201 protein-coding genes, 4 tRNA genes, 7 pseudogenes and 1 riboswitch (1 of these 213 cut by a window edge) are annotated in these 225565 nt (G+C 71.6%); of the genes and pseudogenes, 98 read left to right on the top strand and 114 right to left on the bottom strand.

What is annotated here, in order from left to right:
- Positions 1 to 110, top strand: the 3' portion of a protein-coding gene (locus tag ACIGXP_RS25780; protein WP_363215878.1) for a TerB family tellurite resistance protein. It extends 577 nt beyond the left edge of the window; the window shows 110 of its 687 coding nt (coding positions 578–687); its start codon lies off the left edge, out of view; the stop codon is at positions 108 to 110.
- A 116-nt stretch (positions 111 to 226) separates the two neighbouring features.
- Complete coding sequence (locus ACIGXP_RS25775) at positions 227 to 1405, top strand: exo-alpha-sialidase (RefSeq protein WP_399771966.1); 1179 nt, start codon at positions 227 to 229, stop codon at positions 1403 to 1405.
- Here the strand turns inward: ACIGXP_RS25775 and ACIGXP_RS25770 are convergent.
- The 5 genes from ACIGXP_RS25770 to ACIGXP_RS25750 are packed head-to-tail and all read right to left on the bottom strand — an operon-like array spanning position 1402 to position 7886.
- A complete protein-coding gene (locus ACIGXP_RS25770) occupies positions 1402 to 2328 on the bottom strand; it encodes a dihydrodipicolinate synthase family protein (protein ID WP_399771963.1) in 927 nt (308 codons plus the stop codon). The two genes, ACIGXP_RS25775 and ACIGXP_RS25770, sit on opposite strands and share 4 nt — an antisense overlap.
- Entirely contained in the window at positions 2329 to 3333 is a 1005-nt protein-coding gene (locus tag ACIGXP_RS25765) for an ABC transporter ATP-binding protein (protein ID WP_363215881.1), read from the bottom strand. It abuts the gene before it with no gap.
- Positions 3330 to 5315, bottom strand: a complete 1986-nt coding sequence (locus tag ACIGXP_RS25760; protein ID WP_399771959.1) for a dipeptide/oligopeptide/nickel ABC transporter permease/ATP-binding protein — start codon at positions 5313 to 5315, stop codon at positions 3330 to 3332. Before ACIGXP_RS25760 ends, ACIGXP_RS25765 begins: the two co-directional genes overlap by 4 nt.
- On the bottom strand, positions 5315 to 6271 hold the full coding sequence (locus ACIGXP_RS25755; protein ID WP_399771956.1) for an ABC transporter permease: 957 nt from the start codon (positions 6269 to 6271) through the stop codon (positions 5315 to 5317). Before ACIGXP_RS25755 ends, ACIGXP_RS25760 begins: the two co-directional genes overlap by 1 nt.
- Before the next feature lie 4 nt (positions 6272 to 6275).
- The gene (locus ACIGXP_RS25750; RefSeq protein WP_399772117.1) at positions 6276 to 7886 is read right to left on the bottom strand and encodes an ABC transporter substrate-binding protein; all 1611 of its coding nucleotides are present in this window, start codon (positions 7884 to 7886) and stop codon (positions 6276 to 6278) included.
- Between the two features lie 310 nt (positions 7887 to 8196).
- On the opposite strand from ACIGXP_RS25750, the gene ACIGXP_RS25745 reads away from it, so the two are divergent.
- Together ACIGXP_RS25745 and ACIGXP_RS25740 are read left to right on the top strand one after the other, a co-directional pair.
- Positions 8197 to 8625 (top strand): hypothetical protein, encoded by a 429-nt coding sequence (locus ACIGXP_RS25745; RefSeq protein WP_363215885.1) that lies wholly within the window; start codon positions 8197 to 8199, stop codon positions 8623 to 8625.
- Complete coding sequence (locus ACIGXP_RS25740) at positions 8622 to 9482, top strand: hypothetical protein (protein ID WP_399771954.1); 861 nt, start codon at positions 8622 to 8624, stop codon at positions 9480 to 9482. Before ACIGXP_RS25745 ends, ACIGXP_RS25740 begins: the two co-directional genes overlap by 4 nt.
- A 17-nt stretch (positions 9483 to 9499) precedes the next feature.
- Here ACIGXP_RS25740 and ACIGXP_RS25735 read toward each other — a convergent pair whose 3' ends face one another.
- Positions 9500 to 9694, bottom strand: a complete 195-nt coding sequence (locus ACIGXP_RS25735) for a DUF397 domain-containing protein (RefSeq protein WP_399771951.1) — start codon at positions 9692 to 9694, stop codon at positions 9500 to 9502.
- Positions 9676 to 10509 (bottom strand): Scr1 family TA system antitoxin-like transcriptional regulator, encoded by an 834-nt coding sequence (locus tag ACIGXP_RS25730; RefSeq protein WP_399771948.1) that lies wholly within the window; start codon positions 10507 to 10509, stop codon positions 9676 to 9678. Before ACIGXP_RS25730 ends, ACIGXP_RS25735 begins: the two co-directional genes overlap by 19 nt.
- Before the next feature lie 145 nt (positions 10510 to 10654).
- Here ACIGXP_RS25730 and ACIGXP_RS25725 point away from each other — a divergent pair, with 145 nt between their 5' ends.
- The 5 genes from ACIGXP_RS25725 (at position 10655) to ACIGXP_RS25705 (ending at position 14138) form a co-directional block, all read left to right on the top strand.
- Positions 10655 to 10852 carry a hypothetical protein gene (locus tag ACIGXP_RS25725; RefSeq protein WP_399772114.1) on the top strand — a complete coding sequence of 66 codons (198 nt, stop codon included), beginning with the start codon at positions 10655 to 10657 and terminating at the stop codon, positions 10850 to 10852.
- Positions 10849 to 11064 (top strand): hypothetical protein, encoded by a 216-nt coding sequence (locus ACIGXP_RS25720; RefSeq protein WP_363215891.1) that lies wholly within the window; start codon positions 10849 to 10851, stop codon positions 11062 to 11064. The genes ACIGXP_RS25725 and ACIGXP_RS25720 overlap by 4 nt, the downstream gene beginning before the upstream one ends.
- Before the next feature lie 83 nt (positions 11065 to 11147).
- Positions 11148 to 11897, top strand: a complete 750-nt coding sequence (gene recO / locus ACIGXP_RS25715; RefSeq protein ID WP_363215892.1) for a DNA repair protein RecO — start codon at positions 11148 to 11150, stop codon at positions 11895 to 11897.
- Between the two features lie 17 nt (positions 11898 to 11914).
- Positions 11915 to 12763 carry an isoprenyl transferase gene (locus ACIGXP_RS25710; protein WP_399771944.1) on the top strand — a complete coding sequence of 283 codons (849 nt, stop codon included), beginning with the start codon at positions 11915 to 11917 and terminating at the stop codon, positions 12761 to 12763.
- A 40-nt stretch (positions 12764 to 12803) separates the two neighbouring features.
- Positions 12804 to 14138, top strand: a complete 1335-nt coding sequence (locus ACIGXP_RS25705) for a histidine-type phosphatase (protein WP_399771942.1) — start codon at positions 12804 to 12806, stop codon at positions 14136 to 14138.
- 56 nt (positions 14139 to 14194) lie between these two features.
- Here ACIGXP_RS25705 and ACIGXP_RS25700 read toward each other — a convergent pair whose 3' ends face one another.
- From ACIGXP_RS25700 to ACIGXP_RS25685, 4 genes are all read right to left on the bottom strand, one after another.
- Complete coding sequence (locus ACIGXP_RS25700; RefSeq protein ID WP_363215895.1) at positions 14195 to 14605, bottom strand: transcriptional repressor; 411 nt, start codon at positions 14603 to 14605, stop codon at positions 14195 to 14197.
- A 63-nt stretch (positions 14606 to 14668) separates the two neighbouring features.
- Positions 14669 to 15571, bottom strand: coding sequence for a metal ABC transporter permease (locus ACIGXP_RS25695; RefSeq protein ID WP_399771939.1), 903 nt, complete (start codon positions 15569 to 15571; stop codon positions 14669 to 14671).
- Complete coding sequence (locus ACIGXP_RS25690; RefSeq protein WP_399771937.1) at positions 15571 to 16338, bottom strand: metal ABC transporter ATP-binding protein; 768 nt, start codon at positions 16336 to 16338, stop codon at positions 15571 to 15573. The genes ACIGXP_RS25695 and ACIGXP_RS25690 overlap by 1 nt, the downstream gene beginning before the upstream one ends.
- A 20-nt stretch (positions 16339 to 16358) precedes the next feature.
- Entirely contained in the window at positions 16359 to 17318 is a 960-nt protein-coding gene (locus tag ACIGXP_RS25685) for a metal ABC transporter substrate-binding protein (RefSeq protein ID WP_399771935.1), read from the bottom strand.
- A 163-nt stretch (positions 17319 to 17481) separates the two neighbouring features.
- Between ACIGXP_RS25685 and ACIGXP_RS25680 the strand changes: the two genes are divergently transcribed.
- On the top strand, positions 17482 to 18864 hold the full coding sequence (locus ACIGXP_RS25680; RefSeq protein WP_399771932.1) for a glycine--tRNA ligase: 1383 nt from the start codon (positions 17482 to 17484) through the stop codon (positions 18862 to 18864).
- A gap of 100 nt (positions 18865 to 18964) precedes the next feature.
- Here ACIGXP_RS25680 and ACIGXP_RS25675 read toward each other — a convergent pair whose 3' ends face one another.
- Positions 18965 to 20077 (bottom strand): endonuclease/exonuclease/phosphatase family protein, encoded by a 1113-nt coding sequence (locus tag ACIGXP_RS25675; RefSeq protein ID WP_399771930.1) that lies wholly within the window; start codon positions 20075 to 20077, stop codon positions 18965 to 18967.
- 232 nt (positions 20078 to 20309) lie between these two features.
- Between ACIGXP_RS25675 and ACIGXP_RS25670 the strand changes: the two genes are divergently transcribed.
- The 3 genes from ACIGXP_RS25670 to ACIGXP_RS25660 all read left to right on the top strand — a co-directional run bounded on the left by ACIGXP_RS25670 (position 20310) and on the right by ACIGXP_RS25660 (position 22648).
- On the top strand, positions 20310 to 20921 hold the full coding sequence (locus ACIGXP_RS25670; protein WP_399771927.1) for a LysE family translocator: 612 nt from the start codon (positions 20310 to 20312) through the stop codon (positions 20919 to 20921).
- 81 nt (positions 20922 to 21002) lie between these two features.
- A complete protein-coding gene (locus ACIGXP_RS25665; RefSeq protein WP_399771925.1) occupies positions 21003 to 22025 on the top strand; it encodes an aldo/keto reductase in 1023 nt (340 codons plus the stop codon).
- A 26-nt stretch (positions 22026 to 22051) separates the two neighbouring features.
- Entirely contained in the window at positions 22052 to 22648 is a 597-nt protein-coding gene (locus tag ACIGXP_RS25660; RefSeq protein WP_363215903.1) for a TetR family transcriptional regulator, read from the top strand.
- On the opposite strand, the gene ACIGXP_RS25655 is transcribed toward ACIGXP_RS25660, so the two are convergent.
- From ACIGXP_RS25655 to ACIGXP_RS25645, 3 genes are all read right to left on the bottom strand, one after another.
- The gene (locus ACIGXP_RS25655) at positions 22629 to 23048 is read right to left on the bottom strand and encodes a hypothetical protein (protein ID WP_399771921.1); all 420 of its coding nucleotides are present in this window, start codon (positions 23046 to 23048) and stop codon (positions 22629 to 22631) included. The genes ACIGXP_RS25660 and ACIGXP_RS25655 overlap by 20 nt on opposite strands.
- 116 nt (positions 23049 to 23164) lie before the next feature.
- Complete coding sequence (locus ACIGXP_RS25650; RefSeq protein ID WP_360096299.1) at positions 23165 to 23383, bottom strand: hypothetical protein; 219 nt, start codon at positions 23381 to 23383, stop codon at positions 23165 to 23167.
- A 112-nt stretch (positions 23384 to 23495) separates the two neighbouring features.
- Entirely contained in the window at positions 23496 to 24923 is a 1428-nt protein-coding gene (locus tag ACIGXP_RS25645; protein ID WP_363215906.1) for an MFS transporter, read from the bottom strand.
- Positions 24924 to 25069: 146 nt separating this feature from the next.
- Between ACIGXP_RS25645 and ACIGXP_RS25640 the strand changes: the two genes are divergently transcribed.
- Positions 25070 to 25954, top strand: a complete 885-nt coding sequence (locus ACIGXP_RS25640) for a helix-turn-helix transcriptional regulator (protein ID WP_363215907.1) — start codon at positions 25070 to 25072, stop codon at positions 25952 to 25954.
- A 37-nt stretch (positions 25955 to 25991) separates the two neighbouring features.
- On the opposite strand, the gene ACIGXP_RS25635 is transcribed toward ACIGXP_RS25640, so the two are convergent.
- Positions 25992 to 27434, bottom strand: coding sequence for an MFS transporter (locus tag ACIGXP_RS25635; RefSeq protein ID WP_399771917.1), 1443 nt, complete (start codon positions 27432 to 27434; stop codon positions 25992 to 25994).
- A gap of 95 nt (positions 27435 to 27529) precedes the next feature.
- Positions 27530 to 28954 carry an MFS transporter gene (locus ACIGXP_RS25630; RefSeq protein WP_399771914.1) on the bottom strand — a complete coding sequence of 475 codons (1425 nt, stop codon included), beginning with the start codon at positions 28952 to 28954 and terminating at the stop codon, positions 27530 to 27532.
- Positions 28955 to 29055: 101 nt separating this feature from the next.
- Here ACIGXP_RS25630 and ACIGXP_RS25625 point away from each other — a divergent pair, with 101 nt between their 5' ends.
- Together ACIGXP_RS25625 and dusB are read left to right on the top strand one after the other, a co-directional pair.
- Positions 29056 to 29931 carry a helix-turn-helix transcriptional regulator gene (locus ACIGXP_RS25625; protein WP_363215910.1) on the top strand — a complete coding sequence of 292 codons (876 nt, stop codon included), beginning with the start codon at positions 29056 to 29058 and terminating at the stop codon, positions 29929 to 29931.
- A 52-nt stretch (positions 29932 to 29983) separates the two neighbouring features.
- Entirely contained in the window at positions 29984 to 31114 is a 1131-nt protein-coding gene (dusB, locus tag ACIGXP_RS25620) for a tRNA dihydrouridine synthase DusB (RefSeq protein WP_363215911.1), read from the top strand.
- On the opposite strand, the gene ACIGXP_RS25615 is transcribed toward dusB, so the two are convergent.
- The 3 genes from ACIGXP_RS25615 to ACIGXP_RS25605 form a co-directional block, all read right to left on the bottom strand.
- The gene (locus ACIGXP_RS25615; RefSeq protein WP_399771909.1) at positions 31115 to 32899 is read right to left on the bottom strand and encodes a CDP-alcohol phosphatidyltransferase; all 1785 of its coding nucleotides are present in this window, start codon (positions 32897 to 32899) and stop codon (positions 31115 to 31117) included.
- Positions 32900 to 33014: 115 nt separating this feature from the next.
- Positions 33015 to 34952: a glycogen debranching N-terminal domain-containing protein gene (locus ACIGXP_RS25610; RefSeq protein WP_399771906.1), complete on the bottom strand. Its 1938-nt coding sequence runs from the start codon at positions 34950 to 34952 to the stop codon at positions 33015 to 33017.
- Positions 34949 to 36619: an MGH1-like glycoside hydrolase domain-containing protein gene (locus ACIGXP_RS25605; RefSeq protein WP_399771903.1), complete on the bottom strand. Its 1671-nt coding sequence runs from the start codon at positions 36617 to 36619 to the stop codon at positions 34949 to 34951. The genes ACIGXP_RS25610 and ACIGXP_RS25605 overlap by 4 nt, the downstream gene beginning before the upstream one ends.
- A 130-nt stretch (positions 36620 to 36749) precedes the next feature.
- On the opposite strand from ACIGXP_RS25605, the gene ACIGXP_RS25600 reads away from it, so the two are divergent.
- Together ACIGXP_RS25600 and ppdK are read left to right on the top strand one after the other, a co-directional pair.
- On the top strand, positions 36750 to 37970 hold the full coding sequence (locus tag ACIGXP_RS25600) for an ROK family protein (RefSeq protein ID WP_399771900.1): 1221 nt from the start codon (positions 36750 to 36752) through the stop codon (positions 37968 to 37970).
- Positions 37971 to 38376: 406 nt separating this feature from the next.
- Entirely contained in the window at positions 38377 to 41097 is a 2721-nt protein-coding gene (gene ppdK, locus ACIGXP_RS25595) for a pyruvate, phosphate dikinase (protein WP_363215916.1), read from the top strand.
- 140 nt (positions 41098 to 41237) lie between these two features.
- On the opposite strand, the gene ACIGXP_RS25590 is transcribed toward ppdK, so the two are convergent.
- A complete protein-coding gene (locus tag ACIGXP_RS25590; RefSeq protein ID WP_363215917.1) occupies positions 41238 to 42092 on the bottom strand; it encodes an alpha/beta hydrolase in 855 nt (284 codons plus the stop codon).
- Between the two features lie 213 nt (positions 42093 to 42305).
- Positions 42306 to 42980 carry a TetR/AcrR family transcriptional regulator gene (locus tag ACIGXP_RS25585; RefSeq protein ID WP_363215919.1) on the bottom strand — a complete coding sequence of 225 codons (675 nt, stop codon included), beginning with the start codon at positions 42978 to 42980 and terminating at the stop codon, positions 42306 to 42308.
- Between the two features lie 69 nt (positions 42981 to 43049).
- On the opposite strand from ACIGXP_RS25585, the gene ACIGXP_RS25580 reads away from it, so the two are divergent.
- Together ACIGXP_RS25580 and ACIGXP_RS25575 are read left to right on the top strand one after the other, a co-directional pair.
- Entirely contained in the window at positions 43050 to 44534 is a 1485-nt protein-coding gene (locus tag ACIGXP_RS25580) for an MFS transporter (protein WP_399771895.1), read from the top strand.
- Entirely contained in the window at positions 44531 to 44929 is a 399-nt protein-coding gene (locus ACIGXP_RS25575) for a cupin domain-containing protein (protein WP_399771892.1), read from the top strand. The genes ACIGXP_RS25580 and ACIGXP_RS25575 overlap by 4 nt, the downstream gene beginning before the upstream one ends.
- Before the next feature lie 75 nt (positions 44930 to 45004).
- On the opposite strand, the gene ACIGXP_RS25570 is transcribed toward ACIGXP_RS25575, so the two are convergent.
- Complete coding sequence (locus ACIGXP_RS25570; protein ID WP_399771890.1) at positions 45005 to 45535, bottom strand: DUF4232 domain-containing protein; 531 nt, start codon at positions 45533 to 45535, stop codon at positions 45005 to 45007.
- A 236-nt stretch (positions 45536 to 45771) separates the two neighbouring features.
- Here ACIGXP_RS25570 and ACIGXP_RS25565 point away from each other — a divergent pair, with 236 nt between their 5' ends.
- The 3 genes from ACIGXP_RS25565 to ACIGXP_RS25555 are packed head-to-tail and all read left to right on the top strand — an operon-like array spanning position 45772 to position 48774.
- Entirely contained in the window at positions 45772 to 47049 is a 1278-nt protein-coding gene (locus ACIGXP_RS25565) for an ABC transporter substrate-binding protein (protein ID WP_399771887.1), read from the top strand.
- Positions 47046 to 47948: a carbohydrate ABC transporter permease gene (locus ACIGXP_RS25560; protein ID WP_399771885.1), complete on the top strand. Its 903-nt coding sequence runs from the start codon at positions 47046 to 47048 to the stop codon at positions 47946 to 47948. Before ACIGXP_RS25565 ends, ACIGXP_RS25560 begins: the two co-directional genes overlap by 4 nt.
- A complete protein-coding gene (locus tag ACIGXP_RS25555; protein WP_399771882.1) occupies positions 47941 to 48774 on the top strand; it encodes a carbohydrate ABC transporter permease in 834 nt (277 codons plus the stop codon). Before ACIGXP_RS25560 ends, ACIGXP_RS25555 begins: the two co-directional genes overlap by 8 nt.
- A gap of 6 nt (positions 48775 to 48780) precedes the next feature.
- On the opposite strand, the pseudogene ACIGXP_RS25550 reads toward ACIGXP_RS25555, so the two are convergent.
- From ACIGXP_RS25550 to ACIGXP_RS25530, 5 genes and pseudogenes are all read right to left on the bottom strand, one after another.
- A pseudogene (locus ACIGXP_RS25550) lies at positions 48781 to 48924 on the bottom strand (SDR family oxidoreductase); the annotation flags it as partial.
- Between the two features lie 226 nt (positions 48925 to 49150).
- Entirely contained in the window at positions 49151 to 49501 is a 351-nt protein-coding gene (gene nirD, locus ACIGXP_RS25545) for a nitrite reductase small subunit NirD (protein ID WP_363215681.1), read from the bottom strand.
- Positions 49498 to 52110, bottom strand: coding sequence for a nitrite reductase large subunit NirB (nirB, locus tag ACIGXP_RS25540; protein ID WP_399771878.1), 2613 nt, complete (start codon positions 52108 to 52110; stop codon positions 49498 to 49500). Before nirB ends, nirD begins: the two co-directional genes overlap by 4 nt.
- Positions 52110 to 53324: an NAD(P)/FAD-dependent oxidoreductase gene (locus tag ACIGXP_RS25535; protein WP_399771875.1), complete on the bottom strand. Its 1215-nt coding sequence runs from the start codon at positions 53322 to 53324 to the stop codon at positions 52110 to 52112. Before ACIGXP_RS25535 ends, nirB begins: the two co-directional genes overlap by 1 nt.
- 68 nt (positions 53325 to 53392) lie before the next feature.
- On the bottom strand, positions 53393 to 54337 hold the full coding sequence (locus ACIGXP_RS25530) for an NAD(P)-dependent oxidoreductase (RefSeq protein WP_399771872.1): 945 nt from the start codon (positions 54335 to 54337) through the stop codon (positions 53393 to 53395).
- A gap of 99 nt (positions 54338 to 54436) precedes the next feature.
- Between ACIGXP_RS25530 and ACIGXP_RS25525 the strand changes: the two genes are divergently transcribed.
- Positions 54437 to 54781, top strand: coding sequence for a winged helix-turn-helix transcriptional regulator (locus ACIGXP_RS25525; RefSeq protein WP_399771869.1), 345 nt, complete (start codon positions 54437 to 54439; stop codon positions 54779 to 54781).
- Positions 54782 to 54785: 4 nt separating this feature from the next.
- Here ACIGXP_RS25525 and ACIGXP_RS25520 read toward each other — a convergent pair whose 3' ends face one another.
- The 3 genes from ACIGXP_RS25520 to ACIGXP_RS25510 form a co-directional block, all read right to left on the bottom strand.
- On the bottom strand, positions 54786 to 55421 hold the full coding sequence (locus tag ACIGXP_RS25520; RefSeq protein ID WP_399771866.1) for a class F sortase: 636 nt from the start codon (positions 55419 to 55421) through the stop codon (positions 54786 to 54788).
- Positions 55422 to 55761: 340 nt separating this feature from the next.
- The gene (locus tag ACIGXP_RS25515; RefSeq protein ID WP_363215687.1) at positions 55762 to 56271 is read right to left on the bottom strand and encodes a hypothetical protein; all 510 of its coding nucleotides are present in this window, start codon (positions 56269 to 56271) and stop codon (positions 55762 to 55764) included.
- A gap of 268 nt (positions 56272 to 56539) precedes the next feature.
- Entirely contained in the window at positions 56540 to 58192 is a 1653-nt protein-coding gene (locus tag ACIGXP_RS25510; RefSeq protein WP_399771863.1) for a M4 family metallopeptidase, read from the bottom strand.
- A 139-nt stretch (positions 58193 to 58331) separates the two neighbouring features.
- Here ACIGXP_RS25510 and ACIGXP_RS25505 point away from each other — a divergent pair, with 139 nt between their 5' ends.
- The 3 genes from ACIGXP_RS25505 to ACIGXP_RS25495 all read left to right on the top strand — a co-directional run bounded on the left by ACIGXP_RS25505 (position 58332) and on the right by ACIGXP_RS25495 (position 61045).
- A complete protein-coding gene (locus tag ACIGXP_RS25505) occupies positions 58332 to 58775 on the top strand; it encodes a gamma-glutamylcyclotransferase family protein (RefSeq protein WP_399771860.1) in 444 nt (147 codons plus the stop codon).
- A 130-nt stretch (positions 58776 to 58905) separates the two neighbouring features.
- Complete coding sequence (locus tag ACIGXP_RS25500; protein ID WP_399771857.1) at positions 58906 to 60096, top strand: NAD(P)/FAD-dependent oxidoreductase; 1191 nt, start codon at positions 58906 to 58908, stop codon at positions 60094 to 60096.
- A gap of 10 nt (positions 60097 to 60106) precedes the next feature.
- Positions 60107 to 61045, top strand: coding sequence for a sigma-70 family RNA polymerase sigma factor (locus tag ACIGXP_RS25495; RefSeq protein ID WP_363215691.1), 939 nt, complete (start codon positions 60107 to 60109; stop codon positions 61043 to 61045).
- 33 nt (positions 61046 to 61078) lie between these two features.
- On the opposite strand, the gene ACIGXP_RS25490 is transcribed toward ACIGXP_RS25495, so the two are convergent.
- The 3 genes from ACIGXP_RS25490 to ACIGXP_RS25480 form a co-directional block, all read right to left on the bottom strand.
- Positions 61079 to 63337 (bottom strand): molybdopterin oxidoreductase family protein, encoded by a 2259-nt coding sequence (locus ACIGXP_RS25490; RefSeq protein WP_399771854.1) that lies wholly within the window; start codon positions 63335 to 63337, stop codon positions 61079 to 61081.
- Positions 63338 to 63448: 111 nt separating this feature from the next.
- Positions 63449 to 64918 carry a membrane-associated oxidoreductase gene (locus ACIGXP_RS25485; protein WP_399771851.1) on the bottom strand — a complete coding sequence of 490 codons (1470 nt, stop codon included), beginning with the start codon at positions 64916 to 64918 and terminating at the stop codon, positions 63449 to 63451.
- Positions 64919 to 64920: 2 nt separating this feature from the next.
- On the bottom strand, positions 64921 to 65601 hold the full coding sequence (locus tag ACIGXP_RS25480; RefSeq protein ID WP_363215694.1) for an ElyC/SanA/YdcF family protein: 681 nt from the start codon (positions 65599 to 65601) through the stop codon (positions 64921 to 64923).
- Positions 65602 to 65757: 156 nt separating this feature from the next.
- On the opposite strand from ACIGXP_RS25480, the gene ACIGXP_RS25475 reads away from it, so the two are divergent.
- From ACIGXP_RS25475 to ACIGXP_RS25455, 5 genes and pseudogenes are all read left to right on the top strand, one after another.
- Entirely contained in the window at positions 65758 to 66615 is an 858-nt protein-coding gene (locus tag ACIGXP_RS25475; RefSeq protein WP_399771849.1) for a sirohydrochlorin chelatase, read from the top strand.
- Between the two features lie 75 nt (positions 66616 to 66690).
- Positions 66691 to 67962, top strand: a complete 1272-nt coding sequence (locus tag ACIGXP_RS25470) for a deoxyguanosinetriphosphate triphosphohydrolase (protein WP_363215696.1) — start codon at positions 66691 to 66693, stop codon at positions 67960 to 67962.
- 104 nt (positions 67963 to 68066) lie between these two features.
- The gene (locus tag ACIGXP_RS25465; RefSeq protein ID WP_363215697.1) at positions 68067 to 69338 is read left to right on the top strand and encodes an FAD-dependent oxidoreductase; all 1272 of its coding nucleotides are present in this window, start codon (positions 68067 to 68069) and stop codon (positions 69336 to 69338) included.
- A gap of 41 nt (positions 69339 to 69379) precedes the next feature.
- A complete protein-coding gene (gene dnaG, locus ACIGXP_RS25460; protein WP_363215698.1) occupies positions 69380 to 71290 on the top strand; it encodes a DNA primase in 1911 nt (636 codons plus the stop codon).
- Positions 71291 to 71439: 149 nt separating this feature from the next.
- Positions 71440 to 72742, top strand: a pseudogene (locus tag ACIGXP_RS25455) (RNA polymerase sigma factor).
- A 32-nt stretch (positions 72743 to 72774) separates the two neighbouring features.
- Here the strand turns inward: ACIGXP_RS25455 and ACIGXP_RS25450 are convergent.
- The 4 genes from ACIGXP_RS25450 to ACIGXP_RS25435 all read right to left on the bottom strand — a co-directional run bounded on the left by ACIGXP_RS25450 (position 72775) and on the right by ACIGXP_RS25435 (position 78398).
- A complete protein-coding gene (locus ACIGXP_RS25450; protein WP_399771845.1) occupies positions 72775 to 74703 on the bottom strand; it encodes an ABC transporter ATP-binding protein in 1929 nt (642 codons plus the stop codon).
- Positions 74703 to 76436, bottom strand: coding sequence for an ABC transporter ATP-binding protein (locus tag ACIGXP_RS25445; RefSeq protein ID WP_399771842.1), 1734 nt, complete (start codon positions 76434 to 76436; stop codon positions 74703 to 74705). Before ACIGXP_RS25445 ends, ACIGXP_RS25450 begins: the two co-directional genes overlap by 1 nt.
- Positions 76437 to 76605: 169 nt before the next feature.
- Positions 76606 to 78045 carry an FGGY family carbohydrate kinase gene (locus ACIGXP_RS25440; protein ID WP_363215701.1) on the bottom strand — a complete coding sequence of 480 codons (1440 nt, stop codon included), beginning with the start codon at positions 78043 to 78045 and terminating at the stop codon, positions 76606 to 76608.
- A gap of 53 nt (positions 78046 to 78098) precedes the next feature.
- Positions 78099 to 78398 (bottom strand): YtxH domain-containing protein, encoded by a 300-nt coding sequence (locus tag ACIGXP_RS25435; protein WP_363215702.1) that lies wholly within the window; start codon positions 78396 to 78398, stop codon positions 78099 to 78101.
- Positions 78399 to 78558: 160 nt separating this feature from the next.
- Here ACIGXP_RS25435 and ACIGXP_RS25430 point away from each other — a divergent pair.
- The 3 genes from ACIGXP_RS25430 (at position 78559) to ACIGXP_RS25420 (ending at position 78960) form a co-directional block, all read left to right on the top strand.
- A tRNA-Asn gene (locus ACIGXP_RS25430) sits at positions 78559 to 78631 on the top strand.
- A 6-nt stretch (positions 78632 to 78637) separates the two neighbouring features.
- Positions 78638 to 78710, top strand: a tRNA-Asn gene (locus ACIGXP_RS25425).
- A 176-nt stretch (positions 78711 to 78886) separates the two neighbouring features.
- Positions 78887 to 78960: transfer RNA gene (locus tag ACIGXP_RS25420), tRNA-Ile, on the top strand.
- A gap of 111 nt (positions 78961 to 79071) precedes the next feature.
- Here ACIGXP_RS25420 and ACIGXP_RS25415 read toward each other — a convergent pair.
- A complete protein-coding gene (locus ACIGXP_RS25415; RefSeq protein ID WP_399771838.1) occupies positions 79072 to 80280 on the bottom strand; it encodes a PP2C family protein-serine/threonine phosphatase in 1209 nt (402 codons plus the stop codon).
- A 99-nt stretch (positions 80281 to 80379) separates the two neighbouring features.
- Here ACIGXP_RS25415 and ACIGXP_RS25410 point away from each other — a divergent pair.
- Positions 80380 to 80463: pseudogene (locus tag ACIGXP_RS25410) on the top strand (SpoIIE family protein phosphatase); the annotation flags it as partial.
- Positions 80464 to 80542: 79 nt separating this feature from the next.
- Here ACIGXP_RS25410 and ACIGXP_RS25405 read toward each other — a convergent pair.
- Both ACIGXP_RS25405 and ACIGXP_RS25400 read right to left on the bottom strand, forming a co-directional pair.
- The gene (locus ACIGXP_RS25405) at positions 80543 to 82678 is read right to left on the bottom strand and encodes a SpoIIE family protein phosphatase (RefSeq protein WP_399771836.1); all 2136 of its coding nucleotides are present in this window, start codon (positions 82676 to 82678) and stop codon (positions 80543 to 80545) included.
- A 417-nt stretch (positions 82679 to 83095) separates the two neighbouring features.
- A complete protein-coding gene (locus ACIGXP_RS25400) occupies positions 83096 to 83797 on the bottom strand; it encodes an ANTAR domain-containing protein (protein WP_399771833.1) in 702 nt (233 codons plus the stop codon).
- 160 nt (positions 83798 to 83957) lie between these two features.
- Here ACIGXP_RS25400 and ACIGXP_RS25395 point away from each other — a divergent pair, with 160 nt between their 5' ends.
- Both ACIGXP_RS25395 and ACIGXP_RS25390 read left to right on the top strand, forming a co-directional pair.
- Positions 83958 to 84317: an STAS domain-containing protein gene (locus ACIGXP_RS25395; protein WP_399771831.1), complete on the top strand. Its 360-nt coding sequence runs from the start codon at positions 83958 to 83960 to the stop codon at positions 84315 to 84317.
- Entirely contained in the window at positions 84314 to 85279 is a 966-nt protein-coding gene (locus tag ACIGXP_RS25390) for an anti-sigma factor RsbA family regulatory protein (protein ID WP_399771828.1), read from the top strand. The genes ACIGXP_RS25395 and ACIGXP_RS25390 overlap by 4 nt, the downstream gene beginning before the upstream one ends.
- A 36-nt stretch (positions 85280 to 85315) precedes the next feature.
- Here the strand turns inward: ACIGXP_RS25390 and ACIGXP_RS25385 are convergent, their stop codons facing one another.
- The 7 genes from ACIGXP_RS25385 to ACIGXP_RS25355 all read right to left on the bottom strand — a co-directional run bounded on the left by ACIGXP_RS25385 (position 85316) and on the right by ACIGXP_RS25355 (position 96737).
- Positions 85316 to 86353, bottom strand: a complete 1038-nt coding sequence (locus tag ACIGXP_RS25385; RefSeq protein WP_399771825.1) for a rod shape-determining protein — start codon at positions 86351 to 86353, stop codon at positions 85316 to 85318.
- A 141-nt stretch (positions 86354 to 86494) separates the two neighbouring features.
- Complete coding sequence (locus tag ACIGXP_RS25380) at positions 86495 to 90751, bottom strand: SAV_2336 N-terminal domain-related protein (protein ID WP_399771822.1); 4257 nt, start codon at positions 90749 to 90751, stop codon at positions 86495 to 86497.
- Positions 90741 to 91766, bottom strand: a complete 1026-nt coding sequence (locus ACIGXP_RS25375; protein ID WP_399771820.1) for an AAA family ATPase — start codon at positions 91764 to 91766, stop codon at positions 90741 to 90743. Before ACIGXP_RS25375 ends, ACIGXP_RS25380 begins: the two co-directional genes overlap by 11 nt.
- Before the next feature lie 35 nt (positions 91767 to 91801).
- Complete coding sequence (locus ACIGXP_RS25370; RefSeq protein WP_399771816.1) at positions 91802 to 93457, bottom strand: trypsin-like peptidase domain-containing protein; 1656 nt, start codon at positions 93455 to 93457, stop codon at positions 91802 to 91804.
- Positions 93454 to 93795 carry a CU044_2847 family protein gene (locus ACIGXP_RS25365; protein ID WP_363215712.1) on the bottom strand — a complete coding sequence of 114 codons (342 nt, stop codon included), beginning with the start codon at positions 93793 to 93795 and terminating at the stop codon, positions 93454 to 93456. The genes ACIGXP_RS25370 and ACIGXP_RS25365 overlap by 4 nt, the downstream gene beginning before the upstream one ends.
- 118 nt (positions 93796 to 93913) lie before the next feature.
- Entirely contained in the window at positions 93914 to 95245 is a 1332-nt protein-coding gene (locus ACIGXP_RS25360) for a carboxyl transferase domain-containing protein (RefSeq protein ID WP_399771812.1), read from the bottom strand.
- Positions 95238 to 96737 (bottom strand): acyl-CoA synthetase, encoded by a 1500-nt coding sequence (locus ACIGXP_RS25355; RefSeq protein ID WP_399771809.1) that lies wholly within the window; start codon positions 96735 to 96737, stop codon positions 95238 to 95240. Before ACIGXP_RS25355 ends, ACIGXP_RS25360 begins: the two co-directional genes overlap by 8 nt.
- Positions 96738 to 96924: 187 nt before the next feature.
- Here ACIGXP_RS25355 and ACIGXP_RS25350 point away from each other — a divergent pair, with 187 nt between their 5' ends.
- The gene (locus ACIGXP_RS25350; protein ID WP_399771806.1) at positions 96925 to 97794 is read left to right on the top strand and encodes a RimK family alpha-L-glutamate ligase; all 870 of its coding nucleotides are present in this window, start codon (positions 96925 to 96927) and stop codon (positions 97792 to 97794) included.
- 247 nt (positions 97795 to 98041) lie between these two features.
- Positions 98042 to 98872, top strand: coding sequence for an oxidoreductase (locus ACIGXP_RS25345; RefSeq protein WP_399771803.1), 831 nt, complete (start codon positions 98042 to 98044; stop codon positions 98870 to 98872).
- A 66-nt stretch (positions 98873 to 98938) separates the two neighbouring features.
- Here ACIGXP_RS25345 and ACIGXP_RS25340 read toward each other — a convergent pair whose 3' ends face one another.
- A complete protein-coding gene (locus ACIGXP_RS25340; RefSeq protein ID WP_399771801.1) occupies positions 98939 to 99496 on the bottom strand; it encodes a hypothetical protein in 558 nt (185 codons plus the stop codon).
- 141 nt (positions 99497 to 99637) lie between these two features.
- Between ACIGXP_RS25340 and ACIGXP_RS25335 the strand changes: the two genes are divergently transcribed.
- Positions 99638 to 100411, top strand: a complete 774-nt coding sequence (locus ACIGXP_RS25335; protein WP_399771798.1) for an IclR family transcriptional regulator — start codon at positions 99638 to 99640, stop codon at positions 100409 to 100411.
- The gene (locus ACIGXP_RS25330) at positions 100408 to 101256 is read left to right on the top strand and encodes an SMP-30/gluconolactonase/LRE family protein (RefSeq protein WP_399771796.1); all 849 of its coding nucleotides are present in this window, start codon (positions 100408 to 100410) and stop codon (positions 101254 to 101256) included. The genes ACIGXP_RS25335 and ACIGXP_RS25330 overlap by 4 nt, the downstream gene beginning before the upstream one ends.
- Positions 101257 to 101261: 5 nt before the next feature.
- Here the strand turns inward: ACIGXP_RS25330 and ACIGXP_RS25325 are convergent, their stop codons facing one another.
- The 6 genes from ACIGXP_RS25325 to ACIGXP_RS25300 form a co-directional block, all read right to left on the bottom strand.
- Positions 101262 to 102659 carry an NAD(P)/FAD-dependent oxidoreductase gene (locus ACIGXP_RS25325; protein WP_399771793.1) on the bottom strand — a complete coding sequence of 466 codons (1398 nt, stop codon included), beginning with the start codon at positions 102657 to 102659 and terminating at the stop codon, positions 101262 to 101264.
- A gap of 58 nt (positions 102660 to 102717) precedes the next feature.
- Complete coding sequence (locus ACIGXP_RS25320; RefSeq protein WP_363215720.1) at positions 102718 to 103893, bottom strand: MAB_1171c family putative transporter; 1176 nt, start codon at positions 103891 to 103893, stop codon at positions 102718 to 102720.
- 64 nt (positions 103894 to 103957) lie between these two features.
- Positions 103958 to 105139, bottom strand: coding sequence for an MAB_1171c family putative transporter (locus ACIGXP_RS25315; RefSeq protein ID WP_399771789.1), 1182 nt, complete (start codon positions 105137 to 105139; stop codon positions 103958 to 103960).
- A complete protein-coding gene (locus ACIGXP_RS25310; protein ID WP_399771785.1) occupies positions 105136 to 105618 on the bottom strand; it encodes a toxin in 483 nt (160 codons plus the stop codon). Before ACIGXP_RS25310 ends, ACIGXP_RS25315 begins: the two co-directional genes overlap by 4 nt.
- A 115-nt stretch (positions 105619 to 105733) precedes the next feature.
- Positions 105734 to 106933, bottom strand: coding sequence for an MAB_1171c family putative transporter (locus ACIGXP_RS25305; RefSeq protein WP_363215733.1), 1200 nt, complete (start codon positions 106931 to 106933; stop codon positions 105734 to 105736).
- Between the two features lie 50 nt (positions 106934 to 106983).
- Positions 106984 to 107589: a toxin-antitoxin system, toxin component family protein gene (locus ACIGXP_RS25300; RefSeq protein WP_363215723.1), complete on the bottom strand. Its 606-nt coding sequence runs from the start codon at positions 107587 to 107589 to the stop codon at positions 106984 to 106986.
- 67 nt (positions 107590 to 107656) lie between these two features.
- Between ACIGXP_RS25300 and ACIGXP_RS25295 the strand changes: the two genes are divergently transcribed.
- Positions 107657 to 107839 carry a hypothetical protein gene (locus ACIGXP_RS25295; RefSeq protein ID WP_399771781.1) on the top strand — a complete coding sequence of 61 codons (183 nt, stop codon included), beginning with the start codon at positions 107657 to 107659 and terminating at the stop codon, positions 107837 to 107839.
- Here ACIGXP_RS25295 and ACIGXP_RS25290 read toward each other — a convergent pair.
- Complete coding sequence (locus ACIGXP_RS25290; protein ID WP_399771778.1) at positions 107826 to 110777, bottom strand: beta-galactosidase; 2952 nt, start codon at positions 110775 to 110777, stop codon at positions 107826 to 107828. The genes ACIGXP_RS25295 and ACIGXP_RS25290 overlap by 14 nt on opposite strands.
- Positions 110778 to 110852: 75 nt before the next feature.
- Here ACIGXP_RS25290 and ACIGXP_RS25285 point away from each other — a divergent pair, with 75 nt between their 5' ends.
- The 6 genes from ACIGXP_RS25285 (at position 110853) to ACIGXP_RS25260 (ending at position 118467) form a co-directional block, all read left to right on the top strand.
- Positions 110853 to 111311: an Rrf2 family transcriptional regulator gene (locus ACIGXP_RS25285; protein ID WP_363215725.1), complete on the top strand. Its 459-nt coding sequence runs from the start codon at positions 110853 to 110855 to the stop codon at positions 111309 to 111311.
- A gap of 163 nt (positions 111312 to 111474) precedes the next feature.
- Entirely contained in the window at positions 111475 to 112128 is a 654-nt protein-coding gene (locus tag ACIGXP_RS25280) for a DUF4360 domain-containing protein (protein ID WP_363215726.1), read from the top strand.
- Positions 112129 to 112402: 274 nt separating this feature from the next.
- The gene (locus ACIGXP_RS25275; protein WP_363215727.1) at positions 112403 to 113833 is read left to right on the top strand and encodes a family 2B encapsulin nanocompartment shell protein; all 1431 of its coding nucleotides are present in this window, start codon (positions 112403 to 112405) and stop codon (positions 113831 to 113833) included.
- 1037 nt (positions 113834 to 114870) lie between these two features.
- The gene (locus tag ACIGXP_RS25270) at positions 114871 to 116046 is read left to right on the top strand and encodes a family 2 encapsulin nanocompartment cargo protein terpene cyclase (RefSeq protein ID WP_399772110.1); all 1176 of its coding nucleotides are present in this window, start codon (positions 114871 to 114873) and stop codon (positions 116044 to 116046) included.
- A gap of 77 nt (positions 116047 to 116123) precedes the next feature.
- Positions 116124 to 116999, top strand: a complete 876-nt coding sequence (locus ACIGXP_RS25265; RefSeq protein WP_399771774.1) for a geranyl diphosphate 2-C-methyltransferase — start codon at positions 116124 to 116126, stop codon at positions 116997 to 116999.
- A 121-nt stretch (positions 117000 to 117120) separates the two neighbouring features.
- Entirely contained in the window at positions 117121 to 118467 is a 1347-nt protein-coding gene (locus ACIGXP_RS25260) for an FAD-dependent oxidoreductase (RefSeq protein WP_399771772.1), read from the top strand.
- On the opposite strand, the gene ACIGXP_RS25255 is transcribed toward ACIGXP_RS25260, so the two are convergent.
- Positions 118448 to 118570, bottom strand: a complete 123-nt coding sequence (locus ACIGXP_RS25255) for a DUF397 domain-containing protein (protein WP_399771770.1) — start codon at positions 118568 to 118570, stop codon at positions 118448 to 118450. The two genes, ACIGXP_RS25260 and ACIGXP_RS25255, sit on opposite strands and share 20 nt — an antisense overlap.
- Positions 118571 to 118706: 136 nt before the next feature.
- Here ACIGXP_RS25255 and ACIGXP_RS25250 point away from each other — a divergent pair, with 136 nt between their 5' ends.
- Positions 118707 to 119153, top strand: a complete 447-nt coding sequence (locus ACIGXP_RS25250; protein WP_399771767.1) for an ATP-binding protein — start codon at positions 118707 to 118709, stop codon at positions 119151 to 119153.
- A gap of 187 nt (positions 119154 to 119340) precedes the next feature.
- Positions 119341 to 120006, top strand: coding sequence for a DUF4097 family beta strand repeat-containing protein (locus ACIGXP_RS25245; RefSeq protein ID WP_399772106.1), 666 nt, complete (start codon positions 119341 to 119343; stop codon positions 120004 to 120006).
- A gap of 104 nt (positions 120007 to 120110) precedes the next feature.
- Here ACIGXP_RS25245 and ACIGXP_RS25240 read toward each other — a convergent pair whose 3' ends face one another.
- From ACIGXP_RS25240 to ACIGXP_RS25205, 8 genes are all read right to left on the bottom strand, one after another.
- The gene (locus tag ACIGXP_RS25240) at positions 120111 to 121775 is read right to left on the bottom strand and encodes a pyridoxal phosphate-dependent aminotransferase (protein WP_399771765.1); all 1665 of its coding nucleotides are present in this window, start codon (positions 121773 to 121775) and stop codon (positions 120111 to 120113) included.
- A gap of 102 nt (positions 121776 to 121877) precedes the next feature.
- Entirely contained in the window at positions 121878 to 123050 is a 1173-nt protein-coding gene (locus tag ACIGXP_RS25235) for an aldose epimerase family protein (protein ID WP_399771763.1), read from the bottom strand.
- A 26-nt stretch (positions 123051 to 123076) separates the two neighbouring features.
- Positions 123077 to 124321: a multiple monosaccharide ABC transporter permease gene (gene mmsB, locus ACIGXP_RS25230; RefSeq protein WP_363217513.1), complete on the bottom strand. Its 1245-nt coding sequence runs from the start codon at positions 124319 to 124321 to the stop codon at positions 123077 to 123079.
- A complete protein-coding gene (mmsA, locus tag ACIGXP_RS25225; RefSeq protein WP_399771761.1) occupies positions 124318 to 125868 on the bottom strand; it encodes a multiple monosaccharide ABC transporter ATP-binding protein in 1551 nt (516 codons plus the stop codon). The genes mmsB and mmsA overlap by 4 nt, the downstream gene beginning before the upstream one ends.
- Before the next feature lie 36 nt (positions 125869 to 125904).
- Positions 125905 to 127014, bottom strand: coding sequence for a multiple monosaccharide ABC transporter substrate-binding protein (gene chvE, locus ACIGXP_RS25220; protein ID WP_399771758.1), 1110 nt, complete (start codon positions 127012 to 127014; stop codon positions 125905 to 125907).
- Positions 127015 to 127050: 36 nt separating this feature from the next.
- A complete protein-coding gene (locus tag ACIGXP_RS25215) occupies positions 127051 to 128019 on the bottom strand; it encodes a hypothetical protein (protein ID WP_399771756.1) in 969 nt (322 codons plus the stop codon).
- Positions 128020 to 128170: 151 nt separating this feature from the next.
- Positions 128171 to 129184 (bottom strand): zinc-binding dehydrogenase, encoded by a 1014-nt coding sequence (locus ACIGXP_RS25210; RefSeq protein ID WP_399771754.1) that lies wholly within the window; start codon positions 129182 to 129184, stop codon positions 128171 to 128173.
- On the bottom strand, positions 129181 to 130338 hold the full coding sequence (locus ACIGXP_RS25205) for a mandelate racemase/muconate lactonizing enzyme family protein (RefSeq protein ID WP_399771751.1): 1158 nt from the start codon (positions 130336 to 130338) through the stop codon (positions 129181 to 129183). The genes ACIGXP_RS25210 and ACIGXP_RS25205 overlap by 4 nt, the downstream gene beginning before the upstream one ends.
- Positions 130339 to 130538: 200 nt before the next feature.
- Here ACIGXP_RS25205 and ACIGXP_RS25200 point away from each other — a divergent pair, with 200 nt between their 5' ends.
- Positions 130539 to 131498 (top strand): hypothetical protein, encoded by a 960-nt coding sequence (locus ACIGXP_RS25200; RefSeq protein WP_399771749.1) that lies wholly within the window; start codon positions 130539 to 130541, stop codon positions 131496 to 131498.
- A 187-nt stretch (positions 131499 to 131685) separates the two neighbouring features.
- A complete protein-coding gene (locus ACIGXP_RS25195) occupies positions 131686 to 132837 on the top strand; it encodes a serine hydrolase domain-containing protein (RefSeq protein WP_399771746.1) in 1152 nt (383 codons plus the stop codon).
- Between the two features lie 140 nt (positions 132838 to 132977).
- Here ACIGXP_RS25195 and ACIGXP_RS25190 read toward each other — a convergent pair whose 3' ends face one another.
- Positions 132978 to 133397: an organic hydroperoxide resistance protein gene (locus tag ACIGXP_RS25190; protein WP_363217522.1), complete on the bottom strand. Its 420-nt coding sequence runs from the start codon at positions 133395 to 133397 to the stop codon at positions 132978 to 132980.
- A 95-nt stretch (positions 133398 to 133492) separates the two neighbouring features.
- Complete coding sequence (locus ACIGXP_RS25185; protein WP_363217523.1) at positions 133493 to 134491, bottom strand: NADP-dependent oxidoreductase; 999 nt, start codon at positions 134489 to 134491, stop codon at positions 133493 to 133495.
- A gap of 89 nt (positions 134492 to 134580) precedes the next feature.
- Here ACIGXP_RS25185 and ACIGXP_RS25180 point away from each other — a divergent pair, with 89 nt between their 5' ends.
- The 3 genes from ACIGXP_RS25180 to ACIGXP_RS25170 are packed head-to-tail and all read left to right on the top strand — an operon-like array spanning position 134581 to position 136453.
- Positions 134581 to 135018: a MarR family transcriptional regulator gene (locus ACIGXP_RS25180; RefSeq protein WP_363217524.1), complete on the top strand. Its 438-nt coding sequence runs from the start codon at positions 134581 to 134583 to the stop codon at positions 135016 to 135018.
- Between the two features lie 20 nt (positions 135019 to 135038).
- Positions 135039 to 135842, top strand: a complete 804-nt coding sequence (locus ACIGXP_RS25175; RefSeq protein WP_399771742.1) for an EI24 domain-containing protein — start codon at positions 135039 to 135041, stop codon at positions 135840 to 135842.
- Entirely contained in the window at positions 135839 to 136453 is a 615-nt protein-coding gene (locus ACIGXP_RS25170) for a LysE family translocator (RefSeq protein WP_399771739.1), read from the top strand. Before ACIGXP_RS25175 ends, ACIGXP_RS25170 begins: the two co-directional genes overlap by 4 nt.
- An 80-nt stretch (positions 136454 to 136533) precedes the next feature.
- Here ACIGXP_RS25170 and ACIGXP_RS25165 read toward each other — a convergent pair.
- Positions 136534 to 137137: pseudogene (locus ACIGXP_RS25165) on the bottom strand (TetR/AcrR family transcriptional regulator).
- A gap of 107 nt (positions 137138 to 137244) precedes the next feature.
- Between ACIGXP_RS25165 and ACIGXP_RS25160 the strand changes: the two are divergent.
- Both ACIGXP_RS25160 and ACIGXP_RS25155 read left to right on the top strand, forming a co-directional pair.
- Positions 137245 to 139686 (top strand): beta-glucosidase H, encoded by a 2442-nt coding sequence (locus ACIGXP_RS25160; RefSeq protein WP_399771736.1) that lies wholly within the window; start codon positions 137245 to 137247, stop codon positions 139684 to 139686.
- Positions 139687 to 139817: 131 nt separating this feature from the next.
- Positions 139818 to 140705, top strand: a complete 888-nt coding sequence (locus ACIGXP_RS25155; RefSeq protein ID WP_399771734.1) for a hypothetical protein — start codon at positions 139818 to 139820, stop codon at positions 140703 to 140705.
- A 31-nt stretch (positions 140706 to 140736) separates the two neighbouring features.
- Here the strand turns inward: ACIGXP_RS25155 and ACIGXP_RS25150 are convergent, their stop codons facing one another.
- A complete protein-coding gene (locus tag ACIGXP_RS25150) occupies positions 140737 to 141630 on the bottom strand; it encodes an SGNH/GDSL hydrolase family protein (protein ID WP_399771731.1) in 894 nt (297 codons plus the stop codon).
- Positions 141631 to 141895: 265 nt separating this feature from the next.
- Between ACIGXP_RS25150 and ACIGXP_RS25145 the strand changes: the two genes are divergently transcribed.
- Complete coding sequence (locus tag ACIGXP_RS25145) at positions 141896 to 142390, top strand: DUF3145 domain-containing protein (RefSeq protein ID WP_363217531.1); 495 nt, start codon at positions 141896 to 141898, stop codon at positions 142388 to 142390.
- Positions 142391 to 142452: 62 nt separating this feature from the next.
- Here the strand turns inward: ACIGXP_RS25145 and ACIGXP_RS25140 are convergent, their stop codons facing one another.
- The 5 genes from ACIGXP_RS25140 to fasR form a co-directional block, all read right to left on the bottom strand.
- Positions 142453 to 143724 carry a beta-ketoacyl-[acyl-carrier-protein] synthase family protein gene (locus ACIGXP_RS25140; protein WP_399771728.1) on the bottom strand — a complete coding sequence of 424 codons (1272 nt, stop codon included), beginning with the start codon at positions 143722 to 143724 and terminating at the stop codon, positions 142453 to 142455.
- 86 nt (positions 143725 to 143810) lie between these two features.
- Positions 143811 to 144059 (bottom strand): acyl carrier protein, encoded by a 249-nt coding sequence (locus ACIGXP_RS25135; protein ID WP_067123645.1) that lies wholly within the window; start codon positions 144057 to 144059, stop codon positions 143811 to 143813.
- 81 nt (positions 144060 to 144140) lie between these two features.
- Complete coding sequence (locus ACIGXP_RS25130) at positions 144141 to 145172, bottom strand: ketoacyl-ACP synthase III (RefSeq protein WP_363217533.1); 1032 nt, start codon at positions 145170 to 145172, stop codon at positions 144141 to 144143.
- A 10-nt stretch (positions 145173 to 145182) separates the two neighbouring features.
- Positions 145183 to 146109, bottom strand: a complete 927-nt coding sequence (locus ACIGXP_RS25125) for an ACP S-malonyltransferase (protein ID WP_363217534.1) — start codon at positions 146107 to 146109, stop codon at positions 145183 to 145185.
- An 89-nt stretch (positions 146110 to 146198) separates the two neighbouring features.
- Positions 146199 to 147404, bottom strand: coding sequence for a fatty acid biosynthesis transcriptional regulator FasR (fasR, locus tag ACIGXP_RS25120; RefSeq protein WP_363217536.1), 1206 nt, complete (start codon positions 147402 to 147404; stop codon positions 146199 to 146201).
- Between the two features lie 95 nt (positions 147405 to 147499).
- Here fasR and ACIGXP_RS25115 point away from each other — a divergent pair, with 95 nt between their 5' ends.
- Positions 147500 to 148153, top strand: a complete 654-nt coding sequence (locus ACIGXP_RS25115; protein ID WP_399772104.1) for a pirin family protein — start codon at positions 147500 to 147502, stop codon at positions 148151 to 148153.
- Positions 148154 to 148157: 4 nt separating this feature from the next.
- Here the strand turns inward: ACIGXP_RS25115 and ACIGXP_RS25110 are convergent, their stop codons facing one another.
- Both ACIGXP_RS25110 and ACIGXP_RS25105 read right to left on the bottom strand, forming a co-directional pair.
- A complete protein-coding gene (locus ACIGXP_RS25110) occupies positions 148158 to 149999 on the bottom strand; it encodes a serine/threonine-protein kinase (protein WP_399771723.1) in 1842 nt (613 codons plus the stop codon).
- A gap of 62 nt (positions 150000 to 150061) precedes the next feature.
- On the bottom strand, positions 150062 to 150889 hold the full coding sequence (locus ACIGXP_RS25105; RefSeq protein ID WP_399771721.1) for a serine hydrolase domain-containing protein: 828 nt from the start codon (positions 150887 to 150889) through the stop codon (positions 150062 to 150064).
- Between the two features lie 206 nt (positions 150890 to 151095).
- On the opposite strand from ACIGXP_RS25105, the gene ACIGXP_RS25100 reads away from it, so the two are divergent.
- Both ACIGXP_RS25100 and ACIGXP_RS25095 read left to right on the top strand, forming a co-directional pair.
- On the top strand, positions 151096 to 151560 hold the full coding sequence (locus ACIGXP_RS25100) for a MerR family transcriptional regulator (protein WP_363217539.1): 465 nt from the start codon (positions 151096 to 151098) through the stop codon (positions 151558 to 151560).
- Positions 151557 to 152573, top strand: a complete 1017-nt coding sequence (locus ACIGXP_RS25095; protein WP_399771717.1) for an aldo/keto reductase — start codon at positions 151557 to 151559, stop codon at positions 152571 to 152573. Before ACIGXP_RS25100 ends, ACIGXP_RS25095 begins: the two co-directional genes overlap by 4 nt.
- 27 nt (positions 152574 to 152600) lie before the next feature.
- On the opposite strand, the gene ACIGXP_RS25090 is transcribed toward ACIGXP_RS25095, so the two are convergent.
- The 3 genes from ACIGXP_RS25090 to ACIGXP_RS25080 form a co-directional block, all read right to left on the bottom strand.
- Positions 152601 to 153452 carry a DUF4429 domain-containing protein gene (locus tag ACIGXP_RS25090; RefSeq protein WP_363217541.1) on the bottom strand — a complete coding sequence of 284 codons (852 nt, stop codon included), beginning with the start codon at positions 153450 to 153452 and terminating at the stop codon, positions 152601 to 152603.
- A 66-nt stretch (positions 153453 to 153518) separates the two neighbouring features.
- Positions 153519 to 154736, bottom strand: a complete 1218-nt coding sequence (locus ACIGXP_RS25085) for an alpha/beta hydrolase (RefSeq protein WP_399771714.1) — start codon at positions 154734 to 154736, stop codon at positions 153519 to 153521.
- 84 nt (positions 154737 to 154820) lie between these two features.
- On the bottom strand, positions 154821 to 155456 hold the full coding sequence (locus ACIGXP_RS25080; RefSeq protein ID WP_399771711.1) for a TetR family transcriptional regulator: 636 nt from the start codon (positions 155454 to 155456) through the stop codon (positions 154821 to 154823).
- Positions 155457 to 155540: 84 nt separating this feature from the next.
- On the opposite strand from ACIGXP_RS25080, the gene ACIGXP_RS25075 reads away from it, so the two are divergent.
- Both ACIGXP_RS25075 and ACIGXP_RS25070 read left to right on the top strand, forming a co-directional pair.
- Positions 155541 to 157142 (top strand): MFS transporter, encoded by a 1602-nt coding sequence (locus ACIGXP_RS25075; RefSeq protein ID WP_399772101.1) that lies wholly within the window; start codon positions 155541 to 155543, stop codon positions 157140 to 157142.
- 236 nt (positions 157143 to 157378) lie between these two features.
- Positions 157379 to 157687 (top strand): small hydrophobic protein, encoded by a 309-nt coding sequence (locus tag ACIGXP_RS25070; RefSeq protein WP_399772099.1) that lies wholly within the window; start codon positions 157379 to 157381, stop codon positions 157685 to 157687.
- Positions 157688 to 157878: 191 nt separating this feature from the next.
- Here the strand turns inward: ACIGXP_RS25070 and ACIGXP_RS25065 are convergent, their stop codons facing one another.
- Positions 157879 to 158622, bottom strand: a complete 744-nt coding sequence (locus ACIGXP_RS25065) for a potassium channel family protein (RefSeq protein ID WP_399771708.1) — start codon at positions 158620 to 158622, stop codon at positions 157879 to 157881.
- A 71-nt stretch (positions 158623 to 158693) separates the two neighbouring features.
- Positions 158694 to 161441 carry a pyruvate dehydrogenase (acetyl-transferring), homodimeric type gene (gene aceE, locus ACIGXP_RS25060; protein WP_363217547.1) on the bottom strand — a complete coding sequence of 916 codons (2748 nt, stop codon included), beginning with the start codon at positions 161439 to 161441 and terminating at the stop codon, positions 158694 to 158696.
- A 404-nt stretch (positions 161442 to 161845) separates the two neighbouring features.
- Here aceE and ACIGXP_RS25055 point away from each other — a divergent pair, with 404 nt between their 5' ends.
- The 6 genes from ACIGXP_RS25055 (at position 161846) to ACIGXP_RS25030 (ending at position 166345) form a co-directional block, all read left to right on the top strand.
- Complete coding sequence (locus tag ACIGXP_RS25055; protein ID WP_351245079.1) at positions 161846 to 162283, top strand: DUF3052 domain-containing protein; 438 nt, start codon at positions 161846 to 161848, stop codon at positions 162281 to 162283.
- A gap of 133 nt (positions 162284 to 162416) precedes the next feature.
- Positions 162417 to 162875: a peroxiredoxin gene (locus ACIGXP_RS25050; RefSeq protein WP_360090617.1), complete on the top strand. Its 459-nt coding sequence runs from the start codon at positions 162417 to 162419 to the stop codon at positions 162873 to 162875.
- Between the two features lie 138 nt (positions 162876 to 163013).
- Positions 163014 to 163589 carry a calcium homeostasis/redox stress adaptation protein gene (locus ACIGXP_RS25045; protein WP_363217549.1) on the top strand — a complete coding sequence of 192 codons (576 nt, stop codon included), beginning with the start codon at positions 163014 to 163016 and terminating at the stop codon, positions 163587 to 163589.
- A 94-nt stretch (positions 163590 to 163683) separates the two neighbouring features.
- The gene (locus tag ACIGXP_RS25040) at positions 163684 to 164262 is read left to right on the top strand and encodes a TerD family protein (RefSeq protein ID WP_363217550.1); all 579 of its coding nucleotides are present in this window, start codon (positions 163684 to 163686) and stop codon (positions 164260 to 164262) included.
- A gap of 116 nt (positions 164263 to 164378) precedes the next feature.
- Complete coding sequence (locus tag ACIGXP_RS25035; RefSeq protein WP_363217551.1) at positions 164379 to 165518, top strand: DUF475 domain-containing protein; 1140 nt, start codon at positions 164379 to 164381, stop codon at positions 165516 to 165518.
- Positions 165519 to 165607: 89 nt separating this feature from the next.
- Positions 165608 to 166345 carry a Tellurium resistance gene (locus ACIGXP_RS25030; protein ID WP_363220473.1) on the top strand — a complete coding sequence of 246 codons (738 nt, stop codon included), beginning with the start codon at positions 165608 to 165610 and terminating at the stop codon, positions 166343 to 166345.
- 105 nt (positions 166346 to 166450) lie between these two features.
- Here the strand turns inward: ACIGXP_RS25030 and ACIGXP_RS25025 are convergent, their stop codons facing one another.
- Entirely contained in the window at positions 166451 to 167152 is a 702-nt protein-coding gene (locus ACIGXP_RS25025; RefSeq protein ID WP_399771703.1) for a TerD family protein, read from the bottom strand.
- Between the two features lie 187 nt (positions 167153 to 167339).
- Between ACIGXP_RS25025 and ACIGXP_RS25020 the strand changes: the two genes are divergently transcribed.
- Genes ACIGXP_RS25020 through ACIGXP_RS25010 form a run of 3 tightly spaced genes read left to right on the top strand, consistent with a single transcriptional unit; the run spans position 167340 to position 171791 of the window.
- Positions 167340 to 168506 (top strand): HpcH/HpaI aldolase/citrate lyase family protein, encoded by a 1167-nt coding sequence (locus tag ACIGXP_RS25020; RefSeq protein ID WP_399771700.1) that lies wholly within the window; start codon positions 167340 to 167342, stop codon positions 168504 to 168506.
- 25 nt (positions 168507 to 168531) lie between these two features.
- Positions 168532 to 170985 (top strand): phosphoribosyltransferase, encoded by a 2454-nt coding sequence (locus tag ACIGXP_RS25015; RefSeq protein ID WP_399771698.1) that lies wholly within the window; start codon positions 168532 to 168534, stop codon positions 170983 to 170985.
- Positions 170985 to 171791 carry an HAD family hydrolase gene (locus tag ACIGXP_RS25010; RefSeq protein ID WP_399771696.1) on the top strand — a complete coding sequence of 269 codons (807 nt, stop codon included), beginning with the start codon at positions 170985 to 170987 and terminating at the stop codon, positions 171789 to 171791. Before ACIGXP_RS25015 ends, ACIGXP_RS25010 begins: the two co-directional genes overlap by 1 nt.
- 86 nt (positions 171792 to 171877) lie before the next feature.
- Here ACIGXP_RS25010 and ACIGXP_RS25005 read toward each other — a convergent pair whose 3' ends face one another.
- Entirely contained in the window at positions 171878 to 172087 is a 210-nt protein-coding gene (locus ACIGXP_RS25005) for a zinc ribbon domain-containing protein (protein ID WP_399771693.1), read from the bottom strand.
- 389 nt (positions 172088 to 172476) lie between these two features.
- On the opposite strand from ACIGXP_RS25005, the gene ACIGXP_RS25000 reads away from it, so the two are divergent.
- From ACIGXP_RS25000 to ACIGXP_RS24990, 3 genes are all read left to right on the top strand, one after another.
- Positions 172477 to 174492: a transglycosylase domain-containing protein gene (locus ACIGXP_RS25000; RefSeq protein ID WP_399772096.1), complete on the top strand. Its 2016-nt coding sequence runs from the start codon at positions 172477 to 172479 to the stop codon at positions 174490 to 174492.
- Between the two features lie 49 nt (positions 174493 to 174541).
- Positions 174542 to 175837, top strand: coding sequence for a hypothetical protein (locus ACIGXP_RS24995; protein WP_363217834.1), 1296 nt, complete (start codon positions 174542 to 174544; stop codon positions 175835 to 175837).
- Between the two features lie 175 nt (positions 175838 to 176012).
- The gene (locus ACIGXP_RS24990) at positions 176013 to 177125 is read left to right on the top strand and encodes an amidase domain-containing protein (RefSeq protein WP_399772093.1); all 1113 of its coding nucleotides are present in this window, start codon (positions 176013 to 176015) and stop codon (positions 177123 to 177125) included.
- Positions 177126 to 177156: 31 nt separating this feature from the next.
- On the opposite strand, the gene ACIGXP_RS24985 is transcribed toward ACIGXP_RS24990, so the two are convergent.
- The 3 genes from ACIGXP_RS24985 to ACIGXP_RS24975 form a co-directional block, all read right to left on the bottom strand.
- Positions 177157 to 177681 (bottom strand): DUF4383 domain-containing protein, encoded by a 525-nt coding sequence (locus tag ACIGXP_RS24985; protein ID WP_363217835.1) that lies wholly within the window; start codon positions 177679 to 177681, stop codon positions 177157 to 177159.
- A gap of 113 nt (positions 177682 to 177794) precedes the next feature.
- Entirely contained in the window at positions 177795 to 179186 is a 1392-nt protein-coding gene (locus ACIGXP_RS24980; protein WP_399771689.1) for a hypothetical protein, read from the bottom strand.
- 74 nt (positions 179187 to 179260) lie between these two features.
- The gene (locus tag ACIGXP_RS24975) at positions 179261 to 180055 is read right to left on the bottom strand and encodes a DUF4097 family beta strand repeat-containing protein (protein WP_363217837.1); all 795 of its coding nucleotides are present in this window, start codon (positions 180053 to 180055) and stop codon (positions 179261 to 179263) included.
- Between the two features lie 216 nt (positions 180056 to 180271).
- Between ACIGXP_RS24975 and ACIGXP_RS24970 the strand changes: the two genes are divergently transcribed.
- Positions 180272 to 180343 (top strand) — tRNA-Val (locus tag ACIGXP_RS24970).
- Between the two features lie 58 nt (positions 180344 to 180401).
- Here the strand turns inward: ACIGXP_RS24970 and ACIGXP_RS24965 are convergent.
- Positions 180402 to 180743 carry a hypothetical protein gene (locus ACIGXP_RS24965; RefSeq protein ID WP_399771686.1) on the bottom strand — a complete coding sequence of 114 codons (342 nt, stop codon included), beginning with the start codon at positions 180741 to 180743 and terminating at the stop codon, positions 180402 to 180404.
- 91 nt (positions 180744 to 180834) lie between these two features.
- On the bottom strand, positions 180835 to 181734 hold the full coding sequence (locus tag ACIGXP_RS24960; protein WP_399771684.1) for a ketopantoate reductase family protein: 900 nt from the start codon (positions 181732 to 181734) through the stop codon (positions 180835 to 180837).
- Between the two features lie 93 nt (positions 181735 to 181827).
- Between ACIGXP_RS24960 and ACIGXP_RS24955 the strand changes: the two genes are divergently transcribed.
- From ACIGXP_RS24955 to ACIGXP_RS24945, 3 genes are all read left to right on the top strand, one after another.
- Positions 181828 to 182058 (top strand): DUF2277 domain-containing protein, encoded by a 231-nt coding sequence (locus ACIGXP_RS24955; RefSeq protein WP_399771681.1) that lies wholly within the window; start codon positions 181828 to 181830, stop codon positions 182056 to 182058.
- A 502-nt stretch (positions 182059 to 182560) separates the two neighbouring features.
- Positions 182561 to 183016, top strand: coding sequence for a DoxX family protein (locus ACIGXP_RS24950; RefSeq protein ID WP_399771679.1), 456 nt, complete (start codon positions 182561 to 182563; stop codon positions 183014 to 183016).
- 194 nt (positions 183017 to 183210) lie between these two features.
- Positions 183211 to 183825, top strand: a complete 615-nt coding sequence (locus ACIGXP_RS24945; RefSeq protein ID WP_399771676.1) for a DedA family protein — start codon at positions 183211 to 183213, stop codon at positions 183823 to 183825.
- Positions 183826 to 183841: 16 nt separating this feature from the next.
- Here the strand turns inward: ACIGXP_RS24945 and ACIGXP_RS24940 are convergent, their stop codons facing one another.
- Complete coding sequence (locus ACIGXP_RS24940) at positions 183842 to 184486, bottom strand: HNH endonuclease family protein (protein WP_363217843.1); 645 nt, start codon at positions 184484 to 184486, stop codon at positions 183842 to 183844.
- A gap of 398 nt (positions 184487 to 184884) precedes the next feature.
- Here ACIGXP_RS24940 and ACIGXP_RS24935 point away from each other — a divergent pair, with 398 nt between their 5' ends.
- Positions 184885 to 185466, top strand: a complete 582-nt coding sequence (locus tag ACIGXP_RS24935; RefSeq protein ID WP_399771674.1) for a TMEM165/GDT1 family protein — start codon at positions 184885 to 184887, stop codon at positions 185464 to 185466.
- A gap of 213 nt (positions 185467 to 185679) precedes the next feature.
- Entirely contained in the window at positions 185680 to 186348 is a 669-nt protein-coding gene (locus tag ACIGXP_RS24930) for an HAD-IA family hydrolase (RefSeq protein ID WP_399771672.1), read from the top strand.
- A gap of 121 nt (positions 186349 to 186469) precedes the next feature.
- Here ACIGXP_RS24930 and ACIGXP_RS24925 read toward each other — a convergent pair whose 3' ends face one another.
- Positions 186470 to 187564, bottom strand: a complete 1095-nt coding sequence (locus ACIGXP_RS24925) for a peptidoglycan-binding protein (protein ID WP_399771670.1) — start codon at positions 187562 to 187564, stop codon at positions 186470 to 186472.
- A gap of 139 nt (positions 187565 to 187703) precedes the next feature.
- Between ACIGXP_RS24925 and ACIGXP_RS24920 the strand changes: the two genes are divergently transcribed.
- Positions 187704 to 189737 (top strand): DHA2 family efflux MFS transporter permease subunit, encoded by a 2034-nt coding sequence (locus tag ACIGXP_RS24920; protein WP_399771668.1) that lies wholly within the window; start codon positions 187704 to 187706, stop codon positions 189735 to 189737.
- Here the strand turns inward: ACIGXP_RS24920 and ACIGXP_RS24915 are convergent.
- Positions 189670 to 190227 (bottom strand): GNAT family N-acetyltransferase, encoded by a 558-nt coding sequence (locus ACIGXP_RS24915; RefSeq protein ID WP_399771666.1) that lies wholly within the window; start codon positions 190225 to 190227, stop codon positions 189670 to 189672. The two genes, ACIGXP_RS24920 and ACIGXP_RS24915, sit on opposite strands and share 68 nt — an antisense overlap.
- Before the next feature lie 60 nt (positions 190228 to 190287).
- Here ACIGXP_RS24915 and ACIGXP_RS24910 point away from each other — a divergent pair, with 60 nt between their 5' ends.
- The 4 genes from ACIGXP_RS24910 (at position 190288) to ACIGXP_RS24895 (ending at position 193002) form a co-directional block, all read left to right on the top strand.
- The gene (locus ACIGXP_RS24910; protein ID WP_399771664.1) at positions 190288 to 191010 is read left to right on the top strand and encodes a helix-turn-helix transcriptional regulator; all 723 of its coding nucleotides are present in this window, start codon (positions 190288 to 190290) and stop codon (positions 191008 to 191010) included.
- A 50-nt stretch (positions 191011 to 191060) separates the two neighbouring features.
- The gene (locus ACIGXP_RS24905; protein WP_399771662.1) at positions 191061 to 191474 is read left to right on the top strand and encodes a nuclear transport factor 2 family protein; all 414 of its coding nucleotides are present in this window, start codon (positions 191061 to 191063) and stop codon (positions 191472 to 191474) included.
- A gap of 77 nt (positions 191475 to 191551) precedes the next feature.
- Positions 191552 to 192202 (top strand): hypothetical protein, encoded by a 651-nt coding sequence (locus ACIGXP_RS24900; RefSeq protein ID WP_363217851.1) that lies wholly within the window; start codon positions 191552 to 191554, stop codon positions 192200 to 192202.
- Between the two features lie 5 nt (positions 192203 to 192207).
- Entirely contained in the window at positions 192208 to 193002 is a 795-nt protein-coding gene (locus tag ACIGXP_RS24895) for a hypothetical protein (protein WP_399771659.1), read from the top strand.
- Here ACIGXP_RS24895 and ACIGXP_RS24890 read toward each other — a convergent pair.
- Positions 192991 to 193428 carry a DUF1992 domain-containing protein gene (locus ACIGXP_RS24890; protein ID WP_399771656.1) on the bottom strand — a complete coding sequence of 146 codons (438 nt, stop codon included), beginning with the start codon at positions 193426 to 193428 and terminating at the stop codon, positions 192991 to 192993. The two genes, ACIGXP_RS24895 and ACIGXP_RS24890, sit on opposite strands and share 12 nt — an antisense overlap.
- Positions 193429 to 193527: 99 nt before the next feature.
- Here ACIGXP_RS24890 and ACIGXP_RS24885 point away from each other — a divergent pair, with 99 nt between their 5' ends.
- The gene (locus ACIGXP_RS24885; RefSeq protein WP_363217854.1) at positions 193528 to 193920 is read left to right on the top strand and encodes a hypothetical protein; all 393 of its coding nucleotides are present in this window, start codon (positions 193528 to 193530) and stop codon (positions 193918 to 193920) included.
- A gap of 19 nt (positions 193921 to 193939) precedes the next feature.
- Here ACIGXP_RS24885 and ACIGXP_RS24880 read toward each other — a convergent pair whose 3' ends face one another.
- The 4 genes from ACIGXP_RS24880 to ACIGXP_RS24865 form a co-directional block, all read right to left on the bottom strand.
- Positions 193940 to 194611 (bottom strand): O-methyltransferase, encoded by a 672-nt coding sequence (locus ACIGXP_RS24880; RefSeq protein WP_363217855.1) that lies wholly within the window; start codon positions 194609 to 194611, stop codon positions 193940 to 193942.
- Positions 194612 to 194657: 46 nt separating this feature from the next.
- Complete coding sequence (locus ACIGXP_RS24875; RefSeq protein ID WP_399771651.1) at positions 194658 to 195779, bottom strand: DUF2330 domain-containing protein; 1122 nt, start codon at positions 195777 to 195779, stop codon at positions 194658 to 194660.
- A 155-nt stretch (positions 195780 to 195934) separates the two neighbouring features.
- Complete coding sequence (gene proP, locus ACIGXP_RS24870) at positions 195935 to 197314, bottom strand: glycine betaine/L-proline transporter ProP (protein ID WP_399771648.1); 1380 nt, start codon at positions 197312 to 197314, stop codon at positions 195935 to 195937.
- A 259-nt stretch (positions 197315 to 197573) separates the two neighbouring features.
- Positions 197574 to 198743: a steroid 3-ketoacyl-CoA thiolase gene (locus ACIGXP_RS24865; protein ID WP_363217858.1), complete on the bottom strand. Its 1170-nt coding sequence runs from the start codon at positions 198741 to 198743 to the stop codon at positions 197574 to 197576.
- A gap of 204 nt (positions 198744 to 198947) precedes the next feature.
- On the opposite strand from ACIGXP_RS24865, the gene ACIGXP_RS24860 reads away from it, so the two are divergent.
- Positions 198948 to 200183 carry a cytochrome P450 gene (locus ACIGXP_RS24860; RefSeq protein ID WP_399771644.1) on the top strand — a complete coding sequence of 412 codons (1236 nt, stop codon included), beginning with the start codon at positions 198948 to 198950 and terminating at the stop codon, positions 200181 to 200183.
- 73 nt (positions 200184 to 200256) lie between these two features.
- On the opposite strand, the gene ACIGXP_RS24855 is transcribed toward ACIGXP_RS24860, so the two are convergent.
- The 7 genes from ACIGXP_RS24855 to ACIGXP_RS24825 all read right to left on the bottom strand — a co-directional run bounded on the left by ACIGXP_RS24855 (position 200257) and on the right by ACIGXP_RS24825 (position 207382).
- The gene (locus ACIGXP_RS24855) at positions 200257 to 200958 is read right to left on the bottom strand and encodes a YoaK family protein (protein WP_399771641.1); all 702 of its coding nucleotides are present in this window, start codon (positions 200956 to 200958) and stop codon (positions 200257 to 200259) included.
- Between the two features lie 91 nt (positions 200959 to 201049).
- On the bottom strand, positions 201050 to 201463 hold the full coding sequence (locus tag ACIGXP_RS24850) for a transglycosylase SLT domain-containing protein (protein ID WP_363219105.1): 414 nt from the start codon (positions 201461 to 201463) through the stop codon (positions 201050 to 201052).
- A 332-nt stretch (positions 201464 to 201795) separates the two neighbouring features.
- The gene (locus ACIGXP_RS24845; RefSeq protein ID WP_363219104.1) at positions 201796 to 202632 is read right to left on the bottom strand and encodes an ECF transporter S component; all 837 of its coding nucleotides are present in this window, start codon (positions 202630 to 202632) and stop codon (positions 201796 to 201798) included.
- Positions 202629 to 204431, bottom strand: a complete 1803-nt coding sequence (locus ACIGXP_RS24840; RefSeq protein ID WP_399771637.1) for an ABC transporter ATP-binding protein — start codon at positions 204429 to 204431, stop codon at positions 202629 to 202631. Before ACIGXP_RS24840 ends, ACIGXP_RS24845 begins: the two co-directional genes overlap by 4 nt.
- Positions 204428 to 205549: a CbiQ family ECF transporter T component gene (locus tag ACIGXP_RS24835; RefSeq protein WP_399771634.1), complete on the bottom strand. Its 1122-nt coding sequence runs from the start codon at positions 205547 to 205549 to the stop codon at positions 204428 to 204430. The genes ACIGXP_RS24840 and ACIGXP_RS24835 overlap by 4 nt, the downstream gene beginning before the upstream one ends.
- Positions 205536 to 206177 (bottom strand): SCO2322 family protein, encoded by a 642-nt coding sequence (locus ACIGXP_RS24830; RefSeq protein ID WP_399771632.1) that lies wholly within the window; start codon positions 206175 to 206177, stop codon positions 205536 to 205538. Before ACIGXP_RS24830 ends, ACIGXP_RS24835 begins: the two co-directional genes overlap by 14 nt.
- Positions 206174 to 207382: a prenyltransferase/squalene oxidase repeat-containing protein gene (locus tag ACIGXP_RS24825; protein WP_399771629.1), complete on the bottom strand. Its 1209-nt coding sequence runs from the start codon at positions 207380 to 207382 to the stop codon at positions 206174 to 206176. The genes ACIGXP_RS24830 and ACIGXP_RS24825 overlap by 4 nt, the downstream gene beginning before the upstream one ends.
- 116 nt (positions 207383 to 207498) lie before the next feature.
- Positions 207499 to 207625: riboswitch (cobalamin riboswitch) on the bottom strand.
- Positions 207626 to 207684: 59 nt separating this feature from the next.
- Between ACIGXP_RS24825 and ACIGXP_RS24820 the strand changes: the two are divergent.
- Positions 207685 to 208005, top strand: a pseudogene (locus ACIGXP_RS24820) (phosphotransferase); the annotation flags it as partial.
- A 107-nt stretch (positions 208006 to 208112) separates the two neighbouring features.
- Here the strand turns inward: ACIGXP_RS24820 and ACIGXP_RS24815 are convergent.
- On the bottom strand, positions 208113 to 208964 hold the full coding sequence (locus ACIGXP_RS24815; protein WP_399772127.1) for a hypothetical protein: 852 nt from the start codon (positions 208962 to 208964) through the stop codon (positions 208113 to 208115).
- 268 nt (positions 208965 to 209232) lie between these two features.
- On the opposite strand from ACIGXP_RS24815, the gene ACIGXP_RS24810 reads away from it, so the two are divergent.
- Positions 209233 to 209814, top strand: a complete 582-nt coding sequence (locus tag ACIGXP_RS24810; RefSeq protein WP_363219098.1) for an XRE family transcriptional regulator — start codon at positions 209233 to 209235, stop codon at positions 209812 to 209814.
- Positions 209815 to 209819: 5 nt separating this feature from the next.
- Here ACIGXP_RS24810 and ACIGXP_RS24805 read toward each other — a convergent pair.
- Positions 209820 to 210170, bottom strand: a pseudogene (locus ACIGXP_RS24805) (nuclear transport factor 2 family protein); the annotation flags it as partial.
- A gap of 87 nt (positions 210171 to 210257) precedes the next feature.
- Positions 210258 to 211286: an MBL fold metallo-hydrolase gene (locus ACIGXP_RS24800; protein ID WP_399771626.1), complete on the bottom strand. Its 1029-nt coding sequence runs from the start codon at positions 211284 to 211286 to the stop codon at positions 210258 to 210260.
- A gap of 106 nt (positions 211287 to 211392) precedes the next feature.
- Here ACIGXP_RS24800 and ACIGXP_RS24795 point away from each other — a divergent pair, with 106 nt between their 5' ends.
- Both ACIGXP_RS24795 and ACIGXP_RS24790 read left to right on the top strand, forming a co-directional pair.
- Positions 211393 to 212844 (top strand): aldehyde dehydrogenase, encoded by a 1452-nt coding sequence (locus ACIGXP_RS24795; RefSeq protein ID WP_399771623.1) that lies wholly within the window; start codon positions 211393 to 211395, stop codon positions 212842 to 212844.
- Between the two features lie 2 nt (positions 212845 to 212846).
- A complete protein-coding gene (locus ACIGXP_RS24790) occupies positions 212847 to 213080 on the top strand; it encodes a ferredoxin (protein ID WP_399771621.1) in 234 nt (77 codons plus the stop codon).
- A 271-nt stretch (positions 213081 to 213351) separates the two neighbouring features.
- Here ACIGXP_RS24790 and ACIGXP_RS24785 read toward each other — a convergent pair whose 3' ends face one another.
- Positions 213352 to 214008 (bottom strand): TetR family transcriptional regulator, encoded by a 657-nt coding sequence (locus ACIGXP_RS24785; RefSeq protein WP_399772091.1) that lies wholly within the window; start codon positions 214006 to 214008, stop codon positions 213352 to 213354.
- Between the two features lie 231 nt (positions 214009 to 214239).
- Here ACIGXP_RS24785 and ACIGXP_RS24780 point away from each other — a divergent pair, with 231 nt between their 5' ends.
- The 3 genes from ACIGXP_RS24780 to ACIGXP_RS24770 are packed head-to-tail and all read left to right on the top strand — an operon-like array spanning position 214240 to position 217534.
- Positions 214240 to 215727: a glycosyltransferase family 4 protein gene (locus tag ACIGXP_RS24780; protein ID WP_363219093.1), complete on the top strand. Its 1488-nt coding sequence runs from the start codon at positions 214240 to 214242 to the stop codon at positions 215725 to 215727.
- Positions 215721 to 216467, top strand: a complete 747-nt coding sequence (locus ACIGXP_RS24775; protein WP_363219092.1) for a class I SAM-dependent methyltransferase — start codon at positions 215721 to 215723, stop codon at positions 216465 to 216467. The genes ACIGXP_RS24780 and ACIGXP_RS24775 overlap by 7 nt, the downstream gene beginning before the upstream one ends.
- The gene (locus ACIGXP_RS24770) at positions 216464 to 217534 is read left to right on the top strand and encodes a prenyltransferase/squalene oxidase repeat-containing protein (RefSeq protein WP_399771617.1); all 1071 of its coding nucleotides are present in this window, start codon (positions 216464 to 216466) and stop codon (positions 217532 to 217534) included. The genes ACIGXP_RS24775 and ACIGXP_RS24770 overlap by 4 nt, the downstream gene beginning before the upstream one ends.
- A 16-nt stretch (positions 217535 to 217550) precedes the next feature.
- Here the strand turns inward: ACIGXP_RS24770 and ACIGXP_RS24765 are convergent, their stop codons facing one another.
- A complete protein-coding gene (locus ACIGXP_RS24765) occupies positions 217551 to 217844 on the bottom strand; it encodes a hypothetical protein (protein WP_363219090.1) in 294 nt (97 codons plus the stop codon).
- 129 nt (positions 217845 to 217973) lie between these two features.
- Between ACIGXP_RS24765 and ACIGXP_RS24760 the strand changes: the two genes are divergently transcribed.
- Positions 217974 to 218546 carry a hypothetical protein gene (locus ACIGXP_RS24760; protein ID WP_399771614.1) on the top strand — a complete coding sequence of 191 codons (573 nt, stop codon included), beginning with the start codon at positions 217974 to 217976 and terminating at the stop codon, positions 218544 to 218546.
- On the opposite strand, the gene ACIGXP_RS24755 is transcribed toward ACIGXP_RS24760, so the two are convergent.
- The 5 genes from ACIGXP_RS24755 to ACIGXP_RS24735 form a co-directional block, all read right to left on the bottom strand.
- On the bottom strand, positions 218543 to 219565 hold the full coding sequence (locus tag ACIGXP_RS24755; RefSeq protein ID WP_399771611.1) for an LLM class F420-dependent oxidoreductase: 1023 nt from the start codon (positions 219563 to 219565) through the stop codon (positions 218543 to 218545). The two genes, ACIGXP_RS24760 and ACIGXP_RS24755, sit on opposite strands and share 4 nt — an antisense overlap.
- Before the next feature lie 109 nt (positions 219566 to 219674).
- On the bottom strand, positions 219675 to 220469 hold the full coding sequence (locus ACIGXP_RS24750; protein WP_399771608.1) for a hypothetical protein: 795 nt from the start codon (positions 220467 to 220469) through the stop codon (positions 219675 to 219677).
- An 85-nt stretch (positions 220470 to 220554) separates the two neighbouring features.
- Complete coding sequence (locus tag ACIGXP_RS24745; RefSeq protein ID WP_363215445.1) at positions 220555 to 221496, bottom strand: N-acetylmuramoyl-L-alanine amidase; 942 nt, start codon at positions 221494 to 221496, stop codon at positions 220555 to 220557.
- 22 nt (positions 221497 to 221518) lie between these two features.
- A complete protein-coding gene (locus tag ACIGXP_RS24740) occupies positions 221519 to 222172 on the bottom strand; it encodes a class I SAM-dependent methyltransferase (RefSeq protein WP_363215444.1) in 654 nt (217 codons plus the stop codon).
- A gap of 162 nt (positions 222173 to 222334) precedes the next feature.
- Positions 222335 to 224083 carry an MFS transporter gene (locus tag ACIGXP_RS24735; protein ID WP_363215443.1) on the bottom strand — a complete coding sequence of 583 codons (1749 nt, stop codon included), beginning with the start codon at positions 224081 to 224083 and terminating at the stop codon, positions 222335 to 222337.
- A 160-nt stretch (positions 224084 to 224243) separates the two neighbouring features.
- Between ACIGXP_RS24735 and ACIGXP_RS24730 the strand changes: the two genes are divergently transcribed.
- The gene (locus tag ACIGXP_RS24730; RefSeq protein ID WP_399771602.1) at positions 224244 to 225431 is read left to right on the top strand and encodes a thiolase C-terminal domain-containing protein; all 1188 of its coding nucleotides are present in this window, start codon (positions 224244 to 224246) and stop codon (positions 225429 to 225431) included.
- A 34-nt stretch (positions 225432 to 225465) separates the two neighbouring features.
- Here the strand turns inward: ACIGXP_RS24730 and ACIGXP_RS24725 are convergent.
- Positions 225466 to 225565, bottom strand: a pseudogene (locus tag ACIGXP_RS24725) (IS481 family transposase); the annotation flags it as partial.

Genomic DNA, 225565 nt, shown 5'->3' with positions numbered 1-225565 from the left:
GCCCCTACACCCCCGCCGAACGCGACGCCCTCACCACGGTCGGCGCGGCCCTGACCATCTGCGCCGACGACGTCACCCGTCTCCTGGCCGCCGCCCGCACGCCGTCCTGACCGGCCTGCCCCGGTCCGGCCCACGGATCGCCCGATCGGGCGATCGGTCGCGACGTCGCCCGTACGAGTGATCCCCGGGACGAATCGGGAGGGATGGTTCCGGGGAACATGGGTGGGTGACACCGAAGAGCCGCACCCTGCTCACCGCCCTCGCGCTCCTCACCTCGCTCGCCGCCCGCCCACCGGCCCACGCCGCCTCCGCCTGCGTCTCCTCGCAGCCGTACGTCTCGGGGGAGGGCGGCTACCACACGTACCGGATCCCGGCCACGGTCCGGACCTGGGACGGCACGATCCTGGCGTTCGCCGAGGGCCGGCGCGACAGCGCGGGCGACACCGGGGACATCGACGTCGTGCTGCGCCGCTCCACCGACGGCGGCTGCACCTGGGGTCCGCTGACGGTGGCGACCCCGGGCCACGGGGACACCCGGGGCAACCCGGCGCCGGTCCTGGACCCCCGCACGGGTGCAGTCATCCTCGTGACCTGCGGCAACAGCGGTTCGGTGACGGAGGAACAGATCATGCGCGGCGAGGTCCCCGAGGAGCGGGGCCGCCGGGTGTTCGTCCAGCGCAGCTGGGACGACGGCCGGCACTTCACGCCCCCGGTGGACATCACCGCGCAGGTGAAGCGGCCCGGCTGGCGCTGGTACGCCACCGGCCCCGGCCACGCGGTGGTCCTCACCCGGGGCCGCCATGCCGGCCGCCTGCTGGTCCCCGCCGACCACTCCGCCGCCCCGCCCGCCGGATCCCCCGACACCGGCCAGGAGCCCAAGTACTACGGCGCTCACGCCCTCTACAGCGACGACGGCGGCCGCACCTGGCAGCTCGGTTCCGTGGACGTCACCTACGACGGCGTGACCAACACCAACGAGACGAGCGCCGCCCAACTCCCGGACGGCCGCCTCTACTTCAGTGCCCGCGACCAGAACGGCAGCGCGCCCGGCAACCGCCTCGACACCTACTCCTCCGACGGCGGCACCACCCTCGACCGCCCCTACGCCGTCCAGCCCGCGCTGGGCGACGTCCCCATGGTCCAGGGCAGCGTCCTGCAACTCCACGGACCCGGAGCCCCGTTGGTGTTCTCCGCGCCCTCCGTGCCGACCGCCCGCCGCGCCCTGGCCCTCTGGACGAGCACGGACGCCGGCCGCACCTTCACCCGGCTCCTCACCCTCTCGGACCGCCCCGCCGCCTACTCCGACCTGGTCCAGCTCGGCCACGCCACGGTCGGCGTCCTGTACGAGACGGGCACCGCGCACGCCTACGACACCGTGCAGTTCCGCAGAGTGACGATCGCCTAGAGAAGACCGGCCGCCGCCACGAACTTGCCCACCTTCTCGGTCTCCTCCCCGGACAGCGGCACCTGCGGCTCCGCCGTGACCGGGCAGTCGATGACGCCCCGCAGATACAGCGCGGCCTTGAACGCGCCCAGCGCCGCCGAGCTGCCGCCCATCCGCGCCGGATCCCCGACCGCGACCATCCCGAACAGCGCGCACAGCCGCTCCTGCTCGGCCCGCGCCCCGTCCCAGTCGCCGGCCCGGCACATCCGGTACAGCCGGACGTACCCGTGCGGGTCGACGTTGGCCAGCCCCGGCACGGCCCCGTCGGCGCCCAGCGCCAGCGCGGAGTCCACGATCAGCTCCGAGCCGGTCAGCACACTGAACCCGGGGTTCGTGCGGGCGCCGGTGACGATCTCACGGAAGGCGGCCAGGTCCCCGCTGGAGTCCTTGATCCCGGCCAGCACCCGGTCGGCGGCCAGCCCCAGCACCACGTCGGCGGGCAGCTTGGTGTGCACGGCGACGGGGATGTCGTAGGCGATGACCGGCACCGTGGACGCAGCGGCGATCCGGCGGTAGTGATGGACGATCTCGGAGCGGTGGGTACGGGCGTAGAACGGGGCGGTGACGACGACGGCCTGCGCGCCGGCCGCCGTCACGGCCCGGACGTGGTCCAGGACGCGCGGGGTGGTCATGTCGATCGCGCCGGCGAGCACGGGCAGCCCGCCGCCCACATGGCCCACCACCGCCTCCACGACCAGCCGCCGCTGCCGGTCCGTCAGGAACGCGGCCTCGGACGTGGACCCGAGCAGGAAGAGCCCGTGCACCCCGCCGTCCACCAGGTGGTCGACCAGCCTGAGCAGCGAGGGCACATCCACCTCGCGCTCCGGTGTCAGGGGCGTGCAGACGGGCGGGACGACACCGGTGAGCGGGGCGGGGAAGGTCATTCAGGGCTCCTGGCGTGCTAGGTCGCGGGTCGACTGGTCCTCCTCGACAGGATGGTGACAGCGGTAGCGGTGGCCGGGCCGTGACGCGGCCGCAAACTCAGGCATCACCTGGGCGCACACCCCGTCCGCCCTCCAGCAGCGGGTGCGGAACGGGCAGCCGCTCGGCGGCCGGGTCGCCGACGGCACGGGCCCGGTCAGCGGGATCGGGTCGAGGGGGTCCAGCAGACCGGGCGTGGCGGAGAACAGGGCACGCGTGTACGGGTGCCGGGCGGCGTCCGTGACCCGGTCGGCGGGGGCCTCCTCGACGATCCGGCCCAGGTACATGGTGATCACCCGGTCGCTCATCCGCCGTACCGTCTGGATGTCGTGCGAGACGAACACCAGGGCAAGCCCGAGGCGCTCCTTCAGGTCCAGCAGGAGGTTCAGGATCTGCGCGCGGACCGACACGTCCAGTGCGCTGGTCGGCTCATCGGCGACGACCAGGGCCGGGTCCAGGGCGAGCGCACGGGCGATGGCGACGCGCTGCCGCTGCCCGCCGGAGAGCTGTCCGGGCAACGCGTCCGCCAGGGCCCGGGGCAGGCCGACCAGGGCCATCGACTCCCTGACTTTCTCCTCCCGTTCGGCCCTGGTGCCACGGTCGTGGACGTCCAGCGGGTCGCGCAGGATCCGCCGTACCGTCAGCCGCCGGTTCAGTGCGGTCGACGGGTCCTGGAAGACCATCCCGACGCCCGCGCCGACGGTGGCCCGGCGCTCGGCGGGCGGCATCGCCCACAGGTCACGGCCCTGGAACGCCACCGTCCCCGAGGTCGGCCGCTGGACGCCCACGAGCACCCTGGCCAGCGTCGACTTCCCGCACCCCGACTCGCCGACCACGCCCACCGTCTCGCCGGGGGCCACGGCGAGGCCGGCTCCGGTCAGGGCGTACACCCGGTCGCGCCTCAGCAGTCCGCCGCTGCGGGCCCTGTGCACCACATGGACGTCCCGGACCTCGACGACGGCGTTCACTGCACCACCTCGTTCACTGCACCGCCTCGTTCTCCACGTAGTACCGCCGGGTGATGGCAGGCGGCCGTGTGGGTGGCCGTACCGGCGAGGACCGGGGCGCTCTCGTGGCACACCTCGGTCGCCAGCGGGCAGCGGTCGGCGAAGCGGCAGCCCGCCGGAAAGTCCGCCGGGGCCGGTACGACCCCCTTGATCTGCGTCATCCGTTCCTCGGCCGACTCCAGCGACAGCACACTGCCGAGCAGACCGCGCGTGTAGTGGTGGGCCGGTGCCGCCACCAGCTCGGCGGTCACCCCGCTCTCCACGATCTGCCCGCCGTACATCACCACCACCCGGTCGGTGACGTCGGCGACCAGCGCCAGATCGTGCGAGACCAGGATCAGCGCGAAACCCAGCTCCTCGCGCAGCCGCAGCAGCAGCTCCATCACCTGGGCCTGCACGGTGACGTCCAGGGCCGTTGTCGGCTCGTCGGCGACGATCAGGCTCGGGTCGCGGGAGAGGGCCATGGCGATCAGGACGCGCTGGCGCTGGCCGCCGGACAGCTCGTGCGGATAGCTGCGCAGGGTGCGCTCGGGGTCCAGACCGACCAGGTCCAGCAGCTCCCGCGGACTGCGGCGGCCCCCGCGCCGGACGAGCTGTTTCAGCTGCGCCCGGATGGTCATCGCCGGGTTCAGCGAGGACAGGGCGTCCTGGTGGACCATCGCCATCTCGTGGCCGAGCAGCCGCCGCCGTACCCGCATCGGCTCGGCGAGCAGATCCCGCTGCCGGAACCGCACCTGGCCGCCGACGCGCGCGCCCCTCGGCTGCAGCCCCATGACCGTGAGCGCGGTCAGCGACTTCCCGCAGCCCGACTCGCCCACCAGGCCGAGTACTTCCCCGGGATACACCTCGAAGCCGACCCCGGCCACGATGTCCACCCCGCGGTGCCGGTCCGGGAAGCCGATGGTGAGGTTCTCCACGGCGAGCACCGGCTGACCGGAGGAGCCGGGGCGGGGCCGGGCCCGGGACCGCAGCCGCCGGGCGGCCTCGGCGAGACCGGGCAGCGGGAGCACCTCACCGCTGCCCGGCTCCGGCGCCTGCAGCCGGTCCTGAGGCGCCCGCACCTCCCGGGGCGCCGGTGCCGCCCACGCGTCGGAGACACCCTCGGAGAGGATGTTCAGCGACAGCACGGTCAGCAGGATCAGCAGCCCCGGAAAGACGGTCGCCCACCAGCCGCCGGTCAGCACCATGTTCTTGCCGTCGGCGATGACACTGCCCCAGGACGGGTCCGGCGGCCGCACCCCGGCGCCGATGAAGGACAGCGACGCCTCGAACACGATCGCCTCGGCGACCTGGACCGTGCAGAAGACGAGCACGGGCGCGGCACAGTTGACGGCCACGTGCCGCAGCACGATGTGCGCGGTACGGGCGCCGATCACCCGCTCCGCCGTGACGTAGTCCTCGCCGTACTGATCGAGCACGTTCGCCCGTACGACCCGGGCGACGGGCGGCGTGAACAGGAAGGCGAGGGCACAGATCAGCACGCCGATCCCGCCGCCGAACACGGCGACCAGAACCGCCGCGAGCGCGATCCCCGGGAACGCCATCACCACGTCCAGGCAGCGCATCAGCGTCTCGTCGACCGCCTTGCGCGAGGTGGCGGCCACCGCACCGATGACGGCGCCCGCGACCAGGGCGAGCCCGGTGGCGCCCAGCCCGATCGCCAGCGACCAGCGGGCGCCGTACATCAGCCGGCTCAGGATGTCCCGGCCGAGGCTGTCCTGCCCGAGCCAGTGCGCGGCGGACGGATGCCCGCTGCCGCCGACCGGGTCCTGCTGGTCGAGCGGGTCGTCCGGGGCGAGGAGGGGAGCGAGTACGGCGACGAGGACGACGAGGGCGAGAAAACAGACGGCGGCCTGCGACAGCAGCGGCAGCCGGCGCCGGCCGCGCAGCCGCCCGCCGCCGGGCCGGGGGAGCCGCTCGGTGAGGCGCGCACGCATGACCATCAGGCCGCCCTCAGACGTGGGTTGACGAGCAGATGGAGGATGTCGATGACGAGGTTCACGACGACGAACCCGGTGGCCGTGGTGAGGACGACCCCCTGCACCACCGCCGGATCACCGTTCTGCACGGCGTCGATCATCAGCTTGCCCATGCCGGGCAACGAGAAGATCGTCTCGATGACGACGGCGCCGCCGAGCAGATAGCCGACCCGCAGGCTGAGCACGGTCAGCGGATTGACGAGGGCGTTGCGCAGGACGTTCCGGCCGACCACCACGCGCGGCGGCAACCCGCTCCCGATCGCCGTGCGCACATAGTCCTTGTCCAATTCCTCCACCACCGAGGTCCGCACGATTCGCGTCAGCTGGGCGGCCACCGGCAGGGAGAGCGCGAAGGCGGGCAGCGCCATGGTCCTCAGCCAGCCGGTGACGGAGTCGGCCGGGTTGATGTATCCGCCCGTCGGGAACCAGCCCCGGTCCACCGCCAGGTACTGGATCATCAGCAGCGCCAGCCAGAACCCGGGCGCGGCCACCCCGACCAGCGAGACCACCCGGATGACCTGGTCCGGGATCCGGTCCCGGTACACGGCCGCCGTGACCCCGCCCGACAGCGCCAGCACCACCGCGACGGCCAGTCCCAGGCAGGTCAGCTGGAGGGTGAGCGGCAGCGCGGTGGTGACCTGGTCGGCAACCGGGGCTCCGGTCAGGGCGCTGGTGCCGAGGTCTCCGTGGAGCAGAGCGCCGACGAAGTGGACGTACCGCACGGGGAGCGGGTCGAGCAGCCCGTTCCGCTCCCGGAAGTCGTGCAGCTGCTGCGGCGTCGGATTCGCCCCCTGGAAGAACGCGGAGGCCGGGTCGACGTCCGAGAACCGCATCACCAGGAACACGAACAGGACGATCCCGAGCAGCAGCGGCACGAGCAGGGCGACCCGGCGGAGCAGGATCCGTACGACGGCCGTCATGCCGTCAGGCCCACTTGGCCTGGAGGAGGTTGATACCGGGGTACGGCTGTGGCCTTATCCCGCTGAGCCGGCGCGGGTCCCAGGCGGTCATCAGCTCGTTGTGGACCACCGGGTAGAGCACGGCCTGCTCGGCGACGAGGTCGATGTAGTCCTGGATGATCGCCTTCTTCTTCGCCGGGTCCGGCTCCCGGGTCGCCCGGTCCATGTCCTTGAAGAGCCGCTGGGCGACGGGATGGCCGGCCCACCGGGTGTACCCCATCCACAGGTTCTGCGGCCCGTAGTTGTAATGCATGATCAGATCGGCGTCGAGCCCGAACTGATTGGGGTTGGATGCGGCGGCCACGACCTGGTAGTCCTGCTTCTGGTCCATCTTGGTGAAGACGGCGGTGGTCTCCTGCGGCGCGAGGGTCGTCTGCACGCCGACCGCGTCCCAGGAGGACTTGATGGTCGGCAGGCAGTCCACGATCCAACTGACGTTGACGGCGAGGAGATTGACCTTGAGGTCGCTGACCCCGGCGGCCTTCAGCAGGGCTTTCGCCTTGGCCGGGTCGTAGTCGTAGACGGTCCTGGCCCGCCGGTAGCTCGGGTTTCCCTCGTTGAGGAAGGAGGACGCGGGCTTCCCGTGCCCCTTCAGGGCCACCTGCACCATCTTCTCGGTGTCGATGGCGTAGTGGAGGGCCTGCCGCACCCGGACGTCGTCGAAGGGCTTGTGCCGGGTGTTGAACATCAGGAAGAGATTGTTCATCCCGGCGCCGCCGGCCACCTCCAGCCCGCCCTGCTCCAGCCGGGAGATGTTGGCGTACGGGATGTTGTCCGCGATCTGCGCACCGGCACCGGTCCCGGAGATCTTCGCGACGCGGGGAGCGGCGTCCACGATGGTCAGCCAGTTCATGCGCTTGAAGGCGGGAGGGCGGGGCCCGTTGTAGGCGGCGAACGCCTCGAAGGTGGTGTTCGACTTGGGGTGGTGCGCGGTCTGCCGGTACGGCCCCGAGCCGACGGCCAGCCCCTTGATGGCATCGTCCCAGGCGCCGGGCCTGGAGAAGACGTGCTTCGGCATGATCTTGGCCAGGGTGAGCCGGGAAAGCCCGTCCGGGAAGGGGAACTTGAGCACGAGCTCGACGGTGCGGGAGTCGACCTTCTCGACGCCGCTGAGCCACCCGGCGAAGAACCCCTTGGCGAGCGTCGGGGTCTTCGGGTTGAGGATCCGGTCGAAGACGAAGACGACGTCGTCGGCGGTGACGGGCCTGCCGTCGTGGAAGGTCGCACCCGAGCGCAGGGTGAACCGCCAGGTGGTGGCGGTCGCGTCCTTCGGAGCCTCGGTGGCGAGCGCCGGATACGGCACTCGGGTGATCGGATCGGTGTCCAGCAGCCCCTCGTAGACGTGGTGGTTGGCGGCCATCGCGAACGCCGACGCCGTCTGCGTCGGATCCCAGCTGCCGTCGTTGCCGTAGCCGATCACGGCGGTCAGCGTCCGGTCCTTGCCGCTGCCGCCGCCTCCGGTGTCGTTCGTGGACTCCGGGCCCGCGGAGCAGGCGGCCAGCGCGGGTGGCAGGGCGGCGGCCAGGCCGAGCGCACCGACGCCTTTCAGGAAGGACCGCCGGTGCGGGGCCGGCATGTCGCGGGTCACGTCGTCACGCACGGATCCTCCAGCGAGGTCGGGGAAGGGGGAGGAGAGGAGGTACGACGTCCTATGTCCGGTTGGTCAGCGTGACCATAGGAGGGCCCCAAGGGGTGGTCAAGGGCACACGCACGAATGGCGTAGCCGCCACAGGTCACACCAATGGCGGCCCAGGGGCGGCGTCTCTCCGGACCGTTCCCTCCCCCCGTTCCACCCTTCCCTCCCGCGGGCGTCAACTCTGCGCTGGTCAGCAGGAGTTACCGCTTATGATGTCGCGTCTACGACAGCTAGAGAGAAGGGTCTGCGCGTGGACGCAGAGCTGATGACGCTCGCCTCGACGGCCGGTACGACCGTGGTCACGCTGCTGACCACTGATGCGTGGGAGAGGGCCAGGAAAGCGGTCGCCACGCTGTGGGGGCGCGCTTGCCCCGACCGGGTCGAGACCGTCGAGGCGGAGCTGCTGGAAACGCGGGAACTGCTGCTCGCCACGGGAGAGGAGACCGGTTCCGGTACGCCGGGATTCGACGAGGGGACCGCCGAGTGGCGTGGCAAGTTCCGCCGGCTGCTCAGCACGCAACCGGAGTTCGCCCAGGAGGTGCGCCGCATCCTCGACGAGGAACTGATCCCCGCGCTGCCCGCGCCGGCCCAGGCCGCACCCGTCGTCTTCCACGCCAACCCGACCGGAAACGCCCGTGTCTACCAGGCCGGCCGTGACCAGAACTTCCACGAGCGATGACCGAGAAACCGTCACCCACCGAGGGACCCGGCGCACCGGCGTCCTTCAGCTCCTCGCCGTCGGACACCGGCCGGGCCTACCAGGCCGCCGGAAACCAGCACTTCCACGAGCACCACTACCACGGGCCGGTGACTCACCCCGCCCCCGCGGCGGCGGCCCGCCCGGCCAGGGGCAGGCTCGCACTGTTCTGGAGTGCCTCCGCCGCCGTCGTCCTGCTGGCCGCGCTGGCCGGCGGCGGCACCTGGCTGTGGCTGGACCAGAGGTCGTCCGGTGCCACCGCCGGCGGCGAGGCGCCGCACTCCGCGGGCCCCTCCACCGCCGGCTCATCCTCGGCCTCCCCCTCCGCGAAGACGCACGTCACCGCACCCAAGGCAGGCGCCCCTACGAAGCACTCCGCCCCGCCGGAGGACTCGAACCCCGACACACAGAGCTCGGCTCCCGTGCCGGCGGCCCCGCCGAATCCGGCGGACCCCAAGAACTGCCGATCCTGGTTCACGCTGCGGGAGTTGCCCGATGTCAAGGTCCGGCCCTGTTGGCGGCGCGACGGCTCACGCGTCTACATGGTCGGGGAATGGCAGGCCACGCAGGGCGCGGAATCGGTGGACGTCTATCTCTGGCTGAAGGACGCGAGCGGCAAGGCGGTCTTCCCACAGACCCAGCCGCTCGCCTACTCCCACAAGGGCGCCTACCCCGCGGACTCGTCCGCGCAGCAGTGGCAGGAGGCGCAGGTGGGCATCAACCTGGTCCGGGGAGCCAAGTACACGGTGTGCTTCAGCGTGTTCTCCGCCGGTTCCTCTCCGCCGCCGAACATCACGAACGTGAAGGTGACCGGGGTCCAGAAGGACTTCACCTACTGACCGGCGGTGGCGGTGGCTCAGGCCTCCAGGGCGCCGATGAACTCCGTCCACGCGGACGCCCCGATCACGAGCACCGCACCCCCGGGCACCTTGCTGTCCCGGACCGGTACGACACCGGGGACTCCGTCGGCGACCTCGACGCAGCTGCCGCCGTTGCCGTCGCTGTAGGTGCTCTTGCGCCAGTGCGCGTTGCTCAGGTCGTACTCGCGCATCGTCTGAAGTCCTCCGCCGTCGACTCGATCAGGGCCCGGGACGCCTCCGGCGACAGCGCGGCGGCCCTGAGCAGATCGTATGACGCGTACGCACGCTTCACCACAGCCGGATTGTCCAGCAGGGTTCCCGAATACACGGCTTCCATATAGGCCGTTGGCGGAGCGTCTTCGAACTCCATGAGCGACAGCATCCCGTTCATGAGCGAGTAGGGCCCGGCCGTGTACGGCAGCACCTGCACCAGCGCCGTCCGTCCCCGCGCGAGCGCCGACACGTGTTCCAGTTGCTCCGCCATGACGGCAGGGCCGCCGACCGGGATGCGCAACGCGTTCTCATGCATAACCACCCAGAACACGGGGCGTGTTGCGTCCTTGAGGATGTGCTGGCGCTCCAGTCGGCCCTGCACCTTGTCCTCGATGTACTCGTCCGACGCGAACGGGTTCATCGCCAGAGTGACCGCTCGGGCGTAGCCCGCTGTCTGCAGCAGACCCGGCACCAGCGCGGGCGCGAACTCACAGATCCGCGTCGCCACCCGCTCCAACTCCACGACCTCCGCGAAGTACTCCGCGTACCGGCGGTCGTCGATCAGCTTCCGGCAGAGGCGCTCGAAAATACCGTCGGTTTGCAGGATCTCGTCGATCCGCTGGGCGATATCCAGCTGAGGTTTTCGAATGGCCTGCTCGAACTGTCCGATATAGGCGCCGGAGACGAAGACGCGCGCCCCCAGCTCCACCTGGGTGAATCCGGCATCTTCCCGGCGCCTCTTCAGCTCCGTGCCGAAGAACTCCCATGCCGCTTGCCGTGAACCGCTGGCCATGGCCAACCCCCTTGCCCTGCCTCGCTCTTGTAGGGCGCAGACTGCTGGCGAGTGTAGTGGCGGAGAGTCACTCTGGATGTGCGAAGAGTGAAACTCGAAGAGGAAGGGGAGCACGGTGAGGGCGCGACGGACCACACACTCGGCATTGTGTGTCGAAGAGGCGGAGGACACGTTGGAGGAATTGCGGTCGGCTTTCGAGAAGGCCGGGATCGTGCTGCCGTCACTCGGACTGGATCCGGTGAGTCTCGCGCGGGAGGCGCCCTGTCCGCTGGTCGAACTGGGACGGTGTTCCGTGGACACCGCACGGCGGCTCGCGGCCGTCCTGACGGGAGTGGCGCGGTGAAGCCGCCCATCGGCAGCCACGCCGTGGACACCGCGTCCGGGCGGGTCGGGATCGTCATGGGGCACGAGGGGCCCTACATCCAGCTGAGGCCGTACGGCGGGGGCCGGGAGTGGGACGCCGAGCCCGGTGCCGTACGGCCGGCCACCCCCGCCGAGCGGATCAGCGCGGAGACGGCGTACGCGAACGCCCGCAGTCGTGGCGAGCTGCTCTAGGGGGTGCGGACCGCACCGCGCACGTTTCTGCCCGCGATGGAGGATCTGCGCGGGCGCCACCCGGAGTGGTTCAGAATGGTCCCATGAGTCTGTTCCGCGACGACGGCATCGTGCTGCGCACCCAGAAGCTGGGTGAGGCGGACCGGATCATCACCCTGCTCACGCGGAGTCATGGGCGGGTGCGGGCCGTGGCCCGGGGGGTGCGGCGGACGAAGTCGAAGTTCGGGGCCCGGCTGGAACCCTTCTCCCACGTCGACGTGCAGTTCTTCGCGCGGGGAAGCGAGCTGGTCGGGCGCGGACTGCCGTTGTGCACGCAGAGTGAGACCATCGCTCCCTACGGCGGTGGGATCGTCACCGACTACGCCCGGTACACCGCCGGAACAGCCATGCTGGAGACCGCCGAGCGGTTCACCGATCATGAGGGCGAGCCGGCCGTGCAGCAGTATCTGCTGCTGGTGGGCGCCCTGCGTACGCTCGCCCGGGGGGAGCATGCCCCGCATCTCGTGCTCGACGCCTTTCTGCTGCGCTCCCTCGCGGTCAACGGGTATGCCCCGAGTTTCACCGACTGCGCGAAGTGCGGCATGCCCGGGCCGAACCGGTTCTTCTCCGTGGCCTCCGGCGGCTCCGTCTGCGTCGACTGCCGGGTGCCCGGCAGTGTCGTACCGTCGCCGGAGACCCTGGTGCTCCTCGGGGCGCTGCTTACGGGAGACTGGGAGACGGCGGACGCGTGCGAGGCCCGGTACGTCCGCGAGGGCAGCGGGCTGGTGTCCGCCTATCTGCACTGGCATCTGGAGCGCGGGCTGCGCTCGCTCAGGTATGTGGAAAAGACGTAGAGGGAGACGAGAAGCACATGGTCGTACGCGGGATCCTGGGGCGCCAGCGGCGTGAGTACAAGGCGCCGGAGCCGCATCCGTCCGGTGCGCGTGCGCCCAAGCTCCCCGGCGAGCTGGTGCCCAACCACGTGGCCATCGTCATGGACGGCAACGGACGGTGGGCGAAGGAGCGGGGGCTGCCGCGGACCGAGGGGCACAAGGTCGGGGCCGAGCGGGTGCTCGATGTCCTCCAGGGGTCCATCGAGATCGGTGTGCGCAACATCTCCCTGTACGCCTTCTCCACCGAGAACTGGAAGCGGTCGCCCGACGAGGTCCGCTTCCTGATGAACTTCAACCGCGACTTCATCCGCAAGACCCGCGACCAGCTCGACGAACTCGGGATCCGGGTGCGCTGGGTGGGGCGTATGCCCAAGCTGTGGAAGTCGGTCGCCAAGGAGCTGCAGATCGCCCAGGAGCAGACCAAGGGCAATGATCTGCTCACCCTGTACTTCTGCATGAACTACGGCGGGCGGGCCGAGATCGCCGACGCGGCGAAGGCGCTGGCCGAGGACGTGAAGGCGGGGCGGCTGGACCCGGGGAAGGTCAACGAGAAGACCCTCCAGAAGTACCTGTACTACCCGGACATGCCGGACGTGGACCTCTTCCTGCGGCCGAGCGGCGAGCAGCGCACCTCCAACTACCTTCTGTGGCAGAGCGCGTACGCCGAGATGGTCTTCCAGGACGTGCTGTGGCCCGACTTCGACCGCCGTGACCTGTGGCGGGCCTGTGTCGAATTCGCCTCCCGCGACCGGCGGTTCGGCGGCGCCGTGCCGAACGAGGAACTCCTCGCCATGGAGGCCGCCATGAAGGGCGAGTCCACCTCGTAGCCACCGGCGGTTCATCCGGGGCGCCGAGGATGCGGGACTCATGAGACGTCTCACGCCTGTCCTCGCGCTCGGCGCCCTGCTGCTCACCGCGCTGCCCGCGCACGCCGTGGACGAGGGTCCCGCGCACCGCGACAGCTACGGCACCAAAGCCCCGTACGAGCCTCGGCAGAGCGCGCACACCCATCAGCGGCCCCCGGCCGGCTACACCGCCGTCTTCACCGAGAACGTCTCCCGGCACGGCTCCCGTGCGGCGACGGACGGTGCGGACGGCGACCTGGTCCTCGCCCTGTGGGACAGGGCGCAGGAGCAGGCTCAACTCACCCCGGGAGGTGAGGAGTTCGGGCCGCGTGTGCGGGCGCTGATGGCCGCCATGGAGAAGACCGGGTACGGCAACCTCAGCGGGCGCGGGCGACAGGAGATGCGGGACACGGCGACGCGCATGGAGCGCCGGCTGCCCGCCCTGTTCACGCGGATCGCCGACGAGGGCGAGAAGATCGACGTGGTCAGCTCCGGGCAGGGGCGGGCCGTGGACAGCGCGGGGGAGTTCACCGGGGCGCTCGCGGCGGCCGACCCCGCGCTGAAGCCGCTGATTGGGGCGACCCGTACGGACAAGGATCTGCTGTACTTCCACAAGACGGCGGGCGGGGCCGCCTACCGCGACTACCTCGCGAACGACCAGCGCCTCAAGGACACCCTGAACGCGATCACCGACCAGCCCAGGACGCACGAGGCCGCGCGCAGTGTCCTGCGGCGGATCTTCAAGGACGCCTTCGTCGACCGGATCACCGACCAGGTCGGCGCCGCGCGGGCCGTCTACGACCTGTACGCCATCGCGCCGGCGATGAGCGAGGAGAGCCCCGACCCGGACGGCGACGGCTGGGGCATGGACCGCTACATCTCCCGCTCGGACGCGTCCTGGTTCGGCTACCTCTCCGACGCCGAGGACTTCTACGAGAAGGGTCCCGGTTTCTCCGACAGCGACATCACGTACAGGATGGCAAACGTCCTGCTCGACGACTTCTTCCAGCAGGCCGAGGCCAAGCGCGCCGGCACCAGCGACCTCGGCGCCGAGCTGCGTTTCACCCACGCCGAGGAGATCATTCCGCTGGCCGTGCTGATGGGGCTGCCGGGCAGCACGAAGCCGGCGACTCCGGGGGAGACGTACACGTACGCCGGCAATCCCTGGCGGGGGGCGTCGGTGGCTCCGCTGGGCGCGAACATCCAGTGGGACGTCTTCAGGAAGGGCGACCAGTACCTCGTCCGCATGCTCTACAACGAGAAGGAGACGGCGTTCAGGACGGGGTGCCGTCCGGTCGAGAAGGGGAGCACCTTCTACAACCTGGACGAACTGGAGCGCTGCTTCGGGCGGGACTGAGCCGAGCGGCCGAGGGGCGCGAAGCTGTCTCGGCAGCGGTCCGCGCCCACACGGTCTCAACCGGCGGCGCACTCCGCACATGTGCCGAAGATCTCCACCGTGTGCGCCACGTTGACGTAACCGTGTTCCGCCGCGATGGCCTCGGCCCATTTCTCCACCGCCGGACCCTCCACCTCGACCGCCTTGCCGCAGGCACGGCACACGAGGTGGTGATGGTGCTCACCGCTGCTGCAGCGGCGGTAGACGGACTCGCCGTCGGACGTGCGCAGGACGTCGACCTCGCCGGCCTCCGCGAGGGACTGCAGCGTGCGGTAGACGGTGGTGAGCCCGACCGAGTCGCCCTTGTGCTTGAGCATGTCGTGCAGTTCCTGCGCGCTGCGGAACTCCTCGACCTCGTCCAGGGCCGCCGCCACGGCTGCACGCTGGCGGGTCGCGCGGCCCTTCACGGGCGGTCCAGCGGTCGTCACCGTTGTCTCCTCACGTCTCGCTTGTGCCCGGGCGGCCATTGTGCCAGCCCGGACAGTCGGCGGTCAGACGCCGATCTCGTCCGCGGCCCCTCTCGTGGCCGGAATCGTGCACTCCGCCGGGTCCCCGGCGGGGTGTGCGGCGGCGGCCACGCGGGCGCGTCGGCGGGCCAGCGGGGTGGCCAGGGCCGTGAGCGCGACGAACGCGGCGATGGTCAGCAGGACGATCGTCGCGCCGGGCGGGACGTCCTGGTAGTACGAGGTGACCGTGCCGCTGATCGACACGGTGATGCCGATGGCCACGGCGATCACGAAGGTCGCCGCGAAGCTGCGGGTGAGCTGCTGTGCGGCGGCGACCGGTACGACCATGAGCGCGGAGACCAGGATCAGGCCGACGACCCGCATGGCGACGGTCACCGTGACGGCCGCCGTGACGGCGGTGAGCAGGTTCAGGGCGCGCACCGGCAGCCCGGTGACCCGCGCGAACTCCTCGTCCTGACTGACCGCGAACAGCTGGCGGCGCAGGCCGAGGGTGACCGCCACCACGAAGGCCGCCAGCACCATGATCGCCGTTACGTCCGACGGGGACACCGTCGACAGGGAGCCGAACAGGTACGACGTCAGGTTGGCGTTGGAACCGCCCGGTGCGAGGTTGACGAACATCACGCCGCCGGCCATGCCGCCGTAGAAGAGCATCGCGAGGGCGATGTCGCCGCGTGTCTTGCCGTACCAGCGGATCAGTTCCATCAGCACCGAGCCGAGCGCGGAGACGGCTGTCGCCATCCACACCGGCGAGGCGTGCAGCAGGAAGCCCAGGCCGACGCCGGTCATCGCCACGTGCCCGATGCCGTCGCCCATCAGGGGCTGGCGGCGCTGGACGAGGTAGATGCCGATCGCGGGCGCGGTGATGCCGACCAGGACGGCGGCGATGAGCGCCCGCTGCATGAAGGCGTAGTTCAGGAGGTCCATCAGCTCAGCAGTCCCGTGCGGATCGGTTCGGCGCCCGCTGGTGCGTGCGGGTGCACGTGGTCGTGGCCGGGCAGCGCGTGCTGGCCCAGGGCCTTCGGGGGCGGGCCGTCGTGCAGCACGCAGCCGTCGCGGAGTACGACCGCCCGGTCGATCAGGGGCTCCAGCGGCCCGAGTTCGTGCAGGACCAGCAGAACCGTCGTACCGGCGGCCACCTGCTCCTGGAGGGTCCGGGCGAGCACCTCCTGGCTGGCCAGGTCCACGCCCGCCATCGGCTCGTCCATGATCAGCAGCTCCGGCTCGGCGACGAGCGCGCGGGCGATCAGCACCCGCTGGTGCTGGCCGCCGGACAGGGCGTTCACCGAGTCCTTGGCGCGGTCCGCCATGCCGACCAGCTCCAGGGCCCGGTGCACGGCCGCCCGGTCGGTCTTGCGGAAGACGCCGAAGCGGGTGCGCGAGAGGCGGCCGGAGGAGACGATCTCGGTGACCGTCGCCGGGACGCCGCCTGCGGCAGTCGTGCGCTGCGGCACGTAGCCCACGCGCGCCCAGTCGCGGAAGGAGCGGCGCGGGGTGCCGAACAGCTCGATCGTGCCGTCGCTGACCGGGACCTGGCCGATGATCGTGCGGACCGCCGTGGACTTGCCGGAGCCGTTGGCGCCGAGCAGCGCGACGACCTCCCCGCGGCCGACGGTGAGGTCGATGCCGCGCAGCACGGGACGTGCGCCGAGTTCGGCGGTGACCCCGCGCAGGGCTATGACGGGCTCTCCCATGATCCTGCCCTCCCTGTCGGTCACTTGGCGCCCAGTGCCTGCTGGAGCGCTGTGAGGTTGGCCTGCTGGACGGCGAAGTAGTCCTTGCCGCGGGACTTGGCCGTGATGCCCTCGATCGGATCCAGGACGTCCGTCTTCAGGCCGGCGTCGTTCGCGACGGTCTTCGCGGTCCTGTCGCTGACGAGCGTCTCGTAGAAGACGGTGGAGACGCCGTCGGCCTCGGCCAGCGTCTCCAGGTCCTTGATCCGGGCGGCGCTGGGCTCCGACTCGGGGTCGAGGCCGTTGATGGCCTCCTCGGTCAGGCCGTAGCGCTCGGCGAGATAGCCGAAGGCGGCGTGGGTGGTGACGAAGACCTTGGTCCTCGTGTGCGCCAGTCCGTCCTTGAACTGCTTGTCCAGGCCGTTCAGCTGCTCGACCAGGGCCGCGGTGTTCTTCCTGTAGTCGGCGGCGTGCCGGGGGTCGGCCTTCTCGAAGGCCTTGCCGACACCCTCGGCGACCTGGGCGTAGCGCACCGGGTCGAGCCAGATGTGCGGGTCCTTGCCCGTCGACTCCCCGTTCTGGTGGGTGTCGTGCGCGGCCGCACGGCCGCCGACCTCGTTGCCGTGGTCCTCCAGCGTGGTCAGGGAGGCCGCGTCGATCTTCGTCTTGACCGGGGACTGGGCCACCGCGTCGTCGACGGAGGGCTGGAGGTGCTTCAGATACAGGACCGCGTCGGAGTTCTCCAGTCCCGCGATCTGCCGGGGGCTGAGCTCCAGGTCGTGCGGTTCCTGGCCGGGAGTGGTCAGACTGGTGACGTGGACGTGGTCCCCGCCGATGCGCTCGGCGAGGAAGGCCATGGGATAGAAGGACGCTACGACGTCGAACTTGCCGGTGTTCGCCGCTTCCGCCGTGCCCCCGGAACAGGCGGTGAGGGTGCCGAGGCCGAGGGCGGTCACGGAGGTGATCGCGGCGGCGGGTATGAGGCGTCGTCGTACGTTCATGACAGTCATTTTCAACAAATATGGAAACCGTTGTCAACAAGCCCTGTCCGGGCTGCTTGGAAGGGGGGGCCGATTTGGCCGTGGGGGAGCCCGCGCCGGTAACCTGAATCATTCGCTGGAAGCATCTCGCTTCAACGCCCGTCGTCGTAATGAAGAGAGCACCGTGGCCGCCGACAAGATCGACACCATCGTCAGCCTGAGCAAGCGCCGTGGCTTCGTTTTCCCGTGCAGTGAGATCTACGGCGGACAGCGTGCCGCCTGGGACTACGGACCGCTGGGTGTCGAGCTCAAGGAGAACATCAAGCGCCAGTGGTGGCGCTACATGGTGACGTCGCGCGAGGACGTGGTCGGTATCGACTCGTCCGTCATCCTGGCCTCCGAGGTCTGGGTCGCGTCCGGCCACGTCGCCACCTTCACGGACCCGCTGACCGAGTGCACCGCGTGTCACAAGCGGTTCCGTGCCGACCACCTGGAAGAGGCGTACGAGGAGAAGAAGGGCCACGCCCCGGCCAACGGCCTCGCCGACATCAACTGCCCGAACTGCGGCAACAAGGGCCAGTTCACCGAGCCCAAGCAGTTCTCGGGTCTGCTGTCGACGCACCTCGGCCCGACCCAGGACTCCGGCTCGGTCGCGTACCTGCGCCCCGAGACCGCCCAGGGCATCTTCACCAACTTCGCCCAGGTGCAGACCACCTCGCGCCGCAAGCCGCCGTTCGGCATCGCCCAGATGGGCAAGTCGTTCCGCAACGAGATCACGCCGGGCAACTTCATCTTCCGTACCCGTGAGTTCGAGCAGATGGAGATGGAGTTCTTCGTCAAGCCGGGCGAGGACGAGCAGTGGCACGAGTACTGGATGGAGCAGCGCTGGAACTGGTACACCGGCCTGGGTCTGCGCACTGAGAACATGCGCTGGTACGAGCACCCGAAGGAGAAGCTCTCCCACTACTCCAAGCGCACCGCCGACATCGAGTACCGCTTCCAGTTCGGCGGCAGCGAGTGGGGCGAGCTGGAGGGTGTCGCCAACCGGACCGACTACGACCTCGGCGCCCACTCCAAGGCCTCCGGCCAGGACCTCTCCTACTTCGACCAGGAGGCCGGCGAGCGCTGGACGCCGTACGTCATCGAGCCCGCGGCGGGTGTCGGCCGGACCATGCTGGCCTTCCTGCTCGACGCCTACGTCGAGGACGAGGCGCCGAACGCCAAGGGCAAGATGGAGAAGCGCACGGTGCTGCGCCTCGACCACCGCCTGGCCCCGGTGAAGGTCGCGGTGCTGCCGCTGTCCCGCAACCCGGAGCTGTCCCCGAAGGCCAAGGGCCTCGCCCAGGCGCTGCGCCAGAACTGGAACATCGAGTTCGACGACGCCGGTGCGATCGGCCGCCGTTACCGCCGCCAGGACGAGATCGGTACGCCGTACTGCGTGACCGTCGACTTCGACACGCTGGAGGACAACGCCGTCACGGTGCGCGAGCGGGACTCGATGAAGCAGGAGCGTGTGTCGCTGGACCAGATCGAGGGCTACCTGGCCGGCCGTCTGCTGGGCTGCTGACGCCCACCGCCGGTGCCCTGCCAGGGGGCTCCGCCCCCTGGACCCGCGGTCTGCGCCCACCCTCCAGCCGACGCTGTCGGCTGGAGGGTGGGCGTTCTGCTCACAGATCCAGGTCCACGTACAGCGCGGCGTGGTCCGATGCCTCGTCGGTCTTCGACTTCACGCTGTCGAAATGGTTCGGGTGCGCGAAGATGCCCCGCGTCTCCAGGCCCACCTTCTGCACCTTCGACCACAGATCGGGCGGAAGCAGGATGTAGTCGAGCTTGTCCCGCTTCGAGTGGCAGGTGCCATGGGTGCCCGGGTCTCCCTGGTACGAGGGGTGGCTCATCACATCCCGCAGCGGGGGGTCGGCGCCCAGCAGCGCCTCGACCGGCTTGCTGTCCGGGAAGTCGTTGAGGTCTCCGGCGACCACGACGTTCGGGGTGCGCTTGAGCGCCGCCCGGTAGATCTCGGCGACCCGTTCCGCCTGGGCGAGGCGCAGCTCGGGGTCGTCGTTGAACTTGCTCTTGAGGTGGTTGCCGAGGATCACCAGGCTCTCCCCGTCGAGCTGGATCTCGTACTCCGGGCAGTCGCGGCTGAACAGCGGCTTCGTCGGGTCCGCCGGGTCCGGGTCGAAGAGGTGCGGCCGGACGGAAGTGATCGGAAGACGGCTGAGGATCCCGATGTCGATGCCCCGCGGGTCATTGCCGTCGATCAGCAGACCGAAGGGGTACGGCTGCCGGCCCAGGCCCAGGACGTGCTGGTTGAAGCGTTCCAGGGTGAGCCGGTCCTCGACCTCGGGCACTAGCAGAACGTCGGCGTCGACCTCTGTGACCACCCGCCCGGTGTTCTTCACCGCGACCATGTCCAGGTCGTCCTGCCCGAGTTCGGCCCAGCCGGCCCACGCGCCGCGGCCGCCGGCGCGGATCTGCAGCTCCGTGGGGTGGGACCCCGGCGCAGGCGTGTCGAAGAGCCCGCTGCTCTTCCCGGGGCGGTTCTGGTTGATGCGGATGAGCGGGGGGTTGTCGGGGTCGTTGCTGTAGGCCTGGTAGGTGAGGATGATGTCCGCGATCTCCTTCTTGTCCGGCTCGGTGTACGCCGGCTTGTCCAGGAGAGCGACCAACTTGTCGAAATCGTCGAGGACTTGCTTCCGCTGTGCCGCGTCGGAGAGACGGAAGACGGAGGGGCGGCGGAAGAGGTTCTCGGTGTTGAAGGTGGCGATACGAACGACCATGGCGGCCTCCTTCGGGCGGCGCGAGAACACCGCACGGTCGGCGGCAGGCGCCGCCGGAGTGACTGCTCGCCGACAACTTCGATTGTCCGGTGGGCGGCGAACCGTGTCCAACGGGGCGGATCCCGCCCGTACCGCCCGCTCATGGACGGCTTCCGCCGCTCGCCGATTGGTCCCGTGAACCGCTCGGTGTTTGGCCCTGTTTCCGGGGCCGCGCCGCCGCCAGGGTGACCCCATGAGCCTCGCCTTCCTCCTCACCACCCTCGTCGTCGTCGCCACCCCCGGCACCGGTGTCGTCTACACCCTCGCCGCCGCCCTCTCGCACGGCCGTCGCGCGAGTGTCGTCGCGGCGTTCGCCTGCGCGCTCGGGATCGTGCCCCATGTGCTGGCCACGGTCACCGGGCTCGCCGCGCTGCTGAACGCGAGTGCGACCGCCTTCCAATTCCTCAAGTACGCCGGTGTGGCCTACCTGATGTACATGGCGTGGGCGACGCTGCGGGACAAGGAGGCGATCGCCGTCGAGCAGGGCGGCCCGCCCCGCTCCTCGGCGCAGGTGATCGTCCGGGGCGTGCTGGTCAATCTGCTCAACCCCAAACTGACGATCTTCTTCTTCGCCTTCCTGCCCCAGTTCGTGAACCCGGCCGAGCCGCACGCGCTCCCGCGCATGCTCGGCCTGAGCGGTGTCTTCATGCTGCTGACGTTTGTCGTCTTCGCCCTGTACGGCGTCCTCGCCGCCTCCGTGCGCAGCCGCCTCACCGCACGGCCGGGGGTCATGGTCTGGTTGCGGCGCAGCTTCGCCGGATCCTTCCTGGCCCTCGGCGCCAGGCTGGCCTTCACGGCCCGATGAGACGGCGCCGGAACCGGTGCGGATGACAACTATGGAATGACAGATATTGAAATCTGTCAGCTGTCATGGCAAGGTGAAGGCATGACGATGCGAACCCGAACCCTCGGAACCACCGGACCCGAGGTCTCCGCCCTCGGTCTCGGCTGCATGGGCATGTCCGCGCTGTACGGCGACGCCGACCGCGCGGAGTCCGTCGCGACCATCCATGCCGCCCTCGAAGCAGGCGTCACCCTGCTGGACACCGGCGACTTCTACGCCATGGGGCACAACGAGATGCTGATCGGCGAGGCCCTGCGCACCGCCCCGGCCGCCCGTCGCGAACAGGCGCTGCTCAGCGTGAAGTTCGGCGCCCTGCGCGACCCGGAGGGCAACTGGGCCGGCTACGACGGCCGCCCGGCCGCCGTGAAGAACTTCGCCGCCTACTCCCTGCAGCGCCTCGGCGTCGACCACATCGATGTCTACCGGATCGCCCGTCTCGACCCGGACGTGCCGATCGAGGAGACCGTCGGCGCGATCGCCGAACTGATCGAGAAGGGATACGTCCGGCACGTCGGCCTGAGCGAGGTCGGCGCCGACACCCTCCGCCGGGCCGCCGCCACCGCCCCCGTGTCCGATCTGCAGATCGAGTACTCGCTGATCTCCCGCGGCATCGAGCGGGACATCCTGCCCGCCACCCGCGAGCTGGGCATCGGCATCACCGCGTACGGCGTGCTCTCGCGCGGCCTGATCTCCGGCCACTTCGCCCGCGACCGGCAGCTGGCCGCGAACGACTTCCGCGCCCACTCCCCCCGCTTCCAGGGCGAGAACCTCCAGCACAACCTGAACCTGGTCGAGGCCCTGCGCAAGATCGCCGAACGCAAGGGCGTCACCGTCGCGCAGATCGCCATCGCCTGGGTGATCTCCCAGGGCCCGCGGCAGGACACGACCATCGTGCCGCTGATCGGGGCCCGCACCCGCGAGCGGCTGACCGAGTCGCTGGGCGCGCTGGACGTCACCCTGGACGCGGCCGACCTGACGGCGATCGAGGAGGCCGTACCGGCGGACGCGGCGGCCGGCGACCGCTACCCGACCGCGCAGATGGCACACCTCGACAGCGAGCGCTGACCGGGATGCCGGGTACGGTCTGGAGCATGGCACCGACCAGCGAGACCCTGACCGCCGAGCGCATCCTCGAAGCGACCGAGGAGGTGCTGCGCCGCCACGGCCCGGCCAAGGCCACCGTGGTCGACGTGGCCCGCGCGCTCGGCGTCAGCCACGGCAGTGTGTACCGGCACTTCCGCACCAAGGCGGCGCTGCGCGAGGCGGTCACCAAGCGGTGGCTGGACCGGACGTCGCAGAAGCTCGCCGTCATCGTCGCCGGCGACGGCACCCCCGAGGAGCGGCTGCGGGCCTGGCTCGCCGCCCTGTTCGAGGCCAAGCGGCACAAGGCGGGAGACGACCCCGAACTCTTCGCCACCTACACGGTGCTGACCGACGAGAACGGCACCGCGGTCGGCGAGCACATCGCCGACCTGACCGCGCAGCTGGCCCGGATCATCGCGGCAGGTGCCGCGTCGGGCGCCTTCCCGGTACCCGACCCCGCCGCCGCGGCGCGAGCCGTCTTCCAGGCCACCGGCCGTTTCCACGACCCCTGTTACGCCCGGGAGTGGACCGCCCCCGGCGTCGACGAGGAGTTCATGGCCGTCGTGGACCTGCTGATACGGGGACTCAGCTCACCTTCACGGTGACGGCGGGCGAGTAGACGTGCCCGGCCGCGATCCGCAGATGCTCGGTGCCCTTGGTGTTGAGCCGGGCGAGGAGCGCGTACGAGCTGCCCTTCCCGACCTTCGCGGTCGACTTCATATTCGTCCACGTGCCGTTCTTCTCGTGCTGGAGGGCCAGCGGGGTGCCGGTCTTCAGGCCCTTGGTGCGTCCGGTGAGCCTCACCAACTGCCCGGTCTTCACCGCGGTCTTGTTGACGCTGATGGTGATCGAGGCCGTACCGGCGGCCGGGCTGGGCGGGGCACTGGGGGCGCCCGGGGCGCCGCCGGCGGCGAAGGCTGTGGCCGTCCCACCGGAGAGCAGCGCCACGGAGAGAAGACCGGTGCCGAGCGCACGGCCGAAGCGGTGGCGGAGTACCCAGGTCATGGTCGTCTCCTGTCTCGATGAACCTTTCCCAGGCTGAACCGGCTCCGCGAAGGCGGCCACTCGGGCGGATGACGGCGCAGGTCAGGGCCGGATTTCCCACGGCCGGGCGCTCGTCCTCACGGCTGCCGGGCCGCCGCCGGATCCACTGTCGCCTGATGGGCCTCGGCCAGATGCTCCGCCGCCTTCAGCCACGGCAGGAACTGGGCGCCCCTGCGCCAGCCGCACGTGTCACATCTGATCGTGCGCTGCACTCCCGTGCGCTGGACCCGGACGACATGCTCCCGGCCGTGCCCGTCCCATCTGCTGACCTTGCTCGTGCTGTTGCCCTGCGGCATCACGCCTCACGCCTCCTCGCATCCGGCACCCCCGACCGGAACAGGAGTGTGCAGCAAGACGAACATCAACAGGGGGAGCTTCCCGCGCAGTTGTCCGAGTTGTGGCCTCGGCTCAGCCGACCTCACGGGGCAGGCGCAGGCTGAGCAGGCCGGTCAGTGCTGTCCCGGCCAGCTGCACCAGCAGCGTGGTGACCAGCGCGTCACGCATGCCCATGCTCGCCGAGAGGGTGAGGAACAGGGTGCCGAGGGTGGCCACGCCGAGGGCCAGCGCGGACTGCTGGGTGGTGACCATCACACCGCTGCCGACGCCCGCCCGGGCCGGCGGCACCTCCGACATCACGATCCGCAGCACGTTGGGCAGTTGGAGTGCCTGTCCGGCGCCGGCCACGGCCGCGCCCGGCAGCAGCGAGCCGACGCCCAGATGCGGCCAGTCACGCCAGGCGGCCAGCACGATCAGCAGGATGCCCACGCCCTGCACCACGGATCCGGCGGTGACGACGCGGCTGCCGTAGCGGGCGATCAGCCGGGGTCCGGCCAGGGAGACGAACAGGAACGCCACGGCCATCGGCGCGAGGGCCAGGCCGGCCGGCACCGGCCCGAGCCGGGCGCCCTGCTGCAACGCCAGCGCGATCACGAACATGAACCCGCTGAAGCCGATGGAGAACGGCACCATCAGCACCAGACCGCGCCGCAGTGACGCCAGCGCGAGCAGGCTCGGCGGCACCAGCGGGGTCCGGCCCGCCCGGTCGGCCCGCCGCTCCACGGCCCAGAACGCGCCGGCGGCGAACGGGAACACGGCCAGCGACAGCCACGTCCACAGCGGCCAGCCTGCCGCACGGCCCTCGGTGAGCGGCGCCAGCAGCGTCAGCAGGGACACCGCGAGCAGGACCGTGCCGGGACCGTCGACGGGTTCGGGGTGCTGCGAGCGGGTCTCGGGCACGACGCGCACGGCGAGGACGAGACCGAGCACGACCACGGGCACGTTGACGAGGAACACCGACCGCCAGCCGGTCCCGGCGACATCGGCGGCGACGAGCACCCCGCCGAGTATCTGCCCCGCGACCATGGACAGTCCGGCCGTGGCGCCGTACAGGCTCATGGCCTTCGCGCGGCGTGCGCCGTGCGTGGTGGCCTGGATGGTGGCGAGCACCTGCGGCAGCATCGCGGCGGCCGAGGCGCCCTGCGCGACCCGGGCCGCGACCAGGCTCCAGGCGTCGGGGGCCAGCCCGCAGGCCAGCGAGGTCAGCCCGAACGCGGCCATGCCGCCGAGGAACAGCCGGCGCCGCCCGAACAGGTCCCCGAGCCGCCCGCCGAGCACCAGCAGCACGGCGTAGGCGACGCCGTACCCGGCCACGACCAGCTCCAGCACGGCCTCGCCCGCGGCGAGATCGGCACCGATGGTCGGCAGAGCGACGTTGACGATGAAGAAGTCGACCAGCGGCAGCGCCGCGGCCAGCAGAACGGTGAACAGCCCGAGCCCGCCGAGTGCGGGAGGTGCGGCCGTCGCGGAAACGGCCCGGGTGGTGACGGTTTCACTCATGCCGTCCAGCCTGCGTCACCGCCCAGACGGGTACCAGAGTGTCCTGATCCTGGTAGAAGAACTACCCGGCAACAGGATGCGGGGCGTCCCGATCCTGGTGGAAGAATTGCCTGGCGACAGGTTGGGGATGCGGGCACCCTGGATCCATGACGACGACCGCCACGGCCCGGGAGACCACCGCACAGCCGACCCGGGGCTCGGAGATCCGGCGGCACGAGCTGGCCGCGTTCCTCCGCAGCCGCCGCGAGCGCATCGCCCCCGAGCAGGTGGGTCTGCCGCGCGGCGCCCGGCGCCGCACCCCCGGCCTGCGCCGGGAGGAGGTCGCGCACCTCTCCGCGGTCGGCGTCACCTGGTACACCTGGCTCGAACAGGCCCGTGACATCCAGGTCTCGGTGCAGGTCCTGGACGCCCTGGCCCGCACCCTGATGCTGGATGCCAGCGAGCGCGCCCACCTCTTCCAGCTGGCCGGCGCCACCGATCCGACCCCCGCGGCGAGTTGCCCGAGCGTCACCCCGGCGCTGCGCGAGATGCTGCGGCAGCTGGAGCCGGTCCCGGCCTGCATCCAGAACAGCCGGTACGACATCCTCGCCTACAACCGCACGTACGGCCGCCTCCTGTGCGACCTGGACGCGCTGCCGGCGCAGGACCGCAACTGCATGCTCCTCGTCCACGCGAACAAGGAGTGGCAGGAGTCGGTCGTCCACCTGGAGGAGACCCGGCGCCTGATGGCCGCCCGGCTGCGCGCGTCCATGGCCGGCCACCTCGGCGAGCCGGCCTGGAAGTTGCTTCTGAAGCGGTTGGAGGAGTTCCCCGAGTTCCGTGAGAACTGGGAGCGTTACGAGGTGGTCGGCAGCCGCCACAAGACGAAGGTGTTCCGCAACTCCCACGTGGGACGTCTCAGGCTGGCGCACACGGACCTGTGGCTGGGCCCGGAGCAGGGCGCCCGTATGGTGACGTACACCCCCGCCGACGAGGAGACCCGCGAGCGGCTGGAGAGGCTGTACGACATCGCCCTCGGCACCGCCCGCTGACACCGCCTGCCCGGCAGGCCGACCGCCGCCGGGCGCGTCAGGGCGCTCCGACCGGCTGGCGGATCTCCGTCGACTCCAGTTCCTCGGCGGTGCGTTGGGCGGTGCGGTGGGCCCAGCGGCCGCTGGTGAGAAGGCCGAGGAGGAGGACGGCCAGGCCGCAGGCGGTGAGGATCCACCAGCCGGGGCGGGCCGCCGAGACGAAGGCCTGCTTCATGGGCGACGAGCCGATGCCGGAGGCCAGGACCGCGCCGACCACCGCGACGCCGAGGGTCTGGCCCAGCTGCCGGCTCGTGGAGGCGACCGCGGCGGCGACCCCGGCCTGGGCGCGCGGCATGCCGGAGACGGCCGTGTTGGTGATCGGGGCGTTCACGAAGCCGAAGCCGATGCCGAACAGGACGTAGCCGATGAGGAGGGCGGCGTTGGACGTCTCCGCCTCGAAGGCGGCGAAGAGGACGCCGCTCGCCGTCATCGCCGTCCCGGCGATCAGCAGGGGCAGGCGAGGGCCTCGGCTGCCCACCAGGCGGCCGGACAAGGGCGCGCACAGGAACGTCGGCGCGGCCATCGGCAGCATCCACAGGCCCGCGTGCAGGGCGTTCAGACCCCGGACGTTCTGCAGATAGAGCGTGGACAGGAAGAGGAAGCCGCCGAGCGCGGCGAACGCGCCGACCGCGATCACCGTGGCGCCGCTGAACGGAGCCGAGCGGAAGAAGCGCAGGTCGATGAGGGGTTCGGCGCGGCGGGGCTCGTACCACAGGAGGCCGAGCAGGGCCGCGACGGCGATGGCGAAGAAGGGGGCCACGGCGGCCGCGCCCGAGTCCGGCGCCTGGATGATCGCGTACGTCAGCGAGCCGAACAGGGCGATGACCAGGAGCTGGCCGACCGGATCGGGGCGGCGGGCCTTCGGCGCGCGGGACTCCGGGACGAAGCGGAGGGTCAGCAGGAGGGCCGCCAGGCCGACCGGGAGGTTGACCCAGAAGATCGCGCGCCAGCCGACCGACTGCACGAGGAGGCCGCCCACCAGCGGGCCCGCCGCCATCGAGATGCCGACCACCGCGCCCCACACGCCGATCGCCCGGGCCCGCTCCCGGGCGTCGGTGAACGTGTTGGTGATGATCGACATGGCGACCGGGTTGAGCATCGAGCCGCCGATCGCCTGCACCATGCGGAACACCACCAGCAGGGTCAGGTTCGGCGCGAGCGAGCACAGCAGGGAGCCGACGGAGAAGACCACCAGGCCGGCCATGAAGACCCGCTTGCGGCCGATGCGGTCGGCCGTGGAGCCCGCGAGCATCAGGAGCGAGGCGAGCACCAGCGTGTAGGCGTCGATCGTCCACTGCAGGCCGGAGGTGGTGGCGTGCAGATCGCGCTGCATGGACGGCAGCGCCACGTTGAGCGCGGTGACGTCCAGGCTCACGATCAGCAGGCTCATACAGCAGATCGCGAGCACGAGCAGACGGCGGCGGTGGGTCAACTCGGGCATGGATGCAATCGTACGCCTACTTCGATAGTGCGTCTAACTAATAGTGTGCCTAATTGATGTGCACTACACGATCATCGTGGTGGTCCCGGCAGCGGCTATCCCGGTACCCGGGGCAGCCGCAGGCCGAGCCACCCCAGCCCCAGCAAGCCCGCCGCCTGCACCGCCAGCACCACCGCCAGGGCCCGACGCATGCCGAGACCGGGGACGAGGGACAGGAACAGCGAACCGAGCGTCGCCACCCCGACCGCCAGGCACGACTGCTGCAGCGTGGCCGCGAGCCCACTGCCCGCGCCCGCCAGCCGGGCCGGGATCGCCGCCAGCAGGATCCGGTAGTAAAGGGGCAGTTGCAGACCCTGGCCCAGCCCGCACAGCACCAGACCGGGAGAGAGAGCGAGCGGGCTCAGCTGCGGCCAGGGACCCAGCAGCGCCGTCGCCGTCACCGTCACCAGCCCCGCGATGTGCACCGCCGCCGCCAGCGTCACCGCCCGCCCGCCGAACCGCCGTACGGCACGCGGCGCCACCATCGACGCGGCGAACTGCGCCACCCCCATCGGCACCAGTGTGAGCCCGGCCCGCAGGGGTCCGTACCCGAGGCCCTGCTGCAGGGTCACCGCGCTCGTGAACATCCAGCCGGCGAAGCCCACGAACACCGGCAGACCCAGCAGCAGGCCCCGGCGGACCTCCGGGGCGGTGAGCAGGGACGGCGGCAGCAACGGGCTTGCGCCGGCCCGCTCGCCCTGCCGCTCCACGCCGTAGAACCCCGCCGCGAGCAGCGGCGCCGCGCACAGCAGCAGCACCGACCACAGCGGCCAGCCCGCCGCCCGGCCCTCGGTCAGCGGCAGCAGCAGCGCGATCAGCGCGGCCCCCAGCAGCGCCGTACCTGCGAGATCACCGCGCGCGGGCCGCTCGGCCCGGCTGTCCGGCACCGACCGCAGCGCACAGATCAGGGCGGCGACGGCCACCGGCACGTTCACCAGGAACACCGCACGCCAGCCGGTGCCCGCCGGATCCGCGGCGACCAGCAGCCCGCCCAGCACCTGCCCGAGCACGACGGACACCCCGCCGACCGAGCCGTACAGGGCGACCGCCCGGGCCCGCCGCTCACCGGACGTCGTCGCGTGGATGGTGGCCAGCACCTGCGGCAGCAGCGCCGCCGACGCGGCACCCTGCGCGGCCCGAGCCGCCACCAGCCACCATGCGTCCGGTGCGAGTCCGCAGGCCAGCGAGGTCAGCCCGAAGGCAGCCACGCCCCAGAGGAACAGCCGCCGGCGGCCGTAGGTGTCGCCGAGCCGGCCGCCGAGGACGAGCAGTACGGCGTACGCCACCGCGTATCCGGCCACCACCATCTCCAGCGTGGCCGGCGGAGCGTGCAGATCGTGCTCGATCGCCGGCAGGGCGACGTTGACGATGAAGAAGTCGATCATCGGCAGCGCGGTCCCGAGAAGGAGCGTGAGCAGGCCGAGGGCCGTGAGGCCGCGGGGCGGGGCCGCCGTCCGGACAGAGGTCGTCGTCGTGGTCACGCCCCGACTCTCCGGCAGCTCCCAGCCGGGTACCAGGCGGTGGTCATCCAGGTATCTGCACCAACTGGAATCCCCGTACGACGGGACGGCACCCTTGGTTCATGACCATCGCAGCGCCGGAACACCGCACCGAGCAGCCCAGGGCGCAGCACATCCGGCGCCGGGAACTGGCCGCCTTCCTGCGCAGCCGCCGTGAGCGCATCACCCCGGAGCAGGTCGGCCTGCCGCGCGGCCCGCGCCGGCGCACCCCCGGCCTGCGCCGCGAGGAGGTCGCCCAGCTCTCCGCCGTCGGTGTCACCTGGTACACCTGGATCGAACAGGCCCGCGCCACCCATGTCTCCGCACAGGTCCTGGACGCCGTCGCCCGCGCCCTGCTCATGGACCCCACCGAGCGTGCCCACCTCTTCGCCCTCGCCGGGACCGCGGACCCGCGCATCGACCCCGAGTGCCCGGTCGTCTCCACCTCCGCGCGCAAGGTCGTCGAACGGCTCGCGCCCTACCCCGCCTCCCTGCAGAACGCCCGCTACGACGTCCTCGCCGCCAACCGCCCCTTCGCCCAGCTCTTCGGCGACCTCACCGAGCTGCCGGTGGCCGACCGGAACTGTCTGTGGCTGCTGACCACCAGCGAGCGCTGGAAGCGGGACTTCCTCGACCGGGACGAGATGCTGCGCGACCTGATCGCCAAGTACCGGGTGGCCATGGCCGAGCATGTCGCCGAGCCCGTGTGGAAGGAGCACCGGGACCGGCTGCTGGCGGCCTCCGAGGAGTTCCGTGCGCTGTGGGAACGGCACGAGGTCGCGCCGTTGTCCCCGCACGTCAAGCGGTACCGGCACCCGGTGGTCGGCCTGGTCCGCCTGGAGCACCGCACCATGTGGCTGGCCCCGCAGTCACCGGCCCACCGGGTGGTCGCGTACATCCCCGCCGACGAGGAGACAGAGGAGCGGCTGGAGCGGCTGGCGGAGCTGGCGGACGGGTGAGGGACAATGGGGGCTCGCCCCTGTGCCGTACATCCGTCCCGGAGCCCTGACGATGACCCACCCGCTCTCCATCGGCCCGCACGCCGTCGCACCGCCCGTCGTGCTCGCACCCATGGCGGGGATCACCAACGCGCCCTTCCGCACCCTGTGCAGGGAGTTCTCCGGCGGCAAGGGCCTGTTCGTGAGCGAGATGATCACGACCCGGGCGCTGGTCGAGCGCAACGAGAAGACCATGCAGCTGATCAGGTTCGACGCGAGCGAGCAGCCGCGCTCGATCCAGCTGTACGGCGTCGACCCGGCGACCGTCGGCAAGGCCGTCCGCATGATCGCGGAGGAGGACCTGGCCGACCACATCGACCTGAACTTCGGCTGCCCGGTCCCGAAGGTCACCAGGAAGGGCGGCGGCTCGGCCCTCCCGTACAAGCGGAACCTGCTGCGGGCGATCCTCAGGGAGGCCGTGAGCGGTGCCGGTGACCTCCCCGTCACCATGAAGATGCGCAAGGGCATCGACGACGATCACATCACCTACCTCGACGCCGGCCGCATCGCCGTCGAGGAGGGCGTCACGGCGATCGCCCTGCACGGCCGCACCGCCGCCCAGCACTACGGCGGCACCGCCGACTGGGACGCCATCGCCCGCCTGAAGGAGCATGTGCCGGAGATCCCGGTGCTCGGCAACGGCGACATCTGGTCGGCCGAGGACGCGCTGCGGATGGTGCGGGAGACGGGCTGCGACGGGGTGGTCGTCGGGCGCGGATGCCTGGGGCGGCCGTGGCTGTTCGCGGACCTCGTGGCGGCCTTCGAGGGGCGTACGTCCTTCGCCCGCCCGGCCCTGCGCGAGGTGGCCGACGTCATGGTCCGGCACGCCACCCTCCTCGGCGAGTGGATCGGCGACGAGTCCAAGGGTGTCGTCGACTTCCGCAAGCACGTCGCCTGGTACCTGAAGGGTTTCGCGGTCGGCTCGGAGATGCGCAAGCGGCTCGCCATCACCTCTTCGTTGGAGGAACTGCGGGCGGGTCTTGACGAGTTGGACCTGGACCAGCCGTGGCCGTCCGGCGCGGACGGGCCCCGCGGCCGTACGTCCGGCAACAACCGGGTGGTGCTGCCGGACGGCTGGCTGAAGGATCCGTACGACTGCGCGGGCGTGAGCGAGGACGCGGAGCTGGACACTTCCGGCGGCTGATCAGCCCTTCTTCGGGTGCGGTGTCGAGCCGTACGCCGTCAGGAAGCGGTCCCGGAAGGCGCTCATCTTCCACACGGGCGCGTCGTGGGCGGGACGCAGACCGTCCGTCCACCCCCAACTCGCGACCTTGTCGAGGACCTTCGGGTCCTTGGCGACGATCGCGACCGGCACGTCACGGCTGGCGTGGTTGCCGCTGACGCGGGCGATCGGCTGGTGGTCACCGAGGAAGACCAGCACGGTGTCCTTGTTGCCGTAGCGCTCCAGCCACTGGGTCAGCGCGGTCACCGAGTACTGGATCGACTTGCCGTACTCCTGGCGGGACCTGGTGGTGTCGGCGATGACGTCCTCCGGCTTGTTGCCCGCCGCCTGGATGCCCTTGAAGACCGAGCCGTCGCCCAGCTGGTCCCAGCCGACCATGTGCGGGATCGGCGCCCACGGCTGGTGGCTGGAGGTGAGGATGAGCAGGGACATCCGCGCCTTGCCGGCGGCGGGCCTCTTGCTGTGCACCCGCTCCTGGTACTGCTGCAGCGCGTACTGGTCGGGCATGGTCGACCAGCTGAACTTCGGTCCCTTGTAGCCGAGTTCGAAGGCGTTGTAGACCTTGTCCAGGCCGTACCACTTCTGCTCCGGCCATGCCTTCTGCACGCCCGGCATGACCCCGACCGTGTCGAAGTCACCGGTCTTCTTGAACGCCTCGGTGAGGCTGAGGTGGTCGCTGGCCATGACCGTGCGGTAGCGCTGCTGGTTGCTGATCCACAGGCCCGACATGGTGGTGGAATGGCCGAGCCAGCTGCTGCCGCCGTAGGTTGCCGAGGTCAGCCAGCCGCTCTTGGCGTGGAAACCGGCCTTGGCCAGCGCCTTGGTCCGGGCGTCGAGCGTACTGTCCACACCGGGCGCCATGATCGGGTCCTCGATCGCACTGCGGCCGTAGCTCTCGATGAACGTGAAGATCATGTCCTTGCCGCGCAGATCGGGGACCAGCTGGCTGCCCGGGGTGTTCCCGAACGCGTCCACCTTGGCGACCTTCCGGAACTCCGCCTCGTCCTTGAGCGTGGCCGAGACCAGGTGGGCCTGGGCCTTCAGCGCGGTGGCGGTGTTGTCGGAGGCGAGCGGTACGCCGGCGATCTGGAGGCCGAGGGAGGAGCAGGTGATCCAGACGACCCCGGCGATCAGCGTGCCGCGGGTCGCGATGCCGGTGTGCCGGGCGAGCAGGTTGCCCAGCCGCACCATGGACAGCGCCAGCAGCACGAAGAGCAGCAGGACGGTGGCGATCACACCGGCCACGGCGGCCAAGGTCTCCGTACGGCCGAGCGAGTCCTCCAGATACGACTCCGCGTCGCCGAACAGGCTCCAGTCCAGAACGACGTTGAAGCCGCGGCCGAGGTATTGCTTGAAGCCCATGTCGAGTGCGTTCAGCACGGTCATCGCTGCCAGCGCGACCCCGGACACGGCCGCCAGCACCACCCGCGGTCGCCGCGGTAGCGCGATCATCACAGCCGCCCCGATCACGGCCTCCGCCGGTATCCGCAGGAACTGCGAAGGCTCCAGCAGCACCATGGAGTTCGGCATCACCAGCGCGGCGACGACGAGGGCCGCGGCGAGTGCGGTGACGGTGACGGACAGTGCCCGGGAGGCCGTCCGATGCTCCTCCCGCCAGCGCCGCACCCACACCGAACAGGCGGTCCAGGGGCGCGGGAAGCTACGGCGCGGGCCGGGTAGGGGGGCGGCGGGCCGTTCCGGCTCTGCCTCTTCGGCTTCTGCCACCGCTGATTCGCGCGTGCTCATGTCCTGGGACAACCCGGCGTCCTTCCCTGCGAGACCCGATCTGCAGTCCCGTACGGTCACCCGTCGGCCCCTGTTCAGGGCACTGAGCAAACACCGGGCAAATACAGTTCCCGCGCTACACCCCACCCACCGCCGTCAACAGCGCAAGCGGCGCCGCAGCCGACCGGCTCTCCCGCACACACGCATGCGGATACGGCACCGGCTCCGGATGCGTGTCCCGGCCGTACCCGGCCAGCACCTCCGGCAACCGGTACCCCGCCACCGCCGCCGCATCCACCAGCGCATGCGCCACCGCCCGAGCCTCGTCATGCAACCCGTACCGCGCAAGCCCCAACGTGATCAGCGCGTTGTCGTGGGGCCACACGGAGCCCCGGTGATAGGACAGCGGATGGTACGCCGCCTGCCCCGCGGCCAGCGTCCGCACCCCCCACCCGGAGAAGAAGTCCGGCTCCAGCAGCCGCCGGCCCACCACCTCGCCGTACTCCTTGTCCAGCAGCCCGGACCACAGCAGATGCCCGGCGTCGGACGCCAGCGCGTCGATCTGGTGGCCCTCACCGTCCAGTGCGAGCGCCGGGAAGGAGTGCTGCTCCATCCAGAAGTCCCGCTGGAAACGGTCCCTCAGATCGGCCGCCGCCTGCTCCAGCAGGGCCGCGTACGTCTCGTCGCCCCACGCCGTGCGCGCCAGCCACGCCGTGCGGCGCAGCGCGTCGTACGCGTACCCCTGCGCGCCCGCCGCCATCACCGCGCCGGTGGGCCGGGTGCCGTCGGCGCAGCAGATCGCGCCGGGGGAGTCCTTCCAGTTCTGGTTGGCGAGGCCGCCCTCGTCGGCGCGGTAGACCAGGTAACCGCGTGAGGTCAGGCCGCCGTGGTCGAGCATCCAGGCGACGGCGGCACGCGCGTGCCGTTCCAGGCGGCGGGCCAGATCCGCGTCTCCCGTCCATTCGGCGTACGCGCCGAGCAGGACCAGGAACAGCGGGGTCGCGTCGACCGAGCCGTAGTACCGCCCGAACGGCACCTGCCCGAAGTGGGCCAGCTCGCCGTGCCGTACCTCGTGGACGATCTTGCCGGGCTGGGTGACGGGGGACAGGCCGGTGCCGGTCGCCTGGGTCGCGGCGAGCGCGGGGAGCGTGGCGGCGGCCAGCTCCGGGCGGTACGGCAGCGCGAACAGGGAGGTGAGCAGGGCGTCCCGGCCGAGGAGGGCGAGGAACCAGGGGGCGCCGCCGGACGGTACGCGCAGTTCCTCGCCGTCCGGTCCGGTGGCCGGTACCTGGAGCGCGGCCAGGTCGGCGAGGCCTCGCGCGCAGGCCTCCGCCAGTTCCGGCCAGCCGGTCGGGAAGGCCACGCCCTCCACGAACTCGGCCTCGGCAGCAGCAAGTTGGTCCAGCACGGAGACCGGGTCGCGGGGCACGCGCAGGGCGCGCTTCTCGCCGTGCGGGCGGGCGATGACCCGCAGCACCAGCTCTGTCGTGCCGTGCGGCGCAAGGTCCAGGGTCCACACCAGACGGCGGGCGCCGGTGCCGGTCTCCTCCACGGCGTCGGGGGCGGGGTCGGCCGTGATGGTCGTACACGACCGCCATTCGGCGCGGCGGTAGGTGAACTCGATGCCGTCGTCGAGGACTTCGCGGGAGCGTACGGCGCCGGCCTTGGCGTACGTGCGGTGGTCGGAGCGGAGTTCGAACTGGTCGGTGAAGTCGGCGTCGGCGGTGATGGCGAGGCGGACCGTCGTCGGCACCGGGCGGTTGCTGGTCACCCGGAGCGATTCCACGAACGAGCTGTCGCCCACGGCCTGGTGCCGGAAGAGCGTGTGCGCGGGAGGCTCCTGCCGGCCGCCGCGCGGGACCAGCACACAGCGGGCCGCGTCGGCGTCGGCGACCGGGGTGAGCACGTCGGGTACGGCGCCGTCGACGGTGAGCTGCCAGCGGCTGAGGTGCCGGGCGTCCCGTACGAACAAGCCGTCCGGGGAGCCGCTGCCCCGGACACCGCTGATGTCGCCCCGGTCGCCCACGGCGGCGAACGTCGCCCCGCGCACGAGCAGATGATGCCGGTCCGTCATCCCCGGTCGCCTCCTTCGTCACTTTTGTCGAACGTGCCGGTGGCCGCCTCGGTCACGCCCTCGCGGGCGCCCTTGAGAAGCTCTTGGTGCAGCTCGTGCTGCAGGTCGAGGGCGAGTGCGGCGGTCCAGCCGAAACCGGTCGCGCCGCAGGCCTCGCCGGTGCGGGGGTCGACGTACTCCGCGAAACCGGTGGTATCGGCGAGGTGCAGCACGGCGGCGCGCAGTGCGTCGGCCCGCTCCCGCTCGCCGTGCACGCGCAGGCCACGCTCCAGCAGCCAGCTGGTGTTGAACCAGGCAGGGCCGCGCCAGTACCGGTGCGGGTCGAAGGCCTCGCCGAGGAGGTCGTAGCTGGGGACGAGCCGGGTGCGGTCGCCGAGCCCGAAGTGCGGCCCGCACAGGGTACGGACGAGCGCGGCGACGATCTCGCGCGGCAGGCCGGGGAGAACGAGCGGCACCAGACCGGAGACACTCCGCTCGCGGATCAGCCCGAAGGCGCCCGCTTCGCGGACCGGTCCGGGGCTGTGAGGTTGGTCGGCCGGACCGGGGCCGGTTGTCTGGCGGGCCGGTCCGGGGCTGTGAGTGTGCGGGGCCGGTCCGGAGCCCCGTGCTTGCCAGGCCGGTCCGCGGTCGTCGCCCGATCCGTCTGCTGCCCGGGTCCCGCTCCCGCTCCCGCTCCCGCCCCGCGCCGGGGCGCGCAGGTCCCGGCTCAGGAACATGCCGGCCGCCGGGTCCCACAGCCGCTCCACCAGCGCCGCCGTCAGCCGTTCGGCGCGTGCGTGCCGCGCGGTGCCGGCCGCGCCCAGCTCCTCGGCGATCCGGGCCAGCGCATGCTCGGAGGCGATGAGCAGGGCGTTGAAGGCGGGGTCCTCGACGGCGAACTCCCCGCCGTCGCCATGTCCCCCGCCCGGCCCGTCCCGGTACCCGGCGTCCCGGTAGTCGGCGGCCAGCCGCACATACCGTCCGTAGTCCAGATCCGTCGGCCGGTCCTCGGGCGCGCCGTGGTCGAGGTCGGCGCGCCGGAAGGAGCGGGCCGGGGCGGGCGTGATCCGGGCGAGCGGGGCGTCCCAGCAGGGGCTGTTGTCCATGCCCTGCTCCCACGGGTGGACGACCGACACCAGCCCCGCGCCGCCCAGGTCCCGCCGGTGCAGCAGATAGCGGTGCCAGGCGGCGAGCTGCGGGTGGATCCGGGCCAGGAAGCCGCGCGCCCGGGACAGGCCGGGGTCGGCGCGGTGCACCAGCCAGGCCGCCAGCGCGTGCACCGGTGGCTGCACGATGCCCGACGTCTGTACGGTGCGCGGGGCGCCGGCCGTGCGACCGGCGGTGACGGAGCGCCAGAAGTCGGGGCTGGGGAAGTAGGCGTCGAGCGGTACGGAGGGGTTGAACACGATGTGCGGGACGCGCCCGTCGGCCCACTGGGCGGCCAGCAGCGTCTCCAGCTCGGTCTGGGCCCGCAGCGGTGAGAGGTGCCGGAGCCCGATCGCGATGAATGCGCTGTCCCACGACCACTGGTGCGGATACAGGCTGCGGGAGGGGACCGTCGAGCGGCCCGTCCAGTTCGCGTCGAGCACCCGGGCCGCCGCGGTATGCAGCGAGGTGCGCGGGGCTGGGGGGTCGTATGCGCTCTCGTACTCGGTGGGACGGGCGGTGAGCTGCGTGCTGCGATCCACTCGGGGCTCCCCGAAGACGAAGACACCCGGCCGGCGGACCGGGTTCTGTGGCAACGACCGTAGAGTTACGTCTATTTAACACGCAAAACTCACTATGTAATGCAGTCTTGGGAAACACAAGGGGGTGCGCATGACCGGACGTCCGGGACGGACCGTCAGAGCCGGCGGCCAGGCCGGCGCAGGAGAGCTGCTCGAACTGGTGCGCAGCGGACGGGCGGTGACGCGCGGTGCGCTCCAGCAGGCGACCGGGCTGTCCCGCGCGACCGTCGGCCAGCGCCTGGACCGGCTGTTCCGGGCCGGCTGGCTGCGCGAGGGCGCCGGCGGCCCGGTCGACTCGCCGCTCGGCGGCCGCCCCTCCATCACCCTGGAGTTCGACGGCTCCCATGCCGTCGTCCTCGCCGGCGACCTGGACACCCGGCACGCCCGCGCGGCCGTCCTCACGCTGACCGGTGAGATCCTCGCCGAGCACTCGGGGACCCTCGTCGTCGAGGACGGGCCGGAGGCCGTGCTCGGCGAACTCGGCCAGTGGTTCGCCGAGTTGCTGGAGAAGGCCGGGCGCCCGGCGGCGGAGGTCTGCGGCATGGGGCTCGCCGTTCCCGGCCCGGTGGACAGCGCGACCGGCCGGGTGGTGCAGCCGCCGATGATGCCGGGCTGGGACGGCTACGACATACGGGGCCGCCTCTCCCGCGCCTTCACCGAGCACACCGGCGCCGGCCCGGTCCCGGTCCTCGTGGACAACGACGCCAATCTGATGGCCTACGGCGAACAGCGCGCCGGTCACCCCGACTGCGCGGCCTTCGTCCTGGTCAAGGTGTCCACGGGCATCGGCGCCGGGGTGGTCGTGGACGGCGCGATCTACCGGGGGGTCGACGGCGGCGCGGGCGACATCGGGCACATCCGGGTCGGCACGGACGCGCTGTGCCGCTGCGGTTCGTACGGCTGTCTCGCCGCCGTCGCGAGCGGGGGCGCCGTCGCCCGGCGGCTGGCGGAGAGCGGGGTGCCGGCCGCTTCCGGCGCGGACGTGCGGGACCTGCTGGCCGCCGGCCATCCGGGGGCGGCGGCGCTGGCCCGGGAGGCGGGCCGGCAGGTGGGGGACGTCCTGGCCACCGTCGTCACCCTGCTGAACCCGGGCGTGCTGATGATCGCGGGCGATCTGGCCGGAACCCCCTTCCTCACCGGTGTGCGGGAGCTGCTGTACCAGCGGGCGCTGCCGCGCTCCACGGCCCACCTGCACGTCGTCACCTCCCGGCTGGGGGAGCGGGCCGCGCTCATCGGAGCGGGGGCGCTGGTCGTGGAACACCTCTACGCGCCGGATCGGGCCGAGGAGCGGCTGCTGGCGCTGGGCGTGTGACGTCGGTGTTTTCGTCCCGTTCCGGCGTCCGCATGGTGAAATCCGGCGTGCTGTGGCAGCGTGATTCTCGCCACCCTTGATAAGGGTTGCGCTCAGATGAGCGGATCTTGAGCGACTGCACTTCTCCAAGGGGTGGCACTGGGTGCCACCCCTTGATCGTTCATCGATCGAAATCAGACGTGGCCAGGCCCGCTCATCTGAGCGGAAATCTCGCGCTTTGAAGGTGAATGCGTTCAACAAGTGAAAACATGCGCCTCTCTCGGCTTGCCAAGCTTTGACTTTCGATCCGCTGGCGGACGAGTGGTTACAGGCGTATGACGCGCAAGTGGACGTACCCATGCGCCTTCGATCTGGGTATGTTCCTGGCCGTCAGGGCAGCCACCGCGGCCTCAAGGAGTCGAGACCCGTGTCGGAAAACAAAGAACCCCACGTAGTGAAGTTCGTTTACGACTTCACCGAGGGCAACAAGGACCTCAAGGACCTCCTCGGCGGCAAGGGTGCCAACCTCGCCGAGATGACCAACCTCGGTCTGCCGGTCCCTCCCGGCTTCACCATCACCACCGAGGCCTGCAAGGTCTACCTGGAGAGCGGTGCGGAGCCCGCGGCACTGCGTGACGAGGTGAGTGCGCACCTCGACGCCCTCGAGTCCCGCATGGGCAAGAAGCTCGGCCAGCCCGACAACCCCCTGCTGGTCTCGGTCCGCTCGGGCGCCAAGTTCTCCATGCCCGGCATGATGGACACGGTCCTGAACATCGGCCTCTCCGACAAGTCGGTGCAGGGCCTGGCCAAGCAGGCCGGCGACGACCGCTTCGCCTGGGACTCCTACCGCCGCCTGATCCAGATGTTCGGCAAGACCGTCCTCGGCGTCGACGGCGACCTCTTCGAGGAAGCCCTCGACAAGGCGAAGGAGGCCAAGAAGGTCACGGTCGACACCGATCTGGAGGCGGCCGACCTCAAGAAGCTGGTCACCACCTTCAAGAAGATCGTCAAGAAGGAGGCCGGCCGGGACTTCCCGCAGGACCCGCGCGAGCAGATGGACCTCGCCATCAAGGCGGTGTTCGACTCGTGGAACGGCGACCGGGCCAAGCTCTACCGTCGCCAGGAGCGCATCCCGCACGACCTCGGTACGGCCGTCAACGTCTGCTCGATGGTCTTCGGCAACCTGGGTCCCGACTCCGGCACGGGCGTCGCCTTCACCCGTGACCCCGCCTCCGGCCACCAGGGCGTCTACGGCGACTACCTGCAGAACGCCCAGGGCGAGGACGTGGTCGCGGGCATCCGCAACACCGTCCCGCTCGCGGAGCTGGAGTCGATCGACAAGAAGTCGTACGACCAGCTCATGCAGATCATGGAGACCCTGGAGAACCACTACAAGGATCTCTGCGACATCGAGTTCACCATCGAGCGCGGACAGCTGTGGATGCTCCAGACCCGTGTGGGCAAGCGCACCGCGGGCGCGGCCTTCCGCATCGCGACCCAGCTGGTCGACCAGGGTCTCATCGACGAGACGGAAGCCCTCCAGCGCGTCACCGGCGCCCAGCTGGCGCAGCTGATGTTCCCGCGCTTCGACGAGCAGGCGAAGGTCGACAAGGTCGCGCGCGGCATCGCCGCATCGCCCGGCGCCGCGGTGGGCAGGGCCGTCTTCGACTCCTACACGGCCGTGAAGTGGTCCCGCTCGGGCGAGAAGGTCATCCTGGTCCGCCGCGAGACGAACCCGGACGACCTCGACGGCATGATCGCGGCGGAAGGCATTCTGACGAGCCGCGGCGGCAAGACGTCCCACGCGGCCGTCGTGGCCCGAGGCATGGGCAAGACCTGCGTCTGCGGCGCGGAGGAGCTGGAGGTCGACACCAAGCGCCGCCGGATGACGGTGCCGGGTGGTCACGTCGTCGAGGAGGGCGACGTGATCTCGATCGACGGCTCTTCGGGCAAGGTCTACCTGGGCGAGGTCCCGGTGGTGCCGTCCCCGGTGGTGGAGTACTTCGAGGGCCGGATGCACCCGGGCGCGGACGACGCGGACGAGCTGGTCGAGGCGGTCCACCGCATGATGGCCTTCGCCGACCGCAAGCGCCGCCTGCGGGTCCGTGCCAACGCCGACAACGCGGAGGACGCCCTGCGCGCCCGCCGCTTCGGCGCCCAGGGCATCGGCCTGTGCCGCACGGAGCACATGTTCCTCGGCGACCGCCGCGAGCTGGTCGAGCGCCTGATCCTGGCGGACACGGAAGGGGAGCGCGAGGAGTCCCTGAAGGCCCTTCTGCCCCTGCAGAAGACCGACTTCGTGGAGCTCTTCGAGGCGATGGACGGCCTGCCGGTCACCATCCGTCTGCTGGACCCCCCGCTGCACGAGTTCCTCCCCGACATCACGGAGCTCTCGGTCCGTGTGGCCCTGGCCGAGTCCCGCCAGGAGCCGCACGAGAACGACCTGCGCCTGCTCCAGGCGGTGCACCGCCTGCACGAGCAGAACCCGATGCTGGGTCTGCGCGGTGTACGTCTCGGTCTGGTCATCCCCGGCCTGTTCACGATGCAGGTCCGGGCGATCGCGGAGGCGGCGGCGGAACGCAAGGCGGCGAAGGGCGACCCGCGCGCGGAGATCATGATTCCGCTCGTCGGCACGGTCCAGGAGCTGGAGATCGTCCGCGAGGAGGCCGACAAGGTCATCGCGGAGGTCGAGGCCGCGACGGGCACGCAGCTCAAGCTCGCCATCGGCACGATGATCGAACTCCCGCGGGCGGCCCTGACGGCCGGCCAGATCGCCGAGGCGGCGGAGTTCTTCTCCTTCGGCACGAACGACCTGACCCAGACGGTGTGGGGCTTCTCCCGCGACGACGTCGAGGCCTCGTTCTTCACGGCGTACCTGGAGAAGGGCATCTTCGGCGTCTCCCCCTTCGAGACGATCGACAAGGACGGCGTCGGCTCCCTGGTGAAGGCGGCGGCGGAGGCGGGCCGGCGTACCCGTCCCGACCTGAAGCTCGGTGTCTGCGGCGAGCACGGCGGTGACCCCGAGTCCGTCCACTTCTTCCACGAGGTGGGCCTGGACTACGTCTCCTGCTCCCCGTTCCGTATCCCGGTCGCCCGCCTGGAAGCGGGGCGCGCCGCCACGCAGTCGGCGGGCAGCGACCACCGCTAGGCCCTCCGGGCCATGTGACCCCGGAGCCGCCGCTGGTCCCCGACCCTCACCGATCGGCGGCGGCTCCGGCGCACGAAAGAGGAGAGGCGGCACCCTGTGCGGGGGGTGCCGCCTCTCCGGTGTTCATGGCCTCGGTGCCCTCACCGCGAGGGCGTGGCGAGTTCGGCCAGGACTCGGGCCGCCGGTGCCGGGTCGACCAGCCACTTGAGGTGGCTGCTGGTGAGTGTGTGTACGTCGTAGGGGTTGTCCGGCGTCAGGGCGTCGCCCTCGCGGATCATCCGGTCCTGCATGGGAAGCGGCAGGCTGGTGTCCTCGGTCAGCCGGATGTACGACTTGGGGATCCGCCCCCAGGTGTCGGCCTGTGCCCGGTCGTCGGGTGTGCCGACGTCGAGGTTCTCGTCGGGCTGGAAGGTGTTGAGGACAACCATGAACTCGTCGTCCGTGCCGTCGGCGAGGAAGGCCGCCTTGAAGGCCGCGAGGACGCCGGGGTCGGCGGTGCGGAAGTTGGCGCGCAGCAGCCCGAGTTCGGCCGGGTTCCCGACCATCGCCGAGGCCAGCCCCGTGGCGTCGACCGTGGCCATCTCGGGCTCGGCGTAGTAGGCGCTGACGTCGAGGTCGACGGGGCACCAGGCGGAGACATAGACGATGCGGTCGATCAGGTCGGGCCGCTGGTTGGCCGCGACGGTGGCCGTCATGCCGCCGCGGCTGTGGGAGACGAGGACGACGGGCCCGTTCCGCTTGGCCCGCTCCAGTATTCCGATGAGGTGCGCGGCGTTGTCGGCGAGTGTGACGCCCTTGATGGCCCCGGGCGCGGTGGCCAGCCCCCCAAGGTCCTGCGGCGCCTGATAGGCGCGCGGGTACGTCGCGGCGAATCCGTGCCCTGGCAGGTCGACGGCGACGGAGCGGTGTCCGAGGAGGCCGAGTTCGGCTTGGAGCGGCGCGAACGAGAAGGAGTTCGCGAATGCTCCGTGGACCAGTACGAACGTCGGTTGCATCTGTCTGCTCACTTCGTCGGGGAACGAGTCGTCGTCGCGCGGCGCACCGTCCCCGCCGCGGAGGCCTCTTTTGCAGGGCGAGCGCCGGCGGTCACGCGCGGAGTCATGAGGGCGGCGTCCGGACAGCTGCCCGCCGTCCGGTGGTTCACAGTACTCAGTGAAAGATCATCCGCACTACCCGGACGAGTCCTTCCGCTTGTGCAGGCCGCCGCCCTACCCCCTTTCCGACAGGAGGCCGTTCAGCAGGGCGCGGAGGCCGGGGGCGTACGTGTCCTCGGCGGTGAGCGGGGCCCAGCGGCCGGCGACCTCGGCGAGGCGGGGGAGTTCGGCCGGGTCGAGGCCGGCGAAGACGCGCTCGCGGTAGGTGGGGCGGTCGTCGGTCGCGCGCCGGCGGGCCGCCGCCGCGCGGACCACGATCTCCCCGGCGGTGTAGTACCAGATCGTCCGGTAGCCGTGCACGGCCTGCTCCAGGGGGAGTCCGCAGTCCGTCAGGCCGTCCACGATCTGCTCCACGAACCACAGCGCGGACGTCGACATCAGGTCGTCCGCCGTCAGCACCTCCACGACCCAGGGGCAGGCGGCCAGCACCTCGTGGATCGCGGTCGCGGCGGCGATGACGCGTTCGCGCGGGTCGGTGGGGGGAGCGGGCGGTCGGCGCAGGTGCTGCGCGGCGTAGTCGTCCAGGAGCAGGAGGAGCAGCTCCTCCTTGTCGCGGACGTGGTGGTAGAGCGCCATGGGCGTGCTGCCGATCTCGGAGGCGAGCCTGCGCATGGTCAGCCGGTCCACACCGTCCTCCGTCACGATGCGGAGCGCCGTCCGGATGATCTCCGCACGGGAGATACGGGCAGGTCGGCCGGTGGTCTTGCGGGGTGCAGGCGATTGCGGCATGGCCCCCATCATGCCCTCGTCATCCCCGCGGGATCGACAACGAGGACCTGACCGCGCTAGTTTTCTTACATGTATAGAAACTTACGAGGCAGTCCTGCGGCCGTACTCGCCGCCGCCGCCGTGGCCCAGTTCGTCGTCGCTCTCGACATGGCCGTGGTCAATGTCGCGCTCCCCGCCATCCGGTCCTCCCTCGGCTTCGCCCCGCTCGATCTGTCCTGGGTCGTGCATGTGTACGCGCTCACCTTCGGTGGGTTTCTGCTGCTCGGCGGCCGGGCCTGTGATCTGTACGGCCCGCGCCGGCTGTTCGTGGCGGGGCTGGTCGGCTTCGGTGTCTGCTCGCTCGCCGGCGGACTCGCCCAGGAGCCCTGGCAGTTGGTCGCCGCCCGCGCGGGGCAGGGCGTGGGGGCCGCCGCCACCGCGCCCGCCGCGCTGGCCCTGCTGACCACCACCTTCACGGACGGCCCCCGACGCGTCCGCGCCCTCGGTGTGTGGAGCGGGATGAACGCCGTGGGCGGCGCGCTCGGTGTGCTCGCGGGCGGGGTGCTCACCGAGTACGCGGGCTGGCGCTGGGTGATGCTGATCAATCTGCCCATCGTGGCGACGGCGCTCGCGCTGGTCCACGTGGCCGTACAGACCGAGCCGGGGCCGGTGCGGCACGAGCGGCCGGATCTGCTGGGTGCGCTGCTCGCGACCGGCGGTATCGGGCTGCTGGTGTTCGGTGTCGTACGGACCGATGTCCAAGGGTGGTCGTCGGCCCGGACGTCGGCGACTCTCGGCGCCGCCGCCGTCCTGCTGGCCGCGTTCGTCTTCGTCGAATCCCGGGCGGCGGCCCCGCTGTTGCGGCTCGGGCTGCTGCGCAGCCGCTGGGTCGTCGGTGCCAATCTGCTGGTGTTCCTCGCCGCGGCCGGGCAGTTCACCGCCTTCTATTTCGTCTCCCTGTACCTCCAGCAGGTCCTGGGCCTCGGCGCGGCCGCGACCGGTGCCGCGTTCCTGCCGTTCTGCGCGGGCTCGGTGGCGGCCACCGTCGCCGCGACCCGCATCGCCGCGGCCCGCTCGCCCCGTACCGCGCTGGTGCCGGGCGCGCTGCTCGCCGCAGCAGGCATGGCCTGGTACTCCTTGATCAGCCCGCACGGCGGCTTTCTCACCGACGTGCTCGGGCCGTCCCTGCTCACCAGCGTCGGCATCGGCCTGCTGTTCGCGCCGGCGGCCGCCGCGGCGACGACCGGCGTCCGGTCCGGCGAGGCCGGAATGGCCTCCGGACTGTTCAACAGCGCACGCCAGCTCGGTGGTTGCATCGGCCTGGCCGTCCTGGCCACGGTCGCCGCACACCGCACGGGCACGGCCACCGGTCCCGGCGCGCTCAACGACGGCTACGCCTTCGGCCTGGCCGTCACCGCCGTCCTCTTCCTGCTCGCGGCGGCCGTGGCGATCTGCGTGCTGCCCCGCCGCCCGAGCCGGAGTCCCGGCACGAGTGCGAGCACCGGCAGGGGCACCGGTACGACGCCGAGTGCCGGTCCCAGTCCGCGTACACACATGGAAGGAACACCCTCATGACGATCTCCCCCGTCGACCTCTTCTCCTCGATGCTGGACTTCCGGCCCGACGGCGAGGTCCGTTCCGGCGCCCGGCGGATGACGGACGGCGGCCCCGGTGACTGGCAGGTCGCGGCCTTCCATGTGGAGACCGACGCCGATGTGCACGCCGATCACTGGGAGGTGCATCCCGACGCGGAGGAAGCCGTGTGCTGCCTGTCCGGCGGCGTGCGCCTGTATCTCCGTCCCGCCGTGGAGGGCGGCGCCGAGGAGATGGTGCGGCTGGGGTCGGGTACGGCCGTGATCGTGCCCCGTGGCCGCTGGCACCGCCTCGAACTGGATGCCCCGAGCGATCTGATGTCGATCACCCGTCGGCGTGGCTCACGTCTGGAGAACCGCACCGGTCCGGGCAACTGATCCGCACCGCCGGGAAGCGCGAGGGGCGGCCCCCGGTCCCGGTCGGCCGCCCCTTGGGCTGCTGAACCTCCTCGCTCAGAAGTTGCCCTGCGTGTTCACCGGGCCGACCTGGAAGACGCCGGAGCAGGTCTTCCAGGGGGCCGGGACCAGGACCGCCGTGTGCGAGGCCGGCGGGTAGATCCGCAGGTAGGTGCCGGTGCGCAGGCAGGGTCCGCCCACCGGGCCGTTGGTGGTGCGCGCGATCGCCGCGGCGGACTGGGCGGGGGCCAGCGTGACGGTGCCGTAGGGGCTGCCGCTGTGGGTGGCGGCCGGGCCGATCTGGTGATGCGCGGTGTCCAGGACGCTGACGCCCGGATAGCCGCGCAGGGAGCAGCCGGTCGTACTGGTGTTGGTGAACCGGATCGACCAGTACAGAGACCCCGCCGCGCCCTCCTTGTGGCCCATGGAGAGGTAGAGATCGCTCGTGGTGCAGGTCCGGACGGCGGTGGAGGCCCGGGGCGCCGCCGCGTGCGCCGGCGGGGTCGCGCTCCACGCGGCTCCCGCGGCCGTCAGTCCCAGGACGGCAGCGGCCAGCGCGCCGGCCGTGCCTCGCGCAGATGCAAACATGTCGTGTCCGCCTCCATCGGGCGAATCGGGTGGATGAAGCTCACTGTGTTGGATGCACTCCGGCTCGGAAAAGTTGTGCATCGCCGCCCGGGTGTTCCGTTCCGCTCCCGGCCGGGTATCCCATCCCCGCGTTCCCTGACACACGGCCGCAACCCCTCTTTCGTAATCGGCGCGCATGGTTGATCGTTGGGCCGTGCATCGATGGCGAGGACGACCGACGTCAGGGGGCACCGACGATGACGATCAGCCGCAGAGCACTGCTGGCCGCGGGAGCCGGGGCGGCAGGCGCCGGATTACTCGCCGGCTGCGGCTCCCACACCGGGCGTGAGGGCAAAGGCGCCGACGGGACGGAGCTGTCGCAGTGGTACCACCAGTACGGCGAGGCCGGCACCGAGCAGGCCGTCGAGCGGTACGCCGCCGCCTACAAGAAGGCACGGATCAAGGTGCAGTGGCGGCCCGGGAACTACGACCAGCAGACCGCCGCCGCCCTGCTCACCGACTCCGGACCGGACGTCTTCGAGGTGAACGGACCCACGCTCGACCAGATCCAGGGCGGCCAGGTCGTCGACCTCACCGATCTGATCGAGGGCGTGAAGGGCGACTTCAATCCGGCCGTGCTCACACCGAAGACCCACGAGGGGAGGGTCTGGGGCATTCCGCAGGTCATCGACATGCAGATGCTCTATTACCGCAAGAGCCTGCTGAAGGACGCCGGGGTCGAGCCGCCCGCCACGCTCGACGCCCTCGTGGACGCCGCCCGCAGACTCACCGGCAGCAAGGTCAAGGGGCTGTTCCTGGGCAACGACGGGGGAGCCGGTGTGCTCGGTGGCACACCCCTGTACGCCGCCGGGCTCCAGCTCGTCACCGAGGACGGCAGGCCCGGCTTCGACGACCCCGCCGCCGCCCGCACCCTCGGCAAGCTGCACCGGCTGTACGCCGACAAGTCCCTCCTCCTCGGCGCGCCCGCCGACTGGTCCGACCCCTCCGCCTTCATCCAGGGGCTGACCGCGATGCAGTGGTCCGGGCTGTGGGCGCTGCCGCAGGTGCAGAAGGAGCTGGGGGACGACTTCGGCATCCTGCCGTTCCCCGCGGACGGCAGCCACGGGAAGCCCGCCGTACCCGTCGGAGCCTACGGCGCCGCCGTCAGTGCGCGCGGCAGGCACCCGGAGGCCGCCAAGGAGTTCGTGAAGTGGCTGTGGGTCGAACGGACCGACCTGCAGGAGGACTTCGCGCTGTCCTACGGCTTTCACATCCCGGCACGGATCTCCCTCGCCAGGAAGGCGGCCAAGCTGCGGTCGGGCGCCGCCGCCGACGCCGTCCGCTTCACCACCGACCACGGCTACGCCCAGCCCCTGCTGTGGACGCCCGCTTCGCAGACCGCCTACCAGGACGCGCTCAGCCGGATCATCACGAGCGGGGCCGATCCGGCGAGTGAACTGCGGGCGGTCGTACGGAAGGTGACCGGCGAACTCGCCCGTGTGAAGAACGGGAAGAAGGCGAAGCAGACGTCGTGAGGCGCCGCAGAGCACTCTGGTTCTGGGTGTTCGTGGGGCCGTTCGCGCTCGGGCTCGCGCTGTTCACGTACGTGCCACTGCTGTGGAGCGTGGGCCTGAGCTTCTTCGATGCCCACAACACGGTCACGCCGACGCACTTCACCGGGCTGGACAACTACACGGCGATGCTGCGCGACGACGCGTTCGTCGGCAGTCTGAAGACCTTCCTGGTCTTCACCGCCTTCATCGTGCCGGTCACCTACGTGTGCGCGCTCTCCCTCGCCCTGATGGTGAACCGGCTGAAGCGCGCTCGTGCGTTCTTCCGGTCGGTGTTCTTCCTTCCGGCCGCGTGCAGTTACGTCGTCGCCGCGCTGGTGTGGAAGATGTCGATCTTCAACGGGGTGCGGTTCGGGCTGGCCAACACCGTGCTGGGATGGTTCGGCGGTGATCCCGTCGCCTGGCTGTCGACCACCGATCCGCCCTGGTACTGGCTGGTCGTCGTGTCCGTACGGCTGTGGCTGCAGGCCGGGTTCTACATGATTCTCTTCCTGGCCGGGCTGCAGCGGATCGATCCGGTTCTGTACGAAGCGGCCGCCGTGGACGGGGCCCGGCCGGGGTGGACCGTGCTGCGGCACATCACCCTGCCCCAGCTGCGGGCCACTTCGGTCGCGGTGGTGCTGCTGCTCGTCATCAACGCCTTCCAGGCCTTCGACGAGTTCTACAACCTGCTGTCCGATGCGAGGGGGTATCCGCCGTACGCCCGGCCGCCGCTCGTCTACCTCTACTACACCGCCCTCGGACAGGGGCAGAACCTCGGGCTCGGCAGCGCGGGCGCGGTGATCCTCGCGCTGGTCGTCGCCGTCGTCACGGTGGGGCAGACGCGGTGGCTGAAACTGGGAAGGACGGACGCCGATGGATGACGCCCTGGTGCGGGCCGGGCGGGCGCTCAGGCTGGTGCTGCTCGTCGCGCTCGCGCTCGTCTTTCTGATCCCGTTCTATCTGCTGCTGCGCAACGGCCTGTCGAGCGAGCAGGACATCACCTCGCCCGAATGGACCTTCGTCCCGGCCGAGTTGAGGTGGGGGAACGTCCGGGAGCTGTTCGCCGACCCGTCCGTCCCCTTCGCCCGCTCCCTGCTCAACTCCGCGCTGATCGCCGTCGCGACGACGCTGGGCACCCTGTTCCTCGCGTCCCTCGCGGGCTACGGCCTCGCCCGCATCCCCTACCGGCACGCGAACAAGGTCTTCTACGGCATCCTCGGCACCCTGCTGGTCCCGGCCGCCGTCACCTTCGTACCGAGCTTTGTGCTGGTGTCGTCGCTGGGCTGGATCTCCACCCTGCGCGGACTGATCATCCCGACGCTGTTCCCGGCGTTCGCCTGCTTCGTCTTCCGGCAGTACTTCCTCGGTTTCCCACGGGAGCTGGAGGACGCGGCGCAGGTCGACGGGCTCGGGTACTGGCGCACGTACTGGCTGGTGGTCGTGCCGAACGCGCGGCCGGTGTTCGCGGCGGTGGGCACGATCGTCTTCCTCGGCGCGTGGAACTCCTTCCTGTGGCCGCTGGTGATCGGGCAGGACCGGAACGCCTGGACGGTCCAGGTGGCATTGTCGTCGTTCACGACGTCCCAGGTGATCCGGCTGCACGAGCTGTTCGTCGCGGCCGTCGTGTCGATCCTGCCGCTGCTGCTGGTGTTCCTGTGCTTCCAGCGGTGGATCGTGGCGGGGGTGGAGCGGTCGGGGATCGACTGAACCGGGTCAGGCCGTCGAGCCGCAGTCCACCACCAGGTCGGTGCCGACGACCGAAGCCGCGTCGTCAGAGGCCAGACAGAGCACGGCGGCGGCGACCTCCTCGACGGTGGAGACCCGGCCGAGCGGCACCTCGGCGCGCATCCGGGCGGCCGTCCGGAACTGCGGGGTGCGCAGCACCGCGAGCGGTACGAAGCCTGCCGGCCGACGGCGTTCTCGTCGTCGGCTCGCCCCCCTCGGCGTCGGGGCAGGCGCGGCAGAGAGCGTCGTCTCGGCGCCGGTCACCAGCAGGCAGGCCAGGGTGACCGGCGTCCTCCGGGCGACTCCGCCACGCCCCCGGACCGTCGGGCCGTCCGGGCAGGAGGCCGAGCTGCCGCGGCTACAGCGCCCGTACCTCGTAGGCCGCCACCTGCACGGCCTCGTCGTCCAGGCACTGCCCGCTGATCAGGTCGAAGCGCTGCTTCAGCAGGGGCGAGGCCACGAACGGGCGGCCGGAGTGGGTGCCGGTCAGGCCGCGGGAGAGGACGGCCGCACCGGTGAAGGGGTCGCGGTTGTCGACGGCGTACAGCCGGTCGGTGCGGTCGCGGAAGAGGGCCACCTGGCGGCCGTCCGGCAGCAGCGCGGCCACCCCGCGGCCGGGGCTGAGCGCGCTCAGGTCGCAGGCCGTGAACCAGCCGTCGGCAAGCCGGAGCTGGACCTTCAGGTCGGTGGTCTCAAGAGCCAGGGTCATCGCTGGGCGCTTCCTTCCAGGACGTCGTCGGCGGGCCGCAGGCCGATGGACAGCAGCGGCAGGTCGGGCTTGATCTGGTCGCGCTCGGGGACGAAGGCGACGACCGGGTCCGGGGTGTCCGGGGCGTTCACGAAGGACACGAACCGGGCGAGCTTCTCGGGGTCGTTGATGGTCTCCGCCCACTCGTCGCGGTAGTGGGCGACGTGCGCCCGCATCAGCTGCTCCAGCTCGTCGCAGATGCCGAGCGAGTCGTGCACCACCACGTCCCGTACGTGGTCCAGGCCGCCGGGGATCCGCTCCAGCCAGGTGCTCGTGCGCTCCAGCCGGTCGGCGGTGCGGATGTAGAACATCAGGAACCGGTCGATGAGGCGGACGAGTTCGGCGTCGGACAGGTCCTGCGCGAGCAGGTCCGCGTGGCGCGGGGTGGCGCCGCCGTTGCCGCCGACGTACAGGTTCCAGCCGTTGGAGGTGGCGATGACCCCGAAGTCCTTCGACTGGGCCTCGGCGCACTCGCGGGCGCATCCGGAGACGGCGGACTTGAGCTTGTGCGGCGACCTCAGGCCCCGGTAGCGCAGCTCCAGGTCGATCGCCATCCTGACGGAGTCCTGGACGCCGTAGCGGCACCAGGTGGAGCCCACACAGGACTTCACCGTGCGCAGCGCCTTGCCGTAGGCGTGCCCCGACTCGAAGCCGGCGTCCACCAGCCGCGCCCAGATCAGCGGCAGTTGCTCGACCCGCGCGCCGAACATGTCGATCCGCTGGCCGCCGGTGATCTTCGTGTAGAGGCCGAAGTCCCGGGCGATCTCGCCGATCACGATCAGCTTCTCGGGCGCGATCTCACCGCCGGGGATGCGCGGCACGACCGAGTACGAGCCGTTCTTCTGCAGGTTGGCCAGGAAGTGGTCGTTGGTGTCCTGCAGGGCGGCCTGCTCGCCGTCGAGGACGTAGCCGCTCGCGCCGATCGCCGGGGCGAGGGAGGCGATGATCGAGCCGACGGCCGGCTTGCAGATCTCGCAGCCGTCGCCGCCCCGGGCACCCTCACGGCCGTGGCGGTCCAGCAGCTCCCGGTACGACGTGATGCGCAGGGCGAGGACGATCTCGTACAGCTCCTCGCGGGTCTGGGCGAAGCAGCCGCACAGGCCCTTGTCCACCTCGATGCCGGACGCCTCCAGCTCGGCGTCGACCAGCTGGCCCAGCACCTTCACACAGGAGCCGCAGCCGGTACCGGCCTTGGTGCACTTCTTCACCTCGGGCACGGTGGTGCACTTGTGCTCCGTCACCGCCCCGCGGATGGTGCCCTTGCTGACGTTGTGGCAGGAACAGATGATCGCCTCGTCCGGGAGGGCGGACGGGCCGAGCTGGGCCCCCGAGTCGGCTCCGGCGGGCAGGACGAGCGACTCGGGGGAGATCGGGGGCACCGAGCCGGTCAGCGCGCGCAGGGTCCCGTACGCGTCGGCGTCACCGACCAGGATGCCGCCGAGCAGCGTGCCGTCCGCGCCGATGACCAGCTTCTTGTACAGCCCGGCGCGGGAGTCGGAGTAGACGACGTCCAGGCAGTCCTCGGTGGTGCCGTGCGCGTCACCGAAGGACGCCACGTCCACGCCGAGCAGCTTCAGCTTGGTGGACAGGTCGGCGCCGGTGAAAGCGGCCTCGTCGGAGGCGATCGTCGCCGCGGCCGTCTCCGCCTGCTCGTACCCGGGCGCCACCAGGCCGTACACCCGGCCGTCCGCCGCCAGCGCGCACTCGCCGATCGCGAACACGTGCGGGTCGGTGACCGTACGGCACTGCTCGTCCACGGTGATGCCGCCGCGCTCGCCGACGGCGAGGCCGCAGTCCCGGGCGAGCTGGTCGCGGGGCCGTACACCGGCGCTGAACACCACCATGTCGGTGGCCAGTTCGGAGCCGTCGGACAGCTTCATGCCGGTGACCGCGCCGGAAGCGTCCGTGACGATCTCCTGCGTGCCCACGCCCGTGTGCACGCTCAGGCCCATGCCCTCGATCGTCCGCAGCAGCGCCGCGCCACCGCCCTCGTCGACCTGCACCGGCATCAGGCGCGGCGCGAACTCCACGATGTGCGCGGTCAGTCCGAGCCCCTTCAGGGCACCGGCGGCCTCCAGGCCGAGCAGGCCGCCGCCGACCACGGCGCCGGTCGTCGCCCGCGTCTTCGCGTACTCCTCGATGGCGAGCAGGTCCTCGATCGTGCGGTAGACGAAACAGCCCTCGGCGTCCTTGTTCGGGACCGGCGGTACGAACGGGTACGAGCCGGTGGCCAGGACCAGGGTGTCGTACGCGAAGACCCGGCCGGACCTGGCCGTGACCGTCCTCGCCTCGCGGTCGACGGTCTCCGCCGGGTCGCCGACGTACAGCTCGATGCCGTGCGTGTGGATGAACTCCATGTCGGTCATGGAGAGGTCCTCGGGTGTCCTGCCCGAGAAGTACGAGGTGAGGGCGACACGGTCGTACGCCGGACGCGGCTCCTCGCACAGCACGACCACGCGGTGCGTGGCGGTCAGGCCGCGCTCGGCGAGCGCTTCGAGGAAGCGCTGGCCGACCATGCCATGGCCGACGAGCACGATCGTGGGGGTGTCCGTGCGGGTGTCCGTGGACATCAGGAGCCTCCGTCGTTGGTGAGCAGGTGGAGCAGGGGGCCGTCGTCGGGGAGCGGCTCTGCTCCCTCCCAGGCGCGGGCGAGCGCGCCGACGGTGCCGAGTTCGCCGACGAGGACCCCGCCGACCAGGCGGTCGTCGCGGACGACGACCTTGCGGTAGGTGCCGCGGGTGGCGTCGGCGAGCCGTATGACGTCGTCGCCGGGGCGCGCCTCGGTCTCGCCGAACGCGGCCAGGTCGAAGGGGGAGCCCGGGCCGGTGAGGGTCAGCCGGGTCAGGGAACGGGTGCCGCGGTAGCGCGCGTTCGCGTCCCCGGCGAGCAGTTCGGCGAGCGCGTCGGCCTGTTCCAGGGCCGGGACGGCCAGGCCGTAGACCGTGCCGTCGTGCTGGACGCAGTCGCCGACGGCGTGGATGTGCGGGTCGGAGGTGCGCAGCGCGTCGTCGACGAGGATGCCCTTGTGGACGGCGAGACCCGCCTGCTCGGCGAGTCCGGTGCGCGGCCGTACCCCGCAGGCGAGGACCACGAGGTCGGCGTCGAGCGCGTACCCGTCGGCCATCTCCACGGAGCGGACCGCACCGCCGACGCAGCGCACGTCCCGCACCCGGCACTCGGTGTGCACCTCGACGCCCAGGTCCGTGAGGTGCCGCAGCACCAGCCGCGAGGCGTCCGGGTCCAGCTGGCGTTCCATGAGCCGCTCGGCCTGCTGGGCGAGGACCACCTGTGCGCCGCGCACGGCGAGCGCGCGGGCGGCGGAGACGCCGAGCAGCCCGCCGCCGATGACGACCGCGCGCACGCCCGGCCGGACCGCCTTGGCCAGCCCCAGGCAGTCGTCCAGCGTGCGGAACGCGTGGACGCCCTCGGGGAGCTGGTGGCCGGGCGTGAACAGACCGCGCAGGGGCGGAAGTACGGGGTTGGAGCCGGTGGCGAGGACCAGCGTGTCGTATGCGATCGAGGAGCCGTCGGCGCACTCGACGGTCCGGGCGCCCCGGTCGATACCGGTGACCCGGGCCCGCAGCAGCCCCGCCGGCACCGGCAGGCCGATCACCTCCGGGGCGTAGCGGCCGGCCAGCACCTCCGCGAGCAGCACCCGGTTGTACGGAGGGTGCTCCTCCTCGCCGACGAGCAGCGCGGGCGTGCCCAGCTCACCGAGCCGCCGGGCGAGCCGCACGCCCGCGAGGCCGGCGCCGATCACCACCACACGCGTATTCGAGGTCATGCCCTTGAGCGTGCGGTCCCGACGTTACCCGGCCGCATCACATCTGTTTCCCGTGAGGAACGCTGCCCTCAGCTGCCGTGGCGGGGGCGTGTGAGGTCGGTCCGTCGTTCGGCTGCGGCCCGCGGCTCCTTCGCGTCCCTTCGGGGCACTCGGCGGCGCAGCAGGTCCACCAGGCCCACCGTGTCCTCCTCACCGTGTCCGTCCGCCAGGCGCCGGGCCATCAGGTCCAGGAACGGGGTGAGCAGCTCGGCGCTCACTCCCTGCTCCTCGGCCGTGCGCAGCAGGGTCCCGGCCCCCGCGACCTGCATGGCCAGGCTGGACACGACTCCGCCGGTGCGGTCGCCGCTCTCCAGCCGTTCGGCCGTCCGGTGGGCCATGCCGGCCATCGCGTCCAGCCACGGCACGAGCACCTCGGCGAACTCCCCGAGCGCCACGTCCTCGCCCCGCACCAGCGCGAAGGCGTGCGTGATGCCCGCGAACATGCCGTACATGGCGCTCAGCAGCGCCACGTCGTGCAGCGCGGCGAGCCCGGGGTCGGCGCCGACGTACCGGGTGCCGGCCGGCACGGCGAGGGTGTCCCGGTGCTCCTCGAACAGCTCCCGGTGGCCGCTGTAGAAGACGTATGCGCCGGGCGTGCCGATCATCGGGGGTACGGCCATGATCCCGCCGTCCAGGAGACGCGCCCCGCGCTCCTCGGCCCAGGCGGCCCGGGCCCGGGCGTCGGCGGGGGTGCCGGTGGTGAGGTTCACCAGGTCCCGGCCGGTCAGGTCGGTGTCCGCCAGGGCGCTGCCCACGGAGGCGTCGTCCAGCAGGCAGACGACGGTGAGCCGGTTCGCGGCCACTGCCTCCGCCGCGCTCCCGGCGGCCACCGCACCCTCGGCGGTGAGGGCGGCGGTGCGTTCGGGGGTGCGGTTCCAGACGGTCAGCGGGTGCCCGGCGGCGAGCCAGGCCCGTCCGAGGGCGGTGCCCATCGCGCCGGTGCCGAGCAGGGTCAGGGGTGAGATGTCGGTCATGGCGGCTAGGCTCGCTCGCGGGAGCCGCCCCGCGTAAGTACCTACTTCGGAGTGGGTGGTTACCCCGAGGAAAGGGCGCAGGCCGCGAAGGGGGAGGGCATGCCGGTCGGACGAAGGCCCGGGGCGTACGTCTGCGGAATCGACGCGGCGATGGACGTCATCGGCGGCAAGTGGAAGGTGCTGATCCTGTGGGCGCTGAACGAACGCCCGCACCGGTTCGGTGAGCTGCGCAGAGCGCTGCCCGGCGTGACGGAGAAGGTGCTCGCCGCGCAGCTGCGTGAGCTGGAGGCGGACGGCGTCGTGCACCGCGAGGAGTACGACGAGGTGCCGCCCCGCGTCCTGTACACGCTGACCGACCGGGGCACCCTGCTGAACGAGGCGCTGAGGCCGCTGGGGGCGTGGGGGACGGAGCACGTGCTGGGCGGGGAGCCGGCGCCGCACTGAGCCGTCACCGGCTGCCCGTCAGATGCGCGAACACCACGACGTTGCCCTGATAGCCCGTGGCCTTCGAATAGCCCCCGCCGCAGGTGATGACGCGGAGCTCGGGGCGGGGAGCCGCGCCGTACACCTTGTCGTCGGGGAAGTCGCGGGCCGCGTACACCTCCACCGCGTCCACGCTGAACACGGCCACGGTGCCGTCCCGGCGGTCCACCTCGATGCGGGCGCCCCGCTTGAGCGCGCCCAGGTCGTAGAAGACGGCGGGACCCTCGGTGTTGTCGACGTGCCCGGCGACGATCGCGGTGCCCGTCTCACCGGGCATGGTGCCGGACTCGTACCAGCCGGCCAGGTTCTTGTTCTTGGCGGGCGGCACGTCCAGGCTGCCGGACGGGGTGAGGGACAGGCCCATCAGCGGGGCGTTCACCCGGATCGAGGGGATGCGGATGCGCAGGGGCGGGGACGGCGCGAGCGCGGGGGCCGTGAGGCGCTCCTCGCCGGGATCCGGGCGGCCCTCGGCGGCGGCCGGCTGCGGTGGCGTGTCCGTCCCGGCACCGCCGAGCAGCCACACCCCGCAGCCGAGGGCCACGACGGTGAGCGCGGCTATCGCGGTGTCACCGACCCGGCCGCGCCTGGCGCTCCTGCGCATACGAACCCCTCTCCCGGGGCGGACCCCCGAATACCGGAGCGGACACCTGATCCGGGGGCGGCCTCCTGAGTCCGGGAGGCGGACCCTTGATTTCCGGAGCGGACCCCTGAGTCCGGGGGCGGCCTCCTGAGTCCGGGGGGGCGGACCCCTGAGCCCCCGAGCGGACCCCTGACTTCCGGAGCGGCCCCCGAGCTCCGGACGGGACCCCTGAATTGCGGAGGGCACCTCCTGAATCGCGGAGCGGACCCCGGAGACCCGTTCCCCTCCGGGCCGCGAGGGGCATCGGACCCGGAGGGGGCGGGACATGCGGTACCGGCCGACGGACAGCGGAGGGTGTCCGTCAGATCCCGTCGCCTCTCGCCCGGCGATGCAGGAGCCAGGTACCGCCCGCGGCGGCGACGGCCAGTGCCGCCACACCCGCCGTGGTCTGCACGGGGCCGGGGCCGAGTGCGCCGCCGACCCCCGTCTTCACGCTTCCCCGCGGCTGCAGCTGCTCGTGCACCGCGCTCAACGCGACCACCAGATCGCCCCTCACCTGCCGGCCGCCCTCCGCGCAGGTGGCGACGATCTCGTACGTCCCCGGCTGCGCGCTCGGCGGCACCTGGAACTGGCCGATCGCCTCGCCCTCGTGCGAGCTGGGCGCCAGTGTGAAGGTCCCGGCTCCGACCGCGCCCGCGTCCCCGGTCGCCGAGCCCTTGTCCCCGCACGCGGCGGTGTTCACCGTGACCTGGCCGCCGGGAGTCACGGTGGAGGGGTACACGTCCAGGCTGCCGGCGCCGGCGGCGTGGGCGGGTGCGGCGGCCGCCACGACGAGCGCGGTACCGGTCAGCAGACGGGCGGTGCGGCGCATGGTGCTCCCCGGGGCTTCGGGTCTCGGTCCGTTCGTTACCGAGGTAAGTCGCAGTCCCGGAGTTCCGCTCCCTGAGGGCCCGTCAGAAATGCGGTGAACGGGTGTCGTCCCCGGCCCCCACACGGCCTAGCCCGCATGAAGTCCGGGCAGGTCACAGGGGCTGCGCGGACCGGCGCGAGAGGCCGGTGCGAAGAGAACACGAATGGACGAGAGGGCCGGTGCCCGCCCAGGCACCGGCCCTCTCGGGGTTCACGCGGATCCCACGCGCTCAGTTCACGTTGACGGCACTCCAGGCCGCCGCCACTGCGTTGTACTCCGTGCTGCCCGCGCCGTACAGGTCCTTGGCGGCGTTCAGGGTCGCCGTACGGGCCCCCTTGTAGTTCGTGGAGGAGGTCATGTAGACCGTCAGCGCCCGGTACCAGATCTTGCCGACCTTGTCCCGGCCGATGCCGGTGACCGTGGAGCCGTTGTACGTCGGCGAGTTGTAGCTGACGCCGTTGATCGTCTTGGGCCCGCTGCCCTCCGCGAGGAGGTACGCGAAGTGGTTGGCGACGCCCGACGAGTAGTGGACGTCCAGGTTCCCCACCGACGAACTCCAGTAGTCCGCCGAGTTGCCGTCCTTGGACGGCTTGTCCATGAAGCGCAGGGCGGGCTGGCCGAAGCCGGGCTTCACGATCTTCTCGCCGATGAGGTAGTCACCGGCGTCGGAGGGGTTGTTCGCGTACCACTCGACCATCGTGCCGAGGATGTCCGAGGTGGCCTCGTTGAGCCCGCCGGACTCGCCCGAGTAGGTCAGCGCGGCGGATTTGGAGGTGACCCCGTGGGTCATCTCGTGCCCGGCGACGTCGAGGGCCACCAACGGCCCGAAGGTGGTCCCGTCACCGTCACCGTACGTCATGCAGAAGCAACTGTCGTCCCAGAAGGCGTTGTTGTAGTTGCTGCCGTAGTGGACGCGGTTGTACGAGCCCTTGCCGTCGCCGCCGATGCCGTTGCGGCCCTGGACGTTCTTGTAGTAGTCCCAGGTCTCGTTGGTGCCGTACTGGGCGTCGACGGCGGCCGAGGCCCGGTCGGAGGTGGTGCCGCTGCCCCAGTGGTTGTCGGAGTCCGTGAACAGCGTCGCGGGCGCCCGGCTGAAGCAGATGCCGAAGAAGCACAGGTCGGTCTTGCCCTCCGCGTCACCGGTGAAGGTGTTGCCGCGGGTCGGGTCCTTGAGCTGGTACGACGATCCCGACTGGGTCGTCTCCAGCGGCACCGTCCCGCTGTAGAGCGACTTGCCGTCGCCGGCGGCGGTTTCGATGCTGTCCCAGGCGTCGATCTGGGCGCCGGTGCGGGCGTCGGTCAGCACGGTCCGGGCGACCGGGTTGCCGAGCGAGTCCAGGCCGGCCGCGTTGGTGCGCCAGGCGAGTCTCGGGGTGCCGTGCAGGGCGTCGACGATCAGCTCGGGCTTGGCCTTCACCTGCTTCAGCGCGTTGCCGAGGTGGGCGGCGCGCAGGGCGTTCACGGCGAGGTCGGCGGCCTTGGGGGCGGAGACCTCCGGCAGGATCGAGCGGAGGGATATCGGGCTGCGGGTCGCACGGTTCGCGCTGCGGTAGGCGCCGTCCCGGGCCAGGTGGACCACGAAGTCGCCGCCCAGTACGGGCAGTCCGTGGTACGTGCGGTCGTAGCGGACGTGCTGGGTGCCGTCCTTGTCCACGATCACGTCGCGGACGCTGGTGTGCTCGGCGGAGGTCAGGCCCAGGCTCGTGGCGTGGGCCAGGAGCGCCGACGCCGCGTTCTGGATCGCGGTGGCCCGGCTCGGTCTCGGGTCGGCGTGGGCGGCGGGGGAGAGGGCGACGGTCAGCAGGGTCGCGGTGGTGACGGCGACGCCGGCGGTGGTGGTGAGACGACGGGTTCCTCGGACGTGCTGGCGTATCCGGCTCATCTGTCTCCTCGGGGAGGCGCCGATCGGGGCGTGGGGGTGGCGCTGATGTCCACAGAGATTTAAGGGCCGCTGACATGTCATGTCCATAGCCCCTTCATGGAGATGTGTGAGGAGCCGAAGGGGGTACAGAATCGTTTCCGTGATCACTGAGGAACCCGAGCGGTCCGGAACCCCCCTGCCGTTCTTCGTCTACGGCACCCTCCGCCCCGGCCAGGCCAACCACGAGCTGTTCCTGCGGGGCCGCACCGCGTCGGAGGAACCGGCCCGGCTGCCCGGCGCGGCGCTCTACGACGGCCCCGGCCACCCCTACGCCGTCGAGCGGCCGGGCGCCGAGGTGCGGGGCGAACTGGTCACCGCCCGGCCGGAGTCGTACACCGAACTCCTCGCTGCCCTGGACCGCCTGGAGGAGTACGTGCCGGGCGGCCCGCGCAACCTCTACGAACGCGTCGCCCGCGAGGTCCGGCGCACCATCGACGGCACCGCCGCCGAGGCCTGGGTCTATCTGGCCGCCCCGCGTGTCGCCGCCCGGCTGCGGACCGAGGGCAAGCCGATCGAGGACGGAGACTGGCTGTCCCGGCGCTGAGCCGGCCGCCGAGCAGCGGTCCCCGGCGGAATCGTGTCCTGGTTCAGTGACCCGGGTCACACCTGGTTCCTGTCAGCAATCGCGGCGCCATCTCGTTCAAGGGGCACGTGAACGAGACAGGAGCAACGCCATGACGCACCGCATCGTGGTACTCGGCGCCGGATACGCCGGGGCCTTCGCCGCCGGCAGCCTGGCCCGCCGGCTCTCCCGGGCCGACACCGAGATCACCGTCGTCAACGCCGTACCCGACTTCGTCGAGCGGATGCGGCTCCACCAGCTCGCGATCGGCCAGGATCTCGCGTTCCGCAAGCTCGCCGACGTCTTCGCGGGCACCGGGGTGCGGCTGTGTCTGGCGCGCGTCACCGGCGTCGATCCCGAGCGCAGGACCGTCGCCGTCACCGGCGAGGACGGCGACGGCGAACTCGCGTACGACACGCTGCTGTACGCGCTCGGCAGCTCCGTGGCCCACCACGGTGAGCGCGGCGTGGCCGAGTACGCCTTCGACGTGACCGGCCGGTCCTCGGCGCTGCGTCTGCGCGAACGCCTGGCCGGCCTGGGCGAGGGCGGCACCGTGCTGATCGTCGGTGAGGGGCTGACGGGCATCGAGACCGCCACCGAGTTCGCCGAGTCCCGGCCCGACCTCTCGGTCGCGCTCGCCGCCCGGGGTGAGCCGGGCGCCTGGCTCTCCCCGAGGGCACGCCGTCACCTGCGCCAGGTCTTCGACCGGCTCGGCGTCACCGTCCACGAACACACCGGCATCGAAGCCGTCGAGCCGACACGGGCGATCGCCGCCGACGGTACGTCCATCCCGGCCGACGTGACCGTGTGGTCGGCCGGGTTCGCCGTGCACCCCATCGCGGCCGCCAGCGGCCTGGAGGTCGCCGAGACCGGCCAGATCGTCGTCGACCGCAGCATGCGCTCGGTCTCGCACCCGGACGTCTACGCCGTCGGTGACTGCGCCTACGCGATCGGCGAGAACGGCCGGCCGCTGCCGATGTCCTGCGCCTCGGCCGGGTACACCGGCATGCAGGCGACCGCCGCGATCATCGCGCGCCTGACGGGCAGTGAGGTCCCGACCACCGGGCTGAAGTACTACGGCAACCACATCAGCCTCGGGCGGCGGGACGCGATCTTCCAGATGGTGGACGGCAACGTCCGGTCGAAGTCCTGGTACCTGGGTGGCCGGACCGCCGCGTGGCTCAAGTCGGGCGTGCTCAAGGGGGCCGGGTGGAGCGTCGCCCACCCGACCTTCGGCATGCCGGCGCGCAGGCGCCGCCTGGCCACCGCGCCCGACCGGACCGGTGTGAGGGCCGCCGCCTAGGCTGCCCCGCATGGACAGTGCAGCCATCGATCGGTTCGAGGCCAGCCGGGACCGGCTGGCCTCGCTCGCGTACCGTCTGCTCGGCTCGGCCGCCGACGCCGAGGACGCCGTGCAGGACACGTTCCTGCGCTGGCAGGACGCGGACCGGGAACGTATCGGGGTGCCGGAGGCGTGGCTGACCAAGGTCGCCACCAATCTCTGCCTCGACCGGCTCCGCTCGGCGCAGGCGCGCCACGAGCGGGCGGCCGGTGCCTGGCTGCCCGAGCCGCTCCTCGAAGGGGACCCGATGCTCGGCCCCGCCGATACCTTCGAGCAGCGCGAATCGGTGTCCTTGGCCGTGCTGACCCTGATGGAGCGCCTCTCGCCGGTCGAACGGGCCGCTTACATCCTGCGCGAGGCCTTCTCGTACAGCCACGCCGAGATCGCGGGGATCCTCGACATCACCGAGTCCGCGAGCCAGCAGCATGTCCACCGGGCCCGACGCCGGGTCGCCGCCGAGCGCCGCGGCGGCGGCGAGGCGGACCCTGCGACCGCGCGCCGGATCGTCGAGGAGTTCCTCGTCGCCGCCACGTCGGGGCGCACCGAACGGCTGGTGGCGATGCTCACCGCCGACGCCACCGCGGTCTCGGACGGCGCCGGACTGGCCAGGAGGCTGCTGCGGTACACGACACGCGAGCGCATCGCCGCCTCCGTGCGGGCCGGCTTCAAACCCACCGCGGCGAAGCGTCGGTTGGCCGGTGGCTCCCCCGCCCTCCACGTCGCGCTGGTCAACGGATCCCCGGCCGTCGTCGCCGTGGTCGAGGACCGGGTCGTGGGCGCCGTGGCGTTCGACATCAGCGACGGGAGGATCGCGTCCCTGCGCGGCATCGCCGCCGCGGACCGGCTCGGGCGCCTCAATGCCGCCTGGCGGCAGTACGAACCCGACGCGCCGGTCGTCCAAGCATGGTGAGCAGAGCCATCGGAAATTCCGGTTCCCGACGCTCTATGCCTGTGAGCCGAGAACCTCCACCCGCACCGCGCACGACTTGAACTCCGGCATCCGGGACGTCGGGTCGAGGGCCGGGTTGGTCAGGGTGTTGGCGCGGCCCTCGCCCGGCCAGTGGAACGGCATGAAGACGGTGTCGGGGCGGATGGCCGAGGTGATGCGGGCCGGGGCCACGGCTCGGCCGCGCCGGGAGACCACCGTCACCGGGTCGCCCTCGGCCGCGCCGATGCGGGCGGCGAGGCGGGGGTGCAGTTCCACGAAGGGACCGGGGGCGGCGGCGTTCAGCTCGGGGACCCGCCGCGTCTGCGCCCCCGACTGGTACTGCGACACCACCCGGCCCGTGGTCAGCACCAGCGGGAACTCCGCATCGGTCTCCTCCGCCGTCGCCCGGTGCGTCACGGCGACGAACCGGGCCCGGCCGTCCGCGGTGGCGAACCGGTCGAGGAACAGGCGGGGCGTTCCTGGATGGACCACGGGCAGTACGGACCCCGCGTCCCGCGCCGGGTCATTCACGGCCGGCCCGGCTGTGCTGTCGGTGTCCCGGGCGGGGTCTTCGGGCAGGGTGTCGAGCAGTGTGTCCTCGCCGTCGGCGGTGGCGGATGCATCCGTGGGGATGTCGCCGTGGGTTCGGGTGGCCGGGTCGGCCGTGGGTGCCGGGCAGGGCCAGAAGATGCCGTTCTCCTGCGCCAGGCGGCGGTAGCTGATGCCCGAGTAGTCGGCGGGGCCGCCCGCGCTCGCCCGGCGCAGTTCCTCGAAGACCTCCTCGGGGTCCGTCGGGAACCCCTTCTCCACGCCGAGGCGGGCCGACAGCTCGTGCAGGACGTACAGGTCGCTGCGGACCCCGGGCGGCGGGGCGACCGCCTGGCGGCGCAGCAGGACCCTGCCCTCCAGGCTGGTTGTCGTGCCTGTCTCCTCCGCCCACTGGGTGACCGGCAGCACGACGTCCGCCAGCTCCGCCGTCTCGGACAGGACGACGTCGGCCACCGCCAGGAAGTCCAGCGAGCGCAGCCGTTCCTCGATGTGGGCCGCGCGCGGCGCCGACACCACCGGGTTGGAGCCCATCAGCAGCAGCGCCCGGACGTCCGTGCCGAGGGCGTCGAGGAGTTCGTACGCGCTGCGTCCGGGGCCGGGAAGGGAATCCGGGTCCACCCCCCACACGCCCGCCACATGCGCCCGCGCCGCCGGGTCGTCCAGCTTGCGGTAGCCGGGCAGCTGGTCCGCCTTCTGTCCGTGTTCGCGCCCGCCCTGCCCGTTGCCCTGCCCGGTCAGGCACCCGTACCCGGACAGCGGGCGGCCCGCCCGGCCGGTCGCCAGGCACAGGTTGATCCACGCGCCCACCGTGTCCGTCCCCTTGGACTGCTGCTCCGGCCCCCGCGCCGTGAGCACCATCGCCGACTCCGGTTCGCAGAACAGCCGTACCGCCTGCCGGAGCTGGGGAACGGACACCCCCGTGATCCGCTCCACCTGCTCCGGCCAGTGCGCCATCGCCGCGGCCCGTGCCTCCTCCCAGCCGGTGGTCCGCTCGCGGATGAACTCCTCGTCCGTCCGTCCCTCGGCCACCACCAGGTGCAACAGACCGAGGGCGAGGGCGAGATCCGTACCCGGGCGGGGGGCCAGATGCAGGTCCGCCTGCTCGGCCGTCCTCGTCCGCCGCGGGTCCACGACGATCAACGTGCCGCCGTTCTCGCGCAGTTCGGTGAAGAAACGCAGCGACGGCGGCATGGTCTCCGCGAGGTTCGAGCCGACGAGGATCACGCACCCCGTCTTCGGGACGTCCTCCAGCGGGAACGGCAGCCCCCGGTCCAGCCCGAACGCCTTCGTACCGGCCGCTGCGGCCGACGACATGCAGAAACGGCCGTTGTAGTCGATCTGCGAGGTGCCGAGCACGACCCGGGCGAACTTGCCCAGTGCGTACGCCTTCTCGTTCGTGAGCCCGCCCCCGCCGAACACCCCCAGCGCGTCGGCGCCGTACTCCTCCCGCGTGCTCCCGAGCCGCTCGGCGATCAGGTCCAGTGCCGCCTCCCAGCTCGCCTCGACCAGCCGGCCGCCGGACCGGACCAGCGGCGAGGTCAGCCGCACCGCGGGCGACAGCACCTGGGCCGCCGTACGGCCCTTGCCGCACAGCGCGCCCCGGTTGACCGGGAAGTCCGTCCGCTCGGTCACCTCGACGCCCCCCTGCGGCAGGGGCGTGACATTCATCCCGCACTGCAAGGCGCAGTACGGGCAGTGGGTGGGCGTCGAGGCGATCGTTTCCATACCGCCAGCGTGCGTCGACCGTGTTACGGCCCCGGACCGCTCCCGGTTACACGCCCGGCACGGCCACCTCCCCGCCGGGCCGGGCGCGCCGTGAGGTCCGGGGCCCGGTGCCTACTGCCGGTTCAGGGAGCGGGTGACACCCGCCGCGATCGTCGTCGCCAGCACCCAGCCGGCGGCGATCAGCAGATACGACAGCCACTGGTACCCGTCGCGCGGCGCGAACGCCCCCTCCTGGCCGAAGTCGATGATCGGCAGCAGCAGGTCCAGGGTGTAGAAGAGCGGGTTGAACGCGGGTGCCTCGGAGGGCTTGAGGGCCGGCGGATGGTGCAGGGCGAACGCGAGCGTGCCGGTGCACAGCAGCAACAGCAGCCAGCCCGCGGCCCGCATCGGGCGGAAGCCGTAGCCGACGGCCGCGTCCTGGAGGTATCCCCACAGCCGGGCGTAGGGCGGCAGGGTGCTGCGGTGGCGACGGAGCTTGGCCAGCTGGACGGTACGGGCGGCGGCGTCGTCGCCCACCGTGCGGTACGCCGTGCTCAGCTGCTCGTAGGGGTGCGGAAGGTAACCGTCCGCCTCGCGTTCGAGCAGCGGAAGACGCTGCTCGGCCGGGAGGTGCGGGGTCAGGACGCGGTAGCCGAGCCCGTCGATCCGGACCTGCCGGGGCCACACCTCGGGCGGCACGTGCAGCAGGTCGACCTGGGCACGGCGCAGATTGACGGATCCCTCGATCGGCGCGGCCTCCCGCAGCCACAGCTCGCCGACGACACTGCTGCTGGCGCGCAGGGCCTGGCGGCCCGGATGGGACAGCCGGGCGTACGCGAGGTTGAGCTGGTGGGGAATCCGGGCGCCGCGAAGATTGAACCGCCCGTGGGCACGCAGCCGCATCCCCCGCAGATCGGTGCCGACCGACAGGGTCTCGGCGTCCAGGGCCTCCCCGCCGGGGTTCTGCAGCAAGGCGTCGTCGAGGTTCACCTGCCCGCCCACGGTGGTCCCCTTCAGCCGGACTTCGCCGTGCGCGACGAGCCCGACGGCCCACACGTCGGTGCCCACCTCGGCGTGGTTGAGCTGGAGCACGGGCTCCTCGGGGACCTCGCCGGGAGTGCCGAGCCGCGCCCCGTTGACGAAGAAGGCTCCGGACAGCTTCGCGCCCGCCAGCCGTACCGGACCGGCGATGCGGCAGCAGGTGATCCGCAGCACCCCGTCGACGTGAAGGGTCCCCGCGGTGAGCCCGGGAAGGACCGAATCGCTCAGGACCAGGGCGGGGATCCTCGCCCCGTACAGGTTCGGGCTCTCGTCGAAGTGGCAGGCCCGCAGCCGGACCGGGTGGCCGACCGTCCCGTACATCAGATGGAGCACGCCGGTGATGCGTGCGCCCCACACCTTCAGCCCGGCGATCCGGTCGCCGCGGACCGGCCCGTCGAGCAGCAGCGCCCGCAGCACCTCGGCCCGCAGCGTCCGCTCCGGACCCCATGAGGCGCCCTGCGCGGGGTCCTCGTCCTCGCTCTCCCGGAAGTCGACTCCCTCGCCGAGCGGAAAGGCCTCCCGGACACGGCGCTCGGCGGGCGTCAGATCCGTGATCTCCATGCTCAGTCCCGCGCCTGAGCCAGCGCCTTGGTGACCCCGTGCTCCCGTGGGCCGAGGAACGTGGGATCCGGACGGAACACCGCGTCCAGCACCGCCTTGCCCGCCGCGAACACCTCGCGCGTGCCGCCGTAGTACCAGGTCACGTCGTGCTTGTCGGCCACCCCGACCCCGTACGAGTCCACCCCCGCCGCCTCGCACAGCGCCACCGCCCGCCGGATGTGGAAACCCTGGCTGATCAGCACGGCCCGGTCCACGCCGAAGATCTTCCTGGCCCGCACACAGGAGTCCCAGGTGTCGAACCCGGCGTAGTCGCTGACGATCCGCCGGTCCGGCACCCCGTGCTTCGTCAGGTACGCACGCATGGCGTCGGGCTCGTCGTAGTCCTTGCGGCTGTTGTCCCCGGTGACCAGGACGACCTCGACCCGCCCGGCCCGGTACAGCTTCGCCGCCGCGTCCAGCCGGTGCGCGAGGTACGGCGACGGCTCCCCGTTCCACAGCCCGGCCCCGAACACCAGGGCGACCTGCGCCCGCGGGGCGTCCGCCGTCGTACGCAGCCGGTCCGCCGTGGACACGTACAGCCAGGTCACCGGCAGCAGCGCCAGCACACACCCGGCCATCACGGCCTGCAGCAGCCGCCGCTGCCCCCGACGGGAGCGCGGCAGCCGCGGTCGACGGAACTTCATACGGCCCCCCAGGGATCGGCTTGTCGACCATGGAGGACGCCGGCGACCGCCGATCCGGTTCGCCTCACATCGAGCATCCGTACGACGTGAAGCCACGGAAAACGCCCGTGACGGTCCGGCAACGGCCCCGCAATCTGAACCCGGCAGGATCCTTCCATGACGGCGTCGCACCCTCCCCGCTCCGAGTCCGACATCCACCTCGACAGCACGGCGCACCTCATGAACAGCATCGGCAACCGGCTCGCCGGGCAGCTCCGGCTCGTCTCCCCGCCCGTCCGCCGCCCGGCACCGCCCGCGCTCGTCCTGGTCGGCCACGGCAGCCGCGACCCGCGCGCGCTGGAGACCGTACGGACCCTGCGGGACCGCGTGCGCGAGCTGCGCCCCGGCCTGCCCGTCCACCTGGGCCACATCGAGCTGAACGAGCCCCTCCTCCCGGACACCCTCACCGCCCTCGGCGACGCCCCCGCCGTCCTGGTCCCGCTGCTCCTCTCCCGCGGCTACCACGTCAAGCAGGACATCCCCGAGATGGCCGCCGCGGCGAGGGCGAGCACCCGGGTGACCGCCCCGCTGGGGCCGCACCCGCTCCTCGTGGAGACCCTGTACGACCGGCTGCTGGAGGCAGGCTGGCCGACGGTGCCGGACGAGCCGACGCGCCGCACGAGCGCGGTGGTCCTCGCCGCCGCCGGCTCCCGCGACCCCGACTCGGCCACCGACACCCGCCGCACGGCCCGCCTCCTGGCCGACCGCCTGGGAGTCCCGGTCGTCCCGGCCTACGCCTCGGCAGCGGCCCCGACCGTCCCGACGGCCGTACGGGCACTGGCGGCACGCGGCCGGCACCGGGTGGCGATCGCGTCGTACTTCACGGCACCGGGACGCTTCGCGACCCAGTGCGCGCAGGCGGCGCCGTGGCTGGCATCGGCTCCCCTGGGCGCCCATCCGGCGATGGCCCGCCTGATCCTGCACCGGTACGACCAGGCGAGGGTGACGAGACAGGCGGAGTTGGCCTCGGCTTGAAAGAAGCAGCGACCCGGCAGACGAGCAGGCACCCGGCGCGACCCTTTTGTCACTGCCGACGCTTACTGTCGAACCATGGAAGGCACCCCCGACGGAACCTACGACCTCACTTCAGCGGAGCGCTGGGCCCCCGAGCCCGACAAACGCCCCGGCCGCACCGCCTTCCAGCGCGATCGCGCCCGCATCCTCCACTCAGCCGCCCTACGACGCCTCGCGGGCAAGACCCAGGTCGTCACACCGGGAGCCCACAGCCAGCTCTGGGACGCCAGCCCCAGAACCCGGCTCACCCACTCCCTGGAGTGCGCCCAGGTCGGCCGGGAGCTGGGCGCGGCCCTCGGCTGTGACCCCGACCTGGTCGAAGCCGCCTGCCTCGCCCACGACCTGGGCCACCCGCCCTTCGGTCACAACGGCGAACAGGCACTGAACGCCTTCGCGGACGACTGCGGCGGCTTCGAGGGCAACGCCCAGTCCCTCAGGCTCCTCACCCGCATCGAACCCAAACGGTTCACCGAAGACCGCTCCGTCGGCCTCAACCTCACCCGTGCCACCCTCGACGCAGCCACGAAATACCCCTGGCCCCGCGGCGCCCACCCCACCGACCCGGCATCCCCGAAGTTCGGCGTGTACGAGGACGACCGCCTGGTGTTCGACTGGATCAGAGCGCACGCCCCCGGCACCCGCACCTGCTTCGAGGCCCAGGTCATGGACTGGTCGGACGATGTGGCGTACTCGGTGCACGACGTCGAGGACGGCCTGCACGCCGGTCACATCGACCCCAACTGCCTGCACGCCGAGCCCGAGCGGCAGGCGGTCTTCGAGGTCGCCATCGGCCGGTACGTCCCCGCCGGCACCGACCCGTCCGAACTCTCCGCCGCCCTCGACCGGCTCCAGGACGAGGAGTGGTGGCCGCACGGCTACGACGGCACGGCGGTCGCGCAGGCCCGCCTGAAGGACGCCACCAGCCAGCTCATCGGCCGGTTCTGCCTGGCCGCCGAGAGCGCCACGCGCGCCGCGTACGGCAGCGGCCGGCTCACCCGCTACGGCGCCGAACTCGTCGTACCCCGCGAGGCCCGCATGGAGTGCGCGGTGCTCAAGGCGGTCGCGGACCGGTATGTGATGCAGCGCGCCGAGCAGGAACGGCTGCGCGCGGACCAGCGGGTCGTCGTGGCGGAGCTGGCCCAGGCGCTGACCGCCCGCGCGCCGGACGGGCTGGATCCGCAGTTTCGGGCACTCTTCGACGGGGCAGGCGACGACCACGCGCGCAAGCGGGTGATCGTCGACCAGATCGCCTCCCTCACCGACGCCTCGGCGCGCTCGCTGCACGCGAGACTGACGGGGCATATGTGAGAGGAACGTGACCGGCGGTGGCCTGATCGGGTCACCCCCTCTTCACGCAGCAGGCTGCGTGCGGGACGCTCGCATGTGGCGGCACCCTTACGAGGAGGCATCAAGTGGTCGACGCGGATCAGACATTCGTCATCGTCGGAGGCGGTCTCGCCGGTGCGAAGGCGGCCGAGACGCTCCGGGCGGAGGGCTTCACCGGCCGGGTGATACTGATCAGTGACGAGCGCGACCACCCCTACGAGCGCCCGCCCCTGTCCAAGGGCTATCTCCTCGGCAAGGAGGAGCGCGACAGCGTCTTCGTGCACGAGCCCGCCTGGTACGCGCAGAACGACATCGAGCTGCACCTGGGCCAGACCGTCGACCGCATCGACCGTACGGCGAAGACGGTCCGCTTCGGCGACGACGGCACCCTCGTCCGCTACGACAAGCTGCTGCTGACCACCGGCGCCGAGCCCCGCCGCCTGGACATCCCGGGCACGGACCTGGCGGGCGTGCACCACCTGCGCCGGCTCGCGCACGCCGAACGGCTCAAGGGCGTCCTCCAGCACCTCGGCCGGGACAACGGGCACCTGGTGATCGCGGGCGCCGGCTGGATCGGACTGGAGGTCGCCGCGGCGGCCCGCGAGTACGGCGCCGAGGTCACGGTGATCGAGCCGGCGCCGACGCCGCTGCACGGGGTGCTCGGCCCGGAGCTGGGCGGCGTCTTCGCGGAGCTGCACCGCGAGCACGGCGTCCGCTTCCACTTCGGGCGGCGGCTGACCGAGATCGTCGGCCAGGACGGCATGGTCCTCGCGGTCCGCACCGACGACGGCGAGGAACACCCGGCGCACGACGTGCTGGCGGCGATCGGCGCCGCGCCGCGGGTCGCTCTCGCGGAGGCGGCGGGGCTGGAGCTGGCCGACCGGGCGCGGGGCGGCGGTGTCGTGGTCGACGAGCGGTTGCGCACGTCCGACCCGGACATCTACGCGGCCGGTGACGTGGCGACCTTCCCGCTCGCGCTCTACGACACCCGGGTCCGCGTCGAGCACTGGGCGAACGCCCTGAACGGCGGCCCGGCCGCGGCGCGCTCGATGCTGGGCCAGGAGGTCGTCCACGACCGTGTGCCCTACTTCTTCACCGACCAGTACGACCTGGGCATGGAGTACAGCGGCTGGGCCCCGCCCGGCTCGTACGACGAAGTGGTGATCCGGGGCGACGCGGGCAAGCGGGAGTTCATCGCGTTCTGGGTCAAGGAGGGACGCGTGCTGGCCGGAATGAACGTGAACGTGTGGGATGTCACAGAGCAGATCCAGAAGCTGATCCGTTCCCGGGCCCAGGTGAACATCGAGGCACTCTCGGACCCCCACATCCCCCTCGACGGTCTCCTCTCCCCGAGCTGACGACCACCAGGACTGTCACAGCAGCCCCGTAGAATTCACGCGTGGCAGGACGGATCAACGACGAGGACGTGAAGGCGGTACGGGACGCGGTCCCGATCGACGCCGTGGTCTCCGAGTACCTCCAGCTGCGCAACGCGGGCGGCGGCAACCTGAAGGGGCTGTGCCCGTTCCACGACGAGAAGTCGCCGTCCTTCCAGGTCAGCCCGAGCAAGGGACTCTTCCACTGCTTCGGCTGCCAGGAGGGCGGCGACACCATCACCTTCGTGATGAAGGTGGACCACCTCTCCTTCTCGGAGGCGGTCGAGCGGCTCGCCGCCCAGGCCGGCATCACGCTGCGCTACGAGGAGGGCGGGTACAACCCGGCCCACCAGCGCGGCGAGCGCATCCGCCTGGTCGAGGCGCACAAGATCGCCGCGCAGTGGTACGCCGAGCAGCTCGCCACCGGCGCCGAGGCAGAGACCGGCCGGATCTTCCTCGCCGAGCGCGGCTTCGACCAGGCCGCCGCCGTCCACTTCGGCGTCGGCTACAGCCCCCAGGGCTGGGACCACCTCACCCGCTATCTGCGCGGCAAGGGCTTCACCGACAAGGAGCTGATCCTCTCCGGCCTGTCCCAGGAGGGCCGCCGGGGCCCCATCGACCGCTTCCGCGGCCGCCTGATGTGGCCCATCCGTGACATCGGCGGCGAGGTCGTCGGCTTCGGCGCCCGCAAGCTGTACGAGGCGGACAACGGCCCGAAGTACCTGAACACCCCCGAGACGGCGATCTACAAGAAGAGCCAGGTGCTGTACGGCATCGACCTGGCGAAGAAGGACATCGCGAAGGCCAGCCGGGCGGTCGTGGTCGAGGGCTACACGGACGTCATGGCCTGTCACCTCGCCGGTGTGACGACCGCGATCGCCACCTGCGGTACGGCCTTCGGCGGGGAGCACATCAAGATCCTCCGCCGTCTCCTCATGGACAACGGCTCGGCCCGCGTGATCTTCACCTTCGACGGCGACGCGGCCGGGCAGAAGGCCGCCCTGCGCGCCTTCGAGGACGACCAGAAGTTCGCCGCAGAGACGTACATCGCGATCGCCCCGGACGGCATGGACCCCTGCGAGCTGCGCCTCGCCAAGGGCGACGAGGCGGTGGCCGACCTGGTCGAACCCCGCACCCCGCTCTTCGAGTTCGCGCTCCGCCAGATCCTGAGCCGCTACGACCTGGACACCCCGGCCGGCCGTGCCGCCGCCCTGGATGAGGCGGCGCCGATCGTGGCCCGCATCAAGAACAGCGGCGCCCAGCACGAGGTCGCCGTCGACCTGGCCGGCATGCTCGGCATCCTCGACACCCAGTTCGTGGTCCGGCGTGTGGCCCAGCTGGCCCGCTGGGCGAGGGACCGCGGCGGAAAGGCCCCGCAGCAGGACCGCCCGCGCGGCCCGGAGCAGCAGTGGGCGGCGCCCGCGGCCCGTCCGGTGAGCGGCGGTCCGGCACTGACCCTGCGCAACCCCGTCCACGCCGCCGAACGGGAACTCCTCAAACTCGCCCTGCAGCGCCCCGAGCTGGTCTCCCCGGCCTTCGACGCCTACGGCGTGGACGAGTTCACCGCGCCGCCCTACGCGGCCGTGCGTCAGGCGATCGCGGAGGCCGGCGGTGCCGAGTACGGCGTGTCCGACTCCCAGGAATACCTGGTCAGGGTCCGGGAGGCCGCTCCGGACGACACCGTCCGTGCGATGGTCACCGAGCTGGCCGTCGAGCCGATCCTGCGCCGCACGGTCGACGAGACCTACGCCGGCACGGTCCTGGTGCAGATCCGCCGCCGCGCCGTCGAACGCCGCATCCGCGACATCCAGTCCCAGATGACCCGCCTCTCCACCGGCGGCGACCCCGCCCAACTGGCCTCGGTCCAGAACGAGATGTGGATCCTCCAGCAGTACGACCAGGCGTTGCGGGAGCGGGGCGCGGAGGCGCTGTAGGGGCACCTCCACGGGATCAGGACTCGGGGGACCGGTCTTCCGCCACGGCCCAGTGGCCCGCAGTTGCCAATCGCATAGTCCAACGACCTGAGTAACCGACCGGTCACGAAGCGGACGCAAAAAGTCACCGCACGCCCCTCGTGGCGGGGATGTGTCGTACTCCACACTGGGGACGGTGCCCGAGTCCTCGGAGCGCAGGCCGTCGACTCTCCACTCCCGAAGTACCGCTGCCGCACACCTTCAGCAGCGATCATCCTGGAGGTCGCCCCCGTGCAGACCCAGACCCTCACCCAGACCGACAGCGCCACCAGCGACACCAGCACCAGCACCAGCACCAGCACGGACGAGCCGGACGCGGAGACGGACGTCCTCGTGGCCGTCCCCCCGCAGAGCCGTGCCGCCCTGCACCCGGAGGCGGTGCCCGCCGAACCGGCGGAACCGCCGGCGGAAGCGCTCACGGACGAGCCCGAGGAGGCCGATGAACCGCTGGAGGCCGCCGAGCCCGTCGAGACACGGGTTTCGGCCCGGGCCGACACCGGCGGCCCCTCCGCCGACCTGTTCCGCCAGTACCTGCGCGAGATCGGCCGCATCCCGCTGCTCACCGCCGCCGAGGAGGTCGAACTCGCCCGCCGGGTCGAGGCCGGCCTGTTCGCCGAGGAAAAGCTGAGCAACACCCCTGATCCGGACAGTCAGTTGGCCCTCGACCTGGACCGGCTGGTCGTCATGGGCCGTATGGCCAAGCGCCGCCTCATCGAGGCGAACCTGCGGCTCGTCGTGTCCGTCGCCAAGCGGTACGTCGGCCGTGGCCTGACCATGCTCGACCTGGTCCAGGAGGGCAACCTCGGGCTGATCCGGGCCGTCGAGAAGTTCGACTACGCCCGGGGCTACAAGTTCTCGACGTACGCCACCTGGTGGATCCGCCAGGCCATGTCCCGGGCCCTGGCCGACCAGGCCCGCACCATCCGCGTCCCGGTCCACGTGGTCGAGCTGATCAACCGGGTGGTCCGCGTCCAGCGCCGCATGCTGCAGGAGCGGGGCTACGAGCCGACCCCCGAAGAGGTCGCCGCCCACCTCGACCTGCCGCCCGAGCGGGTCTCCGAGGTCCTGCGCCTCGCCCAGGAGCCGGTCTCCCTCCACGCGCCGGTCGGCGAGGAGGAGGACGTGGCCCTCGGTGACCTGATCGAGGACGGGGATGCGGCGAGTCCGGTGGAGTCGGCGGCGTTTCTCCTGCTCAGGGAGCACCTGGAGGCGGTCCTGTCCACGCTGGGGGAGCGGGAGCGCAAGGTCGTCCAGCTCCGCTACGGCCTCATCGACGGCCGCCCCCGCACGCTGGAGGAGATAGGCCGGCTGTTCGGGGTGACGAGGGAGCGGATACGGCAGATCGAGTCCAAGACCCTCAACAAGCTCCGGGATCACGCCTTCGCGGACCAGCTGAGGGGTTACCTGGACTGAAAGGGGCCGCCTGCCGGCGGCCCCTCCCGCGGTCAGTCCACCTCGGCGACCGCCTGCGCGAACTGGGCCTTGTACAGCCGGGCATAGGCGCCGTCCGCGGCCAACAGCTCCGTGTGCGCGCCCTGTTCCACGATCGCCCCGTTCTCCATCACCAGGATCGTGTCCGCATCCCGGATCGTCGACAGCCGGTGCGCGATCACGAACGACGTCCGCCCCGTCGCCAGCTTCGCCATCGCCTTCTGGATCAGCACCTCGGTCCGGGTGTCGACCGAACTCGTCGCCTCGTCCAGCACGAGGATCGTCGGGTCGGACAGGAACGCCCGCGCGATGGTGATGAGCTGCTTCTCACCCGCGCTGACCCCCGTGCCCTCGTCGTCGATCACGGTGTCGTACCCGTCGGGCAGCGTCCGGATGAACCGGTCGGCGAGCGCCGCCCGCGCGGCCTCCTCGATCTCCCCGCGGGTGACCTCCCTGGACGCCCCGTACGCGATGTTCTCCGCAATGGTCCCGCCGAACAGCCAGGTGTCCTGGAGCACCATCCCGATGCCGGCGCGGAGTTCGTCGCGGGACATGCGCCGGATGTCCACGCCGTCCAGGGTGATCCGGCCGCCCGACACGTCGTAGAACCGCATCAGCAGGTTGACCAGGGTCGTCTTGCCGGCGCCCGTCGGGCCGACGATCGCCACCGTGTGACCGGGCTCCGCCGTCAGCGAGAGGTCCTCGATCAGCGGCTTCTCCGGGTCGTACCGGAAGGACACATGCTCCAGGCGGACCCGCCCGCGCAGTTGCTCCGGCCGCTCGCCCGGTACCGGATCCGCCTCCTGCTCCTCCGCGTCCAGGAGTTCGAAGATCCGCTCGGCCGAGGCGACACCGGACTGCACCAGGTTCGCCATCGACGCGACCTGCGTCAGCGGCATCGAGAACTGCCGCGAGTACTGGATGAAGGCCTGGACATCACCGATGGACAGGGCGCCCGAAGCGACGCGCAGGCCGCCCACGACCGCCACCAGCACATAGTTCAGGTTCGACACGAACATCATCAGCGGCTGCATCACACCGCTGTTGAACTGCGCCTTGAACGCGGCCTCGTACAGCGCCTCGTTCTGCTCGGCGAACTGCTTCGCCGACTCCTCCTGCCGGCCGAACACCTTCACCAGGGTGTGCCCGGTGTACATCTCCTCGACGTGCGCGTTCAGCTTGCCGGTGGAGCGCCACTGCTGCACGAAGTGCGGCTGCGACCGCTTGCCGACCCGGGTGGCGACGACGAACGACAGCGGCACGGTCACCAGCGCGACCAGCGCCAGGATCCAGGAGACGTAGAACATCATCGCGAGCACACCGATGATGGTCAGCCCCGAGTTGATCAGCTGGCCCATCGACTGCTGGAGCGTCTGCCCGATGTTGTCGATGTCGTTGGTGGCCCGGGAGAGCACCTCGCCGCGCTGGCGCTTGTCGAAGTACGACAGCGGCAGCCGGGACAGCTTCGTCTGCACGGACTCGCGCATCCGGAACATCGTGCGGTTCACGGCCCGGTTGACCAGCCGGGTCGCCACCGCCATCAGCAGGCCGGCGACCAGGAACGTCCCGAGCGCGAGCAGCAGGACGTCGCCGACGGCCCCGAAGTCGATGCCCTTGCCGGGCGTGAAGTCGGTGCTCTGCAGCATGTCCGCGACGGAGCCCTTGCCATGGGCCCGCATCTGGTCGAGAACCTGCTCCTTGGTGGCCCCGGCCGGCATCTGCCGGCCGATGATGCCGGCGAAGACCAGGTCGGTGGCCTTGCCCAGGATCTTCGGGCCGATCACGTTCAGGGTCACGCTGACGACCACGCACAGCAGCAGGCCGTAGATCGTGAAGCGTTCCGGTCTGAACTGGGCGACGAGCCGTTTGCCCGACCCCTTGAAGTCCATCGAGCGCTGGTCGGGGCCGCCCCCGGCCATCATGCGTCCCATGGGCCCGGCCATCAGGCAGCCTCCGCTTCCGTCAGCTGGGAGAGCACGATCTCCCGGTAGGTCTCGTTGCCCGCCATCAGGTCCCGGTGCCGGCCGGAGCCGACCACCCGGCCCTCGTCCAGCACGATGATCCGGTCGGCGTCCCGGATGGTCGCCACCCGCTGGGCGACGATGACGACGGTCGCCTCGGCGGTCTCGCGGGAGAGCGCGGTGCGCAGGGCCGCGTCGGTGGCGTAGTCGAGCGCGGAGAAGGAGTCGTCGAAGAGGTAGATCTCCGGGCGCTGGACGAGCGTGCGGGCGATCGCGAGACGCTGCCGCTGACCGCCGGAGACGTTCGTACCGCCCTGCGCGATCGGCGCGTTCAGGCCGCCCTCCAGTTTCTGCACGAAGTCCTTCGCCTGCGCCACCTCCAGCGCGTGCCACAGCTCCTCGTCGGTGGCGTCCGGATTGCCGTAGCGCAGGTTGGTGGCGACCGTGCCCGCGAACAGGTAGGGCTTCTGCGGCACCAGACCCACCGTCTTCGCCAGCAGCACCGGGGCGACCTCCCGGACGTCCACGCCGTCGACCAGCACCTCCCCCTCGGTGGCGTCGAACAGCCGCGGGACCAGTCCGAGCAGCGTCGACTTGCCGCTGCCGGTGGAGCCGATCACGGCGGTCGTCTCACCCGGCCGGGCCACCAGGTCGACGGCCTTCAGCACCGGCTCCTCGGCACCCGGATAGCGGAAGCCGGCGCCCCGGATCTCCAGGTGGCCGTGCCGGCGCAGCTCGGTGACCGGAGCGGTGGGCGGCACCACGCTGGAGTCGGTCCCGAGGACCTCCTGGATGCGCTCGGCGCACACCTCCGCGCGCGGCACCATCATGAACATGAAGGTGGCCATCATCACGGACATGACGATCTGCATCAGATAGGCGAGGAACGCGGTCAGGTCGCCGATCTGCATCCCGCCGCTGTCGATGCGGTGGGCACCGAACCACACCACCGCGATCGACGACACGTTCACCACCGTCATCACCATCGGGAACATCAGCGCGAGCATCCGGCCGGTGGCCAGCTGCATCTCGGTCAGGTCACCGTTGGCCCTCCCGAACCGTTCCTGCTCGTACTGGTCCCGTACGAAGGCACGGATCACCCGATTGCCGGTGATCTGCTCGCGCAGCACCCGGTTCACGGTGTCCAGGCGGACCTGCATCGACCGGAACAGCGGCCGCAGCCGGCGCACGATGAGCGTCACGCAGACCGCCAGTACCGGCACGACGGCGACGAGCACCCCGGACAGCGGCACATCCAGGCCGAGGGCCAGCACGATGCCGCCGACGCACATGATGGGCGCCGACACCATCAACGTGAACGTCATCAGGGCCAGCATCTGGATCTGCTGTACGTCGTTCGTCGTACGCGTGATGAGCGAGGGCGCCCCGAAGTGGCCCAGCTCGCGCGGGGAGAAGGACTGCACCCGGTCGAAGACGGCACCGCGCAGGTCCCGGCCGAGCGCGGAGGCGGTCCGGGCGCCGTAGTACACGGCACCGATGTTGCACACGACCTGTGCCAGCGAGATGCCGATCATCAGGGCGCCGAAGGACAGAATGTAACCGGTGTCACCCTTCACGACACCGTTGTCGATGATGTGCGCGTTCAGGGTGGGCAGATAGAGGGTGGCGCAGGTCTGCAGGAACTGCAGCAGCACCAGGACGGCTATGGGTTTCCTGTAGGGCCTGAGACAGGTCCGCAGAAGTCGTATGAGCACGCTGGGTCTCTCGGAGTCGGCGGGTGGGGGGCTGGTCGGTTGCCCTTGGCCCCTATCGTCGGACACTCCACCCGCGTTACCTCAACCGATTAACCCAACAGCGGTCCAAAGAACCGACGGCACTCAGCCGTTGGCCCTACGCCCCACACACGAAACGCCCCCGATCAGGTCACGCCCGAAACGCCCCCGGATGGGTCTGTTCCCGCACCGCCGTGAACTGCTGCCGCACCGCCTGACCCACGGCCAGCTCGTCCCCCGGCTCCAGGACCTGAGCCGCCGCACCCTGCCAGGCCGGCGGGGTGCGCGGGTCGAATGTGCCCTGCGACACACCGAGCGCCCAGGCCGCCTGCCGGGCCGCGCCGATCGCCGCGTAGTCCGCGGGCTGCGGTACGACGACCTGGGCGCCGAACAGCGAGGGCGCCGAGGCCTGCACGGCGGGAAGTTCGGCGGCCGGGCCCAGCAGGAAGATCCGCCGCACGTCCACGCCCCGCCCGCGCAGCACGTCCAGCGCGTCGCCGAGCCCGCACAGCATGCCCTCGAACGCGGCCCGCGCCAGATGCTCCGGCTTCATCGACTCCCGCCGCAGCCCGGCGATCGTCCCGGCGGTGTGCGGCAGATGGGGTGTCCGCTCACCCTCCAGATAGGGCAGCAGCACCAGCCCATGAGCGCCCGGTGTGGACTTCACCGCCAGCTCGGACAGGCTCTCCAGGTCCGGGAGGCCGAGGAGTTCGGCGGTGCCGCGCAGGGTCCGCACGGCGTTCAGAGTGGTCACGACCGGCAGGTGCATGCCGGTGGCGTCGGCGAGGGAGGTGATCATTCCGGACTGATCGGCGAGCGCTTCGGGGTGCACGGCCATCACGGACCCGGAGGCACCGAGGGACACGACGGCATCCCCCAGCCCGATCCCGAGCCCGAACGCGGCGGCCATGGTCTCCCCGGTGCCGGCGGAGATCAGCAGCCCCTCCGGGGTCGTACCGGCCGCGTCGGACGGGCCGATCACCTCCGGCAGCATCGCCTGATGGCCGAGCGCCAGCTCCACCAGGTCCGGCCGGTAGGCGCCGGTGGCGGCCGACCAGTACCCGGTCCCGGAGGCCCCGCCGCGATCGGTGGTCCTGCGCACGGGCCGCCCGAGCAGCTGCCACACCAGCCAGTCGTGCGCCTGGAGCAGTACGGCCGTCCGGCGGGCGTTCTCGGGCTCGTTCTTGGCGAGCCAGCGCAGCTTGGTGACCGGTTGGGCGGCCTGCGGCACACAGCCGACCGCCTGCGCCCAGGCCTCCCGGCCGCCGAGCGCGTCGACCAGATCCGCTGCCGCGACCTGCGCCCGCTTGTCGCCGCCGACCAGCGCCGGGCGCACGGTGTTGCCCTGGGCGTCCAGCGGTACCAGGGCGTTCTGCTGGGCCGACACGCCGATGGCCTGCACGCCCTCCAGCAGACCGCCGCCCGCGGCCTCGCCGAGGGAGAGCAGCCAGGCCTGCGGGTCGACGTCGCTGGGCCGGCCCTCCACCGGGTGCGGGGCGTACCCCTGCCGTAGTACGGCACCGGTGTCCGTGTCGCACACCACGATGCGCGTGAAATCCGGTGAGCTGTCCAAGCCGGCGACTATCCCCATGCGGAGAATTTTGCAGCATCCACGGGCCTGCTACGGCCGAGGGCGCTCAGGTGTCACTCGTGCCCCCAGTCGTCCTCGGGCCTGCCGTTCAGGTTCCGCTCCCGCAAGGACCGCACCCGCTGGGCGACGGTCTCGGGAACCCGGTCGCCGACCTTGTGGCCGACCGTGTGGAACGCCTTGCCGGCGTACTGGCGGCCCTGCTGCGCGGCGGTCTCGGCCGTGTTGCGGACGGCGGGGTTCTGCGCGATCCGCTGAGCGGACTTCTTCAGCTGCTCGTAGCGCTCGCGTCCGGCCCTCGTGCCGAGTACGTAACCGAGGGCCAGTCCGGCGACGAACGTGAGCCGGTAGCGCATGGCTGCCACCCTTCCCTTGCCTGGGTCTGCTGGTGCGACGTGGGCGCCGAGGGGAACCGATTGGCGGAGCACCCCCCTGCTTGCGCTAATGTATGTGTCGCAGCGAGCGCCCGCCCTCTGGCGAATACCCAGGTAGGCACGTTCGATGCAATCGAGGCGATCCTCCGTAGCTCAATTGGCAGAGCAGCCGGCTGTTAACCGGCAGGTTACTGGTTCGAGTCCAGTCGGGGGAGCTTCGGTCCTCCGTAGCTCAATTGGCAGAGCAGCCGGCTGTTAACCGGCAGGTTACTGGTTCGAGTCCAGTCGGGGGAGCGCAGTGAACGAGGACCCCTTGGGGGTCCTTTTTCATGCCCGCGGGAACCGCCGCGCCTGCACCGATGTCCTCAAGGTCATGAGCAGCGCAGAAGCCGACCATCCGAAGCAGGAGATCGTATGAGCGGCTATGCTGCGGCAGACGGCGCGCACACTTGTACGCGACACGCCGCTATGGGGCGGTAGCTCAGCCGGTTAGAGCAGCGGACTCATAATCCGTCGGCCGTGGGTTCGAGTCCCACCCGCCCCACTGGAACCTCTTCCTGAAGAAACGTTCTGCCCCATCAGGGCCCCTGCAGGGGGGTCTGATGGGGCAGTTGAGCGAACGGCGGGCCGGGCGCCGGCCTGGCGCGGTCTCCCGTCACCGGTGCTGCGGGCGCCACTCGAAGAGGAGGATGGTCGCGTCGTCCCGCAGTTGGTTGCGCTGGTATTCGAGGATGGCGTGGATGAGCAGCCGCAGGACCTCGGCCGGGCGCTGGCCGGCGGCGTGCGAGCGGATGATGAAGTCGGTGAACCGGTCGAGGCCGAACTCCGCACCGTCCGCGTCGCGAGCCTCCACGACACCGTCGGTGTAGAGCAGGACGCAGTCGCCCGGTTCCAGTGTCGTCTCGTGTACCTGCCGGGCTCCCGGGATGAGCTGGACAGCCAGGCCGATCGGCGGCTGCGGGGGGCTGTCCAGCGCCCCCTCGAGCACCCGCTCGGCACGGATCAGCAGCGGTGGGGGATGACCGCAGTTCACCCAGCGCAGCACCCCGGTCTCGGCGTCGAGCCGGCACAGCACCCCGGTGCAGAAGTGCTCGGGCAGCCACTGTGCGAGCGCCTGGTCGACGGAGCCGACGACGTCGGCCAGGTCGCGCCCGCCGCGGCGGGCGTTGCGCGCCGCCGCCATGGCGACCGACGTGGTCAGGCCCGCGGTCAGGTCGTGCCCCATGGCGTCGAGGATCATGGTGTGCAGGACGTTCTTGACCACCGAGTGGTCGAAGGCGTCGCCGGCGATGTCGTACGCCGGTTCCAGGACCGCGGTCGAGACGCACCTTCTGCTGCCGATGGTGCGGGGCGGAAGGAAGGCCCGCAGCATCTCGGCGGGCAGCCGCATGGGCTCGGTGCGGGTGCGGGCGGCGAGCCAGTCGCTGTAGGCGCGCTTGGAGGTGATCAGCATGGCGAACAGATCGGCCAGCATCCGGATGCGGCGCATCCGCACCCGGTCGGCCGAGGCGGTACCCACCGCCAGCACGCCCAGCCGCTCCGCACCGTCGACCAGAGGCATCCAGACGACCGAGCCGTCGCCGGTGTCGGCCACCCGCGGGCAGAGTGTGCGGTAGGCCGAGCCGGCCGACGAGCGGTTCACCGGCAGCGGCTCCATGGCCTCGTCGAGTGGGATGAGCAGCCGCTGTTGCAGATCGACGAGGTAGACCAGCGCGGTGTCCAGGCCGAGGGCCGAAGCACACCGGTTCGCCAGGGCCGGCAGTTCGACGGGCAGGCTTGTCTGCGCCTCGATGATCAGCTCTGCCAGCCGATTCTCGTCGACGGCGGTGTCGGAACCGGAGGACGCGTGCGGTGGGTCCGACACGGGATCACCCCTTCCGTGCCCAGTGTCACACCGATCCCGTCCCCTCTCACCTCAGCCACGAGCGCGGCTGCTGCTGGGGCCGGCGTCGGCCGAAAGGGCATGTCGGTCATGGGCGATGTGCTGGGGCACGGCCTCCAGGCCGCGGTGGCCATGAGCCGGTACCGCTCCGTCCTGCGCACCGTCGCCGCCGCCGGCCTGCCCGTGGACGCCATGCTCACCGAGGCCGACCGCAGGGCCGCCGCTCTCCGCCGTCGGCTGCGTGTCACGCCGTCGCCTCGGCGCGCAACACGAGCAGGGCGGTGTCGTCGGTGCGGTTTCCCGTGGGCTGGGCCCGGGCGAGGAGCGCGTCGGCGATGTCGTGGGGCAGGCGGCCGGCGTGGGAGAGCACGGCGCACAGGGCTGTGGTGTCGACGGCGTGGTCGGTGCCGGGGATCTCGATGAGTCCGTCGGTGTAGAAGGCGAGCACGGTGCCGTCCGGGAGAGCGACCTGGACCGAGGGGTACTCCGCTGCCGGATCGACGCCGAGCAGCGGACCCGGGGGCAGGTCCAGGAGCTCGGTGCGCAGGTCGGGGCGGCGCAGGAAGGGCGGCCAGTGTCCGGCGGTGGCCAGGTGGGCGGTGCGGCGGGTCAGGTCGAGGTGGGCGTACAGGCAGCTGACGAGCAGGTCGGCTTCGAGATCGACGAGCAGGCGGTTGGTGCGGGCGAGGACCTCGCCGGGGGCCGCGCCGGCGACGGCATAGGCGTGCACGGCGGTGCGGACCTGGCCCATGAGCCCTGCGGCGCGCACACTGTGCCCCTGGACGTCGCCGATGACGGCGGCGGCCTCGGTGGCGGAGAGCCGGATCAGGTCGTAGAAGTCGCCGCCGATGTCCATGCCGTGGCTGGCGGGCAGATAGCGGGCGGCCACCTGCAGACCCGGCACCACCGGAAGGTGACGGGGCAGCAGGCCGGCCTGCAGACCGTGGGCGACCTGCTGCTGGGCGTCGTACTGCCGGGCCCGTTCCAGCGCCTGGGCGATCAGGGCGCTGACGGACGTCAGCAGGGCCCGTTCCTCGGACGGGAAGCGATGGGGCCGGTCGTATCCGAGCACGCACGTTCCGACCGGATACCCGGAAGCGATCAGCGGCAGATACGCCCAGGCGGACATGCCGTCGTCGGCCGCGACACCACCGGAAGCGCACAGTTCCTGCCGGGAGGCGAAGAACGCCGGGGCCCCGGTGGTCAGCCCGAAAACGCTGGGCAGCTGTGCGGTCAGCGGCTTCCGGTCGAAGCGGCTCAGCAGCTCTGCGCCCACCCCGCGGTGGCCGATGATCCGCACGCGTCCGGCCTCCGGCACCAGCAGGGCAACGGTCTGCGCCTGGAAGGCGAGCAGGAAGTGCTCGGCCGCCAGGTCGGCGACCTCACCCGCGGTCGCCGCCTGGGTCAGGGAGCCGGCCAGGTGCAGCAGGTGATGGACCACCCTGAGCCGGCTCGCACTGGTCTCCTCCTTCATGTCGCGCGGCGCCGGTGCATCGCCGCGGTCGCCGGTCTCGCGGATGCGCACGCTGACACCCGTGGGGTCCGGATAGAGCTGGAACAGCAGACGACCGCCGCCGGGCCGAACGGCCGTGAAGGAGGTCGGCAGCATGCTGAACACCGCCGCCCGGTGCCGGTCCTCGTAACCTGTGCGGCGAAGCCACGGGACCGCCTCGCACAGCACGCTGCCCCGCAGGCCGGGAATGCTCTGCGCGCCCAGCCCCAGCAGACCGGCCGACGTCCGGTCGATGAAGGTGATCCGCCCGTTCGCGTCGACACAGCAGGCGCCTTCGGGCAGACGCCTGAGGAAGTCCGCGGCCGGATGGCTCCCGGTGGGGTCCACCGCGGCGGATTCCACCCCGGGCAGGAAGCGGGGCACGGGTGACGGCGTGAGGCGGCTGCCGGTTTCGGCGGCGCCGCGCAGCAGCCAGCCGGCGCACCGGGCGGAGGACCAGACCGAGCGGCGCTCGTCCGTACCGAGCTCGGGTGACCGCCCGTGCGGAAACGACATCACCATCGCCCCCCACACCGTCTCCCCGGCCATGATCGGCACGAAGACCTGGGCGCGGTCGTACGGCATCAGCATGGCGGGGGCCGGGTAGCGTCGTGCGAGGTCCTCGCCGGACCGCACCCACACGAGATGCCGCTCGCGAACCGCTTCCACCACGGGATCCGAGGCCGTGCCCGCCAGCCGCAGCCGACGCAGCGGGCCGACGAACTCCGGCGGGAGCCCGACGCTCACCTCCATGTCCAGGATCTCGCCGGCCGGGTCCCGCAGAAAGATCGTGCCGGTGTGCGCGCCCAGGCCCTCCAGCGCCCGGACGAGCACCTGGTCCAGCAGGTTCCGGACGATCGCCTCTTGCGGGAACTGGTCCGTCTTCATCCGTCCACCGTCCTGGCACGGAGAGAGCCGAGTTACAGCGTAGGCCGACGCCACCAGGGGGCGCCCACTCCACTGCGCTCACCTTCCACCCGTCGGCTGTGGGTTCGAGTGCCGCCCGCCGCACCGGGCGCCGCAGCTGCAGAAACGATGTGATCTGTGGCGGCGTCAAATGCCCACGGCGGTTGCACCGTTGGTGCCGGCGTCATGTGCGGTTGGTTGACCCGTACATGCTTGAACGGCCCGCGTGCTGGGCACGCACCCCCTACCGGCCTACACCGCCGGACCGCATCGGCACAGGGAGGGCGTCATGGACCGTCGCATCCGGGTACGCGTCAGCCGGCGCCCCGCCGCCCCGCGTGAGCGGGAGATCGACCGCAGGACGCCGTCGGGGCGCATCCTGCCGTACTGACCGCCGCATCACCCGGCGTCCGGGAGCCCCGGTGCACCGCGCCGGCCGCCGACCGCCGCCCGCAGGGCGGTGCGCAGGTCCTCCGGGAGGGCCGGGCCGCCGGGGCGCACGCTCGCCGTGACCGCCGCCGCCACCCGGCGCAGCTTGGTGTTGGAGCGCTGGGAGGTCTCGCGCAGGATGTCCCAGGCGCCGTCCGGGGTGCAGCCGTGCGCGGCCATCAGAATCCCGCGCGCCTGGTCGATCACCGGACGGGAGGCGATCGCGTGCCGCAACTGCGCTATCTCCAGGCGCAGCGAGTCCAGCTGCTCGGCGCGTTCCCGGGCCACCGCCGAGGCGGTGCGGGCCGGGCGGCCCGCGGCCGGCGCGGTGCGCAGCGGGTCGGTGGTGTCCAGCCCCATCAGCTCCAGGACCCGGCGCGGCTGACCCCGCCAGCCGGTGGCCGAGACCGCGACACCGTGCCGGCGGCCGTACTCCCGCAGCACGTCCAGGAACGCCGTGCCGGTCGAGTCCATGAAGGACACCTCCGTCAGGTCCAGCTCGATCCGGGCGATGTCCGCCGGCAGCCCGGCCAGGATCCCGGCGAGGGTGTCCGTACAGCCCTGGACCAGTTCGCCACGCGCCCGCAGGACGATCCGGTCACCCTGCCCGTGGCCGACGACGACCAGGGTGTCCGGCCGTCCGGTGTGCGGTGCGTGTGCCGCAGAACGCATGTCGCCGCCCCGTTCTCCGCTCTCTTCGGTCCGCTCGGTGCCACGCCGCTCGGCTGCCCTGCGCACCTTCGCCTACACCCGTCGTTCCCGGATCCGGTCCCGAGCAGGTGAGCCGAGCGGCATACTGGGCACTTCTCTTCCTGTGCGAGTGGGAGAAGGTGTGAGCGGACCCGAGGTGGTACGGCCCCGGCGGGCGATCGGTGCCCTGCCGGCGCCCTGGCTCGATGTGTACCCGCTCACCGGGCGGACCGGATTCCGGGCGGTGGGCGAGGTGAGCCTGCCCACCCACGGCGTCTGGGAGCGGGCGCTGGAGGGTGCCGTGCGCGACGAGGGGGACGTGTACCACGTGGAGCTCTCCGCGCTGTCCTTCGTCGACGTCGCCGGGGCCGAGGCGCTCGCGGACGCCGCCCGGCGGTTCGGTGAGCGGCGGCTGGTGCTGGACCGCCCGCCGGCCGCGCTGCCCCGCGTCCTGGAGCTGTTGTGGCCCGGGCTTCCCGCGATCGAGGTGGCGGCGTCATGACCACAGCGCCGACGGCAGGATCCGTCGACCCCGTCGAGCCCTTCGTCCACCCCGCGCTGTTCTACGGCGACGCGGAGGAGTACCTGGCCGGCACCGTCCCCTTCGTCCGTGACGCGCTGGCGGCCGGCGCACCGGTCGCGGTCGCCGTACCCGGCGACAACCTGCGGCTGATCCAGGACGCGCTGGGCGCCGAGGGCGACGCCGTACGGTTCCTGGACATGCGGGAAGCCGGCCGCAACCCCGGCCGGATCATCCCGGGCGTGCTGCGCGCCTTCGCCGACGCCCAGCCGTCCGGCCGGCGCGTCCACATCATCGGCGAGCCCATCTGGGCGGGCCGCAGCCCGGCCGAGTACCCGGCCTGCGCCCAGCACGAGGCGCTGATCAACGCCGCGTTCCAGGGCCGCGAGGTCACCATCCTGTGCCCGTACGACACCGCCCGGCTGGACGAGCGCGCGCTCGCCGACGCCCACGCCACCCATCCGGTCGTCATCCCGGCCGGCGGCGCGCAGCGCAGGAGCGAGACCTACGACCCCGAGGGCGTGGCCGCCCGCTACAACGAGCCGCTGCCGCCCGCCCCCGGCGACGGCACGGGCGTGTTCACCACCGCCTTCGACGAGGACTCGCTGTCCGCCGTACGGCACCTCGCCACCGAGCACGGCGCCCGGCTGGGACTGGCAGGCCTGGGACTGGAGAACCTGGCGCTGATCACCGCCGAGCTGACCACCAACAGCGTCCTCCACGGCGGCGGCACCGGCGGGCTCACGGTGTGGGCCGAGGGCGGGTATGTGCTGTGCGAGGTCCGCGACAAGGGGCGACTGGCCGATCCGCTGGCCGGCCGGCGGCCGGCCTCCCGGGACCAGCGGGGCGGGCGTGGCCTGTTGCTGGTCAATCTGGTGGCGGATCTGGTGCGGGTGCACACGGGGCCTGCGGGGACCACCGTTCGATGTTACGTGGTGCCGTGAACCGGGGGTTCGCCGTGGGAGGTCACGGAGCGCGGTTCAGGCGGCCAGGGGATTCAGGACCAGCGGCTCGATCCGCCCCTCCAGCATGGCGCCGATGCCCTGGATCGCGCAGATGTCGGGGGTTTCGGCGATGTGCACCGGCATCCCGGTGGCCTGCCGCAGCATCTGCTCGAAGCCGGGCAGCAGTGCCGAGCCGCCCACCATCGTGATCCCGCGGTCGGCGAGGTCGGCGACCAGGTCGGGCGGACAGTCGCGCAGCACCTTGCCGATGCCGTCGAGGACGGCGGTCAGCGGGGTCTCGATCGCTTCCCGCACGGCGGCGGTGTCGACGCGCACGCTGCGCGCGAGCCCGGTGACCACGTCCCGGCCGTTGATCACCGTGGAGGACGGGCCCTGCGAGGTCAGTCCGTTGCCGGACAGGGCCAGCTGCAGCGGACGTACGGACTGGCTGGGCAGTATCAGCTCGTGCGCGTGCCGCAGGTGCTGCACGATCGCCTGGTCCACGACCTCGCCGCCCACCGGGACCCGCTCGGCGGTCACGACCGCCCCGAGCGAGAGCACCGCGACCTGCGTGGCCGCCGCCCCGCACATCATGATCATGGTGGCCTCGGGGCGTTCGACGGGCAGCCCGCAGCCGACGGCGGCGGCGATCAGCGTGTCCACCAGCTCGACCCGGCGCGCACCCAGTCCGACCAGCGTCTCGACGGTCGCCCGCTGGGCCAGCGGATCCGCGCCGTGCGGGGTGCACGCGGCGGCCCGCAGCCGCAGATTGCGCCGCAGGGCACGGCGCACCTTGTCGCCGAGCAGCTGCCGCAGCATGCGCTGGGCCATCTCGATGTCGACCACCGTGCCACCGGAGATGGGACGCACGACCCGGATGTAACCCGGCGTCCGTCCCGTCATCCGCTCCGCGAAGTCGCCGACCCCCATGAGTGACCCGCTGCGCGTGTTCACGGCGGCGACCGAGGGCTGGTCGACCACGAGACCGGCGCCCTTCACATACACCCGGGTGCGGGCCGCGCCCAGGTCGACGGCGAAGTGGCAGCGCCGCAGCTGCTCCAGACGGACGGTCACGTCAGATCCTCCCGGGGTGCGCGGGCCTGTTCCCTCTGTCTGCATCCTGCGCGGGGTCCGGGGGCGGGCGCCTTCTGGAGGGGGCCGGGCGGGGCGCCGCTGAATGGGGGTTTTCCGGAGGTACGCCGGTGTGTCGCCTGGTCAGCTACGGGTCCGGGTCAGGGACAGCTCACAGTGGACGGTGCATCCGGGTACGGCGTCCGGGCCGAGGTCGAGGGAGAGCCGTGCCCCTTCCGGCACGGTGCGTGGGGAGGCGCTCGCCAGGTGGTGTCGCACCGCCCCCCTGATGCGCTCGGCGAAGGACCCGTCGCCCGCGTGCGCCACGGCCCGGAGCGGGTCGCTGACACGCCAGACCGCCGTGCCCGTGGCCCGCAGGGACGACTCGGTCTCGTCCAGTTCCAGGCGCCGCTCGGTGAGGTCGACCTCGAAGTACTCCTCGCTCTGCGGCCCCTGGGCGAGGCCGAGTTCGGCGCCGGACGAGTAGACGACCACCCTGGTCTCGCCCGTTCCCTCGGGGAAGATGCCGTCGGGCGGCAGCGGGTGCGGGCCGTCGACGGGGGGCAGCGGGTGCGTGCCGTCGAAGAGCGCGTGCGGCAGCCGGCACAGCCGGCACCAACCCGCGCCGGTCCCCCGGCGCAGGGGCTCCAGCCAGGGAGCCAGGTCCTCCTCCTCGTCCAGCTCCTCCCGCAGCGTCTGCGGTACGGCGACGATGCCCCGCCGGTCCTCGGCGGCGTCCAGCATCCGGCTGACGGCCTCCGGGTCCGGTACCTCGTCGCCGCCGGGAAACGCGCACGTGAAGGTCACCCGCCAGCGCAGCCCGCCCAGCCGCACCACTTCCTCCTCGAAGTGCCTCACCGTGGCGCTCAGCAGCGGCAGGCCCGGTTCGTCCGGATGCGTCTGCACCCACCAGCTGGTGCGATCCCGGGTCGCGCCGAACCAGTGGCCCTCCGACCCGCTCGCCGCCATCAGCCGGGTGACCGCCCGGCCCAGCGCGGCCACGTCGTCCGGATGCCGGGGGCCGTCGGCGAACTCGTAGACGGCGACCGTGTCGTAGGCGGGCAGGGGCCGGTCGCCGTCGGGATCGTCGAAGAGGTCGTCGTAGAGGATGTCCGGACCGGGGCCGTCGTCCTCCTCGTCCTCGTCCTCGTTCGGCCGCTCGACGGCGAACAGGCTCTCGTCCTGCGGCAGCGGCTCCTCCTCCGCCGCCGTCTCCTGGTCCTGCATCTCGAAGATCGACGGCAGCGACTCCTCGGTGGGGAAACTGCCCTCCGGCAGCGCGTCGGGCTCCGGGACCGGGTTCTGCGAGAGCGGGGCAGTGCCGTAGCCGCCGGGGGACGAGCCGGAGTCGTCCGCGGGCTCGTCCACCTCCCCGCGCAGTTCGTGCCCCAGCGCGAGCAGCTCCGGGTTCCGGCCGCCGGCGAGCTCGTACTCCTCGTACACCTCCAGGGCTTCCTCGGTACGGCCCTGTTGGCGCAGGGTGATCAGCAGCAGAAGGCGGAAGTCCTCCCGGGACGGGTACTGCCGGACCAGTTCGGTGAGTTGCGCTTCGGCACGGTGATACTCGCCGAGATCCAGGTGCAGTTCGGCGGTCTTGCGATGCAGCACGAGGCGGAGGTCGAGGAGCCGGCCGCGCGCCTTGCGGGCCGCAGGGCCGGGTACCCCGGCGAGCGGGCCCTCCCCGCGCCACAGCAGGAGAGCCATGTCGAGGAGCGCGACTGCCTCCCGGTGCTCGCCCGTCCTCGCCCGCTCCCTGGCCGTCCGCTCCAAGTGCTCGTGGCGCGCCAGGTCCACGAAGTCGGCGCTGGTGTGCAGGGCGTACCCGGCAGGGAGCACGGCCAGCACGCCGGGACCCAGGCGGGTGCGCAGCCGGGACGTGATCCGGTCCATGGCCGCCGCGGCGTCCGCCGGCTCCTCGTGCCGGGCCCACAGACCGGCCCGCAGGTCGGCGCGGCTCACCTCGCGGCCGTCCCGCAGCACCAGCATCGCGAGCACCGCGGCCTCCTCAGGGGCCAGCTCCACGTCGCGGCTGCCCACCCGCACGGTCACCGGACCCAGGATGCGGTAGGAACGCCGCTGGTCGTACCCCTCCTGGGCGAGTCGCAGCAGCTCCCCGTCCATGAGCAGGTCCCTGCCCCGCAGCTGGTCCTGGGGCGCTCCGGAGATCAGAAGGCCGAGGGCGCGTGCGTACGGTTCGCGCAGGCTCTCCGGGAGGTGCCGGAGCCGGTCCGGCGCGAACGGCGGCGCGGGCCGCCCGGTGCCCGAGGCCAGGCGCAGCAGCAGCCTGCCCAGCTTCGCCAGGTCCTGGGCCCGCCCCTCGGCCCCGGAGGTCCGGCCCGGCGCGAAGCCGCTGAGCCGGAGCGTGCCGTCGGGCCTGAGCATCACCCGGGACAGGCCGAGGTCACCGTGGGTGAGGCCCGCCTCGTGGACCGCTTCGAGCGCCTGGGCCACCTGCGTCCCGACCGACACCAGCAGGGGAGCCGGGACACGGTAACCGTCGGGAGAGGCCAGGGCGTTGAGATTGACGCCCGGCACGTACTCCATGACGACGTACGGTCTGCCGTTCTCGATGCCGAAGTCGCTGACGTGCGCCAGATTGCGGTGCGCGAGGGCCCGCAGCCGCTCCGCGTCCCGCAGGAACGCCCCGCGCCGTGCGGCGTCGGGAAACGGCCGGTACAACCGCACCGCCACCTGCCGGCCCGTCTGCGGGTCATCGGCCAGCCACACGGCCCGCCCGGACGGAGTGAACCGCCGCACCAGCACATAGCGGCCGATCCGGTCACGCGGCACCCCGGGCTCGTCCCCACCGCCCGTCAACTGCCGCACGCTCTCCGGCCGTACGGTCGCGAACGCCTCCCCGTCCGCAGCCGCCCCCGTACCCTCGGCCGCGGGCGTCACCGCGCGGAACTCGCCGGGTGCCGCTCCGGCCCTCTCCTCGATCAATCCGCCGACCCGGGCCAGCAGTTCGGCCGTGGCGCCGCGTGCGGAGCGGGGCAGGCCGCGCAGCAGCAGCTCGCGCACGCCGGGGCGGAACGCGTACGACCCCGGCGGCCCCGGGACCGTCGTCAGGACGCCGCTGAGGATCACCTCGGCCAGATGCTGCGGGCGCGGATCCGGTTCGACCGCCCGCTGCACCAGCCGCATCACGGGCAGGTCGGGGCGGCCGAGCGCGAGATGGCCGGCCAGCCGGAACGCCTCCGGGGACGCCGTCGCCCGGAAGCGCAGCACCAGTTCCTCGGCGGTGAGAGCGGCGAGGTCGGTGCGGTCCCCGGCGTCCTCCGGCCCGAGCGGCGAGCCCAGCAGGGCGGCCGTGCCCGGAAACGCGGATCCGCCCATGGACGCCACCAGCCCGGCCCAGTGTGCGAGCCACCGCGGGCCGGCTTCGAGCACGGGCAGCGCCACCGCCTCCTGCGGTGCCTCCGTCCCCCGCTGCCCGTACTGCCCCCACTCCCCGTACTCCTGGTAGGGCGTGAACGTCAGTGCCGCCGTCGGCGCGGCCGGGAACGGAGCCGAGAAGACCCCCGGTGCGGCGGGCAGCGCCGTGCCGCGCCACAGGTGTTCGGGCAGCGGCTGGACCACCGCCAGCGGCATCCGCCGGGCCCAGCGGTGCAGGGTGCCGTACCAGCGGCTGCCCGCCTCGCCCTGCCACCACTGCGGACCCATGCAGTCGCTGATCAGCAGAGTGACCGTACGGCCGTCGCCGGGATCGTACGAGCCTGCGCCGCGGACCGTGCCGTCGGGGTCGGCGCGGTGCACGGTCAGTGTGCGGAACACGCCCGACTGGGCCAGCGCCTGCTGCAGTTCGCGGATCAGGGGCCGCCAGACGGGCATCGTGGGGCCGGCGTCGTAGACCAGGTTCAGCCGCAGCCAGCGCTCCCGGGCCGGGCGCAGCACCGGCAGCCACCACTCGGGTCCCGCGCCGAGCCGGGCGATGCGGTCGGCGGTGGCCTGCTCGTCGAGGCGGTGGCCGACCGGGGCGTCCGTGCGGCGCTTGAGCGGGCGCAGGGCACGCTGCAGGCCCAGGGGGTGGCGCAGCATCGGCGGTGCGGGGGCGTGCAGGGCGGCGTACGGCCCCGCCGTGGGGGTGGGCGAGGGCAGATGGAGCGGGGCGCGCGGGGACGCCGGGGCGGGGGAGCCGAGGCCTTCGGTGCGGTCGGGGGCGGTGGCCGGGCCGGCGGGTTCCCGGACAGGGCTCCGAGGCGTGGGTTCCGGCTTTGCCGCCTGCGCCGGACGCCCGGCCTGCTCGACCCCGCCGTCCGCCGGTTGCAGCTGCTGGGCCAGCCACAGCAGTTCGGCCAGCTCCAGCGGGGTCGGGCGGGCGCCGTCCGTCGCCAGGGCCAGGACGTCGGCGAGGCGGGCGTGCGGGTCGGGGGCCGCCGTGGCGGGGTGTTCAGAAGGCATCTGCCTGCGGGGCCTCGCCGAGGTACGGCATGAGCTGTTCGGCCAGTTCGTCCAGGGACTCGGCGCTCAGGCCGGCGGAGCGGGCCAGGTAGATGGCGTTGAGGAGCTGATCGGTGGCCAGGTCGCCGTGGCCGGACCGGGACAGGAAGCGGGTGATCAGCGACTCGGCGTAGGCGTCCGGTTCGCCCAGGTGGGCGCGGACGATGTCGGCGAGATGGCGGTCGTCGGGCTGCCGCAGCCGCAGGGTCACGCAGCGGCGCAGGAACGCGGGCGGGAACTCGCGTTCGCCGTTGCTGGTCAGCACCACGAAGGGGAAGGCACGGCAGCGGACCCGGCCGTGCGTCACCGGGACGCGGTCGTGGGTGCCGTCGACCATCACCTCGGCGACGGGGGTGTGCCGGGCGGCGCGGACCAGCTCGGGGATCTCGTACTGGCCCTCCTCCAGGACGTTGAGCAGGTCGTTCGGCAGGTCCAGGTCGCTCTTGTCGATCTCGTCGATCAGCAGGGCGCGGGGACGGGCGTACGGCAGGAGCGCGGTGCCCAGGGGGCCGAGGCGCAGATGGTCCTCCAGGCCGGACTCGGGGGCGGGTCCGTCCGGTTCCCCGGTGGCCGCGGCCTGGCGGGCCGCGTAGAGGCGGGACAGGGGGTCGTACTGGTAGAGGCCGTCATGCAGGGTGCTGCGGCTGGTGATGTTCCAGCGCAGCACCGGGCCCAGTCCCAGCTCCCGGGCCACCGCGTAGGCGAGCGACGACTTGCCGGTGCCCGGCGGGCCCGTCACCAGCAGCGGGCGGCGCAAGTAGAGGGCCGCGTTGACCAGTTGGACCGTGCGGTCGGTCGCCTGGTAGGTGGCGGCGCGGTGGGTGCGGTCGGGGGAGCTGGCCGAGGCGTCGTCGGTGTCGGCGGGGGTCGGGAGCACCGGGCCGCCGTCGAAGTCCCGCCAGGGCGGGGGCGGGGGCAGCTGGGCGATGCCGTCGTGCGGCTCCTTCGAGCCGGTGTAGACGGGCCACAGGGGCATGGGGTCCTTCTTCTCCATCGGGTGCGGTGCTCGGTTCAGGCGACGGGGGAGTGCAGGCCGGCGGCGGGCTCGGGGAAGCAGTGGGGGTCGTCCCACAGCAGTTGGATGTCCTTCGCCCAGTGCCGGTCGGGGGCGTCGTCGGCCGCCGCCTCCTCCCGCAGGGACCTGATCCGGCGCGGGAGTTCGGCGGCCGGGACGCCCCGCACGGCCGGGCCCAGGGCGTCCAGGAAGGCGGCCCCCGCACAGGCGGCGGGGGCGTGGCCGACGTCGGCGCAGCCGGTGCGCGGCCACAGCAGCACGGGGACCGGGACGTTCAGACCGGCCTCGAAGTGGCCGGGCAGGGCGGTGGGCGGGGCGGCGTAGCCCACCAGGTCGGCGTCCTCGTCCCGCAGGCGCTTGCGCAGGCTGGGCGGGCGCTCCGGGCTCGTGCAGTCGACCCGGTGCAGTGCCGTGGCCGTCGGCCCGGTCTCCAGCCTCCGCCACTTCTTGGCGAGGTGGTGGCGCAGCCGGCCACTGCGGTGCCGGGTGGCGTCGGTGACGACGAGCGGATGGGCGCAGCCGAGCGGGGTGGAGTCCTCCGGGCCGCACTCCCAGTGCGCGACCGGCTCGTTGAGCCACTCGCGGGGCAGGACGAACGCGAGCAGCGCCTCGGCGCCCTCCGCGAGGTGGACGAAGGCGCGGTCGACGCGCTGCTGCACATAGGCCCGTACCTCACCGCGCGGCAGCCGGCCCGTGTCCACCGGGCGCCGCTGCCCGTCGCGGTAGGCCGACACCCGCACGGTGACCTGGTCCTGGCCCGCGCCACTGCGCTCCAGCTCCACCACGATGGGCGACCAGGCGGAGGTGCGCGGCGCGGGCGGACCCGCGAGCAGTTCGGCCAGCCGGCGGGCGAGGCGGGGCACCGCCTCGGGGTCGTCGACCTGCCACTGCACATAGGCCGCGGCGGCCCGCAGCGAGCCGAACCCGCCCGGGGGCAGGTCCGGTCCGAAGGGGCCCACGGCATGCCCGTACAGCCGGTCCGGATCGCAGTCCAGGCCGGCGGCCTCCGCGCGCCGCACCAGCGCGTGCAGCCGCCCGGTCGCGGCCGGGGAGGCGGCGCCGGGGCCGGGGACCAGAGCGCCCAGGCCGTACCAGTAGCGGGCCATGACCTCCGTGGGCAGCATCCGCCCGACCCGGACGTCCGGCTCCCCCGCGACCTGCGCCACCATGCCGACCACCCGGTCGTCCGGCAGGGTCACCGCCGCCCCGCTGAACCCGCCGGCCAGCGGCTGCCCGTGCGCGGAGGTGGCCTCCAGCTGTACCCACTGGTCGGCGATCAGCGTCCGGGACACGGCGCGGTACTGGGCGAGGACGCCCTCGTCGTAGCCGTCGGGGAAGCCGTACGCGAGCAGGGACGGGCTGCCCTGCTCCGCGCCGGGCGGCGCGAACCGCGCGGGCGCCACGGGTACGTCGCGGTCCAGTTCCAGTACGGCGAGGTCGCCGGGGTCGGTGGCACCGCCCGCCCAGCCGCCGGGCACGGTCACGGCCGCGGGCAGCCCGGCCAGCTCCGGCCGGTTGGGGAAACTCACCGTCACCGGATCGCCCTGGACGACGTGGGCACAGGTCAGCACCGTGCGGGGGGTGACGAGGAAGCCCGCCCCGGCCACCACGCCCCCGCACTCGATCCGGGCCTGCCAGGCGGTACCCGTCATGACCGGGGCGTGGGCTCCGCCGCCCCTGACGCCCACTTCAGTCTGACCACCAGCTGGCCCTCCGCAGCGCCCTTGGCGATCACCGCGCCGGCCTCCGCGCTCAGCTTCACACCGAATTCAAGCTCCACGGCGTCGGGGCTCAGCGCGCCGTCCCGGAAGACCCGCAGGGCGGAGTGGGCCGCCGAACGGACGCCGTCCAGGGCTGCCTCGAAGGTACGGGTGGCCTGCGCCGCCGGGGCCTCGCCACGCGAGACGAGCTTGGTTCCGCTCACGGCGTCCGCGGTCTCCACGACGACCACGGCGCCGTCCTCCGTGGTGAACTCCACCAGCTTGTTCATGAAGTCGACTGCCCCCGTGCGGTTGTACCTGGATCAAGTCCATTGTGACGCACGGGAAGTGAGCTGTCCCGGTGCTTTCACGCCTGGCCGGAACTGCGCTGCGGCCGGGCGGCGGCGTTCAGACGATGCCCCGGATCACCCCCAGTTCCACCAGGTCCTGTGGCCGGATCCGCAGCTGGTCGGCGGTTGTCCGCACCTCCTGCCCCGGGCGTTTGAGGATGGCCGCTGCCAGTTCCGGGGCGATCACCGAGAAGTAGCTGTCCGGGGTGGCCCAGGTGTTCGCCGGTGCGGCGAGCGCCAGTGCTCCTCCGGAGCCGCCCTCGCCGATGACGAGCGTGGTGACGGGGACGCGGGCCGAGGCCACCGCCTCGAACACCTCCGCGATCGCCGCGCCGGCCCCCTGCCGCTCCGCCTCCGCGTCGTTCGCGGCGCCCGGGGTGTCCACCAGCGTCAGCACCGGGATGCCGAGGCGGTCCGCCAGCCGGATCAGGCGGGCCGCGGTCCGGAAGCCGGCGGGGCGGGTCGCCGCTCCGGTCTGTGCGGCGTAGGCGACGGTACGGCCGTCCCGCTCCCCGAACCCGCAGAGGATGCCGTCGGGATCGGTGCCGCCGCACCGGTCACCGCTGATGGCGCGGCGGTGAGTGAAGTACACGTCCAAGTAGGCCCGGGCGCGCGGGCGTTCGGGTGCACGTGCGCGCCGGACGGCGTCCCAGCCCGTGGCCGGGAGGCCGGCGCCGCTCAGCGCCGGTGGTGGGGCAGGCGCATCGGCGGACGGGGAGGTGAGCAGGCGCAGCCATGCCCCCAGGGCCTCCTTCAGCTCCGCCGGAGCCACCACCGCGTCCGCCGAGCCCGCCGCCAGCTGGGACTCCGCCGTGTACGCGGACGGGTCGGCGCCGGGCGGGCGGACGCGGGAGCCGGCGAAGCCGACCTGGGCGCCGGGCAGGGCCAGGACGACGTCCGCGCCCGCGCCGAGCGTGGCCCAGCCGCCGCCGGTCGTCGGGTCCCGCACCACCGCGATCTGCGGCAGTCCCGCCTCCCGGGTGAGCGCCGACTGCCGGGCCACACGCTGGAGCTGGCTCAGCGCGAGCATGCCCTCCTGCATGCGGCTGCCTCCGGTGGCGATCAGCGGCACGACCGGCAGCCGGTGTGCGCGGGCGTGGGTGTACGCCGCCTCCAGGCGGTCTCCGGTGCGTTCGCCCAGAGAGCCGCCCAGGAAGCCGAACTCGAAGGCGATCAGTACGGCCGGGGTGCCCTCGACGCGCGCGGTGCCGCAGACGACCGACTCCTCCTCGCCGGTGCGGGCGGCGGCGCGGGCGCGCGAGGCGTCGTAACCCTGCCAGCCGAGGGGGCCGTCGGGTGCGCATTCCCTTGGCGGTGAGGGGAGTTCGGTGAAGGTGCCGGGGTCCGCGACCAGGGTCAGTATGTCCCGGGCCGAGCGTCGCTCAGGCATCGGTCAGCGCCCGCTTCATGATCTTGCCCATGTCGTTGCGGGGCAGCGCGTCCAGGTAGCGGACGAGGCGGGGGCGCTTGTGCGGGGCGAGGCGACGGGCCACGTGGTCCGCCAACTCCTCGGCCCCCGGCGCTGCCCGGGGGTCCGCCGGGACGATCCAGGCCACGATCCGCTCGCCCAGGTCCGCGTCCGGCTCCCCGGTGACCGCCGCCTCCCGCACCCCGGGGTGCTCCAGCAACGCGTTCTCGATCTCACCGGCCCCGATCTTGTACCCGCCGCTCTTGATCAGGTCCGTGGCCTTGCGCCCGACGATCCGCACATAGCCGTCGGGCTCGCGGACGGCCATGTCACCCGTGCGGAAGAACCCGTCCGCGGTGAACGCGGCGGCCGTGGCGTCGGGCCGGTTCAGATACTCGGTGAACAGGTTCGGCCCGCGCACCTGGATCTCGCCGACGCTCTCCCCGTCGTACGCGGTGATCGGCGTGCCGTCCTCCTCCACGAGCCGCAGCTCGACACCGGGCAGCGGCACGCCCACGGTCCCGGCGCGCGGCTCCCCGTCGGCCCGCACGCTGGTGTTCATGAGCGTCTCCGTCATGCCGTACCGCTCGATCACCCGTCGCCCGGTCGCGGCCGCGATCCGCTCGTGGTCGTGCACGGGCAGCGCGGCCGACCCGGAGACCAGCAGCCGGGCCCGGCCCAGCGCCTCGGCCAGCTCGGGGTCCGCCGGCAGGGCCTCGGCGATGCGGTGGTACATCGTCGGCACCCCGAACAGCATGGTCGCGCCGGTGTTCAGCTCCCGTGCCACGCCCTCGGTGCTGAAGCGGCCCAGGTGCCGGACGCCGCCGCCGCGCCGCAGCGGGCCCAGGACGCCCAGCACCAGCCCGTGCACATGGAACAGCGGCAGCCCGTGCACCAGCACATCGTCCGCCGTCCACTGCCAGGCGTCGGCGAGTGCGTCCAGGGTGGTGGCGAGGGCCCGGCGGGGCAGGACGGCGCCCTTGGGCGGGCCGGTGGTACCGGAGGTGTAGACGATCAACGCCGGATCCTCGTCGGAGACCGTTCCGGCGGAGGCCGTCCGGCCGGGTACGGCGGCGGGGGCGGACGCGTCGACGTCGAGCCGCTCCAGCCCGTCGAGCGCGCCGGGGAGTTCCGTGCCCGGTGCGGCCAGCACCAGCGCCGGTGCGCTGTCGGAGACGATGTGCGCGAGTTCCTTCTCGCCCGACCTGGGGTTCAGCGGCACCGCGGCGGCCCCGGCGAGCAGGACGCCCGTCACGGCGACGGCGGTCTCCAGCTCCGGGGCGGCCCACACGGCGACCCGGCCGGCGCCCCGCAGCCGGGCGGCGAGCGCACCGGCGGCACCGGCCAGCTCGCCGTACGTCAACGACCGTTCGCCGAACCGCAGGGCGATCCTCCCCCGGACTTCGTCCGGGGGGACGCCCGTCTCGCTGCGCTCGCCCGGGCCGTCCGCCAGGGCGGGGAAGAGGGAGGACACGCGGCGCACTCCTAACTCTGGGACTGTCGCTCGACCGTCGGCACCCTTCCTACACCAGCGGGCTCCTCCCGACGACCGCGCCCGAGTACGCCGCGAGCCGCGGTCGATGGCCTGATCAACTTCATACCGGGCAGCGACGGTTGTTAGCCTCGCCGTGATCGCATCGTCGTACGACAGGGAGCCCGCCGTGCCCCGCATCGCCCTCGCCACCTACGACCCCGGCGCCGAGCCCGGCAAGGACACGGACCTGCCGGAGCTGGTGCGGGCGCTGGGCGAGGCCGGCGCCGAGGCCGAGGCCCGGTACTGGGACGACCCGGACGCCGACTGGGGCGGCTACGACCTCGTCGTCATCCGCTCCACCTGGGACTACAGCTGGCGGGCCGCGGAGTTCGGGGCCTGGGTGGAGCGCGTCGGCGCGCTCACCCGGCTCGCCAATCCGGCGTCCGTGGTGCGCTGGAACACCGACAAGCGCTACCTCGGCGAGCTGGCGGCGGCCGGCGTGCCCACCGTCCCCACGCGCTACATAGCGCCGGGCGAGCCGGCCGGCCTGCCCGACGGCCACGAGTTCGTGATCAAGCCGACCTCGGGCGCGGGCGCCCGGTTCGCCGCCCGCTACACGCCCGCCGAGCACGAGCAGGCCGCAGGGCAGCTCGCCCGGATGCACGCCGAGGGCTTCACCGCGATGGTGCAGCCGTATGTGCGGGGCATCGACGTCAGCGGGGAGAGGGTGCTGCAGTTCTTCGGCGGGCGGCTGCTGCACGCGAGCCGCAAGGGTGCGGTGCTTGCGCCGGGGACGCCGTACGACGCGGAGAAGGTGGCTCATCCGGACCTGGAGCGGTGGCGGCCGACGGACGCCGAACTGGCAGTTGCCGAGAAGGCGTTGAGTGTGGTGCCCGGTGGTTCCGAGTTGCTGTACGCGCGCGTGGATCTCGTGGACGGAGAGGATGGGGAGCCCCGGCTGATGGAGCTGGAGCTGGTGGAGCCGAATCTGTTTCTCTGGCTGCATCCCGGGTCGCTGGAGCGGGTGGTGGAGGCGATTCTGGGGGCTGCCGAGTAGTGCCCACGGGGGTGCAGCGAGGTGTCGTATCGCGGCTGCGGCGCCGTTGTGGCTGATCGCGCCCGCGCGGCGGCAGCCGTGCCGCCGCGCCCGGATCTGCTTGCTCAGCGCGGGCTGCGAGACGTACAGCTTCTCGTGGACGTCCGTGGTCATGGCCGATGGTCATCACCAAGGATCTTGGACGGGCAACAGCATCCGGCGGCAGTCTGGTCCGTGTCGAACGAATCAAGAGGTACGGGGAGTTGTGATGAACAAGGTATGGCTGGTGACCGGGGCGAGCAGCGGTTTCGGGCGGGCGATCACCGAGGCGGCCGTGGCCGCCGGTGATGTGGTGGTCGGTGCGGTCCGGCGCCCGGAGGCCCTGGGGGACCTGGTGGCCGTCCATCCCGACCAGGTGGAGGCGCTGCGGCTGGACGTCGCCGACCCGGGTGCGGTCGAGGAGGCGGTCCGGGATGTCGTGGGTCGGCACGGGCGGATCGACGTGCTGGTCAACAACGCGGGACGCACCCATGTCGGAGCCGTCGAGGAGACCACCGACGACGAGCTGCGCGCCCTGTTCGACCTGCACTTCTTCGGCCCGGCGGCCCTCGTCCGCGCGGTGCTGCCGCAGATGCGGGAACGGCGCTCCGGCGCGATCGTGCAGATGAGCAGCATGGGTGGCCAGATGTCCTTCGCCGGTTTCGGGGCGTACAGCGCGACGAAGTTCGCCCTGGAGGGCCTGTCCGAGGCGCTCGCGGACGAGGTGCGGGAGTACGGCGTCAAGGTGCTGATCGTCGAGCCGGGCGCGTTCCGGACCTCGCTGTTCGAGGCCGACCGGGCCGGGGTCAGCTCCGACACCGGGGTGTACGCCAGGGTCGCCGAGACCCGGGGTGCCGTCGCCGGTGGCCACGGCAGCCAGCCCGGCGACCCGGCCAAGGCGGCCGCCCTGATCCTGGCCGCGCTGGAGGCCGAGGACACCCCGCTGCGGCTGCCGCTCGGCGAGGACGGGGTGAGTGCCGTCCTGGCCCATCTGGATCAGGTCCGCGCGGACGTCGGCGCCTGGGAGAAGCGGACTCGGGCGACGGCCTTCGACGACTGATCCAGGGGTGTCGTAGGGGTCATCCCGGCGTCGCTCGTCACGGCCGGCCTGATCCGAACGACACCCCTAGGTGATGACGGCCGTCCGCTGCAGCAGCCCCCAGGTGAACTCCGCGACCACCTCGTGCCGTACGCCGTCCGGGCCGGGCGCGGTGAAGGCGAGCCCCCACCGGGTGGGTGCCGTGCCCTCCAGCGGGCGGGCCGGGGCGAAGGCGCGGGCGGCCTCGTCGACCGTGCAGGACCAGGGGACGAGGTCGTCCAGGGTCTCCAGGCGGGGCGCCGGGGCGTCCGGCGCCCGCACCAGCCACTCGTTCCACACCGCCCCGTCCGGCCCGACCAGCACTTCGAAGCGCAGGTCGGGCCAGAGGGGCACAACCCAGCGCCGGGCCTCGCAGTCGACGTCGCCCAGGCGGCGCGGGAGGACGGACTCCGGTTCGCCGAGGACGGACCGGTAGCGGGCGGCGGCCGATCCGGGTCGCGGCGAGCGGACCCTCGCCTGCCAGCGCTTGTTGGCCTCCCGCATGTCCGCGACCGACGCGCCCAGAAGGCGCCGGGCATCCTCGACCAGGTCCGGATTGTGGTCGGCCATGCGACGCAGCAGCACCAGCTGGAAGTCGACGTACATGCCCCCATCGTGCCCGGCCTGCTCCGGACCATTGCCCGTACACCTCCCCGTGACTAGCCTGTGTTCGTCATGCCGATCGCCTGTTGATATCTCGAACGAGAGGTTCTCAGTGGGCGCTTACATCCAAGGAGGGGGCCGGACGTGGGACGCCTCGTGCCTGCCGTGACCCGGGCTCTCGACATTCTTGAGCTGTTCCTCGACGGGGACGGGACGCTCTCCGCCCCCGACATCGTGCGCAGGCTCCAGCTGCCGCGCACCACCGTGCACGAGCTGGTCACCACGCTCGCCGCACGGTCGTACATCGTGCCCGTGCCGGGACAGCCCGGACGCTACCGGCTCGGCGTACGCCCGTACCAGCTCGGCAGCCGCTACGCCGAGCAGCTCGACCTCTCCGCCGAGGGCCAGCAGGTGGCCCGCTCGGTCGCCGAGACCTGCGACGAGACGGTGCACGTGGCGATCCTGGAGGGCACCGACGTCATCTACATCGCCAAGGTGGACTCCACGCACGCCGTCCGCATGGTCTCCGCGGCCGGCCGCCGTCTGCCCGCCCACTGCACCTCGGTCGGCAAGATGCTGCTTGCCTCGCTGCCGGAACAGGAGCTCGCGGTACGGATCCCGGACGGCGCCGAGCTGACCGCGATGACCCCCAACAGCATCACCGACCCGGCCGCCCTGCGCGAGGCCCTCGGGGGGATCCGGCAGCGGGGCATCGCGGTGGAGAGCCGCGAGTCCAACCCGGACGTGAGCTGTGTGGCCGCTCCGGTGCGCGACCGCACGGGTCAGGTGGTCGCGGCGCTGTCCATCTCGGTCCCCACGATCCGCTGGAGCGACGAGCGCCGGGCCGAGCTGGAGCAGCTGGCCGTCAAGGGCGCGGCGGAGCTGTCCGAGCGGCTGGGCCACCGGAGCGCGGCATGAGCGCCGGATACGAGGTCGCCGTACGGGCCGAGGCGGAGCTGGGCGAGGGCCCGGCCTGGGACCCGGCGACGGACCGGCTGATCTGGCTCGACATCCTGGGCATGCGCATCCACACCTACGACCCCGCCACGGGCCGTCGTACCGTGCGGACGACGGAGCAGCACGTGGGCGCGGCCAAGCCCCGCGCGGGCGGTGGCCTGGTGCTCAATCTGCGGGACGGCGTCGGGCTGCTGGACCCCGATGACACCTTCCGCTGGCTGCACCACGAGCCGGTCGCCGGCCGCCGCGCGAACGACGCCGCGGTGGCGCCGGACGGCTCGCTGTGGGCGGGCACCATGCGGTACGACGAGGCGGCGGGCGGCGGCACGCTGAGCCGGCTGACCGGTGACGGGACGGCGGAGACGGTCCTGCCCGGCGTCACGGTCAGCAACGGCACGGGCTGGAGTCCTGACGGGCGCCTCATGTACTACGTGGACAGCCCGACCCGCCGGGTCGACGTCTTCGCCTACGACGGCGAGCGCGTCCATGACCGCCGGCCGTTCGTGCGGATCGAGGAGGGTGCGGGCTTCCCGGACGGGCTGACGGTCGACGCGGACGGGTGCGTATGGGTGGCGCTGTGGGACGGGGGAGCGGTGCGGCGGTACACGCCCCGCGGTGAGCTGGACCGGGTGATCAGCCTGCCCACGCCTCGTACGACCGCCTGTGCGTTCGGCGGCGCCGGCCTGACCGACCTGTACGTCACGACGGCCCGCACGGGGCTCTCGGCACCGCACCCGGTGGCGGGCTCGCTGCTGGTGGTACCGGGTGCGGGCCAGGGTGTCGCCCAGCCGGCGTTCGCGGGCTGACCGGTTCACCCTCGCGCGCGGTCCAGCTCCCGCAGGATCTTCCACTCCTGTGCCGTCAGCGGCGGCTGGGGTAGGGCCGGAAGGAGCGGGCCGGTCAGGGCCGCGAGCATGGCGTCCGGGCGCAGCAGACGGGACGGTCCCGTCGCGAGGCTCGTCACGTCCCAGACGGCGGCGGCCGCCCGGTAGGAGCCGGTGGCCGCCTTCGTCATGCGGCGCGAGTACCGGGTGACGAGGTGATCCGCGACGCCCGGCCGGGCGCCCCGCACCTGGGGGAACCAGACGTCCTGGCCCACCGCCATCGCCCATGCCGCCGCGACCGACCTGGCGACCCCCCGCTGCACCCGCCGGGCCAGCCCGGGCGCGCCGATCCCGCCGCGCCGCAGTTCCGCGCCCAGCACCCCGGCGCCGAGCGCGGCCACCGACATGCCCTGGCCGTAGGCCGGGTTGAACGTGGCCACCGCGTCACCGAGGACGACGAACCCGTCGGGCCACTGGCGGGCCTTCTCCAGATAGCGCCGTACGTTGCTGGTGCTGCGGCTGATGCGCACCTCGGTGAGGGGCTCGGCGCCGGAGATCAGCCGGCCGACGATGGGGTCGGGAAGGTCCGACGCGTACCGCAGGAAACCCTCGGGGTCGGCCGGCGGTTGGCCGCCCCGGGTGCCGGCGAGGCTCACCATCCAGCGGTCGCCCTCGATGGGCAGGACCATCCCACTGCGCCCCGGCCGCCCTCGGTAGGGGTCGGCCTGCAGGAGTGTCAACGGAAACAGCTCGGCCCCGGCGGGCCTGCGGTAGATGCGGGTGGCATTGACGAGACCGGCGTCCACGGTCTTCTCGCGGATGCCCGAAACGCCGAGTTCCGCCAGCCACTTCAGGACCCGGGACCCGCGCCCGCCGGCGTCGGTCACGAAGTCGGCTTCGAGTTCCCGCTCACCGTCGGGCGTCGATATGCGGACCCCCCGGACCCGGCCGGCGTCCCCCATCAGTCCGAGAGCCTGCGCCTTGCGTATCCGCACGTCCGTGCCGGCCAGCACCGCGGCCCGTACGACCCAGTCCAGCAGCGCCCGGCTGCAGGTGAGCATGCGGGGCCCCTCGTGCCGCCAGCGGCGGAACCACCCCTCCGGAGTGAGCGCCACCAGGCCCTGGCCGAGGGCGACTTCGTGGGCACCGGCGGCGAGCAGCCGTTCACGCATGCCCGTCCCGGGCACCAGCTCGTCCATGGCGGCCAGGCCGCCGGCCATGAGCAGGTGGGCATGGTGCCCCTGCGGAAGCCCACGGCGGTGCTCGGGGCCGTCGGGCAGGTCGTCGCGCTCCAGCACGATCACCTCCTCCACGGAGGCGGACAACGCCGCGGCGGCCAGCATGCCGGCCAGTCCGGCACCGATGACGACGGCTCTACGCGGCATGGGGCTCCTCGAATCATCCGGGAACGAACCGGGCAAGCTGGAAGCGGGCCACGAAGGTTCAGCCATGGGAGGTCCTCACCGCACCTTCACCCACGGTTCCCCCGGTGTGCACGGTTTCCAGGGCCTGCGCCAGCTCCACCAGGCCGCTCGGCCCGGACACCTCCGTCGCGTACAGGCGGCTGCCGCTCGGCACCTCGGGCGGCTCCTCGCCGACGGCGGCGCACCGCGCGGCGTCCGCGACCATGGCGGCCTCCGCCGCGATCCGTGCCTCGTGCGGTCCGCGTCCCGCCCGCCGTGCGGCCTCGCGTGCCTTCTCACGGACGCCGTCGTCGAAGTACGGGGCGAGTGCCAGCAGGGCGTCGTGGATGGACACCTCCCGCCAGTGCAGCCGTTCCTGCGGCAGCTGCCACCACGAGCTGGGGGGCTTGGGGGCGATGGACGCGAACCGGAGCTGGGACCACAGCGGTCCGAGCCGGCGGTAGTCGCCGAGGCTGTGCCACTGGGTGAGGACCGCGGGCAGCAGTCTGGGCAGGGCGAAGCCCGCGGAACACAGCAGGGCGGCGAGCGACGCCGCCGGCGGGGCGAGGGTGGTGGACAGGAAGTCCAGGTCGTGTCCCGTCCAACGGGCCACGACCGCCGTGTACTTGGTGAGCTGGAAGCCGGTGGCGTCCAGCAGCGCGCCGACGAGGATCAGCCGCAGACCGGTCCGCAGCAGCCCGGTGACCTCACGCCCCCATTTCACGCACATCGTGCACATCACCAGGATCGACGCGCTGTGCCCGAGCAGATAGAGCAGGATCATCTCCCGCATGCCCGGTGTGTTCGCGTAGTACGTGTCGAGATCGCGCAGCCGCTCGGTGTGCGGGTCCGCGAGCGCGAACAGCACGACGATGGCGGCGATCAGCGCCCCGTAGGCGGCCACACAGTGCAGCGCCGCCCGCCGTAGCCGCTCGCGCGGCCCGCCCCGCCAGTGGATCAGCAGGACGAGCAGTGAGCAGCTGTACGCGGAGAGCATGCCGTACGTGAGCGGCGCACCGAAGTTCGGTACGCCGGTGACGTCGTTGACGGTGGCCAGGGTCAGCGGGGCCGAGCAGACGAAGACGAGACCACCCAGCGCGACCGCGGCGGACGTCGACACGGTCAGCGGGTTCCACGGGGCGGTGCGGGGCCGGCGGAACAGAAGGGCGGAGGACAGCACAAGAGCCCCGGCCGCCACGTACACGACGAGATTCACGGCCGCGCCCTCCCATCCGCTCGGTGCGCGGCCTCGCGGGACGCGCGTGTCGCCCGGGCCCGCCTCATGCGGTGCCCGTCGGCGTGGTCGTGTCGTGGACGCGGGCGGACGCGACCAGCGTCGAGGTGGCCAGGGCGTCGGCGATGTCGACGAGCGCCGCGGGACCGGGGGCGTGGACCGACAGCAGGTCGATCTCGTCGCACGGTCCCAGGGGTCGCTCCCGGTGCCGTTCCGCCTCGACCGCCGCCGCGACCACCGCCGCCCACGCCACCGACTCGGCGCGTCCCGCGTCGCCCGTCTCCCGCAGGGCGCTCGCGCGGACCTGCTCGTACAGGTCACGGTCGAAGTAGGCGTCCAGATGGCCGAGCGCGTTGTGAATGCTGGTCTGCAGCCACACCAGCCGGGTGGCCGGCGTGACCCAGCGGGGCCGCGGCAGCCGGAGCGAGCGGCGGGTGAGCAGCTCGTCCAGCTCGCGCTCCAGCGGCTTCAGGCGCGCGTACGCCCGTCGGGACCGCTGCCACTCCGTCACCAGAGGCCAGCCCAGGGGGATCAGGATGCCCGTGACGGTGAGGAGCGCGCCGAGCCCGGCGGCCACCGGGGAGGCCGTCGTACCCAGCCGCGACCAGTCGGCCCCGCACCAGCGGGCGACCACGGCGGTGAACTTGGTGATGCTGTACCCGGCGCTGCACAGCGCCCCCGTGCCCAGCATGATCAGGCCCACCCGCAGTCGGCCGTCGACCCGGCGCGCCCAGCGCAGGGACGACACCGCGGTGACACCGGCGGCGGCGAGGTGCCCGGCGAGGTACAGCACGATCATCTCGGCGAGGAACGGCGTCGTCGCGTAGTAGGTGTCCAGATCGGTACGGCGTTCCACCGGCGCGTCGCCCAGCGCGAACATGACCGCGATGCCGAGCAGGACCAGCGCGTAGGTGACGACCCACCGGCGGGCGGTCCGCTGCACCCGCGGCCCGCCCCGCCAGTGGACGACGAGGAGTTGGGAGGCGGCGCTGTACGCCGTGATCGCGGCATAGGTCAGCGGGGCGGCCAGGTTGGGGATGCCGCTGAGCCGGTTGACGGCGCCCACCGTCGGCGGGGCCCCGAGGAGGAAGCACAGCCCGGCCAGGGCCAGCACCGCGCAGATCGCCCGCAGGTACGGATCCCGCCAATGGCGGGCCAGATCGGGCGACTTGACCGCGAGTCCGAGCCACAGCGCCGCGCAGCTGACGTAGTTGATCAGGCCGCTCACCGCTCGGTCCCGCGGTAGTTGAGAGCGGCGGCGATCCGGCCGGCCAGGCCCTGGGCGCCGTCGCCGGGGTCGGCGAACACCGAATCCGCGGAGGCCTCCAGCAACGGGCGCAGCCGACGGCCCATCAGCATGCCGAACTGGTCGGCCGCCTGCTCCTCGACCAGGCTGAAGTCGGTGCGCGCCGCGCCGGCGTCACCCTGGTTCATGTGCCACACCTCGTGACAGAAGATGACGATCTGGTGCCACACGGCCGCCCGCCGGTCGACGACCACGTGGTCGTGCGTCTCCCGCTCCAGCCACAGTCCGCTGGCGGTGTGCGGGGGAAAGACCTCCTTGTGGACGACGACCTCACGGCCGCGCCACGCACTGACGGAGGCGACCAGGGCGTCGAAGAGAGCCTCCGGGTCCGCCGGGACCGGGACCCGCATGGGACCGATGAGGGTGTCGGCGAGCCGACGCATCTCCCTGGTCGTACGCACCCTGCTCTCCGTCATCTCGCCGCTGTCACCCGTGCAATATGCCAAGACTCGGCTCGTCTCGGCCACTCCGCGTCGGAAATCCGCCCGTACGTCTGTGCCTGAGCCCGGCCGCCCTTCACCCCGGGGCCGGTGTGCCGGCCGTCGTGGCGTCCGCGCGGGCGCGCACGGCCGCGACGGCGTCCTGGTGGCGCAGTGCGCAGGAGACCGGGCCGATCTCCCGGAGCAGTTCCGTCGCGTCGGTGTCCGCCATGCCCTCGTCGGGCCGCGGGAGTGCGCGCTTCTCCACGGCGTCCAGGATCGTCACCGCCGCCGCCAGCGCCTTGGCCTTGTCCGGCGGATGACCGAGGGCGAGCGCGGCGTCGTACGACCGGCGGCGCAGGTCCTCGTCGATGCGGCGGCCCAGAGGCAGCAGCATGTCCCGGATGAACGTCTCACGGCGCGTCAGCCGCAACTCCGGGCGGGCCCGCAGCAGCAGGGGCACCCCCTCCCCCTTGACGCTGCGCATCAGCAGGTACAGCGGGCGCAGTTGATTGTGGGCGAGCCGGACCCGCCAGCGGTCGTGCAGATACTGGCCGACGTGCGGCAGGATGAAGCCGACCGCGATGAGGATGGCCGACAGGCAGGCGACCGGCGGCGCGACGTCGGTGCTCAGCCAGTCCAGGTCGTATCCGGTCCAGCGGGCCGTCACCGCGGTGAGCTTGACGGCGTCGAACACCAGGTTCGTGCCGTAGCCCGCACCCAGCGACACCAGCCCCCAGCGCAGCCAGGAGTCGAGCAGTCCGTCGGTGCTCACCCAGTTCCAGATGAGCCGGGATGTGATGAGGGCCGTGGTGCAGTGTGCGAGCAGGTAGAGCAGGATCTCCTCGCGCATGTACGGGGTGTTGGCGTAGTACGTGTCCAGGTCGGTGCGCCGCTCGACGGGCACGTCCGCGAGCGCGAACAGCACCCACAGCGCGATGATCACCCCGGAGTACGCGGCGATCACCCGGCGCTGCGCGCGGCGGGTGACGGCCGAGCGGTCGGACAGTCCGTGGCGCCAGGCGGTGATCAGCAGCAGACACGACGCGCAGAACGCGGTGAGCAGTGAATAGACCAGCGGGGCGGCGATGTTGGGAACGCCGGTGACCCGGTTGGTCCAGGCGATCGTGGACGGCGTCACGAACACGAACACCGCGCAGGCGAGCAGCAGCAGACCGCCCACCGCGCGCAGCAGCGGGTCCTTCCACAGCCGGATGATCGTGGGCAGTTTGATCGCCAGTGCGGTGGCCAGCACCGCGGTGGCGACCCAGAACGCGACGGAGGACTCGCCGAGCATCCCTGTCGAGCCCAGCCGGCCGGCCAGCGCGGAGGCCGGGCAGGCGCACGTCACCGTGGGCCCCCCGGGCGCCCCCGGTGGCCGAGGGACCGTTGGACGGGGTCGAGCGGCCGGTCCGTGCCCCGGGACAGCTGGGGCCGGAAGGCGGTGGCGAGCAGGTGCCCGAACGCGTCGGCATCGGCCTCGTCCCGCTCCCGGGAGCCGTCACGGGCGGCGACGGCGAGCGCGGCCGCACGCAGGTCGGGCTCCTCGGCCAGCAGGCGGGACGCGGCCGCGCCGGCGCCGGGGTGGTGGCGGTGACCGGCGTGCATGTGCCACAGCTCATGGCCGAGTATGACCAGTTGCTGCACTCCTTCGGCCCGTTCCTCGACGATGACCAGGTCGAAGTCGTGGAACTCCACCCACAGGCCCGTGACCGCGAGCTCGTCGGGGAATCGCTCGAAGCGCAGCTGGACGGGCCGCCCGCCACGGAGGGTGCTCATCGTCGCGCACAGCTCTCGGCACAGCTCACGCGCATCGGCGGGGGGTCTGGGACGGTCCCGGACCGCGGCGGCGAAGCGAGCCGTCAGCCGGCGCATCGTCAAGCCGGCCGGCGAGCGCCGTCGCAGCCTCCCGGCAAACCGGGCCGCACTTCTCCGCGCGCCCGCGATGCCCATCGCGCCCCCTTCTCGCCGACGATCGGCAGCCCGCCCGAGCCTACGCGGAAGGGCGTGTCCGCGTCATGTGATCGGGCAACGCGGCCGACGGCACGGGCACGGTCTTCGCCCCGCCGACCCCGACGCCCGCAACACGGCCGGCGACCCCGAACGGGTCACCCCGCACCCGGTCGAGGACACCGCCCTGAAGGACGGCACCCTCACCGCCGTACTGGCACCGCTGTCCTGCTACGTGATCAGACGGGCGTGACCGGTAGTCCGCCGCTCGCCCTGCCGAGCAGCGTCAGGCTCACCTTCCCCGGTCCCGACAGCGTGGTGAACTCCGACAGGACCGCCAGCGCGAGGGTGTTGGTGCCCCGGGTGCGCAGGACGCCGTTCGGCAGGACGAAGGTGTGCTGCGGGCCGACGTTGTTGATGTACTGGCCCATGTTCCAGCCGTTGAGGAAGATCTGCGCCCGGTAGGCCCGGTACGGGTCGTCGTCCAGGGTCAGCCCGATCGAGGCGTCGACGTCGGCCGGCACCGACAGCCGGAAGGTGGTCCGGTACCAGGTGACGCCCTGGTACCGGGCGGCGCGCGGGAAGGTCACCTCCTCCCAGTCGTGGTCCCGGAAGCCGGGCAGGTGCCAGCCCTCCCGCTCGCCGTACAGGCCGCCGTTGTTCATCGGGCCGCGGACGGGGTCGGGGGCCTTCTCGCCCTGGATCCGCCACCGCACCCTCGGTGCGGCGCCCTTGAAGGAGACCGCCGTCAGGCCGCGCGCCACCTTGTGCGTGTCGAGCCCCTTGCCGTCCTGGTCGTGCTGCATGCGCCGCACCAGCACGGACAGCACATGCCGGCCGGGGGAGCGCAGCGCCTCCCGTACCGGGAGAGCGGCCGTCGCCGCCCAGCTGCCCTTCCGTACGGTCGTGTCCTTGTCCGGCACCGGCATCCGGTGGGTGCCCAGCGGCTCGCCGTCCAGCCAGGCCATCAACAGGCCCTGGGTGCCGGTGCTGTAGGCGAGCGCGATCTCCTCCAGGCCGGTGGAGTCGGTGAAGGAGCCGCGGTACCAGACGTCGCCGTAGTGGAAGCCGTAGTCGTCGGCGAAGAGGACCGGCTGACCGTCGGGGACCGGTGTCGTGCTGAACGACGTCTTCTTGTCGGCGGCCTTCCAGCCGGAGTCGTCGAAGGCGGGGTCGGCCTCCGGGTTCTCCCTGCGCATCCGCCAGCCGCTCAGCGCGGGCAGCTTCACCTCGGGGGCGGCGGGCAGCAGGCCGGTGGTCAGCAGGCTGCCCGCCAGGGTGACCCGGGTGGGCAGGGTGCGGCCGTTCCACACCACGGTGCGGATGCCCCGCGGTCCCCACACCTCCACGCTCGTCGTCTCGGTGACGTCACCCCTCAAGTGCACCTCGGAGCCGCGCAGCTCCGCGTGCCGCAGCATCGCCGGGCCGTACACCAGCAGGGTTCCGGACGGGGTGTCGTACGGGAAGAGGCGCGCGGCGGTGGCGTCGTCGGTGAAGAGCAGCAGCAGCGGTGTCTCGGTCTCGCCCTTCTGCACCAGCACACGCGTCAGGCCCCCCTCGCCGAGCGGGACGTTCACACGCAGCTCGTCCCCGGCGAAGACCCAGGCGGCCTCCGGGTCCAGCCGCATGACGCTCGGCTCGACCGGGCACTTCAGCACCAGTTCCGCCATGTCGTCGTGCCGCCCCGAGAACACGGCGATGTCCTGCCGCCCCGCCGTCACACACATGACGGGCTGGGCGGTCGCGTACTTCAGCGTCCGCTCGCCCAGCTTCAGCCCGGTCGTGAACAGCCGGGCGTCCTTGCCGGGCACGGTGATCCGCAGCCGCCCGGCGTCGGTCGGCAGATCGCTGGTGACCGCGTCGGCGCCGTCGTTGCGGGCGACGTAGACATGGGCGCCGGTGTCCGGGTTGGTCAGGTGGTAGACCTTCAGGCCCGCGGCGTGCACGTCCGCCGCCCGGTCCAGCTTGGCGAAGTCGGGCACGCGCTGGAGCAGATGTCCGAGCTGGTGCATCGGCGCGATCTTGTCCGTGACGCCTCGGCCCTCGTCGATGGCGGCGCCGTAGTCGTACGACGTGTAGACGACCGGCGCGGGCAGCCAGCCCCAGGAGGTCCCACCGAAGGTCATGTACACGTTGTGCAGGGTGAGCCCGTTGGCGAGGTTGGTCAGGTAGAAGCGCCGCTCGTAGGCCGCGTCCCGGGTGCGCCGCGACTCGGCGTACCCCTTGCCGTCGAACCAGGCGCCGCCCCACGGGTCGAACCAGCCGCCGCCGAACTCGGGCACGAACCCGGGCGTGGACGGTGAGGCGCTGGCCCCGCCCTTCGGACCTCCGGGCCCGAACGTCCCCCAGTCCGGCGGGGTCGTCGACGGCGACGGATACCCGTCGAAGCCGTACAGCCAGCCGCCCTTCTCGCCGCCGGTGTCGAACGACCCGGGCACCCAGTAGCCGTTGCTCCCCTTGTCGTTGTGGAACAGCGGCACGTCGATGCCGTCCGCCCGCACCTTCTTGTACAGGTGGGACATGTACGCCCGGCCGGTGGCGTCGACATGGGCGTCGTACTCGTTCTCGATCTGGTACAGCAGGACCGTGCCGGTGCCCTGGGTGAACAGATGCCTGCGGACGATCCGGTTCACCCGGGTCAGCCACTCGTCCACGTGCCCGAGATACGTCGGGTCGTCGGTGCGTGCTCTGCCCTTCGTCGCCGTCAGCCAGCCGGGGAAGCCGCCGCCGTCGACCTCGGCGTTGATGTACGGGCCGGGCCGCAGGATGACGTACAGACCCGTCTCGGCGGCCATGCGCAGGAACAGGTCCAGGTCCCGTACGCCGGTGAAGTCGTACGTCCCCGGGGCGGGGGAGTGGTAGTTCCAGGCCACGTAGATGCTCACGGCGTTGTACCCGTGGGCCCGCATCTTCTGCAGCACGTCCCGCCACAGGGACGGGCTGGGCAGCCGGAAGGGGTGCATCTCACCGGACCACACGACCAGCCGTCTGCCGTCCACGAGCAGGGAGTACCGGTCGTAGCCGATGGTGTGCCGTTGCCCGTCGGCGCTCGGCGGGGCGGGCGCCGGGCCGGTCGGCACACTGCGCGCCGCGTACGCCGAAGGCGCCCCGGGGCCGCCGCTGCCGCCCAGGGCGAGCCCGAGCGCGGCCGAGCCGGCCAGGGCACTGAAAGTACGTCTGCTGAGCGCCAAGGTGGATCCTCCCGGGCGATCTTATGGGGCGCGGGTGCGGCCATTCTCCATGCGGCGGCGCCCCACAATGGATCCATGAGGATCTCGGCACGGGCGGATTACGCGGTACGGGCGGTACTGGAGCTGGCCGTACGGCAGGGTAACGGCCCGGTGAAAGCGGAGGAAATCGCCGCCGCGCAGGGCATCCCGCACAAGTTCCTGGAAGGGATCCTGGGCGACCTCAGGCGCGGCGGGATCGTCGCCAGCCGGCGTGGCGGGGGCGGCGGCTACCGGCTGGCGCGGGACGCGGCGGCGATCACTGTGGCGGACGTCATCCGCGCGGTGGACGGCCCGATCGTGTCGGTACGCGGAGAACGGCCGACGGGCCTGGCGTACACGGGAACGGCGCAGCCGCTCCTGCCCCTGTGGATCGCCCTCCGCGCCAATGTGCGCCGCATCCTCGAAGGCGTCACCATCGCCGATCTCGCGACGGACGCACTGCCGGAGCCCGTCCGGGCGCTGGCGGCGGAGCCGGGGGCGTGGGAGAACCCGTGACGGTCGGGCGCAACGGTCCGGCGCAACGGGCCGGTGTGAACGGCCGGTTGTGAATGGCCGGAGTCGGCCCTCCCGGGGGTGAGCGGGGCTTCCTACGATGCGGAGCGCTCGGACTCTCCACAGGTTCCACACAGACCCCCCACTCCACGACACGGGAGAAACCATGGCTGGTGGCCTCCTCCTGAGCGGCGCCGTGGCGGCGCTGCTCACCACCGCACTACCCGCCCGCACGCCCGCCTCCGGGGTGTTCGACAACCCGCCCCCGGACAAGATCGTCATCGATGTGGCGACGGTGAACGGCTCCGGCTGTCCCGCGGGCACGGCCGCGGTCGCCGTCTCGCCGGACAACACCGCCTTCACGGTGACCTACAGCGACTACCTGGCCCAGGTCGGCGGCAACTCCGACCCCACGGCCTTCCGCAAGAACTGCCAGCTCAACCTGGTGGTCCACGTCCCCCAGGGCTTCACCTACGCCGTGGCCAGCGCCGACTACCGCGGCTTCCTCTCGCTCCAGCCCGGCGCGAGCGCCACCCAGAAGGCCTCGTACTACTTCCAGGGCTCCTCGCAGACCGTGCCCAGGACCCACCCCTTCAGCGGCGCGTACAACGACGACTGGCAGGCCACGGACAGCACGGACTGGGCCCAGCTGGTCTGGGCGCCCTGCGGAGTCCTGCGCAACTTCAACATCAACACCGAGCTGAGAGTCAACGCCGGCACCTCGTCCCCCGGCAAGGTCAGCTTCATGACCATGGACTCGACGGACGGGGACATCAGCACGGTGTACCACCTGGCGTGGAAGCAGTGCCCGAACGGCTAGGCAGGCGTTCGCCACGCCGGTCACTCTGAGTGTGCGCCGACTCCGGGCGGCTCTCGTCGGGGAGCGGTCATCCAGCGGTTGACCTGCGGAATCGTTCGACCTGGAGCTTTGTGTGTCAGGGGGCGCGCGAGGGGCGCATGTCCAGCATGCACAGTGCCTCGCGCGCCGTTTGATTCGATTACTGAACGTAAGCGAGCTCTGCTACTTCTGTGTACGCAGCGTGACGACAGCAGGTCGTCGCGTCTCCCCGTGCCATGGAAGACGAGGTAGAGCCATGCCCCTCGACACAGTGACCGCAGCGGCGGCGGCCCCGGAGTCGGAGCAGCAGCGCGAGCAGCAGAGCCTCAGCACCGCGGCGGCGCGCAATCTCGCCACCACCACCAAGTCCGAACCCCAGATGCAGGGCATCAGCTCCCGCTGGGCGAGCCGCATCCTGCCCTGGGTGAACGTGCCCGGCGCGACCTACCGGGTCAACCGCCGTCTCTCCTTCACCGTCGGCGACGGCCGGGTGAGCTTTGTGAAGACCGGCTCCAAGGTCCAGGTGGTACCCGAGGAACTCGGCGAACTGCCGCTGCTGCGCGGTTTCTCGGACGCCGGCGCGCTCGGTGCGCTGGCCGACAAGTTCGTGCAGAAGGAGTTCGCCCCCGGCCAGGTCATCGTCCAGGAGGGCCGCAAGGCCGACCAGGTGTACCTGATCGCGCACGGCAAGGTCGAGAAGATCGGCGAGGGCCCGTACGGCGACGAGTCCGTGCTCGCACTGATGGCCGACGGGGACTCCTTCGGCGGCCAGGTGCTCGCCGGGCAGGCCAAGAAGTGGGAGTTCACGGCCCGTGCCCTGACCGCCACCACGGTGCTCGCGCTGCCGATGACGGCGTACAAGGCGGTCGCCGACCGCCACGAGGCGCTGCGCCGGCACGTGCAGCACATCAGCTCCAACGGGCAGCGCAAGCTGAACCGCTCGGGTGAGGCGGAGATCGAGCTCAGCTCGGGGCACGTGGGCGAGCAGACGCTGACCCAGACCTTCGCCGACTACGAACTCACGCCGCGCGAGTACGAGTTGAGCGTCGCCCAGACGGTACTGCGGGTGCACAGCCGGGTCGCCGACCTCTACAACGAGCCGATGAACCAGACCCAGCAGCAGCTGCGGCTGACCATCGAGGCGCTGCGCGAGCGGCAGGAGCACGAGCTGATCAACAACGAGGAGTTCGGCCTGCTCAACAACGCCGAGTTCGACCAGCGGATCTCCACGTACTCGGGCCCGCCGGCCCCGGACGACATGGACGAGCTGCTCAGCATGCGGCGCAAGACCCGCTGCTTCCTCGCCCACCCGAAGGCCATCGCCGCGTTCGGCCGCCAGTGCAACAAGCGGGGCATCTACTTCGGCAGCGTCGAACTGAACGGCAACCACCTGCCCGCCTGGCGCGGAGTGCCGCTGCTGCCGTGCAGCAAGATCCCGATCACCGAACAGGGCACGACGTCGATCATCGCCATGCGCACCGGCGAGGACGACCAGGGCGTCATCGGCCTCTACCAGACCGGCATCCCGGACGAGGTCGAGCCCGGCCTCAACGTCCGCTTCATGGGCATCGACGAGAAGGCGATCATCTCCTACCTGGTCAGCACTTACTACTCGGCGGCCGTCCTGGTGCCCGACGCCCTCGGCATCCTGGAGAACGTCGAGATCGCCCGGACGAACGGGAGCTGACGACGGTGTCGTTGATCTCCCGGGTCACGGCGCCCGCCGCGGCCCACGACATGGCGGGTCTGGTACGGGCCCTGCTGTCGGCGGGGCCGCCACCGCCGGCGCCGGCACCGACGCGCCCGCCGTCCGCCGGGCCCGCCGCGCCGCCCGAGCCGGGCCTCCCGCCGCGCCCCACAGGCCTGGGCACATCGGCGGCACGCGCCCTGACCGGCACGGCCACCACCCCGCCCCGCACACCCACGGTCCGAGGAACGACCCACACGGGCACGCTGCCGCTGCCACTACCGTCTCCCGCGCCGGACCGACCGGCGGGGCTGTATGCGCCGGGGGCTGTGCAGTTGGCGGGGGTGCGGTTGCCTGCGGCGGCTGGTTCGGAGGCGGTGTCTTCGCTTGGGGCGGCTCGGACGGGGTCTTCGCCTGCGGCGGCCGGTCCCGGGGCGGTGCCTTCGCTCGGGGCGGCTCGGACGGTGTCTTCGTCTGCGGCGGCGTGTTCCGGCGCGGTGTCTTCGGCGGCGCGGCCAGGGCCGGTGTCTTCGGCTGCGGCGGCTGGTCCGGGGGCGGTGTCCTCGCTTCCGGCGGCTGGTCCGGGGGCGGACGGAAATGCGGCGGGTGGTCAACCGCCGACGGCCGGGAGCCCGGCGGAAGCGCATCCCCCGACGGCCGGGAGCCCGGCGGAAGCACATCACCCGACGGCCCGGCCGCCGGCGGACGCGCAGCACCTGACGGCCCGGCAGCCGGTGGAGGCGCATCAGCGGCGGGCCGGGGAGCCGGCGGGGGTGCATGCCCCGGATGCCGGGCAGCCGGTGGCAGGCGCCGTGCCGTCTCCGGCCGGGCTGCCCACCGGGCCCACCGCACTGGGCGCCTCGGCTGCGGCCCTCGGCCGGGTCCGGCTGGGCACGGATACGGCCGCCCTCAGGCCCGTCCGGCTCGATACGGATACGGCCGCCCTCAGGCCGGTTGGGCTCGGCGAGGACGCGGCGGCCCCCAGGCCGGTTGGGCTCGGCGAGGACGCGGCGGCCCCCAGGTCCGTCGGGCTCGGCGTGGGCACGGCGAGCCTCGGTCCCACCGGACTCGTCACTTCGGCGGCAGGGCTTGGTCCCACCGGGCTCGGCACTTCGGCGGCAGGGCTTGGTCGAGTCGGACTCGGTGGTTCGGTGGCAGGGCCTGCTCGGCGCGGTTCCGGCTCGCCGGTGGCAGACTGCCGTGCCCCCGCCCCCGAGCCCCGCCGGGAGGCGTCGGCGCAGGGCTCCGATCTCGGACGGCGGCTGCACTGTCCGCCGGCCGTGCGCGACGACCCCGCCCTGGGCGAGACCGTCACCGAGCGCCTGGTCGAGTGGGCCGAGGAGATCGGGATCTACCCGGGCCAGCTGGACAAGATCCGCACGGCCGACTTCGGCCGGCTGATGATGCTGGCCCACCCCGAGACCGACGACCCCGACCGACTGCTCGCGGCGGCCAAGTGCGCACTGGCGGAGTGGGCCGTGGACGACCACTACGTCGACGGCGAGGTCGAGGAGGCCCGCCCGGAGCAGCTCGGCCAACGGCTCGCCATCGCCCACTCGGTGATCGACCAGGCGAACCTCCCGCTCGCCTACGCCCCCCAGTTGGAGGAGGTCGTCACGGCGGACCCGGTCATGAGGGCCCTGCGCGACAGCCTGCGCAACCTCCACGGGTACGCGACGACCTCACAGGTGCGCCGGCTCCGCCACGAGCTGGGCATCATGTTCGTCGCCTACGGCCAGGAAGGCTACTGGCAGTCCGCCGGGCACACCCCGCCGGTGTGGGAGTACCTGATGCACCGGCACGAGAACAGCTTCATCCCGTGCATGGTGCTCGTCGACGCGATCGCCGGGTACGAGATCCCGTACGGCGAGTTCGCCGACCCCCGGGTACGGCGCGCGTTCACGCTCGCGGGCACCGCCACCGTGATCGTCAACGACCTCTACTCCATGGCCAAGGAGAAGGGCCCGACGGATTTCAGCCTGCCCCGGCTGATCGCCGCAGAGGACGGCTGCTCGCTGGAGGAGGCCGTCGACCGCACCGTCGACATCCACAACGAGCTGATGCTCACCTTCGAGGCCGAGGCGGCGGCGCTCGCCCACACCGGCTCCCCGGAACTGCGCCGGTTCCTGGCCGGCACCTGGGCCTGGGTCGGCGGCAGCCGGGAGTGGCACGCCAGCAGCGGCCGCTACCACGGCACCGCCCAGGCCGCCTGACCCGAGCCCCCCGCCCCTCTCCCTCCCTCCGTGCGTCTCCCGCGCATCACCACCCGAGTCCCCCGTAAGGAACCCCCATGTCCAAGATCTCCACCCAGATGGAAAGCATCGCCATGGGCGATGTGCTGCGCACCGACTACCAGAAGTCGGTCGCGGAGTACTGGAACAAGGAGAAAGACCCCGTCAACATCAAGCTCGGCGAGGTCGACGGCCTCTACCACCACCACTACGGCCTCGGCGAATGGGACCCCTCGGTCCTCGCCGGCCCGCCCGAGAGCCGCGACCAGCGCATCATCGAGGAACTGCACCGCCTGGAGACCGCACAGGCCGAGGTGCTCCTCGACCACCTCGGCGACATCACCCCGGACGACCGTCTGCTGGACGCCGGTTCCGGCCGCGGCGGCACCAGCTTCATGGCCAACGCGCGCTTCGGCTGCCACGTGGACGGCGTCAGCATCTCCGAACAGCAGGTCGGCTTCGCGAACGAGCAGGCGCGGCAGCGGGGCGTGGCCGACAAGGTCCGCTTCCACTTCCGCAACATGCTCGACACCCGTCTGGAGACCGAATCCCGCCGGGCCATCTGGACCAACGAGACGACCATGTACGTCGACCTGTTCGAACTCTTCGCCGAGTTCTCGCGCCTGCTGGAGTACGGCGGACGCTACGTCTGCATCACCGGCTGCTCCAACGACGTCACCGGCATGCGCTCCAAGGCCGTCAGCAGGATCGACGAGCACTACACCTGCAACATCCACCCGCGCAGCGAGTACTTCAGGGCACTCGCGGCGAACAACCTGGTGCCGATCCAGGTGGTCGACCTGACCCCGGACACCATCCCCTACTGGGAACTGCGCGCCAAGTCCTCCGTGGCCACGGGCATCGAGGACTCGTTCCTGACGGCCTACAAGGAGGGCAGCTTCCACTACCTCCTCATCGTGGCCGACCGGATCTGACATTACGGCGTGCAGGCCCATGGGCGCATGATCGTGGGCCTGCACGCGCTCCCCAGGTGCTTCCCGAGCCCCGTACCGGGACTCTCGGCGGTGCCGTTGACTCGGGTGGATGGGAAACGACATGAGAACAGAACACCCCTGGCGCAAGGCCATTGTCATCGGTGGCGGCTACGCGGGACTGGTGACGGCCCGCGTGCTGTCCGACTTCTTCAGCGAGGTCGTCCTCGTGGAACGGGACGCCGTCGACGAGGACACCGGCGTCCATCCGGGCGCTCCGCAGGGCTACCACGCGCACGCGATGCTGGCCAAGGGCGGGGAGATCCTGGAGAGGCTGTTCCCGGGACTGCGAGAGGAGTTGAGAGGAGCGGGAGCGCCGGTCTTCGACTACGGAGAGGGCATCGACTTCCTGCTGCCCGTGGGCCGCGCGCCCCGGCACCGTACGGGAGTCCGGATCCAGACCTTCACCCGTGACGAACTGGAACGCCGCCTGCGCCGCAAGGTGCTCGCGCTGCCCCAGGTCAGGCTGCTTCCGTCCACCCGGTGCACCGGGCTGACCCGGGACTCCTCGGGCCGGATCGCCGGCGTGGCGTGCCAGTCGGAGAGCGCGGAGCCCTTCGAGCTGGCCGCGGACCTGGTCGTCGACGCCTCCGGACGGTCCAGCTCCCTGACCGACTGGCTGGGCACCCTGGGCATCACCGTGCCGCCCAAACGGACGGTGAAGGCGAAGATCACGTATACGTCGATGAACTTCGACCGGCCGCACCAGAGCCAGCCCGGCCACCCGGACTTCTACGTCGCCTACCAGATGCCGTTCGCTCCCACCGTGCCCCGGGCCGGGGTCCTGCTCGCCGTGGAGCGCGACCGCTGGACCTGCTCCCTCTTCGGCTTCCAGGACCAGCCGCCGACCGACGACGAGGGCTATCTGGCCTTCGCCGAGACCCTGAAGAACCCGCACCTGGCCGAACAGATCGGCCGACGTACCGTCCAGGAGCCCACCCGCCGCTACACCAACACCGAAAACCAGTGGCGGCCCTTCCACGCCGTGAAGGACTGGCCGGACCGCCTCATCGCCGTCGGAGACGCCGTCTGCGTCTTCAACCCCGTCTACGGCCAGGGCATGACGGTGGCCGCGATGGAGGCGGAGCTGCTGCACGACATGCTGAAGCGCCGCCGCGCCTCCGGGCAGCTGGACGGCCTCGCCGGCGGTTACCAGAAGAAGCTGGGCCGACTGCTGCTGGGCCCGTGGACGCTGTCCACCAACTCGGACCTGATGTGGAACCCGGCCGGCCAGCCCCTCGCCGCGCGCTTCGCCCACTGGTACAACACGCGCCTCTTCCACGTGGCGGTGAAGGACGCGGCCGTATGGACGAGGTTCGTCCGCGTGGTGAACATGGTGGCCTCACCGGCCCTGCTGTTCCATCCCTTGGTGGCCCTGAAGGTCCTGACGGTCACACCCCGACGCGCGTGAGGAACGCGGACCACGCCGTGGGGGACAGGGTGAGGGTGGCGCCTTCCCTGTCCTTCGAGTCGCGGACGTGGAGGGTGGCGGGGGTGCGGGCGACTTCTTTCACGCCGGAGACGAGGAACCCGCCTCGCCAGCCCTCGCAGTGGGCGAACCACCTGACCTCGATCCGCCTGTCGTCCAGTGGCGGAAGCTGCTCTCGCCGTGCCTGGTGAAGTCCTGTTCCCCTCCGATGCATTGGCCCCATGGAAGCCCCCTCCCCGCAGCTCGCCGACCGCACCTTCACCCAGCGTTTCAGCTCCACCCCCCGAGGCGCCCGCCTCGCACGACACCTGACCCTCGCCCAGCTCGACACCTGGGGCATCCCGCACGGCACCGAAACCGCGGAGGCCGTCACCCTGATCGTCGCCGAACTGGCCGCCAACGCCGTGACCCACGGCCGGGTGCCCGGGCGGGACTTCGAGCTGCGCCTGTTCCTCCGGGCCGGCGGCATCCGAGTCGAGGTGACCGACACCCGCGCCGAGCGCCGCCCGCCGGCCCCCGGCCAGGTACCCGATCCCACGCCCCTCGCGGAAGCGGGACGCGGGCTGTGGCTGGTGGACGCGGTGGCCGATCGGTGGGAGGTGGTCGACCGGGACCCACCGCGGAAGACGGTGCGGGCCGAGATCGACGTGACAACGGGGTGCGGGTAGCGTTCAGCGGCAGTCCATTGCAACGAAGCGAAAATTGCATTGCGTTACCTTGCAGGGTGGTTGCAACACTTTCATGGCACTTACCTGCAGGTATGTCAATCGAACGCAATGAGAACGTTGCGCTGCCATGGAAAGCAACGTAGCTTTTCCGGTGTCAGAAACGAACCAGCGCGCACCGGAGACCACCATGCAGAAGTTCGACACCCCCGCCCCGATCTCCGCCGTCCTGCACATCCCCGCCGGACGCATCCAGCTCATCGCCGCCGACCGCCCCGACACCGCCGTCGAGGTCCGGCCCGCCGACCCCGCCAAGAGGCGCGACGTCCAGACCGCCGAGCACACCGACGTCTCCTACGCCGACGGCGTCCTGCGGATCACCACCGCGGAACCCAAGAACCAGCTCTTCGGCCCCTCCGGCGCCCTCGACGTCACCGTCAAACTGCCCGCCCACTCCCGCGTCGAGGCCCACACCGCCGGCTGCGAACTCCGCGGCGTCGGCCGCCTCGGCGACGTCACCTTCGAAGGCGCCCACCGCCGGACAAAGATCGACGAAACCGCGAGCCTGCACCTCACCGCAACCGACGGCGACATCGAAATCGGCCGCCTGGGCGGCCCCGCCCGGATCAGCACCGCACGCGGCGACATCCGCATCACCCAAGCCGCACACGGCACCGTCGAACTGCGCACCCAGTCCGGCGACATCACCATCGGCGCCGCCGCCGGCGTCTCCGCCACCCTGGACGCCGGCACCAGCTACGGCCGCATCAGCAACACCCTCAAGAACACCGGCACCCCCGCACTCGACATCCGCGCCACCACCTCCCACGGCGACATCACCGCCCACAGCCTCTGACTCCCGGCCGAGTGCAGCGCCCCGCAAGGGGCGCGGGGAACTGCGCGAGCAACCACGACGAACCAGCAGCCGCCCGCACCCAGCACCCCACGGCGAGCGGGCGTCTAGGCCCCCGCCGCATTGGGCCAGCTCTGCGCATTGGGCCACCCCGTCGCCGGGGCCGGAGTCAGACCGGTTGCCGGCGCCGTCATTCCCCGCACCTGAGCCGCCGTGAGCCCACCCCGGGCCGGCACCCCGGGCGGCGTCGGCGCGACAGCGGCCGCAGGAGCCGGAACCGGAGCAGGCGCAGGCATCGGTGCCGGCTGAGGCGCCGCAGGCACAGGCACCGGCACCGGCTGCGGCACCGGCGCCACAGGTTGCTGGGCCGGAGCTGCCATCGGCTGGGGCGCCGCGGGCAAGGGCTGCTGGGCCGGAGCCGGCTGAGCTGCCGCGGGCACCGGCGTCGGCTGAGGCGCCGCAGGCAGGGGCTGGGCCGCGGCGGGCAACGGCTGAGGCGCCGCAGGCAAGGGCTGCGGTGCCGTCGGCAGTGGGGTGGGTGTCGGCTGAGGCGCCGCAGGCATCCCGCGTCCGTTGGTCTCGCTCATCAGCCGGTCCACCGCCGCCGTACCCGAGCTGTAGCTGGTCCCGGTGCCCAGCTCGGGCACGGCGGCTCCCCTCCTGGACCCGTAGAGCACCTGTTCCAGGCCGGACACCAGGCGACGCACGTCGACCTGGGGGCGCACCACGAGTCTCAGGAAGCGGCTGGACGAACCGATCTTGTTGCCGCACTCTCGGACCAGAATCCGGTGCTCGGTGAGCATCCGGTCCCGGACCAGCGTGCCCTCGGCGCCGACGGGCAGGCGCACGAAGAGGAAGTTCCCTTGGGACGGGTACACCGTCAACCCCGGCAGCGCCGACAGATGGCTGGCCATCTCCAGCCGGTCGCGGCGGACTTGCTGCAGGCTCTGCGCGTACTCGGCGCCGTGCTCCTTGAGCATGAACACCACGTGCTCGGCGAAGGAGTTGAGGTTCCACTTCGGCAGCATCGCCCGCACCTTCCCGGCGAGCGCCGGGTTGGCGACCAGGTAGCCGAAACGCACGCCGTGCAGACCGAAGTTCTTGCCGAGGCTGCGCAGCACGATCACATTGGGGCGGAGCATGGCCTCCTGGACGACGCTGGGATCGGCCTCCGCGTCGGCGAACTCCAGGAAGGACTCGTCGATCACGATCAGGTCCAGGTCCGCCATCGCGTCCATGAACTGCACCACCGACTGCTTGCGCACATAGCCGCCGTCGGGGTTGTTGGGATTGCAGATCACCGCCACCCGGGTCCTGCGCGCCCGGATGAACTCGGCGTACTGCGCGAGGTCCAGCGCGAACCCGCTCGCCTCCTGGAGCGGGAACATGTCGACCCGCTTGCCGGTCTCCATGGGCTGGTCGGTCCAGCGGCCGAACGTGGGCACCGGGACGGCGAGGGACTCGCGCACCAGCAGGTGGTCGATCCAGGTGATCAGTTCCGTGGAGCCGTTGCCCATCGCCACGCACTGCGGCGGCAGCTGGAGCAGGGAGCACAGCTCACCGGTGATGGTGTCGGCGCTACTCGGGTAGTACGTGATGATCTCGCGCAACCGGGCCGACAGTTCGTCGTACATGGCCGGCGTCGGGAAGTACGGGTTGCACGGGATGCAGAAGTCCACCGGGCCGGTCCCGTCGCCCTCGCGCGTCAGCGCCGCCATCGAGGGGCTGTGCGCGGCGCCGCCGCGGAACAACGAGGTGACGTTGCCGGCCAAAGGAGACCTCCGTTCAGGGTGGCCCGTGCGGGGGAGCACGGGCCGCCCATGGATACGGAGGGGACGGCAGTGGCGTTCAACTCACCTGCTGTGTGAGCCGGTTCACGCCCCGAACGTGTGGACCGTCGTCGTCCGGTACGTCTGTCCCGGCCGCAGCACGGTGGAGGGGAAGTTCGCGTGGTTCGGCGAGTCCGGGAAGTGCTGCGTCTCCAGGCACAGGGCGTCGCCCTGGCGGTAGGTGCGGCCGCCGGTGCCGGTGAGGGTGCCGTCGAGGAAGTTGCCGGAGTAGAACTGCAGGCCGGGCTGGTCGGTGGCGATCCTCAGGGTGCGGCCGGAACGCGGGTCGCGCAGGGTCGCCACATGTTCCGGGCGCGCCGTGACGCCCTTGTCCAGGACCCAGTTGTGGTCGTAGCCCTTGGCCTGCACCTGCTGGACGTGTCCGGCGCGGATGTCCCGGCCGATCGTCTTGGCGTGGCGGAAGTCGAACGGGGTGCCCGCGACCTTCGCCAGCTCGCCGGTCGGGATGAGGCCCGAGTCGGTCGGGGTGTAGCGGGAGGCGGCGATCCGCAGCTCGTGGTCCTCGATCGTGCCGCTGCCCTCGCCGGCCAGGTTCCAGTAGACGTGGCTGGTGAGGTTGACGACGGTCGCCTTGTCCGTGGTGGCCTCGTAGTCGATGCGCCACTCACCGTGCCGGGTGAGGGTGTACGTCACCCTCGCCTTGAGCGTGCCCGGGTAGCCCATCTCGCCGTCGACGCTGGTGTAGTGCAGGTGCAGGCCGACCTCGGAGCCGTCGGCGAACGGCTCGACGTCCCACACGTGCTTGTCGAAGCCCTGCTTGCCGCCGTGCAGGCTGTTCACTCCGTCGTTGACGGAGAGCTGGTAGCTCTTGCCGTCCAGGGTGAACCGCCCCTTGCCGATGCGGTTGCCGTACCGCCCGATCAGGGCGCCGAAGTACGGGCTCCTGGCGACGTAGTCGGCGATGTCGCCGAAGCCCGCGACGACGTTGGCGTGGTGACCGCGGCGGTCGGGGACCTCCAGGGTCTGGACGATGCCGCCGTAGTTCAGCACCTTCAGCCGGGTGCCGCCGTTCTCCAGCGACCAGCGGTAGACCCTGGTGCCGTCGGCGAGCTTGCCGAAGGGTTCCTTCACCGGCTTCCTTCCCGAGCCTGCCTGTGCGCTCGTGGCGGCAGCGGCTGATGTCGTCGTGCCGAGGGTGGTGGCGGCGATGCCGGCCGCCGCGGCTCCAGCGATGACCGTGCGTCTGTTCAGTTCCATGTGATGCGGCTCCCTCTTCTGGGCGCTTACGAACCGGACTTGCGCTTGTTCCACACGTCGAACCCGACCGCCACCAGCAGGGCCAGGCCCTTGATGACCTGCTGCCAGTCGGTGCCGACGCTGAGGAGGTTCATGCCGTTGTTCAGCACGCCGAGGACGAGACCGCCGATGATGGCGCCGAGGACGGTGCCGACACCGCCGCTCATGGACGCGCCGCCGATGAACGACGAGGCGATCGCCTCTAGTTCGAAGTTGACGCCCGCCTTCGGCGAGGCCGCGTTCAGCCGGGCGGCGACCACCAGACCGGCCAGGGCCGCGAGCACGCCCATGTTCAGGAAGACGTAGAAGGTGACCTTCTTGTCCTTCACGCCGGACAGCTTGGCCGCCGGCAGGTTCCCGCCGATCGCGTAGATGTGCCGGCCGAAGACCGCGTTGCGCATGACGTAGCCGTAGCCGACGACCAGCGCGCCGAGGATGATCAGCACGATCGGGGCGCCCTTGTAGCTGGCGAGCAGCAGGGTGAGGACGAGGACCGCCGCCACCAGGGCCGTCAGCTTGAGCAGGAAGAGGCGGGTGGGGACCACGTCCAGGGAGAACTCCTGCTGGCGGCGGCGGTCGCGGAACTCCTGCCGTACCACGGCCGCGATCAGGACCAGCCCGAGCAGCAGGGTGAGGTTGTGGTAGTTGGTGTTCGGGCCGGCCTCGGGCAGGAAGCCGTTGCCGATCTGCTGCAGGCCGTCGGGGAAGGGGCCGAGGGTCTGGCCCTTCAGGAGGATCTCCGTGAGGCCGCGGAAGAGCAGCATGCCGGCGAGCGTGACGATGAAGGACGGTATGCCCAGGTAGGCGATCAGGAAGCCCTGGATCGAGCCGGCCGCCGCACCCACCAGCAGGCACAGGACGAGGGCGACCGGCCAGGAGAGCCCGTGCTGCACGGTCAGTACGGCCGCGAAGGCGCCCACGAACGCCGTCAGCGAGCCGACCGACAGATCGATGTGGCCGGCGATGATCACCAGCATCATGCCGATCGCGAGGATCAGGATGTAGCTGTTCTGCAGCACCAGGTTGGAGACGTTGCGCGGCAGCAGCAGATCGCCGCCGGTCCAGAACTGGAAGAGGACGACGATCAGGCCGAGCGCGATCAGCATCCCGTACTGCCGCATGTTGCGGCGCAGACCGCCGAGCGCCAGCTGCAGCAGGCCCTCGCCGGCGCCCGATCCGTCCTTGCCCGGCGGTGCCGCGGCCGGGCTCTTGTCGGTGACGTCCGTGCTCATCGCGTTACCTCTTTGTCCTTCGTCATATGACGCATCAGCACTTCCTGCGTGGCCTCGGCCCGCGGCACCTCACCGGTCAGCCGTCCCGCGGCCATCGTGTAGATGCGGTCGCACATGCCGAGCAGTTCGGGCAGCTCGGAGGAGATGAAGACGACCGCCTTGCCCTGGGCGGCCAGCTGGTCGATGACCGTGTAGATCTCGTACTTGGCGCCCACGTCGATGCCGCGGGTCGGCTCGTCCAGGATCAGCACGTCGGGCCCGGCGAAGATCCACTTGCTGAGGACGACCTTCTGCTGGTTGCCGCCGGACAGCTTGCCCACCGGCTCGAACACGGTCGGCGCCTTGATGTTCATGGACTTCCGGAAGCCCTCGGCGACCTGCCGCTCCTCGTGCTCGTCCACCACGCCCCGCTTGGCGACCTTGTCCAGCGCGGTCAGCGAGATGTTGCGGTTGATGGTGTCGATGAGGTTGAGGCCGTAGTGCTTGCGGTCCTCGGTGACATACGCGATGCCCTGCCGGACCGCCTCGGCGACGGTCTTCGTACGGATCTCGGTGCCGTCCTTCAGGACCGTGCCGCCCGCGTACCGGCCGTACGTCCGCCCGAACACGCTCATCGCCAGTTCGGTGCGGCCGGCGCCCATCAGGCCGGCGATCCCGACGATCTCCCCGCGCCGCACGCTGATCGACACGTCGTCGACGACCTTGCGCTGCTGGTCGATCGGGTGGAACACGGTCCAGCCGCGGATCTCCAGCGCCGGTGCCGCGCCCTCCTCCGGCTGGTGCGGGGTGCGTTCGGGGAAGCGGTGGTCGAGGTCGCGCCCGACCATGCCGGCGATGATCCGCTCCTCGGTGGTCTCCGGTGCCTTCACATCGAGGGTCTCGATGGACCGGCCGTCCCGGATGATCGTCACCGAGTCGGCGACCTTGCGGATCTCGTTGAGCTTGTGGGAGATGATGATCGAGGTGATGCCCTGGTTCTTCAGCTCCAGGATGAGATCGAGGAGTTTGCCGCTGTCCTCGTCGTTCAGGGCCGCCGTCGGCTCGTCGAGAATCAGCAGCTTCACCTTCTTCGACAGAGCCTTGGCGATCTCCACCAGCTGCTGCTTGCCGACGCCGATGTCGGCGACGCGGGTCTCCGGGTGCTCGTGCAGACCGACCCGGCGCAGCAGCTCGGTGGCGTGGCGCAGGGTCTCGCGCCAGTTGATGAGGCCGCCCCGGGCGTGTTCATTGCCGAGGAAGAGGTTCTCCGCGAGGGACAGATGCGGCACCAGCGCCAGCTCCTGGTGGATGATGACGATGCCGCGCTGCTCGCTCGCCCGGATGTCCTTGAAGGCGCAGACCTCCCCCTCGAAGAGGATCTCGCCCTCGTAACTGCCGTGCGGGTGGACGCCGGAGAGCACCTTCATCAGGGTGGACTTGCCGGCGCCGTTCTCCCCGCAGATGGCGTGGACCTCGCCCTGCCGGACGGTCAGGGTGACGTCCGACAGCGCCTTGACACCGGGAAAGGTCTTGACGATCGAGCGCATTTCCAGGACGGGTCCCGCCATGGTCGTGCCTTCCAATCCGTAGGGAATCAGGGCGGGTTACTTGAGCTCGGACTGGGTGTAGTAGCCGCCGTCGACCAGGACCTGCTGGTAGTTGGACTTGTCGACGCTGACCGGCTGGAGCAGGTAGGCCGGGACCACCTTGGTCCCGTTGTCGTAGGTCCTGGTGTCGTTGACCTGCGGCTTCTTGCCCTTCAGGGAGTCGTCGACCATCGTCGCGGCGACCTCGGCGAGCTTGCGCAGGTCCTTGTAGACGGTCTGCGTCTGCTCACCGGCGATGATCGACTTCACCGAGGCGATCTCGGCGTCCTGGCCCGTGATGACCGGCAGCGGCTTGCTGCCCGAGCCGTAGCCGTCCGACTTCAGTGCGGACAGGACGCCGATGGAGATGCCGTCGTAGGGCGAGAGCACCGCGTCGACCCGGCCGCTCTTGTAGGTGCCGGTGAGGACGTCCTCCATGCGCTTCTGCGCGGTGGCGCCGTCCCAGCGCAGGGTGGTGACCTGGTTGAGCCGGGTCTGCCCGGACTTGACCACCAGCTGCTTCTTGTCGATGTACGGCTGCAGCACGCTCATCGCGCCGCCGAAGAAGTACTTGGTGTTGTTGTCGTCGTTGGAGCCGGCGAACAGCTCGATGTTGAACGGACCCTTCTTGCCCTTGCTCAGCCCGAGCCGGTCCACGATGTACTGGCCCTGCAGCTTGCCGACCTTCTCGTTGTCGAACGAGGCGTAGTAGTCGACGTTCTTGGTGCCGAGGATCAGCCGGTCGTAGGAGATGACCGGGATGTGCGCGTCCGCGGCCTCCTGGAGCACGTTCTTCAGCGACTTGTTGTCGATCGCCGCGATGATCAGGCCCTTGACGCCCTGCGTGATGAGGTTCTCGATCTGCGAGACCTGGGTCTCCGGGTTGTCCTCGCCGTAGACGAGCTTGGTCTTGTAGCCCTTGGCCTCCAGGTCCTTGACGACGTTCTTGCCGTCGGAGATCCAGCGCTCGGAGGACTTGGTCGGCATGGCGATGCCGATGGTGGCGCCCTTGACGTCGCCCGTCTTCTCCTTGCTGCCGCCCTCGCCGCTCTGGCCGCAGGCGGTCAGGGTGAGGGCGAGCGAGGCGGCTGCGGCTGTCGCGGCGAGTGCGGCTCTGCGGTTGCGCATGGTGGTCCGTCCTTGTTCTTCTCGTCGTTGAGAGGGCTACGCGGTGATGGGGAAGCGGTTGAGCGGGCCGGGCAGCCGGGAGCCGAGCGGCGCCATGTCGCCGTCCGCGCCGTGCCGGGCGAGCAGGTCCAGGGCGAGCCGGCCGCGCCGCACCCGCTCCCGGGCGGTGTGCAGGGTCACGTTCCGCAGGTGGGTGCCCCACGGGTAGATGCCGGGCGCCTTGGACAGGCCGAACTTCAGATAGAGCGGGGCGCCGCGCCGGATCAGCTCGGCGACCTCGTACATGCGCACATAGCCGCCGAGGTCGTCGGGGGCCTCGATGTACATGTCCATCGGGGCGCGGGACACCCGCCGGATCTCGGTGAGGTGGTCCAGCGTCAGGTCGCTGGGCACGTTGACGGAGTCGGCGCCCAGCCGCTCGTACACGGCGTACGAGGCCGGGTTGACGGGGCCGATCAGCGCCGAGACCTTCAGGGTGGTGTCGGCCGGGATGATCCCCGTCTCACGGGCCCGGTGCAGGGTCCACAGCACACCCTCGTCGGCGACCAGCAGGCACCTGACGCCCAGCTCCGTTGCCCTTACGGCGTCTTCGACGCATCCGGCGACGGCGTCGTGGCCCCGCGCCCGCACTCCGGCCCCCCGCGAGTCGGACCGTACGGCGCCGCCGATGTCCCAGGTGCCGCGCGGGCCGGTGAACAGGCAGAGTTCGATGTCGCGTGCGGCGGTGGCCTCGACCATCTCGGTGATCTCGGCGTCGGTGAGCATCCACACGCCGCTGCCCTGGCTGATCCGGTGGATCGGCACATCGAGACGGGAGGCTTCCTTCAGGACGACCGCCAGCGCTTCGGGACCCTCGCACGAGGGGATCTCGGTGCGCCAGCGACCGCCGCCCGGGAAGCTGTGGGCGGAGGCGTCGGCGGGGTCGAGGGCGGGCGCGGCCAGGCCGAGGCGGGCGAGCACCTGCTCGCCGGGCCTGCGGGCTGCCGGAGCGGAAGCGTCGGTCACAAGCTGTCCTTAGGGTCCAGTGTCCTGAGTGTTCGTGATTTCGAACGAGGTTCGCGGCTGCGGGTGGAGAGCGGCCTGGGCGGCTCCGCGAAAAAAAGCGGGTGGTACGCCGGTCGGGGCACCGTCAGGTCACGCCCTGACCGGCTCACCCCTAGGGCCGGAGCAGCACCTTGCCCACCTTCGGATCACCGGCCCCCACCAGCTCGATGGCCTGCGGGAACTTGGTCAGCGGCAGCTCGTGCGTGACCAGCGGCAGCGGATCCAGCAGCCCCGCGCCGAACACCCGCACGGTGTGCGCCCAGGCGTCCGGCGGCGCCCCGAAGACGGTGTGCACCTCCAGCTGCCGTACGACGAGATCGGTCGGGTCGAGCCCGTCGGCGCCCGGCGCCGGGATGCCGGTCAGCACCAGCCGGCCGCCGCGCCGGAGCAGCGCGGCGGCGGTCCGCGCGGCGGACGCGGACCCGGCGGTCTCGATGACGACGTCGAAGTCGTCGGGCAGCTCCTGCTCCTTCAGCCGGAAGTCGGTGGCGCCGAACCGCTCCGACAGTGCCTTCCGGTCGTCGCGCGTGCCCACCACCAGCAGCTCGGCCGGTGAGACCGCCTTCAGGAACTGCACGGCGAACATCCCGAGCGTGCCCGTGCCGACCACCGCGACCCGTTCGCCCGGCCGGCCGCCCGCCTTGAGCGCGGCGGCCGCGATGCAGGCGGCCGGCTCCAGCAGGGCGGCGGCGGTGAGGTCGGCGTGGTCCGGCAGGGCGTGCAGCAGCCGGGCCGGCAGGGTCAGCGTGCCGGCCATGGCGCCCGGCCGGGTGAATCCGGTCTCCTCGTACCCGGCCGTGCACAGCGTGGTCTCGCCCGCGTGACAGCGGTCGCACACCTGGCAGTTGCGGAAGCCCTCCCCGACGGCCTTGCGGCCGACGAGGGACGCGGGGACTCCCGGCCCCACCTTCGAGACCGTCCCCGACCACTCGTGCCCGGGGATGAGCGGATACCGTACAAACCCTTCGGGCCGGTTGCCCTGGTACACCTCGCGGTCACTGCCGCAGATGCCCACCGCGTGCACGGCCACCAGTGCCTCCCCGGGACCGGGATCACGAGGAGTGTGCTCCTCGACCCGGTGGGCGCCCGGCGCCTCGATGACGACCTGGCAAGCCCGGGAACTCACTTCGTGCCCTTCGGCTTGCGCTGCTCCCAGCCCTCGGCCCACAGGTCGAACCGGGCCTGCTGCTGCGGGAACCCGGCGGCGGCGTCGACGTCGAGCTCGACGCCGAGGCCGGGCGCGTCGGACAGGTGGAAGTACCCGTCCACGACCTGCGGCGCCCCCTTGACCACCTTCTTGATCTCCGCATCCGCGAAGTCGTTGAAGTGCTCAAGGATCTTGAAGTTCGGCGTGGTGAAGCCGACTTGGAGGCTCGCGGCGGTGAGGACGGACCCTCCCACGTTGTGCGGCGCGACCAGCATGTAGTGCGTCTCGGCGGTCGCCGCGAGCTTGCGGGTCTCCCAGATGCCGCCGATGTGGCCGACGTCGGGCTGCAGGATGTCCACGGCCTGGCTGTCGAACAGCTCGCGGAACTCGATCCGGTCGTGGATCCGCTCACCGGTGGCGACCGGGATGTCCACCTTGGCCGCGACCTTCTCCAGCGCCTTCAGGTTCTCCGGCGGGACCGGCTCCTCCAGCCAGGCCGGCTTGAAGGGGGCCATCTCCTTGGCCAGCCGGACGGCGGTCGCGGGGGAGAAGCGGCCGTGCATCTCCAGCATCAGCTCGGCGTCCGGGCCGATGGCGTCGCGCACGGCCTCGATGAGCGACACCGCGTACAGCGTCTGCTCGTGGTCCAGCTCGAAGTGGCCGGTGCCGAAGGGGTCGATCTTGAGCGCCCTGTATCCGCGTTCCATCACCCCCTGGGCGGCCTTGTGATACGCCTCCGGCGTTCGCTCGGTCGTGTACCACCCGTTGGCGTACGCCTTGACCCTGTCGGTCACCTTGCCGCCGAGCAGCTGCCACACCGGCACGCCCAGCGCCTTCCCCTTGATGTCCCAGCAGGCCATCTCGACGACCGCGATGCCGGACATGACGATCTCACCCGCACGGCCGTAGTCGCCGTACTTCATCCGGCGTACGAGGTCCTCGACGGCGAACGGATCCGAGCCGAGAATGTGATTGGCCTCGGCCTCCCGCAAGTAGCCGATCAGCGCGTCGGTGTGACCGAGCATCCGGGTTTCGCCGACTCCCGTGACCCCCTCGTCGGTGTGCACCTGGACGTAGGTCAGGTTGCGCCACGGCGTGCCGACCACGTGGGTGCTGATTCCGGTGATGCGCACGGCAGTTGCCCCTCAGCTGTTCGATATTTCGTCACACGTTCGAAATGCTGGCGTGACAGTAAGGACGGGGCGGCCGGAGTGTCAATGGGTGGAACAGGTAACGGTTTCGACAAGCCTTTCGAGAATTATTTCGCTTTCTACGAAACCTTCACAGCGGTGCCTAGGAACATGACCCATGGGGAATCTAGTCTTCCGGCGTCATGGACTACTGCTACCCGTGCCAACGGCACCTCAACGGCGCCCTGGCCTGCCCCGGGTGCGGAGCACCGGCGCGCCCCGCCGCGGAAGCGACGGTCGCGTACGCGCACGCGGGCACGGGTGAGATGCCGGGGTACGGCGTCCCTCAGCAGTACGCGCAGCCCGAGTCCCACGAGTACCGCATCCCCCAGCAGTACGGACCGGCCGGTCCGGAACAGGTGGTGTGGCCGAAGGGATCCGAGCGGCAAGAGGCCTGGGTGCCGGAAGCGGAGACCGGGCCCCCGGCCGACAGCGACCCGACCCCCGAGTCCGGACACGACCCCGGGCCGGACCCCGGACACGAGCCCGACACCGAGCCCGACCTCGATCCCGAGTCCGGCGGCCGGGCCGCCCGGCGCAGGGCACGGGGCACCGCCGGCGTGAGCCCCGCCGACGCCGACGCCAGCCGCCGGGACCGCAAGGCCGCGGCACACCGGCGCCGGCGCCGCCGCGCCCTGCTCGTCGCCGCGGGCTTCGTGCTGGCCGCCGGTGGCCTCAGCCTCGCCGAACTCGGCACGGACGCGCCCTTCTCGCCCTTCACCAGCGGCCGGCCGGACCCGGCCTCGGACACCGCGGCCGACGGCGGCACCGCCTCCGCGTCGCCCGGTACCACGGCCGACCCGGTCGCCGGCGCCTCCGGCACCCGGCCGGGCGCGGCCGGCTCCCCCTCCCCGGACGCCTCGGCCTCCGCCTCGGCCTCCAAGTCCCCCAAGGACAAGGACTCCGCGTCGCCCGACGCCAAGGACGCCGGCACGGCACGGCCGACCGCCGCGACGGGTTCCGGCGCGCCCCCCAAGGCCCCGGCGACCCACGCCACGTCCGGACCGGCCCCCAGTCCGTCCAGCGCCCCGCCGACGTCCGCCCCCTCCCCGACGCCCGCGCCCACCAGGACCTGCACGCGTTTCCTGTGGTGGTGCACCTGAGCCCGAGCGCGCGAGCGCGCACCACCCCGCGCCATCCGCCATCCGGGGCATCGATGACACCCCCGGCCGCTCACGACGGTTGAGTCGAACAGGTACATCGCGCCGTACCGGTCTCGGGAACGCCCCGAGCGGGAACGGGCGTTGTCCTGAGAGGGAGCAGCGAGCAGCGGCTCAGTTGAGGAGAGCGATGACGCAGCAGATCACCGTCCAGGGCACGGTCGCCGACGGTTTCGAGGCGGTGCGTGAGGAGTTCGCCGCCTTCGTCGCCGCAGAACGGGACGACTACGAGGGCCAGTTGTGCGCGTATGTGCACGGGCGGCGGGTCGTCGACCTGTGGGCGGGCGCGGAGGCGGACTCGCTGTACGGCGTGTTCTCGTCCACCAAGGGAGCGGCGCATCTCGTGGTCGCGCTCCTGGTGCAGGACGGCACGCTGGAGCTGGACCGCAAAGTGACCTACTACTGGCCCGAGTTCGGCGCGGAGGGCAAGGGCGCGGTGACCCTCCGGGACCTGCTGGCGCACCGGGCGGGCCTGGTCGGCATCGACGCCGGGTTCTCCGCCGAGGAGCTGGCCGACGACCGGGCGCTGGCCGAACGGCTCGCCGACCAGAAGCCGTTCTGGCGCCCGGGGACGGCCTTCGGCTACCACGCGCTGGTGATCGGCGCGCTCACCGGAGAGGTGGTCCGCCGGGCCACGGGCCGCACCCTCCAGGAGGTGTACGAGGAGCGGGTGCGCGCCCCGTACGGCACGGACTTCTTCCTGGGCCTGCCCGAGTCCGAGGAGCCCCGCTTCCGCCCGGTCCAGCCGATGCTCCCGACCCCCGAGCAGCAGGCCCTGCTGGACGCCCAGCCGACCGGCCCGCACACCCTGACCTCCATCGCCTTCAACGCCCACGTCCCGGAGCCGGGCACCCTGGCCGACTACGCCAACTCCCGCCTCGTACGGGCCAAAGGGCCGGCGTCGGCGGGCGGAGTCGCCTCCGCGCGGGGTCTCGCGAAGATGTATGCGGCGGCGATCAGCGAACTGGACGACCGGCCACCGCTGCTCAAGCCCGACACGGTCGCCGAGGTGGGCCAGATCCACTCCGTCGGCTACGACCTGGTGGCCCGCACCCACAGGTCGTTCGGCCTCGGCTTCCAGGCGACCGCCGACGTGTGGCACCCCGTCCTGGGCGCCGGCACCTTCGGTCACAGCGGCGCAGGCGGCTCCCAGGCCTTCGCCGACCCGCGCAGCGGCCTGGCGTACGGCTACACGCGCCGCCGCATGGCGTTTCCGGGCGGTGCGGCACCGGAGAACGACGGGTTGGTGAGGGCGGTCCACAAGGCGGCGCTGGCCGGCTGAGAGGCCCCAGGGGCGCGGGATAGCGCGCGAGAATCCACAACGGACCCGCACCCGACGGCCCGCCGTACCCGGCAGACGCACAACACAGCAGCCGCACCCCACGTCCAAGGATGCGGCTGCCGCAGTGGAAACGACGGTCCTCAGACCAGCGTCACGGTGATGTTCCCGCGCGTCGCCTTCGAGTACGGGCACACCTGGTGAGCCTTCTCGACCAGCTCCCGCGCCACCTCGGCGGAAACGCCGGGGATGCTCGCCGAGATCTCCACGATGATCCCGAATCCGTCGTCGTTCTTGCCGATCCCGACCTTCGCGGTGACGGTCGACCCGGAGACATCGGCCCCCTCCTGCCGGGCGACGACTCCCAGCGCCCCCTGGAAGCACGCGCTGTAACCGGCGGCGAACAGCTGCTCCGGGTTGGTCCCGGACCCGCTGCCGCCCATCTCCTTCGGCGGGTTCACGACGACGTCGAGTCGGCCGTCATCCGTGGCGACCCGGCCGTCACGGCCGTTCTCGGCGGTGGCGACGGCGGTGTACAGGACGTCGGACTGCGTGATGGGCATGCGGTTGTCTTCCTCCTCGGTCCGCCGCGACTCGCGCCCACGATCGACGACGGATTTCGGAATGAAGTTACCGCATGCCGGAAATTCAGTGAAGGCTAGAGCTTGACGATCATCTTCCCGATGTTGTCGCCCCGCAGGACCCCGAGGAACGCCTCCAGGTTGTTCTCGATGCCCTCGACGACCGTCTCGCGGTACTTGAGCCGCCCCGCGGCGACCCACGGTCCGACCTGCTGGACGAACTGCGGCTGCAGGTCGTAGTGGTCGCCGACCAGGAAGCCCTCGATGCGGCCCCGGGTCTGGATGAGGCGGGCGAGGTTCCGCGGGCCGGGTGCGGGCTCGGTGTCGTTGTAGACCGAGATCATGCCGCAGACCGCGATGCGTCCGCCCTGGTTCAGCGAACCGATCGCGGCCTCCAGGTGGTCCCCGCCGACGTTGTCGAAGTACACGTCGATGCCGTCGGGTGCGGCCTCGCGCAGCTGCTCGGCGACCGGGCCGTTCTTGTAGTTGAACGCCGCGTCGAAGCCGTACTCCTCGACCAGCAGCTTGACCTTCTCGTCCGACCCGGCCGAGCCGATGACCCGCGAGGCGCCCATGAGCTTGGCGAGCTGCCCGACCTGGCTGCCGACGGCACCGGCCGCGCCGGAGACGAAGACGATGTCGCCCTCCTTGAAGGAGGCGGTGCGCAGCAGGCCGGCGTAGGCGGTGAGGCCGGTCATGCCGAGGACGCCGAGGTACGTCGACAGGGGCGCGGCCTCGGGGTCCACCTTCACCGCGTTCTTCGCGTCCACGACCGCGTACTCGCGCCAGCCGAAGAAGTGCAGGACGTGGTCGCCGGCCTCGATGCCCTCGGCGTGGGAGGTGATCACCTCGCCGACCGCGCCGCCCTGCATGACCTTGCCCAGCTCGAAGGGGGCGACGTACGACTTGGCCGCCGACATCCGGCCGCGCATGTACGGGTCCACGGAGAGGAACTTGTTCCGTACCAGCACCTGACCCTCGCCCGGCGTGGGGACCGGCGTCTCGACGAGCGCGAAGTCCTCGGGCTTCGGCCAGCCGACGGGACGGCTGAGCAGGTGCCACTCGCGGTTGATCATGACAGCGCCTTTCCTGATTACTTCAGTACCTGAAACAACCATGCGCTTCGATATTTCAGGATGTCAAGTAAGCGGGTATTCTGGCGGGTATGGCCACACCACCGAAGACCCACCGCCCCGACGCCCTGACGATGGAGGTCGTCGAACTCATCGGAGACGTGGTGGCCCGCTTCTACGCGGACTACGAGGAAGCGGCGGGCGAGCACGCACTGACCGGACCGCAGGCCAGGCTCCTCAGTCTGCTGTCGGTGGAGCCGCTGCCCATGCGGAAGCTGGCGCACAAGCTGAAGTGCGAGCCGTCGAACGTGACGGGCATAGTGGACCGCCTGGAGTCCCGGGGGCTGGTCGAGCGCCGCCCCGACCCGGCCGACCGCCGGGTGAAGGTGGCCGCCGCCACCGACGAAGGCCTGCAGGTGGCCCGCGACCTCCGCGAGGGCCTCCACTTCGCCCGCGAACCCCTGGCCGGCCTCTCCGTGGACGAGCGCCGCTCCCTGCGCGATCTGCTGCGCCGCATGCTGGCCGGCTGAGAGTCGGTAGAGTTCCCGCCATGCGCGATCTTGGGGCGGGATTCGGTCATCTGCTGAAGGGGCAGCGCTGGATGGCCCGGCACGGCCGCCAGTACGGCTTCGGGCTGTTGCCGGGGCTGGTCACCCTGGTCCTCTACTCGGCCGCGCTGGTCGCGCTCGCCGTGTGGGGCGAGGACGCGGTCACCTGGGCGACCCCGTTCGCGGACGACTGGTCCAGCCCCTGGCAGGGCCTGTTCCGCGGCTTTCTGACAGTCGTCCTGTTCGCCCTCGGCCTGCTGCTGGCCGTGCTGACGTTCACGGCCGTCACCCTGCTGATCGGCCAGCCCTTCTACGAGAGCCTCTCGGAGCAGGTCGACGCCGACGTCTCGCCCGACGGCACCGCCCCGCGTTCGGACCTGCCGCTCTGGCGCGAGCTGTGGATCTCCGCCCGCGACAGCCTGCGCGTCCTGGTGCGGGCCGCGCTGTGGGGCGTGCTGCTCTTCGCCCTCGGCTTCCTGCCGTTCGTCGGTCAGACCGTCGTACCCGTGCTCGGCTTCTTCGTCACCGGTTTCTTCCTCGCCGAGGAACTGACCGCCGTTGCCCTCCAGCGCCGGGGCGTGGAACTGCGCGCCCGGCTCGCCCTGCTCCGCTCCCGCAAGACCCTGGTCTGGGGCTTCGGCACGCCCCTCGGCCTGGCCTTCCTGGTCCCTTTCGTCGCGGTGTTCCTGATGCCGGGCGCGGTCGCGGGCGCGACGCTGCTCGCGCGCGACCTGCTGGGTGAGAACAGCGCCGACGACGACTCCGCTCCCGACGGGGAGCCTCAACCGGAGGACGTCACCCCATGACCCAGATACTCGCCGTCGCCGTCATCACGGTCCTCGCGGTGATCGCCCCGGGCGCCGACTTCGCGATGATCGTCCGCAACAGCTATCTCCACGGCCGCCGCACCGGCCTGCTCGCAGCCGCGGGCGTCGCTGCCGGCGTCCTGGTCCACGTCACCTACACCCTGCTCGGCGTCGGCCTGCTGATCGCCTCCTCCACCGCCCTGTTCACGGTGATCAAGCTGATCGGCGCGGCCTACCTGGTCCACGTCGGTATCCGCACCTACCGCACCCGCGGCGAGCTCAGGATCGACCTGGACGACCGGCGCGAGCTCACCCCGTTCGCCGCGCTGCGCACCGGCTTCCTCACCAATGTGCTCAACCCGAAGACGACACTCTTCGTCGTCTCCACCTTCGCCCAGGTCGTCAGCCCGGACACCCCGCTCTACGAGCAGGCGGGCTACGGCCTGTTCATGTCGCTCGCCCACCTGCTGTGGTTCGGCGTGGTCGCCGCGTTCTTCTCGCAGGCCCGCATGCGGTCCCTGATGCTGCGCGGCCAGAAGATCCTCAACAAGGTCATCGGCTCCGTCCTGGCCGGCCTCGGCGTCAGCCTCGCGCTCGCGCCGTCGCACTGAGCGGCGGGGCGTCCTCGGGGTGCACCGGCAGCAGGGCGACGTCCGGGCGCACGGACGCGGCGGCCGGTGCCGGCACTGAGTCACGCCCAGGCCTGCGGTCCTCGGTCCACCGGTTCGCCCAGCAACCGCAGGAAGTCCCGGAACGCCCCCGGCATGTCGACCGATTCGGGGTCCAGCAGCCACTGGTACTGCAGCCCGTCCATGACGGCCACCAGCAGCGGAGCGGTCCGTTCCGGTGTGAGCCCGTTCGGCAGGCTGTCGCCGTACTCGGTCCGCAGCACCGCCGCCATGGACTCCCGTACCCGCGTGTACCGCTCGGTGAAGTACTCCCGCGCCGGATGGTCCTCCGTCACGCTCTCGCCGAGCAGTGCCGAGAAGGTCTGGACGATCGCCGGGCGCATCGCGTTGTACTCCACCAGGGAGGCCAGCAGATCCACCCGCCACTGCGAGTCCGGTACCGCGTCCCACCGGTCGCGCTCCTGAAGGACGGCCACCAGCAGGGCGTTCTTGGTCGGGAAGTGGTGCAGCAACCCCTGCTGGGTGAGCCCGACGCGCTCGGCGACCGCGCCGAGGCTCGCGCCCCGGTAACCGCGCTCGGCGATCACCTCCAGCGCCGCCCCGACGATCTCGGCGCGCCGCTCCTCGCTCCTGACCCTCGCCTTCATGACGCTCACCGTACGACATCCGCAGCCCTTGAATGTAACGGCAGGATAACGAAACCTACCTCTCTACAGGTGACCCGTGCACGATGGAGGCACGCTGCACGGACCTACACCCGAGGAGGCACCGCGATGGCGGGATCCCAGCCCACCCCGGCCGACAGGGCGCGCGAGGCGGTCGTCGAGGCCGCTCTCGGCAAGCTCGGCCTCGATGACAAGGCACGGCTGCTGGCCGGCCAGGACATGTGGACCCTGCCCGCGCTGCCGGGGATCGGACTGCAGTCCCTGGTGATGTCCGACGGCCCGATCGGCGTGCGCGGCGTGCGCTGGACCGCCGACGACCCGTCCGTCGCCCTGCCCTCGCCCACCGCGCTCGCCGCCACCTGGGACCCCGCACTCGCCCGCCGGGCGGGTGTGCTGCTCGCCCAGGAGGCCCGCCGCAAGGGCGTCCATGTGCTCCTCGCCCCGACCGTGAACCTGCACCGTTCGCCACTCGGGGGCCGGCACTTCGAGTGCTACAGCGAGGACCCGTATCTCACCGGCGTGATCGGCAGCGGCTATGTCACCGGCGTCCAGTCCGGCGGTGTCGGCACCACCGTCAAGCACTTCGTCGCCAACGACGCCGAGACGGACCGCTTCACCGTCGACAACGTCGTCCCCGAACGCGCCCTGCGCGAGCTGTACCTGGCCCCGTTCGAGGCCATCGTCGAGAACGCCCGCCCCTGGGGCGTCATGACCGCCTACAACACGGTCAACGGCACGACGATGACCGAGCACCACCACCTGGTCAACGAAGTCCTGCGCGGCGAATGGGGCTTCGACGGCTTCAACGTCTCCGACTGGGCGGCCGCCCGGGACACCGTCCGTGCCATCGAGGGCGGCTTGGACGTGGCCATGCCCGGACCGCGGACCGTCTACGGCGAAGCCCTCGCCCAGGCCGTCCGGGACGGCAAGGTCGCCGAGGCCACCGTCGACGCGGCCGTACGCCGGGTCCTGCGGCTCGCCGCCCGCGTCGGGATCCTCGACGGCGCCGAACCCGTCGTGGCCGAACCCCCCGCGCCCGTCGACGGCGAGGCCCTCGCCCGCGAGATCGCCCGCCGCTCCTTCGTCCTCGTCCGCAACGAGAACAACGCCCTCCCGCTGAAACCGAACGGCACAGTGGCTCTGATCGGCGCCGCCGCCCGCGACGCCCGCGTCCTGGGCGGCGGCTCGGCCACCGTCTTCCCGGCCCGGATCGTCTCCCCGCTCGACGGCCTCACCGCCGCACTCCCCGAAGGCACCCTCACCTATGCCGTGGGCGCGGACCCGGCCACCGAACTCGCCGTCGCCGACCAGGGGTTCCGGCTCGGCGCCGTCTGCCGCGACACTGACGGCGATGTCATCGGCACCCGTTCCGCCCCGAACGGCCACATCCAGTGGATGGGCTCCGACCTGCCCGAGGGCGTCACCCACGACACCCTGCACACCGTCGAGCTCACCGGCACCTTCACCCCGCGCGTGACCGGCCCGCACACCTTCGGCATCAAGGGCACGGGCCCCTTCACCCTCACCATCGACGGTACGACGTACTACGACGACGTCCAGCGCCCCGACAAGGACGACCCCTTCGAGGCCTTCTTCGGCGCCCCCGTCCCCCGCGCCCAGGCCGAACTCACCGCCGGCGAGCCGGTCGACGTCTCCCTCACCCACGTCGTCCAGCTCCCCGAGGACATCCCCATGAAGGTCGTCACCTTCGCGCTCGCCCACGCCGAGCCGCAGCGCGACCCCGACGAACTGATCGCCGAGGCCGCCCGGGCGGCGCGGAACGCCGACACGGCCGTCGTCGTGGTCGCCACCACCGACCGTGTCGAGTCCGAGGGTTTCGACCGCACGGACCTGAAGCTCCCCGGCCGCCAGGACGACCTGGTACGCGCGGTCGCCGCCGCCAACCCCCGCACGGTCGTGGTCGTCAACTCCGGCTCCCCGGTCGAACTGCCCTGGCGCGACGAGGTCGCCGCCGTCCTGCTCGGCTGGTTCCCCGGCCAGGAGGGCGGCGCCGCCCTCGCCGACGTCCTCACCGGTACCCACGAGCCCGGCGGCCGCCTCCCCACCACCTGGGGCTCCCTGGCCGACGCCCCGGTCACCCAGGTCGTCCCCACCGACGGGGAACTTCCCTACGCGGAGGGTGTGTTCATCGGCTACCGCGCCTGGGAGAGGTCCGCCCGCACCCCGGCCTACCCGTTCGGCCACGGCCTCGGCTACACCGACTGGACCTACGAGTCCCTGGACCTCGACGGCACCACCGCGCGCATCCGCCTGCGCAACACGGGCGAGCGCCCAGGCCGGGAGGTCGTCCAGCTCTACGTCGCCCCGGCCGGGCCCGGCCCCGAGCGCCCGGCCCGGCAACTGGCCGGCTTCGCCTCCGCCGAGGCCGGTCCCGGCGAGAGCGTCGAGGTGACGGTCGCCCTGCCGCGCCGCGCCTTCGAGGTCTGGGACGAGGAGGCGAAGACGTGGTCGGTTGTGAAGGGTTCGTACGAGATCGCCGTCGGACGCTCGATCGCGGACCGCAGGCTCGCCGCGCCGATTAACGTCTGATCCGGGACAAGACCCCCACGAGCAGCCCCGGTCCGGGACCTGACCCCTGGACCGGGGCTCGTCACCTGCGGGTACGGATAGACTCCCGGCCCGCGAACACCGGAAGACACCGGGCACGGGGGAGAGACATCGTGTATCCAGGCCAGCCGCCGGGGCCGTACGGCCCACAGCAGCCGACGGGCCCGTACGGGCAGCCGCCGCAGTACCAACAGCCGTATCCGCAGCAGCCGTACCCGCCCCAGGGATACCCGCAGCAGCCCTGCCCGCCCCAGCAGCCGTACCCTCCGCAGCAGTCCCCCCAGCCGCCCGCCCAGCACGTCGGTGAGGGACGGATGCGGCTGGACCCCGGCCTCAGCCCGGCCCAGCGTGATCTGGCGCTGAAGATCCAGGCCAAGTCCAAGCCGATGGCCTACGGCATGGTCCTCGGCATCCCGCTCACCTTCGGCGGTGCCCACTACGGCATCACACAGAAGCCCCTCGGCTTCGTCGCGGCGCTCGCCGGACTGGGCCTGCTGGCCTTCGGCGTCTTCTCGCTGCTGCAGATGCAGGCCCTCAAGCGGCAGCTGCGGCTCGTCACGGCCGACGCCTGGCGCTCCCCGGCCGCTCATCTGCCCGGCGCCCGCAAGGCCGCGACACAGGCCGCCTATCTCAACGGCCTGCTGGTCCTGCTGTCCCTCGCCGCGACCGGCTATCTGCTCTACAAGGGCGCCGGCTGGGGTGCGTACGGCAATTCGCTGGGCTTCGGTGCGCTGTCGCTGGGCGCCGCCCTGCCGTTCGGGATGGCGCTGGCCGCCGCGAGCACCATTCCGCAGCTGCTCCAGGTGATTCCGGCCGGGGCGAAGGTGGGGCGGAGCCTGTACTCGATCATCTTCGTGCTGGCTGTGACGGTGACGGGGGAGGGCATCAAGGGCCTGGACCTCCCCGGGATCGCCATCGGCGGCTGCACGCTGCTGATCTGCGGCGGCGCGATGTCCCTGCTGGCCAAGGCGGCCAGACGGATGCGCGGCGAGACCAGCTAGCGGACGGCCCTCCGGTCCGGCACCTGGTGTCCTAGGCGACCGGGCGGGGCGCGATGATCGTCCGGTACGCGATCGCCGCGAGCCGCGCCTGGCCGTCCCTGCTGGGGTGGAACCAGTCCCAGTGACTGAGCTGGTCGGTGCCGAAGCGGTAGTCGTAGACCGCGTTGTTGTCGAAACGGCAGCGGCGGTCCTTGGCGCAGACCTCCTTCAGCACCCTGTTGTACTCCACCACCCGCTGCTGCACCTGGTCGCGGCGCAGCGTGGCCGCGCTGGTCAGGTCGTCCGCGTCGGACAGCATCGACGGACAGATGCCGAGCTTCCACACCTGCTTGCCCAGCGGATTGGCCCGGCCCTCGGACCACAGCCGCTTCAGGTTCGGCACGCTCGCCACGTACACCTGCGTCTTCGGCCGTGCCGCACGCAGGGTGTGCAGCGCCTCCTCGAAGTCCGCGCGGAAGTCGGCCACCGGGGTCATCGCCGACGCCGACGCACGGCAGGCGTCGTTCGCGCCCACCATCACCGTCACCAACTCCGGGCCGCGGGCGGCCGCCCGGGCCATCTGTCCCGGCAGGTCCGCCATGCGGGCACCGGTCTCGGCGTAGTTCCAGCTGTGCTCCGCGGCGCCCGTGACCCCGAGCAGGCGCACCGCCAGGCTGTCGACCTTCGCGTCGCTGCCCGTCGCCCACGACACCTCGGGGCAGTCCGACAGCACCGTGCACGCGTCGAAGCCGCGCGTGATGGAGTCACCGACCGCGGCGATCGAGTCCGGGCTGCGGTTCCACACCGGCGCGGGCCTGGCGGCGCGCGCCTTGGTGCCCTCAGGCGCGGGCGAACTGCCGTTCCCGGCGTCGCACCCGGCGGCGCCCAGCACGGCCGCGGCCACGACGGCGGCAGCGGCCCGCCCACGGCTGCTTCGCTTCCGCATCCCCTGGTGATCCCCTCGTCGTCGAATCCGGTGCTTTCGGTGCTTCTTTCCATAACAACGTGCGAGGGTTCCCGACCTGGCACCTTGGAACGGAGCACCCCCGTACAAGCGTCCCCCTGGGTGAATGGCGAAGGTTTCCTGGCACCGGGAGCGACGGTACGTCACACTCCTTGCACCGCCGCAGGGTAGCCTCGCCATCAACGCGGCCGTCGTGCCACTGCCGCCAGCCAGTCCGCAAGATGTCCCGCTCTGCCCGGAGGTTCCGGTGACGACACGTGGAGTTCTGTACGTGCACTCCGCGCCGCGCGCGCTGTGCCCGCACGTCGAGTGGGCCATCGCCGGGGTGCTCGGCACGCGCGTCAACCTCGACTGGATCCGGCAGCCCGCGGCCCCCGGCACCTGGCGCTCGGAGTTCTCCTGGCAGGGCGAGGCGGGCACGGCCTCCAAGCTGGCCTCGGCACTGCGCGGCTGGCACCTGCTCCGCTTCGAGGTCACCGCGGAGCCCTGTGCGACCGCCGAGGGCGAGCGCTACAGCTGCACTCCCGACCTCGGCATCTTCCACGCCGTCACCGGCATCCACGGTGACATCCTCATCCCCGAGGACCGCCTCCGCGCGGCGCTGACGCGCTCCCAGCGCGGGGAGACGGACCTGGAGGCCGAGATCGCCAAGCTCCTCGGAAAGCCCTGGGACGACGAACTGGAGCCCTTCAGGTACGCGGGCGAGGGCGCCCCGGTCCGCTGGCTGCACCAGGTGGTGTGAGTCCCTGCGGCTGTGCATGAGAAAGGGCCCCTGCCGTTCGGCAGGGGCCCTCACTCACGTTCTCAGACGGTCCGGAACGCCAGGACCACGTTGTGGCCGCCGAAGCCGAACGAGTCGTTCAGCGCGGCGATACGGCCCTCGACCGGAAGCTTGCGGGCCTCCCCGCGGACGACATCCGCGTTGGCCTCCGCCTCGGGGTCGATGTTCTCGATGTTGATCGTCGGCGGCGCCACCCGGTGGTACAGCGCGAGCACGGCCGCGACCGACTCCACGCCGCCCGCGCCACCGAGCAGGTGCCCGGTCATCGACTTGGTCGCGGAGACCGCCATGTGGTCCGTGTCGTCGCCGAACACCTTGCGCAGCGCCTTCAGCTCGGCGATGTCACCGGCCGGCGTCGAGGTGGCGTGCGCGTTGACGTGCACGATCTCGGCCGGGTTCAGGTCGGTGTTGTCCAGCAGGTTCTGCAGTGCGTGCGAGATGCCGCGGCCCTCGGGCTCCGGCTGCACGATGTCGTGGCTGTCGGCGGAGATGCCCTGCCCGACGGCCTCCGCGTAGACGCGCGCCCCGCGCTTCGCGGCGTGCTCGGCGGACTCCAGGACGATCACGCCGGCGCCCTCGCCGAGGACGAAGCCGTCGCGGTCGACGTCGTAGGGACGCGAGGCGCCCTGCGGGTCCTCGTTGTTCTTGGACATCGCCATCATGTTGCCGAACGCGGCGATCGGCAGCGGGTGGATGGCCGCCTCCGTACCGCCGGCGACGACGACGTCGGCGCGGCCGGTGCGGATCATCTCGATGCCGTAGCCGATGGCCTCGGCGCCGGAGGCGCACGCGGAGACCGGCGTGTGCACGCCCGCACGGGCGCCCACGAGCAGGCCCACGTTGGCCGAGGGGCCGTTCGGCATCAGCATGGGGACGGTGTGCGGGGAGACGCGGCGGACGCCCTTCTCCTTGAGCACGTCGTACTGGTCCAGCAGGGTCGTCACACCGCCGATGCCGGAGGCGATGACCGCGCCCAGCCGGTCGGGGTCGATGGAGCCGTCCTCGCCGGCCTTGCCGGTGAAGCCGGCGTCCTGCCAGGCCTCCTGAGCCGCGATCAGCGCGAACTGCGCCGAGCGGTCCAGCTTGCGCGCCTGCGGCCGCGGGATGACCTCGGTGGGCTCCACGGCGACCGGGGCCGCGATCTTGACGGCCTGATCGGCCGCCCAGTCCTGCTCCAGGGGCTTCACACCGGACTTGCCGGCGATCAGACCCTCCCAGGTCGAGGCTGCGTCGCCACCCAGCGGTGTGGTTGCGCCGATACCGGTGACGACCACGGTGCGATTGGTCGGGCTCACGGGAATTCTTTCTCCAACAGATGCGGGATTCTACGGCGCCACCGCCGGGTGGCGGGGCCTTGCAGCCTTCAGGACAGAGGGGTGGCTCAGGCCTGGTGCTTGAGGATGTAGTCGGTCGCGTCGCCGACGGTCTTGAGGTTCTTGACGTCCTCGTCCGGGATCTTCACGTCGAAGCGCTCCTCGGCGGCGACGACGACCTCGACCATGGACAGCGAGTCGACGTCCAGGTCGTCGGTGAAGGACTTGTCCAACTGGACGTCCTCAACCGGGATGCCAGCGATCTCGTTCACGATCTCGGCGAGACCCTTGACGATCTCTTCCTGAGTGGCGGCCATGTCAGGCGCTCCTTCTTCGATGTTCCAGTCGGTTTGTGGCAGTTGTCCCCCCTGCCGGACACAAGATCCGGCACGGAGTGCCTAGGGGAGGGTAACGACCGTGGCGGCGTAGACGAGACCCGCCCCGAAGCCGATGACGAGCGCGGTGTCGCCGCTCTTCGCCTCCCCGGTCGCCAGGAGCCGCTCCATTGCGAGCGGAATCGAGGCGGCCGAGGTGTTGCCGGTGGTGCGGATGTCACGGGCGACCGTGACGTGCTCCGGCAGTTTGAGGGTCTTCACCATCGAGTCGATGATCCGCACGTTGGCCTGGTGCGGGATGAAGACGTCCAGCTCTTCCGGGCTGATCCCGGCCGCGTCCAGCGCCTGCTGGGCGACCTTCGCCATCTCGAACACGGCCCAGCGGAACACCGCCTGGCCCTCCTGCGTGATGGCGGGGAACTTGACGTTGCCCTCGCTGTCCAGGGGCAGCTCGGCGACGTCACCGATGCGGAACCGGTTCCAGGGGACGGTCTGCTTGATCGTCTCGGACTTGTCGCCCTCGGAACCCCAGACGGTCGGGCCGATGGCCGGCTCCTGCGAGGGGCCGACGACGACCGCGCCCGCGCCGTCGCCGAACAGGAAGGCCGTGGCCCGGTCCTCCAGGTCGGTCAGGTCGCTGAGCCGCTCCACGCCGATCACGAGCACGTACTCGGCGGAACCTTCCACCACCATGCCCTTGGCGAGGGTCAGGCCGTAGCCGAAGCCCGCGCAGCCGGCCGAGATGTCGAAGGCGGCGGCCTTGTCCGTGCCCAGCTTGTCGGCGATCTCGGTGGCGACGGCCGGGGTCTGGCTGAAGTGCGAGACCGTCGAGACGACCACGGCGCCGATCTGCTCGGCGCCGATGCCGGCGTCCGCGATCGCCTTGCCGGCCGCCTCGATCGACATCGCGGCCACGGTCTCCTCGGGACCGGCCCAGTGCCGGGTCTCGATGCCGGAGCGCGAACGGATCCACTCGTCGGACGAGTCGATCTTCTCCAGGATCACCTCGTTGGGCACCACCCGGGTCGGCCGGTAGCCGCCGACACCGAGGATGCGCGCGTACGGGGCGCCCTTGCTGGGCTTGATCTTTGCCATGTACGGCTCCTTAGGCGCCGGCGTGCTCTGCGATGAGCGCGCGGGCCGCGTCGAGGTCGTCGGGGGTCTTCAGGGCCAGCGTGGTCACGCCGGGCAGGGCCCGCTTGGCCAGGCCGGTCAGGGTGCCGCCCGGGCACACCTCGACGAGCGCGGTGACGCCCAGCTCCTTGAAGGTCTCCATGCACAGGTCCCAGCGCACGGGGTTGGCGACCTGGCCGACCAGCCGGTCCAGCACCTCGGCGCCGGTGGCGACGGTCCGTCCGTCCTTGTTGGAGACGTAGGTGACCTTGGGGTCGGCGGGCGTGAGCTCCGCGGCGGCCTTGGCCAGCGTCTCGACGGCGGGAGCCATGTGGCGGGTGTGGAAGGCGCCGGCGACCTTCAGCGCGACGATCTTGCGGACGCCCTCCGGCTTGTCCTCGTTCAGCGCGGCCAGCTGCTCCAGCGTGCCCGCGGCGACGATCTGGCCCGCGCCGTTGATGTTCGCCGGGGTCAGACCGAGCTTCTCCAGGTGCGCGACCGAGGTCTCGGGGTCACCGCCGAGCAGCGCCGACATGCCGGTCTCGGTGATCGCGGCGGCGTCGGCCATCGCCAGACCCCGCTTGCGGACCAGGCCGAGCGCGGCGGTGTCGTCCAGCACGCCCGCGAAGGCGGCGGCGGTGATCTCACCGACGCTGTGACCGGCGACGGCGCCCGGGGCGATCTCGGAGATGTCACCGAGTGCCGCGGCGGACAGGATGCCGGCGGCCACCAGCAGTGGCTGGGCCACCGCGGTGTCGCGGATGGCGTCGGCGTCGGCCTGGGTGCCGTAGTGGACCAGGTCCAGTCCGATGGCGTCCGACCAGGCAGCCACACGGTCGGCGGCGCCGGGCAGTTCGAGCCAGGGGGTCAGGAAGCCGGGCGTCTGGGCGCCCTGGCCGGGAGCGACGAGTACGAGCACTCTCACACTCTCTCTTGGGGACGGCTGCGGCCGCCCGTGGGGACAGGGACGAAGAACACGAAGGGCTTTTGTGGGGCCCCGACAAAACCCTATGCCTGGGTCTCGCCGTCGGCCAGACGCCCGAGGATCAGCGCGATCCGCAGTGTGAAGGCGGATCGTACATCCGACGGCGACCAACCGGTGACGTCTGTCACACGTCGGAGCCGGTAGCGCACGGTGTTCGGGTGAACGAAAAGCATCCGGGCCGCGCCTTCCAGGCTGCTCGCCTGCTCCAGATAGACACTCAGTGTTTCCAGCAGCGCCGAGCCCGCTTCCTCCAGCGGTCTGTAGATCTCCTCCACCAGCTGCTCGCGGGCGCTCGGATCGCCCGCGATCGCGCGCTCCGGCAGCAGATCGTCCGCCAGCACCGGCCGCGGGGCGTCCTGCCAGGCCGAACACGCCTTCAGGCCCGCGGCGGCGGCCTGCGCGGACCGGGTGGCGGCCAGCAGATCGGGTACGACGGGCCCCGCGACGACCGGTCCGGCGGCGAAGGGTCCGATCAGTGACTTGGCCACGGCGAGCGGGTTGTTGCTTCCCCCGGCGACGACGACGAGCCGGTCCCCGAGGACCCCGGTGAGCACCTGGAGCTTGGCGTGCCGAGCGGCCCGCCGAATGGCCTCGACGGTCAGCTCGCTGTCCCCGTCGGGCGCGGTCCCGAGCACGACACACACATGCTCCGGCGAGTTCCACCCGAGGGCGGCGGCCCGGCTGACGGCGCCCTCGTCCGCCTCTCCGCTGAGCACGGCGTTGACGACGAGCGACTCCAGCCGCGCGTCCCAGGCACCGCGTGCCTCGGCGGCCTGGGCGTACACCTGCGCGGTGGCGAAGGCGATCTCCCGCGCGTACACGAGCAGAGCCTCGCGCAGCACGCTCTCGTCCCCCGGAGCGGCCACCTCGTCGATGGCGCTCTCCATGACCTCGATGGTGGTCCGCACCATCTCCACGGTCTGCCGCAGCGTGATGGCCCGGGTCAGCTCGCGCGGGGCGGTGCCGAAGACATCGGTGGAGATCGCCTGCGGGGCGTCCGGGTGCCGGAACCACTCGGTGAAGGCCGCGATGCCCGCCTGGGCGACCAGCCCGATCCAGGAACGGTTCTCCGGGGGCATGGCCCGGTACCACGGCAGGGTCTCGTCCATCCGCGCGATGGCCTGCGCGGCAAGAGACCCGGAGGACTTCTCCAGCCGCTTGAGGGTGGCGGCGTGCGGGTGGACGACGTGTGCGTGGGGATCGCTGCGGTGGGATTCGGGTTCGGGCACGGGGACAAGACTGCCTTATCCGGACGCCGACGTGTTCCGCCGGGTCAGGGCTGAGGGGCGTGCGCGGTTTCCCGCAGGTCTACGGTTGTCCCGTGATGGACGTACGCCGCGCCGGTGAGCGCTACCGCGGTGGGGAGGCGGAGGCCGGCATCGAGTCGTGGCACGCCTTCTCCTTCGGGCCGCACTACGACCCCGACAACCTGCGCTTCGGCACGCTGATCGCCTGCAACGAGGAACGCCTCGCACCCGGCGCCGGCTTCGACGAGCACCCGCACAGCCACACCGAGATCGTCACCTGGGTCGCCGAGGGCGAACTGACCCACCGCGACTCCACGGGCCACGAAACCCGGGTGCTCCCCGGCGACGTCCAGCACCTCAGCTCGGCCGCGGGCGTCCGGCACGTCGAGCGCAACGACGGTGACGCCCCGTTGACCTTCATCCAGATGTGGCTGGCGCCTCTGGAGCCCGGCGGTGAGCCGTCGTACACCGTCGTGCCCGGCCTTGCCGACTCCACCCCGTACGCACTTCCGGCCGCGGGCGCGCTGCTGCACGTGAGGCGGCTGGAACCGGGGGAGCGCACGGCGGTGCCGGACGCCGCGTACGTGTACGTCCACGTCGTACGCGGCGATGTCCGGCTGGCCGGCGAGCGGCTGGGCCCCGGTGACGCGGCCCGCATCACCGGGGCCCGGGGCATGGAGGCGGTGGGGGTGACCCGGGCCGAACTGCTGGTGTGGGAGCTGTCCGGCTGAGCGCTCACTGGTCGGCGCTGGGCTGCTCCGCGTTGCGCCAGACGGTGATGTCGACCGAGATGTAGTCGCTGGGGCCGTTGCGGGGCGCGGCCCCCTTGTAGGTGACCACCGCGATGTGACCGGCCTTGGTGTGCACGCAGATCTGCGAGCCCGCGCTGAGCTGCGAGAGATGGATGTCCTCGGCGTAGCGGGTCTCGTTCCGGCAGGTCGCCAGCGAGCCCTTCTCCGCGTTGTTCAGCAGCACGACCTCCTCGCTGTTGCTGCCGACGACGGGTGTCTGGTCGTCGGAGACGAACGCGTCGTTGTCGTAGTAGAAGTCGGCGCTGTCCCCGAAGCGGGCGTTGGCGCCTTCTTCCTCCTGGACCGGCTTCGGCGGCGAGTCCGCGAACCGCACCCAGTAGCCCTTGGGGATGTTGATGCCCTTGAAGGCAACCGGCTTGGGGTCGGGCCGGGTCGAGGGGGCACCGGAGCCGGGGGCCGAGCCCGGGTGCGAGACCGGGCCGGAGTGCGCGCCGGAACCCTGCGCGGAGGCGCTCGTGCCGTCGCCCTTCGTGCTGTCACCGGCCGTTCTGCTCAGATACACCGCGCCCGCCACGCCGACGACCAGCGCCGCCGCGACGACCGAGGCGATCACGCCGGTCCGGTTCCCGCGGACCGGCCGCGGCCGGGCCCCGGGCCAGGCAGCGGCAGGCGGCGCGTACGGTGCCGCCGGCGCGGGCGACGGCGGTGCGGGTGGCGGAGTGTACGGCGCGCTCACGGTGGGGACGGCGTACGGCGCCGGCCGGTCGAGCCGGGTCACGGGAGCGGTCGCCGCAGGCTCGGGTATCGCGGCGGTGGCCCGGGTCCCCGGTGCGGTCGCCGGTGGTGCCTGGGGCGGCACGGGGGGCATGGCGGGCTGCGCGCCGGGCATGGCCTCGGCCGCCGCGTCGGCCGCCAGTGCGGCGGACGCCGAGACACGCTGGGTGATCTGGGTGCCGATCGCCTCGGGCAGCCACGCGCCGGACTGGCGCAGCCCGCCCGGCGACGCGTTCTGGCACAGCGCGATGACCTCCTCGGGGGAGGGCCGGTCCGCCGGATCCTTCGCCAGGCAGCGGTCGACGAACCCCAGGGCGTCCGGCAGGCCGGTGAGGTCGGGCTTCTCGTGGACGATCCGGTACAGCACGGCGTGCGAGGGTCCCTCGCCGTACGCTGCCGAACCGCAGGCCGCGAACGCGGCGACCTGGCCGAGCGCGAAGACGTCGGAGGCAGGCGTGATCTCGCGACCGGTGGCCTGCTCCGGCGACATGAAGGCCGGGGTGCCGACCGAGACGCCGGTGCCGGTGAGGGCGGTGGCGTCGGTGGCACGCGCGATGCCGAAGTCGATGACCCGGGGACCGTTGTCGGCCAGTAGCACGTTGGACGGCTTGAGGTCGCGGTGCACGATCCCCGCACCGTGGATGACCGTCAGTGCCTCCGCCACCCCCGCGATCAGCAGCAGGAGGGTGGACACCGGGAGCGGGCCGTGCTCGGCGACGGCCGCCGCCAGCGAGGGGCCGGGTACATAGGCGGTGGCCAGCCAGGGCCGCGCGCCTTCGGTGTCGTAGTCGATGACCGGCGCGGTGTACAGGCCCTGCACACGCTGGGCCGCCTGGACCTCCTGCCGGAACCGCCGGCGGAACTCGGGGTCCTCGCTCAGCTCCGGCCGGATGGTCTTGAGCGCTATCGGATGGCCACCGGGCGTGTACGACAGGTACACCGTGCCCATGCCGCCCGAACCGAGCCGCGCCGCCAGCCGGTAGCCCGCCACCGCTTGAGGATCACCGCTCTCCAACGGCCGGAACTGGCCGTCGCTCTGGAGCCCGCCCATCACACTCCCCCGAGGTCCGTCACTGTGCTCCCGTGATGCACGGCGAGGCTATCCGACAGTGATCAACTGCCGTCGCGCGCCTCTGCCAGCACCGCGTCCGTGAACACCGGCCACGCCTCGATCGCCCAGGGCCCGAACGCCCGGTCCGTGAGCGCGGTGCACGCCAGCCCCGCGTCCGGGTCGATCCACAGGAACGTACCGGCCTGCCCGAAGTGCCCGAAGGTGCGGGGCGAGCAGGAACTCCCCGTCCAGTGCGGTGACTTGCCGTCGCGGATCTCGAAGCCCAGCCCCCAGTCGTTCGGGTTCTGGTGCCCGTACCCCGGCAGCACCCCCTTCGTCCCCGGGTACTGCACGCTCATCGCCTCCGCGACGGTGCGCACATCCAGCAGGCGCGGCGCCTGCACCTCGGCCGCGAAGCGCAGCAGGTCCTCGACCGTCGACACACCGTCCTTCGCCGGGGACCCCTCCAGCGAGGTCGCCGTCATCCCCAGCGGCTCCAGCACCGCCTGCCGCAGATACTCCGCGAACGGAATGTCCGTCGCCTTGGCGATGTGGTCGCCGAGCTGCTCGAACCCGGCGTTGGAGTAGAGGCGGCGCTCACCGGGGGGCGCCATCACCTTGTGCTCGTCGAAGGCCAGCCCGGACGTGTGCGCGAGCAGGTGCCGGACGGTCGCCCCGGGCGGTCCGGCGGGCTCGTCCAGCTCGATCGCGCCCTCCTCGTACGCGACGAGCGCCGCGTAGGCCGCCAGCGGCTTGGTGACCGAGGCGAGCGGAAAGCGGTGTCCGGCGGGGCCGTGCGTCCCGAGGACGGTCCCGTCGGCTCGTACGACGCCCGCCGCGGCGGTGGGCACGGGCCAGTTCTCGATCGACGTCAAGCTGTTCAACGACATGGTGCGAGCCTATGCGGCTCACAGCAGCGGCCGCATCGACGGGTCGGGGCACGGCTGAAGCCGAGGAAGGCGTACCGCGGTTCGGCGTCCGGGGAGGCGTTGAGCTCGGGTGCCGCACGCCGGCCGGGCGCACCGGCTCGCGTCCTGCGGATTTCTTACCGGATCCGCTTGCTTGGAGTGCACTCCAAGGCCATAGCGTGGAGGCCATGACGGTGATGCAGACCCCGCCGGCGGACACCGCGCCCCCGGCCCCCGCCGACATCTGCTCCGCCCCGCCCAGACGTCATCCGCGCCCCGACGGCCAGGACCACTACACGATCAGCGAGGTCGTCGCGTTCACCGGCCTGACCGCGCACACCCTGCGCTGGTACGAGCGGATCGGCCTGATGCCGCACGTCGACCGCTCGCACACCGGTCAGCGGCGCTACCGCAACCGCGACCTGGACTGGCTGGACTTCGTGACCAAGCTGCGGCTGACCGGGATGCCGGTGGCGGACATGGTCCGGTACGCGGAGCTGGTCCGGGAGGGCGAGAGCACCTACCGGGAACGGCAGGAACTGCTGGAGTCGACCCGCCGCGACGTGCTGAGCCGGATCGCCGAACTGCGGGACACGCTCGCCGTGCTCGACCGCAAGATCAGTTTCTACGCCACAGAGGGGACCACACGATGACCGACGCCAGGATCCCGACGGTACGGCTCGGCGAGAGCGGACCCGAGGTCGGCGTACAGGGCCTCGGCTGCATGGGCATGAGCTTCGCCTACGGTCCCACCGACGCCGGCCAGGCGCGCGCCGCGCTGGACCGGGCGCTGGAGCTGGGCGTGACGCTGTACGACACGGCGGACGCCTACGGCGCGGGCGAGAACGAGCGGTTCCTGTCCCCCTTCTTCAAGGCGCACCGGGACGAGGTGGTCATCGCCACCAAGTTCGCCCTGTCGATCCCGCCTCACGACCCGACCGAGCGGATCATCCGCAACGACGCGCCGTACATCCGCGAGGCCGTCGAGGCCAGCCTGAAGCGTCTCGACGTCGACGTGATCGACCTCTACTACATGCACCGCCGTGATGTGAACGTCCCCATCGAGGACACCGTCACCGTGATGGCCGAGCTGGTCCGCGAGGGCAAGGTCAAGCACCTCGGGCTGAGCGAGGTCACCGCCGAGGAGCTGCGCGCCGCGCACGCCGTGCACCCGATCGCGGCCGTGCAGTCGGAGTGGTCGCTGTTCAGCCGGGACATCGAGGCGCAGGTCGTACCGGCCGCACGGGACCTGGGTGTCGCCCTGGTGCCGTACTCGCCGCTCGGCCGCGGCTTCCTCACCGGATCCTTCGCCAACGCCGAGCAGGACCTCACGGCCGACGACTTCCGCCGTCTGCAGCCCCGCTTCACCGGCGCCAACGCGGCCGCCAACGCCGCCCTCCTGGAGCCCCTGCGCGCGATCGCCGAGGCCCACGGCGCCACCCCCGGCCAGATCGCCCTGGCCTGGGTCCAGCAGCGCGCCACGCTCGACACCCTGCCGGTCGTCCCGATCCCGGGCACCCGCAAGCCGGGCAGGGTGGAGGAGAACGTGGCGGCGACCCGCATCACCCTCAGCGCCGAGGAACTGGCCCAACTGGAGCCGATCGCGGCGAAGGTGGCCGGCGACCGGTACGCGGACATGAGCTTCACCTCTGCGGGAAGGGAATAGCAGCCGACCACCCCGGCCCGGCAGACGCTAGAGCTCGGCCAGCAACTCCGCCTTCTTGCAGGAGAACTCCTCGTCGGTGACCAGCCCCGCCTGATGCAACTCCCCGAGATGCCGGATCCGTTCGGCGATGTCCGCGGGGTCGCGCCGGGACGGGGCCGGTACCACCGGTACCGGCCCCCTGGTGCGTGCGGCGGCGAGCACGGCCGCGGCGAACGGCAACGACTCGTGCACCGGCCCGTACCCGAGACCGAACACCACCGCCGCCGGGTCCTGATCGGGCTGCACCAACGGGCCCGAACCGTCACGCCGTACCAGGCGCAGATGCCCCTCGAACACCTCCGGCGACCGCCACTCCACCCCGCTCAGGTCGGCGACCGCGAAGCTCTGGTCACCGGCCTTCCACTTCGCCGACGACGCCCCCGTCCACGACCAGCGGAACTGCACGGACGTCCCGTCGAAGGACGCCTTGCCGTCGTACGCCTTGAACTGCAGCGGCGCCTCGGGCACCGGCACCAGGAACCGGTCGGCCGGCCCGGACCCGGACTCGGTCAGCAGCGACTTCAGCTCGTCCGCGTAGTACTCGGCGAGAGCCTCCCGCTCGGCCGACAGCACCAGCCGGTACGGATCGGAGCCCTCCTTCAGCTGCCCGTCCGCCGCCTCCATCAGCGGATCGGCGCCGGGGCGGGGCACCAGCCGCAGGACGACGGTGCCGCGCTTGCCCGGGGTGAGGGTCACCCCCTCGACCGCGGACAGCGGGACGCGCCGTTCTCCGAGCGCCTGCAACAGCTTCGGTGTTCGAATCCCCCGTTCGTAACGGATGAGCACGGAGTCGGACTCGAACTCCCAGACGGCATGAAAACCCGCCAGTACGTCACCCATGCGGCTCATCGTATGCGGCACGTGCTCCTCCGTCGCCACCTGCGCAGACCGCACTTCCTGCTGTTTCTACGCGCGTCCGGCCGTGGTAGTGCCGGGCACACCGGCCCGGCACGCATCGTTCTCGCGTGCGCACGTCACCGCGCCGTACGCGCCGACCCCGACGCCGGCGAGGTTGCGCAGGCTGTCCGTGCCCGGCTGGAAGTAACCGGCGTGCCCCTGTGCGTCCCGCGCGGACAGCACCCGCGCGCCGAACGCCGAGGACACCGGATCGGCGCCGTGCCCGAGCCCGCCGAGCTCCAGATACGGCACGTCCTGGACCCAGTCGGTGGCGTCCCGCATGGCCCACACCCGGGCCCCCGTGTCCAGATGGGAGGCGCTGGGGACCCGCATGCCGGGGCTCGCGGCCACCGCTATGTCGGTCACCCGGCGGGGCAGTGCGGGCGCGGCGACCCCGCAGACCACCGAGCCGTAGCTGTGGCAGATCATCGCCACCGGGGCATGGCCGGGCAGGCCGCCCACCAGGGCGTTCAGCCGTACGGCGCCCTCCGCGGCGCGCAGCCCGGTGGCCGCGTCCATGCCGAGTCCGTCCGGGGCGGTGTAGTCGGCCCAGGCGATCACGGCCGTACGCGTCCCGGGGCTCTGCGCGCGCTCCGCCGCATACAGGGCCTCGGCCATGCCGACCGGGGCGGAGTAGGGGCGGGCGGTCCTCTGGAAGGTGAGCAGATCGGTGTCGACACCGGGGACGACGACCGAGATCCGCTGCGCCTCGTCCAGGTTCCCGAACACCTCGGCGACGCGGCCCGAGCCCTCGGGGTCGAAGGCCAGGATCTGCCGGCCCGGGCTCAGCAGGGACTCGTAGCGGTGCATACGACTGCCCGCGTCCTGCTGTCCGGCCGTGCTGAGCCGGCTGTCGTGCATACGTTTCTTCTCGACCTCGCGCTGCTGCTCCAGCGCGATGCGGTTGGCGCGGTAGCGCACGGCGGCGGGGGCGCCGTTCATGTTGCCGACCGCGAGCGGGTAGCGGTGGGCGAGTCGGTTCCGGTCCTCGGGGGAGAGGGAGGCGAAGAAACGGCTGAGCCGGGCCGGTGCGGCCTGGGGGTCCGGCAGACGGAGGCCGTGGATGCTGCCGTGCTCCCACTGGGCGAGCGAGGCCTGCAGTGCGGTCGACTCCCGGTGACTGCGCAGGGCGGTCCAACCGGTGGTCGCGAGCATCACGAACACCACGGCCAGCGCCAGCAGGGCGCGCCAGACGTTCAGTGGCGGGGAGGTGTCGAAGGAAGTCACTGGGAGGACACACTAGGAGAACGAGAGGGTCTCGGGGTAACCCAGTGACAGGGATCACGTTTCGCGGAACGGTCGAACGCCCCGTCAACGATCTTTTGTGGCACGCCAGTTTCCGGTGAGCGCCGGACCCACCTGATCGAGGTAGGCCGCGGTGAGTTGACGCATCGCCGCCAGGCTGAAGTCGTCGCCCGTGCACCACTGCCGTTCCGTGACCCTTATCACTCCGCCGAACACGGCCACGGCCAGCCGCGGTCGCGGGTCGGCGTCCACGTCCACCCCCTCGCGCTCGGCGAGCAGTCGCGCGATGGTCTCCTCGGTCGCCGCCGAGCGGCGCAGATGGGCGGCGAGCAGCGCGGGCGTCGATTCGATCGTCCGGTACATGCGCAGATACAGCTCGACCGGGACGGCCGACTCGACGGTCTCGCGGATCGCGTCCCAGCCCTCCAGGACCGCCTGTCGCAGGGCCTCCATCGGCGCCTCGTGCGCGGGCCGGGCCCGTACGGCGGCCACGAAGCGTTCCTCGGTCATTCCCTGCACCGCGAAGGCCACGTCCTCCTTGCCGGCGAAGTAACGGAAGAAGGTGCGCTGGGAGACGTCGACGGCCTCGGCGATCTCGTCGACGGTCGTGTGCTCGTACCCCTGGGTGGTGAACAGTTCCAGAGCGGCCCGCACCAGCTCCTCCCGGGTGCGCTGTTTCTTGCGTTCGCGCAGTGTTTCCATAGGTGTCAGTTACTGACTGCTGAAATGATTTGTCAATTGTCAGAGGCTGTCACTAGCCTCGAACACATGACTAGTCAGAGCACCATGGATGCGACGGGGCCGGGGGACGCACGCTCGGCAGCCCCGCTCGGGTCGGCTCCGGCCGCGGGGCTGCGCGGCCATCCCTGGCTCACCCTCATCACCGTCGCCGTGGGCGTCATGATGGTGGCCCTCGACGGCACCATCGTGGCGATCGCCAATCCGTCGATCCGGGACGACCTGCACGCGACCTTCGCCGACGTGCAGTGGATCACCAACGGCTACTTCCTCGCCCTCGCGGTCACCCTGATCACCGCGGGAAAGCTGGGTGACCGCTTCGGCCACCGGCAGACGTTCCTCATCGGTGTGACCGGCTTCGCCGCCGCCTCCGGCGCCATCGGCCTGTCCCACAGCATCGCCGCGGTCGTCGCCTTCCGTGTCTTCCAGGGCCTGTTCGGCGCGCTGCTGATGCCGGCCGCGCTCGGCCTGCTGCGGGCCACCTTCCCGGCCGAGCAGCTCAACATGGCCATCGGCATCTGGGGCATGGTGATCGGCGCGTCCACCGCGGGCGGTCCGATCCTCGGCGGTGTCCTCGTCGAGCACGTCAACTGGCAGTCGGTGTTCTTCATCAACGTCCCGGTCGGCGTGCTCGCCCTGCTCCTCGGCACGCTGATCCTGCTCGACCACCGCGCGCAGAACGCACCGCGCTCCTTCGACATCCTCGGCATCGCCCTGCTCTCCGGCGCGATGTTCTGCCTGGTCTGGGCCCTCATCAAGGCCCCCACCTGGGGCTGGGGCGACGGCAGGACATGGATGTTCGTCATCGCGTCCGTGGCGCTGTTCGCCGTGTTCTCCTACTGGGAGACGAGGGTCGAGGAACCCCTCATCCCGCTGGGCCTGTTCCGCTCGGTACCGCTGTCGGCCGGTGTCATCCTGATGGTCCTCATGGCCATCGCGTTCATGGGCGGGCTCTTCTTCGTCACCTTCTACCTGCAGAACGTGCGCGGGATGAGCCCCATCGACGCCGGCCTGCACCTGCTGCCGCTCACCGGCATGATGATCGTCGGCTCCCCGCTGGCCGGCGCCGCGATCACCAAGCTCGGCCCGCGCATCCCCCTGGCCGGCGGCATGGCCGTGACAGCCGTCGCCATGTACGGCATGTCGACGCTGAAGGCCGACACCGGCAGCGGAGTGATGTCCGTCTGGTTCGTGCTGCTCGGCCTCGGTCTCGCGCCGGTCATGGTCGGTGCCACCGAGGTCATCGTCGGCAACGCGCCCATGGAGCTGTCCGGCGTCGCGGGCGGCCTCCAGCAGGCGGCCATGCAGATCGGCGGCAGCCTCGGCACGGCCGTGCTGGGCGCCGTGATGGCCTCCAAGGTGGACAGCGATCTGCCGGGCAACTGGACGGGGGCGGGGCTGCCGCGGCTGACCCCGGACCAGCTGGACAAGGCCTCGGAGGCGGTGCAGGTCGGCGTCGCCCCGGTGCCGAAGGGCGTTCCGGAGCCGGTCGCCGCGCGGATCACCGAGGTCGCGCACCACACCTTCATCTCCGGCATGAGCCTCGCCTCCCTGGTCGCGGCGGGCGTGGCGGCCGTCGCCGTCCTCGTCGCGCTGCTGACCAAGCGGGGCGCGAACTCCGGGGCGGGAGCGGGCGTGGGCCACATCTGAGTGCCGCTCCCGGCGAGATTGCGGGCGGAGTTCGCCTATCAGGGTGACTCCGCTAAAGAATCCTCGCACTGGGCGCGCGCCGCAGGTCACAGTGGGTCAAGTCCTCCGCAGTGCATGGGAGGACCGCCGGGCCGGGGCGCGCGCTGCTGGAGGGGGGCAGCGCGCGCAGGTCTGCCGGCGGCGAACCGGGGTACCCGCACAGCGAAGCCGAACTGTCCATGAGCCTCAGGGAGTTGATGATGGCGGGCTTCGGGAACGGAACGCGCGGGTACCCCCGCTCACGTGGCCGGACGTGGCAACGGACCGGGCCGGACCGCGCGACCCTCGGCATCATCGGCACGATCTGTGCCGTGGCCGGCTTCTTCGCACTGGGCGTCGTCCTGGGACCGGTGGCGATGCTGTGCGGCTGGCAGGCGATGGGCCGCAGGTGGTCGAACGACCGGGACATCCCGGCGCTGGTGGCCCTGATCCTCGGCGCGATCGACACGCTGCTGGCCGTCATCGCCCTGGCGGGCGCGGCCACCTGGGGCCACGGGCTCCTCTAGCCGACGGGTCCTTCTTGCCGGGGCTGCGCCGCCGCCGCGTGCGAGCGCACACAGCCCCGCGCCCCTGGGCAGCGGCAGCGCCGCCGGCTTCCTGGCGCCGCCGCTGCGGGCGGTCGCGCCCCCAGTGCCTTGAGGGCCTGCACACGCCGGTGAGCGACCGACCCCCGGCCGGCCGCGGCACCCGGCGCCGGTCAACTGCGCTGCTGCTCCCGCTCGCCGGCCAACCGGGCCACTTCCGCCCGCAGCAGCCGTACCTCCTCGGCCAGGGCAGCGATCGCCTCCGTCTGGCGCCGCTCCTCCACGTCGTCCTTCTCGAACCGCGCGATGAACCACGCCGCGATGTTCGCGGTGACGACACCCAGCAGCGCTATCCCGGACAGCATCAGTCCGACGGCGATCATCCGCCCCAGCCCGGTCGTCGGCGCGTGATCCCCGTACCCCACGGTCGTCATCGTCGTGAACGACCACCACACCGCGTCACCCAGCGTCCGGATGTTCCCCTTCGGCGAGTCCCGCTCGACGGACAGCACCGCCAGCGAGCCGAACATCAGCAGTCCGACCACCGCCCCGGCCACGTACGTCGTGAGCCGGATCTGCGAGGCCATCCGCGCCCGCCGCCCCACCAGCAGCAGCGTCGACACCATCCGCAGCAGCCGCAGCGGCTGCAGCAGCGGCAGCACCACGGCGCACAGGTCTATCCAGTGCGTGCGGACGAACTCCCGGCGCCGGGGGGTGATCACCAGCCGTATCAGGTAGTCGAGCGCGAACGCGGCCCACACCACCCACTCCGTGGTGGTGCACAGGAGCGTCAGGGACCGGCTCGCGGGGTCGTCCACGATCGGTACGGCATAGGCGACGGCGAACGCCACCGCCAGCGCGAGCAACGGACGCTGGGTGAGCCGCTCCCAACGTGCCTGCGCCGACTGATCGTTCATGCCCGCAATGGTAAAGAAAAAGCAACGAGGGCGGCGCCACCGGCACCGCCCTGCGTCGGACACGCGCAGCGTTACGCGTCGCCACCCGCGATTCCCGGGTCCGCCGCCGACACATCCAGCAGCTGGTACCGGTCGATGGCCTGCTTCAGGGCGGAGCGGTCGATCTTGCCCTCGCGGGCCAGCTCGGTCAGCACCGCCACGACGATCGACTGCGCGTCGATGCGGAAGAAGCGCCGGGCCGCGCCCCGGGTGTCGGCGAAGCCGAAGCCGTCCGCGCCGAGCGACTGGTACGTGCCCGGCACCCACCGCGCGATCTGGTCCGGAACCGACCGCATCCAGTCGGACACGGCCACGAACGGCCCCTCCGCGCCGCCGAGCTTCCGCGTCACGTACGGCACCCGCTGCTCCTCCTCCGGATGCAGCAGGTTGTGCTCCTCGCACTCCACCGCCTCGCGGCGCAGCTCGTTCCAGGAGGTGGCCGACCATACGTCGGCGCGTACGTTCCAGTCCGCGGCGAGGATCCTCTGCGCCTCCAGTGCCCACGGGACCGCCACGCCCGACGCCATGATCTGCGCCGGGATCGAGCCGCTCGTGCCCTCACCGATCTTGTGGACGCCCTTGAGGATGCCCTCGACGTCCACGTTCGCCGGCTCGGCCGGGTGCTGGATGGGCTCGTTGTAGACGGTCAGGTAGTAGAAGACGTCCTCGCCGTGGGGGTGGTCCGCGTCGGCGCCGTACATCCGGCGCAGGCCGTCCTGGACGATGTGCGCGATCTCGTAGGCGTACGCCGGGTCGTAGGCCACGCACGCCGGGTTGGTCGAGGCGAGCAGCTGCGAGTGGCCGTCCGCGTGCTGCAGACCCTCACCGGTCAGCGTCGTACGGCCGGCGGTCGCACCCAGGACGAATCCGCGCGCCAGCTGGTCGGCCATCTGCCAGAACTGGTCACCCGTGCGCTGGAAACCGAACATCGAGTAGAAGACGTACACCGGGATCAGCGGCTCGCCGTGTGTGGCGTACGCCGAGCCCGCCGCGATCAGGGAGGCCGTACAGCCCGCCTCGGAGATGCCGTCGTGCAGCATCTGGCCGGTCGGCGACTCCTTGTAGGCGAGCAGCAGGTCCCGGTCGACCGCCTCGTACTGCTGGCCGAGCGGGTTGTAGATCTTCGCACTCGGGAAGAAGGAGTCCATGCCGAAGGTGCGGTACTCGTCTGGCGCGATCAGCACGAACCGCTTGCCGATCTCCTTGTCCCGCATGAGGTCCTTCAGGAGCCGGACGAACGCCATGGTCGTGGCGATGGACTGCTGGCCCGTGCCCTTCTTCACCGTCGCGTACGCCTTGTCGTCCGGCAGCGCGAGCGGCTTGGAGCGCACGACGCGCGTGGGGACGTACCCGCCGCACGCCTTGCGCATGTCGTGCATGTACTGGATCTCTTCGGTGTTCCGGCCCGGGTGGTAGTACGGCGGCAGGCCGGAGTCCAGCTCCTTGTCGGAGATCGGCAGGTGCAGCCGGTCCCGGAAGCGCTTGAGGTCGTCGACCGTCAGCTTCTTCATCTGGTGCGTGGCGTTGCGGCCCTCGAAGTTCGGTCCCAGGGTCCAGCCCTTGACCGTCTTGGCCAGGATGACCGTCGGCTGGCCCTTGTGCTCCAGGGCCGCCTTGTACGCCGCGTAGATCTTCCGGTGGTCGTGACCGCCGCGGCCCAGCATCAGGATCTGGTGGTCGGTCATGTTCTCGACCATCGAGCGCAGCCGGACGTCGTCGCCGAAGAAGTGCTCGCGGATGTACGCGCCGGACTCGGTGGCGTAGGTCTGGAACTGGCCGTCCGGAGTCGTGTTCATCCTGTTGACCAGCACGCCGTCCCGGTCCTGCGCGAGCAGCGGGTCCCAGGAGCGGTCCCAGATCAGCTTGATCACGTTCCAGCCGGCGCCCCGGAAGATCGACTCAAGCTCCTGGATGATCTTGCCGTTGCCGCGCACCGGACCGTCCAGCCGCTGCAGGTTGCAGTTGACGACGAAGGTCAGGTTGTCCAGGCCCTCCCGGGCGGCGATGGACAGCTGGCCGAGCGACTCCGGCTCGTCCATCTCGCCGTCGCCGAGGAACGCCCACACGTGCGACCTGGAGGTGTCGGCGATGCCGCGCGCCTGCATGTAGCGGTTCATCCGCGCCTGGTAGATCGCGCCGAGCGGGCCGAGGCCCATGGAGACCGTCGGGAACTCCCAGAAGTCCGGCATCGAGCGCGGGTGCGGATAGCTGGACAGGCCGTTCGGGTACTTCGACTTCTCCTGGCGGAAGCCGTCGAGCTGGTCCTCGGTGAGCCGGTCCAGGAGGTACGCGCGGGCGTAGATGCCCGGGGAGGCGTGGCCCTGGAAGAAGACCTGGTCGCCGCCGTCGCCCTCGTCCTTGCCGCGGAAGAAGTGGTTGAAGCCGACGTCGTACAGCGAGGCCGAGGAGGCGAAGGTGGCGATGTGACCGCCGACGCCGATGCCGGGGCGCTGGGCGCGCGAGACCATCACGGCCGCGTTCCAGCGGGTCGCGTTGAGGATCCTGCGCTCGATCTCCTCGTTGCCCGGGAAGAACGGCTCCGCCTTGGTGGGGATCGTGTTGACGTAGTCCGTGCTGCGCATCTCGGGCACGGCCACGCGCCGCTCGCGGGCCCGTTCGATCAGCCGGAGCATGAGGTAGCGGGCCCTCTCCCGGCCGCGCTCGTCCACGGCGGCGTCGAGGGAGTCGAGCCACTCCTGGGTCTCTTCGGGATCGAAGTCAGGAACCTGACTCGGAAGGCCGCCAATGATGATCGGATTGCGATCGGATCCGGAAGCCACGCTGTTCCTTACCTGTCAGAGGGCCAGTTTTTTGCACCTGCCTACACCGTTCCCCATCGTGTACCTCGGGACGGCGTACGTCATCTCCTCGGTGGCCATCGGTCTCTTCCTCGGTCAAAACGCAACGATACGCCCGGGGTGTGACAGGCTTGGCAAAGCCGTTCGAGGGTCGTATCGCTGAATGATTCCGAATGGCGCAAACCGGGCACATCGGTGTGATGTGGGTCTCGAGGAATCGGGATACGGTGCCTGGAGTTGCGGGGACACGGCCGGGATCGTCACCGTTTCGGCGGTCCGGACGGCCGGGTACTTGCGCGATCCGTCCCGCCCGTGTGGACTACGGCCAATGCTTCGCGCACGCGCGTGGCTGAGATATTCACCAAGACATGATCAGGAGGCAACCCGTGAGCGCGACCGCGGACCACGCGGAGGAGCGGACGAACCCTGCCGCCAGGCTGGGGTTCCAGCCCGGGCAGGTGGTCCAGGAGATCGGCTACGACGACGACGTCGATCAGGAGCTCCGCGAGGCCATCGAGGAAGCCGTCGAAGGCGACCTGATGGACGAGGAATACGACGACGTGGCCGACGCCGTTGTGCTGTGGTTCCGTGACGACGACGGTGACCTGACGGATGCGCTGGTGGATGCCACCACGTACATCGAAGAGGGCGGCGCGATCCTGCTCCTCACGCCGAAGACCGGCCGTTCGGGGTACGTGGAGCCGAGCGACATCCAGGACGCCGCCACGACGGCCGGCCTGACGGCCTCCAAGAGCGTCAGCGTGGGCAAGGACTGGAGCGGCAGCCGGCTGGCCACGCCGAAGGCGGCCAAGTCCAAGAAGTGACGTGAGGGTCGTCGACCGGACGGGCTGGTCTTCGCCCCAGCCCGTCCGGAAGGCCCCGGTGATCGCTGCGTAGGGTGGAGCCGAGCGTTTGCTGTGCGCTCACCCGAACAGCCCACCGAAGGGATGCACGACGATGGCGATCCAGGTCGGCGACAAGGCGCCCGACTTCGAGCTCAAGGACAACCACGGCCGCACCGTGAAGCTCTCGGACTTCCGCGGCGAGAAGAACGTGGTCCTGCTCTTCTACCCCTTCGCCTTCACCGGTGTGTGCACCGGTGAGCTGTGCGAGCTGCGCGACAACCTGCCGAAGTTCTCGGACCGCGAGACGCAGGTGCTCGCCGTCTCCAACGACTCCATCCACACCCTGCGCGTCTTCGCCGAGCAGGAGGGCCTGGAGTACCCGCTGCTCAGCGACTTCTGGCCGCACGGCAACGTCTCGCGCGCGTACGGCGTCTTCGACGAGGACAAGGGATGCGCCGTGCGGGGCACCTTCATCATCGACAAGGAGGGCGTCGTGCGGTGGACCGTGGTCAACGGCCTGCCGGACGCGCGCGACCTGAACGCCTACGTGAAGGCGCTCGACACCCTGTAGGCCGACCGTGGCCGACACCTGCGATGCACCGGGTCCAGGGTCTGCGGGGTGCGGGAACCCGTCACTAGGATCGGCACGTTGATCCCATATCCGAAGCACGACGGGGCTCCCCGCCCCTGGACACCACATGGAGGACCCGTGGGAGTCAGCCTCAGCAAGGGCGGCAACGTATCGCTGACGAAGGAGGCCCCGGGCCTGACTGCCGTCATCGTCGGGCTGGGCTGGGACGTGCGCACCACGACCGGCACCGACTTCGACCTCGACGCGAGCGCGCTGCTGCTGAACAACTCCGGCAAGGTCGCGAGCGACCAGCACTTCGTCTTCTTCAACAATCTCAAGAGCCCCGACGGCTCGGTCGAGCACACCGGTGACAACCTCACCGGTGAGGGCGAGGGCGACGACGAGCAGATCAAGGTCAACCTGGCCGGCGTCCCGGCCGACATCGAGAAGATCGTCTTCCCGGTGTCGATCTACGACGCCGAGAACCGCCAGCAGTCCTTCGGCCAGGTCCGCAACGCCTTCATCCGCGTCGTGAACCAGGCCAACCAGCAGGAGATCGCCCGCTACGACCTGAGCGAGGACGCCTCCACCGAGACCGCCATGGTCTTCGGCGAGCTGTACCGGCACGGGGCGGAGTGGAAGTTCCGTGCCATCGGCCAGGGCTACGCCTCCGGTCTGCGCGGCATCGCCCAGGACTTCGGCGTCAACGTCTGACGCACAAGGGCCTGGCACCGGCGCCGCACCGTTTACGTGCGGCGCCGGACGCGCAGGACAACCAGGGAAGCACCACTAGGGGAGGACCAGCATCATGGGCGTCACGCTCGCCAAGGGAGGCAATGTCTCCCTCTCCAAGGCCGCACCGAACCTCACCAACGTCATGATCGGGCTCGGCTGGGACGCGCGTTCCACCACCGGCGCTCCCTTCGACCTCGACGCCAGCGCGCTGCTGTGCGGCGCGGGCAACCGCGTGCTGGGAGACGAGTGGTTCGTGTTCTACAACCAGCTCAAGAGCCCGGACGGCTCGGTCGAGCACACCGGTGACAACCTCACCGGTGAGGGCGAGGGCGACGACGAGTCCATCCTGGTGGACCTCACCAAGGTTCCCGCGCACTGCGAGAAGATCGTCTTCCCGGTCTCCATCCATATGGCGGACGAGCGCGGCCAGACCTTCGGCCAGGTCTCCAACGCCTTCATCCGGGTCGTGAACCAGGCCGACGGCCAGGAACTGGCGCGCTACGACCTGAGCGAGGACGCCTCCACCGAGACCGCCATGATCTTCGGCGAGCTGTACCGCTACCAGGGCGAGTGGAAGTTCCGGGCCGTGGGGCAGGGCTATGCGTCGGGCCTGCGCGGTATCGCCCTGGACTTCGGGGTGAACGTTTCGTAGCGCGGCTTGCCCCGCACGGTACCGCCGGTAGGGTGCACCTCTACACTCGGGAGTCAACGTTTAGCAAAGCCGAGTACGGCGCGGGGGAGCCCCGTACTGACACGATTGGGTAGCCAGTGCTTCTGAAAACCTTCGGCTGGTCGTTCGCGGTCACCGCGCTCGGCTTGGTCGCCGCGTTCTTCTACGGGGGGTGGGAGGCCTTCGGCGTCGTCGCGATCCTCGCCGTCCTCGAGATCTCGCTGTCGTTCGACAACGCGGTGGTCAACGCCGGCATCCTGAAGAAGATGAGCGCCTTCTGGCAGAAGATCTTCCTCACGGTCGGCGTCCTCATCGCGGTCTTCGGCATGCGGCTGGTCTTCCCGGTCGTCATCGTCGCCGTCACCGCCAAGCTCAACCCGTACGACGCGGTCCACCTGGCCCTCACCGACAAGGACCGCTACCAGCAGCTGGTCACCGACGCCCACCCGGCGATCGCCGCCTTCGGTGGCATGTTCCTGCTGATGATCTTCCTCGACTTCATCTTCGAGGACCGGGACATCCAGTGGCTGCGCTGGATCGAGCGGCCCCTGGCCAAGCTCGGCAAGGTCGACATGCTGGCGGTCTGCATCGCCCTGATCGCCCTGCTGATCACCTCCTTCACCTTCGCCACCCACGCCCACCAGCACGGCGGCGCGCACATCGACAAGGCCCAGACGGTCCTGATCGCCGGTATCGCCGGCCTGATCACCTACATGATCGTCGGAGGCCTGTCCGGCTACTTCGAGGACCGGCTGGAGGAAGAGGAGGAGCGCGAGCACGAGGCGGAGGAAGAGGCCGCCCGCAGCGGCAAGCCGAAGTCGGCGGTACTGCTGGCCGGCCAGGCCGCGTTCTTCATGTTCCTCTACCTGGAGGTCCTGGACGCGTCCTTCTCCTTCGACGGCGTGATCGGCGCCTTCGCCATCACCAACGACATCGTCATGATGGCCCTCGGCCTCGGCATCGGCGCGATGTACGTCCGCTCCCTCACGGTCTACCTGGTCCGCCAGGGCACCCTCGACGACTACGTCTACCTGGAGCACGGCGCCCACTACGCCATCGGCGCCCTGGCCGTGATCCTCATGGTCACCATCCAGTACGAGATCAACGAGGTGATCACCGGTCTCGTCGGCGTCCTCCTGATCGCCTGGTCCTTCTGGTCCTCCGTCCGCCGCAACCGCGCGCTGGCGGCCGCCGGGGAGGGCACCGGAGAGAAGGCCGAGGTCTCCTCCGGGGTGTGACACCCCGGCCGGTGAGGAACGCTCTGAGCGGGGCGGCCGACGCGGTCGGCCGCCCCGACGGCGTTCACAAGAATGACCTGGGGGCGGGAATGGGTTTCTTCGACGGGCTGCGCGGTGCCAGCGCTGCCGACTTCGACTCGGGCAGCGCTTCAAGCAACGCCATAGAACTCACCAGGCGGCACCAGGCGGTGTCCCTCACCAAGCAGGGCGCGGCCACCGGCCATCTGCGCGTCAACCTCACCTGGCGGATGCGCACCTCCGACTTCGACGGAGTCCAGCGCACCAGCCTCTTCAGGCACCCCTTCAAGGCCCTCAGGCCCCCGGAGGTCCTCGGCCACGGCCAGAGCATGGTCAACGTCGACCTCGACCTCGGCTGCCTCTACGAACTGACCGACGGCACGAAGGGCGTCGTCCAGCCGCTCGGCGGCTACCTCGGCGACGTCAACGCACCGCCGTACATCAAGCTCAGCGGAGACGACCGGTTCGGCTCGGCGTCCGGCGAGACGATGTACGTCAACCTCGACCACCGCGACGCCATCAAACGCCTGCTGGTCTTCGTCTACATCTACGACCAGACGCCGGCCTTCGACCGCACCCACGCCATCGTCACGCTGTACCCGAGCAACGGCCCCCGCATCGAGATAGGCCTCGACGAACGCCATCCCCAGGCCCGCTCCTGCGCGGTCGTCATGATCGAGAACGTGAAGGGCGAGCTGGTCGTCCGCCGCGAGGTGAAGTTCGTCTACGGCTTCCAGGGGGAGCTGGACCGGCTCTACGGGTGGGGGCTGCAGTGGGGGAGGGGCTACAAGACCAAGGTCGACCGCTGAAGCGCCGGGAGCCGGTGCGCCCCGAGGGGGCGCGGGGAACTGCGCGAGAAACCACGAGCCCCCGCAGCCGCCGTACAACCGGCAGCCCCGAGCCACTGGGCGCACTCACCGCCCGATGAACTGCGGCCCCTGCGGAGGCAACCGGAAGTCCGAAGCCAATGGCCCGACCGGAACCGGAACCGGAACCGGCTGCGGCTGGGGGTATCCATACGCCGGCTGCGGCACCACCGCCGGAGGCAATGGCTGCGGAACCGCCGGGGGCTCCCCCTCGTCCACCGAGATGCCGAAGTCCGTGGCCAGCCCCTTCAGCCCGTTCGAGTAGCCCTCTCCCAGCGCGCGGAACTTCCAGCCCTCCCCGCGCCGGTACAGCTCCCCGCAGATCAGCGCCGTCTCCGCGCCCGTCTCCGGCTTGATCTCGAACCGGGCCAGCGGCTCGGCGTCGGCGACCGCGGCGTCGTACAGCAGGATGCACAGCGCCGGCACCCGGTCGAAGGTGACCCCGTCCGCCGACGCGACCAGCAGGATCCGGCCGACGTCCGGCTCGACGCCGGGCAGATCCGTCTGGATCGTGTCGGTCAGTCCCTCGGTGATGCGCTTCTTGCCCAGCCGCCACACCTTCCCGGAGGGGTGCCGGGGCTGGTTGTAGAAGACGAAGTCCTCGTCGGAGCGCACCCGGCCGTCAGGGCCCAGCAGCAGCGCCGAGACGTCCACGTCCGGGACCGCCTGCCCGGGAGCCCAGCGCAGCACGGCGCGGACCGTGTCGGCTTCCAGCGGGACGTTCGACCCCTTCAGCATCGCGTGCGTCATGCGGTCATCCTGCCCTCTCGGTCCTGGCCACGACAATGCGGGGGGTGGTCTCCCAGAGCACCGCCGACATGGGTGAGTTACCGGAAATTCATGCCCGCAGGGAACCCCTGACATGGATCTCTACGTACTATTACCGGCCACCCTTTACCGAACACTGAGACTCGGGCCCACGTCCTGAGGGAGTCCTATGCGTCATTTCGGGCACATCGCCCCGGAGGTGCGGCAGCGCCTCTTCCACCGGGAGCCGTGCGCGTTCAGCGCCGACTCGCCGGCCCGGCTGCTCGCCGCCGCTCTCGGCGCCACCCTGTACAGCCCGGCCACCCGGCCGAGGCTCGCCGACGACATCGTCAAGCAGGCCGGGAACGGCGTGGTCTCGATGGTGCTGTGCCTGGAGGACTCGATCGACGACGCGGACGTCGCGGCCGGCGAGGACAACCTCGTCCGGCAGTTCGCCGACCTGGCCGCCCGGCCCGGCGTCGAGCCGCCGCTGCTGTTCATCCGGGTGCGCACCCCCGAGCAGATCCCCGATCTGGCCCGGCGCCTCGGCCCGTCCGTGCGGCTGCTGTCCGGATTCGTGCTGCCCAAGTTCACCGAGGAGCGCGGCATCCCCTTCCTGGAGGCCCTGACGGCCGCCGAGGCCGAGACCGGGCGCCGGCTGTTCGCCATGCCCGTCCTGGAGTCCCCGGAGCTGCTCTACCGGGAGTCCCGCGTGGACACCCTGGAGGGCATCTTCCGCGCGGTCGACAAGTTCCGCGACCGGGTGCTGGCGCTGCGCCTCGGCGTGACCGACTTCTGCTCCTCCTACGGCCTGCGCCGCGCCCCGGACATGACCGCCTACGACGTCCAGATCGTCGCCTCGGTGATCGCCGACGTCGTGAACATGCTGGGCCGCGCCGACGGCACCGGGTTCACCGTGACCGGGCCCGTGTGGGAGTACTTCCGGGTCTCCGAGCGCATGTTCAAGCCGCAGCTCAGACAGAGCCCCTTCCTGGAGGTGCAGGCCGTCGAGCTGCGCGAGAGGCTGATCGAGCACGCCATGGACGGCCTGCTGCGGGAGATCTCCCTCGACCACGCCAACGGCCTGCTCGGCAAGACCTGCATCCACCCCTCCCATGTGCTGCCCGTCCACGCGCTCTCCGTGGTCAGCCACGAGGAGTACAGCGACGCCCAGGACATCCTGCGGCCGGAACGCGGCGGCGGGGGTGTACTTCGCTCGGCCTACACGAACAAGATGAACGAGGTGAAGCCGCACCGCGCCTGGGCCGAGCGCACTGTGCTGCGCGCCGAGGTCTTCGGCGTGGCCCACGAGGACGTCGGCTTCGTGGAGCTGCTCGCCGCCGGGATACCCGGCTGACCCTTCCCACACGTCCAAGGAATGCATGAATCACGCAGTGAACGACGGCATCTGGTCCGGCAGCTGGGTCGCGGAGCGGCTCGGGGTCGAACTCGTAGGGGACGACGGTCTGCAGGCCCTGCTGGGACTGGCGCTGCGCCGTAATCCCAAGCGGGCTCATCTGCTGGTCTCCAACGTGCTCGGCAAGCACGTACCGCAGTCGCCGTCCGTGGTCTACGAGTACGGCTACCGCCTGGGCCGACGGGTCGCCGCGCTGCTCTCCCCGGACGAGGCGGGGAAGGCGGTGGTCCTCGGTTACGCGGAGACCGCGACCGGGTTGGGCCACGCGGTCGCCGACGGCCTCGGTACGGCGCCGTATCTGCACTCCACGCGCCGGCCGGTGGCCGGGGTCGCCCGGGCGGGCGGCTTCGAGGAGTCGCACTCGCACGCCACGTCGCATCTTCTGCTGCCGGAAGACGCCGGCCTGCTGGCCGGTGACGGTCCGCTGGTACTCGTCGACGATGAGTTCTCCACCGGTAACACAGTGCTGAACACCATCCGTGACCTGCATGAGCGGTATCCGCGGGGGCGGTATGTGGTGGTGGCGCTGGTGGACATGCGCTCGGCTGAGGACGCGGATCGGCTGGAACGGTTCGCCCGTGGGATCGGGGCCCGGGTGGATCTTGTCGCCGCCGCGTCCGGGACGGTGCGGCTGCCGTCGGATGTGCTCGGCAAGGGGCAGCAACTGGTGGCTCACCATGAGTCGGCCGGGTGCGGGTCGTCCGTGGCCGGTCGCGCCCGAGGGGCGCACCGGCCCAGGCGCATAGAACTGCACTGGCCCCATCGCCTCCCCGACGGCGGGCGCCACGGCTTCACGCCCGCCCACCGGGCCCGCCTGGACGCCGCCCTGCCCGCCATGGCCGCCCGAATACGCGGCGCCCTGCCCTCCGGCGCCCGTCGCGTCCTGGTCCTCGGCTTCGAAGAGCTGATGTACGCCCCCCTGCGCCTCGCCCGTGAGCTGGAGCGGACCACGGATGCCGAGGTGCGCTTCTCCACCACCACCCGCTCGCCGGTCCTGGCTCTGGACGATCCCGGGTACGCGATCCGTACCCGCCTGGTCTTCCCCGCCCACGACGACCCGGCGGACGGTCCCGGTGAGCGCTACGCCTACAACGTCGCCGGCGGCGGCTTCGACGCCGTCGTCGCCGTGGTCGACTCCGTCGCCGACACTCCCGCCCTGCACGCGCCCGACGGCCTGCTGGCGCGGCTCGCGGCGCACGTCCCGCACGTCCTGCTCGCGGTCGTCCCCGCGTATGTCCCGCACACTCCCGAAAGGCCGGCCATGCTGCCCGAGCCCCTCCGCGGCCCCGCATTCTCCAGTTACGCGCCCGACGAGGTCGGCTGGCTGCTGCAGGACCTGTCCGACGTCACGCTGGAGGCGCCGACCGAGGAGCGCGAGGAGGCCATCCAGAGCGGCGGCGCGCACTACGCCGAGTCACTGCCCGTCGAGTACCAGCCGAGCGAGCAGTACCAGGAGTTGTTCCACACCGCCCTCGACGCCTCCGCCGCCCGGCTCGCCCAGGCGGTCGGCGTGGTGACCGAGGCGGTCATCGCCGAGCGGTCGCCCCGCCCGGTGCTGGTGTCCCTGGCCCGTGCGGGTACCCCGGTCGGTATCCTCATGCGCCGCTGGGCCCGGTTCCGGCACGGCCTCGACCTCCCGCACTACGCCGTGTCGATCGTGCGCGGCCGGGGCATCGACGCCAACGCGCTGCGCTGGCTGGCCGACCGTCACGACCCCCGTGACGTCGTGTTCGTCGACGGCTGGACCGGCAAGGGCGCCATCACCCGCGAACTCGCCCAGGCCGTCGAGGAGTTCGAGGAGCGGGAGGGCATCACCGGCTTCGACCCGGAGATCGCCGTACTCGCCGACCCGGGCTCCTGTGTGCGCACCTACGGCACCCGTGAGGACTTCCTCATCCCCTCCGCCTGCCTCAACTCCACCGTCTCCGGCCTGATCTCGCGTACGGTGCTGCGGGCCGACCTGGTCGGCCCGGACGACTTCCACGGTGCGAAGTTCTACCGCGAACTCGCCGGCGCCGACGTCTCGGTGGCCTTCCTCGACGCCGTCTCCGCCCGCTTCCCCGAGGTCGCCGACCCCGTCGACGCCGCGGTCAAGGAGCTGATGGCCGAGGACCGCACCCCCACCTGGGCCGGCTGGCGGGCCGTCGAGCGGATCAGCGAGGAGTACGGCATCCACGACGTGAACCTCGTCAAGCCCGGCGTCGGCGAGACCACCCGGGTGCTGCTGCGCCGGGTGCCGTGGAAGATCCTCGCCCGTGCCGGGGCCGGCGCCGACCTCGACCATGTCCGCCTGCTCGCCGAGCAGAGAGGCGTACCCGTCGAGGAGGTCGGCGACCTGCCGTACACCTGCGTCGGGCTGATCCACCCCAGGTACACGCGTGGGGCGACGGGCGCCGACGGCAAGGCGGTGAACGCCTGATGCCGGTGCTGGTGGCGAGCGACCTCGACCGTACGCTGATCTACTCCTCGGCGGCCCTCGCGCTGACCATGCCGGACGCGCGGGCACCCCGGCTGCTGTGTGTGGAGGTCCACGAGGCCAGGCCGCTGTCGTACATGACGGAGACGGCGGCCCAGCTGCTGACCGACCTCGGCGACGCGGCCGTCTTCGTGCCGACCACGACCCGGACCCGCAAGCAGTACCAGCGGATCAACCTTCCCGGGCCGCCCCCCACGTACGCGATCTGTGCCAACGGCGGCCATCTGCTGGTCGACGGGGTGACGGACCCCGACTGGCACGCGGGCGTGCAGGCCCGTCTCGCCGACGAATGCGCACCGCTGGGGGAAGTCCGCGAGCACCTGCTGAGGACGGCCGACCCCGTCTGGGTGCGCAAGCACCGGATCGCCGAGGATCTGTTCGCCTATCTCGTCGTCGAGCGCGAGCTGCTGCCCGAGGACTGGGTGAAGGAGCTGGCGGTGTGGGCCGAGAACCGCGGCTGGACCGTCTCGCTCCAGGGCCGCAAGATCTACGCCGTCCCCCAGCCGCTCACCAAGAGCGCGGCGGTACGCGAGGTCGCCCGCCGCACCGGCGCGGACCTCACGCTGGCGGCGGGTGACTCCCTCCTGGACGCCGACCTGCTCCTCGCCGCCGACCGGGGCTGGCGCCCCGGCCACGGCGAACTGGCCGACACGGGCTGGACGGCACCGCAGATCGCGGCGCTGCCGGAGCGGGGGGTGCTGGCCGGCGAGCGGATCGTACGGGAGTTTCTGCGAGCGGCACGGCAGTAGCGCCCCCCAGGGGCGCGGGGAACGGTGCGATGAGCCACAGCGGTGCCGGGCCGCGGGAAGGCGCCGAGCGGCACCTTCGTGGGTGATCAGCCGCAGCAGCCCCCACCGCAACAACCGCCGCCCCCGCCCCCCGCAGGGGCCTGCGTGGCCGTGCCGCCCACGGCAACGGTCGACAGCAGCTTCACCGTGTCGTCATGCCCGGCAGGGCACGGCGCGGGGGCGGCGGATTCGGCCATGGGCCGGCTCATTTCGAACGTCTCGCCGCAACTGCGGCAACGGTACTCATAGCGTGGCATGGGCCCAGGGTAGCCGTCGGGGCCCGGGCGACGGTTTCTCAATGTTGCATGAGTGTTGCGAGAAACTCCGCCCCTTGAACAGAGGATTCGAAAACTTCGTTGATAACTTGTGAACGCCGTTGCGAGGGTGCTCAGCTCACCGCGCGAGCAAGAACGAGTGCGGAGGGGAGACGCAGGTGACCGATGCGTCGCAGGGGGACGGCGCTCCCCAGGCGGGAGCCCGTGGTGACAAGCCGATCGACGCGGACATGACCCTGCATCTGAGGGTGGAGACCCTCAGGGCGGACGAGACCGTGCAGCTGCGCGTGCCCCCGCCGCCGGAGCCGCCCGCGGCCGGCAGCCGGGCCGAGCGCCGGCGCAGTGCGCGTCCCGCCGCGCGCGAGCGCGCCCTGGCCGCGACCCGGCGTCTGCTCGGGCCGCTCACCCCGTACGCCCGCAGCCTGGCCCCGTACGCCCGCCGGCTCGCCCGCTGCGCGCGCCGTCTGAAGCCCCTGTACCCCCGCCCCGGCCGGACCGGCTGGCGCCGCTGGATACCGTCCTGGCGCCAGTGGCTCGGCGCCACGACGGCCTCGTTCGGCCTGCTGACCCTCTTCCTCGCCACCGCGTACGCGATGACCGACATACCGACCGACCTGAACACCTACGCCACGCAGCAGGACAACGTCTACTTCTGGTCGGACGGCACCCCGATGGCCCGCACGGGCTGGGTGCAGCGGCAGGCGATGCCGCTGAAGGACATACCCCCGGACGTCCGCTGGGCGGTGCTGGCGGCGGAGAACGAAAGCTTCTACTCGGACCCGGGCATATCCGTCAAAGGCATCACGCGGGCGCTGTACCGCACGGTGGGCAAGGGCGACACCGAGGGCGGATCCACCATCACCCAGCAGTACGTCAAAAACGTCTATCTCTCCCAGAACCAGACGCTCAGCCGCAAGTTCACCGAGGCGATGATCGCCCTCAAGCTCGACAACAAGATGAGCAAGGACCAGATCCTGGAGGGCTACCTCAACACCAGCTGGTTCGGCCGCGGCAGCTACGGCATCCAGCGCGCCGCCCAGGCCTACTACGGCAAGGACGTCAGCAAGCTCAACGCGTCCGAGGCCGCCATGCTCGCCGGACTCCTCAAGGGCGCCGGCCTGTACGACCCCACACTCGGCAAGGCCAACCACAAGCGGGCCGTGGAACGCTGGAAGTGGATCCTGGACCGCATGGTCAAGATCCACCAGCTGTCGCCGCAGGAGCGCGCCACGTACAAGACCTTCCCCGAGCCGCTGAAGAGCAACCCGCTGTACAACACCGGCGCGCAGAGCGACTACCTGGTGGAGCTGGCGTCGCAGTACGCCAAGAAGGCCGGGCATCTGACCGACCAGCAGTTCGACCTCGGCGGGTACCAGATCTACACGACCTTCGACCGCAAGCGGGAGCAGGCGCTCACCGACGCCGTCACCAAGGCCCGCAAGCAGGCGAAGAAGGACCACCCGGACGCGGCGAAGACCGCGCACTACGGCGCCGCGTCGGTCGCCGCCGACGGCCGGATCCTCGCCGTCTACGGCGGCCCGGACCACCGTACGCAGGGTTACAACGAGTCCAACGCGGCCACCGTCCCGGCCGGCACCGCGTTCCTGCCGTTCGTCTACGCCGCCGGGCTCGAACACGGCGTCCACAGGACACGCGGCGGACCCGCCACCCCCGTCACCCCGGAGACGCCCTACAACGGCGACGACGGCATTCCCGTCACCACCCCCGAAGGCCCCTACTGGGACCGCAGCGGCAAGAAGGTCGCCGCGCACAACGACGGCGGGAAGTCCTACGGGCAGATCACCCTGCGCCAGGCGCTCGCCCAGTCGGTCAACACGCCCTTCATGCAGCTCGGCATGGACACCGGCCTGGACAACGTGCGCCAGACCGCGGAGGCGTCCGGACTGCTGTCCGACAGCATCGGCCCCCAGGTGCCCGCCCTGTCGCTCGGCAACTCCACGCCCAGCGCCATCCGCATGGCGAGCGGATACGCCACGTTCGCGGCCGGCGGCACGCACACGGAGCCGTACTCGGTGCGCCGGATCACCCGGAACGGCGCCCCGGTCGCCCTCAACACCCCGCGCCCCCGGCGTGCGGTCGGCGCCCAGGTGGCCCAGGAGGTCGACGAGGCGCTCGCCGACTCCTTCCGCACCGCCCACCCGGCCACGGCCGCCCTCACACCGGGGGCGGCCGGGAAGGCCGGCACCGACGACAAGGACACCGCCGCCTGGTACGCCGGCACAGCCGACTCCGTGTCGACAGCGGTCGTCGTCTACCGCATGGACCTGGCGAAGTCCCTGCAGCCACTGCCCCTCAAGGGGCTGGCGGGCACATCGGCGGACGACGTCCCGTACGCCCTCTGGTCGGCCGCCACGGGTCTGGGCTGACCCCGGACCCCACAGATCCCCTCGCCCCTCTCTGAGATTGAGCCGCGCAATGTCTCGCAAGAAGTCACCGACGGGCCGGCGTCGCGCCCCCGGCCGTCGCCTGGGCCCCGCCGCCACCCGCCCGCAGGTCCTGACGCTCGCCGTCCTTCTCGTCGTGGCCTCCCTGGTGGCCGGCTTCCTGGCGCTGACCCGGCCGGACGACACCGAGCCGACCGCCTCGGCCGGCAAGAAGCCCAAGGCGGCCGCCCCGAAGCCCAGCCCGACACCCACCTGGGACGGCAGGACCCACATCCTCGGTGACGGCTCGACCTCCTACACCGGCCCGCAGCCGGGGCAGTTGAAGCCGGTGCCGCTCAAGCCCGGCGAGAAGCCGCCCCAGTTCGTCGTCTTCTCCTGGGACGGCGCCCTGGAGGGCGACGACCATCTCTTCTCGCACTACCGGAAGATGGGCGAGCAGTACAACGCCCACATGACCTTCTTCCTCACCGGCATCTACCTGCTGCCCAAGAGCAGGAAGTCGCTCTACCACGGCCCGATGCACTCACCCGGCGACGCCGCCATCGACTACGCCACCGACGAGCACATCCGCACCACCCTGGAGCAGCTTCGCCTGGCCTACCAGCAGGGCAACGAGATCGGCACCCACTTCAACGGCCACTTCTGCGGCAAGAAGGGCGGCGGCGACTGGTCCGTCGCCCAGTGGAAGAGCGAGATCGACCAGTTCTTCCAATTCGTGGAGAACTGGAAGACCACCACCGGCTACAAGGACGTTCCCGCGCTGCCCTTCGACTTCAAGAAGGAGGTCACCGGCGGTCGCGCACCCTGCCTTGAGGGCCAGCCGAATCTGCTGAAGGCCATCAAGAGCTATGGCTGGCGCTACGACGCCAGTTCGCCGGGCGACTTCCAGATATGGCCCACGAAGAAGAACGGCATCTGGGACTTCCCGCTGCAGATGCTCCCGTACGAGAACGGCAAGTTCCAGGGCCTGTCCATGGACTTCAACTTCCTCTACAACCAGTCCCAGGGCGAGACGAACGGTGATCCGTCGAAGTACGCCCAGTGGCAGCAGATGACCGTCGACTCCTACATGGCCGGCTTCAACCGCGTCTACTACGGCAGTCGGGCCCCGCTGTTCGTCGGCGACCACTTCGAGGACTGGAACGGCGGCATCTACATGAAGGCCATCGACCAGATCATCCCGAAGATCTGCACCAAAAAGGGCGTCAAGTGCGTGACCTTCAAGGAACTGGCCGACTGGCTCGACGTACAAAAGCCGCAGACCCTGGCCGCGCTGCGCAGCCTCGACCCGGCGCAGTCGCCGGACTGGTCGCAGGTCGTCAAGTGACCTGCGCCCGACGCGGATTCCACTTGTGCAACACCCTTCACATGCACCGCATCAGGCATGCAAAGATGCTCCATCCCGGTAGGTGTACCGGCGAAAAGGGGAAACACCATTGAAATCAAGAAGACTGAGCCGTAAGCGCCGCCGCGCGACCATAGTCACGGCAGCGGCCGCCTCCGTGGTCGCAGGCGTGGCCCTGGTGCCGAACTGGAGCGCGGGGGCGGCGGTCACCAACGACCCGACGGTGGACGCGGCCACCAAGGCGACCTTCCAGCGGCTCGCCGACGCGGTCTTCACCGACCGCACCCAGGCCCTGGTGGACGGGGCCGGCAGCGCCCGGACGCGGCACGCATCCGGCTTCTCGGGGTCCGTCCGGCTGTCCGGCGGGCAGTCCCGTGAGCAGAGCTCCGCCCTCGGCGAGCTGCGCGCCCGCAGGACCCGCCTCGCGAAGCTGGGCGAGAAGTACAGCGCGGGCAGCACGAAGGTCTCGCTCGACGCGACCGAGGTCCACGGCCGGCGCGCCAAGGTCGCCGTCACCGAGACCACGACCCTGACCTACCACAAGGCCGCGGCCAAGGGCCCGAAGACCACGGGGTTCCAGGCCCACCACGAGCTGACCTTCAAGGCGGACCGCGACGGGAACTGGCAGCTGACCGGCATCCGCGACACGGATGACGGCTATCTCGCCGTGAACCAGGTCGCCACGCCGTCCGTCGCCAAGGTGAGGACGACCGCCGACGACGGCCCGCCCGACGCGCCCCGCGCGGCCACCAGCTGGCCCGCTCCGGCCAACCCGAAGAACCTCACCGGCGGCGCCTACGACTACAAGGCCATGGTGGCGTACGCGACGAAGTACTGGTCCCACTACAACCCGGACTACCCGGACTACAACGGGGAGGCCGACGGCGGTGACTGCACCAATTTCGTCAGCCAGTCCCTGAAGGCGGGCGGCTGGAAGCACGTTCCCGGCTACACGAACGACTTCCACAAGTGGTTCGGCAACGCCGACATCCAGTCGGACTCGTTCGTCGGCGTCAACGAGTTCTCCTGGTTCGCCCTGTCCTCCAAGCGCGTCACCCCGCTCGCCAACGTCTACCAGGCGAACCTCGGTGACGTGGTCCAGATGGACTTCAACCGGGACGGATCCAAGGACCACTCGATGATCGTCACCTACCGCGACCGCTATGGCGTGCCGTACGTGACGTACCACTCCACGAACACCTACAACAGGTCGGTGGCCAGCCTGGTCGCGTCGTACCCGAACGCGTACTTCTACGCCTACCGCACCTGATCCGGTCCGGTCGCTGCCGGCGCGGGACGGCTCAGTCCGTCCCGCGCTCGTCCTGCGGACCGGGATGCCGCGCCCGCCAGTACGGGTTGTCGTGCGGCAGGGTCGAGCCGACCCGGCCGTACATGCCGAAGGTCATCAGCAGCAGGCCCACGATGAAGCTGAAGAACACGTTCTGGATCCTGAACGCCAGGAAGTTGTAGCCGGTGTCCAGCAGGCCGAGGGTCAGGAAGCCCGCCAGCAGGAACAGCACCCCGAACACCATGTTCAGCGTCGACGCCACGTTCCCGCCGATCACCATCCCCGCGAGCAGGATCGCCCCGACGACGATCGACAGCACACTCAGCGTGCCGTTGGTGTTCAGCCCGGCGACGGAGTTGCCCCCGGTGTCGAAGAAACCGATGTGATTGACCAGCCCCAGGATGCCGAACGCGACGAGGAACGCGCCGATCAGGCCCGCGCCGATCCGGTAGACCGTGTTCAGCCTGTGGTCGACGGGCAGATGCTCGTCGAACCGGATCCGCCGTCGCGGTCTCGTGTGCGCTGCGTGTGTGGCCATGTCCGCCTCCCTCGATCGCTAGCGGAGGCCATCCGTCCACCCAATATCCGCCCGCCCCGCGGCACCCTGCAACCGACGGGACTGCAGCGCCCCCCGAAAGGGCGCTCAGCCGCTCAGTGCCCCCCGCCCCGTTCTTCCCGGATCTGAGCCACGACCCGCGCCGCAACCCGCCGGACGGCTTCCGTCTCGGTCAGGAAGTGCCAGAAGTCGGGATGCCGCCCCTCCAGCGAGCCGATCGCCCGCTCCAGCCGCGCCACCGCCTCGTCCAGCGGCCCCGCATGCCGCGGATCGGGGGTCGCACGGCCCGTCATGGCCAGCCGCTGGGCGTCCCGGAGGGCGAACCGGGTCCGCTCGACCTCCGCCTGCGGATCCTTCTGCACCTCGTTCAGGCGCCGCAGCCGCTCACCCGCGGCCGACACGGCCTCGTCGGTGGTGTTCAGCAGGGCCCGTACCGTCGACAGCAGCGAGGTGGCGTCCGGCCAGTGCTGGGCCTCCCGCGCCTGCTGTGCCTCGCGGAGCTTCAGCTCGGCCTGCCGGACGTTCTGCACGGCCTGCTCGGGCACCTGCTGCAGGTCCTGCCAGCAGGCGGCCGCGAACCGGCGCCGCAGCTCGCTGAGCACCGGGTCCACCTGCCCGGCCCGGGTGGTCAGTGCCTGGGCGCGGGTGCGCAGGCTGACCAGCCGGTGATCGATCTCGGCCGCCCTCTCCGGCAGCCGCTCGGCCTCGGCCCGGATCGCCCCGGCCTCCCGCTGCACCCGCTCGGCTCGCTCCAGGGTCTGCTGCACCCCGTGCTGCCCGGCGCCCTGGTTGAGCCTGGTCAGCTCGGGGGAGAGGGCGGCGAGCCGCCCGGCGAGGTCATCGGCGCGCAGTCCCTGCTCACGTACGGCGTCCAGCGCGTTGCTCGCGCCCAGCAGCGCCTGCCGGGCCCGCTCCACGGCGGGCGCCAGCCGGGCCAGCTGGGTCTCGGCCGTGCCGAGCAGCGGCCCGAGCGATGTGCCGAAACGGTCCAGCTCCTGTTTGACCCGGACCAGTTCGTCCTTGGCGGAGGTCAGCTCCGCACGCGCCCGGGAGGCCGCCGAGGCCTCCAGGTCGTCCCGGTCGAGATCATGGGCGTCGACGGCCTGGATGTACCGCCGGCTGACCTCGTCGATCCGCTGCCCGAGCGCCGCGAAGTCGGTGGCGGCACGCCGGGCGGCGGGGGAGTCGTCCACGGCCGTGATCGTCTCGACGGAGATCCTCAGGTCCCGCTGGGCGGTGTCCAGTTCGTAGAACGCGGTCGCCGCGGCGTCCTTCGCGGCCTGCGCCTCGGCCCGCTGGCTCTCCGCCCGGCCGCCGAACCAGCGCCGGGTGCCCCCGCCCGCGAACGCGGCGGGCAGGGCGAGCGCCGCCAGCACCGGCAGGCCCAACAGGGTCAGGGTGTCGCGCAGAGCCGTGGACCCGGACCGGGCCCGGACGGTCGACGGCGGGTACGACCGCGTCGCTGGCGTGCCCGGTGTCGCCGTCACATCCCTCTCCCGTGCCGTGGTTCGCCGTGGGTGGTGTCATTCTCCCACCCGTTGCAGACGAAGACACGGGCCGGTCAGTTCGGGTTCCGCACCGTGACCTTTCCGTTCGAGGAGTCGGCGGTCACGCGGTGCGGGCTCCGGTCCCGCTGCGACACCCCCACCGACACCGGCCCGTTGTCCGACTCGGCCGTCACGTGGTACTCGGCGCGGGGCACGGTGACCGTCACCTCTCCGTTGTCGCTGTGGGCGCTCACCATGTCGGGTACGGCACCGAGTTCGAGGTCCACCTCGCCGTTGCTGTCCTCCGCCCGCACCCGGCGCGAGGTGACCTCCGCCCGGACCGTGCCGTTGTCGGACTGCAGGTCCAGCGGTCCCGACGCATCGGTGACGTGCACATCACCGTTGCTCGTACGGATGCCGAGCGCGGCCGTGAACCCGCTCGCCCGCACGTTCCCGCTTCCGTCGAGGACCTTGACGCCGATCCCGGACGGCACCTCGATGCGGTAGCGGGCCGAGCAGTCGGCGAAGAGCCCGGAGCAGTGCTCCCGCAGCACCAGCCGGTCGTGGTCGAGCGACCAGCTGAGGTTCGGCCCGCTGCCGATGGCCACCGACCCGTCGAACCACCGGGTGACCTCGACCGCGCCGGCCTTGCCTCCCTGCTTGTTCCCCTGCTTGTTCCCCCGCCCGGCGACCAGCTCGATCGCCGCGTTGTCGCTGTCGACGGTGAGCGTGCGCCCGTGCAGTGCGAAGGACCGGTGGTCCGGGTGCTTGTCGTCATCCGCCGAGGCACCACAGGCACTGAGCCCGGCGACGAGCACACCGGTGCCCAGGGCCAGGACGGCAGCACGGACGGAAACGGAACGGGTCATGACGAGTTCTCCCCCTGGACGGTCTGCGGCGACCGTGAACGATCTGCAACGACCGTAAACGATCTGGACGAAGACCTTGATCCGGCCAGCTCCCCGACCCGGGGTGGGGATAACCCCCGTCTCGGCCCCGTTGTGACCCGGCGGTACGGGTTTGCCGTGCACCGGTCCCGGCAAGGTAGGCTGTCGACTCGTCCTGGGTGCACAGCCCGGGTGTCCGGGTGCGTAGCTCAGGGGTAGAGCGCCTGCCTTACAAGCAGGATGTCGGCGGTTCGAAACCGTCCGCGCCCACCGGCGGCGAAGCCCCCGGCCATGTGGCCGGGGGCTTCGGTCATTCCGGAAGGCGTTGTCATTCCTCCCCGCTCGGCTGCTCGTGTGCATGCTTGAGCCGGGTGCGGGCCTCCATGCGGTCCGCCGCGGCCACCTCGGCCCAGAAACGGTGTGTGCTGACGAACACCGCGAGTTCGTGCTCGCGGCGGCGCAGCTTCTCCACCTCGGCCTGCTCGTCCGCCGTCCAGCCGGGGGAGGCGGGCCGCTCCACCTTGCGCCAGCCGTTGTCGTCACTGAAGCCGTCCATCGGCTCGACCGACCACGGCAGGCGCTTGAGCAGGGCCGAGAGCTCGGCCCGGACCTGATGCAGCTCCTCCTGACCGGCGAGGAGGTCACTGGGGAATTCATAGGTCGCAGCCACACGGCAATGCTACGCCTGTTCGATTTTGGGTGGCGAGTTCCTCCTGAGGTTCCGGGGAGGTTCAGCCGAACGGGTGGCCGATCGGCGGGTGTCAGTGGCCGGCCGCCTGCAGCTCGCCCACCAGGCGGGCCGTCACCGGAGCCGGTACGCCGTGCCGCCCGGCCGCGCGCAGCAGGGCCCCGCCGATGGCATCGAGTTCCAGTGGGCGGCCCGCCTCGGCGTCGCGCTGCATGGACGACTTGGCGCCGGGCGGGAAGGCGTCGTACCGCGCCAGGGCCTGGACCGGGTCGGCGGGGGCGCCGCAGGCGCGGCTGACCGCGGTTGTCTCGGCGACCAGGGACTCCAGTTCCTCGCGGTGCCGGCTGCGGGCCTCGCCGAGCGGGAGGCCGTACCGGGTGGTGAGCAGCGCGAAGGGGGCGAGGAACGCCATCTTGGCCCACAGGGCCGCCGTCTCGTCCGCGGCCACCCGCGCGGTCGCACCGGCCGCGGTGAGGTCGGCGGCGAGGGCGTCCAGGCGGGCACGGGGCACGCCGTCCCCGGCGAGGTCGACCTCGGTGAACGGGCTGCCGTGTTCGATCACGCCCGGGGCGACGCGGGCGGACTCCACGCGGATCACCGCCGGGGCGACGCGGTCGGGGCGGTAGCGGGCGCGCAGCCGCGCGGGGTGTTCGACACCGTTCAGGAGCGGCACGGCGAGGGCGTCGCCGAGGGCGGCGGGCGGCACCCGGGTGAGGGCGGCGTCGAGCGCGGTGTGCTTGACGGCGATCAGACAGGCGTCCACCGGTTCACGCAGCTCGGTGTCCGCCTCGACGCGGGCGGTGAAGTCACCGAACTGGGAGCTGCGGACGGTGATTCCGGTACGGCGCAGGGTCTCGGCCGTACGGTCCTGCGCCAGGCAGATGACGCGGTGGCCGGAGCGGGAGAGCAGGGCGGCGAGGAGGCCGCCGGTGCCGCCGGGGCCGAGCACGGCCACGGTGTTCTTGGTCGCCATGAGGCTGTTCCTTTCGAGGGTCGGCCCCGGGTGTCGGTGGCCGCCTTGCGTGCGATCATCGCAGGGGTGTGCGGTCTGCGTAAGACTGGGGGCATGTGCCGGAGTATCAAGACGCTGCGTCCGCCCGTCCTGCCCGGCGAGGCCACGGACGAGGACATCCACGCGGCCGCGCTGCAGTACGTACGGAAGATCTCGGGGTTCCGGGCTCCCGCCGCGCACAACCGCGAGGTCTTCGACCGCGCGGTGGCCGCCGTGGCCGAGGCCACGGCCGAGTTGCTCGGCGGCCTGGAGGTACGCGGACAGTCGGTCCGCAGCGCGGGGTAGTGCGGGCCGTGTGAGGTCTCTCATAGAGGGGTGCGCCTTAGGAGGCGTGCCTCGTCGGCGCCCGATCTGCGGTGCGCGGTCGGTGAGTTGCCCGTCCCACGGCACGCGACCACGGGCGCCCGGCCGCAGTCGGAGCACGTCCGGTCCCGCGGTCCCGTCGTCGCGCATGACTGACGCCCCGTCAAGATCCCTTACTGCCAAGCGAGTCGGTCCTTTGTGCTGCCCGCGGACGGGGTGCGCCGGTGACCCGGCGCGGGGGCCGGCCAGGTGTGGATTCGGTCACGTACGCCGATGCGGGCACGGTCGCGCGGGCTTGCCTGGCGTGCGCCGTTTCCCGGCAGGGGGCCGCAAGCAGAGCCGGACCCCTGGCCAAATGTTGAACTTGCAAGCACTGATTAGGTTCCCCTAACCTGAGACTCCATTCGGTACCGCCGCCCCCACGGCCGGCCATCCACCACGTCCCCGGCCGGCCCGACCGACACCGAAGAGGAGATCCCCCCTCATGACCGCACGTCTCAACTCCGCTCAGCCCTATGTCCTCGGGCTCTTCCGCATCGTCGTAGGCCTGCTCTTCGCCGTGCACGGCGCCGCCTCGCTCTTCGGCGTCCTCGGCGGCGCCGCGGGCACCCAGGGCGGCACCATTCCGTCCGGCACCTGGCCCGGCTGGTACGCGGCCGTGATCCAGCTCGTCGCCGGCGGCCTGGTGCTCCTCGGCCTGGGCACCCGTGGCGCCGCGCTGATCGCCTCGGGCTCGATGGCGTACGCCTACTTCGACGTCCACCAGCAGGCCGCGCTGTGGCCCATCCAGAACGGCGGCGAGCTGTCGGTCCTGTTCTGCTGGGCGTTCTTCATGCTGGTCTTCACCGGCTCCGGCGCCTTCGGCCTCGACCGGCTCGTCGGCCGCCGCACGGCCGAGGGCGGCAGGTCCGCCACCGAGCAGACCCCGATAGCCGCCTGACCGCGCGGCGCCCTCGACCGCCACGAGGGCCGGCGCACGGCGCCCTTCCCCGTCACGAGGGGGAAGGGCGCCGCCTCGGGTCCGGCCGGGCCGGCTGCGGCTCTGTGCGCAACCCCCTTCACCCCCCGAGCCCCTCCTGTCACACCTCCGGCGTACGCTGTACGGCTGTCGGCGGGGGAGCAACGGGAGTAGTCGTGTTCGAGAGTGTGGGGGCGCTGGCCACCGGACCGTGGATCTATGCCGCGGTGGTCGTGTCCGTGCTGCTCGATGTGTTCGTGCCGGTGCTGCCGAGCGGCGTGCTCGTCATCACGGCGGGCATGGCAGCGGCGGCGGGCTCGGGCGCGGCGGCCGGCCGGGTCCCGCACGACGTGCCGGACCTGCTGGCCCTGACCCTCTCCGCGGCGACCGCCTCGGTCCTCGGGGATCTGGTGGCCTACCGCCTAGCCTGGCGGGGCGGTGAGCGGCTGGACCGGGCGATCGCCCGCTCCCGGCGGCTGACCACCGCGCAGGAACGTCTCGGCGATGCCCTGGCCCGCGGAGGCGGCGCGCTGGTCGTGCTCGCCCGCTTCGCCCCCGCCGGCCGCTCGGTCGTCTCCTTCTGCGCCGGCGCCGCCCACCGCCGCGCCCGCGATTTCGTCCCGTGGTCCGCCCTGGCCGGCCTCTCCTGGGCCGCGTACAGCGTGGCCCTCGGCTACTACGGCGCCCAGTGGCTCGGCGCGACCTGGCTCGCCACGGGTGTCTCGTACGCGGCCCTCTTCGCCGTGGGCGCGGCGGCGGGATACCTCATGCGCCGCCGCCCCGTTTCCTGAGACGCCGTCCGGCGGGTCAGCAGCTCGCCAGGTACTTGGTCAGGGCCGTCTTCTCGGCGGAGTCGACCGAGAGGTCGTAGTAGTACTTCACCTGGACCCAGGCGCGCACATAGGTGCAGACGTAGGCGGACCGGGACGGGACCCAGGTCGACGGGTCCTGGTCGCCCTTGGCCTGGTTCACGTTGTCGGTGACGGCGAGGAGCTGGGGGCGGGTGACGTCGTTGGCGAAGGCCTGCCGCTGGGCGGTGGTCCACTTGCTCGCCCCGGAGTCCCAGGCCTCGGCGAGCGGGACGAGGTGGTCGATGTCGACGTCGGACGCGGAGCTCCAGGTCGCGCCGTCGTACGGGGAGTACCAGCTGCCGCTGGTGGCTTTGCAGTCGGAGTCGGTGACGACGTTCGTGCCGTCCCGCTTGAGGATCCACTCGCGGGTGTTGCAGGTGCCGGAGATGGTGATCCAGGTCGGGAACTTGTCGCGGCTGTAGCCGGTGCGGTTCTCGGTGGCGACGGTGAGCTGGGAGAGGTAGCCGCGGGCGGTGGCGGCGCTGACCGGCGTGGGGAGGGCGGCGGAGGCGCTCGGGGAGCCGAACAGGGCGGCCGAGGCCATGAGTCCGGTGAGCGTGGCGAGTATGCTCAGCCGTCGACGCGCGTAGAACCTGGACATGTGGGAACTCCCTGGTGGGGTAGGGGTGTTGGGTGCGAGCGAGGGAATGCTCGCGAGCCCGTGTTGCCGTGGGGTGAGCGTTTGGTGAGAAGCTAGTGACGTGTTCATGACAGGGCAAGGGCATGACAAGCTTCACGGCCGAACCTTCACATCCCTTACGATGGGGAGCGCAGAAGGGGAGTAGCTCTTCGCCGGACCGTCGACATACTGCTCAGCCAGGCTGAGCCGGCGCCCGGAGGCGGACCTCGGGTCTTTCGAGGACCGCCGGCGAGACCTTCGGCAAGCAGTGCACGTCCGTGTCCCCGCGACACGGACGCCGAGTGTGCTGCCGTGCCGAGGTGTCATCGCGTGAGACGTACCGCACTCTCGGTGGGGCGGCCCCGACCGATTGAGGAATCTTGATCAGCATCACCGTGACGGCGCTCGTCTTCGGCGTCATCTTCCTCGCCGAACTGCCCGACAAGACCGCGCTCGCCGGCCTCGTCCTCGGCACCCGCTACCGCGCGAGCCATGTCTTCGCCGGTGTCGCCGCAGCCTTCCTGCTGCATGTCGTGCTGGCCGTCGCGGCCGGCAGCGTACTGACCCTGCTGCCCCAGCGACTCGTGCACGCCCTCACCGGCGTCCTCTTCCTCGGCGGTGCCGCGATGCTGCTGCTGAAGAAGGACGACGGCGAGGAGGAGATCAGGAAGCCCGCCGACCAGTCCTTCTGGAAGGTCGCGGGCACGGGCTTCACGGTCATCCTGGTCGCCGAGTTCGGCGATCTCACCCAGATCATGACCGCCAACCTCGCCGCCCGCTACGACGACCCGGTCTCCGTCGGTCTCGGCGCGGTGCTCGGCCTGTGGGCCGTCGCCGGACTCGGCATCGTCGGTGGAAAGGCCCTGATGAAGAGGGTGCCGCTGCGGCTGATCACGCAGATCGCGGCGCTGCTGATGCTCGCGCTCGGCGCGTGGAGCCTGTACGAGGCGGTGGCGGGCTGAGCCGGTCGGCGAGCTGAACGTCCGGTGAACCGGTGCGGGAGTCCGGTGAACCCTTGCGGGGGTGGTGGCGGACTCGCCCCCGGTTTTGTACCGTGGAGAAACAAAGTGGCTCCCGCCCGTTTTCCCTGACCGGCGGGCGGGGCCGCCTTGTCCCTGCCCCCGGGGCCCTTTCCTTCGGGGTCATTTCCTTCCCGGAGCCTCCTGGAGCTGCCGATGACGGCCACCGTCACGTCCACCGTCCTCACCGCCCGCGCCCTCCTGCTCGACATGGACGGCACCCTCGTCAACTCGGACGCCGACGTCGAACGCGTCTGGCGGCGCTGGGCCGGGCGGCACGGGCTGGACGGTGACGAAGTGATGAAGGTCGTCCACGGCCGGCAGGGGCACGCCTCCATGGCGGTACTGCTGCCCGACCGCCCCGTGGCGGAGAACCTCGCCGACAACGCACGCATGCTCGCCGAGGAGACCGCCGACACCGACGGCGTGGTCGAGATCCCCGGCGCGAGCGCCTTCCTCGCCTCCCTGCGGGGTCTTCCGCACGCCCTGGTGACCTCCGCCGACGTCCCCTTGTCCACCGCCCGCATGAACGCGGCCGGGCTGCCGCTGCCGCAGGTCCGCGTCACCGCCGAGTCGGTCGGGGCGAGCAAGCCCGACCCCGAGGGCTTTCTGAAGGGCGCGGCCGAGCTGGGCGTGGCTCCGGCCGACTGTGTGGTCTTCGAGGACTCCGGTGCGGGCATCGCGGCGGGGCGCGCCGCGGGTATGACGGTGGTGGGTGTCGGCCCCCGCGCCGGTGTGCATGCGCCCGACGTGGCCGTGCCCGACCTCACGTGGGTGCGGGTCGAGGCTGCGGCGGACGGGGCGATCCGGCTGCACGTCGGCTGACGGCCCTTCCCGTCGGGCTGCGCCCCTTCGCCCCCGAGCCCAGGGGCCCCGATCGGCATGGGCCCCGATCGGCATGGGCCCCGATCGGCATGGGTCCTCGGTCGGCCCGGAGGGCCCGTCCTCACGTGGCGGACGGGCTGATCGAGCCGGACGGGCCGGATGTCTCCGCCTCCAGACTCCTCCGGGTCGCCGGGCCGTACACGCCGAGAGCGTCGCCCTGGATGCCGCGGGCCAGTTGATAGGTGCGTACGGCGTCCTCCACCGAACGGGTGAAGATCCCGGTGATCCGGTCGGCGTACAGGTTCACCTGCCGTAGCCGCTGCTGGAGTTCGGCCACCTCCGGGCCGCTGTCGCCGCGTTGCAGCACCGGCGTGACGGCGGGCGTGGTCCGTGGGGTGGCGGCGGCCGTCATGGGTGCGGTGGGCGACGCCGGGTGGGACGTTTCGGCGGAGGCGGACGGGGTCGGCGAGGGGGACGGCGTGGCCGACGGACTCGGTCGGCTCACCGACGCGGAGGGCGACGGCGCGGGCGAGCGGGGGACGGCGGGGGAGGAGGGTGCCGTCGGTGACGCCGGGCCCGGTGTGCTCACGTCGGGGACGCTCTCCCTCACCTCGTCGGCGGCCGGGTGCCGGGACGGTGTGTGGTACGAGAACAGCCCGCTCGCGAACCCGGCCGCCGCCACGACCGCCACGCCCGCCCCCGCGACGGACAGCAGCACGCCACGACGGGACCGCCGACGGCCCGCCCCGGCGCCCAGGGGCTCCGCCGCACCGGGTGCGTCGATGCGGCCCGTGCCGGCCCCCTGGGCGCGGTGGACTCCGTCGGCCCCGGCGCCGCCGGCGCCGCCCTGCGGCCGGGGAGCCCCGGAGGTCCCGCCGGCCCCCTCGACCCCGAACATCCGCACGTCGGCCGGGTTCGGTCCGGCTGTCTGCGGTAAGGGCAGGGTCGCCTCCACGGCCGGTACCGGTTGCGTCTCCGTGCCGGATGGCGTGCCGGGCGTGGCCGGTGCCGTGTGGGCCCCGTCGACCTCCACGTACGGTCGTATCCGCAGCGGGTCGAAGTCCTCCGCCGCTGCCGCCTCGGCCGAGCGCGTCTCGCGCAGGGTCTCGGCGGCGCGCTCGGTGCAGTCGCAGGACGGGCCGTGGGCCGGCACCCTCGGCGCCCCGCACTCCGGGCAGGGGCAGATGCGGCCCCCGGGACTTCCGGAATCAGTCATGTGTTCGTCCCTCCCCTCGTGAACTTCCGAGACTATGCGCACCTTCTCCACATCCGTCGCCGAAAACGCGGGACTCGACAGGCCATAAACGGTGACACCTACCACGATGGAAGGTGCACCCGAGCCCCGGGAGGTCTCCATGGCCCTGGACACGCACGGCGCGGAAACGCAGGCCGCCGAGCACGTCTCCGGCAATGTCCTCGTCTCGATCGGCGCCCTGCTCCTCGGGCTGCTGCTCGCCGCTCTCGACCAGACGATCGTGTCGACCGCGCTGCCCACCATCGTCAGCGACCTCGGCGGCCTGGAGCACCTGTCCTGGGTCGTCACCGCCTATCTGCTGGCCTCGACCGCCGCGACTCCGCTGTGGGGCAAGCTCGGTGACCAGTACGGGCGCAAGAGGCTGTTCCAGACCGCCATCGTCCTCTTCCTCATCGGCTCCGCGCTGTGCGGCATGGCGCAGAACATGCCCCAGCTGATCGCGTTCCGCGCGCTCCAGGGGCTGGGCGGCGGCGGGCTGATGGTGCTGTCGATGGCGATCGTCGGGGACATCGTGCCGCCGCGGGAACGCGGCCGGTACCAGGGGCTGTTCGGGGCCGTGTTCGGGGCGACCAGTGTCCTCGGGCCGCTGCTCGGCGGGCTGTTCACCGAGCATCTGAGCTGGCGCTGGGTGTTCTACGTCAACCTGCCCGTCGGCGTGGTCGCACTCGCCGTGATAGCCACCGCCCTGCAGATACCGCGCCGCACCGCCCACCACGTCATCGACTACCTCGGTACGCTCCTCATCGCCTCCGTCGCCACCTGCCTCGTCCTCGTCGCCTCTCTCGGCGGTACGACCTGGGCCTGGGGGTCGGCGCAGCTCATCGGGCTCGCCGTGCTGGGCGTGCTGCTGGCCGTGGCGTTCGTGGCCGTCGAGCGCCGGGCCGCCGAACCGGTCCTGCCGCTGAAGCTGTTCGGCATCCGCACCTTCACTCTCGCCGCCGTCATCAGCTTCATCGTCGGCTTCGCCATGTTCGGCGCGATGACGTATCTGCCGACCTTCCTTCAGGTCGTGCACGGCATCTCACCGACCCTGTCCGGCGTGCACATGCTGCCCATGGTGTTCGGCCTGCTGCTGTCCTCCACCCTCTCCGGGCAGATCGTCAGCCGCACCGGCCGCTGGAAGGTCTTCCCGCTCGCCGGGACCGCCGTCACCACCATCGGCCTGCTCCTGCTGCACCGGCTCGACGAGCACAGCACCACCGCCCGGATGAGCGTCTACTTCTTCGTCTTCGGCCTGGGACTCGGCCTGGTCATGCAGGTGCTCGTCCTCATCGTGCAGAACGCCGTGTCGTACGAGGACCTCGGCGTCGCCACCTCCGGCGCCACCTTCTTCCGCTCCATCGGAGCCTCCTTCGGTGTCGCCATCTTCGGCACGGTCTTCGCCGGCCGCCTCGGCGACAAACTCGCCGCCGCCTTCCGGGGTGTGAGTCTGCCGCCCGGCGCCTCCGCGAACGCCCTGAAATCCGACCCCCGCGGCATCGCCGCCCTGCCGCCCGCCCTGCGTCCGGCGGCCCTGCACGCGTACGCGTCCGCCATCACCGACGTCTTCCTCTACGCCGTCCCCGTCGCCGTCCTCGGCTTCCTGCTGGCGTGGTTCCTGAAGGAGGACCGGCTGCGCGGCTCGGTCACCGCACCGGACGTCTCCGAGACCATCGCGCCCAACCCGGTCGAGCGGTCCTCCTACGACGAGTGCTGCCGGGCCCTGTCCCTGCTCGGCACCCGCGAGGGACGCCGCGAGGTCTACCAGAAGATCACCGCACGCGCCGGGTACGACCTGCTGCCCGCCGCCAGCTGGCTGCTGCTGCGCATCCGCAAGTACGGCTCCGTCGAGCCGGGCATGCTCGCCGAGCGCAGCCCCGTCCCGCTCGCCGCCGTCCTCGCCGCCGCCCGCCAGGTCGAGGAGCGGCATCTCGCCGAACGCCGGGGCCTGGACCTGTATCTGACCGAGTCCGGCCGGGAGGTCACCGAACGGCTCGCCCGGGCACGTGAGGAGTCCCTGGCCGAACTCCTCGGCGACTGGTGGCAGCCCGGCCGCTCCACCGACCTGACCCAGCTGGTCAGGGAACTCACCGGTGAACTGTGCGGCACCGACCGCGAGCGCCCGCACAAGGCGGTCCGGGCGAAGGCCGGTTGACCACCAGCTCCTTGCGGAACCAGTGCTCGGCGTAGACGTCGTCGTTGTGCGGACCGGTCTCCGTATAGCCGAGGCGGGCGTACAGGGCGCGGGCCTCGACCAGGTCACCGCGGGTGTCCAGGATCAGCCGCCGGGCGCCGAGGGCCCGGGCGGCCTCCTCGGCGGCGGCCACCAGCAACGGGGCCCCGCCCCTGCCGCGCAGATGCCCGTGCACGAACACCCGGGTCAGTTCCGCCGTGTCCGGCTCCAGCAGCCGTACGCCCGCCGAACCGGCCGGCTCGCCCTCGTACCGGCCGACGAGCAACCGGCCGGTGGGCGGCGCGAGTTCGGCCCCGGTCGTGGCTGCGATCTCCCGCTCCAGCTCGTCCGGGTCGGTGCGACGGCCCTCGTGCAGCAGGTACCAGCGGTCGCTGACCTCCGTGTAGTACGCCCGCCACAACGCGGCCGCGACCGGAGAGTCGTACGGTTCGGGGGTGATCGTCCACGTCATGCCGGACATTGTCGGCCGCCGTCGCCGCGCCGCCGAGCGAATTTCCGCAGACTGTCCGCCGTGAACCGCACCGACCGCCTCTACGCCCTCGTCGAGGAGCTGCGCGCCGCCGCTCCCCGCCCCCGCAGCGCCCGGGCGCTCGCCCGGCGCTTCGAGGTCAGCGTCCGCACGATCGAGCGTGACCTGGCCGCGTTGCAGCAGTCCGGGGTGCCCATCCACGCCGAGCCGGGCCGCAGCGGCGGCTACGTCCTGGACCGCGACCGCACCCTGCCGCCGCTGACCATCACCCCGGCCGAGGCGACCGCGCTCGCCGTGGGGCTGCAGGAGCTCGCCGGCACGCCGTTCGCGGCGGACGCGCGCAGCGCGCTGCACAAGGTGCTGGCCGTGCTGCCGGAACGGGAGCGGCGGGCGGCGGCCGAGCTGACCGGGCGCATACGGCTGCTCGTCCCGGCCGCCCGCCCGGCGCCGCCCGCCGGACCGGTCGTGCCCGCCGCGCTGCGGGAGGCGCTGACCGCGGGGCGGGTGCTGCGCCTGGAGTACTGCGACGCGGCGGGCCGGGTCACCGCTCGGGACGTGGAACCGCTCGGCTTCCTCGGCGGAGCGGAGCACTGGTATCTGGCCGGCTGGTGCCGGCTGCGGGACGCGCCGCGCGGCTTCCGCCTGGACCGGGTGCGTGCGGCGACGGCCCTGGACGAGCGGGTCCCGCACCGCGCCGTCGACCTCGCCGCCCTCGACACGCTCGGCTCCGACGTCGTACCGCTCGATGCGGCGACCGTGATGTGACGGCAATCACCGACAGGGCGGTGTCGCGGACCGGGCGGAGGCTGATGCCCATGACAACGACTTCCCACACCAGCCACCGCACGCTGACCACCGCGACCGGTATCGCCCTCTTCGACCGCTGGACCGCCCTGTGGAACGGCGACCTGAGCGACCCGGAGGCCTTCCTCGCCCCCGGCTTCCGCGTCCGCTTCGGCAACGACCCCGCGAACGCGGCCACCGACGAGGTGCGGGGCCCGGCCGGGATGGCCGCGTACGTCCGGACCTTCCGTGCGGACAAGCCCGGCCTGCGGTTCGCCGTCGACGGCACCCCGCTGGTGGACACCGGTCCGGGCCGGGTCGCCTGCTGCTGGTACGTGACCTTTGCGGACGGGGCGCAGAAGAGCGGGATCGACCTGCTGGAGGTGGTGGACGGGCGGATCGCGACGGTGTGGTCGGTGACCGGACTGCGCCGCTTCGCGGACTGACCGCCGTTTGTGGCTCCCCTTCCGGGTGACCCGGAGGGGAAGCCGGCCAGTGGGGCCGGCCCGAGCGGAAGGCAACCATGTCCACTGGCATGATCGTGTTGACCGTGATCGTGGCGGTCGTGATCGTCGGCGCGGCAGCCCTCCCGATCCTGCGCGGCCGGCGCCGGCGCGGCGGTCCCGCCCTCAAGCGGCGCTTCGGGCCCGAGTACGAGCGGGCCGTGGCCCTGCACGACGGTGACACCAAGGCCGCCGAACGGGAACTGACCGAGCGCATGGAACGCCACGGCGACCTGCGGGAACGGCCACTGGACCCGGCCGGGTGCGAGCAGTACGCGGCCCGCTGGACGGCCGTGCAGGAACACTTCGTCGAGTCGCCGCGGCAGGCGGTGGCCGAGGCCGACCGGCTGCTCGCGGAACTCGCCGTCGTGCGCGGCTACCCGGACGGCGGGCACTACGAGGAGCAGCTCGCCGCGCTGTCCGTGCACCACGCCGACCACGTCGACGGCTACCGGCAGGTGCACCGGGTGGCCCGGTCCGGACCGAGCAGCGGGGCGACCGAGGCGGGCTCCGGTACGGAGGAGATGCGCGCGGCACTCGTCGGTGCCCGCGCCCTCTTCGACGACCTGACCCACCCCGCCCGGGAGACGGGCCGCCACCGTGCGCCCCACGCCGGCGCCCGCTCCCACACCCCGTGGGCCTTCGACAAGAGCCGGCCGAAGGAGAGTTGACCGTCATGTCGGACAGGACGAGAGACCCCGGCGACGAGCGTCCCACCGGTCGCTTCACCCAGCCACCGGACGAGGACTGGACCCCGGAGGACGACACGGCGGCACGCCGCCGCACCCCGCGGGAGCCCCTCGCGGAGGAACGGCTGCCGGGCGAGCCGCCCGCCTCGACCGCCCCCGGCACGGAGGGCCTGACAGCAGACGACCGCACTCCGGAGGACATACCCGGACACCCCCCGGGCCCAGCAGGCACGCAGGGGTCCGAGTCCGGGGCCGGATCCGAGGGCCTGCGGCCCGGTACGGAGGATCTGGCCTACGACACGGGTGACGCCGGGCCGGGAACGCGCGACGGAATGCCGGACGACGGGCTGGGGATTCCGTCCTCCGGTGAGGTGGGCACACGTGAGGCGCGCTCGACCGAGTCCCCGGCGTCGGACACCTGGCCGGCGGCACCGGGCGGTGCGCCGGAATCCGCCGGCGACGTCGGTACGGCGGCTCCCGCGCCCTCCGGGGCCGGCGCCCCTCTTCTGCCGCACGAGGAGACCGACCGCTGGGAGCAGCGGATGCGGCAGCTGGCCGTCGGGTTCGTGGACGAGCCGCGGGCTGCGGTCGAGCAGGCCGACCAGGCGTTGGAGGAGATCGTGGCGCGCTTCGGCGAGGCCGTGGCCCGGCGGCGGCGTACGCTGCGCCGCTCCTGGGAGGCCTCCGAGGACCGGGGCCCCGGCACCGACACCGACACCGAGCAGCTCAGGCTGGCCCTGCGCGACTACCGGGAGCTGGCCGGGCGCCTGCTACACCTGTGACGGTCCCGGCAGCTCACCCCTGGCGGCGGCCCTGAGCCGCCGCCACTCGCGGACGACCTCCTCGACGTCGTACGGCTTCTTCCCCAGCGGAGGACCGGGCGGCGGCTTGAACATCATGTCCTTGATCTTGACGTTGACGTCCTCGATCAGCTTCCGGGCGATCCGCTCCGAGGGCGCCGCACAAGCCGCCGCGAGTGCGTCCTCGGCCTCCTTGCGCAGGGCGAGGGCGGGCGGCAGCACGGACAGGCCCTCGCGTGCCATCTTCCGCTTGATCCACCACAGTTCGTCGTAGCCGGAGTCGAGCTCGGCGGGCAGCGGCTCACCCGCGCCCGGCAGCCGCTCGAACTCACCGCGCTCCTGCGCGTCGCGGATCTCCTTGTCGACCCAGGACTCGAAGCGCACACCCGGTGGCTTTCGCTCGGTCATGACCCCATTGTGCCGGACGCGACCCGGCTGGGCGTTCTATCATGCGGCGGCGGTACGCCAATCCGGCCGCCGCGCAAGGACGTCACAGGGGGAACGCGCGTGCTCGAACTCACCATGGCCACCGTCTCCGGGGCCGACGCGGGCGCCACGGCCGGCATGACGATGGCCGACGCGCCCAGCGAGCCGGGCGCCGTGCTCCGGGTCGGCCGGGACGCGTCCGTGTGCCGGCTGGTCACGCCGGAGGACTGGCTGTTCGTCTCCCGGGTGCACCTGGAGTTCCGGTGCGGCCCCGACGGCGGCTGGCAGGTGAGCTGGCTGCGCGGTTCCCAGGCCGATCCGTCCGCTGAGGTGCGGCTGGTGGTCGGTGAGTACGCGCAGACCGTCGGCTACGGCTCGACCGTACGGCTGCCGCACGGCGCGTCCGGCGAACTCGTCGTCCAGGACCGCACCGCGCCGCGCAGCGTCAACGTCGGCTTCTACCACGAGGTGTGAGCCACCGGCCGGAGATCGCTCAGGCCAGTACCCGGGCCAGCGCGAAGCCGTCGTAGCCCTTGCTGCCGACCGTCTGGATCGCCGTCCCGCTCAGCCGCGGATGCGAGGCGATCAGCTCGATCGCGGCACGCGTGCCCAGGATGTCCGGCTCGGTGCTGCCCGCGTCGACGACCCGGCCGCCGCGCACCACGTTGTCCACGACGATCAGGCTGCCGGTGCGGGTCAGCCGCAGCGCCCACTCCACATAGTGCGCGTTGTTGGCCTTGTCGGCGTCGATGAACACCAGGTCGAACGGGGCCGGGTTCTCGTCGGCGAGCTGGGGCAGCGACTCCAGGGCCGGGCCCACCCGCACCTCCGCGATCCGGTCCAGGCCGGCCCGGGCGATGTTCCGGGTGGCCACCTCGGCGTGCTTGGCGTCGTACTCCAGCGAGATGAGTCTGCCGTCCTCGGGCAGCGCGCGGGCCAGCCAGATGGTGCTGTAGCCGCCGAGGGTGCCGATCTCCAGGATGTGCCGCGCACCCTGCACCTGGGCGAGCAGCTGGAGGAACTTGCCCTGTGCCGCCGTCACGGCGATGTGCGGCAGCCCGGCGGCGTCGTTCTCCCGCAGGGCCGCCCTGAGCGCCTCGTCGTCGGGTGCCAGGTGACCGGTGAAGTACGCGTCGACATCGTCCCAGAGCTGGGAGTCGCTCATGCTCCTGCTGCCTTTCCCGAGTGTCTGCCCTTCTCCCCGCATCGTCTCAGCCGGCGGGCGCCGACGGGGTGATCGGCGGCGGAGGCTGTACGGGCGGCGGCGGATTCACCGGCCGCCGCGAACGCCGTACGACGATCAGGGCGACGGCGGTGCCGGCCAGGAGCAGCACGCCCCCGACCGTGAGCAGCCAGGCCGGGATCCCGGCGATCTCGCGCAGCCGGTCGTCGTAGATCACCTGCTGGACCGGGGTGTCGGCGGCGGCCCGGCGCAGCTCGTGGTCGCCTACGATGCGGGCGGGCTCGGGGAACCACTGGGTGAGCGCGGTCAGATACGGCGTTCCGGCGGCCAGCCTGCCCAGGCTGCTGTCGTCGTGCGTGCGGAGACGGCCCGCGAAGACGACGCTGGGCTGGAGCCCGCCGATCGCCGAGCGCGTCCGCATGCGGTGCGCGGCGAGGACGTACAGACCGAGGGACTGCGGCCGGGTCGCCAGGCGGGACAACCGCATGGGGTACACCGGGGCGTCCGCGGCGAAGGTGAGGTGGATCGGGTCCAGCGCGCCGTTCAGCACGGTCCCGGCCGTCTCCGGGGCGAGCCGGACGGCCACGTACTCCCAGTGCCGGTCGACGTACGGCTGCAGGGCGCTCTTCAGCCGGTCGGGCAGCGCGAAGCCGTGGGCGTGCAGCCAGTCGCCGAGTGCGGCCGGGTCGGTGGCGGTCAGCCGGGCCACGTCGAAGGGGCCGAGCCGCTGCCGGTCGACCACGCCGACGGTGCTGCCGGGCCTGGCTGCGCCGTCGCCGGAGAGGCCGTGACCGTCGAAGGGCCAGTCGCCGTTCTCCGGCCAGAAGTGGTAGCGGGTGCGGTGGACCGGCTGGATGGCCTCGGCCAGCTGGTCGAAGAGGGCGCGGTCGCCGAGGCGGACGGTGGCGCGGTGCGGCACGGGCATGATCCAGGCGGCGTGCCGCGCGTCGCCGTTCACCGTCAGCCGCATCACGATCTGCTCCTGGCGGCCGTCCCAGCGCAGCACGGACTGCTCGTCGGCGACGGATATCCGTGCCGACGGATCCGGCACCATCGCTCCGCAGCCGCAGGCGTAGGCCGGGGCGATGAGCCAGGTCAGCTGGATACCGAGGAGGGTGAGGACGAGGGTGAGGATGCGGGCGCGTTTCACGGGGCAACAGACGTGCCGCACGTGTGATCGGTTCCGGCACCGCAGTGCCCCGTGCGGGGCACTGGAATGCCGTGTTCCCCGTGCGGCTTCGCCGCGTGGGCGCGATCAGCCCCCACGCACCCGCACCCGGCAAGGGCGAGGTACCCCTGCGGCGCTCAGCGGCCTTCCACCGCCGGGGCGGAACCCGGCAACGCCCGTCCCGCCGACTCCGACATCCGCCACACCGCGACACCGCCCACGACAGCCGCCGCCATCATGTAGTACGCGGGCATCATCATGTTCCCCGTCGCCCCGATCAGCGCGGTCACGACCAGCGGAGTCGTCCCGCCGAACAGGGACACGGACACGTTGAACCCGATGGACAGGGACCCGTACCGCACCCGCGTCGGGAAGAGAGCGGGCAGCGCGGCCGGCATGGCCGCCGTGAAGCAGACCAGCAGCAGACCCAGCGCACCCATGCCCAGCGCGACCGCGAGCAGGCTGCCCTGGCGGATCAGCAGCAGGGCCGGGATCGACAGGAACAGGAAGCCCGCACAGCCCGCCGCGATCACCGGGCGGCGGCCGACACGGTCCGTCAGCGCGCCCGCGAAGGGCTGGACGATCATCATCAGGGCCATCACGCCCAGCACGACCAGCAGGCCGTGCATCTCGTCGTACTTCAGCTCACTGGTGAGGTAGCTCGGCATGTACGACAGCAGCATGTAGTCGGTGACGTTGAAGACCAGCACCAGGCCCATGCACAGCAGCAGCGCCTTCCACTGGCCCGCCACCATCTCGCGCAGCGGCACCTTGGGCCGGGCGGCCTCGGCCTTCTCCACCTCCGCCGCGAACGCCGGGGTCTCCTCAAGACGCATCCGCAGGTACAGGCCGATGATGCCCATCGGGCCGGCGATCAGGAACGGGATCCGCCAGCCCCAGGAGAGCAGGTCCGCGGAGGAGAGCAGAGCGGTCATCACGGTGACCAGACCCGCACCGCCGATGTAACCGGCCAGCGTGCCGAACTCCAGCCAGCTGCCGAAGAAGCCGCGCTTCCTGTCCGGGGCGTACTCGGCGATGAAGGTCGACGCGCCCGCGTACTCACCGCCCGTGGAGAACCCCTGCACCAGCCGGGCGGCCAGGAGCAGCAGCGGGGCGCCCACGCCGATCGACGCGTACGACGGGATCAGGCCGATCGCGAACGTACCCACCGCCATCATGATCATCGTGAGGGCGAGGACCTTCTGGCGGCCCACGCGGTCGCCCAGCGGGCCGAAGACCATGCCACCGAGCGGCCGGACCAGGAACGCCGCCGCGAAGGCGCCGAACGTCGACAGCAGCTGGGCGGTCGGGTTGCCGGACGGGAAGAACACCTTGCCCAGCGTGACCGCGATGTAGCTGTAGACGCCGAAGTCGAACCACTCCATCGCGTTGCCGAGCGCCGCGGCCTTCACGGCGCGCCTGACGAGCGCGGGGTCGGTGACGGTGACGTCGCGGGCCTGCGTGGCCGGGCGGGTCTTCAGGGACGGGGACGGGGATACGGCTGTGGCGGTCGCCAAAACGGGGCTCGCCTACCTTTCGACGGGGACAGGGCGCGGTCCGTACGGCGACGCTGCCGGAAAACGGGCCGAAAGTGACCATAGGCGGCGTTCGGCACCTCACGTGACGTACGCGAGTCGCTGCACACTGCAGCTGAATGGGCCTTACGCAGGTACGTCTCCCCGCTCCCGGCGAGGCATTCCGCCCTTCCGCTGTGATGCTTCTCGCGCCCGGACGGGCAACCGGCGCACCGCGCGGAGGGCGGCATTCCCCGGCAACCTACAACCGCTGAATGATCGTCCCGGTCGCCAGCCCGCCGCCCGCGCACATGGTGATCAGTGCGCACTCCTTGTCCGTGCGCTCCAGCTCGTGCAGGGCGGTGGTGATCAGGCGGGCCCCTGTCGACCCCACCGGGTGGCCCAGGGCGATCGCACCACCATTCACGTTGACCTTGTCCAGGTCCTGTTCGAAGACCTGGGCCCAGCTCAGCACCACCGACGCGAACGCCTCGTTGATCTCCACGAGGTCGATGTCCCTCAACGACATCCCCGCCTTGCCCAGCACCGCGCGCGTCGCGTCGATCGGCCCGTCCAGATGGAAGTGCGGGTCGGCTCCGACCAGCGCCTGGGCGACAATCCGTGCCCTCGGCTTCAGTTTCAGCGCCCGCGCCATCCGCTTCGAGGCCCACATGATCGCCGCCGCCCCGTCCGAGATCTGCGACGAGTTGCCCGCCGTATGGACCGCCGTGGGCATCACCGGCTTCAACCCCGCCAGCGCCTCCAGGGACGTGTCCCGCAGCCCCTCGTCCTTGTCCACGAGCCGCCACATGCCCTGACCGGCGTACTGCTCCTCCTCGGTGGTCGGCACCTGCACGGCGAACGTCTCGCGCTTGAAGCGTTCCTCCGCCCAGGCCAGCGCCGCCCGTTCCTGCGACAGCAACCCCAGCGTGTCCACGTCCTGCCTGGTCAACCCCCGGTGCCGCGCGATCCGCTCCGCCGCCTCGAACTGATTCGGCAGGTCGACGTTCCATTCGTCGGGAAACGGTTTGCCCGGACCGTGCTTCGAGCCCGACCCCAGCGGGACCCTGCTCATCGCCTCGACCCCGCAGCTGATGCCGACGTCGATCACGCCTGCCGCGACCATGTTGGCCACCATGTGCGAGGCCTGCTGTGAGGAGCCGCACTGGCAGTCGACGGTCGTGGCGGCCGTCTCGTACGGCAGTCCCATGGTCAGCCAGGCCGTGCGCGCGGGGTTCATGGACTGTTCGCCGGCGTGGGTGACCGTGCCGCCGACGATCTGCTCGACCGCGTCGGCGGGGATGCCGGTGCGGCCGAGGAGTTCACGGTAGGTCTCGCCCAGGAGGTAGGCGGGGTGCAGGTTGGCTAGCGCGCCGCCGCGCTTGCCGATGGGGGTGCGTACGGCTTCGACGATCACGGGTTCGGCGGCCATGGGTGCGGGTCCTCTCCGAGAGGGCTCTCCTCCAGAACTAGTACGCGTTCTAGTTCTGAGTGCAGTCTGCTGACGTGATGTCCATCACCGCAAGGGTCGTGCAGTGGATTGAGGGCGTCGCGCCTCTTGCCACTTGTAGAACCCGTTACTACGGTCGCGGCAATTCGCTGATGGACCGTCAGGACTCATCGACGGGAGCCGCCGATGCACTGCCCCGCGCTGCCCGACGGGTTCGACTTCACCGACCCGGATCTGCTGCACCACCGCGTGCCCTTCCCCGAGTTCGCCGAGCTGCGCCGCACCGAGCCGGTCCGCTGGATCCCGCAGCCGCACGGCGTCGCGGGCTTCGCCGACACCGGCTACTGGGCCGTCACCCGGCACGCCGACGTCAAGTACGTCTCCACGCACCCGGAACTCTTCTCCTCCACCGTCAACACCGCGATCATCCGCTTCAACGAGCACATCCGGCGCGACGCGATCGACGCCCAGCGGCTGATCCTGCTCAACATGGATCCCCCGGAACATACGCGGGTGCGGCAGATAGTGCAGCGCGGCTTCACGCCACGTTCCATACGCGCCCTGGAGCAGCGGCTCCGCGCGCGTGCGGAGGCGATCGTCGCGGGAGCCCGGGCCCGCTCCGGCCCGTTCGACTTCGTCACCGAGGTCGCCTGTGAGCTGCCCCTGCAGGCCATCGCCGAGCTGATCGGCGTGCCCCAGGAGGACCGGTCCAAGATCTTCGACTGGTCCAACAAGATGATCGCCTACGACGATCCCGAGTACGCCATCACCGAGGAGGCCGGCGCGCAGTCTGCCGCCGAGATCATCGCCTATGCGATGAACATGGCCGCCGAGCGCAAGAAGTGCCCGGCCCATGACATCGTCACGACCCTCGTCGCGGCGGAGGACGAGGGCAACCTCAACTCCGACGAGTTCGGCTTCTTCGTGCTGATGCTGGCGGTGGCCGGCAACGAGACCACCCGCAACGCCATCACGCACGGGATGCACGGCTTCCTCACCCATCCCGGCCAGTGGGACCTCTTCAAGCGGGAGCGTCCGGCCACCGCGGCCGAGGAGATCGTGCGCTGGGCGACCCCGGTCAACGCCTTCCAGCGGACGGCCACCCAGGACACGGAACTGGGCGGGGTCCGGATCAGGGAGGGCGATCGCGTCGGCCTCTTCTACGCCTCGGCCAACCATGACCCCGAGGTCTTCACCGAGCCCGATGCCTTCGACATCACCCGGGATCCCAATCCCCACCTGGGGTTCGGCGGAGGCGGCCCGCACTACTGCCTCGGCAAGTCCCTCGCGATCCTGGAGATCGACCTGATCTTCAACGCGATCGCCGACGCGATGCCGGGCCTGCGGCTCGCCGACGCCCCGCGCCGGCTGCGCTCGGCCTGGATCAACGGCGTCAAGGAACTCCGGGTCACCACCGGCTGACCGGGGCGGTCGTCCCGTCCCGAGGCAGGCACTCCGGGGTGGAGGCCGCGACCGGGCCCGCGGCGGGTACGGCTCACTCCCGGCCGGATGCCACCACCGCCAGCACGCCCGACGTCCCCGCCGCGACCAGCAGGGGAATGCCCAGGCCGTGATGGAGGACCAGCCATGCGCCCAGGCAGGCGCCGGCGAGCATCGCGATCACCGCGGCCGTGCGGCGCGGCGAGCGGTGACCGGTGGCGGCGCCCAGCCGGGACTCGGCGGCCAGGCCGGTCAGGGTCATGGTCAGGACCGTGGTGGTGGTGAGGGCGGCGACGCCCAGTTTGCGGACGGTCGCGTTGCGCAGGCCCATCGCGAACGCCGTCAGGGCGATCAGGGCGTAACGGGTGCCGGTGGTGCCCGGCCAGACGAACGCCACCGCCGCCGAGGCGCCGACCAGGACCGCCTCCGAGGCCAGGGTCAGGCGGGTCCACCGGCGCCGGGAGCCGGCCGCGGCATGGGCCGTCACCCGCCCGCCCGCCACCGCGCCGAGCAGGAAGCACGCCAGCGAGGTCGCCGTGTGCGGGACGGAGAAGCCGGGCGCGCCGGCGGCCGCGAAGCCCAGGACGACCACGTTGCCGGTCATGTTGGCCGTGAAGACCCGGCCCAGGCCCAGATAGCCGACAGCGTCGATCAGACCGCTGACCGCGGTCAGGGCCAGCAGCACGACGACCAGCCGCAGCCCGCGCACCTCGGGGTCGTACGACGGTGCGGCCGCTGCTTCCTCCGCTGCGCTCACCGCTCCAGTGGACCATGCGGCGCAGGTGAGGGAACGCCGAAGGCGGCGGCCCGGGAGCGGGCCGCCGCCTTCGGAGGCTTTGGGTGTCGGCTCAGTACCAGCCGTTGGCCTGCCAGAAGCTCCAGGCCTTGGCCGGGCTGCCGTAGCGGGAGTTCATGTAGTCCAGGCCCCACTTGATCTGGGTGGCCGGGTTGGTCTTCCAGTCGGCACCGGCCGAGGACATCTTCGAACCCGGCAGGGCCTGCACCAGGCCGTACGCGCCGGAGGAGCTGTTGGTGGCGGTCGGGTTCCAACCGCTCTCCCGCTCGACGATCTTGCTGAACGCGTTGAACTGCGCGGCGTCCGGGATCATCTTGTGCGCGATCGCCTGAGCGGAGGAGGCCGAGGCGGGCGCGGCCTGGGCGGGTGCCGCGGACAGCGCCATACCGGCGGTGGCGGCGGCCACGGCGGCGGCGGTGAGGGCCTTCTTCGGGGAAGCGATGCGGCGGATGAAGGAGACGGACACGGAGAACCTCTTGCGTCGGGGACAGGGGATCGCCCGCATGGGATGGACCACGCGCTGTGGCCGCATGCGTCGGCGCCGCGGCCCTGAGGGCTCGTGGCGCCTGGCGACGTCGTCCAGACAAGCAGGCGCGAAGTTGGTCCGCAATGACCCCTTTTACTAGTTGTGGCCGGATCGGCCGGAATCACCCGCCGTGTGGCGTGGCTCTCAAAGTGCAGGTCAGCGGGGGTGCACGAAAGGATGTATCGGACATTTGGGACTACGGTCCCGCATCGTAGGTGACCTGCGTCATGTGGGGTGCTTCACCGACTCGCTCACCACGCGGATACGGGAACTCACCGACCGTGCTCGCCGAATGTGACCGCGGTCTCGAAGGCGGCCCGCCGGGTGGCCCGGCGCAGCGCGCGCAGCACGGCCGGTCCGAGCGCGAGGGTCAGCGCCACCGTGCAGACGGCCCGGCCCAGGTCCCAGCCGAGCGAGGTGGCCAGGCAGTAGGCGAGGAAACGGGCCAGGTTGGCCGGGACGGAGACATGCGCGTCGAAGGAGATGTTCGAGGCGGAGGCACCCATGAACGGCCAGCCCGCCAGATTCATGACCGTGCCGTAGGCGAAGGCGGCGAGGAAGCCGTAGCCGGCCAGCAGCAGCAGTTCCCCGCGTCCCCGCAGCCGCACGGGCCCCGGCAGCAGCCCCGCGCCCATCGTGAACCAGCCCATCGACAGCATCTGGAACGGCAGCCACGGCCCGACCCCGCCCGTGAGCAGGGCGGACGCGAACATCGTCACCGAGCCCAGGGTGAAGCCGAAGCCGGGGCCCAGCACCCGCCCGCTGAGCACCATCAGGAAGAACATCGGCTCGACCCCGGCCGTCCCCGCGCCGATCGGGCGCAGCGCGGCCCCGGTCGCGGCCAGCACACCCAGCATGGCCACGGCCTTCGGCCCGAGATCCGATTCGGAGATCGTCGCCGCCACCACCGCGACCAGCAGCACCAGCAGGCCCGCGAAGAGCCAGGGCGCGTCCTGGGCATGGGCGCTCAGCTGCGAGGTGGGCGGGGCGAGGAAGGGCCAGCAGAAGGCGGCCACGCCGACCGCGCTGACCAGCGCCAGCGCGGCGAGCGAACGGGGGCCGAGCCGGACGGCGTGCAGCCGTGCGGCACCCGGCCGTGCGGCGCTCACCCGAGGGCCTCCCGTACCTGGGCCACGGTGAGCCACTGCTGCGGGGCGAGGATCTTCGTCACCTGCGGCGCGAAGGACGGTGAGGAGACGACGATCTGCGCCGTCGGCCCGTCCGCGATCACCTCGCCCTCGGCGAGCAGCACCACCCGGTGCGCCGTCTCGGCCGCCAGCTCCACGTCATGCGTGGCCAGCACGATCGCGTGCCCCTCGGCGGCGAGCCCGCGCAGCACGGTCACCAGGCGGGCCTTGGCCGCGTAGTCGAGGCCGCGTGTCGGCTCGTCGAGCAGCAGCAGGGGCGGCCGGGCGGTCAGTACGACGGCGAGGGCGAGCGCGAGGCGCTGGCCCTCGGACAGGTCGCGGGGGTGGGTGTCGTCCGTGATCCCCGGCACCAGCTCGGACACCAGGGCCCGGCAGGTGCCGGGCTCGGCCCCCGCGTCCCGGTCGGCCGCCGCGCACTCGTCGGCGACCGTGTCGGCGTAGAGGAGGTCCCGTGGCTCCTGGGGGACCAGGCCGACGCGGCGGACGAGGTCGCGGGGGGAGGTGAGGTGGGGGGTGACCGTACCGACGGTGACGGTGCCGGAGGTGGGAGTCACGAGTCCGACCAGGGAGCTGAGCAGGGTGGACTTTCCGGCGCCGTTGCGGCCCATGAGGGCGATGGTCTCGCCGGGAGCCACCGTCAGGTCGACGCGCCGGAGGGCGTCTGTGCGGGCGCGGCGGACGGAGAGGGAGCGGACTTCGGCGATGTGCGTCCGCCGGGCTTCTGCGGTGGGGGCGGGACGGCGCCGGAACCGGAGGCGGCGCCCTGTGCCGGTGCGGGCCGGGGGCTGGTCCGCCTGCGGGCGCTCGCCGGGTGCGGCGCCTCCGCGCTCGACGGGGCCGCAGTTCCCCGGGGGCGTGGGGCTGTATCCGATGTGCGGCTGTCGCCGCGTGGGCGCGACCGGCCCCCGCGTCCCCGCACCCGAAGCGGCATGTGTGCCCAGGGCTGCGGCCAGGCGTTCCCTCAGGTCACCGGCGCGCCGGCGGGCGTCTCTCACGGTGAGGGGCAGCGGGGACCAGCCCGCCAGTCGTCCCAGGTCCACCACCGGCGGGAACACGGGGGAGACGGCCATCACCTCGGCCGGGGTGCCGACGACCGGCGCTTCGCCGGGGCCGGGCAGGAGGACCACGCGGTCGGCGTACTGGATCACGCGTTCCAGGCGGTGCTCGGCCATCAGGACCGTCGTGCCCAGGTCGTGCACCAGACGCTGGAGCACCGCCAGGACCTCCTCCGCCGCGGCCGGGTCCAGTGCCGAGGTCGGCTCGTCCAGGACCAGCACCTGCGGGTGGGCGGTGAGCACGGAGCCAATCGCGACGCGCTGTCGCTGCCCTCCGGAGAGGGTGGCGATGGGGCGGCCGCGCAGTCCGGCGAGGCCCAGCAGGTCGAGGGTCTCCTCCACCCGGCGCCGCATCACCTCCGGGGCGAGCCCCAAGGACTCCATGCCATAGGCGAGTTCGTCCTCCACGGTGTCGGTCACGAAGTGCGCGAGCGGATCCTGCCCCACCGTGCCGACCACATCGGCGAGTTCGCGCGGCTTGTGGGTGCGGGTGTCCCGGCCGGCCACCGTGACGCGGCCGCGCAGGGTGCCGCCGGTGAAGTGCGGCACCAGACCGCTCACCGCGCCGAGCACCGTCGACTTGCCCACCCCCGACGGGCCGACGAGCAGCACCAGTTCGCCCTCCGGAACCTCGAAGCCCACGCGCTGGACGGTGGGTTCGGCCGCACCGTCGTACGTCACGCTGACATCCTCGAAGCGGATCACGACGGCTCCTTGGGGGCCTGGGGTACGACGACGGCGGGGAGGAGGGCGAGAAGGACCGCCGCGGCGGGCCACAGGGGGAGCGTGGGGGCGGTCAGGGGGACGACACCGGGGTGCAGGGACTCCGGGTCGCGGGCCGAGGCGAGCGTGAGCAGCGCGGCGACGGCGACACCGGAGCCGGCGACCAGCCAGGCCCGCGCGTCCCACGGGTCCGGCCGGTACCGGGTGCGCGGCGAACGCCGGCCGCCGAGCCTGAGACCCGCGAGCGCGGCGGCGACACCGGCGAGCAGCAGCGGGATGCCGTACGCGCCGCCCTCCGCGGTGAGCAGCCCATAGGTGCCGGCGCACACGCCGAGCAGGCCGCCGAGGGTGAGCGCGGCCGTCGTACGGCGGACACCGGCGGGGACCTCGGCGGTGCGGCCGTAGCCACGGGCCTCCATCGCGGCGGCGAGCGCGACCGAGCGTTCCAACGCGCCCTCCAGGACCGGCAGCCCGACCTGCAGCAGACCGCGCAGGCCCCGGTCCGGGCGGCCGCGCAGGCGGCGGGCGGCGCGCAGGCGCTGGACGTCGGCGATGAGGTGCGGCGCGAAGGTGAGGGCGACGACCACGGCGACGCCGGCCTCGTACAGCGCGCCGGGCAGGGATTTCAGCAGCCGGGTGGGACTGGCGAGCGCGTTCGCCGCGCCGACGCAGATCAGCAGGGTGGCCAGCTTCAGCCCGTCGTAGGCGGCGAAGACGAGCGCCTCGGCGGTGACCTTGCCGCCCAGGTGGATGCCCTGTGCCCAGTGCGGCAGCGGGACTTCGGGCAGGGTGAGGAGGGTGTGGGTGCCGGGGATCGGGGAGCCGAGCGCCATCGCGAAGAGGAGGCGGACGAGGAGGACGGCGAGGGCGACTCTCGCGAAGGCCGTGTAGGCGTGGGAGGAGGGGGTGGTGGTGCGGTGGGTTGCCACGACGTAGGCGGAGGCGGATATGAGGAGGGCGAGGAGAAGGGGGTTGGTGGTGCGGGTGGCGGCGGTACCGAGGCTCAACGACCAGAGCCACCAGGCACCGGGGTGAACAGCGGCAGGCTGCGCCCGGTGAGAGCGACCAGCCACGGACGGGCCGCGGTCAACCGGAGACATTTCGCCGCCGTCGGGACTGCCACACCGCCGCGCCTGCCAGCAGGGCGACGACACCCGCGCCGATCGGCAGACCCAGCGAGGGGCCGCTCGACGAACCGCCGCTCCGTTCCGGTGCCTTCCGGCCGGCGGCCACCTGCTCCCCGCAGCCCCTCTTCGGATAGCCGGCGATCGCACACAACAGCGCGTTGGAGTCGTAGCGCAGCGGCTTGGCCACCGCGGCCAGCGCGTCCGCCGTCGTCGCGTCGGCGGACACCCGCGCGCACGCCGTACGACGCGCCGGCGGTGTCTCGCCGGACGGTGCGTCCGCGGCGGTGCCGAAGTCGAGGACCAGGGCCACCCGCTTCGTACCGGACGTGGCGGGCGTCGCCGCGCAGATCGTGCCGAAGTCCGTCGCACCGCGCGGCCGGTTCGCGTCCGCCGAGTCCGCGCTCACCGCGAAACGGAAGCCCTCCACGGCGCCGTCGTCGGGACGGGCCGTCGACGGGCCCTGCGTGGCGTACGTCCAGTGTCCGCCGGTCCGCTCCCAGAAGGACCAGTAGCGGTAGCCGACGGCGTGCGCCTGCCCGGCCCCGGCCAGCAGGACGAGCACGGCGCCCAGCAGGCTCGCGGCGCGGCGGACCGCGGTCACGGCTGCTGCTTCTTCCGGCCGCTGATCAGGAAGCCGACGCCGATGCCCGCGACGAGGCAGACGCCGACGAACCACCAGACACCGAAGCTCGAACCGCTGTCGGACTTCGTCTTCTGCTTCTGCTCGGTCGCCATCTGCGGGGCGGGCCCCAGCTCGTTGAGGGACCGGACCAGGCTCGTGCCGGCGAAGTCACCCGGCTGTGCGCCGACCGCGTGCGCGGCGAGGATCAGCTGGGCGTACGCCGCCGGACCGCTCTGCGCCGCCCACTGGGAGGCGTTCTTCTCCAGCCAGGCGTACGACGCCTTCGCCTGCTCGCTGCGCCCGTCCGCGGCGAGCGCGACGACCGCGTCGGCCGTGTTGCCGAAGTCCGGCCGGTCCTTGGCGCCGGGCAGCACGGACTGCAGGTGGCCGGTCTTGGCGACGGCCGCCGCCAGATACGCGCCGGCGTTGTCCGCGACCTGCGCGGGGCCGGGGTGGCCGGCCCGGCTGCAGGCGGCGTGCGCGGGCGCCTTGCCGGCCTGCACGACGAACCCCTTGCCGAGCGCGCCGAGCACCCCGGCCGCCGTCGCGTCCGCGTTGGCGGCCGGCTTGCCCTTCTTGTCCTGCTGGAAGGCGAGGGCACCGCCGCCGTCCTGGTCGCAGGGCACGGACATGGCGGCCAGCAGGTCGTAGGGGGACTTGCCGCCGGTGCGCACCCGAGCGGGGTCCTGGCCGACCGCGGCGAACGCGCCGATGACGACGCTGGTGGAGTTGGTGTCGCTCGCGCCGCCCGGCGAGTACCCCCAGCCGCCGTCCTTGTTCTGTGCGTTCGTCAGCCAGACCAGGGCCTTGCGGACCTGCGCGTCGTGCCCCCCGACGGCCTGCAGCGCCTGGACGGCGGCGGCCGTGCTGTTGGTGTCCACCATGACCTTGCCGTCGCAGGCCTTGTCCGGGGTGGCGCGGAACGCGGCGAACGCGCCGTTGCCGCACTGCTGCCCGGCCAGCCAGTCGACGGCCGAGGCGGCCGGCCGGTAGCCGAGGGTCCGCTGGGCGACCAGCGTCAGCGACTGGCGCCACACACCGTCGTAGGTCGGGTCGGACGTGCCGTACAGCCCGGACGGGATCGCGACCTTGGGCGACGGGGACGGGCCGGCGGCCATGGCGGGTGCGGCGGCGGCCAGCACGCCTACGGCGGCGAGAGCCGCGGCACTGCGGCGGACGTTCATGGTCGGCGACTGCCTCTCCCTGCAGGGAGCCGGGCAGCGCGCGGGTGGCCCCGGGCGGCTCGGCTCCGTAAACCTCGACGGTGCCGTGCGCGGCGGGCGGCCGACGCACGCAAGCCGGTCAACGTGCCGTACGGGGCAGTCCGGCTCACCGCGAACAGCGGCTCACGGATGGGGGTCGGCGTCGGAATTGCACCGGCTTCCCCCCGTACGGGTGTGATGACGACCCCGCCACTTTACCGGCAGCCTTCAGCGCCCTGAGGAGTGGCTGTGGGCACAGGACAGCGGTGACCAGGGTCACGGCCATGACGGAGACGGGGAGACTGCTGGGGTCGGGCCGTTCGGCCGATGTGTACGAGGTCGACGACGCCTGGGTCCTGCGCCGGGACCGCGACGGCCGGGGGGACGCGGCAGCCGCGTGCGCCGTGATGGCATACGTACGTCGGCACGGCTGTCCCGCGCCCCGGGGGCGACCCACCGGCTCAGGCACCGATCTGACGCTGAAAAGCCTGTCCGGCCCGACGCTGCTGACCGCCCCCGGCGAGGGCCGGGTCGGCGCGGCGGAGGCCGGCACCCTGCTCGCCTCGCTGCTGCGGCGACTGCACGCCGTACCGGGCAGGGTCGCGGCGGCGCAGGGCGGCCAACCCGACGATGACGCCGAGGGAGCTGGAGCTCCTCGAAGAGGCCGAGCACGTCATACGAGCGGTGGGGCAACTGCCTTGAGGGGGGCGGGCTACGCCGCGTCGAAGGCCCGTTCGCACTCCAGGGCATCCGCGCCCTCGACGACCCAGTACTCCCGCGAGGCCCGTCGGCAGGCGCCGTCGGCGAACCGGATCGCCGCCGCCCGCTGCCGCGTAGGTGTCACTTCGGGCACCGCCCCGCACGCGAGCGCCAGCGTCGCCCCCACCAGATCCACTCCCGTCGCCCGTTCCACCAGCCACGGAATCAGATCACCCGGCAAGTGCGGAGCGACCGCGGTCACCCGCGGCCCTCGCCCGGTCAGCCGCAGGCTCACATGCGCGACGGTGTGGGTGAGACCCAGCGCCCGTACCGCCCGTTGCACGCTCTGCCGGAGAAACGGGTTGTGCAGCAGGGCGTCATGAGCATGGACGGAATGCCCCAGCGACGTCGTACGGGTCAGCGCGGTGATGCGGACCTCGTCGTCCAGGACGACGGTCTCGGCGGACACCAGCGGCCCCTCCGTGTCCTCCGGTCCCGTGGGCACCACCCGGTTGCGGAGCAACAGCGCCCGTAAGGCCGGCGGATCGGCGCAGACGGCGGCCGTCTCGTACGGCAGGCCCGGCAGGCCGAGCCGTCCGGCGATCCGCGCGGCCACGGCCAGGTGTGCCCTGCTCCAGGTCAGCACGCCGGCGACCGGATGCCGGGCGGCGTACCGCGCCACCGTCTCGGCGGTCTCCGCCTCCCGTGCCGGGTCGGCCTGGAGATGGCCGGACAGGAAGGGCCGCGCCCAGCCGGGCACCGAGCTGTCGGCCAGCACCACCGGGCGTACGGCGGCGATCCGTGCCAGCGGGTATCCGCCGTGTGCGGCCCGGCCGGCCCCGAGCAGAAGGACGGGCTGCGGCATCGGCGCACCACCTTCGCAGGAGGAGCGGGACAGAGAAACACCCCGGATGCCGCTCCCCCATAGACGGCACCCGGGGCGGGTCTAGGGCACCCGGGCGGGTCGCATCTTGCTCTCTGTGTCGTGATCCTCACCCGTCGCACCCTCAACTGTCAACGATTACTGCCATCTTCAGCAGGAAGCGTTGTCGCGTCTGGTCGGCGAACGAGTGACCGGGTAGCCTCGCCGTCAGCCCAGCCACCGAACGGACGACACGCCAGGGGGGACCTCGGTGAGTGACGCCTACGCCTCGCTGGCCGCTGTCCTGGACCGGCTCGGCGAGCTGACCGGCAGGCCCGGCCGGCTGCCGGAAGTCCTCGATGTGGCCGACCTGTCCCATCGCACGGGCATCCCCGTGAACGTCGTCGTCGAACTGCTCGCCGGCGGGCGGGCGACGGAGACCTCTCTGGCCGGGCGGGTGCGCCAGCGGCTGGACTTCATCCGCGAGACCCGGCGCCGGCCCGACGGCAAGCGGTACTCGCTGGACGAGCTGGCGAGGATCGCCGGAACCAGCCGGCAGTGGCTGAGCGAATGGCGCAAGAGCGGGATGCCGGGACTGCAGCACACCGACCGGCTGCGCCGCTTCTTCGGCCTGCCCGCCGGCTTCTTCACCGCCGACGAACCGGAGGCGCTGCAGGAGGCGTTGCGCCCGGTGCTGCAGTGTCTGGAGGCCGAGGCGGACCCGCTGGTGCGGTTGCGTGAGAGCGGTCTCGTCCGGCTCGCCGCCCGCGCCCCGCAGATGAACGCACGGCAGCTCGCCACGCTCGCCGACCTCGCCGAGATGATCATTACGGCGGAGCGCGGACACGGCTGAGCCCAACCGGCCCGCATCGGTCGCCCGGCGGGGACCATGCCGCCCGCGTATCCGTCGACCCGGTACGTCGAGAAGTACGACACGGCCCTGGCCGTGGTCCAGTCGGTCACCGTGACCAGGACGTTGGCCATCAGGCGGCGCGAGAGCCGGTCGGCGGGGCGGGAGCCGAAGTACGACCGCAGCGCCTGCCGGCCCTCGATCCGGCGCCCGTCCCCCGGCGGGGGCCACTCCCAGCTGCCGTCCTCGGTGAACAGCTCGGCCACGGAAGCCGGTTCACCGAGGTCGAGCCGGTGGGCGAAGTCGATGATCAGGCGCTCGCAGGCGTGCTGGGCGACGAGACTGCGCAAAGGGTCCATGCGCCCGTCCAATAGGGACGCCCCGGGCGAGGCGACCGGATTGCACCGCGAGGTACGCCCGAGGTGCGTCAGGGGTTCGTCACCGGATCACACCGCGAGGTAGGCCACCGGCTCGCTCCCCGTCACCGGCTCCGCGCGGCCCTGCTTCACCAGGCGGCGCAGATGGGACTCGGCCTCGGAGACCGCGATGTTCCGGGAGCCGTAGGGGATCTGGGCCCACGGGCGGTTCCACTCCATGCGCTCGGCGAGCTGCCAGGGGGTGAGCGGCTCGGCGAGCAGGGCGAGCAAGCCGGCCAGGCGCTCCTCGTGGTGGTCGAGCAGCTCGCGTACCCGGCCGGCCGCGTCGGTGAAGGCGTGCTGGTGTGCGGGCAGCACCTCGGCGGGGGCGAGCCGGCCGATCCGCTCCAGGGAGTCGAGATAGTCGCCGAGGGGATCGGTCACGGTCGTGTCGTCGGGATCCTCGTACAGACCGATGTGCGGGGTGATCCGCGGGAGCAGGTGATCACCGCTGAACAGGCGGCCGTTTCCGGTGAGCCGGGCGGGGTGCTCCTCCTCCAGGTGCAGACAGACGTGGCCGGGGGTGTGGCCCGGGGTCCAGATCGCGCGCAGCCTGCGGCCGGGCAGGTCGAGGAGTTCGCCGGGGACGATCTCCCGGTCCGGCAGGGCGGGGGAGAGGCCGGGCAGGGTCCGGGGGACGCCGGGGGCGCGCAGCGGTGCGAGGTGCTCCTCCGGAGCGCCGGCCGCCGCGAGTTTGGCGCTCATGTACGTGAACCAGCGCTCGGGCGGGGCCTGCCGGGTGCGCCGTACGACCGCGGTGTCGGCGGCGTGCATCGCCACCCATGCGCCGGAGGCCTCGCGCACCCGGCCGGACAGGCCATGGTGGTCGGGGTGGTGATGGGTGATCACCACCCCGTGGACCTCGCCGGCCGTGGTGCCGCAGGCGCGCAGGCCCTCCGCCAGCGTGTCCCAGGAGCCCGGGTCGTCCCACCCGGTGTCGACCAGCACCGGGCCGCGGTCGGTGTCCACCACGTACACCAGCGTGTGGCCGAGGGGATTGTCCGGGATGGGAACCGCCACGGACCGTACGCCCCCGCCGTGCTCGAACGTCTGCACCATCAGCCCTCCACCCCTCCGGCCCACGGCCATTGCCCATGGTAACTAGAACTGATATCAGTTCTGAAACAGCGTCAGAAACGTGCGGTGCGGCGGGAGGCGGCAGGCCATGACCGAGCTCGTGGAACACGGACAGCTGTTCATCGGCGGGGAGTTGACCGATCCGCTGGGCGAGGACGTCATCGAGGTGATCTCGCCGCACACCGAGGAGGTCATCGGCCGGGTGCCGCACGCCTGCCGGCAGGACGTGGACCGGGCCGTGGCCGTGGCGCGCCGCGCCTTCGACGAGGGGCCGTGGCCGCGGGCGACGCTCGGGGAGCGGATCGAGGTCGTCACCCGGATCAAGGACGCCATCGCCGCCCGGCACGAGGAGATCGCCCGGGTGATCTCCGCGCAGAACGGCTCCCCGTACTCCTGGAGCGTCCTCGCCCAGGCGCTCGGCGCGATGATGGTGTGGGACGCGGCGATCAGGGTCGCGCGGGACTACACCTACGAGGAGCGCAGGGACGGCGTGCTCGGCCCGATCCTCGTCCGCCGGGAACCGGTCGGTGTCGTCGCCGCCGTGGTCCCCTGGAACGTCCCGCAGTTCGTCGCCGCGGCCAAGCTCGCTCCCGCGCTGCTGGCCGGCTGCACGGTCGTACTCAAGCCGTCCCCCGAGTCCCCGCTGGACGCCTACCTCCTCGGTGAGATCGCCCGCGAGGCCGGTCTGCCCGAGGGCGTCCTCTCCATCCTTCCCGCCGAGCGGGAGGTCGGCGAGTACCTGGTCGGGCACCCCGGCATCGACAAGGTCTCCTTCACCGGCTCGGTCGCGGCCGGCAAGCGGGTGATGGAGGTCGCCGCCCGCAACCTCACCCGGGTCACGCTGGAACTGGGCGGAAAGTCGGCGGCGGTCGTCCTGCCGGACGCGGACGTCGAGGCGGCGGTGGCGGGGATCGTCCCGGCGGCCTGGATGAACAACGGGCAGGCCTGCGTGGCCCAGACCCGCATCCTCCTGCCGCGCGCCCGCTACGACGAGTTCGCCGACGCCTTCGCAGCGGCCGCGAGCGCGCTCAGGGTCGGCGACCCGCTGGACCCGGCGACCCAGGTCGGCCCCCTGGTGGCGCAGCGGCAGCAGCGCCGCAACCTCGACTACATCCGCATCGGCCAGGAGGAGGGCGCCAAGATCCTCACCGGGGGCGGCCGGCCGGCGGGCCTGGAGCGGGGCTGGTACGTCGAACCGACCCTCTTCGGCGACGTCGACAACACCATGCGCATCGCCCGCGAGGAGATCTTCGGACCGGTCATCTGCCTGCTGCCGTACGACGACGAACCCGAGGCCGTGAAGATCGCGAACGACTCGGACTACGGTCTGTCCGGCAGCGTGTGGACGGCCGACGCCGAGCACGGCATCGAGGTGGCGAGGCAGGTCCGCACCGGCACCTACTCGGTCAACACCTTCAGCCTGGACATGCTGGGCCCGTTCGGCGGCTACAAGAACTCCGGACTGGGCCGGGAGTTCGGCCCCGAGGGCTTCGGCGCGTACCTCGAACACAAGATGATCCACCTGCCGGCGGGGGCGTGAGCATGGGTGACCGCTGGCACGTCGAGGTCGACCGGTCGCTGTGCATCGGCTCGGCCCAGTGCCTCCACCACGCCCCGCACGCCTTCCGCCTCGACCCGGCCCGCCAGTCCCACCCGGTGGACCCGGACCCCGACGCCGCGGAGCCGATCCTGGAGGCGGCGGAGAGCTGCCCGGTGGAGGCGATCCTGATCACCTTGCTGGAGAGCGGGGAGCCGGTGTTCCCGCCGGAGGACTAGGCCGTCTCCTTCGGACCATGGTCGGCGCTGTTCACGGCGCACGTCGCTTGCCGCTGCTCCTATGATCCGCGCATGAAGTGGCGAGGGGCGGCTGTGTTCAACGCGGTGGGAATATGCGTCATGAGCTGGGGACTGGCAGGGTTGCTGGAGACGGGTTTGTCACGTTCGGCACGGTGACCCCCTTGGCCACACGTCGGTACAGCGTCGCCGCGCAGCGCACAGCACGCAACATCGCCAGGCAGCAGCGTGGACACTGAGCCGGCGGCGGTGATCACGGATGGGCGCCGGGTTCCGTCAGGTCGATCAGGCGGCACACCGTCTCGATGTCGATCTTCACCTGGGCGATGGAGGCGCGGCCCGAGAGCCAGGTGATCAGGGCCGAGTGCCAGGTGTGCTCGATGACCCGGACCGCCGAGAGCTGCTCGGGCGTGGGGTCGTCCAGGCCCATCGCGTCCAGGATGATCAGGGTGGTCTGGCGGGAGACCTGGTCGACCTCCGGCGAGACACTGCGGTCGGCGAAGGTCAGCGCGCGGACCATCGCGTCGGCCAGGTGCGGCTCGCGCTGGAGCGCGCGGAAGGCGCGCATCAGGGTCTCCGCCACCCGCTCGGCGGCCGTGTCACCCGTCGGCGGCTTCTTGCGCAGCGTGCCGTGCATGTGCTCCAGCTGGTCCTGCATGGTGGCGACCAGCAGGTGCACCTTGGAGGGGAAGTAGCGGTAGAGGGTGCCCAGGGCGACCTGGGAGGACTCGGCCACCTCGCGCATCTGTACGGCGTCGAAACCGCCCCGGCTGGCCAGCTGGGCGCTCGCGTGCAGGATCCGGCGGCGGCGGGCCTGCTGCCGCTCGGTGAGCGACGACGACGAGGGCCGGACCGTACCGGTTTCCCCCTTGGCTCCCACCGTGGATTCCACTTTGGATTCCGTAGGAATGTCCGCAGGCATGGGTCCCGTCCGTGACAGTCGGTGAAGGCGTCTGTGGGGCACGTGATCAGACAGCATGGCAGGGCGACGCGCCGTGGCGCGAATCACCTGATCCACTGCTCACAGCACCCCTACCTGCCGGTAGATTCAGAGCCTCTTGAACGATCAAGTCTGAAACTTGTTCTAGATTAGCGTCCCGGCATAGTCTCGCGGGACAGTGCAGGCAGAAGGGGGCACGGAGTGACCGCTGAGGCCCGGGATGCGGGTGCCCAGAAGGAGCCCGCAGCCGACGGCGAGCGACCGCTCGACATCGCGCTCCTCACCTATAAAGGGAACCCGTTCTGCGGCGGCCAGGGCGTCTACGTCCGGCATCTCTCGCGCGAGCTGGCCCGGCTCGGCCACCGGGTCGAGGTCATCGGCTCGCAGCCGTACCCCGTGCTCGACGAGGGCTTCCCCCACCTCACCCTCACCGAGCTGCCCAGCCTCGACCTCTACCGCCAGCCCGACCCCTTCCGCACCCCCAGGCGCGACGAGTACCGGGACTGGATCGACGCCCTGGAAGTGGCGACGATGTGGACCGGCGGCTTTCCCGAGCCGCTGACCTTCTCCCTGCGGGCCCGCCGCCATCTGCGCGCCCGGCGCGGCGCGTTCGACGTCGTCCACGACAACCAGACGCTCGGGTACGGGTTGCTGGGCGACATCGGCGCCCCCCTGGTCACCACGATCCACCACCCCATCACCGTCGACCGGCAGCTGGAGCTGGACGCGGCCGAGGGCTGGCAGCGGCGGTACTCGGTCCGGCGCTGGTACGCCTTCACCCGCATGCAGAAGCGCGTCGCGCGCCGGCTGCCCTCGGTCCTCACCGTCTCCGGCAGCTCCCGCCAGGAGATCGTGGACCACCTCGGCGTCCGCGACGACCGCGTCCACGTCGTCCACATCGGCGCCGACACCGATCTGTTCGCGCCGAATCCGGCCGTGCCCGTGGTGCCGGGCCGGATCGTCACCACCTCCAGCGCCGATGTGCCGCTCAAGGGGCTGGTGTTCCTGGTGGAGGCGCTGGCCAAGGTCCGCACCGAGCACCCGGCCGCCCATCTCGTCGTCGTCGGCAAGCGCCCCGAGGAGGGGCCGGTCGCGGCGGCGATCGAGCGCTACGGCCTCGCAGGCGCCGTCGAGTTCGTCAAGGGCATCTCCGACGCCGAACTGGTCGACCTGATCCGCTCGGCCGAGGTCGCCTGCGTGCCCTCGCTGTACGAGGGCTTCTCGCTGCCCGCCGCCGAGGCCATGGCCACCGGCACCCCGCTGCTCGCCACGACCGGCGGTGCGATCCCCGAGGTCGCCGGCCGCGACGGTGAGACCTGCCTGGCCGTACCGCCCGGCGACGCGGGCGCGCTGGCCGCCGGGCTCGGCCGACTGCTGGGGGACCGCGAGCTGCGGGTGCGGCTCGGTCACGCGGGCCGGGAGCGAGTGCTACGGCACTTCACCTGGGCCCGTGCGGCGGAGGGCACCGTGGCCCACTACCGCGAGGCCATCGCCCGCTCCGCGGGCCCGGGCCGCGCCGCGGTGAGCACCGGCCGCTCACCGGCCCCGATACCCGGCCGCTCCGCCGCCCCGATACCCGGCCGCCCCGCGGCCGCACCGAGTGCTGCCTCCGCGACCTCGGCGAGTGTTGCCTCCGCGGCCTCGGCGAGTGACACCGGCGTCTACCCCGAAAGCAGGGCCACGTGCTGACCGTCGACTTCTCCCGGTTCCCGCTCGCCCCCGGCGACCGAGTCCTGGACCTCGGCTGCGGGGCCGGCCGGCACGCCTTCGAGTGCTATCGGCGCGGTGCCCAGGTCGTGGCCCTCGACCAGAACGGCGAGGAGATCCGCGAGGTCGCCAAGTGGTTCGCGGCGATGAAGGAGGCCGGGGAGGCACCGGAGGGCGCCACCGCCACGGCCATGGAGGGCGACGCGCTGGCCCTGCCCTTCCCCGACGACTCCTTCGACGTCGTCATCATCTCCGAGGTGATGGAGCACATCCCCGACGACAAGGGCGTGCTCGCCGAGATGGTCCGCGTGCTCAAGCCGGGCGGCCGTATCGCGATCACCGTGCCGCGCTACGGCCCGGAGAAGGTCTGCTGGGCGCTGTCCGACGCCTACCACGAGGTCGAGGGCGGCCACATCCGCATCTACAAGGCCGACGAACTGGTCGCGAAGATCCGCGAGGCCGGCCTGAAGCCGTACGGCAGCCATCACGCGCACGCCCTGCACTCGCCGTACTGGTGGCTGAAGTGCGCGTTCGGCGTCGACAACGACAAGGCGCTGCCGGTGCGGGCGTACCACAAGCTGCTGGTCTGGGACATCATGAAGAAACCGCTCGCCACCCGGGTCGCCGAGCAGGCGCTGAACCCGCTGATCGGCAAGAGCTTCGTGGTCTACGCGACCAAGCCGCATCTGCCGCGACTGTCCGACGAGGTGGCCGCCAAGTGACCACTCCCCGGACAGAACACCTCGTCCTGCCCGGGGTCCTCACCGCCGAGCAGGCTGCCGCGACCGTCGCCGGCATCCTCGCCGTACAGCGGGAGGACGGTGCGATCCCGTGGTTCCGTGGGCACCACCTGGACCCGTGGGACCACACCGAGGCCGCCATGGCCCTGGACGCGGCCGGCGAACACGAGGCCGCCGAACGGGCCTACAGCTGGCTGGCCCGGCACCAGAACGAGGACGGCTCCTGGTACGCCGCCTACGCCGACGGCGCCCACGACGACGTCACCGACCGCGCCCGCGAGTCCAACTTCGTCGCCTACATAGCCGTGGGCGTGTGGCACCACTACCTGTCCACCGGCGACGACACCTTCCTGGACCGCATGTGGCCGACCGTCTACGCGGCCGTGGAGTGGGTGCTCGCACTCCAGCAGCCCGGCGGCCAGATCGGCTGGCGCCGCGAGGACGACGGCACGCCCACCGCGGACGCCCTGCTCACCGGCAGCTCCTCGATCCACCACGCGCTGCGCTGCGCGCTCGCCATCGCCGAGCAGCGTGAGGAGCCGCAGCCGGACTGGGAGCTGGCGGTGGGAGGACTCCGCCACGCGATCCGCCGCCACCCGGAGCGCTTCCTGGACAAGGACCGCTACTCGATGGACTGGTACTACCCGGTCCTCGGCGGCGCGCTGAGGGGCGAGGAGGCCAAAGCCCGCATCGAGGAGTCCTGGGACCGGTTCGTCGTGCCCGGCGCCGGCGTGCGCTGCGTGGTGCCCAACCCCTGGGTCACCGGCGGCGAGTCCAGCGAACTCGCCCTGGCCCTGTGGGCGGTGGGGGAGTCGGACCGGGCCCTGGCGATCCTGCAGTCCATCCAGCATCTGCGCGACCCCGAGAGCGGCCTGTACTGGACGGGCTATGTCTTCGAGGACGACGCGATCTGGCCCCGGGAGCTCACCAGCTGGACGGCCGGTTCCCTCCTCCTCGCCGTCGCCGCGCTCGGCGGCCACGAGGCGACGTGCGCGGTCTTCGGCGGCGAACAGCTGCCGACCGGCCTGGACCCCGACTGCTGCGGCTAGGGGGTGGCCCGAGGCTTCAGTGCCGGTGCATGCGGTTGGCGATGGCGTGGCCCACGAACAGGTAGACGACCGCGGCCAGGCCGTAACCGGCGACCACCCGGGCCCAGGCCGCGTTGAACGTGAACAGGTCATGGGACCAGCCCGCCAGCCAGGCGGCGGCGTCGTGGACGAACTGGACCAGGCTGTTGGCCCGGTTCGCGTCCAGCAGGTACATCAGGATCCACAGGCCGAGGATCAGGGCCATGATGTCGGCGACGACCGCGATGACCGTCCCGGCCTGATTCGCACCGTTGCGATATCGAGGGGACATACCTTCCGGATTGCCGGGCGGGGGACGGTGAAACCCGGCCGGCTCCCGCCGAGTGGCGGAACCTGCCGTCGCGGGTGAGGCTTCCGGAGGAAGCAGATCGCTCGGGGAGGACATGTCCGGAGGACTTCCGTGCCCGTACCGATACGGCGCCTCTGCGTGGCGCTCACGCTGTGCTGCGCCCTGCTGGCCTGCTCCACCGCCTGCGGCAGCGAGAGGACCGTCGAGAAGGCCAGTACGAAGGACAGCACGGCGGTCCTGGCCGCCGGGACCCCCACCCCCACCACCTCCGCGGCGCGGCGCACGTTCGCCAAGACGCGTTTCGTGCTCGACGCCGGTCTCGCGGCCGGCGCCGCCTACCAGTGGATCGTGAAGCCCTGGAAGGCCGGCGCGTTCAACAAGGGCGCCCAGGGCCGCAGGACGGCCCTGGTGAAGGCCGGCCTCGCCGGTGCCTTCGCCTACAACCGGCTCAAGGCGGCCCAGCGGAACGCGCAGGGCGACCCGACGCTCGCCAAGGCGCTCGCACCGCTCGGCGCCGGCATCGACGCCCTGAAGAACCTGCCGTCCAGGCTGCGCAAGGGTGACGCCGGCGCGGCCTCCTCCTTCAACGACGTCATCGGCGACGTCAAGCACGCGGGTGCGAGCGCCGGCGCCCCGGTCAGGGACCAGGTGCCCTCGGCGTCCGAGCTCGCCAAGGGCAGTTAGGGGGTGCCCTCGGAGTTCAGCTCCGCGAGCACCCTGAGGGTGTGCGGGTCCGGTGACAGCGCCAGGAGGTCCGTCACCGGGCCCCGGCGCCACAACTCCAGCCGCTCGGCGATGCGTTCCCGCGGGCCGACCAGAGAGATCTCGTCGGCGAAGGCGTCCGGCACGGCCAGCACCGCCTCCTTTCGCCGCCCCGCGAGGAACAGCTCCTGGATCCGCCGCGCCTCCTCCTCGTACCCCATGCGCGCCATGAGGTCGGCGTGGAAGTTGCGGGAGGCGTGGCCCATCCCGCCGATGTAGAACCCGAGCATGGCCTTCACGGGCAGCAGCCCCTCGGCCACGTCGTCGCACACCTTCACCCGGGCCAGCGGAGCCACCATGAACCCTTCCGGCACCTTGCGCACCATGTCCCCGTACACCTCGGGCCGGCTCGGCGACCAGTACAGCGGCAGCCAGCCGTCGGCGATCCGGAGTGTCTGCGCCACGTTCTTCGGTCCCTCGGCGCCGAGCAGGACGGGGAGGCCGGGCCGCAGCGGATGCGTGATCGACTTCAGCGGCTTGCCGAGCCCCGTGCCGTCCGGGCCCCGGTAGGGCAGCGGATGGAACCGCCCCTCGGCCTGCGCCGGCGCCTCGCGCCGCAGCACCTGCCGTACGACGTCCACGTACTCCCGGGTCGCGGTCAGCGGCGACTTGGGGAACGGGCGACCGTACCACCCCTCCACGACCTGCGGTCCGGACAGGCCCAGCCCGAGCAGCATCCGTCCGCCGGAGAGGTGGTCCAGGGTGAGCGCGTGCATCGCGGTGGTGGCCGGCGATCGCGCGGCCATCTGGGCAACCGCCGTGCCCAGCCTGATCGTCGAGGTGTGCGCGGCGATCCAGGTGAGCGGGGTGAAGACGTCCGATCCCCAGGACTCCGCCGTCCACACGGAGTCGTAGCCGAGCCGTTCCGCCTCCTGGGCGAGCGGGACATGCCCGGCGTCCGGACCGCGTCCCCAGTACCCGAGTGCGAGACCCAGCCGCATGGTCCTGCCTCCTGACGGTCCGTCAGTCAACTGGTCGGGAGCCGACTGTACGACAACGGCCCCGCACCCGGAAGGGTGAGGGGCCGTCGCTGCGGCGAGGTGCGGGCGGTCAGCCGCGCTGGATGCCGGAGGTGTCCTGGAGCACGCCGCGGCGGCCGTCCTGGGTCTGCGCGACCAGCGTGGCACCGCGCTGCTCGACGGCCAGGTACCAGGTGCCCGGCGCCAGTTCGGCGATCGGGTTCGGCGAACCGTCCTCCGGGAACAGGGGACGGGCGACCGGAACGGCGAACCAGAACGGCGAGAAGTCCGCGGGGCCCGGCTGGGCCGCGGCCGGCTGGGCCGCCGGCCCGCCCTGCGGCTGCTGCCCGAAGGGCTGACCCGCCTGCGGCTGGCCGCCGTAGGGCTGGGCCGGAGCACCCGGGTAGCCGTAACCACCGGGCGGCTGGGCGCCGTAGGGCTGCGGCGCGACCGGCGTGGGGGCCGGCACCAGGGCGGCCTGCAGGGCCGGGACCAGGGGGGTGGCGATGGCGCCGCCCGCGAGGACGAGAGCGGCGATGAAGCCGAGGATGAGGCCCGCGCCGGCGTCGGCACCGTCCGGGGTGTCGATCAGCGTCCACAGCAGCGACCAGGCCGCCAGCACTCCGAACGCGGTGCCGGTCTGGCCGAGGTCGAGGCCGAGCACCTTGCGCTGCTGCGGCAGACAGCGGTTGACGACGATGAGGACGGCACCGATCACCGCGCCCATGTAGATGCCCAGGCCCGTGCCCAGGGCGTCCCACGCATTCCCGCTGGTTGAGCCGCCGAAAAAGGAGTAGCTCTGGAAGGTGAGGAACGACGCGATGAACAGCATCACCGCTGCTCCGATCACCACGCCGTCGCCTCTAGTGAGGGAGCGGATATTCACTTCAAAGGTCCTTCGTAAGTCGTCTCGTCGTCGGTAGACACTACCGCCCGCAAGATCCGCCTGTCCGGCCGGTTCCGCCCGCCGGTCAGGACGCGTGCAGGAAACTCACGATTCCCTCAGAGATCCCTTGCGCAGCCTTCTGCCGCCAGGCTCCGCTGGTCAGCAGTGCCGCGTCCTTGCTATCGCGCATGTTGCCGCACTCGATGAACACCTTCGGAACCGTTGACAGATTGAGACCGCCCAGGTCCGTACGTGTGACGAGACCGGTACCTTCGCCCACGTAGTTGGACGGCGGCTCACCGGTGTCGCGCAGGAAGGTGCCGGCGATGCGCGTACCGAGGTCGTGCGAGGAGTCGACGATCGGGCGGGTGTCGGCGGCACCGGCGTGCACCGACCCCGGCAGGATCACATGGAAGCCGCGGTTGCCTTCGGCGGAGCCGTCGGCGTGGATGGAGACGGCCGCGTCGGCGTGCGCGGCGTTGCCGATCCGGGCCCGCTCGTCCACACAGGGCCCCCAGGGCGGACTGTCGCCGTCACGGGTCAGCTTCACCGTGGCACCCTGCTGCTCCAGCAGCGTGCGCAGCCGGTGGGCGACGTCGAGGGTGAACTGGGCCTCGGTGTAACCGTCGTTGGTGGACGTCCCGGTGGTGTCGCACTCCTTCCAGTTCGTCCCGATGTCCACCTGACGGCCGATCTCGGCCGTGTGCTGGAAGTTCCCCGGGTTGTGCCCCGGGTCGACGACGACGACCTTGCCCTTCAACGGACCGTCCGCGGGCGCCGCCCCCGAGGCCCGCTTGCCGCCGTCCGCAGGAGAAGCGGGCGGGGCCGACGGCGAGGTCGACGCGGGGGCCGGCACGGCGGAGCCGCCGCGGGCGCCCGGGGCGGCGGAGGCCCCGCCGCCGGCCGCCTCGTACGCCACCCACCCGAGCAGCGCACCGGGCACCAGCACGGCGAGCGCCACGGCCAGCGGGCGGCGGCGGGACCGGCGGGGCTGCGGGGGATCGAACTCCGGGCCTAGGTACGACACGTCTGTGACTCTAACCGGGGCCTCAGATGCCCGCGCGCGTTCGCCGCAGGACACGCAGGGAGCCGGTCGCCGAGACCTCCGTGAACGCACCCGACTCCAGAGCCCGTAGGTACACCCGGTACGGCGCCTGCCCGGTGAACTCGTCCTCGGGGTGCGGGAACACGTCGTGGATGACGAGGAAGCCGCCTTCGGCCACATGGGTGGCCCAGCCCTCGTAGTCGGCGGTGGCGTGCTCGTCCGTATGGCCGCCGTCGATGAACACGAAGCCGAGCGGGGAGTTCCAGATCGCCGCGATCTGCGGGGAGCGTCCGACGACGGCGACCACGTGCTCCTCCAGGCCCGCCCTGAACAGCGTCCGGCGGAACGCCGGCAGTGTGTCCATCAGCCCGACCTCGGGGTCCACGGTCTCCGGGTCGTGGTAGTCCCAGCCCGGCTGCTGCTCCTCGCTGCCCCGGTGGTGGTCGACGGTCAGTGCCGTGACCCCGGCCGCACGGGCCGCGTCGGCGAGCAGCACGGTGGACCGCCCGCAGTAGGTGCCCACTTCCAGCAGCGGCAGCCCCAGCCGCCCCGCCTCCACCGCTGCGGCGTACAGGGCCAGCCCCTCGTCCACGGGCATGAACCCCTTGGCCCCTTCGAACGCGGCCAGAATCTCGGGCTTGGGGGCGGGGGCGGTCATGGGTGGCCTTCCAGTCGTACGTCTGTTCCGGGGGCCCATGCTGCCGCACCCCCTGCCCACTTGTTCGACAGGGGGTGCGGTAGGCGCCCCAACGGGGCGCGGGGAACGGCGCGATCAGCCACGACGGCGGGACAGCCGCGAACCGGCCAGACCCCCCGAGCTCTAGGCGCTGACGACTTCCCCAGGCAACGAAAGATCCAGCTCGACAGCCCGCTCCTCCCCGGAATGCGTCGCGGAGGAAGCAAGCGGCCCATGGCCGGAGGCCTTCGCGGCCAGCACATACGCCCCCTGCGCCGGCACCGCGAGCACATAGCTGCCGTCCTCGTCGGAGACGGTCGCCCCCGCCTGCCGCCCCCGCCGGTCGATCAGCGTGACCTTGGCCCGGGCGACCGGCGCGCCGTCGGCACCGAGAACCCGCCCCCTGAAGCCCCGCAGGACCTCTTCCGCCTGCTCCAGCACGGCGTCCTCCTCGCTGCTGGCCCGGAGCTGCGTGTGCTCCTGCCGGGCCGCGTGGCGAGCACTCGGCAGGAACAGCGCGAGCAGCAGCCCCACCGCCACCGCGGCCGTGGCGATCAGGAACGACACCCGGAAGCCGTGCATGGTCGGGATCGCGACACCGCCCACGTCGTTCGCCGTGTTGGCCAGCACCATGCCGATGACGGCACTGGACACCGACGTACCGATGGACCGCATCAACGTGTTGAGGCCGTTCGCCGCACCGGTCTCCGAGGCCGGCACCGCGCCGACGATCAGCGCGGGCAGCGAGGAGTAGGCGAGGCCGATGCCGGCGCCGAGGACCACGGACGTGACGATCGTCTGCCAGGCCGCGTCCATCAGGCCGAGGCCGCCGCCGTAGCCGAGCGCGATGATCAGCAGGCCGATGATGAGGGTGGTCTTCGGGCCGTACTTGGCGGACAGGCGGGCGTAGACCGGCGCCGTGAACATCATCGTCAGGCCCAGCGGGGCGACGCACAGACCGGCGACGACCATGGACTGGCCGAGGCCGTAGCCGGTGGCCTTCGGCAGCTGGAGCAGCTGGGGCAGGACCAGCGAGACGACGTAGAACGCCACGCCGACCATGATCGACGCGAGGTTGGTGAAGAGGACGGCCGGGCGGGCGGTGGTGCGCAGGTCGACCAGGGGTGCCGGCGCGCGCAGCTCGTACAGGCCCCACAGGACGAGGACCACGACCGACGCGGCGAACAGACCGAGCGTCGTGCCCGACGACCAGCCCCAGTCGCTGCCCTTGGTGATCGGCAGCAGGAGCAGGACCAGACCGGTGGACAGGCCGAGCGCGCCGAGCAGGTCGAAGGACCCCTCGGCCCGCATCGGGGACTCGGGTACGACGAGGAGGGTGAGGACGATGGCGAGCGCGCCGAGGCCCGCGGCGCCGTAGAACAGGGCGTGCCAGTCCGTGTGCTGCGCGACCAGGGCCGCGGCGGGCAGGGCGAGGCCGCCGCCGACGCCGATCGAGGAGCTCATCAGCGCCATGGCCGAGCCGAGCTTCTCGCGCGGCAGCATGTCGCGCATCAGGCCGATGCCGAGCGGGATCGCGCCCATGGCGAAGCCCTGCAGGGTACGGCCGACGATCATGACGAGCAGCTGGCTGGTGAGCGCGCTGATCAGGGCGCCGACCACCATCACGGCGAGGCTGAGTATCAGCATCCGCCGCTTGCCGTAGAGGTCGCCGAGCCGGCCCATGATCGGGGTGGCGACGGCGCCGGACAGCAGGGTCGAGGTCAGCACCCAGGTGGCGTTGGAGGGGGCGGTGTCCAGCAGCTGCGGCAGGTCCTTGATGACCGGCACGAGCAGGGTCTGCATCACCGCGACGACGATGCCCGCGAAGGCGAGCACCGGGACCACGGCGCCGCTCGCCCTCCGGGGCGGCTGGTCGGTCGTCGTGTGGGTCATTGAGTGAGGCCTCCCGTGTACATGAGTGCCGGGTAAACCTCGTATGCACAGGCAACTATTCCGTTGCTTCGGGCCTCTAATGAATTCTTGACCATCTCATGGGGATCTGACGTACCATCACCTCTGGTTCATTGGTGGAACGAGTTCTAGTCTGCGCGCCATGAAGGCCTATGTAGCCGGGGTCGGGATGACCAGGTTCGAGAAGCCCGAGACCCGTCAGTGGCAGTACTGGGACATGGTGCGTGAGGCCGGCGGTGCGGCGCTGGCGGACGCGGGGGTCGTGTACGAGGACGTGGAACACGTTCCCGTGGGGTACTGTTTCCAGCCCTCGACCGCGGGCCAGCGCGCCGCCTACGAACTCGGCCTGACCGGCATCCCCGTCTACAACGTCAACAACAACTGCGCGACCGGCGCGACCGCACTGATGCTCGCCCGGCAGCTCGTGGAGGGCGGCGCGGCCGACTGCGTGCTCGCGCTGGGCTTCGAGAAGATGAAGAAGGGCGCGCTCGGGGCAGGGGCGGACGGCGGGGACTTCACGACGTCTCCCGTGGCCCGGCACTACGGCGTCATGGCCGCCCGGCACGGCTTCGAGCAGGCCCCGCCCACCGCGCAGATCTTCGGTGCCGCGGCCCGCGAACACATGGAGCGGTACGGCACGACCGAGGCACAGCTCGCCGCGGTCGCCGCCAAGAACCACCGGCACTCCGCGCACAACCCCTACGCCCAGTTCCGGGACGTGTACGACGTCGCCGGCGTCCTTGCCTCCCGCACGGTCCACCGGCCGCTGACCAAGCTCCAGTGCTCGCCGACCTCGGACGGCGCGGCGGCGGCCGTGGTGGTGTCCGAGCGGTTCGCCTCGCGGCACGGTCCCACCGGTCTCGTGGAGATCGCCGGGCAGGCCATGACCACGGACACCGGCGAGTCCTTCGCGTCCGGGTCCTGCATCGACGTCGTCGGGCAGCCCATGTCCCGGGACGCGACCCGGCAGGCGTACGAGCGCGCCGGGCTCGGCATCGACGACGTGGACGTGATCGAGCTGCACGACTGCTTCTCGGTCAACGAACTCCTGACGTACGAGGCGCTCGGCATGTGCGCCCCGGGGGAGTCCGGGAAGCTGGTCGAATCCGGTGCCACGACATACGGCGGCCGCTGGGTGGTGAACCCGTCGGGCGGGCTGATCTCCAAGGGGCATCCGCTGGGCGCGACCGGGCTGGCCCAGACGGCCGAGCTGGTGTGGCAGCTGCGCGGCACGGCGGGGCAGCGGCAGGTGCCGGGCGCGCGGGTGGGTCTCGCGCACAACATCGGGCTGGGCGGGGCGGCGGTGGTCACGGTCCTGCGGGCGGTCTAGGGGGTGTCGTCCGGATCAGGCCGGCCGGCACGCCCTAGGTGTATTGACCTGAAGCGTTGTTCACACGGCTGATCGGTGGCTGGCCTCCGAGTGCTGTGTGGCAGCGATGGTGGTTGTAGGTGTGCAGGAAGTCT

The sequence above is a fragment of the Streptomyces sp. NPDC053069 genome, assembly GCF_044546895.1.
Taxonomy (GTDB): Bacteria; Actinomycetota; Actinomycetes; order Streptomycetales; family Streptomycetaceae; genus Streptomyces.
This window is presented reverse-complemented; position numbering and strand designations above follow the sequence as displayed.

Coding starts and splice junctions, on each gene's coding strand:
- ACIGXP_RS25710 (WP_399771944.1), top strand. CDS start 11,915: ATGGTCGTACGCGGGATCCTGGGGCGCCAGCGGCGTGAGTACAAGGCG.
- ACIGXP_RS25090 (WP_363217541.1), bottom strand. CDS start 153,452: ATGGGTGACGTACTGGCGGGTTTTCATGCCGTCTGGGAGTTCGAGTCC.
- ACIGXP_RS25670 (WP_399771927.1), top strand. CDS start 20,310: ATGAGCCTCGCCTTCCTCCTCACCACCCTCGTCGTCGTCGCCACCCCC.
- ACIGXP_RS25585 (WP_363215919.1), bottom strand. CDS start 42,980: ATGCCGCAATCGCCTGCACCCCGCAAGACCACCGGCCGACCTGCCCGT.
- ACIGXP_RS25325 (WP_399771793.1), bottom strand. CDS start 102,659: ATGCCGCGTAGAGCCGTCGTCATCGGTGCCGGACTGGCCGGCATGCTG.
- ACIGXP_RS25500 (WP_399771857.1), top strand. CDS start 58,906: ATGACGCACCGCATCGTGGTACTCGGCGCCGGATACGCCGGGGCCTTC.
- ACIGXP_RS25470 (WP_363215696.1), top strand. CDS start 66,691: ATGGAAGGCACCCCCGACGGAACCTACGACCTCACTTCAGCGGAGCGC.
- ACIGXP_RS25590 (WP_363215917.1), bottom strand. CDS start 42,092: ATGCAACCGACGTTCGTACTGGTCCACGGAGCATTCGCGAACTCCTTC.
- ACIGXP_RS24955 (WP_399771681.1), top strand. CDS start 181,828: ATGTGCCGGAGTATCAAGACGCTGCGTCCGCCCGTCCTGCCCGGCGAG.
- recO (WP_363215892.1), top strand. CDS start 11,148: ATGAGTCTGTTCCGCGACGACGGCATCGTGCTGCGCACCCAGAAGCTG.
- ACIGXP_RS25705 (WP_399771942.1), top strand. CDS start 12,804: ATGAGACGTCTCACGCCTGTCCTCGCGCTCGGCGCCCTGCTGCTCACC.
- ACIGXP_RS25115 (WP_399772104.1), top strand. CDS start 147,500: ATGGACGTACGCCGCGCCGGTGAGCGCTACCGCGGTGGGGAGGCGGAG.
- ACIGXP_RS25515 (WP_363215687.1), bottom strand. CDS start 56,271: ATGCGCCGCACCGCCCGTCTGCTGACCGGTACCGCGCTCGTCGTGGCG.
- ACIGXP_RS25245 (WP_399772106.1), top strand. CDS start 119,341: ATGCAGAAGTTCGACACCCCCGCCCCGATCTCCGCCGTCCTGCACATC.
- ACIGXP_RS25535 (WP_399771875.1), bottom strand. CDS start 53,324: ATGACCTCGAATACGCGTGTGGTGGTGATCGGCGCCGGCCTCGCGGGC.
- ACIGXP_RS24865 (WP_363217858.1), bottom strand. CDS start 198,743: ATGGCCGCCGAACCCGTGATCGTCGAAGCCGTACGCACCCCCATCGGC.
- ACIGXP_RS25250 (WP_399771767.1), top strand. CDS start 118,707: ATGGAAGCCCCCTCCCCGCAGCTCGCCGACCGCACCTTCACCCAGCGT.
- ACIGXP_RS25675 (WP_399771930.1), bottom strand. CDS start 20,077: ATGGTCGTTCGTATCGCCACCTTCAACACCGAGAACCTCTTCCGCCGC.
- ACIGXP_RS25510 (WP_399771863.1), bottom strand. CDS start 58,192: ATGAGCCGGATACGCCAGCACGTCCGAGGAACCCGTCGTCTCACCACC.
- ACIGXP_RS25150 (WP_399771731.1), bottom strand. CDS start 141,630: ATGCGGAAGCGAAGCAGCCGTGGGCGGGCCGCTGCCGCCGTCGTGGCC.
- ACIGXP_RS24825 (WP_399771629.1), bottom strand. CDS start 207,382: ATGAACGTCCGCCGCAGTGCCGCGGCTCTCGCCGCCGTAGGCGTGCTG.
- ACIGXP_RS25450 (WP_399771845.1), bottom strand. CDS start 74,703: ATGGCCGGGCCCATGGGACGCATGATGGCCGGGGGCGGCCCCGACCAG.
- ACIGXP_RS24740 (WP_363215444.1), bottom strand. CDS start 222,172: ATGACCGCCCCCGCCCCCAAGCCCGAGATTCTGGCCGCGTTCGAAGGG.
- ACIGXP_RS25580 (WP_399771895.1), top strand. CDS start 43,050: ATGTATAGAAACTTACGAGGCAGTCCTGCGGCCGTACTCGCCGCCGCC.
- ACIGXP_RS25345 (WP_399771803.1), top strand. CDS start 98,042: ATGAACAAGGTATGGCTGGTGACCGGGGCGAGCAGCGGTTTCGGGCGG.
- ACIGXP_RS24995 (WP_363217834.1), top strand. CDS start 174,542: ATGTCTCGCAAGAAGTCACCGACGGGCCGGCGTCGCGCCCCCGGCCGT.
- ACIGXP_RS24940 (WP_363217843.1), bottom strand. CDS start 184,486: ATGTCCAGGTTCTACGCGCGTCGACGGCTGAGCATACTCGCCACGCTC.
- ACIGXP_RS25480 (WP_363215694.1), bottom strand. CDS start 65,601: ATGAAGTTCCGTCGACCGCGGCTGCCGCGCTCCCGTCGGGGGCAGCGG.
- ACIGXP_RS25655 (WP_399771921.1), bottom strand. CDS start 23,048: ATGACCTGGGTACTCCGCCACCGCTTCGGCCGTGCGCTCGGCACCGGT.
- ACIGXP_RS24985 (WP_363217835.1), bottom strand. CDS start 177,681: ATGGCCACACACGCAGCGCACACGAGACCGCGACGGCGGATCCGGTTC.
- ACIGXP_RS25495 (WP_363215691.1), top strand. CDS start 60,107: ATGGACAGTGCAGCCATCGATCGGTTCGAGGCCAGCCGGGACCGGCTG.
- ACIGXP_RS25180 (WP_363217524.1), top strand. CDS start 134,581: ATGGCCACACCACCGAAGACCCACCGCCCCGACGCCCTGACGATGGAG.
- ACIGXP_RS25285 (WP_363215725.1), top strand. CDS start 110,853: ATGAGGATCTCGGCACGGGCGGATTACGCGGTACGGGCGGTACTGGAG.
- ACIGXP_RS25375 (WP_399771820.1), bottom strand. CDS start 91,766: ATGCCCCTGTGGCCCGTCTACACCGGCTCGAAGGAGCCGCACGACGGC.
- ACIGXP_RS25520 (WP_399771866.1), bottom strand. CDS start 55,421: ATGCGCAGGAGCGCCAGGCGCGGCCGGGTCGGTGACACCGCGATAGCC.
- ACIGXP_RS25645 (WP_363215906.1), bottom strand. CDS start 24,923: ATGAGTGAAACCGTCACCACCCGGGCCGTTTCCGCGACGGCCGCACCT.
- ACIGXP_RS24890 (WP_399771656.1), bottom strand. CDS start 193,428: ATGACCGAGCGAAAGCCACCGGGTGTGCGCTTCGAGTCCTGGGTCGAC.
- ACIGXP_RS25170 (WP_399771739.1), top strand. CDS start 135,839: ATGACCCAGATACTCGCCGTCGCCGTCATCACGGTCCTCGCGGTGATC.
- ACIGXP_RS25340 (WP_399771801.1), bottom strand. CDS start 99,496: ATGTACGTCGACTTCCAGCTGGTGCTGCTGCGTCGCATGGCCGACCAC.
- ACIGXP_RS25575 (WP_399771892.1), top strand. CDS start 44,531: ATGACGATCTCCCCCGTCGACCTCTTCTCCTCGATGCTGGACTTCCGG.
- ACIGXP_RS25485 (WP_399771851.1), bottom strand. CDS start 64,918: ATGGAGATCACGGATCTGACGCCCGCCGAGCGCCGTGTCCGGGAGGCC.
- ACIGXP_RS25380 (WP_399771822.1), bottom strand. CDS start 90,751: ATGCCTTCTGAACACCCCGCCACGGCGGCCCCCGACCCGCACGCCCGC.
- ACIGXP_RS25025 (WP_399771703.1), bottom strand. CDS start 167,152: ATGACGCACGCGATGCTGAAGGGGTCGAACGTCCCGCTGGAAGCCGAC.
- ACIGXP_RS25280 (WP_363215726.1), top strand. CDS start 111,475: ATGGCTGGTGGCCTCCTCCTGAGCGGCGCCGTGGCGGCGCTGCTCACC.
- ACIGXP_RS25015 (WP_399771698.1), top strand. CDS start 168,532: ATGAATCACGCAGTGAACGACGGCATCTGGTCCGGCAGCTGGGTCGCG.
- ACIGXP_RS24880 (WP_363217855.1), bottom strand. CDS start 194,611: ATGAGCGACTCCCAGCTCTGGGACGATGTCGACGCGTACTTCACCGGT.
- ACIGXP_RS25360 (WP_399771812.1), bottom strand. CDS start 95,245: ATGCCTGAGCGACGCTCGGCCCGGGACATACTGACCCTGGTCGCGGAC.
- ACIGXP_RS25490 (WP_399771854.1), bottom strand. CDS start 63,337: ATGGAAACGATCGCCTCGACGCCCACCCACTGCCCGTACTGCGCCTTG.
- ACIGXP_RS25065 (WP_399771708.1), bottom strand. CDS start 158,622: ATGAACGATCAGTCGGCGCAGGCACGTTGGGAGCGGCTCACCCAGCGT.
- ACIGXP_RS24765 (WP_363219090.1), bottom strand. CDS start 217,844: ATGTCCCCTCGATATCGCAACGGTGCGAATCAGGCCGGGACGGTCATC.
- ACIGXP_RS25405 (WP_399771836.1), bottom strand. CDS start 82,678: ATGAAGACGGACCAGTTCCCGCAAGAGGCGATCGTCCGGAACCTGCTG.
- ACIGXP_RS24950 (WP_399771679.1), top strand. CDS start 182,561: ATGACCGCACGTCTCAACTCCGCTCAGCCCTATGTCCTCGGGCTCTTC.
- ACIGXP_RS25690 (WP_399771937.1), bottom strand. CDS start 16,338: ATGGGAGAGCCCGTCATAGCCCTGCGCGGGGTCACCGCCGAACTCGGC.
- ACIGXP_RS25050 (WP_360090617.1), top strand. CDS start 162,417: ATGGCGATCCAGGTCGGCGACAAGGCGCCCGACTTCGAGCTCAAGGAC.
- ACIGXP_RS25095 (WP_399771717.1), top strand. CDS start 151,557: ATGACCGACGCCAGGATCCCGACGGTACGGCTCGGCGAGAGCGGACCC.
- ACIGXP_RS25735 (WP_399771951.1), bottom strand. CDS start 9,694: ATGCGCGAGTACGACCTGAGCAACGCGCACTGGCGCAAGAGCACCTAC.
- ACIGXP_RS25555 (WP_399771882.1), top strand. CDS start 47,941: ATGGATGACGCCCTGGTGCGGGCCGGGCGGGCGCTCAGGCTGGTGCTG.
- ACIGXP_RS25130 (WP_363217533.1), bottom strand. CDS start 145,172: ATGGCAAAGATCAAGCCCAGCAAGGGCGCCCCGTACGCGCGCATCCTC.
- mmsB (WP_363217513.1), bottom strand. CDS start 124,321: ATGAGCACGGACGTCACCGACAAGAGCCCGGCCGCGGCACCGCCGGGC.
- ACIGXP_RS25070 (WP_399772099.1), top strand. CDS start 157,379: ATGATGGCGGGCTTCGGGAACGGAACGCGCGGGTACCCCCGCTCACGT.
- ACIGXP_RS24895 (WP_399771659.1), top strand. CDS start 192,208: ATGTCGGACAGGACGAGAGACCCCGGCGACGAGCGTCCCACCGGTCGC.
- ACIGXP_RS25300 (WP_363215723.1), bottom strand. CDS start 107,589: ATGGGCATCGCGGGCGCGCGGAGAAGTGCGGCCCGGTTTGCCGGGAGG.
- ACIGXP_RS24835 (WP_399771634.1), bottom strand. CDS start 205,549: ATGTCTCCGGTTGACCGCGGCCCGTCCGTGGCTGGTCGCTCTCACCGG.
- ACIGXP_RS25305 (WP_363215733.1), bottom strand. CDS start 106,933: ATGCTCGGCGAGTCCTCCGTCGCGTTCTGGGTCGCCACCGCGGTGCTG.
- ACIGXP_RS25640 (WP_363215907.1), top strand. CDS start 25,070: ATGACGACGACCGCCACGGCCCGGGAGACCACCGCACAGCCGACCCGG.
- ACIGXP_RS25400 (WP_399771833.1), bottom strand. CDS start 83,797: ATGCGTTCTGCGGCACACGCACCGCACACCGGACGGCCGGACACCCTG.
- ACIGXP_RS25195 (WP_399771746.1), top strand. CDS start 131,686: ATGACGCAGCAGATCACCGTCCAGGGCACGGTCGCCGACGGTTTCGAG.
- ACIGXP_RS25275 (WP_363215727.1), top strand. CDS start 112,403: ATGCCCCTCGACACAGTGACCGCAGCGGCGGCGGCCCCGGAGTCGGAG.
- ACIGXP_RS25260 (WP_399771772.1), top strand. CDS start 117,121: ATGAGAACAGAACACCCCTGGCGCAAGGCCATTGTCATCGGTGGCGGC.
- ACIGXP_RS24860 (WP_399771644.1), top strand. CDS start 198,948: ATGCACTGCCCCGCGCTGCCCGACGGGTTCGACTTCACCGACCCGGAT.
- ACIGXP_RS25190 (WP_363217522.1), bottom strand. CDS start 133,397: ATGCCCATCACGCAGTCCGACGTCCTGTACACCGCCGTCGCCACCGCC.
- ACIGXP_RS25635 (WP_399771917.1), bottom strand. CDS start 27,434: ATGCCCGAGTTGACCCACCGCCGCCGTCTGCTCGTGCTCGCGATCTGC.
- ACIGXP_RS25695 (WP_399771939.1), bottom strand. CDS start 15,571: ATGGACCTCCTGAACTACGCCTTCATGCAGCGGGCGCTCATCGCCGCC.
- ACIGXP_RS24920 (WP_399771668.1), top strand. CDS start 187,704: ATGGCCCTGGACACGCACGGCGCGGAAACGCAGGCCGCCGAGCACGTC.
- ACIGXP_RS25040 (WP_363217550.1), top strand. CDS start 163,684: ATGGGCGTCACGCTCGCCAAGGGAGGCAATGTCTCCCTCTCCAAGGCC.
- ACIGXP_RS24900 (WP_363217851.1), top strand. CDS start 191,552: ATGTCCACTGGCATGATCGTGTTGACCGTGATCGTGGCGGTCGTGATC.
- ACIGXP_RS24815 (WP_399772127.1), bottom strand. CDS start 208,964: ATGCCGCAGCCCGTCCTTCTGCTCGGGGCCGGCCGGGCCGCACACGGC.
- ACIGXP_RS25105 (WP_399771721.1), bottom strand. CDS start 150,889: ATGTCGTTGAACAGCTTGACGTCGATCGAGAACTGGCCCGTGCCCACC.
- ACIGXP_RS25435 (WP_363215702.1), bottom strand. CDS start 78,398: ATGCGCTACCGGCTCACGTTCGTCGCCGGACTGGCCCTCGGTTACGTA.
- ACIGXP_RS24915 (WP_399771666.1), bottom strand. CDS start 190,227: ATGACGTGGACGATCACCCCCGAACCGTACGACTCTCCGGTCGCGGCC.
- ACIGXP_RS25525 (WP_399771869.1), top strand. CDS start 54,437: ATGCCGGTCGGACGAAGGCCCGGGGCGTACGTCTGCGGAATCGACGCG.
- ACIGXP_RS25685 (WP_399771935.1), bottom strand. CDS start 17,318: ATGAACGTACGACGACGCCTCATACCCGCCGCCGCGATCACCTCCGTG.
- ACIGXP_RS24790 (WP_399771621.1), top strand. CDS start 212,847: ATGGGTGACCGCTGGCACGTCGAGGTCGACCGGTCGCTGTGCATCGGC.
- ACIGXP_RS25770 (WP_399771963.1), bottom strand. CDS start 2,328: ATGACCTTCCCCGCCCCGCTCACCGGTGTCGTCCCGCCCGTCTGCACG.
- ACIGXP_RS25565 (WP_399771887.1), top strand. CDS start 45,772: ATGACGATCAGCCGCAGAGCACTGCTGGCCGCGGGAGCCGGGGCGGCA.
- ACIGXP_RS25010 (WP_399771696.1), top strand. CDS start 170,985: ATGCCGGTGCTGGTGGCGAGCGACCTCGACCGTACGCTGATCTACTCC.
- ACIGXP_RS24800 (WP_399771626.1), bottom strand. CDS start 211,286: ATGGTGCAGACGTTCGAGCACGGCGGGGGCGTACGGTCCGTGGCGGTT.
- ACIGXP_RS25110 (WP_399771723.1), bottom strand. CDS start 149,999: ATGGGCGGGCTCCAGAGCGACGGCCAGTTCCGGCCGTTGGAGAGCGGT.
- ACIGXP_RS25005 (WP_399771693.1), bottom strand. CDS start 172,087: ATGCCACGCTATGAGTACCGTTGCCGCAGTTGCGGCGAGACGTTCGAA.
- ACIGXP_RS25330 (WP_399771796.1), top strand. CDS start 100,408: ATGAGCGCCGGATACGAGGTCGCCGTACGGGCCGAGGCGGAGCTGGGC.
- ACIGXP_RS25570 (WP_399771890.1), bottom strand. CDS start 45,535: ATGTTTGCATCTGCGCGAGGCACGGCCGGCGCGCTGGCCGCTGCCGTC.
- ACIGXP_RS25600 (WP_399771900.1), top strand. CDS start 36,750: ATGACCGGACGTCCGGGACGGACCGTCAGAGCCGGCGGCCAGGCCGGC.
- ACIGXP_RS25650 (WP_360096299.1), bottom strand. CDS start 23,383: ATGCCGCAGGGCAACAGCACGAGCAAGGTCAGCAGATGGGACGGGCAC.
- ACIGXP_RS24960 (WP_399771684.1), bottom strand. CDS start 181,734: ATGGCGACCAAGAACACCGTGGCCGTGCTCGGCCCCGGCGGCACCGGC.
- ACIGXP_RS25235 (WP_399771763.1), bottom strand. CDS start 123,050: ATGGAACTGAACAGACGCACGGTCATCGCTGGAGCCGCGGCGGCCGGC.
- ACIGXP_RS24735 (WP_363215443.1), bottom strand. CDS start 224,083: ATGACCCACACGACGACCGACCAGCCGCCCCGGAGGGCGAGCGGCGCC.
- ACIGXP_RS25370 (WP_399771816.1), bottom strand. CDS start 93,457: ATGACGGGTACCGCCTGGCAGGCCCGGATCGAGTGCGGGGGCGTGGTG.
- ACIGXP_RS25030 (WP_363220473.1), top strand. CDS start 165,608: ATGGGTTTCTTCGACGGGCTGCGCGGTGCCAGCGCTGCCGACTTCGAC.
- chvE (WP_399771758.1), bottom strand. CDS start 127,014: ATGCGCAACCGCAGAGCCGCACTCGCCGCGACAGCCGCAGCCGCCTCG.
- ACIGXP_RS25610 (WP_399771906.1), bottom strand. CDS start 34,952: ATGACGGACCGGCATCATCTGCTCGTGCGCGGGGCGACGTTCGCCGCC.
- ACIGXP_RS25075 (WP_399772101.1), top strand. CDS start 155,541: ATGGATGCGACGGGGCCGGGGGACGCACGCTCGGCAGCCCCGCTCGGG.
- ACIGXP_RS25390 (WP_399771828.1), top strand. CDS start 84,314: ATGACCACAGCGCCGACGGCAGGATCCGTCGACCCCGTCGAGCCCTTC.
- ACIGXP_RS25080 (WP_399771711.1), bottom strand. CDS start 155,456: ATGGAAACACTGCGCGAACGCAAGAAACAGCGCACCCGGGAGGAGCTG.
- ACIGXP_RS25475 (WP_399771849.1), top strand. CDS start 65,758: ATGACGGCGTCGCACCCTCCCCGCTCCGAGTCCGACATCCACCTCGAC.
- ACIGXP_RS24930 (WP_399771672.1), top strand. CDS start 185,680: ATGACGGCCACCGTCACGTCCACCGTCCTCACCGCCCGCGCCCTCCTG.
- ACIGXP_RS25160 (WP_399771736.1), top strand. CDS start 137,245: ATGGCGGGATCCCAGCCCACCCCGGCCGACAGGGCGCGCGAGGCGGTC.
- ACIGXP_RS25625 (WP_363215910.1), top strand. CDS start 29,056: ATGACCATCGCAGCGCCGGAACACCGCACCGAGCAGCCCAGGGCGCAG.
- ACIGXP_RS24905 (WP_399771662.1), top strand. CDS start 191,061: ATGACAACGACTTCCCACACCAGCCACCGCACGCTGACCACCGCGACC.
- ACIGXP_RS25730 (WP_399771948.1), bottom strand. CDS start 10,509: ATGGCCAGCGGTTCACGGCAAGCGGCATGGGAGTTCTTCGGCACGGAG.
- ACIGXP_RS25100 (WP_363217539.1), top strand. CDS start 151,096: ATGACGGTGATGCAGACCCCGCCGGCGGACACCGCGCCCCCGGCCCCC.
- nirD (WP_363215681.1), bottom strand. CDS start 49,501: ATGACCCTGGCTCTTGAGACCACCGACCTGAAGGTCCAGCTCCGGCTT.
- ACIGXP_RS25185 (WP_363217523.1), bottom strand. CDS start 134,491: ATGATCAACCGCGAGTGGCACCTGCTCAGCCGTCCCGTCGGCTGGCCG.
- ACIGXP_RS25530 (WP_399771872.1), bottom strand. CDS start 54,337: ATGACCGACATCTCACCCCTGACCCTGCTCGGCACCGGCGCGATGGGC.
- ACIGXP_RS25200 (WP_399771749.1), top strand. CDS start 130,539: ATGGACTACTGCTACCCGTGCCAACGGCACCTCAACGGCGCCCTGGCC.
- ACIGXP_RS25020 (WP_399771700.1), top strand. CDS start 167,340: ATGCGTCATTTCGGGCACATCGCCCCGGAGGTGCGGCAGCGCCTCTTC.
- ACIGXP_RS25265 (WP_399771774.1), top strand. CDS start 116,124: ATGTCCAAGATCTCCACCCAGATGGAAAGCATCGCCATGGGCGATGTG.
- nirB (WP_399771878.1), bottom strand. CDS start 52,110: ATGTCCACGGACACCCGCACGGACACCCCCACGATCGTGCTCGTCGGC.
- ACIGXP_RS25760 (WP_399771959.1), bottom strand. CDS start 5,315: ATGGTCATGCGTGCGCGCCTCACCGAGCGGCTCCCCCGGCCCGGCGGC.
- mmsA (WP_399771761.1), bottom strand. CDS start 125,868: ATGGCGGGACCCGTCCTGGAAATGCGCTCGATCGTCAAGACCTTTCCC.
- ACIGXP_RS24795 (WP_399771623.1), top strand. CDS start 211,393: ATGACCGAGCTCGTGGAACACGGACAGCTGTTCATCGGCGGGGAGTTG.
- ACIGXP_RS24975 (WP_363217837.1), bottom strand. CDS start 180,055: ATGACCCGTTCCGTTTCCGTCCGTGCTGCCGTCCTGGCCCTGGGCACC.
- ACIGXP_RS25135 (WP_067123645.1), bottom strand. CDS start 144,059: ATGGCCGCCACTCAGGAAGAGATCGTCAAGGGTCTCGCCGAGATCGTG.
- ACIGXP_RS24925 (WP_399771670.1), bottom strand. CDS start 187,564: ATGACTGATTCCGGAAGTCCCGGGGGCCGCATCTGCCCCTGCCCGGAG.
- ACIGXP_RS25175 (WP_399771742.1), top strand. CDS start 135,039: ATGCGCGATCTTGGGGCGGGATTCGGTCATCTGCTGAAGGGGCAGCGC.
- ACIGXP_RS25615 (WP_399771909.1), bottom strand. CDS start 32,899: ATGAGCACGCGCGAATCAGCGGTGGCAGAAGCCGAAGAGGCAGAGCCG.
- ACIGXP_RS25660 (WP_363215903.1), top strand. CDS start 22,052: ATGGCACCGACCAGCGAGACCCTGACCGCCGAGCGCATCCTCGAAGCG.
- ACIGXP_RS25755 (WP_399771956.1), bottom strand. CDS start 6,271: ATGACGGCCGTCGTACGGATCCTGCTCCGCCGGGTCGCCCTGCTCGTG.
- ACIGXP_RS25365 (WP_363215712.1), bottom strand. CDS start 93,795: ATGAACAAGCTGGTGGAGTTCACCACGGAGGACGGCGCCGTGGTCGTC.
- ACIGXP_RS25750 (WP_399772117.1), bottom strand. CDS start 7,886: ATGCCGGCCCCGCACCGGCGGTCCTTCCTGAAAGGCGTCGGTGCGCTC.
- ACIGXP_RS25665 (WP_399771925.1), top strand. CDS start 21,003: ATGACGATGCGAACCCGAACCCTCGGAACCACCGGACCCGAGGTCTCC.
- ACIGXP_RS24730 (WP_399771602.1), top strand. CDS start 224,244: ATGAAGGCCTATGTAGCCGGGGTCGGGATGACCAGGTTCGAGAAGCCC.
- ACIGXP_RS25740 (WP_399771954.1), top strand. CDS start 8,622: ATGACCGAGAAACCGTCACCCACCGAGGGACCCGGCGCACCGGCGTCC.
- dusB (WP_363215911.1), top strand. CDS start 29,984: ATGACCCACCCGCTCTCCATCGGCCCGCACGCCGTCGCACCGCCCGTC.
- ACIGXP_RS25440 (WP_363215701.1), bottom strand. CDS start 78,045: ATGGGGATAGTCGCCGGCTTGGACAGCTCACCGGATTTCACGCGCATC.
- ACIGXP_RS24755 (WP_399771611.1), bottom strand. CDS start 219,565: ATGCGGCTGGGTCTCGCACTCGGGTACTGGGGACGCGGTCCGGACGCC.